Source organism: Serratia sp. P2ACOL2 (genome assembly GCF_003691565.1).
In the GTDB taxonomy this organism is placed as follows: Bacteria; Pseudomonadota; Gammaproteobacteria; order Enterobacterales; family Enterobacteriaceae; genus Serratia; species Serratia liquefaciens.
Genome location: NZ_CP033162.1, coordinates 1149868 through 1380553, shown reverse-complemented (window position 1 = coordinate 1380553; position 230686 = coordinate 1149868). Strand labels below are relative to the sequence as shown.

Genomic DNA, 230686 nt, shown 5'->3' with positions numbered 1-230686 from the left:
GTTATCCTGCAAGGGATAAGTGGTGCTGAAACTGGCCTGCAAGGTTTCCCCTTTGCAATCCTGCCCGGTTGTCGGGTCAGACATGTTAGCCGCAACGGAGAAAGGAACCTGCTTCTCGATTTTGCCGGCCACCGCATTTTGACGCGGAATGGTGCCAAAGTTTACGGTTGAACCGTTGTTAGCCACCACGGTAATTTTCGGGTTACAAGAGATGAACTGAATATTGCCCAACCCGGAAATATAGGCGTTAAAGTTACTGTTCGGCGTGCCGTTCAGACCACCAACCCCATCCACCTGAAATACCGAATAGGCGTTGTTGTCATTGATCTTTCCACCCGCCGGAGGTGCCTTGCCCGTAGCCTTAATGTAAATGGCATAGGAAACCGTCACCGTCAGCGACCTGGCCGGACGAAGGCAGGTATTACCGGAGCGACGACATTCAGTCCCTGGTCCCACGTCTTGTTTGGCGTTTTTCACCGGTTTGATATCAATGCTGTTGTAAGTCACGCCAACTTCAATCGAGTTATGGATCTGGCCCATGCGAGCCTGGGGATCCCAATACAGGTACGCATTTTCCCCACGCGGGTTATTCCAGTCATCCACACACTGAAAAGTCGAAGTAAAGGTCTGTGAACGCCACAGCAATGCCCCAGGGGCTGTATTGGCCGTTGACACCTTGATCGCCTTATCCAGCACGATATCCTGACGAATGTTGCCATTCTGCTTACAAGACAGTGCAAAGCTGCTCTGCGAGAACGTCCCCAGCGTGACCAGCAGCCCTGCCGCCAGCCCGAGGTTTTTATGTTTTAACAACAAAGAAGACATATTCATTCCTTTTACGGTTTTCCGCAGGTCAGCGAAAGTTCCTGATAGCCCATCAGCTGTTCGGTCGCCGATTTCAGTTCCGGCACCACCAGTGAACAGCTGTCGCCGGCATCGCTGCCCCATTTAACCAACAGGCGATCCCCTGCGGATGCGCCGGAGATATAAATATCCCCATTGGTACCCACGGTACCGTTGTTCTTGCCGTCGGCGCTAAACACGTTGGCGCCGATTGGCGGTACGCTGCCGTCCAACAGTTTACTGTGTACCAGCAGGCTTTGGCCTGTATGCGTTTCAAATTTCACGCGGGTAATGGCGCCATATGTCGGTACCACGTCGCGGGCCGCCATTGGGATATCCAGGCCATTGCCGATATCTTCGGTGCGCAATGCCACGCGGTTATGACGATAAGGTGAGGCCGAGGTCATCACCGCGTAACCGAAGCGGTCGATAGCCACACCCGGCTGGTTTTCCAGACGGACGCCCTTGGCATCTTTGGCCTCTACCAGCACAAAGGTATTTTGCAGCGGCTGGGTCAGCGTCACGCCGCCGGAGTGCGCCACGATACCGCCCGAAACACCCAGGGTAGACTGCTGATAGTCTTTGCTGTAGCTGTAACCGGCATTGACGGTACCCATGCTGCCCTGGTAGCCGACGTTAGCCGAGCTGGTTTGGCCGGAGTAACGATCGTGGCCACTTTGCACCGCGTAGTTCAGACGGTTATCGTCCAGCGCGGTACCACTCAGGCCAGCGCTGTATGTATTACCGCTCTGCTTGCTGTGACCGGCGTTGAAGCTGGCCGTCATATCAGACGAATCGCGGCTGAAGAAGCTGAACGGAATAGAGACGCTCATGTTGATGCTGCGATCTTTATAACCGTAGTTGCTGCGGCTGTCCTGATAGAACACGCCATAGCTGATATTTTTGTAGCTGCTGTTAAAGCCGGTTTGAACCGTACGATCCTGGCCGGAGCCGCCCCAATATGACTGGTTGCTGATATTGGTGTACAGCGTTGAGTTACCGGCAATACGCTGGTTAATCGACAATTCTACACGCTGGCGTTTGTTGTTGAAACGGCTGGTGTAATAGGTACGGCGACGTGATTCCGCCCAATCCGGTACGCCCAGATTGCGGTCATTCTCATCGTAGTAATCGTTACGGTAGAAACCGTTTTCATAGCGATCGCGTTCCGCAACCGCATCAGAGAAATCATAGTAACCGGAGGTCGAGTAACGGTAACCGGCGATCTGGAATTCGGTGCCCCAATCGTTGAGCGATTTGGAGTACAGGAAGCGGAAGCTCTCCCCCTGTTTGTCATCACCGTTGACCAGGTTGGTGTCGGAATAGGACATATCGAAGGAAACCGCCCCCCAGACACCCATGTTTTTGCCCATGCCCACTACTGCCGAACGGTAATTTTCAGCGACCAGCACCCCGCCGTATGGCGTAATGTCATACGCCATGCCGTGGGACAAGGTGCCTTGCACAAACTTCGGCTGGTATTTGGTGGTGCCGTCATGGTATTTACCGGCGGTCATCTGATAGTCCCAGATCCCTTCACGCAGCATGTTTGGCACGGAAGAGAACGGCACCACGAAAGAGGTTCTTGAACCGTTGGCCTCAATGACCGTGACGTTCAGGTTACCGCTCAAGGTGCTCGGGAAGATGTCGGTCAGCGCAAACGGCCCCGGCGGCACGTTGGTGCTGTAAATGGTGTAGCCGTTTTGTCGGATCTCAACGCGGGCGTTGGTCGACGCCACGCCACGCACCACGGGCGCATAACCGCGCTGGCTTTCCGGCAACATATCGTTGGCGCTGGAAATCTGCACGCCGCGGAACTGAATGCTGTCGAATACGTTGTTATTGGTGTTGGTCTGGCCAATCACCAGACGGCTGCGCAGGGAAACGATATCGGTTTCTGCCCAGCTCGAAACGGTATTCCAGTGCGTGCCGGCACCCGACTGCTGGTTCAGCGTCGAGTTGTTACGCAGACGCCAATTACCGACATTGATGCCATTGTTCAGGCTCAGGAAGTAATAGTCGGATGTTTTATCGTTGGCGTTATTGCGGTAATTATTGTGGTTGCCGCTGAAGTTATAGTTGACGAAACCGGCGTTAATCCCACGATCGTAAACCTTGGGCGAGATAGCACCCTGCGGACGTGGCTCCAGGAACACCTGCGGCACTTCCAAATCCATACGCTGTATGGCCGCGTCGTAACTCAGCTTGGCGCCGGAAATTTGCTGCGACAGGGCGTAGCACTGCGCGGCGCCTTCGGTTTTCATGTCACCCGGCAGTTTAACACCGTAGTCCTGGTAATCCTGCGCAGTCAGGCAAGGCGTTACCGGCGTATCTTTGGCGTCTTTTTTGAATTCGATGTCGCGGTGATCGATACGCTGTCCGTTCAGGTAAATATCGAACGGATATTTACCTGGCAGAATATCATCGCCGCTGGACAACGCAGCCACCTGGGCAATGTTGTCATCGCCATGGATGAAGGAGGTGTTGAACTGCTCCTCCGCCATGGCCATATGAGAGAATGAAAATGGCACCGCAGAAAAATAAATTACACCATTAATCAGCCTGACCAAACGTTTTGGCGTGAGGGTTGTTATTCTTTTATGTGCCATTTTTTGTTCATTCCTTGAAGGGCTTAAATCAATTTAATGCAACGTTCTTAATCTCGGTGTGGCCGCCGTAATCGTTGATATAGGTGAACGACATACTGTTGGCCGACTGCGCGCCCTGTGGCAGAGCAATCCGCAGGCTATCTTGCGGTTTCACCATGTCGGCATTCACTTTCCAGCTTTTGCCACCGCTTTTCAGCGTCAGTACACCCAGCGTCACAAACAGTGGACCATTGTTGGTCACCACCAGATTGCTGCCCTGACGCTGCCATTTCAGTGCCTCTGCCTGCTGTTGCAGGTTGGCCTTCAAGGCTTCTGGGCGATAGAACAGTTTGATACGGGTACGGATCGCCACCTGCAGCACGTTGTCTTGCTTAGGCGTTGGCGGAATTTCCTGTACGTTTACCCAGAGCAGACTTTCTCTGTCCTGCGGTAACCCGCTGCCGGAATAAATAAAGCGCAGAATTGCGTCTTTTTTGGCAGCCAGTTTTAAAATAGGTGGAGTGACCACGATCGGTAAATTCTTCGGCATCTGGCTTGAATCGCCAGTATCCAACCAGGTTTGCACCATATAGGTGTCGTCGCTGTCATTGCTGATTGAGAGCGATGCGGATTTACTTCCGCTGTTATAAATTACGCGCGTCGAATCAACCTGAATTCCGGCAAAAGCATTTACGGAAAACGCGAATAAAATACAAGAAAGCACTTTTTTCATCGGAATATCTCAACTCTCAGAATTTAGCCGTCCGTGGCCAATAGCTCTATCTATCCTGCCAGCGAATTAAATTACTTGTATTCGATGGTGAAGGTAGCGTTAGAGTTTGCCTGACCCGCAGTTACCAGATCCTGGTAAGATTTATAACGAGCGCGCAGGTTGAAAGTCGCAGAACCTGGGTTGTCGCCATCAGCAGCAACAGAAACGGTCGCTGGGGTAGCAACTTCCTGAGAGATTGGCAGAGTTGCGCCGTTGTTATCCAGGATTTCAACGCCAACGCCGTTAGCGCCGCCAGTTACAGCCAACAGCTCTGGGTGGCCAGCTGGGGTGTTACCGTCGAAACGCAGGGTGTAGTTACCCGCTTCACATTTCTCCAGGCTAATATCGAAAGCTTTAGCACCGCTGGTAGAACCAGAAGTTGGGAATGCGGTAGTAGGGTATTTACCCAGGTAAACTTCTTTATTCTGGTCTTTATCAACAACTTTACAGGTGGACTGTACGATTTCACCGGTGAATTTAACGTTGCCGCTTGCAGCAGTAGCGTTATAAGCAGTAGCAGACAATACCAGCGCGGCCAAAGGCAATAATACTTTTTTCATTTCCAGCTCCATAGAAAAACAATAAAATAATCGATTCAGTGACAGACGAATATATAGTTCCCCGGCACTGAGCATACACTCAGCGATAGCACTCCTTGCTTAAAAGGAGTGTTGCCTCGATGAACCCATTGCCGGACGAAATATAGACTAAGCGCATTCTTATTGTTAAATCGTTTAAAACATTCATAACCCCCCTCTTGATAGGAATAAACTATCAACAAATACCTATCGATCGATGTTGACGATTCAATCGAATAGGAATAATCTGTGTTTTGGAAAGTCATGCAGTCAGACATTTTTCTTTAAGGCCTGATTAACAGCATATTATTCCGTATATTTACATTTTGTTACCTTTAGAGCCCTTTGGACTTCACGACTAAATGCGCGTTAAATGGTCTGCAAGCGACATTTCACAATCACGTCGCACCAAATAAGACATTTACCTATAAACAGCCTGATATTGAATTAATTTTAGTTAAAAAACAGGTAGTTACATATCAATCAAGGGATTGAGGAATGCGCAGTTCTTTTAGAGAGAAAAATAACGGAATTAATTATGTTTTCCAGCCAATGTTCGCAAAATCCGGACAATTGCTGGCCGTTGAGTGCCTATCTCGATTCACTTTTAATAGTGAATATGCGCATTTCTCTCCTGAACAGTTCTTTCGTACTGCCGATAGCGAGACCCGAATTGAGATTCTGTTAGACCAGGTCAGTCTGATAGAGAAATATAATCACTGGTTTCATGAGAATCAGGTTATAGCCACGCTGAATGTAGACGACCATTCACTGCGTTCGTTGGCCAATAGCCATTTTGCAGAAAGAATTAGCGCCACTCGCTGTATACATTTCGAAATCAGTGAGAACTCAACCCGTTTGGTTAAAGATCGCGTTCATGGCGATCCTTCACTAAAGAGCTATTCATTTTGGCTCGATGATTTTGGTTCTGGCTATGCGGGTTTTTCCGCGCTGTATAACAGCCAGTTCCGCTTCGTTAAACTCGACCGCTTTTTGTTATGGGACTTTATGAAAAAGTCCGGCGGCGACGGTTTAATGCGCGCTTTATTGCGCTTTTTTTACCTTAATCATTACAAGGTAATTATTGAAGGGGTTGAAACCCCCGAGCATAAAAAATGGCTGGACGAAATGCCATATTACGCACTGCAGGGAAAGCTGTGGAAGGAATCCGACATCAAGGATTTGAACTCGCTTCTTACAGCTGAATACTTTTAACTCATTATGGGTGTTTGCCATTATGTCTAAAAACAATGTCCTTGTTATTAGTGAGTGTAAGTACAGCTATGTCGGCCTTTCGGTGTTACTGAAAAAACATTACGGCAAGTACGATATCAGACTGTTTTCAGATTTTATGCACGGTGGCGCCAAGGCGGAGAAAATAATTAAGCACGACATCGCCCTGATCTTCACCTCACAAAATCTGGAGCAAAGCGTTAACGTCATTGAAAGCCTGGTGTCTTTGCATCAGCAATACAACTCCAAAACGCGTCTGTTGGTGTTTTATGACGATGAACGCGTGGTGAAACTATTGTCGATCCTGGGCATCTCCGTTGAATTGGTGTCTACACGCATTCCACTTTATTCGCTGCAGGAAAAAATACAGAACCTGCTGGAAAGCAAAGAGCCCGGGGGGATAAAAATGCAGAAAACCCGCGAGCTTAGCCCGGCGGAAAGCGACGTTATCTTCAACCTGTTGCGCGGTGACAGCCTGCTGCATATTGCCCAAAAGCGCGGCACCCACCCCAAAACGATTTTCTCTCAGAAATACAGTGCGATGAAAAAGCTGCGTCTGCGCAGCATGAGCAGTATTTTCGTTGCCAGCAAGTAACTCCCTCCTCCCCTTCAGGCTGCCACCCGGCGGCCTGAAGGGCGGACTCAACGTTAAATTAATGTAACAATCAACAATAAAGCAGTAACAGCCACATAACACTCCTGTCTATTGGTTAGGATCCGCTCAGCAAACTTTCTGTGAGCCATGTCGTCTGGACTAATAAAAACATCAGGAGATGTTATGAAGTCATCATTATTCAGCCGTTATACCTGCCTTGTCTTGAGTCTTTTGCTGACGTTGGCGTCTTTGGCGCTGTTGTCCCATAGCCCCTGGTTTTGGCTACCGACGATCATTTTTGGTGGTCTGAGCGCTCTGGGCATTTATGATCTGACCCAACAACGCCACGCCATCTGCCGAAACTATCCGATCATCGGCCGACTGCGCTTTTTCTTCGAGTTTATTCGCCCGGAAATACGCCAGTACTTACTGGAAGAAGATAACGCGCAGATCCCGTTTTCACGTACCCAGCGCACGCTGGTTTACCGACGCGCCAAAAACGAAATGGGCGATAAGCCGTTCGGTACCCAGTTGGACGTTTATCAAACCGGCTACGAATGTATCGGGCACTCCATGCGTCCGGTCGAGGTATCTGACCCCACCAGCTTCCGCGTGACGATCGGCGGTCCAGATTGCAGCCAACCCTACTCCGCGTCGATCTTTAACATCTCCGCCATGAGCTTCGGCGCCCTGTCGGCCAACGCCATTCGCGCCCTCAACCTCGGCGCGGCAAAGGGCAATTTCTACCACGACACCGGCGAAGGCAGTATCAGCCGTTATCATCGCGAAAATGGCGGCGACCTGGTCTGGGAATTGGGCAGCGGTTACTTCGGTTGCCGCACCGCCGACGGCCATTTTGATCCGCAACGCTTCGCCGAGCAGGCTAAAAAACCGCAGGTGAGAATGATTGAAATCAAGCTCAGCCAGGGTGCTAAACCCGGACATGGCGGCATACTACCGGCGAAAAAAGTGGATGCGGAAATCGCCGCAACGCGCGGCGTACCTGAAGGGGTCGACTGTATTTCTCCGGCTTCGCACAGCGCCTTCAGCACCCCAATTGAAATGATGCATTTCATCCAGCAGCTACGTGAATTGTCCGGTGGCAAACCCGTGGGCTTCAAACTCTGTATCGGCCACCCGTGGGAATTTGTCGCCATCGCCAAAGCCATGTTGCAAACCCAGATCTTGCCGGACTTTATCGTGGTGGACGGCAAAGAAGGCGGAACCGGCGCAGCACCGCTCGAACTGTCCAACTATATGGGCATGCCGCTGCGCGAAGGGTTGTTATTCGTCCATAACACCCTGGTGGGCTGCGGACTGCGCGACAAAATCAAGATTGGTGCCAGCGGTAAAATCATCAGCGCCTTCGACATCGCCAGCGTGCTGGTGTTGGGCGCCGACTGGGTGAACTCAGCCCGTGGTTTTATGTTCGCCGTCGGCTGCATTCAGTCGCAAAGCTGCCATACCAATCACTGCCCTACCGGGGTCGCCACCCAGGATCCACTGCGACAGAAAGCCCTGGTGGTGCCAAACAAGGCCGAACGCGTTTATCACTTCCACCAGAATACGGTGAAAGCGCTGGCAGAAATGCTCGCCGCGGCGGGCGTCAGCCGCCCTGAGCAGTTGACTTCGCATCATATGCTGCGCCGTATTACTTCAACCGAAATCAAGGTCTACGCCGACATCTATTACTACCTGGAGCCTGGTGCACTGCTGCAAAAAGAGATCGAAAGCGATTTTTATGCGCGCATGTGGCGCATGGCGACGCCAAACAGTTTCGATCAGGCGATCGCCCTGCCGGCTTAAGGGGTACGTTTGTACCTGCTGAGGTGAAAGATAACGGGAATGAATTGCCCCCTCGCCTCGGGGAAGGACATTGGAGAGGGGGTTGCTTGCTACAGCGGCCCTCCCCCTCAGCGGCGAGAGGGCATGTGGGTTATGGCTTACGCGCCGGGGTGTCGCCGGCCACGTAATAGTCGGCAGTGCTACGCGGCAACGGCGTGCGCTGACGAATACGATCGGCAATCTTCTCGGCGATCATGATGGTGGTGGCGTTCAGGTTACCGGTGATGATCAGCGGCATAATGGACGCATCCACCACCCGCAGGCCTTCCATACCGTGCACTCGCCCTTGCCCATCCACCACCGCCATCTCGTCTTCGCCCATTTTGCATGAGCAGGAAGGATGGAAGGCGGTTTCGGCATGCTCACGCACAAAAGCGTCCAGCTGTTCGTCGGTCTGCACTTCTGGCCCCGGGCTTATCTCGCGGCCGCGGTATTCGTCCAATGCAGGCTGCGCCATGATTTCGCGCGTGATGCGAATGGCATCGCGGAACTCCTGCCAGTCCTGTTCGGTCGCCATATAGTTGAACAAGATGCTCGGATGTTGGCGCGGATCCTTCGATTTCACCTGCACCCGGCCACGGCTTGGGGAGCGCATTGAACCGACGTGCGCCTGAAAACCGTGCTCTTTCACCGCGTTGCTGCCGTTGTAGTTAATCGCCACCGGCAAGAAATGGTACTGAATGTTCGGCCAGGCGAACTCTTCGCGGCTGCGGATAAAGCCACCTGCTTCAAACTGGTTGCTGGCGCCCACGCCGGTGCCGTTGAACAGCCACTCTGCGCCGATCTTCGGTTGGTTGAACCATTGCAATGCCGGGTACAACGACACCGGCTTTTTACAGGCGTATTGCAGGTACATTTCCAGATGGTCCTGCAAGTTCTCGCCCACGCCGGGCAGATCGTGCACCAGATCGATGTCCAGGCGGTTCAGCAGCGCCGCTGGACCAACGCCGGAACGCTGCAAAATCTGCGGCGAGGCAATCGCGCCGGCACACAGCAACACTTCACGACGCGCTCGGGCACTGTTGATTTGGTTACTTTCGCCCTGCAAGTAGTCAACGCCCACCGCACGCTTACCCTCGAAGCGGATGCGGTCGGTCAACGCGTGAGTGACAATCTTCAGGTTTGAACGGGAACGAGCCTGATCCAGATAACCCCGAGCGGTGCTGGCGCGACGGCCTTTCGGCGTGACCGTGCGATCCATCGGGCCAAAGCCTTCCTGCTGGTAGCCGTTCAGGTCATCAGTACGCGGATAACCCGCCTGCACACCGGCCTCCACCATTGCGTGGAACAATTCGTTATTACCGGCTTTCGGCGTGGTCACGCTGACCGGGCCGTCGCCACCGTGATAATCATTAGGCCCGATATCGCGGGTTTCCGCCTTGCGGAAATATGGCAGGCAGTCCAGATAACTCCAGTCCTCCAACCCCGGTGCTTTTGCCCAGTTGTCGAAGTCCATCGCGTTGCCGCGGATGTAGCACATGCCGTTAATCAGTGATGAGCCGCCCAGCCCTTTACCCCGGCCACACTCCATGCGGCGGTTGTTCATGTGCGGCTCAGGATCGGTTTCATACGCCCAGTTGTAACGACGGCCCTGCAGCGGGAATGCCAGCGCGGCCGGCATCTGGGTGCGAAAATCCATCCGATAATCCGGGCCGCCGGCTTCCAGCAGCAATACGCTAACGTCAGCGTCTTCGGTTAAACGGGTGGCTAAAACGTTACCGGCTGAGCCGGCACCGATAATGATGTAATCGTATTCCATACATTATCTCCTAAATATTCGTATGCCTGAATGATGCGAATGGCTTGAATATCGCATGCTGAATATATCAAGGCAGTTTTGGATGCAAGAAAGGATTATCCCCTATGGATTTCGCGTTACAGCTAGGCGGCAAGAGCGTGGAACCCCAGGAGCTTACTCAAGTAAGTGACTGGGGTCCGCGTTCGCAGCCAACAACGCTGTAGCTTGAAAGACGACGGGGATATTTAAAAGATGGAAATATATTCGCCCAGCTCGACTTGTACCGATTTGACCTGGGTGTAATGTTCCAGCGTACTGAGGCCATTTTCACGGCCGACGCCAGACTGCTTGTACCCGCCGACCGGCATTTCCGGCGCCGATTCACCCCAGGTGTTGATCCAGCAAATGCCGGCCTCCAACTGGTGGATCACCCGATGCGCCCGGGTCAGATCGTTCGTCACCAAACCGGCAGCCAGGCCGAAGGTGGTGTCGTTCGCACGGCGTACCACTTCTTCTTCGCTGTGGTAAGTGAGAATGCTCATGACTGGCCCAAAGATCTCTTCGCGCACGATCTCCATCTCGTCACCGCAGTCGGTAAATACGGTCGGCGCCACATAAGCCCCTTTGGCGTATTCCCCCTCAGTCACACGTTCGCCGCCGCACAACAGCCGAGCGCCGCTTTTCTTGCCGCTTTCGATGAAGCGTAATACCGACTCCATATGCGCGAAGCTGACCAGCGGGCCGAAGTTGGTTTGTGGATCGGTAGGATCCCCCAGGCGAATGCGCTTAACGCGCTCGAGGATTTTGGCTTCGAACTCGGCCTGCAACGCTGCGGGGACAAATACTCGAGTCCCGTTGGTGCACACCTGGCCGGAGCTGTAGAAGTTGGCCATCATGGCGATATCGGCGGCGCGATCCAGGCAGGCGTCGTCAAAAATAATCAGCGGGGATTTGCCACCCAGCTCCATGGTGACTTCTTTCAGCGTCGAACCTGAGGCGTTAGCCATCACTTTCTTGCCGGTTTTTACACCGCCGGTGAAGGACACCTTGGCAATGCCGGGATGATCGGTCAGGTACTGGCCGACTTCTGCGCCGCTGCCGGTGACCACGTTGAATACGCCGTCCGGCAAACCGGCTTCGGTATAGATTTCCGCCAGCTTCAGCGCCGTCAGGGAAGTGACTTCACTGGGTTTGAAGATCATCGCGTTGCCTGCCGCCAGTGCCGGTGCGGATTTCCACAGGGCAATCTGGATCGGGTAGTTCCAGGCGCCAATACCGGCCACCACGCCCAGGGGCTCACGACGGGTATAAACAAAGGCGCTGTCACGCAGCGGGATCTGCTGGCCTTCGATCGCCGGGATCAGACCCGCGTAATATTCCAATACGTCGGCACCGGTAACGATATCCACCGCCGTGGTTTCCGACATGGCCTTGCCGGTATCCAACGTTTCCAGCGCGGCCAGTTCGTCGTTGCGTTCGCGCAGAATATCCACCGCTCGGCGCAGAATACGAGAACGTTCCATCGCCGTCATCGCCGCCCACACTTTCTGTCCGCTGGCTGCACTGGCCACCGCACGGTTGACGTCTTCAGCGCTGGCAGACTGGATCTCGGCAAGCACTTCACCGTTCGCCGGGTTAACCGCGTTGAAAGTTTTTCCATCGGTACTGTCTACATAGGCACCATTAATATAGAGCTTCTGTAAGCCAAAACGGGACATAGGTTCTCCTTGGGTTATCCTCAGGGTGGCGTTTGCCCCCGGAGTTGAAACGTAATGTATTCGGTCGTGAGCGCGATCGCCTGCGTCTGGTTGAACGCCGCGCCGCGCAACGCACTGCGCAGCCACAGGCCGTCAATCAGTGCTGCCAATCCTTTGGCTGCCAGTCGCGCCTGCGCCTTGGGCAGTTGGCGACTAAATTCGGCACACAGGTTGGAATACAGCCGACGGCCGTTCACCTGTTGCAGCCGATTAAGCTGCGGCTGGTGCAAGCTGCTGGCCCAAAACGCCAGCCAGGTTTTCATCGCCGCACTGTTGATCTGGCTGTCGTCGAAGTTACCGGCGACGATCGCCTGCAGCCGTGATGCCGGGCTCTGGTCGCTTAATGCCTGTAGCCGCAGCTTCACCGCCTCGCCCAAATGGCTAATCAAATAGCGCATTGTGGCTTCCAGCAGGCCGTTCTTATCCTTGAAATAATGGCTGATGATGCCGTTGGAAACTCCGGCCCGCCGCGCTATTTGCGCGATGGTGGCGTCATGCATTCCCACTTCGTTCACCGCGGCCAGCGTGGCATCTATCAACTGCTGCCTTCTGATTGGCTGCATTCCTACCTTTGGCATAATTCGACTCTCACAAAACCGACTTCGGCCTCGTCTCAGCGGCGGGATTTCACGCCCTTTTCACCTGCTGAACTTGGTCTTCATGCTCACTATTAAACTTTTTTTTGATTGAACGTTCAATAAAAATTGCATATATTTTATTACCGCTTGGTTACAAATATGTACTTTTCGGTTGTGGAACTGGCTGATTTTTGTGAGGTATTTAACGAATCTGACCAAAATCAGTGTCTGTAAGCGGTTCCCACCACGAAACGATTTTCTGTTTCGTTAACAAGCAAAGCGGCAATCTTTGGCAAGCAGAATAGCGATTGCCGCGGCTTTATATCCGCACTTTTCCGGACGGCGCCGATGCGTCCGTTCAGGCTGGTGTGTGGGCACGATTTTACTCAGTTGTTAAAAAACAGAGGAAGACGATGACAACACGCGAAACCTCCTCAAAACCACAAAAGGATGGCCTTAATCCGGTGGTTTTCTTTACCTCGGCGGGGCTGATTCTGGCCTTCTCGCTGATGACCATCTTTTTTACCGATTTCTCCGGGCGATGGATCACCCGCACCCTGAATTGGGTTTCAACCACCTTCGGCTGGTATTACCTGCTGGCCGCTACCCTGTACATCGTATTTGTGGTGTTTATCGCCGCGTCGCGCTTCGGTTCGATCAAGCTCGGGCCAGAGCAGTCGAAACCCGAATTCAGCCTGATGAGTTGGGCAGCGATGCTGTTCGCCGCCGGCATCGGCATCGATCTGATGTTCTTCTCGGTCGCCGAACCGGTGACGCAATATATGATGCCACCGGAAGGCCAGGGCCAGACGATGGAAGCCGCCCGCCAGGCCATGGTGTGGACACTGTTCCACTACGGGCTGACCGGCTGGTCGATGTATGCGCTGATGGGCATCGCCCTCGGCTACTTCAGCTACCGCTATAACCTGCCGTTGACCATCCGTTCGGCGCTCTACCCGATTTTCGGTAAACGCATCAACGGCCCGATCGGCCACAGCGTAGACATTGCGGCCGTGCTGGGCACTATCTTCGGCATCGCCACCACGCTGGGTATTGGCGTAGTGCAGTTGAACTACGGGCTGAAAGTTCTGTTCCACATTCCGGAAAACCTGACGGTTCAGGCCGCGCTGATCCTGCTTTCGGTGATCATGGCGACCATTTCGGTGACCTCAGGTGTTAACAAGGGCATCCGCATTCTGTCCGAACTCAACGTGCTGTTGGCGTTGGGGCTGATCATGTTCGTGCTGTTCTTCGGGGATACCGAATTCCTGCTCAATGCGCTGGTGCTCAACGTTGGCGACTACGTTAACCGCTTTATGGGAATGACCCTTAACAGCTTCGCCTTCGATCGTCCGGTAGAATGGATGAACAACTGGACCCTGTTCTTCTGGGCCTGGTGGGTTGCCTGGGCGCCGTTTGTCGGCCTGTTCCTGGCGCGTATTTCGCGTGGGCGCACCATCCGCCAATTTGTAGTCGGTACGCTGATTATTCCTTTCGTGTTCACCCTGCTGTGGCTGTCGATTTTCGGCAACAGCGCGCTGTATCAGATCATTCACGGTAACGCCGCTTTCGCGCAGGAAGTAATGCAGTATCCAGAACGCGGTTTCTACAGCCTGCTGGCTCAGTATCCGGGCTTCACCTTCAGCGCCTCGGTGGCAACCATCACTGGCCTGCTGTTCTACGTCACGTCGGCGGATTCAGGTTCACTGGTTTTGGGTAACTTCACCTCGCGTCTGAGCGACATCAACAACGATGCGCCCAACTGGCTACGTATTTTTTGGTCAATAACCATTGGCCTGCTGACCATCGGCATGCTGATGACAGACGGCGTGCCCGCGTTGCAAAAAACCACGGTGATCATGGGCCTGCCGTTCAGCTTTGTGATCTTCTTCGTGATGGCCGGATTGTATAAGTCATTGCGGGTAGAGGATTACCGCAAAGCCAGCGCGTTGAACACCAGTGCGCCAATGCCGGTGTCCAGCAATGACGTGCTCAACTGGAAACAGCGCCTGTCGCGCGTAATGAATTATCCTGGCACGCAGTACACGCAGAAAATGCTGGATACTCGTTGCCGACCGGCAATGCAAGAAGTGGCGCGTGAGCTGGAACTGCGCGGTGCCAAAGTGGAATTCAGTGAGGTACCGCCGACCGAAGATGAACGTTTGAGCCATCTGGAGCTGCTGGTGCATCTGGGCGAAAAACAGAACTTCATCTACCAGATCTGGCCACAGCGTTATTCGGTGCCGGGCTTTACCTATCGCGCCCGCTCCGGCAAGTCGCACTACTACCGGTTGGAAACCTTCCTGATGGAAGGCACCCAGGGCAATGACCTGATGGATTACAGCAAAGAGCAGGTGATCGGCGATATTCTCGATCAGTATGAGAAACACCTGAACTTTGTGCATATCCACCGTGAGGCGCCGGGCAATACCCTGACCTTCCCGGGTTAAAACACAATAGCTCCCACTATTTTAATAACAGTGGGAGCTAACAAGAAAAACCCAGTTCGAAATCCTATAATTCCCCCAAGAGATCCTTCTCGATTTCATCAAATAATTCAATAACATGAAATTCATCATGCGATCCCTCTCCCAAGAGTTCGTATTAGCACATTTATCATTCCCAAGATGAGCATAAGGAAAATCTCATTTACACAAAAAAAGGCTTCCTGTACCGACTTACAAGGCAGACTGTGAAATAACCACCTATAATATGACATTCACAATAACTGGTATGTAGTTAGTTAAAAGAATAATTACCAAAATGATAATCATTAATAATTCGGAGTATAATCATGGCTCAAATACAATATGAAAAACAAATAGCAAGTATTTATTATACTTTAATACAAAAAAGTCCTACGGAGAAAACACTCAAAAAACTTAGTGATAGCTTAGAAAAAAATGGACCTATCGTTCTTGAAAAACTAATATCTGATCTCATGAAAACTCCTGAGGCAAAAGCTTTATATGGAAATTATCATAACAATTTCCAAGTTATGTATGCCTTTTTTGAATCTGTCCATGGACGAAAAATGGGAGAAATAGAGTTTAAACTCTGGTCCAATGATTCAAGTCTTGACCTTAACCATAATCTTTTCCGTATCGTCAATGAACTTGTTACTAATACGGCCCCCTGGCCTCAATTAAATGACAACTGGTCTATCACTGATGATTATGAGTACAACTATCCTGAACAGCGTATAACTGATAGAGAGCATTTCCTAGACAACGGTAATCTTATATTGTACCCAGGAGCATCCAATATATCCCCTTCAGGAGAGGCTTCCTTTAATATTCAGGGCATATTCCATGTATTAGGTGCAGGTATAACCCGTGACGTAACAGAATTTTGGGCACCACTTATTAACAATGGCGAAAAAACACTGCTACAAGCCACTGAGGAATTTATAAACAGTCGACAGTATTTAAGCAAGGTCACTGAAAAATCATTCATTAATAGAGTATTCGAGAACAGCTTTGAACGTTTAGCGAATGATACTGAATTAAGTTTTTACCTTAACTTATTATCCACAGGCTCTTCTCGTGCAGAAATTACAATAATAATAATGAATGCATTAAGAGAAAGTTCAAATGAACAGGACCTCATAGCCCAAGCACATTTAGCTTCAGCTTCATATGTTTACAAACCTGGAGAACTCCCTAAGTTAGAATATCAAGAATATATTGCCGTATTGTATCTTGCTGGTGCAGGGAGAAATTTAAACTCTGAGGGATTGTTTGGATGGACTCAAAAACTAGCCTCTGGGAAAAGTTATGAACAAATGGTAGAAATTCTAATAAACACATCGGAATTTAACCGCACATCAACTCACCTAGATATTGAATCTTATACAAAAAAGATATATAACTTCGTTTATGGACATGACGCAAGTAACGCTACTATAGAATATCTAGTCTCCCTTAGAGAGAAAAACAAAATAATATCAACCATTACAAAAGACCTATTAGAGCTAAAAGTAACATCAGAAGATGAGTTTAATGACAAATTTCAGTTCGCACATAGAATAGCCGAAAGTTTAAATTATAAAAAACAAGCAACTTTAACAAACAAAGAAATAGGTTCTCCAGAAAGTACCGTTAACTCTGGTTTATCACATAATATCAGCCTGGCAGAGTCAGCTCAGCTTGAAAATGTCACGCTAAATTTAACAACAAATAACGCAGTAGACCTTTCCTTAGCTGCAAACATTAAAGAGCTGATTATTAATGGCAATCAAGAAGCAAAGATAAAACTGGCCGAATATAAGAATACTAACTTCTCCACAATAAATATAGAAGGCCATATCCTTGAATTAGAAACCGGGAATACAAATACTTTAATTATATTAAATGAACTATATGAAATCTTGAAATCACCCACTCACTTTTACTTTGGTTCCGGTAATGACTTCCTTGGCTGGAAAGGAAACAATACAAACGACTTAGGGAATAAAATAAACGCCTCATTTACAGCTGATGGCGGAGATGGGTTCAATATGCTTTCCGCAAACTTCATCAACTTATGGTCTGAAGTCACTATAGTAAAAGGTCTAAATGGTACTCCTGACACACAAACGGTAAAGTACACAAGCAATCTAAACCAATTCAAAAATTTCGGATTGATTGATTTATATAAATATAATGGACAAGTATCCACATTAACCTACACAAAACAAATTGATGGTACAGTAGTCAGATCCTCGTCAATAGCAAGTAACACCTTTGACTATGCATTTATCGACGACAAAATTGGCAATATTCATAATATTGGAAAAAAAGGTTTCTCGTTTGTCAACGTCACTAACCAACAACAATCAACTACACCTGATAAAATTTCAGTTATAAATGTCAGTAAAGAGGCAGCCAATATTTACGTTGGAAACCATAGCAATAATCCTATTACGGGCGATGGAGGAGATTACATATTCAAATTCAAGAGTGATGTCAGTGAGCTTAATTTCTTCACCAACCAGAGTAATGGTGAGGACAGGCTGAATAAACCAGCTGGTTTGGCTGGCCCTAAAGAATTTGTCAGAGCGGGTGAATTTTCATTGTTAGGTGATAATTTAAAAACCGTAAATATAAATACAAACGGTCAATCTAACGATAACAACGTTATATCATTAGACCTCACATCGTCAATTGTGAACAAGATAGTTATTAGTGGTGAACATAAACTAGGATTAGTAACAACAGTAATTAATTACGGAGGTAGTACAAACTTGCTCGTCGATGCTACAAACTCATCAGGAGTCGACATTTCAATAGGCTCTGGCATCAACCCTGTAATGGGCAAAAAAATCACTGTATTAGGTGGCTGGGAAAGTAACAAGTTCTCACTATCCGAATCAGCACGAAACGATAATTATAGCGAAGCAAAATTTATAGGCGGTGACGGAGATGATTATTTCGATATAAATAATATAGTGACTGCAATTGGTGGTAAAGGCGTCGATTTTTACAACATAATGTCATACTCAAAAAACACAAGTACCATTTTTGATTTCAATGCAGCTGAGGACATCATAGGTTTAAAGAACGATAATATTTATATATCCGGGAAGAAGTCTGGTGAAAAGATACCCTTCACAGATAAAGTAAGTGGAGGAAACAAACTGGATGACTACGGATATATAGAATACTTGTCCAACCCATCATTACCTTTGATATTTAATGGTAAGGTTGGAGTGGTATCAACGTTGGATAGTCTACTAAACAAAGACACATATATCGTTGCCGATCTTAACAACAACAAGATATTTGATAGCAATGATGCATTGATAAAAATAAATGGTCAACCTGATACTGCCGAATTGGCAGGACAACTATACTACTGATTAAATATCTTTAAACATCGTGCATAGCCCTTTGCTGAGAGAGTGATCTGATAAAAATTAAAGGGGCTCAGCCTGGCTGCGCCCCTTCTCATCTTCTTTGCTCTTTATATCCCGCCATCTTCTTCCCTATTTATACAGATTCGCAGTGCCGTAGACATGATTGTTGACGGTGACAGAGGTAATATGATAATCACTGGCTCCCTGTTGCTTGGCATCTGCGGCGATCGCTTGCTCAAAGTCATTTAACGTTGACGCCAGACTGGAAACCATGCCGATTTTCTGCAGTTGTTGAGCGTTTTCCGCCGTTACTGGCACCGCAGCCAAAGCGGTTCCGCTGAGGCAGGTCAAGACTACTGCCAGGATAAGATTTTTCATGATAAATACCTCACGTTGCTGAAAAGACCGGCGGTCCAAACCGCCGGATTTGGCAGGGGTGCTACTGCCCCATAGCGTCTTTTTGCATAGCGTCTTTGCTCATACTGTCTTTCTTCATGCCGTCATGCTTCATGGCATCTTTACCCATGCTGTCTTTCTTCATGCCATCATGTTTCATGGCATCTTTGCCCATGCCGTCTTTCTTCATGCAATCCTTGCCCATACACTCTTTTTTCATGCCGTCTTTGGCCATACCGTCGTGCGACATCTGGCTCATGCCGTCTTTTTTCATCGCGTCTTTGCCCATGCTGTCGGCGGCATTGGCACCGAGGGAACCTAACATCAACGCGCTACACATCATTACTGCGAATAACTTTTTCATGGTATTTCCTTTTCTCATTTAAAAAGCACCTGTGTGCCGGGGATAGTTGGGGCCGTCGTTAGCTGCCGCCAAACCAGTTGTAACCTTGATCTTCCCAGTAGCCGCCGGGAAAGCGGTTGGTGATCTCTATGACCTGAATATGTTTCGGGTTCTTGTAGCCGAGTTTGGTCGGCATGCGCAGCTTCATCGGATAGCCGTATTTACGTGGCAGGATCTGGCCATCGTAAGTCAGCGCCATAATGGTTTGCGGATGCAGCGCCGTGGCCATGTCGATGCTGGTGTAGTAGTCGTCGGCGCATTTGAAGCTGACATAGTTGGCGCTCAGGTCCGCGCCGATCGCCTGCAGAAATTGCGCAAAGGGTACGCCCCCCCACTTACCGATGGCGCTCCAACCTTCAACGCAGATATGGCGCGTCACCTGGCTGATTTGCGTCATGCTGTGCAATTGCGGCAAGGTCCACGGCTGCTTATTCAGCACTAACCCACTGACCTCCAACCGATAATCCTCGCCATTGATATCCGGCGCTTCTTCCTCGGCGTAAAACGCGTTGAACGGGAACGGACGAGTAATCTGCGACTCGGCATACACCGGTGCCAAATGGTCGGCGTTAAACAGCCACCCCTGCACCCGATCGTTAAAGCGCGAGATACGGCTCAACGCCTGTTCCACATGGGTGTTGTCGCTAAGGTCACAGCCGGTGAGCATCGCAATGCCACCCAGCGTCAACCCGTTACGCAGAAAACGGCGGCGTGAAGAGGAGGTCAATTGGCGCGCCAACAACTGCTGTGCTTCCCTGACAATCTCCCGGCCTTCACTCAGGCTGATAAGGGGTTTATCTGTTTTCATCGGGTTCTCCTTAACGTCCACGCAGCATGGCCAACAGCGTGCGTGGTACCAGCGCCACCATGACCAGGTGCACTACTACAAACCCCACCAGCGCCGACATGGCGTAAAAGTGGATATAACGTGCCGCTTCATAGCCGCCGAGCAATTCGCGCAGCAGCGGAAATTGCACCGACTTCCACAACACCAGGCCAGATATCACCATCACTACGCCTGCCACCATCACAAACAGATAAGCAGCTCGCTGTACCATGTTGTAATGACGCAAATCGCTATGACCGAGTTTGCCCCGTAGCGCCGCCAGCAGATCGCTCAACAAGGCTTTTGGGCTGAGCGGCCAAAATTTGCGTTTCAAACGGCCGCTGAACAGATTGATCAGCAGATAACACAACCCGTTGATCCCAAACAGCCACATGCCGGCGAAGTGCCATTGGAGCGCCCCACCCAACCAACCGCCTAGCGTCAGCTCATTGATAAAACTGAAGTTGAACAGCGGGGAAGCGTTGTAGATGCGCCACCCGCTGGTGACCATGATCAGCATCGCCAACGCATTCAACCAATGCGTCAGGCGCAGCCACAGCGGGTGGATCAGTGCGGGTTTCTCCGGCGTAATGGACATGGCCATGACGTCTCTCCTGACGGTGGCGGTTTCGATGGGCTGAGTATCCGTCCGATTTGTTCCCCAAGACCTCACGCAAAGTTAAATAAAATGTGATAACTCAGGCTCCGGTGGTTGTGTAGACTTCACTAAGGCCTGGCAATCAGCGGTGAGAGAATGGAAAAGCCAAAGAAAATTTTAATCGTCGAGGATGACGGCAATATCGCGGAGCTGCTGCAGTTACATCTGCGCGACGAGGGTTATGACATCAGCCATGCCGCCGATGGCAATCTGGGGATGGCGATGCTGGAACAGGGCGGCTGGGACGCATTGATCCTCGATTTGATGCTACCGGGGATCGATGGGCTGGAGATCTGCCGCCGCGCGCGCAACATGACGCGCTACACGCCGATCATCATCACCAGCGCGCGATCCAGCGAGGTACATCGCGTGCTGGGGTTGGAACTCGGTGCCGACGACTACCTCGCCAAACCCTTTTCGATGCTGGAACTGGTGGCCAGGGTTAAGGCACTGTTTCGCCGTCAGGAAGCCATGAGCCGCAACCTGAAAATGGACGCCGGCACCTTGAGCTTTGACGGCTTGACCATCGATCCGATTGCGCGTGAAGTACTGTTGAATCATCAAGCCATCGACCTGACGCCGCGTGAATTCGACCTGCTGTATTTTTTTGCCAAACACCCCGGCAAGGTCTTTTCCCGCTTGAGCCTGCTCAACCAGGTGTGGGGATATCAGCACGAAGGCTATGAGCACACCGTGAATACCCACATCAACCGGCTGCGCATCAAGATTGAAAGCAACCCGGCGGAACCCGAGCGCATCCTCACCGTGTGGGGTATGGGCTACAAATTCGCGGCAGCGCCGCAAGAGTGAATCATGAAAAACCTTACGTTAACGCAACGTCTGACCCTGATCTTCGCACTGCTGATGGTGGTCAGCTGCGCCATATCCGGCTGGATGCAGGTGCGCAGCAGTACCCAGTACAGCCAGGCGGTGATCCAGCGGTTGTCCGGTAATCTGGCGCAGCACATTGCCGACAGTAACCCGCTGTTGGGGCAAAACGGGCTGAACGCCCCCTCGGTTCACAGCCTGTTCGATCAGCTGATGGCGGTAAACCCCAGCGTTGAGGTCTACCTGCTCGACAAACAGGGCAATATCATTGGCAACGCCGCGCCGGCCGGCCACCTGAAACGCCAGAAAGTGGATCTGCTGCCGCTGCAGGCCTTGTTCGATGGCGCCAGCATGCCGGTTTACGGCGATGACCCGCGCAACCCGAATGCCAGAAAAGTGTTCAGCGCCGCACCGCTGAAGGTCAATGGTCAGGTTGAAGGCTATTTGTACGTGGTGCTGCTGGGCGAAGACTACGACGCGCTGGCCAGCAACGCGCTGTTTAGCTCTGCGGTTTCCATGGCGCTGTGGTCATCGGGCCTGATGGTGCTGTTCAGCCTGTTGGCCGGCGGATTCGCGTTCTATTGGGTCACCCGGCCAATCCGTCGTCTTACGCGTCAGGTCAGCGAGCTGGACAGCGGCGGCATCGCTGCGGTACAGGCCTATGCCGCGCTGCCTGTCGACGCCGCCGGACGCGACGAGGTCAGCCGACTGCAGCAAGCCTTCAACAGCATGGCGCAACGCATCGCCTTACAGTGGCAGTCGCTTTCACAGCAGGACCAACAGCGCCGCGAGTTTATCGCCAATATCTCGCACGACCTGCGTACCCCGCTGACTTCGCTGCACGGCTACCTGGAAACGCTGTCGGTAAAATCCGCCAGCCTGAGTGAAAACGATCGCCAACGCTATCTGGAGATCGCGCTGGCGCAGAGCCGCAAGGTCGGTCGGCTGGCGCAGGAGCTGTTCGAGCTGGCACGGCTGGAGTATGGCGTGGTGAAACCGCAGAAAGAGCCGTTCTCGCTCAGTGAGCTGGTGCAGGATGTGTTCCAGAAATTCGAGCTGGCAGCCGAGGCTCGCCAGCAACGGCTGCTGGCTGATATCGCCCCGGGCATTCCATTGGTGTTCGCCGATGTCAGCATGATTGAACGCGTGTTGACCAACCTGCTGGACAACGCTATTCGCCACACGCCACAGGGGGGCGAGATTGAAGTGCGTCTCTGGCAGCAGGCAGGCAAGGTGCTGGTTCAACTTAACGACAGTGGCCCCGGTATCCCACAGGAGCTGCGCGCCGATCTGTTCGTTCGCCCTTCTATTCTGAGCAGCGCGCGTCGCCACGCCAGCGGGCTGGGATTGATGATCGTGCGGCGCATTTTGTTGCTGCACGACAGCGATATCCAACTGATCGAACAACCGCAACGCGGTGCCTGCTTCCGCTTCTCAATCCCGCTGCGTTAGCGCGTTATTATTCGTTGAGGCAGCTTTTATCGATGCTGATAAATTTGTCGTTATAGATAATAAATTTCTGCCCTTTCTGGCGAATACCGGCATGAGTCAAAGTATCGCCAGGACGCAGGTATTCGGTTACCCCTTCTTCGTCGGTACTGTCGCAACCGGGCTTGATCAACAGCTTGAAGTAGGTGTTGCCAGTATTGGTGACGGTGCCGCGCTGTGAATCGAGCCGATAGGCAAAATTGGTCTGACGCGGCCGCACCACCAAAATGGTGTCCATTACCACGATTGGCTCCAGCGTCACGCCAGTCGCCTTTTGCCCTGCGGGATCGAATAAACGGGTCGGAATTTCTCGGAACGATACCCGGTAATAGCGTTCGCGGTTATCCTGCGGCCCGCGGTAAAAGAACTTGTAATATTCGCTCTGTCCCGCCTGCAGCTGGAGTTGACGAGGGGCAAACAGCAGTTCGCCATCGGCCGGTTTGCTCCGCGTTTCGCTATCACCCGGTCGATCAATGGCCCGCAGCGTCACCTGATAAATACGCGCGCTGCGGTTATTGTTCAGCACCCGCTTGGCGGTGAAGGATTGGTCCTGATCCATCGCGAACGTCAGGGTGCCAACGTTAATCGCGCTGGCATAAAATGGCAGGCACAACAGCCCGAGCAGCAAGCTTCTCACAGCCTTTCCCCTAGTTAATGTTGCGCCAGGTGGCTTCAACATGGATCTCCCCGGCGGCGCTAACGTCGCCGTACCAACCATTGCCTTCAATCGTCCTCAGTGAAATCGGGTTATTCATCGGGATACTGAATTTCACCCGTGTTTTGTTTAACACCCCTACCTCGCCGGAAATGTCATTCCACGGCGTACTGCTCCATAACGCATTCGTCATGTCATGCCACTGCCCGTCGCAGCCGGCGTCATAATCCTGCTGCCCGTTGGTGCTGGTAGTGATGCTCAGCGTCGCCGGGAACGGTACTTTGGTGCTGTTATCCGCCGAGGAAAAAATGCAGTAGCTTCTGCCGCTGAGGGCCTGTGTCGGGCCGGTGGCCATGACTCTCACCTCATCGGCAGCGGTTTTACCACTGGTGGTAACAATATAAGTAAACTCCAGTGGTGGCTCACCCGGTCCAACGTAACCTTCACGATGGGGGGTATTGTCATAGTCGTCAGAAATAATGCTAATGCTGAAATCGCGCGGTTTAATAATCAGCTGGTTTGAGGTGGAAAACTCATACCAGCCGGACTCCGGCGACGTGGTGTTCTGGAAGCGGAAGTTAATCAGGTCGCGAGTGCCACTGTCGGAGATCCCCAGCTTCACCATCTGCTTAAAGAAGTTGCTGGCGAAAAAGACGTAGATGGCATTGCTGCTTTTCAGCTCGTTAAAGGTGTAATAGCTGCCGGTACCGGAAGTGTTTTTCCAGGTGTTGCCGTTCAGACTGAACTGCAGGTCGGCGGCGTTAACCGCCGAGGACAGCGCCGCATGGTTAATGGCCGGGAACACGTGAATCGAGGTATTGCTGACGCTGCCATCGGTCTGCAGATCGTAGCTGACCATTTTGCACATGATGCCGGCGCGCGCACCGATAGTCTGGTTTTTACAGTCGGCATTCCCCTCACCGATGATCGGCACGCCGTCGCTGTTAACAAACACTTCCGATACCGCGTTGGTGTTGATAAAGCGCAGATGCGCGGCCTTGCTGTGGGTCACGGTGCGTTTGTACCAATTACCGCTGGCCTGGTTCTGGCACCGTCCCCCAGCGCCGGCATCATAAGTGGCCGAGGTCTGGCAGCTATTAATCTGCATGCTGAATGCATCGCCGGGGGCCATCTGCTGTAAATATTGGTAGAAACTCGGCGACATCATGCCGTGCATCCATTTTGCGCCGCCCGGCGTCACCACCGCACCATAAAACCCTTTTTCATCGGTGCTTTGCGGCAGGATCAGGCTGGTGTCCATATTACAGCCCGCATACCAGTTAATGCAGCGCAGGCCGAGGAACGGATTTTTTATCGGGGCATTTTCCAGCCACATGTCAAAGCGGTTGTTCGCCGACAGGCCGGTGTTATAACCATTGTCCACATAGCCCAGGCTCTGCTGATAAATGGTGCCGGAGCCGCCGTATTTCAGGCCGGTCCATTTATTCGCACCGGTCATGCGCGGATCCAGCACCCCGGACGGCGTAACGAAAAAGTTGTCGTCGGCGTTGTTTTCAACGAACACGAACTTCACGGTCGCGGCGTTTGGCCAGTTGGTAACGGTAACCGCTGCACGCAACGGCAGGGCCACCCACAGCATAAGCAGCAGCGCAATTTTAGCCTTCATTGATCGTTTCTCCTGCCTGCATATTGTTGCCGGCATAGGTTTTCAGCCCGGTACAGACCACGTCACCGACCCACACGGCGCCCTGAGCCTTGCTCAGATCCAGATCCACTTCGCAGCTCTGGTTACCGCTATGCGTAAAGTCGATAACCGGGAATTTCTTATCGACGTCCATAATGAATTCGCCTTTGTCATCGGTGCGGGTGCGCCCGATATGGTTTTTGATATAGGCGTTGGCCAGCAGCGTGCCGTCTTCAGCCTTGATGCGACCGAACACCGTCACCATCTGTTTGATTTCTGGCGTGATCACCGCCACGTTACCCGGATACAGCGTCAGCTTGCTCTTGCGTTTGGTGACGATATCGAAGCTTTCCGCCGAGTTTTTATTGTTCATCAACTCCACTTCGTACTGACCGTACGGCGACAACGGCACATAGTTTTTATTGCCGGTCAGCTTGACCGTCCGTCCGTCGACCCGGGCGGTCAGCATGCCGTCGTTTTCAATACCGGTATTAAAGATGATGCCCGCATTGCCTTCGCTTCGGCCGCTGGCCGCAATATCACGCCCCTGCCAACCCACGCTGCCGCTGGCGGACAGGCTTGAGTTGACGTAACCGTCGGCGGAGCTGCTGACGTTGACCGTACCGGCGGAATATTTGGTATCAAAGCGCGCGTATGCACCGCCGTTCAGGCTGTTATCGCCGTTGGTGTCCCCGGATATCGCCCGCGACAGGTTGGCGCCGAGGGTGCGGATCGGCCCGTTTTGAATATCCTTGCGCGCCGCCAGGTTAGCCGTGGTATAGCCGTTTTGATTGGAAACTCCAGCGCTGAGCCAATTGCCCATCGGCAAAGAGAAGTCCAGCGCAATATATTTACCGGTATTTGCGCTGTAGCCACCGTTGTTATAGCGCTGTATGCCGGCGCGTACGCCCAGCGTGCCAAAACGGCCAGTAAACACATTTTGATAATAATCGGCGTTGTAGTAATGACTGTTGTTCTTCTTATCGTCGTTGTAGCTGAGACTCAGGCTACCCAACGGCGACCATAGCGCACCAAAATTCATCGTGCCGCCGATGGCACGGTTATATGCATCGTTTTGCAGCAGTTTGTCGCCAATCGAGGTTTTTTCCTGATTGATCCACAAACTGCTGAAACCGCCAGGCAGTGCTGCGCTGACGCTGTTAACCAGGCTCCATGAGCTGTCGGAGGCCGCCATGTTCTGCAGGTTGAACTGAATCGACTCGGTGAGCGGTACGCTGATGCGGCTTTCACCGACCGCGTTGCTGTCAAACGAATAGCCGGACAGCGCCCAGTTGAGCCTGTTTACGTTGCCGGTAGCAGAGGCACCCAGCAGATAAGAATCTTTCGCCGGTCGCTGACGTTGGTTATCGCCGCGCCAGTCGTCCATACGGATCATTCCGCCCCAAAACTGCCAGGCCAGCGGCGCATTGGCACCACGATTGGGGTTGAACAGTTTGTTCACCCGCTGCATGCGCTTATCTACCACCTTGCCGTTGACCACCACTTCGACTTCGACGTCATAAATGCCGTAAGGCAAGTTACCGGTATCCACTTCATGGTTACCCATGGCAAAATTTTGTACGCTGAGCAGCCGCCCTTCACGCGACAAGTGCACTTCCCCCGCCGATGGGAAAAATGCCACGATCGGCGTCAGCGACTGGCTGTTATCAAAAACGGTAGAGTTGGCACGGTTACCGTAGGACAGGCCGTAGATCTTGCTGGAGTTGATGGTGGTGACCGGCCCCAGCGACTGCAGGTTCCAGCTGTCGAGCATGCCGGCGGCAAAGCGGCGGCCGGCAAAGTCGCGCTCGTACATCGCCTTATACAGCGTAGCGTTTTCGTCGCCGCTGCCGATGCCGTAAATCGAACCGTTCACTTCCACGTGGTGCTCGCGCAGAGCGGTAACGCTGTTGAGTGACAGGTAACTGGAAGTGTTGCCCTCGCTGGCACGGGTGCGGTTATCGTAAATACCAAGGTTATAGTCCAGCGTGCTGCTGACGGCATTGACGCTCGACGCGCCAATGTCGCTGGAGCGCGCGCGGAGCAGGGTTCCCATCGCGGACGCTTTCACCACCAGCTGTAAATTGAGCTGACGGAAATCCAGCGCCAGCCAGGCGTCGGGCGTCAGCGCAATACGCTGCTGCCGATCAAATGCGGCCTCCTGCAGCGCCTGCAGCTGTTTGATGGTTTCCGCAGTCAGCGGTGTCCCCTCGTCACCCTCTTCCAGGGTAATTTGGCGAATTTTTAGTTGGTCGTTTTCGAGGTACAAAAAGGCATGGCCAATACGGCGGTCGTCTTTTACACCGCTGTTTTTTTCAAAGTGCAACAGCAGGGGGATGCTCATGCCTTCGCGCAACGCCAGGCTGAAGGTCTGGGGGATCAAAACGCCATCAATCTGGGTCAGTCCGGCAGCCATCGTCGTCTGACCCGGCAACAGCACGGCAGGAAGCACAAGCGCGCCGGCGGCAAGCAGGGTTTTCAACAACACATCATCCAGCGCACCTTTCACATCCACTCCTTGAATTCTTGTTATGAGTTCCATTCCGTATAGGCTTTGCCGTGGGTTACGCAGTCCGTTATTTCACCGGGATAAACTGGTCGCCATGCCACAGCGCAACGCGACCCTTCTTGTCGCGGACGTCCACCTTGCTGAAAGCTCGAGCCTTGCCCGGCATGACGAAATAGTTTTCCTTGCAGTCATTCCCCTCTTTCTTGTCGCGGCAATTACCGTAGGCCACCACCTTAAAGGTGGCGTTACCGGTGTTTTTGATCTGGCCGTCGGCAAACTGATAGTCGAATTGGTCCTGCCGTGGCGCCACCACCAAAATGGTGCCGATACGTGCCGATGTGGTGGCAACCGCGTTGCGTTTAGCCGAGTTTTTCCCCACATCGCTCAACGCCTGATCGAACCAGACAATGCGGTAATACCGTTCCTGGTTGTCGCTGGGGCCTTTGTAATAGAAACGGACCACGTCGCTGGCATTGGCCGGTAATATCAGGCTGGCCGGCGACAGCAACATTTCATCTTTACTGCCCATCGGGAGCACCGTGCCGGACTCCAGCGGGCTGGAAATTCGCTCGATCTTGATATTCACCAGACGACCGCTGTCGGTGGTGTTCTTGATTTCTTTACTCAGACGCGCGCTATCGCTGTGCATGAACGAGCTGATCTCACCGACGTCGAGCGCGAAAACAGGTTGAGACAGCGATAGCAACAGGCAGGCGGCGAGAGAGAGTCGTTTCATAACGGTATTCCAGTGACGTTCTTCAGCGGGGTGGAATAAGCAGGGGATTGCCCCCTGCTCTAAACCAGTAACTCGGGGATTACGCAGTCCAGGTGGCGTTGAATTCCACGCTCACATCACCGCTCCAGATACCTTCCGGCAGGGTGCTGAAATCGGTGACCGCAGTGGTACCGTCAGAGGTGGCGCCAATAATGGTGAAAGTGAACTGATCTTGTGCGCTGGTGCGGACAGCCTGATTGTAAGCGTTGGATAACGCGCTCAGGTTGCCACCCAAAATGCCGGCAGAGGTGTCGATCATGGTGGTTTCCGCCGTTTTCTCTACCGCTGCGCCGTTGTAGTTCACGCCGACATTCAGGGTTGAGCCAGAGGTATCCAGCTGAGTCAGGGTGTTTGAAACCAGTTTAGAAGTCAGTTTGAAGGCAGTTGCAGTGGCATCCCCTTCTACGGTCACGTCAAACAGACCTTTCTGGCTGTTGAAACCCTTGATGCCTTCCGCATAGTTGAAAGACAGGCTGCCGATTGGGGTAACAACCAGTTTGCTGGTGGTGTCTTTCTTCGCGGTAGCAGACCAGGTAGCCAGCGCCTGAGCGGTAACGTCGGCGGCTTGAGCAGTGCTGACCGCAGCGAAGGCGGAAATGATTGCCAGAGCCAGTGTAATTTTCTTCATGGTAAAACTCCCTTCAACTTTAAATATGATTGTGCGTCCATTAGCCTGACGTGCCTTAATCAGTCACTTGCATGAGTGCTTTTAGCCAGTCTGCTTGACGGAGAAAAGAGTAACCGCATCAAATCAAAAAAGAACCATTAACTACCAATGGTCAAATATTTAGATTTTTATTCTTACTTTAATGTTTATTTTGCTTCCGGTAAGTTAAAAGGGCCATGTAATGATGCTGCAGGGAACAAAACACCTATTGTTTTCATCCCCTCTAAAACCACGTTAACGGTATATAAAACGCACTATTGCGTCAGCGCATAAATAAGGGCGACAGGTTTATTTTTGTAGGATGTTTAATTTGATGCAGATCAATTCATCTGGGTGACTGGCAGGAAATAAAGGGGGGATAAGCGCTTGGAACGAGAAAGTATTAAACCGCCGGCGCGGCGTGTGCCATTACAACCGACGGCGAATTTTTAGGCCGGGTGTTGAGTCCTGAAGGCCAAAATCAGGCGCATAAACCCTGCTTGATTAAGCCTCAGCTTACGCATGATATTCAGCTTATGGCTACTGACCGTTTTACAACTGCGATGGGTAATACTGGCGATATGTCGCGGATTGGCGCCGGCGATCATCATCGCCAATATTTGCCATTCGCTACGGGACAAGGGTTCTACCGCGGATATCAACGCTTCCTGAATCGCCGGACTACGGTAACTTACCCCCGTGCCGACAGCGTCAATGGCCTGATACAAGCAAACCAATGGATCGTCTTTTGCCACCAGGGATAAATGCGTTTGAGCAGCCAGAATGGTCAATATGCTGGCATTGGTCACTTCAGTAAATATGATCAGTGGCGTCTTGGGCCAAATATCCTTTATCGTCAGGATGAAATGTAATACATCATACAAACTCTCACTTTCATTATACAGCTCCATTATGAGGATTTGTTTCTCATTCTCCTTTAACCCTGCCTCCACTGCCCTGATGCTGTGCACAAATTGGTAGTGTATGGGTTCGGTTCCAATAAGTGCCCGTAATCCTTTTCTCACCCAGGGGTTGGGTTCGAAAAAGAGAATGTCCTCCCTGAAAGAGATATTTTTCATAATCTATTACCATAATTAGGTATCACAAAAGCGGTTGGCGCGGAAATGCAAGGCAGCGCCGGCGAGCAAAATATAAGGCCTGCATCGAATAAATGCTGCATTATTAACCAGGCGGTGCAAATTAAGTATTTAATATCAAGACAATAAAGATTGGTGGCATATTCCTTTCCCCCGGGGTGGCGTTCATCCTGACACCGATTGATGATTAATTAAGAATTGCGGCGTTGTCGCTTTCGAGTCCAGAGCAAATCTCTACCCGATGTTCGCGTAAAATGCGACAGCGCAGAAAAAACAGTCGGGAAATGCCCGAAATGTAAGAACGTACCTGATTGCTGCGTACTACCAACAGGAATTCGTCACCGCTGCACTCTGCCGTTTGCGGGCCCGCATAGGCCAGAATGTCGCGACTTAGAGCAGCACTGACGGCAGTTGAGGCGCCCGGCATCAACATAAACACCTTACAACTGCTGACTTTGCCAAGATAGATTTCTTGCCGGGAAACCGAACCGGTGAGATAGGTGGTAATGCCAACCGCCAGCATAATTACCCCCAATGCCACTACGCTGACTATCGCCCACCAGCGCCGGGAATACCCGGTATAAACCGCTTCGGCTGCGGCTGAAGAGCCTGACGAAGGCGCTATTTCCGCTTGAACCGGCGCCGGTGGAGGGGAATTTATATCTCCATTTACGAAACGATCTTCCGGCCCTTCGCAAGACTCCACCCTAATTTCATATCGCAGCATAAAACCGACCTTGGGGACGGTGACAATCACCTCGTCCTCAATGCCCAGATTTTTAATAACCCGACGTAATTTACTCACACATTGGTTAAGATTATTGTTGCCTGACACCATGCCATAATCATCCCAAACCTTCTTGAATATTACCTCCCGCCCCACTGGCTCGCCATGATGCGTAATCAATAGCAGCAGTAACCGCTTCGACGGATTGGAAATAGAGATGGGATCGTCAGGAAACTCTGTCAGGCTCATGGTTCCCGTATCCACGTCAAAAATGATGTGGTCATTAATTCTATATTTCATTTTTCACAGGTTTCACTCTAGGATTATTTATAGCCGGCGTTAAATGTTAATAGAATATTAAGCAATATTTAATCAGGTTAATTAGCCAACCTTAGCCACTGACCCTTCTGAAAATCAATTAACGCCACAAAGTAAATATTTCTCACCTTATCATTTTTGATATAAGAATTTTCTCATATGCCATAACCAAAGATTATACAAACATCCACATCATTGATATATTTATATGTAAAAGATCTTAAAGTTAGTTTTTTGTTTTGTAAATTACCGCCTTTAAGCTGAAAATTCTCGTCATTCCTTTAATGCAAGCAATTTTAATAACAACGTAACGATGAGTGAATTTTGCCAAAAGGGGTCGCCGCCAAAAAACCGGGCCTAGGCCGCAACATTGCCCTAATTCTGGTCAGAATTAATCTTTTGATCCGGAGGTGATTGGGTTAGCCCAGCGGTAAATGAAAGTAAATAGTTTCGACCAGGCCGGATAAACGGATTTGGCCGCCCCAGCCAATCAAATCCGGCGTGGGAAATAGGCTATTCTTGCGCGGGGAATATCAGGCTGAAGGTGATGCGAGCAGTATTTTCTTCGACAACACAATGGGCGTGCGCTGTGCCGCCATGCAGTGTCATTATCGCACGGACGATCGCCAGCCCCAGTCCGCTGGCATGGCTGCCGGAACTGCGGGCGGCATCGGCACGATAGAAGCGGTCGAACAATTTGTTCAGATGCGCCGGGGAGAACGGCGGGCCCTGATTGATAACCAGTATCGCCAGCCCACCATCGGCCTGACTGACAGCCTGCAGCTGTACCTGACTGTTTTCATCGGCATAGCGTACCGCGTTGGAGACCAGGTTACTCAATGCGCGCTGAAACAGCATAGCATCCGCCATCCATTGCCCTTCTCCCTGGCAGACCAACGTAATGCCGCGTTCTTCCGCCAAACCTTCGAAGTAGTCAGCCACCCGTTGCAGCTCTTGCGCCACATCAAGCCGCTGAGGGTTCAACACCGCTTGCCCTTCGCCGGCGCGCGCCAGAAATAGAATATTTTCCACCATACGGGAAATACGCTCCAGCTCCTCCATGTTGTTCGACAACAAGGTTTCATACTCTTCCACACTGCGCGCCTGATACAGCGCTACCTGACAGTGCCCCATCAGTGCCCCTACCGGCGTGCGGATTTCATGGGCCAAATCGGCGGAGAATTGCGTCAGGCGCAGATAACCTTCATTCAGGCGATCCAACATGGCGTTGAACGAACGGGTCAGTTGCTGCAATTCCTTCGGTACCCCGTGCTCGCTCAGGCGAGTCGACAGCGTGTTCGGGGTGATCACCGCCGCCTGCGCCGCCATTCGCCACAGTGGCTGCAGTCCGCGGCGCATCACCCAGTATCCCAGCAATGCAATCAGAATAAATGCCACCGCGACGGCGGCGACGATCCGCCAGAGATAACGCGCCAGCATCTTCTGCTCATTGACCATCACATGGGCAGCCGAAATTTGCAGCAGGTTACCGTCCTCCAGCCTGACCAGTGCCGATGCAGCTCGCAATGGCACTCCTTGAGCGGTCACTCCGCCTTGAACCGCGCTCAAGCGCTGCGGCGTGCCGACCGGCGTCGGGATCACCGGTGGCAGGATCAACCTCGCCGGATTCACGTTGATTAACGGTTTTTTCCCCGGCTGCTGAAAAATCAGCACGTCCTGTTCGTTACCCAGCATATTTTCGAACAGGCCGGTATTCGCCGTCAGACGCTCCAACGGAAAACGCTGACTCAGCAAATTGCGGTAATACTCCACCCGGCCGATAACCTGCAAATCGCTACGGGTAGTCATCTCCTGACGCATTGCACCGTACAGGTAGCCGCCCGCGCCGCTAACCACCAGAGCCGCCACCAGCGCAAACAACATGGCGCTGCGCAACGTCAATGACAAGACGCGCCAACGCTGGATCACGGCCTTCATGAACGCGGTTCGCAAACGTAGCCGATACCACGCACGCTGTGGATCAGCTTGACCTCGAACGGCCGGTCAATCTTGGCACGCAGCCGCTTGATGGCGACATCCACCACGTTGGTATCGCTGTCAAAGTTCATGTCCCAAACCTGGGAGGCGATCATGGTGCGTGACAATACCTCCCCCTCACGTCGTACCAGAAGATGCAACAACATAAATTCTTTATTGGTCAGCGCGATCACCTGCTCCTGCCGCACCGCTTTACGGCGCAGCACGTCGAGCTGCAGGTCGGCTATCACATAGTGATCGGCTTCACGCACCGTGCCACGCCGCAGCAAAGTGCGCAGACGCAACACCAGTTCCGTAAAGGAGAAGGGCTTAATCAGGTAATCATCGGCACCCAGTTCGAGGCCATGAATGCGATCCTGCACCCCATCTCGTGCGGTCAGAAATAGAATGGGCACATCACTTTTCTTGCGCAGTACCTCGATAATCTGCCAGCCGTCCAGCCCCGGCAACATTACGTCCAGCACGATAGCGTCATAGCCGTGTTCCAGTGCCCGAAACAGGCCGTCGGTGCCGTTACGTGCCAAATCGACGCTGTACCCCGCCTCTCCCAGCCCCTTTTTCAGGTAATCACCCGTGCTGATGTCGTCTTCAACCACCAGTATTCGCATTATCGCCACCTCATGACTCTTGCGGAAATACTAGCAGTTCTGGCGGACATTCTTGATGACATTAATGTCATCAAACGGACATGGTGCTGTCCCCGGTGTTCAACCATGCTTAACCGGCAACCTAAACAAAGGAGAACTTTATGATTACCCGTCATCGTTTTGCCGGTTTACTGCTTTCCACTCTCATGCTGTGCAGCGGTGCGGCCGCCGCAGCGCAAACCCCAGGCAAGGTGATTGCCCCGCTGCGTGGCGTTATCGATCAGGTGAGCGACACCAGCCTGCAGGTCACCGATCGCAAAGGGGAAAAGGTCAGCGTCAAGCTCAATGACCAGACCCGAGTGCTGAGCGTGTCGAAGGGCACGCTGGATGATATCAAGCCGGACAGCTTTATCGGCACCGCTGCCGTACCGCAGCCTGACGGCTCTTTGAAAGCGTTGGAAGTGCACGTGTTCGCAGCCAGCCTGCGCGGCACTGGCGAAGGCCACTCGGCCTGGGAATCCGCCGACGGTAAGGTCGACACCATGACCAACGGCACCGTGGGCAAACTGGTGAAGTCCAACGGCCGCACCCTGACCGTGACCTACGGTAACCAGCAAAAAACCGTTAACGTGCCGGAAGATGTGCCGATCGTTACCCTGGATCCCGGTGACCGCAGCCTGTTGAAACCGGGCGCGCATATCGTGTTGTTCTCCGCCACGGACGATAAGGGCGAACGCGTCGCTACCCGCATTTCTGCCGGCAAAGACGGTACCGTTCCACCGATGTAATTCAGGAGTGCATGATGAAAAGCAACGCGCCGCGGCCGGTGCATCGCTGGCCGGTCCGCCTGACCCATTGGATTAACCTGCTCGCCATGGTCTGCATGTTCATGAGCGGCTGGGAAATCTATAACGCTTCGCCGCTGTTCGGCTTCCGCTTTCCGCCGCAAGTCACGCTCGGCGGCTGGCTGGGCGGCGCGATCGGCTGGCATCTGGCGGTGATGTGGCTGCTGGCCTGCAACGCGCTGTGTTATGTCTTGTGGAGCCTGTTCAGCGGCCACTTGCGGCGCGATCTGCTGCCGCTTGGCCTCGGCGCGCTGCGGCGCGATATCTGGCAAGCCGTAACGCTGCGGCTCAAACATCAGCATGGTCATTACAACGCCATTCAAAAACTGATGTACCTCGGCGTACTGCTTCTGGGGCTGCTGCTGGTGCTCTCCGGACTAGCCATTTGGAAACCGGTGCAGTTACAAGGTTTGGTTAGCCTGTTCGGCGGCTTTGACATTGCGCGTTACGTACATTTTTTCGCCATGGCAGGCATTGGCTTATTTGTGGTGATTCACCTGCTGATGGTGATTATCGTGCCGCGCACGCTGTGGGCAATGATAACGGGTGGCAAACATGACGGATAAAAAACAACGCCCCATGGCACCGGGGCTGGAACCGGCACAAAAGAAACAGCTGGTTAATTTGCAGCGCCGCCTGATGCTTCGCTCCGGCCTGACGCTGGGTGGCGTCGCCATGCTGACCGGCTGCAACCTGCAGGACGGTGACCAGGTGGATAAAGTGCTGTGGGCAATGTCCCGCTGGAACGATCGGGTGCAAGCCTGGCTGTTCAACGGCCAAAAGCTGGCGCAGACCTACCGTTCGGATCAGATTACCCATCCGTTCCCGTTCAACGCGTATTACCCGGAATACAACGTTCCGGAAGTGGATCTCGCCAGCTACCGGCTGGAAGTCTCCGGTAAAGTAGAAAAAAAGGCCCCCTGGACGCTGGAGCAACTGCAACGCCTGCCGCAGCAAAGCCAGATAACCCGGTTAATCTGCATCGAGGGCTGGAGTGCCATTGGCCAATGGGGTGGCGTGCCGCTGCGCAATTTCCTGCAGCACATCGGGGCGGATCTGAACGCCCGTTACGTCGGATTCAAATGCGCGGATCGTTACTATTCCAGCATCGATATGGCCACCGCACTGCATCCACAAACCATTCTGGCGCTGGATTTCGGCGGCAAGGCGCTGCCGGCCGATTACGGTTACCCGCTGCGGCTGCGGGTGCCGACCAAGCTGGGCTTCAAGAACGCCAAACATATCGCCGCCATTTTCGTCAGCGATACCAATCCCGGCGGTTACTGGGAAGATCAGGGCTATAACTGGTTCAGCGGCATTTAATTTCTGCGTAGCGCTGCGCACAGAGCTCCCCCCCCCCCCGCTGGTGCATTTATTCCGACGCTGTTAATACGAGGCTATGTTCAGCTTTTCTCCCCGGTCGTCATCAGCGTGATATCCGCCTGCAGGATCGCCTCTCGCGCTGCGGCGGGCAGATTATCATCGGTAATAATCGCGTCAAATACCGCAATCGGCAACGCCAGATAGGTGGCTATTTTACCGTATTTTGAGGTATCGCTGAGCAGGATACAGCGGCGACTGGCGTCAACGATGGCTTTCTTCACCATCACCTTATCTTCATTGGGCGTCGACAGGCCGCGCATGCTCCATGATGAGGCGGAAATAAACGCCAGGTCGATAAACAACCCACGTAGCGCCTGAGCCGCCGCTTCACCAACGCAGGAACGGTTCTCGCGACAGACGGTGCCGCCGGTGTGAATGATCTTGCACTGGCTGTGTTCTATCAGGTAGCCCGCAATCACAAAATCATTGGTGACCACCGTCAGATCTTCGCGCTCACTGAGGTGCTTTGCCAATGCCAGCGTAGTGGTGCCCGCATCCAGATAAATGCAGCTGTTGGGCGGGACCTGCCGGGCAGCCAACTGACCGATGGCCGCTTTCTGTTGGCTGTACATCCCTTCCTTATCCTGATGAGAAGGTTCAATCGCCACCCGTTCAGCAGATTGCACCCCGCCTGACACTGCCAGTACCGCGCCCTGCTCCTCCAGTTTTTGCAGATCGCGGCGAATCGTCATATGCGACACTCCCAGCCGCTCGGTCAATTCGGCAATACTGACCACCCCGCGTTCTGATACCAGCGCTAAAATTTGCTGATGGCGTTCTACAGGTATCACGGTTCCCTCTCTTTTTACCGCAGTGATAATAATTGTGATTTTACGTCAATTTTCGTTCGATGAAAGCAGCCATTTTACAGGCCGTGAGATCGCTCATGGTATCGATGACTTATTTTAAATATTTTTAAAACAGTGAGATAACTCGACATCAACCTTTTTAAGCGCATCTATTAAGGCTTCTCTCAATGTTAATAATTGTGATATCGATCGCTGACTCAGCGCATCAATGCGCTTACATTTAACACAACAAAACAAATTATCACTAAAATTAACACGAGGTGCCAAATGACACAGCCAGGGGATTTTGCAGTTTGCATCGTAGGGTTAGGTTCCATGGGAATGGGGGCGGCGAAGTCGTGCATTAATGCCGGGCTGACGACTTATGGTGTCGATCTTAACCCACAGGCGCTGGCCACATTGCAGCAGGCCGGGGCCAAACAGGCTGCCACCAGCGCAGATGGATTCGCCTCTGAGTTGGATGCGTTATTGCTGCTGGTGGTTAACGCTGCCCAGGTCAAGCAGATCCTGTTCGGCGAAAACGGCCTGGCGGCGAAGCTGAAGCCCAATACGCCAGTCATGGTCTCTTCCACCATCTCCGCTGCCGATGCCAGGCAGATAGAACAACAACTGCTGGCGCTTGGCCTGAACATGCTTGACGCTCCGGTTTCCGGTGGCGCAGCCAAGGCGGCTGAAGGCCAAATGACGGTGATGGCATCCGGCGCAGAATCTACATTCCAACAATTGCAGCCGGTGCTGGACGCCATTGCCGGCAAGGTCTATCGCATTGGTGAAGAGATTGGCCTGGGTGCCACGGTGAAAATCATCCACCAATTGCTGGCCGGGGTGCACATCGCCGCCGGAGCCGAGGCCATGGCGCTGGCTGCCCGCGCCGGTATTCCTCTGGATGTCATGTACGACGTCGTCACCCACGCGGCCGGCAATTCCTGGATGTTCGAGAACCGTATGCGTCACGTGGTTGACGGCGACTATGCGCCCAAATCGGCGGTGGATATCTTCGTGAAGGATCTGGGGCTGGTGGCGGATACCGCCAAAGCACTGCATTTCCCGCTGCCGCTGGCATCTACCGCTTTTAATATGTTTACCGCCGCCAGCAATGCCGGTTTCGGCAAAGAGGATGACAGCGCAGTGATCAAAATCTTCTCCGGTATCGACCTGCCGCAAAAGAAGGAGAACGCATAATGCTGCTCGGCGTAATTGCAGATGATTTTACCGGCGCGACCGACATTGCCAGTTTTCTGGTGGAAAACGGCCTGTCGACGGTGCAGTTAAATGGCGTACCGCATGATGAAATGCCGATTGAAGCGCAAGCGGTCGTTATCAGCCTGAAATCAAGATCCTGCCCAGCTTCGCAGGCAGTTGAACAATCTTTGCAGGCGCTGGCCTGGCTGCAGCGCCAGGGCTGCCGGCAATTTTACTTCAAATATTGCTCAACCTTCGACAGCACTGCGCAGGGTAATATCGGCCCGGTGACCGATGCGCTGCTTGATGCGCTGGGCGAAAGCCAAACGGTGATTTCCCCGGCGCTGCCGGTCAACGGCCGGACGGTGTATCAGGGCTATCTGTTTGTATTGGATCAACTGCTGTCGGAGTCCGGCATGCGCCACCACCCGGTGACGCCGATGACCGACAGCAATCTGCTGCGGTTGATGGAAGCACAGGCTCAGGGACGCTGCGGACTGGTAACGGCCGCAGAGATGGATTGCGGTGCCGGCGCGGTGGTGGAAAAGCTGCAACAGCTGGCGCAGCAAGGCGTGCGATATGCGGTACTGGATACGCTCAATGGGCAGCACTTGCTGACCCAGGGCGAAGCGCTGAAAAATATGAAGCTGGTGACCGGCGGATCGGGCCTGGCCATCGGCCTCGCACGGCAATGGGCTCAGCCGGGACAAGGTCGTCCGCAGGCCGCGGGAGCCCCACAGGGGGAGAAAGCGGTGGTCCTGTCCGGCTCCTGCTCCGTCATGACCAATCGACAGGTCGCCCGATATCGTCAACAGGCCCCGGCCATGGCTATCGACGTGGCGCGTTGCCTTAGCGAATCTGACCGCGCGACCTATGTCACAGAACTGGCCGACTGGATACAGCGGCAGGAAAATGCCCCGCTGGCCCCGCTGCTGTATGCCACCGCCGAACCGGAGAAACTGCAGCAGGTTCAGCAACAATATGGCATGGCTGCAGCCAGTCAGGCAGTGGAGTCACTGTTTGCCGGGGTGGTTAAACAGCTCCAACAATCAGGGTACCGTCGCTTTATCGTTGCCGGCGGCGAAACCTCTGGCGTAGTGACGCAGGCGCTGGGCATTCGCGGCTTCCACATCGGCCCCAGCATCTCTCCCGGCGTACCCTGGGTTCGCGCCATCGAACAACCGGTTTCACTGGCCCTTAAATCGGGCAATTTTGGCGATGATAACTTTTTCGCCCGGGCACAAACGGAATTCCCATTATGACAATGACGACCGAACAACAGGCACGCGAAGAGATGGTGCGCCTCGGAGCCTCGTTCTTCCAACGCGGCTACGCCACGGGCTCCGCCGGTAACCTTTCGCTGTTGCTGGCGGACGGCACGCTGCTGGCAACCCCGACCGGATCCTGCCTGGGCGAACTGCAGGCCGAGCGGCTGTCGAAAGTCAGCCTGAACGGCGAATGGCTGTCCGGCGACAAACCCTCGAAAGAGATCAGCTTTCATCGCGCGCTGTATCTGAATAATCCGGAGTGCAAAGCGGTGGTGCACCTGCACTGTACCTACCTCACCGCGTTATCGTGCCTGCAAGGGTTGGACGTGGAGAATGCCATTAAACCCTTCACCCCTTATGTGGTGATGCGGGTCGGCAAGGTGCCGGTGGTGCCGTACTACCGCCCGGGTGATTTACGGCTGGCGGAAGATCTGGCCAAACTGGCACCGACCCACCGCGCCTTTTTGCTGGCCAATCACGGCCCGGTGGTTACGGGCAAGGATCTGCGGGCGGCAGCGGATAATACCGAAGAGATGGAAGATGCCGCCAGGCTGATTTTCACCCTCGGCGACCGCCCAATACGCTATTTGACCGATGATGAAATTACCGAGCTACGGAGCTGAACCATGCCTAAGTTTGCCGCCAATTTATCGATGATGTTTAACGAACTGCCATTCCTGGAAAGGTTCGAGGCTGCCGCAGCCGAAGGTTTCACGGCAGTCGAGTTCCTGTTTCCCTATGACTATCCGGCCGAATTGCTGACGGAACAACTGCGCAGCAACGGTTTGCAGCAGGTGCTGTTTAATACCGCGCCGGGCAATGCCGAAGCCGGCGAATGGGGGCTGGCGGCGGTGCCGGGCCGCGAGCAAGATGCGCGTGCAGATATCGATCGCGCCCTGGCTTACGCCATTGCGCTGAACTGCCCCAACGTGCACGTGATGGCCGGCGTCGTTCCCCCTGGAGCGGACTGGCAGCGCTATCGCGATACCTTTATCGATAATATTCGCTATGCCGCAGACCGCTTCGCCCAGCACGGCATCAAGGTGCTGATTGAAGCGCTCAGCCCACAGGTTAAGCCGCATTATCTGTTTTCCAGCCAGCACCAGGCAGCCGAACTGGTCGAGGCCATCGATCGCTCGAACGTCTTCGTACAGTTCGACTTTTTCCATGCTCAGTTGGTGGACGGCAACATCAGCGGGCTGATGCATTCGCTGGCCGGCCGCTACGCCCATATTCAGATTGCCTCGGTGCCGGATCGTCATGAACCGGACGACGGCGAACTGAATTATCCGTGGCTGTTCGACCAACTGGACGCCATCGGCTATCAAGGTTGGATCGGTTGTGAATACCGGCCGCGTGGCGATACCACCGTCGGGCTTGATTGGCTAAGGCCTTACCAGTAAGGCACTGCGCCAACCCAGGGATTTCCAAAACATAAAAATTAAACGCACCCGTATCGCCAACCGGCGATCGCGGTGCCTGACTCTTACCCGATTAAAGGCTATTTCATGTCTACCTCTATGCTTTTGATGATTGCCGTATTAGGTGTGGTACTGCTCTTGCTGATGGTCATCAAGGCCAAGATCCAGCCCTTTGTCGCCTTGCTGGTGGTCAGTCTGTTGGTGGCGTTGGCCAGCGGCATTCCTACCGGCGAAGTGATGAAAGTGATGACCGCAGGTATGGGCGGCGTACTGGGTTCGGTGACCATTATCATCGGCCTGGGCGCGATGCTCGGCCGTATGATCGAACATTCTGGCGGTGCCGAATCGCTGGCCCAGCGCTTCAGCAAAGCTTTGGGGCCGAAACATACCGTGGCCGCCCTGACCATCGCCGCATTTATTCTCGGCATTCCGGTCTTTTTCGACGTCGGCTTTATCATCCTGGCGCCGATCATCTACGGTTTTGCCAAGGTCGCTAAAGTTTCGCCGCTGAAGTTCGGCCTGCCGATGGCCGGCGTAATGCTGACGGTTCACGTCGCCCTGCCGCCACATCCAGGCCCGGTCGCCGCAGCCGGGCTGCTGAACGCCGATATTGGCTGGCTGACCATTATCGGTCTCGCGATTTGTATTCCGGTAGGCGTGATCGGTTATTTCACAGCCAAGCATTTGAATCGTAAAACTTATCCACTGTCGATTGAGGTACTGGAACAGCTGCAGCTGGCAGCGCCCGAACCGGCGCCGGAAGGCAAAGCACCATTGAGCGACCGCATCAATCCGCCTGGCGCCGGGTTGGTGGCCGCGCTGATCGTCATTCCTATCGCGATTATCATGCTGGGCACCGTTTCGGCCACGCTGCTCGAGCCGGGTTCAGCACTGCGCGACACGCTTTCGTTGCTCGGCTCACCGGCGGTAGCGCTGATGATTGCCCTCTTGCTGGCATTCTACTTCCTGGCCATTCGTCGCGGCTGGAGCCTGCAACACACCAGCGACGTCATGGGGGGCGCTCTGCCGACCGCCGCGGTGGTGATCCTGGTTACCGGTGCCGGTGGCGTATTCGGCAAAGTCCTGGTGGAGTCAGGCGTGGGCAAGGCATTGGCAGACGTGCTGACCACCATCGGCCTGCCGTTGATCCCGGCAGCTTTTATCATTTCGCTGGCGCTGCGCGCCTCTCAGGGCTCCGCTACTGTAGCGATACTCACGACTGGTGGCCTGTTATCGGAAGCGGTTAGCGGGCTTAATCAGCTGCAATTGGTACTGGTCACTCTCGCCACCTGCTTCGGCGGGCTGGGCTTATCGCACGTAAATGACTCCGGCTTTTGGATCGTCACCAAATACCTCGGGCTTTCGGTCGCCGATGGCCTGAAAACCTGGACGGTACTGACGACGATCCTTGGCCTGAGCGGTTTCCTGTTCACCTGGTTACTGTGGCTGGCGGTGTAATTTCTCTGGCATACTGCACAGACCGCCTCTGGCTCTGTGCAGGAAAAAAATAATGCCTCTTATCACTACCGCACCGCTGTTGCTTACCGAACGTTTACGCCTTGATGCACATACGCTGGACGACTTTGACTCGCTGGCCGCCATGTGGGCCGATCCTGAAGTGGTTCGTTATATCGGCGGCACGCCGAGGGATCGTGAAGACTCCTGGGGCCGCCTGATGCGCTACGTCGGCCACTGGGCGTTGCTGGGTTATGGCTACTGGGCCGTGCGCGATAAAGTCAGCGGCGCTTACCTTGGCGGCATCGGTTTTTCCGACTTCCAGCGCAATATCCATCCGGCGCTTGATGCCCCCGAAATGGGCTGGACGCTGGTGACCTCGGCACAGGGTAAAGGCTATGCCACCGAAGCGCTGCGCGCGGCTTTGGCCTGGGGAAAAGACCATTTACCGGGCGATAAGGCGGTATGCATTATCTCCCCGGAAAATCAGCCCTCATTGGCATTGGCGAAGAAAGTCGGTTTCAGCGAAAGTCATCGCAGCGAGTACCACCAAAGCCCAATTCTGGTGATGCACTGCCCGCTATAAATCGGCAACCTGACCCGACGCGGTAGCCAAAGCGACCTGGACAAAGTTATCCCGTAGCGCATCAGGCTGCTGCGGGTTCCAGGCGATACCGACTTGCCATTGGGTCTGTTCGCCGCTCAGCGGCAGAATATCGATGCCCGCCGGCGCAATATGCGTGACGCTATGCGGCAGCAGAGCAACGCCAATGCCGGCGGCAACCAGTGCCAGCAAGGTTTGAATATCACCGGCCTGCTGTACCACGTTAGGTGCCAGTTGATGGGCGGCAATAAAACGCAGCGACTGGTCGCTCAGCCCGCGCCCACGCTTGGGCGTCAACTGTAACAACGGTAAGGTGTTGAATTGCTCCATGAGGGTGTCCGCCCGCAGCGCCAGCGCCGAAGGCGCCGCCAGCACCAATCGGTCACTCAGCAACGCACTGGCGCGCAACGGCGTACTGACAGGTAATCGCACAAATCCCACCTGCAGCTCCCCCTGCAATAGCAACTGATATTGCCGTTCTGAAGGCAAGTCTTCCAACCCCACGGCAACCTCGGGAAAGCGATGACAGAAAGCGGCCACCAACTGCGGCGCCAGATGAAAGCTGGACAGGCCAAAGCCGATTGCCAAACGCCCCGCCTCCCCCCGTACCACCTGCACGGCTCGCTGCTGAAACTGCAGATGCTGAGCGACTAACGTTTGAGCTTCAGGATAGAGCCGTTGGCCGCTGGCGGTCAGTTGCGCCCCCTGACGGCCACGGTTAAACAAGCGGGCGCCCAGCAGCGTTTCCAACGCCTGGATCTGTTTGCTCAGCGCCGGCTGGGTGATGCACAGCCGCTCTGCCGCCAAGCGATAATTGCCCTGTTCGGCCAGCACCACGAAGGCGCGGAGTTGTCTTATATCCATTCCGTTAGGTTATCAAAAAAGGAATTTAATTGATTATACAGTAATCAATTGTTTTGCTGTAATCAACGCCAGATAACAGCCAAAAGGTAATCCTATGACAAACTCTCTACGCGCCGCGACGGTGCAGTTTCAGCATCGCGCCAATGATAAAAACTATAACCTGTCGGTGATCGAGGGCTTTATCACCCGCGCCGCCGCCGAACAGATCCAGCTGCTGACCTTCCCGGAAATGTGCATCACCGGCTATTGGCACGTACGCCACCTCAGCGCCGGTGAAATTGGTGCACTGGCAGAGCCCATCGCCGACAGCCCTTCGCTGGCGCGCATTCGCCCGCTGGCCGAACGCTATAACATGGCGATCGGCGTCGGGCTGATCGAATTGGGAGAGGACGGCAAATATTACAATGCCTACGCCGTTTGCCTACCCGACGGCAAACTTCACGTTCACCGTAAACTGCATGCCTTTGAACACCCGGCAATCGCCAGCGGCGACAGTTTCACCGTGTTCGACACTCCATGGGGTATCCGAATGGGGGTGCTGATCTGTTGGGACAATAACCTGGTTGAGAATGTCCGCGCGACCGCATTGCTGGGGGCAGAGGTGCTGTTGGCACCGCATCAGACCGGCGGCACTCATTCGCGTAGCCCGCACGGCATGAAGCCGATCCCACTGGAAATTTGGCAACGGCGGCAGGAGGATCCGGCGGCGATAGAGGCGGCGTTTCGTGGCGAACACGGGCGTGGCTGGCTGATGCGCTGGCTCCCGGCACGTGCCCATGACAACGGTTTGTTTGTGTTGTTCAGCAACGGAGTGGGACGTGACGATGACGAAGTACGTACCGGCAATGCGATGATCCTCGACCCTTATGGCCGCATTCTGGCGGAAACCTGGGCGGCAGAAGATCAGATGGTCACGGCCAACCTTGATCTGTCGCTGATCCCGCTCAGCACGGGCCGCCGCTGGATCCACGGTCGTCGACCGGCACTGTACGACATTCTTACGCAGCCGCAAGGCTATGAGCGAGATGCCCGCAGCGCGCGGTTTTCAACGGAACCGGCGCAAAAACTGGGCAAGTGACCGACGCCGAATGACAGGCAAAAAAAATCCGCCCGAAGGCGGATTTTTATCTGATGCGGCCAACTGCGCCACATGCTCATGCCCGCAGGCATGGAGAAATCTTAGAAACGGTAGCCTACGCCAACGCTCCAGATACCAACGTCAACACTGCGGATACGGCTCTGCTCGTAACCAACGTCCAGTGCTACGTCCTGGATTGGGTTGAACTGCAGGCCAGCACCGTAGGTGAAGCCGTAGTCGCTGCTGCCGTTACGGTCAGTACCGTTTTGAGCGTTGTCGATGTTTTTACCGTAACCAACACCCACTACACCGTAGATGCTTGCCCAGTCGTTGAAGCGGTAAGCTGGACCGGCAGTGATAGAGTTGTACTGAGCTTTACCGTAGTAACCGTTCTCAGAACCGTTCTTCTCTACGTGGGTAAAGGAACCGATAACACCCAGTGGGTTGTTGTCGAACTCGTAACGGTATTTCAGGTTGAAACCGTCGGCTTTGTTAGCAACGCCTTGGAGATCACCCTGCGCATAGCCAGCGGATACGGTGCTCTGACCAGCGAATGCGGTACCTGCGGTTACTGCTAATACACAGGCTGCTACTGCGGAAAGACATGCAATTTTTTTCATAACCACCTCAAACGCGTTATATTTTTAAGTAAATCCATTTGTTCATGCATTGAAAATATAACAAAAATTAGCGTGAAACTCTGCCTTAAAATGAGTGTCTAATGCTTTATATCGTGTAACATTAGATTTCAAGAACAGTGTATCTACTTCATTTCGCTCTATTTTCGAGCCGCATTCTACGCGTTTCTGTGATAAGAATCACCTATTTAATATCCAGACAATTCTTAAAAAAAGAGCACTTTTTGACCATAAAAGCTGTTCTGGCGCCGTAAGCCAGCGCTTTTTTTCGTTGAAAATGCTTTTCTCAGACACATTTACCGCAATTCATTTACACTGCCGTCATCCAAACATCGACCTCTTCCCAGATCGTGGGAAATGCATAAAAGGCTCTAAAGGATGTCTTCGTCTGCAACCGCAAAAGCGTCTTCTACGCTGCTGCCAATCTGCCTGTTGGTCATCGCTATGGTCTCCATCCAAAGCGGTGCCTCCCTGGCCAAAAGCCTGTTCCCGCTGGTCGGCGCAGAAGGCATCACCACGCTGCGTTTGAGTATCGGCACGCTGATCCTCTTTATTATCTTCCGCCCGTGGCGCATGCGATTTGCCGCCGGCAGCCGACTACCGTTGTTCATTTACGGTCTGGCGCTGGGCGCGATGAATTACCTGTTCTATCTTTCCCTGCGCACTCTGCCGCTCGGTATCGCCGTGGCATTGGAGTTCACCGGCCCGCTGGCGGTCGCCATGTTCTCTTCACGCCGTGCGATTGACTTTTTGTGGGTGGCACTGGCGATCGCCGGACTCTGGTTCCTGCTGCCGTTGGGCCATGACATGGGCAGCATCGATCCCTTCGGCGCCGCCTGTGCGCTGGGTGCCGGCGCCTGCTGGGCGGTCTACATTATCTGCGGCCAGAAAGCCGGTGGCGACCACGGGCCGGGAACCGTTGCGGTGGGCTCACTGATTGCCGCCGTGGTGTTTTGCCCGATTGGCGCCTGGCAAGCCGGCAGCGCACTGCTGAACGTTGATATCCTGCCGGTCGCCCTGGCCGTAGCTATCCTCTCTACCGCGCTGCCCTATTCGCTGGAAATTATTGCGTTGCCAAAAATACCGGCGCGGACTTTCGGTACATTGATGAGCCTGGAACCGGCACTGGCTGCGCTTTCGGGCATGCTGTTCCTGAATGAACACCTGACGACGGTGCAATGGTTGGCGCTGGCTGCGATCATTACCGCCTCCATGGGGGCGACCCTGACCATCAAACCCAAACCGCAAATCGAAAACCTGTCCTGAGTGTTGGCTACGCCTGCATTTGCCCAAAGCGGAATGCAGGCGGGTTAACTGTTTTCACGCTGGCAAACAGGCATACTTTTCCCCGCAGTCCCCCCAGGTAGTTATGGAAATAAACCCGATAGGGTTAACCACATGGAGAATCAAAGTGATTTATAACACGCTGTTTAACCCACGCTATGGCCGTGGGCTGTCACCGACACTGGTCGAAACCATCACCGCTGTGCGTCAATACGATCTCGCCGAGCTGGCTCAGGGGCGGCATGGGATAAAGGGTGAGAAGATCTTTATGGAAGTGATGACGCTAACCACCGGGCTAGCGGAAACCCGACGTGCAGAGCTGCATCAGGAATATGCCGCCATTCATCTGCTCCTCGGCGGTGAAGAACGCATTGATTACGGTTTGCCGGGGGATTGGCAAAGTGAGTTGCCTTATGACGATGCACGAGATGTACAACTGCTGGATATCATACGCCACCGCCAGACGCTGGCGATGTTTCCCGGTATGTACGCCATATTTTTACCTCATGAGCCGCACAAAGTCGCTTGCCAACTTAATGTATCGATGCCAATCAAAAAAGCGGTGATAAAGGTGCATTACACCCTGCTGCTGTAATTGGCCAGCCGGTCTATCTGGATGACCGACCTCCCATCACGCTGAGCGAAAGCCACCCTGATCAATACTGGGGCAAAGCGCGTATAAACCTCGCCGTCTGCGCCGGAGAGCGCAGTTGGATAAAGCGGATATGGCGATACCGGGCATCGTTCATATCCGCAAGGTAGCCGGCCCGGTTTTTACGGTAGGTCTTGATGGTCCATAAAACGATGGAATCACGGCTGAAAAAGGAACGGCGGAAGCTCTCGCGGTTACCGGTGCCGGGCCACAACTCGGTACCTTGCCATGCGCGTGTAGCGGCACGACGCACCGCCTGAAACAGCGTACGACAAAAGCCATAATCTACCCATACCACCCAATCAACGCTTTCCCATTTAATCGTTTTGGTCCGGCTGTAATTGCCGTCAAGCACCCAGCCGGACTCCGCCTTGGCCAGCGCCTGCGCGACCTGCGCCAAAAACTCGTCATCGGGTGTACCCTGCCATTGCGGACGCCAAAACAGCTTGTCCAGCTCGATATGAGGCAGCGCAAACTTTTCCGCTAGCTGGCGCGCCACCGTGCTTTTGCCACTGCCACTGGTTCCAACGACGTTAATTTTCATGGGAGCGAATTCTGAGATGGAGGGAAATAGCTTAGCGGGATGTTATTCGTCTATCAATATGAATTAACAGGCAATTAATAAAATGAAATAAAAATGATTTAGAATGACGAATTTTGATGAAAATATAAATGAAAATGGTTATTAAACGCCTTCCTGAAATTATTACCCTGCGGAACCACCCTCACGAGAGAGGACGAAACAATATCATTACAATTCAAACCATTAGTAAAAAAATAAATATATCCCTATAACCTTACCCTTACTGGAGTTAATTTTCAATTCGTTAGAACCTATTTATCCAATAGCCATTTTCGGCCTGCAAAATGCTATATCGCTGCTATAATTACTCCCGTGACAAAAATAGGACAACGAACTAACGAGAGGATATCTGATATGAGTACCGCTAAACTGGTGAAAACGAAATCTTCTGAGCTGCTTTACACTCGTAATGACATGGACGAAAAAACCAAACTGGAAGCCATCAAGGCGTTGAACCATCAGGTGGTTCAATTTACCGACCTGTCGTTGATCACCAAGCAGGCGCACTGGAACATGCGTGGCGCCAACTTCATTGCCGTGCATGAAATGCTGGACGGGTTCCGTACCGCCATCATCGATCACCTGGACACTTTTGCCGAGCGCGTGGTGCAGTTGGGCGGCGTAGCATTGGGTACCGTGCAGGTCGTGAATGACAAGACCCCGCTGAAAAGCTATCCGACCAACATCCACAGCGTGCAGGAACACCTGAAAGCGCTGGCCGATCGCTACGGTGTGGCCGCGAACGACATTCGCAAGGCCATCACAGAAGTCGCTGATGAAGATACCGCGGATATGTTTACCGCTGCGTCACGCGATCTGGACAAGTTCCTGTGGTTTATCGAGTCCAACATCGAATAAATCTGCGCGACAAACAATCAAAGCGTTCCGCATTGCGGGATTGAACAGGCTGCGGGCTTTGCCCCGGCCTGTTTTTCTTTTACGCCGCTTGAATTGCTCAAAAAACAGCCCATAGTAGATAAATAGTAGATAAAACGAACTGATGAAGACTCAGCACTAGCGAGGTGATCATGGCAAGCGGATGGGCGGCAGACGGTGCCGTACAAGATCAAATCGACTCTACCGTCGATGATGCCGTACAGCGTGCCAGACAGGCGCTGGGACAGGGCGAAAGCGAACATTACTGTCAGGAATGCGGAGAGGAAATCCCTCTGGCGCGTCGGCAGGCGCTGAAAGGCGTGCGTTATTGCCTGGCCTGCCAAACCGAGTTGGATAAAAAGCAGGCGGCAAGCAGTTTATATAACCGTCGCGGCAGTAAAGACAGCCAGTTGCGTTGAGCTTATCGACGCAAAATATCCCCCCGGACCTCTCTGACAGAACACTCCTGCACCAAATGCAACAAGCTTGCGGCATAAAAGTTAGAGTTAGTTATCAATATTGAAGCGAAACCGTTAACTATCGGTTGTTTCAACCCCATTATTTGGTTAATGATAGACCCATGCACCACCAGGTCGCCAAAAGCACCATTTTGGGGCCTCAATTTGGTGCATAAAAATAATAATTCGACCTTCAGAGCCAACATCACACCGCAACTCTTTGTTTTTATAGTAGTTGAAAACATGGCACGATTTTTTCATGGCACCAACTGCAATATAAAAAATGGGTAATCCGCAACCTGTACAGGAAATTCCTCTCATGAAGTCAATTTTTAAAGTCTCCCTGGCCGCACTTTCGCTGGCCTTTGCCGTAAGCTCCCACGCAGCAGACAAACTGGTCGTCGCCACCGATACCGCGTTCGTTCCTTTTGAATTCAAACAAGGCGATAAATACGTTGGTTTCGATATCGACCTGTGGGCCGCTATCGCCAAAGAACTGAAACTGGATTACACCCTGAAGCCTATGGATTTCAGCGGCATCATCCCGGCACTGCAAACCAAAAATATCGACCTGGCGCTGGCGGGCATCACCATTACCGAAGAACGTAAAAAAGCCATCGAATTCTCTGACGGCTACTACAAAAGCGGCCTGCTGGTGATGGTTAACGCCAACGATAACAGCATCAAGGGCATTGACGATCTGAACGGCAAAGTGGTGGCGGTGAAGAGTGGCACCGGCTCCGTGGATTACGCCAAGCAGCACATCAAAACCAAAGACCTGCGTCAGTTCCCGAACATCGATAACGCCTATATGGAACTGGGCACCAAACGCGCTGACGCGGTGCTGCACGACACGCCAAACATTCTGTACTTCATTAAAACCGCCGGCGCCGGCAAGTTCAAAACCGTTGGCGACTCGCTGGAAGCACAGCAATACGGCATCGCCTTCCCTAAAGGCAGTGACGAACTGCGCGTGAAGGTGAATGGCGCGCTGAAAACACTGCGCGACAACGGCACCTACAACGAAATCTACAAAAAATGGTTCGGTACCGAACCTAAATAACGGATGAAGTCAGTCACTGATTCACTTAAGCACAGGGGTGGTGCCTTAGCCCCTGCGCTTTGTTGTATCTGATTCCCACGTTTGGGATCACCGGGAGAAAACACCATGCAGTTCGACTGGAGCGCCATCTGGCCCGCCATCCCTATCCTGTTAGAAGGCGCCCAAATGACCCTGTGGATTTCGGTCCTCGGTCTGATTGGCGGCCTGATCATCGGCCTCGTTGCCGGTTTTGCCCGTACCTACGGCGGTTGGATTGCCAACCACATCGCCCTGGTATTCATCGAAGTTATTCGCGGCACGCCTATCGTGGTGCAGGTGATGTTTATCTACTTCGCCTTGCCGATGGCGTTCAGCGATTTGCGCATCGATCCCTTTAGCGCGGCGGTGGTCACCATCATGATCAACTCCGGCGCCTACATTGCGGAAATCACTCGCGGCGCCGTATTGTCGATCCACAGCGGCTTCCGTGAAGCAGGTCTGGCGTTGGGTCTGTCGCGCCGCGAAACCATCCGCTATGTCATTATGCCACTGGCGCTGCGCCGCATGCTGCCGCCGCTGGGTAACCAGTGGATCATCAGCATTAAAGACACCTCGCTGTTTATCGTGATCGGCGTGGCGGAACTGACCCGTCAGGGCCAGGAAATTATTGCCGGCAACTTCCGCGCGCTGGAAATCTGGAGCGCCGTGGCGGTTATTTATCTGATTATTACCCTGGTGCTGAGCTTCGTGCTGCGTCGTCTGGAAAGAAGGATGAAAATCCTGTGATTGAATTTAAAAACGTCTCCAAGCACTTTGGGCAAACCCAGGTGCTGCACAATATCGACCTGAAAATTAATCAGGGTGAAGTGGTGGTGATTATCGGGCCTTCCGGCTCCGGCAAATCCACGCTGCTGCGCTGCATCAACAAATTGGAAGAGATCACCAGTGGCGATCTGATCGTCGACGGTCTGAAAGCCAACGATCCCAAGGTTGACGATCGTCTGATCCGTCAGGAAGCCGGCATGGTATTCCAACAGTTTTACCTGTTCCCACACCTGACCGCACTGGAAAACGTTGCCTTCGGCCCGATCCGCGTACGCGGTTTGAAAAAGCCGGACGCGGAAAAACTGGCGCGCGAACTGCTGGCCAAAGTCGGCCTGGCGGAGCGTGCACATCACTACCCTTCCGAGCTTTCCGGCGGCCAACAGCAGCGCGTGGCCATCGCCCGTGCGCTGGCGGTAAAACCGAAAATGATGCTGTTTGATGAACCGACCTCCGCACTTGATCCGGAACTGCGCCATGAAGTGCTGAAGGTTATGCAGGATCTGGCGGAAGAAGGCATGACCATGGTGATCGTCACCCACGAAGTCGGCTTTGCCGAAAAAGTGGCTTCGCGACTGATCTTTATTGATAAAGGCCGGATTGCGGAAGACGGCAACCCGCATGACCTGATCAACCACCCGCCAAGCCCGCGCTTGCAGGAGTTCTTGCAGCACGTATCCTGATTTACCCTACCCAGCGGTGGGCCTGTTCCGGGCCCGCCGTTTCTATATGGCAATAGCACGCGTTATCACTCCCTGCGCCTCTTCATTTTCTACTATATTCTTTGTTTTTCTTAACATTTGTAATTAATCCGCCGATTTACAGAGCCCCAAGAGAGGATACATGCCCGCAACCGCATACTCCCGATTCGGTTCTCATCTGCGAGAACAGCTGTTTCCCCTGTTGCTGCTGCTGATCACTTATGCAGTTTCTCCACTGGCAACGGCGCAGCCCGCACAGGATCCCGCGCCCAGTGGCCAAACCGAGCAGCAAAAAGCCTCCTACGCGGCGCTCGCAGATATTCTGCAAGACGACAAAGCCCGTGCCGAGCTGATTAACCATCTGAGACAGGCTGCGGATCAACCAGCCGCAGCACAGCCCAAGTCAGCAACGCCCGAGCCGTCAGACTCGCTGAGCGAAAGCCTGACCAGTTTGGCGCAAGACAGCCTTAGCACCCTCGACAAGAAGTTAAACTCGAGGCAAAAACTGATCGACTCTGGGCCAAAACGCACTTTCCATCCGGACGTTTTTTTTCGGGCTTTGGGCTATTTTCTGCTGACGGTTGCGCTGACCTTTGCCCTCTTCCATCTGATCCGCCGGATAATCCGCCCGCTATACAAACGCATCGGCAACTGGGGACACAACGCCAAACTTCAGCATGATTCGTGGTACAAACTGCCAACGGCGATCCTCGGCGCCTTCGCTATCGATTTGCTGGTGTTGTTGCTGGCACTGACTGCCGGTAATCTGTTTGCCCGTCATGTCCACGCCGACAACGCCACCATATTGCGGCTGCAAACCCTGTTTCTTAGCGCCTTCGCGGTGATCGAGTTCTTCAAGGCGGTGCTGCGGCTGATTTTTGCACCCAATTTCGATTACCTGCGTCCTTTTGCGTTCTCCGATGCCGTCGCCCATTACTGGAATACGCGTCTTGCCTGGCTTAGTGGCCTGATCGGCTACGGCCTGATGGTGGTGGTACCGGTAGTGGCGACACAGATCAGTTACCCCGCAGCCGCCGCAGCCAATCTGGTCATCATGCTGGCACTGACGCTATACGCACTGGCGTTGATCCTGCGTAACCGCAAGCCGATACAGCTCCAGATTAACCTGTTGGCCGAACGATCGATGGCGTTCTTCAGCATCATTCTGCGCGGTTTGGGCCATGTCTGGCACCTGCTGGCGATCGCTTATTTCCTGGTGCTGTTTGTCCTGTCGCAATTTGATATTGGCAACAGCCTGAACTTTATGATGACCGCAACGGTAAAAAGCCTGGTGGTTATCGGCGTCGGGGCGTTGATCTCCGGCCAACTGACTCGCTGGATTTTCCGCCGTATTTCGCTGCCGGATGATGTCAACCGGCGCTATCCGATGCTGGAACGACGTATTAATTCCTATATTCCCAATGGGTTGAAAATATTGCGGGTGATGGTGGTGCTGACGGTCACGCTGCTGCTGTTTGACGCCTGGCATCTGATCAACCTTTACCAGTGGGCAAGCAGCGAAAACGGGGAAAAAATCGTCGGCGGTCTGGTTCATATCCTGCTGATCCTGGTGATTGCGGTTATCAGCTGGACGCTGATGGCCAGCGTTATCGAACATCGACTGGCGCTGGAGTTGAGCAACGGCATCCGTCCCAGCGCGCGTGAACGCACGCTGCTGACGCTGTTTCGTAACGTGCTGGCCATCGTTATCAGCACCATTACCATTATGATTGTGCTGTCGCAGGTGGGGATTAATATTGCCCCGCTGCTTGCCGGGGCCGGGGCGTTGGGGCTGGCCATCAGTTTTGGCGCGCAAACGCTGGTAAAGGACGTGATCACCGGCGTATTCATCCAGTTTGAGAACGGCATGAATACCGGCGAGTACGTCACCGTCAGCGGCATTACCGGTACGGTTGAGCGCATGACCATCCGGTCGATTGGCCTGCGGGACGATTACGGCGTCTATCATATCGTCCCCTTTTCTTCGATCACGACGCTGGCGAATTACGCCCGTGAATTTGGCGTGTACCGCGCCAACTACAGCGTTAGCCGTGACGAGGATATCGATCATGTCCATGAGGTGCTGCATCAAGCCGTCGCCGCGTTGAAACAAGACGAACAGGTGAAGAGCTTTTTGGTGGGCGAACCGGTGTTCAACGGCGTAGTGGCGCTGGGCGATCGCTCCTTCACCACCCGGGTGACCGTACGCACCCAGGCATTAAAGCAGTGGGTGGTGCAGTATGCCCTCGACCGTCTGGTCAAAATACACTTTGATCAAGCCGGTATCGCCATGCCGCAACAGGCAATGCAGCTTTCTTATGCGCCAGATACGCAACAGTCGGCAACAAAACAAGTTGAGTGAGAATGACGCTAACCCCCGCAGGGGTTAGCGTCACCGACCTCAGTGCAACGACTCTCCCTGCTGCACCGTGGTAAACGTCTGCATCAGTTTGACCACATCCTGCATACCTATATTCACCCGATTAATCACTTCACCGGCATCGTGCGTCAACGCCACGCCACCGCCAGCCTGTTCCACACAGACCGCCATGCCGGCTATGGCCGCCGCCACTCCCTGCTGAATAGATTTGGTGATACGTTCAATTTCAGTCGCCGCCTGGCGAGACTGTTCCGCCAGGGTACGTACTTCATTAGCGACAACGGCAAACCCGCGCCCATGCTCACCCGCATGCGCTGCCTCAATCGAGGCATTAATCGCCAACAGGTTGGTTTGAGAGGCGATTTTACGGATTGCCTCCACCATAGTGCCTATCTGCTGTGAACCAATGCCCAGCTCACTGACCACCGCGGAAGTATCGCGCGCGGCCGCTTCGACCTGTTGCATGCCTGCGACCGCCTGCTGGACGATCACGGCCCCTTGTGCAGCGGTCCGGTCAGTATCCAGTGATAAATGGTGGGCATTACGCACCATTTCTTCTTCGTGCTGCTGTTGGATCATCTGCCGGGTGATATCTTGAGCAATTTTCACCACTTTGACCACTTGCCCATCATCATCAAGAATCGGATTGTAGCTGGCCTCCAGCCATACCCGCTCTCCGCGTCGGTTCACCCGTTCAAAACGCCCGGTGATAAACTCGCCGCGTGCGAGACGCCGCCAATGCTGGCGGTAATCGTCAGAATGGGCAAACTCAGGTGGGCAGAGCACCGCATGCGCCTGTCCCCGCGCCTCCTCGATTCGGTAGCCCATCAATTTCAGCATATTGTCGTTGGCGGCAAGGATCTTGCCGTGCGCGTCAAAGGTGATCATTGCCATCGAACGGTTTAGCGCCGACAGCAGGCTCTGATGCTCCTGCGCCTGGGTGATGCGCTCCGTCACAACGCTGGCGATCTTGACGATCTCCACCACCCGCCCCTGTTTATTCATCACCGGGGTATAGGTGCCCTGCAGCCACACGGCCTCTCCGTCTTTGCGAATGCGTTTTATATTATCGGTAATGGGCTTGCCGTTATTTAACATATCCCAGTGTTTGCGATATGCCGGGCTGACGACATATTCCGGGGAACAAAAGAGGCGGTGATGCTGGCCGATAACTTCCTGTCGTTGAAATCCCATCGTTTTTAGAAATAAATCGTTAGCGCGCAGCACGGTGCCATCGGGTTTAAATACGATCATGGCAACGGCATTTTCTATCGCGCTCAACTCGGCACGGCTGTGGGTGTTTAACTGACTGAATCGTAACAGCATAGGGTTAAAATCCTTCTGGCAGATGATTTAGCAGACAAGTGCTTTTCATTTTATTTTTTCTGCACGCAGCGCCCACACGCAGACGTGCATCACCCTGAGAAACAGGCAGGCCTAATTCTCCTGGCAGATAAAACTCACCGGATTAAAATATCAATTAAGTAAGGTAACTATTGTGTTTTGAATAAATAACTTATTTAAGATTTTTAGTATTGGACGACGTATTGAGAATAACGCAACATGCGGAAATTGAAAGGGAAACGCGAAGATTTATGGGTGCCGGTCAAATAACCGGCACCCAGGGGAAATTAACGCCAGCGTTCTGCCGCCCAGGCAGCCTGCTGTTCCGCGTCGTGGAAGGTCCAGGCTACAAAACGGCTGATCTTTTGCCCCTGCGCCATCTCAATGGTGCGCACTTCGGCGGCGCCGGCTAGCTTCAACGCGTGGTAAATCGATGGCAAAGTGGTATTTTTGGAGATAAGCGAGGTGAACCACAGGCAGTTTTGCGCCTTACTCACGCTTTCCTCTACCATTTTACGCACGAAGGCTTCTTCGCCGCCTTCGCACCACAGCTCGTTATTTTTGCCGCCAAAGTTCTGTACCGGCTTATCCGCCACCTCACCCTTGCCCAGCTTATGCAGTTTGCGGCGGGTACTGGCCTGCGCTTCCTGCTCTGAACCGTGGAACGGTGGGTTACACAACGTGGCGTCGAACTTCTCCGCCACGCCAATGATGCCGTTAAAGATAAACTCAGGCTGTTTTTGCAAACGTAAACGTACGCTGTTTCTCAGTGTCGGGTTCATCTCGACAATCATTTTGGCCGAATTGAGCGACACCAGGTCGATCTCTGAACCGGTAAAGCGCCAGCCGTATTCACGCAGGCCGACGATCGGGTAAATGCAGTTGGCGCCAATGCCTACGTCGAGGATCGCCACGCCTTTACCACGCGGTATCTCGCCGCCGTTGCTGGTCGCCAACAAGTCGGCCAGGTGGTGCAAATAGTCGGCGCGTCCTGGGATCGGCGGACACAGATAATCGGCGGGAATATCCCAATGTTCGATACCATAAAAATGTTGCAGCAACGCACGGTTGAGCATTTTAACCGCCGCCGGATCGGCAAAATCTACCGAAATATCGCCCCAGGCATTCGGCTTGACGAACGGCTCCAGCGCAGGGCAGCTGGCGATCAGCGCCGGGAAATCATAGCGCGAGCGATGACGGTTACGCGGGTGCAGGCCGCTTTTCTGCTGCGGGAAGGTTTTCTTTTTTTCCACCGTGACGGGCTCTCTTAAAGGTATTTCTGGCGCGTAAGATACCATAAAGCAGCGGCAAACTTGCAGCCGACGGGAAACCCGTCAGAATAAAAGTTCTGTTTAGCCACCCCAGGTCACTTATGAGCAGTCAGTCCCGATATTACTACGAACCCGCGACAGGCCATGGTCTGCCGCACGATCCCCTGAACGCCATCATCGGCCCACGCCCCATCGGGTGGATCTCATCGATCAGCGCGAGCGGCCAGCGCAATCTGGCCCCCTACAGCTTTTTCAACTGCTTCAACTACCGCCCGCCGATCATCGGTTTCGCCAGCAGCGGTTGGAAAGACAGCGTGGCAAACATCGTCGAAACCGGGGAGTTTGTCTGGAATCTGGCGACGCGCCCGCTGGCCGATGCCATGAACAACAGCTCGGCCAGCCTGGCCCGCGGTGAAGATGAATTTGCCTTTGCCGGCGTGACGCCGCTGCCCAGCCGTCGGGTGAAAGCGGAAAGGGTGGCGGAAAGCCCGGTGAACTTTGAATGCCGCCTGTCACAGTGCATTCAGTTGCAAAGCGCCGCCGGGGAAAAGGTGGATACCTGGCTGGTACTGGGAGAAGTGGTCGCGGTACATATCGATTCGTCACTGCTGGACCAACACGGCGTTTATCAAACCGCTGCTGCCGAGCCTATCCTGCGCGCCGGCGGGCCGACGGCCTACTATGGCATCTCGGAGCAACACCGTTTCGATCTGGTTCGCCCGGATGCGCAAAAACGATAATAAACGGCCCTTTCTTCCTCTGGAGGGAGGGCTCAATTAATAATCAAATAAATTGAATGATATTATCAATACTCTCCGATTTCATCCTTCCTGTCACTGCGCAATAATCACTCCATCGAAAGGCAAGCGCCTTTCTCCCTTAAAAACCAGACAGGAATGACCATCATGAAAAACATCAAAACTTTTGCTGCTGCTATCGCTCTGAGCGCCGTCTCTTTCACTTCTTTTGCTGCCGACTACGTCAGCGCACAAGATGCCACACAGTTTGAGAAGGCCGGTGTGATCTCTGCCAGTGGCGCGACCGACCTGAGCAGCCTGAAAGCGCAACTGTCCGCCAAAGCCGATGCGGCCGGTGCCAAAGCGTTCACCATTACCTCCGCTGGCGGCAACAACCTGATGCACGGCACCGCGGTAATCTACAAGTAATTAACGGATTACAATGAAAAAGCCCGCCGATACGCGCTATCGGCGGGCTTTTTTATGGCTATTTAATTCAGGCGGGCATTAATCGCCGCGGCGAAATCACGGCACATCTTTTCATCGCCTTCGGCGTTATCGGCCAGCACGCGATCGCCATCCACCACGCGGATATGTGCCGCCAAATCGAAGTCTGCCGCCGGCTGTGGCCGGGCAACTGCAGCCGCTATGGTTTGCTGTGCAGCCTGCCAGGCCTGCGCCACTGTCTGGTTGCAGGCCTGCGCCAGATAGTCCGGGTTGAAACCTTCACCGGTCAAACTCCGCAGCGTGTCATCGTGGCTGACACCGTTACCCGGCAGCCAGTAATGACGCGCCAGATCCGGACCAATTGCCGGGTTATCGGTAAGGTAACCGTCGCGCTGCAAGAAGAAGTGTCGCGTCTGCTCAACTGCCATCAGCGCCAGCAGATAGCCCTGATATGAGCAGGCCGATTCCAGCGACAACAAATGCGGGATCGCCAGCGTCGGCCGCGGGCTGCCGCTGATGCCCAATATTTTTTGCTCAACTTCACGTGCCAGTGCGGTTATCGCTTCCGGCGTGCGCTGTTCGTCATCCCACTGATACAACGCCCACTCAAAGTAAGGCACCAGTAAAATATGACGTTCGTTGAACGCACGCATCGGCTGACGCGCAGCGATGCTGGCCTCAATCAACGTATCCGGCACGGCCTCACCCGCCGCGTTTTTCGCATAGCGTTTCAACCAATCGGCGTCGTCCAGCAGGCTGTCACAGAACATCGACTGGGTTTCGGCGTAGGCCATGGAGGTCGGGGGGAATTCCTGCGAAAAACAGGGCGCATTCTGGCAGATATTGGCAAAGTGCGCGGCGTGACCGCCTTCGTGGAACAAGGTATTTAAACCATGAGCCCCGCTACCGACCTGATCCGGCTGCGCCAGGCTGGTAAAGTTAATGCGTGCCGGTAGCCATTTGCCCTGCTGGATAAACGGCGGCACTGGCCCATGCATAAACCCGTTTTCATACTTGCCCTCGCGCACCAGCAGATCGAGATCCATCTGCGCACCGCGAAACCCGATATGCAGCCGTTTAAAGCTGTTGATCCAACGCTCCAGCGACTGGGCAAACGGGAAGTATGGATCCAGTTGGCGGGTCACATCACCGGCGCTGGCAAAACGTACGTTCCAGGGTTCCAGCGCCTGTTCACCCTTCTCCGCCGCCAACTGCTGCAGGCTGCGTGAGTTGGCTTCGCGAGTTTGCTGCTCGAAGCGATCAAGGATGGCGAACAGCTGTTCCGGCGTCATACGCTCGGTTTTGTTCACCTTGTAGTCAAAATAGTTACGAAAGCCCATCTGGCGAGCAAAACGGTTTCGCAGGCTAATCAGCTCCGGCAGGCCGTTATGCAACAGCCACTGCTCCAGTTCACGCAGCGCGTTCTGCGAGCTGCGGCGATACTCTTCATTTTCATTGGTCGCCTGATTGGTCAACAGCTCGCCGAGCGAGGCATTTACCCGCTGCCCGGCGGCATTCAGATGGCTGACCGGGTTAGCCTTGCGGCGGGTATAAAGATCCGCCTCAGCGCTGATGATTTGATCCAACAGCGTTTGAGCCTCGGCATCTTCAATCGCGTTGCAATCAAAAAAGCGTAGCCAACCGTTCAGCCCGTGCTGCAGCGCATCTCGCTGAGCATCGTGCGGCAGGGCCTCCAGCCCGGCCAACAGTTGACGAATTTCCGCTAACCGACGCGGCTCGGCGATAAAACGCTTATAGGCGCTTTCCGCCGCCGAGAAGCGGGCCGAAACGCCCTCACCGCCAATGCCCATATAGTTTTGCCAAAACAAATCTTCTTTGGTGCGGTGCACCTCAAGATAGTCCTGATTCAATTGATTGAAGTAATCGAGAGCCTGTTGCATAACCATCCTTTCAGCCGATTAGCGAAATATTCCAGTATAGACAAGGGTTTTACGCGCTGCGTAAACGTTCAAGTCCCTGTTCCAGGGTGTCGACTTCACCGGCGGCCAACAGGCAGCAGGCGATCTGGCGTTGGATCGCCAGCGGGATCGCCACGTCCCCCGCCAGGCAACGCTCAGTCCAGCGAGCGGTGGTTTCTGCATCCTTGGCTGCCGGCAGCTCCGGCGTGGGATCCTGCTCCGGACGCTCCAGCAACACTTGCTGCTCGCCGTTAACGATGTAATGGATCTGCGGGCAGCGCTGAGGATTGGCGTACGCCTCCCCTTCGGTGCCGTGCATCAGCAAGCCACGGGCGCCGATTTGACGGAAGAAAGAAGCCACCCGACCGACGTATTCCGGATGCGACACGCTGGCAATGCGCAACACATCCTGTTCACCAAACGGCGTTGCCAGTTTGGCCAGCGTATGGGCGCTGTTACGTACCCCCATGCGCCAGCGCAGGCCAAGTTGCAGATCCAAAGGGGCAGACAGCGCCGAGACCGGGATAAACACCGTTTCGCCGTTATCCAAACGCCGTTGGGCATGGGCAGCGTCTGGCGACCAGGGCAGGCCCAGCGCCTGAAAAGTTTCCGCGCTGGTAACCCGGGTACTGTCGTCCAGCACGCCGTGCACCACTACCGGCAACCCGACGCGCGTCAGCAACAACGCCAACAGCGGTGTCAGGTTCGCCTGCTTGCGTGCTCCGTTATAGCTTGGCAGTACCACCGGCATCGGCCGTCCCTGCGGCACCTGCAGACGCATCACCTGTTGCTGCATCGCCTGATAAAAACCGAGCATTTCCTCTTCGGCTTCGCCTTTAATCCGCAGGGCGATCAGAATACCGCCCAACTCCAGTTCGCCCACCTCACCGGCCAGCATCTTTTGATAGAGCTGGAAAGCGGTTTCCCGATCCAGATCGCGCGCATGGTTTTTGCCACGGCCGATTTCTTTGATAATTTTGGTGTAATCCATCGTTCTGCTGTCCCCTGATCCAATCTGGGATCAGCATACCCTATCCGCGTCGACGCTCAACCTCATCCGCCAGTTGCTGCTGGTCCGAATCGCCTGCTCGCAGCCCGGCGATCACCCCATCAGCGTCTTCGGCACTGCGGTTTTGGCTCATTTTCCATTTGCCCAAACGCTCGGTTACGGCTATCTCAATGCCGACAATGCCCTGGATCTGTGCGGCAATATAGTGGGCCGGAGCATCTTCCATTCGCCAGGGTTCAGGTTGACGCCCCTCCTGCAGCGCAGTTAAACCCTCCAGCTGTTGTCGCAGCCAGCGGGCATCTTCCGTGATCCGTGGCGTACCGCGCAGCTGTACCACGCTGTAATTCCAGGTGGGTACTACTTTGCCGCTCCGGCGTTTGGTCTCATACCAACCAGGGGAAATATATCCGTCTCTTCCCTGAAAAATCACCAGGCACTCACTGGCGGCCTGTAACAGCCGCCAATGGGAATTGGCACGGGACAAATGCGCCCGCAGCAGGACGTTACCCTGCTCATCGGCATCGATTAAAAAGGGCAGCGGATCCGCCACCAGGCCCTGCTCCCCCTGGCTGATTAACATGCCGAGCGGGTTGGCGCGCACCAGCGCAATTTGAGCGTCCAGTTGGTCTTCACGGAATGAGGCAGGCAGATACATTACCTTGGCTCCTTGGGGATTTACGGTTGGCGGTAAATAGCAATAACACCCGCCATGGGTTTACTGAAGGGCCAGTTTGCGTTGTTTTTGGATGATCCACCTCAGCAAGCCGAAGGCAACGGCCATCGCCAGCAGGTTGTAAACCATCGCGCCGGCAAACGCCTGTCCGTAACGTTCTGCGCCAGCACCGCCCGCCAACAGGGGAACAAAAAACGCGCCGCTGGCGGCAATCCCCAACGCCCCGCCCACCTGCTGCACGGTCGAAATGACCCCGGCGGCCATCCCGGCCTGATGCTCTTTCGCCAGCCCGAGCACCAAATTAAGCAAAGGCGTCATGCTCAGCGCCTGGCCGGAGCCCAGGATCACCAGCCCCGGCAATAACCACAACGGTTGTACCAATGCCGCGCCCGACAGCACCTCCACCACCAACAGCGCCATGCCGGCGGCATAGACTGCGACGCCAAGCGCCAGCACGCCGTTCCCCCAGCGTTGCACCAGCCCCGGTGCCAGGAACGAGGCCAGCATAAATGCCGCGCTGGCGGGGGCAAACAGGCTACCGGCCTGAAACGGCGTCAGGCCTATTCCCGCTTGCAGCAGCAGGGCAAAACACAGAAAGAACGAAGAGGCGGTCGAGTAAATCGCCAGCACCACGGCCACCCCGGGGTAAAACTGCCCTGCCGCAACAGCGCAGGATCCAGGACCGCATCCCCAGAACGCTGCGCCAGACGCCGCTCCCAACGAATAAAAGCCCACAGCATGCCAATTCCGCAAGCCAACGCCGGTAATACCCACCAGGGCCAGCCGCGCGATGGCCCTTCCAACAAGGGCACTAGCAGCAACAGCAAACCGGTCGCCGCCAACAGCAAGCCCATGCCGTCCAGCCGCTGTGCTTGTTCAAGACGTGACTCGGGAATGCGACGCGCCGCCACGATTGCCAATACGCCAATCGGCAGATTGATCAGAAAAATCATACGCCAGCCGCTGCCGAAAACATCGGCTTCAATAATGAACCCGCCGAATATCTGGCCGAAAATCGCCGCCAGCCCCAGCGTCATCCCCAGCCAGGCAAAGGCGCGCCGCCGCTGATGTGGGTTGTACAATACGCGCATCAACGCATATATCTGCGGAAACAGCAGCGCTGCCGCCGCCCCCTGAAGAAAACGCGCAACGATCAGCATACTCAGTGACGTAGCCATACCGCACAGCGCCGACATCAGCGTAAACCCCAGCATGCCGAGGCTAAACATACGCTGTCGCCCAAAGCGATCGCCCAGACGTCCACCGGCTATCAACAACACGCCGAATGCCAACTCATAACCGGCAATGATCAACCCCACGCCAGCGAAACTGGCCGCGAACTGCTGCTGGATCACCGGCGCCGCGACGTTCACCACAAACAGGTCAAACACCGTCAAAAAGCCGCCCAACAGCAACACCGGTAACCCCACCAGACGACGATCGCCTTGTGCTAATGACTGTTCCATACGTGCCTCCAAAGATTACGATGGCGGCAGTATGGAACATGTCATAAACTGTTACTATATAGCCAGTTATACTATTACTAACAGCAACAGGACGGCCGCTATGCCACCGCGTACCCTCAACCGAACCCGTCAGGATCTGGCGGATTTCCTGCGTCAAAAACGCGAGAAGCTGTCACCGCAGGCCGTCGGCTTACCGAGCGGCACGCGTCGCCGTACGCCGGGGTTGAGGCGCGAAGAAGTCGCCGCGTTGGCAGGCGTAGGATTGACCTGGTACACCTGGCTGGAGCAGGGGCGGGAAATCAACGTTTCGGTCGATTTTCTGGAAAATCTGGCGCGGGTATTAAAGCTGGATGCGACCGGGCGCTACCATCTGTTTTTGCTGGCGCATCAACGCCCGCCGGTACCGGTCGGTCATCAGTGGTGTCAGGTTTCACCGCTGGTGCGCCGCTTGCTGGACGATCTGCAACTGCGCCCGGCTTACGTGATGAATCTGAGCTGGGACATCATCGCCTGGAACCCGGCGGCGGAGCGGCTATTCTCGATTGGCGATCGCCCGGCGGATCAGCGCAATATGCTGTGGATGCTGTTTGCCGATCCCCAACTCAATCAACGGCTGGTGGAATGGCAAGCGCAGGCACCGCAAATCCTCGCCAGCTTCCGCCGCGACTATGCGCGTGCGCCACAAGACGCCACCATGCAACAGCGGGTGCAGGCGCTAGAGCAGGTTTCGCCTCAGTTCCGTCAGCTATGGCAACAGCATGACATTCACGGTCGCTGCCAGGGAGAACGTACGTTCATTGTGCCGGGCGCCGGCCAGGTAACCTTCGAACATGCGTCGTTTATTGTCGATGAAGAAAATCATTTGCGGCTGGTGATGTACAGCGCGCTACCGCAATGCCCGGCCAGCGCGGCTTTTGAAGCATCCTTACAGGCGTAAGGCTATTTGCGGCTGTCAAAAATCAGCTTGCAGGCCAGCCCGGCGAACACGCCGCTCAATAGGTAATTCGGCCAGCGCGCACTGAAACGGCGGCCGACAAAACGGTTTTTCATGCCGCTGACCGCCAGGATCAACCCACCGTTAATCACCAACCCCACCAGATTTAACACCGTCGCCAGCAACAGCATTTGTACCACCAGCGAACCGGCGTGTGGATCGATAAACTGTGGGAACAGCGCTAAAACGAACAGCGCCATTTTTGGGTTAAGAATGTTGGTGAATAATCCCTGCCGGAAAATGCGTGCAGCCGGTACCGCCGCCAACCCCGCAGAAGCCTGCAAACTGCTGCCGGATCGCAGCGTTTTCCACGCCAGATACAGTAAATAGGCTGCCCCCAACATGCGCACCGCATCATAGGCCAGCGGGACCGCGACAAACAGTTGCGACAGGCCTAACGCCGCCGCCAGCGCGTGGCAATAGGTACCCAGTTGGATCCCCGCCAGTGACGCGAAACCGGCACGGCGCCCCTGGCTAACGCTGCGCGAGGCAATCAGCAACATATCCGGCCCAGGGGTCACCGTCAGCGCCAGACAGGCCCCGGAAAACAGCAAAATGGTGGAAGCATCGATCATAAGTCACCCGTACGCAGCATGGTGGGAAGCAGGCTTTATCATAGCCGCGCCACCGGCGTTTACCAGCGCCAAATCATTGCCACGGCGCTTGGGGAGTGAAGGCCGCCAGCAGGGCATCAATGGCGACCCTCACCCGTAACGGCATGCCGGTCCCTTTTAGCCAGACCACGTTAATCGCCAGCCCCGCACCGCAGCTGCCGGGTAAAACCTCACGCAACGTCCCGGCCGTCAGCGCATCATGCGCCAGCCAACGCGGCAGCATGGCAACCCCCTGACCGGCGCAGGCAGCCCCCAGCACCGCCTCCATATTGCCCAATCTCAAACGGGCCGGTGGCAACAGTCGCTGAGATTTCCCCTGTTCATCCAACAAATGCCACGGCTGGCTACGCCCATCACGCAGTAAGCCAATCGCCTGATGCTGCAACAGTTCTGCTAGCGTGCTCGGTTCCCCCTGTCGTGTCAGATAACCCGGTTCAGCACAGAGTATTTGCCGCTGCTCACCCAGTTGCCGGGCGGTGATGGCCGCGGCATCACCCGGCGAACCGATACGCACTGCCAAATCGATCCCCTCTTCCGCCAAATCTGCCGCACGGTTGGAAAACAACGCTTCGATGTGCAATTTCTGGTAACGGTCCGCCAATGCCAACAGCGGCGGCATCACCCACTTTTGGCCGAACAGCACCGGCAGCGATACCCGCAGTCGTCCCTCCGGCGTTTGGGCCCGAACCGCCAGCTGATTTTCCGCCGCTTCCAGTGCCGCCAGCGCCTTCAGGCAATCGTCATAGAACAACTGCCCTTCATCGGTCAGCGACAGGCTGCGCGTGGTGCGTTGGAACAACCGCACCTGCAGCCGCTGTTCCAGCCGAGCCACGGCTTTACCCACCGTTGAACGCGAAAGGCCCAGTTGCTCGGCGGCACGGCTAAAACCACCGGCCTGCACCGCCTGCACAAAGGCGCGGATTGCATGTAATCGTTCGCTGGAAATCATGATACCTGCCCTATTGGCGATATTAATTCGCCTATTAAACGATGAAACAACGCCACTGGCTACCGCCTTAGCTGAGTAAACTGGACGCACTCTTCTCTGCCAGGAAACCCCTATGAGCGAACGCAGTGAAATTCTGACCGACAGCGGCACACCCCAACTATGGCGTCTGCTGATTGGCATCAGTATCGCCAGCTTTTTGGGCTGTATCGATTTCACCATCGTCAATACCACCATCCCTGCGATCCAGCGTGAGCTGGCCGCCAGCCTGAGCAGCGTACAATGGGTGATGACGTTGTTCGTGATGGCACTGTGCGCCTTTATGGTCAGCGCCGGGCGACTGGCGGATCTGTATGGCCGTCGTCGGGTGTTGTACTGCGGAATGCTGACGTTCGCCGCCGCGTCGTTGGGCGCCGGACTCTCAGGCAGTATTGAGCTGCTCAACGTCTGGCGTTTTGTGCAGGGCGCCGCCTGCGCGGTACTGTACACCGCCACTACGGCCATTGTCGCCGATGCCTGGCCACCGCAGCAGCGCGGTCGTGCAATCGGCATTTTGCTTGCGGTCAACGGCCTGGGTCTGGCGATCGGCCCGGTGGCCGGTGGCCTGTTGGTCGGTTCCCTGGGCTGGCGCTGGGTGTTTCTGTTGAACGTGCCGCTGATTGCGCTGAGTTTCGCCTTCTGCCTGGGAACCGTTCGAGAGTCTCGCGCCCAACAAGGCAGCAGGCTGGATATCCCCGGTTTATTGCTGTTGGTGATCGGCGTTGCCGGGCTGCTGCTGGCCATCAGTCAGGGCAGCCAATGGGGATGGCTGAGCGCAAAAACCGGGTTAATGGCTGCACTGGCGCTCGCCGCGCTCGGCCTGCTACTGCCGGTTGAACGACGGGCACATTCGCCGCTGGTACCGCTGGTTTTGCTGCGGCGTCCCGCCTTTTTGCGCGTTTGCCTGATGAGCGCGCTATTGGCCTTTTTCTACTGCGCCGCTTTCTTTTTGATGCCGATTTACCTGGAAAACACCCGCCACTACCAGGGAACGATGCTGGGACTGTTGTTGCTGCCAACCACCGCGGTGATGGCAGCCCTCTCGCCCTGGGTCGGCAGATGGGTGGATAAATCCGGCCCACGCGCGGCGTTGATCCTCGGTTTTGCCGCCCTTGCCGGCTCCGCGGCCCTGCAAAGCCGGTTTAGCGTCGACAGCCCGCTGCCGCTGCTGCTCGGGGCCTTCGCCCTGATGGGGCTGGGCTGGGGCTGCATTCTCGGCCCGCTGGTGTTGGCGACGCTCAACAGCGTCAACGAATCGCAAAGCGGCGGCGCGTTAGGCATCACCTGGACACTGCACAATCTCGGCGGCGCCGTTGGCCTGGCGGTGGCGACCCTGATTTACCCGAGCTACGGCTACACGCCGGTGATGTTGTTGCTGTTGGCGCTGTCATTGTTCGGGGGCCTGCTTGCCGCCTGGCGCAGCCGCTAGCCGAACGCGGCGCTCCCCCAGCAGGTTCATGCCTGCCGCCGCCAGCAAAATGAGGGCAGCGCCGGCAAACTGCAGCGCCACCAATCGGTGACCGACGCCAGGCGATCTACCAGCATGGCGGCGATCGGATAAATAAACGACAGCGAACCTGTCAGGTTGGTCGGCAACTTTTGGATCGCGCCATACAGCAACACATACATGATCCCGGTGTGCAATACGCCCACCGTCACCAGCATACCCCACTGTCCGGCATTGGCCCGCGCGTGGAAATCTACCATCGGCAACAGCATCAGCGCGCCGACCGTTACCTGGATCAAGGCGATCAGGTGCGGTGGCGTCCCTTTCAGCCGTTTGGCGGCCAGCGCCATCAGCGCGTAAAAAAATGCCGCGCCCAGCGACAACAAAATGCCCATCAGGTAGTTGTTCTGTCCACCGGCCTGTTTGGGCTGCGCCAACACCACCAGCGTCATGCCGATAAACGCCAATGCCAACCAAAACAGCTTACGCAAGGTCAGCTTCTCGCCGAGAAACAGCGCCCCCAGCGCCACCAGCATGAACGGCTGCGTGTTATACACCGCCGTCGCGATGGAGATCGACGCATAGGAATAGGCAGCAAACAACAACAGCCAATTAACCACCAGCGCTACGCCGCCGGCGATTGCCACCAGCAACGTAGTACGCGTCAGGCTGTCGCGCCGCAGCTGCCCCAGCGCAGCACAAATGGCCAGCAGCACAAGCGCCCCTACCGCACAGCGCCAGAACACCACGTTGATCACCGGCTGGCCGGACATCAGCACAAACCAGCCGATGGTACCGGAAATCAGCATCGCGGCGATCATCTCCAGCGAGCCGCGTTTTATCTCTGCATTCATCTTGGTTTCCTCACAGTAAGCCTAGGCACTTAGCTTGCGGCTTTCCTGCAGCGGTTTCCATGGCATAAAAAAGGCAATAATGCTTAAATTCCTTTTTAATTAAGGCATGAGTTAAAAAAAACCTAATGGAGAGCCAATGGATGCTATCGATCGTCAAATCCTGAACCTGCTGGCAGAGGATGCGCGGGTGTCGCTGAAAACCCTCAGCGCCAGCGTCGGGTTGTCGTCACCCAGTACCTCGGAGCGGCTGCGGCGGCTGGAGGAGAGCGGCGTGATCCAGGGCTACACCCTGAACGTCAATTTGCAGGCGTTGGGCTACGCTTTTCAGTCGCTGGTGCGCATCAAACCGCTGCCGGGCATGCTGAAAAAGGTCGAGCAAATGATTCAGGAGATCCCGGAGGTGGTTGAGTGTGACAAGGTGACCGGCGAAGACTGCTTTATCGTGCGTCTGGTGGCGCATTCGATGGAGCAACTCGACCAGATCCTCGATCGGCTGGCCGAGCGCGCACAGAGCAATACCTCCATCGTCAAAACAACGCCGGTGAAACGTCGCCTGCCGCCAATGCTGTGATTAACGGGTACGTTTGCGGGCGAACGGGCTCTTGCGCTTCTTGCTCTTTTTCTCCGCTTCGGCGGCGGATTTAAGCGCTGCCTGGTGCGCCTTGTCGGCTTCAGGCACCTCACGCTGTTCGATGGGGAACACCGGCAATGCCGCCAGCAGGCGCGAGCCGTAGCTTTTGGTCAGCAGGCGGCGATCGTAAATCACGATCTCGCCGTGGCATTCGTTGCTGCGGATCAGTCGGCCCACCTGCTGGATCAGGTTGAACGAAGCGCTCGGCAGGCTTTGTACCTCGAAGGGATAACGCTTCAGCGACTTCAGCCACTCGCCTTCGGTCAGGATCACCGGGCTGTCGATCGGCGGGAAGGCGATCTTGTGAATATGCACCTGGGTCAGCAATTCCCCTTTCAGATCCAACCCTTCAGCAAACGACTGCAGGCCGATCAGCACGCTGGCAGTGCCTTTTTCGACCCGCTTGCGGTGCTCTTCCACCAAGCGATAACGCGGTTGATCGCCCTGTACCAACAGCATCAGGCGCAAATCGGTCACGTAGCTGAGGAAGGTCTGCATCGCACGATGACTGCTGAACAGGATCAGCATGCCCTTGTGTTTGCCGCTGGCCTGCTCGGCGCGGAAAAAGCGCGCCATCTCTTCCAGATGCTCAGCTTCGTTGGCCATCGCCGGTTCGAAACGCATGTTCGGGATGACAATCTTGCCCTGCTCAACGTGGTTAAACGGCGAAGACAGGGTTTCGAAACGATCGCCGGCTTTCTCGCTCAGCCCGCTCATTTCCTGCAGGCGCGCAAAGCTGTTCAATGAACGCAGGGTCGCCGAGGTGACGACCACATGCGGCACCTTGCGCCACAACAGCTTTTCGAGCTGGTCGCTCACGCGAATGCCTACGCAGTGCAAATACAGGTGCGTCACGTTATCGCGCAAATCGCGCGTGACCCATTTGGAGATCGGCGCATTGGAAGACTTGTCCAGCGCCGCCAGCCGCCACAGTTTGCTCATCGCTTCCAGATAACCCAGGGTGCGGCTCATCTGAATGATTGAACGGTGCAGTCGCACGATATCGTGCTTACCGGTTTGCTCGCTGAGATCGTTGAGGATAAATTCCGCCACCCCACGCAACGCGTCAGTCAGTTTGAACAAGCGTGCGCTGGTTTCCACCATCGCCGCAGGCAGTTCGCCCATTTCAAACCGGTGTTCGGCAATCACGGTGTCGGTCAGCAGATAGGCGCTGACCTGATGCTCGAAAATCTGGATCAGCTCACGCATCTCTTCGCAGTGATTTTTCAAACGTTCGTCGTTGGTCAGCCCCGGTGGGCTTTTCGGGCGATATTGCGTCATGCACTGTTCAACCTGACGCACGATCATGTCCAGTTGCAAATTGGTCGACAGCGCGGTGATTTCACCGTCAATCTCTAGCGCGTCACGCGCCACTTCCGGCAGGTGATGGCCTTCGTCCAGCACCAGCAACAGCTCTTTCGGGTTGGGCAGTACCGATTCCGTTTCCAGCGCCGCCATCACCAGCGCATGGTTAGCCACCACCACGTCGGCGGTTTCAATCTCTTTACGGGCGATATAAAACGGGCATTCGCGAATGTAATGGCAGTTACGCCCCAGGCAGTTGGCCTTGTCGGTGCTCAGTTTGATCCATAGCGGATCGTCGATCGTCAGCTGATAATGGTCTCGCAACCCATCCCACTCATGGCGGCTGAGCGCTTTGCTCAGTTTCTGGCACAGCGCCTGCTCTTCCCCGCTGGAAGGCGCCAGTTCGTCATCCAGGAACAGCGTCAGATCGCCCTGCTCGCTGACGTCGGTGCTCAATGCCGCCAGATTACGCGGGCAAACATAGCGCCCGCGGCCAAAGGCACCAGTGAATTTCAAATCGGGAATGATCTTCTTCAGCAACGGCAAATCCTTGCTGTAGATCTGATCCTGCAGCGCCACGTTGGCGGTACTGACCACCAGGGGTTTGCTCTCCGCGCGGCCTACGGCGATCCCTGGGATCAGGTACGACAGGGTTTTGCCCACGCCGGTCGGCGCCTCAATCGCCAGGTGGCGCGGATAATCTCCGGCCAGGGTTTTCGCGACTTCGGCGATCATCTGCCGTTGCGGTGCACGGGAAATAAAATCCGGTATTTGTTGCTGCAGGGCTTTGTACCACTGGCCAATCTGATCTTTAACTGCGGGGGAGAGCGCCATTCAACTCTGTATCTCAACGAAATGATGGCGCTATTGTCCCACAGACCGTCGGCTGCGTCAGCCTAGCCTTCGATCATTGAGGCGCGACCCGCACTGAACGACCACTCGTCCTGTTGGGTGGTGGTAATCACTACCATCACATCCTGCGGGCTCAACTGCAGGTTTTCTTCCAGCAACGCCGCCAACCGCTGATAAAAACGCTGCTTGGTGGCGGTATCGCGCGGACGGCCAATGGTGATGTAAAACAGCACATAATCCGCCGAACGTGGGCCGCCGAGATAATTGGGATCGTAAATCAGCTCGCCGGGGCGGTATTGATCAATGGCCTGAAACTTGTCGGCCGGCGGCACGCTAAAAGTCTCGACCAGCGCCTGGTGCAGGCTGTCAGATAAGGTTTTCAGGTATTGCGCTGACTTGCCCTGATGCAAAGCGATACGGCTGAATGGCATGGGACTACTCCTGTTTCAATTCGCGCAGGCGTGCCACGGCAGAGGCCGCCGCTGGCCAACCGGCATAAAACGCCAGATGAGTGATCGCCTCGGCGAGCTGTTCAACGCTCACGCCATTGCGTTCGGCCAGTTGCAGATGAAACGGCATCTGCTCCACGCGGTTGAGCGCCACCAGCGCCGCCACGGTGATCAGACTGCGCTCGCGCGGCCTAAGCCCCGGTCGCTGCCATACATCGTCGAATAATACGCTGTCGCTGAGCTGTGCCAACTTGGGGGCAATGTCGCCAAACGCCTGCTGGCCAGCCTGTTGGGAAGGTTGCATCTTGCACTCCTGCTGGTTAAGGGAAGCTTTACGCTACCCTCAACCTGCATGGGTGAAAATCGGGATTTTCAGCATCAATCATTCACATAAACAGGACAATAAGCCCTCCTGATGCGCTGAAGGAAGTCGTCAACGTATAAATCTCACGCATGATTTTTGGCAGCGACCTGATGGGCATCACGGGGAATTCTAAGCGCCCGTAGAAGAAACAGACGCTTTCCGCGAGATTTTTAATCGTTCGACATGGAAATGAATATTTTGTCATAAATAGATCACATAACTACGGTAAAAAATCCTCGCTGCAAACAAACAGGCGGCACAGTGAAACAGCAGTACTACTGATGATAAGCGTCTTTCAATCGAATAAAGCAGGGTAAATCATGAAACGTAATCTTCTGGCCGTTATTATTCCGGCACTTTTAATTGCGCAGACAGCACAGGCAGCAGAAATCTACAATAAAGACGGCAACAAACTTGATTTTTACGGCCGCGTAAAAGCACTGCACTATTTCTCTGACGATGCCGGTAATGATGGCGATAAAACCTATGTGCGTATCGGTTTTAAAGGCGCTACTCAAATTAACGATATGCTGACTGGTTATGGCCAGTGGGAATATCAGATCGCAGCCAACCATTCTGAATCCGACGGCACGAAAGATACCAAAACCCGTTTGGGCTTCGCCGGTCTGAAATATAAAGATATCGGTTCATTCGACTACGGTCGCAACTACGGCATTATCTATGACGTCGGCGCCTGGACGGATATGCTGCCTGAGTTCGGTGATGACGCCTACGTCAAAACCGACAACTTTATGAACGGCCGTACCAACGGCGTGGCCACCTACCGTAACAATGACTTCTTCGGCCTGGTCGAGGGTCTGAAGTTCGCGGTACAGTACCAGGGCAAAAATGAAAACGACGGTCGCTCCAGCAGCAAAGCGAACGGCGACGGTTGGGGCCTGTCTTCCAGCTACGAGATCATCGACGGTCTGAGCGTGGGCGCTGCCTATGCCTCTTCCAACCGTACCGCCAGCCAAAAAGCGGGCACCTTCGGTAAGGGCGACAAAGCCGATATTTGGGCCGGCGGCCTGAAATACGACAACAACGATGTTTACCTGGCAGCGACCTATTCGCAAAGCCGTAATATCGCGCCAATCTCCGGCACTGCCACTATCAACAATAATTCCACTTCCGTAAGCGGCTTTGCCAATAAGGCGGAAGGTCTGGAATTGGTTGCGCAATATCAGTTCGACTTCGGTCTTCGTCCATCGCTGGGTTATGTTCAGCAGAAAGGCAAAGATATTGAAGGCATCGGCGACGCCGACCTGGTGAAATATATCGACGTTGGCGCCTACTACTATTTCAACAAGAACATGTCAACCTATGTCGATTATAAAATCAACCAACTCGACAGCGATAACAAGCTGGGTCTGAAAGACGACAACGTGATTGCCGTCGCCCTGACCTACCAGTTCTGATGTGATGAATAACCACCACTGCAAACCTTAGCTTCACTTTATACCCAGAGTTACTTCGCCGGGCGGCAACGCCCGATTTTTTCATTTGTACTTTTATCGCCTGTTCCTGCCTCATTTACCGCTGCATATCCCGTAACCGCACGCGGAAACTTGCCTTATAAAACAATCGGGTCTAGATGTATAGCTTCCGCCTTAGACAGGGAAAGCTCATGCACACCGATGAAAGCTTCGAGTACCAAAGCGCCCTGCGCTACAGCAGCGACGAGCTGGCGCAGATCCTTTGTCATTGTTTTGAAAACTATATTGTACGTTTCGTGATTGACGGTGATACCTTCGCCCGCCGTTTTGGTGCCGAAGACCTCAGCCTGAACGACAGTATTATCGTTACCCACCAGCAACAACCGGTAGCGCTGGCGCTGATCAGCCGCCGTGGCCTGCACAGCCGGATATCGGCACTCTCCATCCGTCCGGAAATGCGCGGCAAAGGCTTGGGAAAAGCCTTGATGAAACGCATTGTCGCCGACGCGCATCAGCGCGGCGATCGTCAACTGTCATTGGAAGTGATTGAAGGGAACGAGGCCGCGTTGGCGCTCTACCATCGGGCCGGGTTGCAAATCGTCCGCACGCTGACCGGGCATCTGGCCGCTACGCCGGTACTTGCCGAAGTTGCGCAGTTGCAAGAGATCGACCCGCTGTTCGTCTCTCACCGCCTGATTGCCGAGGGTGCCACCAACCTGCCCTGGCTGATCGCGCCGGAGACATTGTTCAAGCTACCCGGCAAACCCCATGCTTTCAGCCTTGGCTACCAGGCCTATGCGGTGGTGCAGTTGGGAGCCGACAAGTGCTTTTTGCGCATGATCTACGTGCCGCCGCAGCACCGCAGCCAGGGCCATGCCCGCACCATGCTGGCTGCATTACAGGCGAAGTTTGCGCCGTTACCGCTGGTAGCCAACGTTTACGTTCCTGAAGTGGCCGCCCCCTTCTTCGACCGACTCGGCTGGCAGCAGGACGCGTTGCGCCAGTTTGAAATGACGATGACCTTGAACACACCACAATAACAATCAGAGAGTGATTTATTTATGGCAGGAATAATGAGACAGAAAATGGCCCTCGGCGCGGCGATCGGCATTGCGCTGGTGACCCTGACCGGCTGCGTGCAGCCAGCAAAAACCGATCGGCAGGCACAACAGCAGTTGGCTGAGCAATCCGTGCTGGCGCTGAACTGGTTCCAGCAATCCGGCGAATATCAGGCGCTGACGCACCAGGCCTTCAACAGCGCCAGGCTGGCCTTTGATCAGGCCAAGGCCGCGCCGGGCAAGAAGAAGGCCGTGGTGGTCGATTTGGACGAAACCATGCTGGATAACAGCCCTTATTCCGGCTGGCAGGCGCAGCAGGGCCAACCTTTCGCCGCTGCCACCTGGGCGAAGTGGTCACAGGCGCAACAGGCCGGCGCGGTGCCAGGTGCCGTGCAGTTTGCCCGCTACGTCAACAGTCATCAGGGCACCATGTTTTACGTCTCCAACCGCAAACAGTCTGAATACGCCGCCACGCTGGCCAATATGCAAAAATTGGGCTTCACCGGCATGTCGGAAAAAACCGTGCTGTTAAGCGGTGATACCTCCAACAAGCAGGCGCGTTTCGACGCAATCAAGAACGCCGGTTACGACATCGTGGTTTACGCCGGTGACAACCTGAACGACTTCGGCGCCGCGACCTACCACAAAGATAACGCGCAGCGGCGGGCGTTCGTCGCCGACAACCAAAGCAAATTCGGCACCGAGTTTATCGTGTTGCCCAACCCGTTGTACGGCGATTGGGAAAGCGGCATGGCGAAGGACTATAACAAGCTGACGCCAGAGCAAAAGCTGCAGATTCGCCAACAGGCAATCAAGGCCTGGAACGGACAGTAACCTCCCAAGCCTTGCAGGGACGGCGCTGGCTGCGTTCTGATTAAGGGGGCGATACGTTCGCCCCCTTAGGCGATAACGCTTGAAAAACGACGGGGTAGTCAGAGCAATTTATACATATAACTGGTGGCATCCAGCGCACCGCCATTGCTGGCGCGTGCGTATTGCGGAATGCTGCCCGCCAGTTGAAAGCCCAGCCGACGGTACAGGCCTTCCGCCGTGTCGCCGGTCAGGGTATCCAGCACCAGTAAATGCCGTTGATGCTCAACCGCCAGCTGTTGCACCTGCAACATCAGGCTGCGGGCAATGCCCTGACGGCGAGCATCCGGGTGCACCATCAGCTTCACCACCTCCGCCCGGTGGCGGCCGTTATCAGGCATATCCAGCAGCAGTTGCACCGTACCGACCACCCTTCCGGCATCTCGATCTCGGGCCACCAGCAGCAGCCTTTCCTTCCGTTCAATAGCCGGCAACAGACGGTGCCAGAACGCCTGCGCCTGCTCAAGGCTAAACGGCATGACAAAACCGATGCTCGCCCCCTGCGAGACGCTGGCATGCAGCATCGCCGCCAGTTCAGGGATCGCACTCTGTACCGCACTGACGTTCAATTGCTGTATCTCAATCATGATTATGGCCTGCAGATAACGAGGGTGTAATGGGCCGGCTCGGGGCCGGGTGCATGAAATTTTGAAGCGCCGAACAAGCGGTAACGCAGGCAATCGCCCGGTTCTAGCTGAAAAGTTCGCGCCTCCAGCGTCAATTCAAGCCGGCCTTCCAGCAGCCATAAATGGTGTTCAAGCGCGTGAATCGAAGGGGCGTCATAAGCGATCACCGCGCCGGCCTCCAGCGTGCCCTCGATAAATTCCGCCTTATAGAGGGCGGCGGGCGGTGATACCGAACGACGATGAAAACCGCTGGCGCGATCAACCCACACCGTCTGCTGTTCGCGATGCAGCAACTCTGGCGGTTCGTCCTCAACCTCGCTGAGCAGCCGTGACATGGTCAGCCCATACGCCGCGCACAGTTTGTTCAACAACGAGGCAGTCGGGCTGGTTTCCGCACGCTCAACCCGCGATAGCGTTGCCCGGCTGATGCCGGTTTGCTGCGCCAACGCTTCCAGCGACCAGCCCTGCTGCTGGCGTAAATCAGACAGCCGTTGCGCCAAGCGAAGGTCGGCGCTGTCCACTCCGTTATCCATGATCTCTATAGCCCTGATATGAAAATCCCATATGAGAGAAATAATCTCAAATACGGGATTCGTCAATCAGATTTTAAAGTAAACCCTGCGAAGTTATAAAAACCAGCAGGCGGCACCCGCCTTATTCAGGACGAACGCATTCGCTCACAGGGGTGGCAGAGAGCGACAACCCCGGCGATGCCAGCGCAATTTCGGCATCGCTGGTTGCCACAACAGGTGGAGTAATCGCCGCACAGCGCCAGGCGCTAAAGACCGCCAGCAGCGGCGCCAAGGCAAACAGCAGGAACAGCCAGCGCGCGGCGGAGGCGGCACCCGGTGCCCCACCCGGCACGTTCAGTCCGGCCAGGTTGGCGACCATCCCCGCCAACGCGGCACCGAACGCGGTGGCAAACAGTTGCACCGTAGTGATCGACGCGCCGGCAATATCCTTATCCGCCTCTGGCGAGACTTGCAGAATACGCGTCAGCAGATGTGGCCAGCCAAAACCGATACCAAACCCCACCACTGTCAGAGCGATGACAATCGGCGTCAGTGCCGACCAATGACCACCGGAAGGCGTTGGCATCAATACGCCCAGGGCCAATAGCCCGACAAACACAAACAGCGGCCCGCTGATAATGGCCCGGCGCATACCCGCACTGCGCCAGCCCGAACTGAGGATCTCCGACAGCGTCCAGCCCGCCGCCATGGTGGCTGCAATATAGCCGGAAATCAGCGGTGACTGCCCGTGCAGCGTTTGCAGGAAATAAGGCACGAAGATTTCGCTGGTCATGCCCACAACCAGCAGGGAGACGGTGATATACAGCGAAGCCAGAGGGGAACCGCGGCGTAAAGCGCCTTGAGGCAGTAGACGGGCGCGGGAGTGCGCTTCACGGCGAATCAGCCAAACCATCATCAGCACGGCCAATGCAATACCGCCAAAATTGACCCAGGCGCTGTCGGCCAGGCTGCCGGCGGATACCACCAGCACCGCCACCGCCAGCAGCAACAGCTGGGCTACCGGCAGCGGCGCTGCCTGCTGTTGCGGTTTGCCTTTCGGCAGGATCAGGAAGGTGAACCCGGCGTACAACACCATGATTGGCAACAGGATGCCGAAGGCCCAGCGCCAGGCGTTCAGTTCGGCGAAAATGCCGCCCACCGCCGGTCCCACCAGCGTAGCAATACCCCACATCGCCGAAATCAGCGCCATTGCCCGCGGCCAAAGTTTTTGCTCGAACACCAGGTTGATCATGGCGTACGAAAGCGCGAAAATCAGCCCGCCGCCGAACCCCTGCACGGTGCGACCTATCAGCATCACCGGCATCGACGGCGCCAATGCACACAGCATTGCCCCGGCAATAAAGAACAGCGACGCCACCAGATAGGCACTGCGTGCACCGTAACCACTGAGCAGACGTGCAGATAACGCCGATCCGAGAATCGACGCCACCACAAACAGCGTGGTGTTCCAGGCATACAGATTCAGGCCACCAATATCCTGCACCACCGAGGGCAGAATGGTGGTGGCGACCAGAATATTGATCGCATGCAGCGCTACGCCGAGTGAGAGCGCGATCGCACTGGCGCCATTTTTGCCGGAGAATAAGTCGGCCCAGCGGCTATCATCGTTGGTTATCACGGTTGTCGTCCTGTTTTCAGAGGAAGGGCATTGAGTTAATAGTGATATTGCGTTAAATTTAACAAGAGTTAACTTGGAATAATGGTAGGGCGAGGCGGAGAAATATGTCAAGAATAAACTTGGAAAATGGCGGTAGTCCCGCACAATCGGTCAGTGACCGTTTGCTGACACTATTAAAAACCCGCGGCCCACAACAAGCGTCTGATGCAGGAAAGGTTCTTGGCACCACAGGTGAGGCTGCGCGCCAGCAGTTTGTCAAACTGGCCAAAGACGGGCTGGTTGAAGCCGTGGCGGAAACCCGCGGCGTCGGCCGACCGGTGCAGCTCTGGCACCTGACCGCCGCCGGCAATGCGCGCTTTCCGGATACCCATTCAGAATTGACGGTACAGTTGCTGCGCACCGTACGCGACAAGCTGGGCGAGCAGGCGATTGAATTATTGATTGACACCCGCGAGCAAGAAACGCGGATTAATTACAAGCAGGCGATGATTGGCGCTACCGACTTGCAGGAACGGGTTCAGCGTCTGACGGCCATTCGTTGCCGCGAAGGCTATATGGCCGAATGCCGTACTCAGGAAGACGGCTCCTTTCTGTTGGTAGAGAACCACTGCCCTATTTGCGCCGCCGCTACCGTTTGTCAGGGGTTCTGCCGTGCTGAGCTGAGTATTTTCACCGAGGTGTTGCAGGCGCAGGTTGAACGTTCCGAACATATTCTGGCCGGTGCACGCCGCTGCGCCTACCGTATTTCGCTGCTGTAATCGGCACTCGGCTCAAGGCTATCTGCAGGCTGGCGTTCTCTCTCGATTCTCATCGATTCGCCAGCCGACCTTGCCGTTAAAAAATAGTGAAAAGCGTTGCTAATCTTCCGTGCGATCGGGTTTACTGAGTCCTCTAATAATAACCTCCCTGCAGAATAAATATCCATGCTGAGCCAAAGTAGCCGTAACGTCCTGCCGTTAATCGGGGCGCTGTTCACGTTATATATTGTCTGGGGTTCTACCTACTTCGTTATTCGTCTGGGCGTGGAGAGCTGGCCACCGCTGATGATGGCCGGTATCCGCTTTTTGGTCGCCGGTATAGTGCTGTTCAGCTTTTTAGCGTTGCGCGGCCATGCATTACCAACCCTCAGGCAGTGGCTGGCCGCTGGCACTATCGGTATCTTGCTACTCGCGGTGGGTAACGGTCTGGTGACCGTGGCGGAACACCAGCACGTACCTTCTGGTATTGCCGCCGTTATGGTCGCGACGGTACCGCTGTTCACCCTGTTCTTCAGCCTGTTTTGGGGCATGCGCAATACCAAGCTGGAGTGGGCAGGTATCGCATTGGGCCTGGTGGGGATCGTATTGCTCAATACCGGCAATAACCTGGTGGGCAACCCTACCGGTGCGTTACTGATCCTGCTGGCTTCCGCCAGTTGGGCCTTTGGCTCGGTGCTGGGGTCACGTATTTCGCTACCGGCCGGACCGATGGCGGGCGCGGCGGAAATGCTGGTTGCCGGAGTGGTTCTGCTGGTCGTCAGTCAGCTCAGCGGCGAACGCCTGACGCAGATGCCCAGCGCCAAAGGTTTCTTTGCGCTGGGATACCTGATTATCTTCGGTTCCATGTTGGCCATTAGCGCCTATATGTTTTTGCTGAAAAACGTGCGTCCGGCGGTAGCCACCAGTTATGCCTATGTCAATCCGGTGGTGGCCGTGCTGCTCGGCATCGGTTTTGCCGGCGAATCGCTGGCACCGCGTGAATGGGCGGCGCTGGTGATTATCGTAGCGGCGGTGGTGCTGGTGACGCTGGGCAAATTCCTGTTTGCTCGCCCGGTCAGTCGCATAAGCAGGGAAAGGTAGGGGCGCTGCACGCTGCGGCCGAATTAATCGGGGCGAATGTATTCGCCCCCTACAGCGGCTGGAGTGACAAATCTACCGGAAACAGATTTAAACGCTGCAGCTTGAAAGACGACGGGTATTAAAACGATTCTTGTTTCATATTACGAAGCGTCTATAATTCCCGTTGTTCCTGGCAACCTGCGAAATCATCCCCATGCTGAAAAAATCGTTCATTATCGTTATCTTTCTCTGTGCCTTTGGTTCACTCGGCGGCGTATTCCTGGCCGGGCTGAATATGTACACCCGTTCCACCACGCCGCTAGAAGAGGCCGCCACGTCACACGAAGCCGCCGCCACTGCCACTCCGGCAGAGAGCATTCAGGCCAAGTGATGCGTCCCGCGCTGGCAGCGTTGTTGTAAAAAACGCTGCAGTCGCCCGACGCGCGCCGGTATCTGCAAAGGGCGCGGTAACCGCCTCATTTCTCCATTTCAGCAGCAACTCCCCTTCTCTTCCTTCGCCAACCGTTGGTGCGATTTTCTGCTTGCTGCCGCAGGCATCATTATTTAGCGCCGCCTGAACACGGGCCAGTCATAAGCTTACAGCGTTGTCACTCCGCGGCTGGCGGCCTGCTGCTCCAGCTCGGTGATTATTTGATATGCCGAACGCGGGCCAGTCATAAGCTTACAGCGTTGTCACTCCGCGGCTGGCGGCCTGCTGCTCCAGCTCGGTGATTATTTGGTATGCCGAACGCGGCACCAGGCTGAAATCGCCGATCAGCAGATTGTCGCTTACCGCTTCGCCCAGCATCGCCTTCGCCCCGGCACGCAGTATTTCCAGCTGTTCCGGCGGGGTCTGCGACGAGGTAATCAAGGGTAGCCCCGGCACGCTGGCCGTTCGTCCAATAATTTTCAGCCCGGCCAACGCCTGGGGCCGTGCCCGTTTCAACAGTTCCAGGCTGACGCAGTCGACGGCAGCAATGTCTGCCTGCCGGTTTTGGATCAGCTTGAGCGACTGATAGTGCGCCCCGGAGGCGATGGCAGCACTGAAGAAGCTGCCGTTCTGTGCCAAGGGTGCGATCAGCGCACGCAAGCTGTTATGCCCTGACTGAGAGTCGGTACTGTTGTATGCGGCGATCCGGCCGCGAAAATCCGCCAGCCGCTCGCCAGGGTCGTCGTCGCGCACCACCAACCAACTGCTGTAATTCGCGCCCTCACAACCCTCGACGCGGTAGTGATAAGTCCCGATCAGCTGCACCTGCTGCAGGCTGCTGACCAGCGGATAACCGCAGGTTTGGCTGAGCAATAAATCATCCTGTAGCCAGTGCTGAGCCAGGTCGTGCGGCCAGACGAGCTGTTCAGGAGCCAGCGGCAATCCCAACTGCAGTAATTTATCGCGCAGCACTCGCCAGAAAGATTCGGCCGGTTGATGAGTCACGCCATACATCGGCAAAGATACTTGCATCCTATTCCCTTACCCCGCAGAAGAAGCCGCCTGCGTCTGCTGACGCCAGGCGGTGAGATAGCGCACCCAGCGCTCAAACAGCATATCGGTAATGATCGCCAGCAGCGCCACCACTACCGCACCCTGGATCACGTAGGCGGTATTAAAACCGCTCAGGCCAATGATTATCGGCGAACCAAGCGTTTTGGTGCCGACGGTGGAAGCGATTGCCGCCGTGCCGATATTGATGATCACCGAGGTCCGAATACCGGCAACAATCACCGGCGCCGCCAGCGGCAGTTCGACGCGCCACAGAATTTGCCTGGCGCTCATACCAACCCCTTGCGCAACCTCGCGGGTCGCGCTGGGTACCGATTCAATACCCGTCAGCGTGCCCTGCAAGATCGGCAGCAAACCGTACAGCACCAGTGCGATAATCGCCGGCTGTTCGCTAAAGCCCATCACAGGTACCGCTACCGCCAGCACCGCCACGGGCGGAAAAGTCTGGCCGACCGCTACCACGGTTTCCACCAGCGAACGAAACGCCTTACCGGCAGGGCGCGTCACGCCGATCCCGGCCGCTACGCCAATCACCACGGCGATCAGACTGGAGACCGCGACCAGCAACAGATGTGCCCACACCAGCGAGATAAAACTGTCCTGCTGATACACCGGCCTTTCCAGATCGAGAAACCAGGCTGCAAACAGGCCATGCAAATGATTCATGCCAAACACCAGCGCCAGCAGCAGGGCAAAGGTCCAGGGCAGCGGATCGCGCAGCCAACGCAGGGCTTTAGGCGCACTCATGACAGCGCCTTTTGGGCAATCAGATCGTTGAAATACAGCACGCCGAGTGCCTCTCCTTGCTCCCCCACCACCGGCAAGCATTCACTGCCGCGCGCCACAAATACCGACAGCGCTTCACGCAGGTTCATGGTGGAGGAAATAGGTTCACCGTCCGCATGCCCGGGCCGCACCCGTTCCGCCACCGTGCCTAAAGAAAGCAGTTTGATGCCGCGATCGCTTCGGCCAAAGAAATCGCGCACAAAATCGTTGGCCGGAGCAGTCAGTAGCTCCAGCGGCGTGCCTTGTTGCACCACACGGCCCTGATCGAGCAACACGATGCGATCGGCCAATGCCAGCGCTTCGTCAATGTCATGCGTCACCAGTACGATGGTGCGCCCGGAGAGATGATGAATACGCGCAATCTCCGTCTGCAGCGCGGTGCGCGTTACCGGATCGAGAGCGCCAAAGGGTTCGTCCATCAACAACACTTCCGGATCGGCAGCCAACGCGCGCGCCACTCCCACCCGCTGCTGTTGCCCGCCGGAAAGCTGGTGCGGATAACGGTGTCGGAACAGTTCCGGCTCCAGGTGCAACAGCTCCAGCAGTTCGGTCACCCGATCGCGGATCCGTGCCCGCGGCCATTTTAGCAATTGCGGTACGGTGGCGATGTTCTCCTCTACCGTCCAATGCGGAAACAGGCCGATCGACTGAATGGCATAGCCCATGCGGCGCCGCAGATCCTGCGGTTTGAATTTTTGGATCTCTTCATCGGCAAAGTAAATTTTGCCCTGATCGTGTTCGATCAGCCGGTTGATCATTTTTAATGTGGTGGATTTACCGGAGCCTGAGGTACCGATCAGTACGGCAAATTCACCTTTGGCAATCTGCAGCGTCAGATCGTCCACCGCCGGCTTACCCTGAAAAATCTTGCTGACCTGATTAAACTGAATCATCGGCGTGACACTTCCAAAATTGAAACCATAAATTTAAACAGCGAATCGACGATTACCGCCATCACGATCACCGGGATCACGCCCAGCAGCACCAGATCCAGCGCGCTGCTCAGCAAACCCTGGAAAACGATGGCGCCGAAACCTCCGGCACCGATCAACGCGGCCACCACCGCCATGCCGACGGTCTGCACCGCCAGAATGCGCACGCCGGTCAGAAACAGCGGCAAAGCCAACGGCAGCTGTACGCGAAAGAAAATCTGGCCGCGCGTCAGTCCCATACCGCTGGCAGATTCGATCACGCTGGCGGGCACGCTCTGTAACCCGGCCACCACGCTGCGCACCAGCGGCAACAGGGCGTACAACACCAGGGCGACTATCGCCGGCGCCATGCCAATGCCGCTGACGCCGTGTTCCGCCAGCCAGGGCACCGCCTTCGCCAACCCGGCCAACGGTGCGATCAGCAGGCCGAACAGGGCAATCGACGGCACGGTCTGGATAATGTTCAGCGTGGAGAAGATCGGGGTTTGCAAACGGGATGAACGAAAACACAACACCCCGAGCGGCACGCCGATCAGCAGCGCCGGGACCATCGTCGCCAGCAGAATACTCAGGTGCTGCAACAGCGCGGCATCAAACACATCTTGCCGGTTGTAATACTCTTTCAGCAGCGAAAGCTGATCCAACTGATGGCCGAACAGCAGCGCCAGCGCAGGCAATATCACCAGCAGGTTGCCGAGCATGCGCCACAAATGCGAAGACGTGATGCGGGTGATGGCATCGGCAGCCATCAGCAGGCTCAGCGCCAGCATCAGCCAGCAGCCGCTGCCCCAGGAGGTACGCGCCAGTTTGGAACCTTCCTGCGCCAACTGCTGCGCGGCATGCCCGCTCAGCCAGAAGGTGAGCGCCAGCAGCGCTGCAGCCGCCAGCGCAGTCAACAATGCATTGCGCCTGAGCGGTGCCAACAGGCTGAGCACTGCCAGCACCAACAGCGGGGCCAATAGCCACAGCGCCGGGCCGTGCAGCAGGGAAATCAGGGAAATGCTCTTGCCCGACAGCAGGCGATTGGGGGCATAGCTGAGGAACGGCAGGCCAAATGCGGCCAGCAGCAACAGAACAAGCAGCGTCAGTAATACGCGGTTTTTTACGGCAATAATCAAAGAAACTCTCCGGCTCCATAGTCAATGGGCCCTGCTCTCCCTCTCTCCCATTGAGAGAGAGGGAATATCAGCGCTATCCCTTAACCAATCCTTTTTCTTTCAGATAAGCGGCCGCAACCTGTTTGGCATCCTGACCTTCCACCGCGATCTGCGCATTGAGTTTTTGCAGCGTCGGGCCGTCCAGCGTTGCAAAGACCGGCTTCAGCAATTCGGCGATATTGGCGTGCTGTTTCAGCGCGGCTTCACGAATGATCGGTGCCGGTGCGTAAATCGGCTGCACCCCTTTTGGGTCTTCCAGCGTTTGCAGACCCAGAGCCGCCACCGGGCCATCGGTGCCGTAAGCCATGGCCGCGTTCACGCCGGAGGTTTGCTCCGCCGCCGCTTTAATGGTCACCGCCGTGTCCCCTCCAGCCAGCGACAGCAGCTGATCCTGATTCAGCTTAAAGCCATAGGCATTCTGGAATGCCGGCAGTGCGTCCGGACGTTCGATAAATTCCGCCGAGGCCGCCAGTTTGAACTTGCCGCCGCCGTTGATCCATTTGCCCAGATCGGCCAGCGTCTTCAGGTGGTTGGCGTCCGCCACGTCCTGACGGATGGCAATAGTCCAGGTATTGTTGGCCGGCGAAGCATCCAGCCAGACAATTTTGTTCTTGTCGTAATCGAGTTTTTTGACCTTCTCAAAACCGGCCTGGGCGTTCTTCCACGCCGGATCTTTTTCATCGGAGAAGAAAAATGCGCCGTTGCCGGTGTATTCCGGGTAGATGTCAATCTCGCCGGAGGTGATCGCCCCGCGCAGCACCTTGGTGGTACCGAGCTGTAATTTGTTGGTGGTTTTGATGCCGTTGGACTCCAGCACCTGCACGATGATGTTACCCAGCAGCGAGCCTTCGGTATCGATTTTTGAGCCCACGCGCACCGTGTCGGCCGCCTGAGCCACGCCGATACTCGCGGCAAGTAAACCCAGTGCCAAAGCGAAAACGCGACCACGTAATGGGGTGATTGCCATACTTTTTCCTCTTGTTGTGTATTTTCCGGCTATTTGGCCAGATCGATTGGAAAATCCTGAGACGCGCGTTTCCATCGCACGATAAAAGTCTCCGCCGGCCAGGCTTCGGTTTCGCCCTGAACTTCCTTTAGCGGCTCGCCGGCGTTAAACGGATGAACCTCAACGGCGACCGGGGTAAAAGCGTATTCGCTGACCCATTGGCCATAGCCCCGCACCACAAATCCCTGGCTGCGCTGCTGGTAAGCACCGCGCTCCGCCAGATAGACCTGCCTTAAACCGTACCACGGCAAGCCGGGGAGATCATGGTGAACTAAATGATAGTTCAGATTGAGAAACAGCAGCCGCCACGGCCAAGCCGCCTCATTAATAATAGAACGTGCCTGCGGAGCTTCAACGGCGCGGTGCTCAAAAAACGATCTTATCTTGGTCAGCGCCAGCGCTGGATAGCCGATCGCCAACAGGTAAAACACCGTGCCAATGCCATGTTGCTTCAGCCAAACCAGCACTGCCGCCAGCAGCAGCAGATGCACCAACCACATCACCAACGTGCGCAGTTCACCGGCGGCAATCGCTTTCAGCGCATTAACCCCCGTCGCGACGATATCCAGCGCCGGACCGAACATAATCCGCCCGCTAAGCGTATTGCGCACCTTGGCCAACAGCGGAAACAATCTGGGATAACGCCGCCACTGTGTCTGACTGAAATAATAACTTTCGGGATCTTCATGCGGGTCGGTCAGATGTTCATTGCGGTGATGCTGAATATGCGAATCGCGATACAGCCCATAGGGATACCACACCGCCAGCGGCAACAGGCCAAAGAGTTGATTGATGCGGGGCCACCGCGTCGGATGGCCGTGGATCAGCTCATGCTGCAACGACATATACCAGGTGGCCAACAAAATCAGCAACGGCGTGCCAAGCCAGGGTCCCAGCGACTGCCAGTAGTGCACCACGCCAAACCAGCCGCCGTACACCGCCGCCATGATGCCCCAGGTCGGCAACTCGCATCGCCAATACCAGCGCTGGTTAAGCTGTTGGATCCAAAGGCGTTGTGCAGAATGCAAATAGTGGCTGTGGCTTTTGGCTGAGGACATGCGGCGGCTCGCTGTGGGTCATTTTCCTCAGTATCTGCGAGCAGCGCAGGCGCTCAAAATAACGAAAGCGGTAAAGCAAAGTTAAAAATCAGCTATTTATGCCGCTTTTATTGATGGCGCTCCCATTATCGCGCGTTCATTGAATTCAACGCCGTCCGCCAGCAGCGATTGCTGGTAAGATCCGAGTCGAAAAGCCTTTGCCCACGTTAGCAATAAAAATTCGTCACATCAGGAGGTTGCATGCGTCAACGGATCATTGTCTGCCCAATCATTGAGAATAATGGCGAGTATTTACTCTGTAAAATGGCTGATGACCGCGGTGTTTTTCCCGGCCAGTGGGCATTGTCCGGCGGTGGCATGGAACCGGGAGAGACAATTGAGCAAGCGCTCCGTCGTGAGATCAGAGAAGAATTAGGCGAAGCCCTGCAGATCACACAGATGACACCCTGGACTTTCAGAGATGATGTCCGCACCAAGACATATCCTGACGGGACACAAGAGCCTATCTATATGCTGTATCTGATCTTCGATTGTGTCAGCGCCAATCGTCAGATCACCGTCAATGAAGAGTTTCAGGAAGTGGCCTGGGTGAGGCCTGACAAGTTAGGTGAACTTGACCTCAATGAGGCCACCCGCATCACCTTTGCGCAGAAGGGCATGTTGTAACAGGTATTTTGCTCACCGCATCCCGGCACCCGATGCGGTAAGCCATCGGCATCAGGGAACGAAATCCAGCACCGAGCTGTTGAAAAAGGCGTATTCGGTCTGACTGGTCATTTTGGGCAGTTTGGCGCGCTGTACTGCCTGACTTGCTACAGCGCAAAACTCAGCATCGCCTGCCAGTACCTTGAAGTCCTTCAGGGAGCCGTCCGGTAACAGATGAATGCTGATCGAACAGGTTTGGGATTTGTATTTGCCGAGCGTCGGCATTTCTTGCGTAATGGCACGCCGCATTCTTTCCGGGTAGTTGCCCGACGGCGGCTGCACCGATGCCGCGACAGCCATCGGTTTTTCCAGCCCTGCAGCCTCGGAACGGTGGTCCGTATTACAACCGGCCAGCAACGGTAACAACGCTACCAAAAGCCACATCCCTGTTCTCATCATTCTGCATCCTTGTCGTTCCGCACAATGGCGGGGCATCAAGATGCCGGGTACAGGCTCCCGGCATCGGCACACTGCTGCAAGCGTTCACGCCACCACTTGGACGCCAAACCGGCGTTATTCTCACGCCAGCCAAAATAAGCGACGTCGCTGCAGCGCTCAGATTCGACGTTTTTCGCGACCAACTCGCCACTTTTCAGGTAAGGTTCAGCCAAATAACGCGGCAAATAACCACAGCCGAGACCGCTGAGCTGCACCCGCAACTTGGCGTCGAAACCGAACACCGTCAAGGTGTCCTGCTCCTCGAGAATATTCAGGTTCTGCGGTGCGTTCACCCTTGAGGTATCACGCACCACCACGGCACGGTGCTGACGGATCTCTGCCTTCGGCAAAGGCTCCGCCATTGTCGCCAGCGGGTGTTGCGGTGCGACGGCAAATACGTAGTCCAACCGACCCAACTGACTAAAAGCATAGCCTACCCGCGACGGGGGTTCACAAATCGCGCCAATAATAATATCCGCACAACCATAAACCAGCGACTCCCAGGATCCCGCCAACACCTCGTGACTAACGCGCAGCCGGGTATGGTGATTCTGCTGATAAAACTCTTCCATCAGCGGCAACAGGCGCTCAAAAGGAAACGAGGCATCAATGCCAAGCGTAATTTCGCTTTCCCAGCCGTTTTCCACATAGCGAGCCTGTTGCTCCAAATCCTGTGCGGCGCGCAACAGCACCCGGCCCTTTTCCAACATCAACTTGCCGGTATCGGTGAATTTGGCGCGGTGGCCTGAGCGATCGAGCAAGGTGATGTCGAGATCGCTCTCCAGTTTTTGCACCATATAGCTCAACGCCGAAGGTGTTTTAAACAGCACGGCGGCCGCCGCCGCAAATGACCCATGCCGATCGAGCGCATCCAAAATCAATAACGCTTCCAGGTTTAACCTCATCGCTCCCTCTCCGTGTATAAAAAAACTCAACAAGACGGCAAAAATTCTGCACTATCTTTGAAATCAGCCCCTGCCTACCATGCGGTTTATCGACGTTACATTCACCCGTTGTTAAACATAAGTCTTTCTGGGAAGGTAAATAATGTCTAAGTTTCAATTGCTTGATAAAGATAATTCTGCACTGATTTTCATTGACCACCAGCCGCAAATGTCTTTTGGCGTGGCCAATATTGATCGCCAGCAGCTGAAAAACAACGTGGTCGGTCTGGCGAAAGCCGGCAAGATTTTTAATGTTCCCACCCTTTTCACCTCGGTTGAAACCGAAAGTTTCAGCGGCTATATCTGGCCAGAACTGTTGGCGGTTCACCCAGAAATCACCCCGATTGAACGCACTTCGATGAACTCCTGGGAAGACGCAGCCTTCGTAAAGGCCGTTGAAGCCACCGGTCGCAAAAAGCTGGTGATTTCCGCGCTGTGGACCGAAGTCTGTCTGACTTTCCCGGCGCTGATGGCGCTCGAGGCAGGCTATGAAGTTTACGTGGTCACCGACACTTCCGGCGGTACCTCAGTGGATGCGCATGAGCGTTCCATCGACCGTATGGTGCAGGCCGGTGCCATCCCGGTAACCTGGCAGCAGGTGCTATTGGAGTATCAACGCGACTGGGCGCGCAAAGAGACTTACGACGCGGTTATGGAACTGGTGCGCGAACACAGCGGTGCTTACGGCATGGGCGTTGACTACGCTTACACCATGGTGCATCACGCCCCGGCGCGGGTGGCAAAATAAACCTTAACCCCGGCCGCGTCGCCGGGTTTTTTCTGGAGTCGGTGCTATGGCCCACCCGCAGCATGTCACGCTAGTTATCACTCACCGTTTGGCGCCGGGGCAGGAACCGGCCTACGAGGCCTGGCTGAAGCGCATTATGCCCGAAGCCGCCAACTTTGCCGGACATCTGGGCGTTAACGTGATCCGCCCCACCGGTCATGAGCAGGCCTACACCGTACTGGTCCGTTTTGACAACCTCGACAACCTGTCCCAGTGGGTGAATTCACCGCTGCGCAAACGCTACATCGAGGAAGTTTCGCCGCTGCTGCTGGAGAGCGACAGCATTGAAATTCGGCCCGGCGCAGAATTCTGGTTCACGCCGCCGAGCGCCAATACCCGCCAGCCCGCCAAGTGGAAACAATTTTTGATCACCCTGCTGGTGATTTTTCCGTCCACCAATCTGGTGCCCTGGTTTTGGGGAAACCTGTTGCCGCAGTTGAACGGCACGCTGGTCGGCCACCTGCTTAATGACGCCACCGTAGTTGCCCTGGTGGTCTTCCTCTGGATGCCGATAGTCACACGCATATTTCATCAATGGCTCACCCGCCGTTAGGCGGCCTGCCGGGAGAACATTATGAGTAACTCTGCTTCCCTGATTATCACCAACGGTAAATTTCACACCGTCGATCGCGAGGCGCCTACCGCCCAGGCGGTTGCTATCCGCGACGGCAAATTCCTCGCCGTCGGCAGTGAAAACGACGTTATGCAGCATGCAGGACCTGAAACTCAGGTGATTGACCTGCACGGCCACACCGCCGTCCCCGGCCTCAATGACTCGCACCTGCACCTGATCCGCGGCGGTCTGAACTACAATCTTGAGCTGCGTTGGGAAGGCGTGCCGTCGTTGGCCGATGCGCTGCGCATGCTGAAAGAGCAGGCACTGCGTACCCCCAGCCCACAATGGGTACGGGTGGTCGGCGGCTGGACCGAATTCCAGTTCGCGGAACGCCGCATGCCAACGCTGGACGAAATCAATCAGGCGGCGCCGGACACCCCGGTGTTTATTCTGCACCTGTACGATCGCGCTTTACTCAACCGAGCCGCGCTGAAAGTGGTGGGCTACACCAAAGACACGCCAAATCCGCCGGGGGGCGAGATCCAGCGCGATGGCAACGGCAACCCAACCGGCATGCTGATTGCCAAGCCTAATGCCATGATCCTGTATGCCACGCTGGCCAAAGGGCCCAAGCTGCCGCTTGAACAACAGGTCAATTCCACCCGTCAGTTTATGCGCGAGCTCAATCGCCTGGGCCTGACCAGCGCCATCGACGCCGGCGGCGGCTTCCAGAACTACCCCGATGACTATCAGGTGATTTCCGAACTGCACGATAAGCAGCAACTCACTCTGCGTATCGCCTATAACCTGTTCACTCAGCGACCGAAGCAGGAGCTGGAAGATTTCCAGCTGTGGACCGACATGCTGAAACCCGGTCAGGGCACCGATTTTTACCGTCATAACGGTGCCGGTGAAATGTTGGTGTTCTCCGCCGCCGACTTCGAGGATTTCCTCCAGCCGCGTCCGGATCTGCCGGAAGGTACGGAAGATGAGCTCGAGCGCGTAGTGCGCCATCTGGTCGAGCACCGCTGGCCGTTCCGCCTGCATGCCACCTATGACGAATCCATCAGCCGCATGCTGAACGTGTTCGAAAAGGTGAACCGCGATATTCCGTTCAACGGCCTGCACTGGATCTTCGACCACGCGGAAACCATCTCCGAACGTAACATCGAGCGGGTGAAAGCGCTGGGCGGCGGCATTGCCGTACAGCATCGCATGGCATTTCAGGGGGAATACTTTGCCGAACGCTACGGCAAAGAAGCCGCCGGTCGCAAAAATGCTGGCGGCCGAGTTGCCGGTAGGGTTAGGCACCGACGCCACCCGCGTGGCCAGTTATAACCCGTGGACGGCGCTGTATTGGCTGGTGTCCGGCCGTACCGTTGGCGGTATGGCGATGTACGACGACAGTGCGCGATTGGATCGCGAAACGGCCCTGATGTTGTGGACCCAGGGCAGCGCCTGGTTCTCAACCGAACAGGGTAAAAAAGGACAGATTAAGGTCGGACAGTTAGCCGATCTGGCCGTGCTGTCGCAGGATTATTTCAGCATACCCGAGGAGCAGATCAAGGGGATTGAATCGGTGATGACGGTGGTGGACGGCAAGGTGGTGTACGCCGCCGGCAGTTTTTCACCGCTGGCGCCGCCGGCAATTCCGGTACTGCCTGACTGGTCGCCGGTGACCCAGGTGCCGGGGCATTATCGCTCTGCCCCTCCTTCAGCCGCGGCCCGCGTCGGGGTGCTGAGCCAGGCGCACCAGTGTTGCGGCCCTTGCGGCGTGCACGCGCATCAGCATGACGTCGCCCGCCGTTCCAGCATTCCTGTTTCAGACGACAATGCCTTTTGGGGCGCATTCGGTTGTTCCTGCTTCGCTTTTTGATTGGCAGGCTATCACCGCAGCAAGTTATCAAGCTAATAGCTTATTAACTTATTAGCCAGTTAAGCTATGACACTCTCAAGTTGTGAGCGTCATAGCCCTTGGTTAATCGCGATTAATTTCCAGCCAGCGCCGTTGTTCGGCGGAGGCGGCTATCGCATCCAGCACGCAAGATACTTTCCAGCCCTCTTCAAAGTCAGGCCACATGCGATCACCGGCGGCAATGCCGTTAACCAGGTCGCGGATCTCCACCGTTTTCTGATCGTTAAAACCAATGCCGTGCCCTGCGCTAATACAGAAGGCGGCGTAATCCGGATGCTTAGGGCCTACCAGCAGCGTTTTAAACCCTTGGCGCTCCGCCGGCTCATCGTGACGATACAGCTTCAGCTCCGCCATTCGCTCCTGGGTGTAACTTAACGTGCCCTTGGTTCCGGTGACCACGTAGGTCAGCCCCATCTTGCGCCCGCAGGCAATGCGTGAAGTCTCGATGGTACCCATGGCGCCACCGGCAAAACGCACCAGCGCGCTGGCCTGATCCTCATTTTCAACCTGATGCATCAGCGTAGGGTCTTTCGCATCCGGGCGCTGTTTGATGATGGTCTGCATATCGCCGGAGACCGCCACAATGTCACCCACCAGGTAATGCGCCATGTTGACAATATGCGCCGCCAAATCGCCCAGCGCGCCTAACCCGGCCGTGGCCTTGCGGCAGTGCCAATCGATAGGCGTACGCGGATCGGCAAGATAATCTTCATTGTGGGTGCCGTAAAAATGCACCACTTCGCCAATCTCGCCATTGGCGATAATTTCGCGCGCCAGCTGGCTGGTCGGGTTCTTCATATAGTTGAAACCCACCAGCGTTTTAACCCCCTTGGCGCGAGCGGCCTGCACCATTTCAGCGGCGTCTTTGGCGTCCAACGCCAGCGGTTTTTCAGAATAAACGTGTTTGCCGTGACGAATCGCTTCCAGCGCCATCTCCTTATGCAGGAAATTCGGCGCGCAGATATCCACCACATCAATAGCCGGATCGGCCACCAGCTGGCGCCAGTCGGCGGTCGAACGAGAGAAACCAAATTCCGCAGCGCGCTGCTGCGCCAGCTCCGGCGTCACTTCCGCCAGCATTTCCAACACCAGTTCCCCCTTCAGTGGAAATACCGTGGCAGCCTGCGCATAAGCAATAGCGTGGCAGCGCCCAATGTAGCCGGTGCCAATTAAACCAACGCGTACCTGTTTCATCACCCTCTCCCGTTGCCTGTATCCGTAATCTGGTCAGCGCGCCACCCAATGAAACGCGCCGTCTGTGATACGGTTATATGAAATATAAATTTCAATAACAAGCAAAGAGAAAAATAAAACTCATATCCGTGATGCCGTTCATGAAACCTTGCAGACGGGAATGTAACGAGGCAGCCTCGAGGGTACGCTGCGTCTTCTGGCCAAAGATGTCAGGCCAAAATGAATATTTTATTTCATATCACGGCAACCCGTTGGCACCATACAGCAAGAAACCCGGCCGCTGTTGCAGCCGTTGCAAATACCCTTGTAACCCTGGGTAATCCGGGCGCGAGAAAGGCGTCATCAGCCAACGATTGAGCGACAGCCCAATGACCACATCCGCCAGGCTAAAGGTCGTGCCAGCAATATAAGCATTCCCCTGCGCCAAATGCTGTTCGAGCATGCCCATTAACCTGTTCCACTCCCGCTCCGCCGCTGCCAGTCGCTCCGGATCCTGGTAGGCGGCATCCTGGCGAACTCGCGACATGAAAACATAGCGCCAGGCGTTGTTGAGATCGGTGGCCTGCCAGTCCATCCACATTTCTACCGCTGCCCGTGCGCCCGGTTCTGTCGGCAACAGATCCTGACGCCCTTCCCGGCCCGCCAGGTAACGACAAATCGTGTTGGATTCCCACAGCACCCGATCGCCGTCAATCAATACCGGCACCAGGCCATTGGGGTTGAGGGCCAAAAACTCCGGTGTTTGCGTAGAGCGAAAACCACTGCCCCAGTCTTCTCTGGTCAGCGGCAACGCCAGTTCATGGCTGGTCCACAATACTTTGCGCACATTGATCGACGAGGCCTTACCCAACAATTTCAACATTTATGTTCTCCAAAAAGGCTTGCGCCCTTCTTGCATTGCCTGCGCGCGCGACAGACCAATGTCCGCCAGTTGGGCATCGTCCAACTGCAACAAAGATCTACGGGTGCGATAACGCTGCAGGTACAACTGCCAAAGTGGAAATCTCGCCCGGTGCTGTACCGGTTCGCCCTCAACAGAAATGCTCATCACAGATCCTCTTTCGGTTTGATCACGAAACCTATGATGCTGATCGCGCGAAAAACAATACAGATTCAGGGCGTTGATATTTTTTCCATACAAAAGCTGTCTCTGCCTATCTGAATGGTCTAATTTAATCTCATCTGTACCGGTTTTTTCCTCAACCACTCTCACTTTGGGTATCTGTATGACACGCTACGCCACCCTGGCCGCGCTCCTTAGTCAACGCATCGAACAGGGGCTCTATCCGGCCGGCGATCGTCTGCCGTCGGTGCGCGCACTAAGCCTGGAACACGGCGTCAGCATCAGCACGGTGCAACAGGCCTATCGCCTGCTGGAAGAGAGCCAACTGGTGGAAGCGCGCCCCAAATCCGGCTATTTCGTACAAAGGCGCCGCACTCTGGCCGAGCTTCCCGCCGTCACCCGTCCGGTGCAGCGACCGGTGGATATTTCGCAGTGGGAGCAGGTACTGGAACTGATCCGAAATAAACCACGCGAAGATGTGATCCAGCTCGGCCGTGGCATGCCGGATATCAGCGAACCTACGCTGAAACCGTTGACCAAAGCGCTGGGCACCCTGGGCCGTCACGGCGATCTGCGCAGCCTGCTCTACGACAGCATTCAAGGCGTTATCGGCTTGCGTGAACAAATCGCCCGGCTGCTGCTGGACTCCGGTTGCCAGATTAGTGCCGACCAGTTGGTGATCACCACCGGCTGCCACGAGGCGTTGTTCACCGGCCTGCGCGCCGTCTGCCAGCCGGGGGATATCGTGGCGGTAGACTCCCCCTGCTTTCACGGCACCATGCAAACGCTGAAAGGGTTGGGCATGAAGGCGTTGGAAATCCCTACCGATCCGCTGACCGGGATCAGCCTGGAGGCGCTGGAACTGGCGCTGGAGCAGTGGCCGGTGAAAACCATTCTGTTGACGCCCAACTGCAATAACCCCTTGGGTTACATTATGCCGGAGGAGCGTAAACAGCGTTTGCTGACGCTGGCGCAGCGCTACGATGTGACGATCATCGAAGACGACGTATACGGTGATATCGCCTACCAATACCCAAGGCCTCGCACCATCAAATCCTTCGATGAAGACGGCCGGGTATTGCTGTGCAGCTCGTTCTCCAAAACGCTGGCCCCCGGCCTGCGCATCGGTTGGATTGCCCCAGGTCGTTATCTGGAGCGCGTGTTGCACATGAAATATATCGGCACCGGCTCTACCGCGACCCAGCCACAACTGGCGATTGCCGAATTCATCCGTCACGGCCACTATCTGCAACATCTGCGGCGCATGCGTACCCGCTACCAGCAGAACCGGGACGTGATGACCGGATGGATTATGAAGTACTTCCCGCCCGGTACCCGTGTTAGCCAACCGCGCGGCGGCTTTATGCTGTGGATTGAGCTGGATGAAGCGTTTGATACCCTGCGGCTAAATCGCCATTTGGAACAACAGGGTGTGCAGATCGCCGTCGGCAGCATTTTTTCCGCCTCCGGTAAATACCGTAACTGCCTGCGTATCAACTATGCGCCCAAGCTGACGCCAGAGATTGAACAAGCGGTGCAACGGGTTGGCGAGACCATTCAAATGCTGATGCTGGCGCACACCCCAGAGCGCGACATCACATTGGCGCGATCGGATTAAACTCTGGCGCAATCGGATTATCCGCATGTGGACGAACCTTCTAGAGTAGAACCTCTTCAACAAGCAGGTACAGGAAGGTGGTTATGTCTCAGTCTCAGGTATGGTTAATTACCGGCAGTTCACGCGGTTTGGGCCAGCAGCTGGCGCAGGCTGTTTTGGCCGCCGGCCACCGTCTGGTCGCGACCGCACGCCAGCCACAGCAGTTACAGCCGCTGGTGGAACAGTACGGTGAGCAAGTGGTCACCGTGGCGCTGGACGTTACTGACGCCGTGGCCGCCAAACGTGCGGTACAGACAGCAATAGACAGCTTCGGCCGACTGGATGTGGTGGTCAACAATGCCGGCTATGGCAACATCGCGCCGGTGGAAGATGCCGATGAAGCCGATTTCCGCGCCCAGGTCGATACCAATTTCTATGGCGTTTTTAACGTCACCCGCGCGGCGCTACCGGTGCTGCGTCAACAAGGCAGCGGCCATATCATTCAGATCTCCACCATAGGCGCACGCCTTGGCGTACCGGGTCTGAGCGCTTACCACACCGCCAAGTGGGCGGTCGAAGGCTTCTCCGAATCGCTGGCAAAAGAAATTGCGCCCTTCGGCGTGAAGGTGACCCTGGTTGAACCCGGCGGTTTCCGCACCGACTGGGCCGGCTCATCAATGACCATCGCCCCTGTCAGCGCCGCTTACCAGGCAACGCTTGGGCCCATGCTAGACTACTTGCAACAGCATAACGGCCATCAACCCGGCGACCCGGCCAAGGCCGCGCAGGTTATCTTGCAGATCGCCGAGATGGATGAACCCCCGCTGCGCCTGTTACTCGGCAGCGATGCGGTATTTATCGCCGGACAGGTGCAGGCCGAACGGGAAGCGGCGGATGCCAAATTCCGTTACCTCAGCCTGAGCACCGACCGGGACGATAGCCAACCGGATCACGAAACCATGGCGGCGTTGGTGGCCGGCAAATCATAAGGAACACCATGAGCAGCGATCAAATCCCGGTCTCCAGCGCCTTAGCCATTCGTCTCAAAGCGCTGGGGGTGGATATTGAAAAGCTTGGTCAACTGGCCGGCCTCCCCAGCGGGCTGCTCAGCCACGGGCGCGAAAAGGTCAAGCTTTCCACCAGGCAGTTCTTTGATATTTGGCAGGCGCTCCCGCGCCTGACCGATGATGCGGCCTTTGGTCTTCGCCTCGGCAGTGACGTCGCACCGGAGCATTACGATATCGCTTCGGTCGCGGCGCTGCATTCGGCGACGCTGGGGGAGGCCTTGCAAAAAGTCGCCCGCTACAAGCGGTTGGTGTGTCCCGAAGAACTGACGCTGACGGAAGACGGCGAGGCCGTGCGGTTGCACACCCGTTGGACCATGGCCGAAGGTCATGCCCCTGAGCTGTTGGTGGACGCCATGTTTGCGTCCATCACCACTCTGTGCCGTCGTGGCACCGGCCTGGCTATTCAACCGAGGGCGATTGAACTGACGCGGCACCACGATCCCGCTTCGCCGTTGCTGCGCCATTTTAGCTGTCCGATCCGCTTCGACGCCCCGTTGGACGTGCTGGTGTTTGATCGTGCGCTGATGCAGCAGCCCTTTATCACCTATAACCAGGACATGCTGGCCGTGCTGCTGCCTGGGCTGGAAGCCGAGTTGGCCAAGGTCGAGCAGGACGACAGTTTGCCCGCACGGGTGATGGCGATCCTCACCCGTAGCATGCGCGGACAACGACCCAGCGTGAACAGCGTGGCTGCCGAGCTGTACCTCAGCCCACGCACCCTGCAGCGTCGTCTGCAACAGCACGGCTACAGCTATCAGCAACTGTTGGATAAAACCCGCCACCGTACGGCCTGTCATCTGCTGTCGGATACCGATCTGGAGCCCGGTGAAATTGCCTTCGTGCTCGGGTTCGAAGAACTGAATTCATTTAGCCGCGCCTTTATGCAATGGGAATCACAAACGCCGAACCGTTGGCGTCATCAACGCATCGCCGGGCGTCAGGAGAACAGGTTATGAAAGTGATAATATTCGGTGCCAGCGGCATGGTTGGGCAAGGCGCACTGCGCGAATGTCTGCTCGATCCGCAGGTGACGGAAGTGCTGAGCATCGGCCGCAGTGAACTGGCGCAAAGCGATGCCAAGCTCCGCCAACTGACGTTGCCCGATCTGAGTGATTTGTCCGCCCTGGAGACTCAGCTCAGCGGCTACGACGCCTGCTTCTTCTGCCTTGGCGTATCTTCCGCCGGCATGAGCGAAGCACGCTACCGTGCCCTGACCTACGATCTGACGCTGGCTGCGGGCCGCCCGCTGGCGCGGTTAAACCCGAACATGGTCTTTATTTATGTCTCCGGCGTCGGCACCGACAGCAGCGAACAAGGCCGCAGCATGTGGGCGCGGGTCAAGGGCGCAACCGAAAATGCCTTGTTGGCGCTGCCGTTCCATGCGGTGATGCTCCGCCCGGGCGTTATCGTGCCGCTGCACGGCATCCGGTCCCGAACCCGGCTTTATGATCTGCTGTACCGGCTTTTTAAACCGCTGTGGTTTGGCGCCCAACGGCTGTTTCCCAATCAGGTCACCACCACCGAACGTATCGGACTGGCAATGTTGGCCGTGGCACGGCGCGAGACCGACTTGCGCATCCTTGAACCGGTGGAGATTAACCGTTTGGCCCTGCCCTCGGCGGGTTGATTCTGCTATGTTAAAGCCGCGCGCGTGGGCCACCTGTGCCACGCTTTCGCCACTGCGACAGAGACAGACCCATGCCGTCAAAAATTTTATTCAGCGCCTGCCTGGCCGGTTTTAAAGTTCGCTATAACGGTTCCGATAAACCGTTGCCCCATCTCACCCTGCTGCGCTGGCAGCGCGAAGGCCGTTTGGTGGTTTGCTGCCCGGAACTGGCCGCCGGCTTCTCCACGCCACGTCCCTCAGCAGAAATCACTCCGGCCGCCGAAGGGGCCACGGTGCTCGCGCAACGGGCTCGGGTTATGGAGATCAGCGGCGGTGACGTCACCGACAGTTACCTGCTTGGCGCCCATCTGGCGCTGGAAACCGCGCGGCGCCACGGGTGCCGCTTTGCCCTGCTCACCGACGGCAGCCCGTCCTGCGGCAGCCAATTTATCTACGACGGTTCTTTCAGCGGCCAGACCAAACCCGGCAGCGGCGTCACCGCCGAACTGCTGCGTCAGAATGGCATTGAGGTCTTTTCCGACCGTCAGTTGGAGGCGCTGATCGCCCGGGTGGAGGCCGAGGAGCTACCCTAACGCTGCAGGTGCTCCGCCAGCCGCTGTTGAAGATGGGAGATCCCCTGCGGGTGATGGATAAAGCGGTCGAGTGTCATCATCTGCCAACGCTGCCCTTCATCGCCAAAGCGGATGGCGGCAATCTGCTGCGGGGTGATTTCGCCCAGCATAAACCAGGTCGGTGGATAGCCGGCGAAAATCCCCTCGTAGCGCTGCTGGTGACGAACCTGCCCCGCGGCAATCCGCAGGCCGAACTCTTCCAGGGTTTCCCGCTGCACGCATTGCAGCGGCGTTTCGTCGTTTTCGCGCCCGTCACCGGGCAGATCCCAGCAGCCAGGCCAGGGAATGTCGGGCTTGTCGTCTCGCTGATAGGTCAGCACGCTGTTGCCGCACAACAGCGCGATTTTCGCGCCGCCAAAATGCTTATCCGTCATCCCGCCTGGCTCCCGTTTTCGCCATTGAGCTAACATCTTACCTCATCGGAGTGCGCGCTGGTGTATAGTGAAAAACCGTTTTCACCACAGGCGAACAATGACGATGAACTCTCCGTTTCTGGTTACTCCCCAATGGCTTGCACAACATATCAACGATGAAAATCTGGTCGTGGTCGATGTCAGAATGTCTCCGGTCGGCCTGGTACCGAAAAAAGATATGCTTGCCGAATTTGAACGCGGTCATATCCCGGGCGCGGTGTACTTCGATATCGATGACGTCGCGGATAAAAATACCGATCTGCCACATATGCTGCCCACGGCGGAAGCCTTCAGCGCGGCGGCAGGCAAGTTGGGCATTAGCGATCAACACACCATTGTGTTCTATGACGAGGGCAATCAGTTCTCTGCCCCACGCGGCTGGTGGACCTTCCGTAACTTTGGCGCGCAGCAGGTTTATGTGCTGGACGAAGGCCTCAACGGCTGGACTGCGCTGGGCCAACCGCTGGAAACCGGCGCAACGCAACGCACGCAGCAAACCTTCAACGCCCGCTTCAATGCAGACGCGGTAGTCACTATGCAGCAGGTGGAACAGGCGCTGAACACGCAGGTGCAGATCCTCGACGCACGCGCCGCGCCGCGTTTTTACGCTGAAGCCCCAGAGCCGCGCCCTGGCCTGCACCGTGGCCATATTCCCGGCAGCATCAATATTCCTTACGGCGAACTGCTGGAAAACGGCCGCTTCAAATCGCTGGAAGCCCTCAAGAAAACCTTCAGCGACAAGGGCGTCGATCTCAACGGGCCAATCATCACCAGCTGTGGCTCCGGGGTAACTGCGGCAGTGCTGGCTTTTGGCCTGCTTTCCCTCGATGTAAAACAGGTGAAACTGTATGACGGCGCCTGGACCGAATGGGGTGCGCTGAGCGGCAATCAGCCGATCGAGCAGGACTAGTTTTTGATTCTGTCGGCCACGATTTGCGCCAACCGTTGAATGGCTGGCGTTGGAGTTTCTTGTGCGCGATGCAACACCACGCCAAGCGGGCTTAACGCCGGTAACATGCCGGGCGGCAGAAGGGATAATCCCAACGGCAGCCCGGCGTCGGTGCGTACCGTCACTCCCAGCCCGGCGCTGACGGCGGCCCATACGCCATTCAGGCTACGGCTGGTAAAGGCGACACGCCACGCAATCCCGGCGCGATCCAATGCCTGCGTCGCCGCACTGCGCATCAGGCAAGGGGCGTCGAACATCACCAGCGGCAGCGGTTCATGCCCACTGCGCCAGAGCGACAGATCAAAATCAGGCGAGGCGATCCAGTGCATTTGCCTTTGCCCCAGCGCCTGGTGAAATGGCGTGCTGATGCCCCCGTCCCACGCCAGCGACAAATCCAGCTCCCCTTTCAATACCCAGTCGATCAGCTCGGCATTGCGGGCGATCCGCGCTTCGATGCGCACACGCGGATGCGCGCGAGTGAAACTGCCCAACACCTGCGGCAAAAAGGTTTCCCCGAAGTCCTCCTGTAACCCCAAGCGTACCCGGCCATGCAAATCCAGCCCGCGCACCGCCGCGGCGGCCTCATCGTTCAGCTCCAGCAGCCGGCGGGCGTAGCCCAGCAATGTCTCGCCGGCCTCGGTCATCACCATATTGCGCCCGGCCTTGCGCAGAATCGGGGTGCCAACCTGTTGCTCCAGCTTTTTCAGGTGTGCGCTGACCGCCGAGGTTGAGCGCCCCAGCCGCTCCGCCGCTTTGGCGAAACTGCCCAACTCAATACCGGTAACGTAACTGCGCAGATCTTCGAGATCAAAGGTGACACGCCCCATACTGACCGTCCCGTTTTTAAGAACCATTAATCAAAATAATACCGATTTATGGATAAAGATGGCGCGTCAGGCATCGCGGGTCAACCGCTTTCAGCAAGGCGTTCGGGAATACTCTTCCCCCTGCCCGCCGGTGACGACGGGGCTGCCATTCAGCATGAGGTAAAGCCTGACGCCAGGCGAGCACGGGTAAAAATCGGTTTTCACTCTTTGACCACACAGTGCCACGGGTTGACAGCCTTATTTGATATTGATAATCATTATCACAATAAAGTTTTCAATAACGATTTGCAGGATGCGACTCGTTGAGGTCACCGCTATGCCACAGTCCCTGATCACGCCTTATGTCACCCGTTGCTGTATCGTTGGCGGCGGCCCCGCCGGGCTGATGCTCGGCTATTTGTTGGCTCGGGCTGGCATTAACGTGACGGTGCTGGAAAAACACGCCGATTTTCTGCGTGATTTTCGCGGCGATACCATTCACCCCTCGACGCTGGAAATCATGCACCAGCTTGGCCTGCTGGAAGCATTGCTGGCTCTGCCACACCAGCGTGCGGAAACGCTGCATGCCGAGATCGCCGGGCGTGACATTCGGCTGGCAGACTTCACACGCTTGCCAACCCGCTGCAAATTTATCGCCTTTATGCCGCAATGGGAGTTTCTCAACTTTCTGGCAGAAAAGGCCGCCGCCTTTCCCGAATTCACACTGATCAAGTCCGCGCAGGTGCACCAGCTGTTGTACGATCGCGGCCAGGTCTGCGGCGTGCTGGCGGACACGCCGGAAGGGCCGATCCGCGTTCGCTGCCAGTTGGTGATAGGTACCGACGGACGCAACTCGGTGGTGCGTGAACAGGCTTCTCTCAGCAGCCACAGCTTTGGCTCACCGCGCGACGTGTTGTGGATGAAAATCGATAAACAGGAAGGCGATCCGGCCTGGTCGATGGGCCACACCGGACCAAAGCAAAACTTCATCATGATCGACCGGGGTGAATACTGGCAGTGTGGCTATTCGATCGACAAAGGCAGCTTCGAGGCGATCCAACAAGACGGGCTGGAGAATTTTTTACTGCAGATTGCCGAGGTGGCACCGTTCCAGGATCATCGCCTGCAAACGATCGTCAGTTGGCAACAGGTGAAACTGCTCAGCATCCGCATCGATCGTCTGGATCAGTGGGCCAAGCCGGGCGTGCTGTGCATTGGCGATGCCGCGCACGCCATGTCACCCATCGGTGGCGTTGGGGTGAATCTGGCGATTCAGGATGCAGTCGCGACCGCCAACGCGATCATTCCCCCGCTGCGCAGCCAGCGCTTGCAGCTAAAACACCTGCAGCAGGTACAGCGACGCCGCAACTTCCCCACCAAAGCCACTCAGTTCCTGCAAATCAAAATGAGCCAGCGCAGGCCGAAAAAACGCCGTGCCGGCGAGAGCTCCAAACTGATGGCCCGGGTAGGCAACAGCCGTTGGTTGCCACATTTGTTTGGCCGGATTATCGGTCTGGGATTCAGGCGCGAGACGCCGAAACATTTGGACTGATCGGGCTCAGCCAGGATCAGGAAGAGGAGAGGAAAAGCGCTAAACCGGTAATATTGGCGTGCTCAACCCCCCTCCAGAAGCGTCATCCCCATGCGATCGGCCAGTTCGAATAGATGTATTAAAACGCTTTTATCTGTTACTGATACCGTGCTAACAGCAATAGATAACTCGTTTCCATTAAAGCGTCAGGTTCACTGGCTTCGCTTTCAATGTCGACTGCAGCTACCGGAACCTTCACTCCAGCAGACTTTGTCACCCTATCCCACGCAATCTCCAGCATTTGCATCGCCGTATTCGGATCCACCGCGGGGTCATTGACCATGTCCGTCAGTTTTTTACGCAAAGCGTTATTACCGACGTGACTCTGGCCTTGGGGGTGATGAGCATCGGGATCGATTTCAACTACCAGGAATCGCGCCGAACCTTTACTTGGCTTAAGATGCTGTAGCTGATCGGCAGTGAGCATCTGCATGGCCGTGGATGTCCCTGTCGACGATGGGTGTGTTGTTTCTCGGTCATACTCCCTCCGGTATGCGGATATTGAGTAAATTGAGTATGCGCTGGATTGCCTAAATCCTCGCCAACGGCCCTGTTCCTATCCATCAAGAGGTTTACATGTTCAGTATTCGCCAGGCTTTACGCCATGATTTAGCGCTAGTTCGTGACGTCGGTATTCGTACTTATCAGGCCCATTTTGGCGAACTTTGGCACCATAAAGCGGAATTGGATGCTTTTTTGGCTCAGGACTTTGCGGTCGAAGCCCTGGAGCAGACCCTGCAGGATCCGGACGTGTGCTGGCTGTTGGGCTATGAAGACGAGCGTCTGGTGGGCTATGCACGGCTGAACTTCAACAGCCTGCTGGCGCCCACTCAACAGACGGGCGCAGAACTGCAGAAAATCTATTTCCTGCCGGAATATGCCGGCCAGGGTTATGGCCAGCGTTTTTTTGAACAGGTACAGCAGCGAGCACTCGAACGCCGGCAGACAACGCTGTGGCTGGAGGTGCTAAAGCGCAACACCAGCGCCCAGCGTTTTTACCAACGTCAGGGGCTGAGCATTTGCGGCGAGACCTGCTACACCAGCGCCCAAGGTTCCATCGGCATCTGGTATATGTCGAAAGCGCTGTAACTCCAGCGCTCAAGCATGAGATTAACCCGGAAACTCCAGCGTGCCGGTCAGATCCCCCAAGGGTTTCTGGCCACGCGTCGCCATTGCCTTATCGCGATCTGCCAGCCCTTCCAGCGTTGGCAAATCAAACACCCGACTGATGAATCGCAGGATGGATCCGGTATCGTACACTTGGTGATCGACATATCCCTTACGGGCGAACGGTGAGATCACCAACGCTGGAATGCGCGAGCCAGGTCCCCAACGATCCCCCTGCGGCGGTGCAACGTGATCCCACCAGCCGCCGTTTTCATCGAAGGTAATGACCACCACGCTGTTATCCCACTGCGGGCCATTACGCAGGCTATTGATAATATGGGCAATATGACGGTCGCCGGCTTCGACATCCGAATAGCCGGCGTGCATATTGAGGTTGCCCTGTGGCTTGTAGAAAGCGACCGGCGGTAAGGTGCCCGCTTCCACCGCCGCCAGGAATTTATTGCCGGCGGTTGAATCGCCAATGCCGCCATCACGCAAATGAGCTTCGCGCGCCTGCGGGTTGGCCGGCCCCAGATTTTCAAAGTAATTGAACGGTTGATGATGATACTGAAAATCCGGTGCGCCGGGGAAATCACCCTGATCTTTGCGGTTGTCCAGCGCGTACTGCCAACCACCGGCGTACCAAGCCCAATCGATCCCTTTCTGGCTGAGCAAATCACCAATGTGCGGGTGTTTCTGTGGCGGCATAACGTTGGGCATCGTGGCATCCGCCAACGTCGGATCTTTCTCATCCTGCGTCCATGACGGCCAGTACGGTGGCGCCATGGTATTGACCGCGTAACCGTCCGGCGTCAGCAGGCTTTTGCCGAACAGCGGAATGCCGAATGAAGCGCTGACCGGCGAATCGCTCAGCGGCTTTAAACGCCAGTCCGTCACGTCGTCGCTTTCAAGCTGAGCAATGCCGTCTTTGGCGACAGAGTTTTGCACGTCGGGGTAGAACGGTGGGCGGGCGCAAATCAGATACTGATGATTGAGGAACGAGCCGCCAAACGCCCCCTGGAAGAAGTTATCGCACAGGGTAAATTCCTGCGCCAACGTCCATAGCCGCAGGTTGTATGCGCCGTCGCCGTAATAGCCCATGGTCAGAGCACCGGAATCGGCCCAGGCGACGAATTTGTCATTTTTGCCGCCGTTGATCTGCATCTGGTTCTGATAAAACACGTGCCACAAATCGCGAGTTACCACGCCATGCGGCAGGTTTTCCCCCTGCGGCCCGGTCAGCACAAACGGCTGGTTCGGCAGTTGAGTGGTAAAAACCGCATCTTCGTCGATTTTGTAGTTAACATGCCCGACTTCCTGAGCCTTCGGCACCAGGCCTTTCCAGATCGGCGGCAGCGTATCCAGCAGTTGACCATCGCGATCGCGCTGCTGGTACTCCTCCGGCTTGAGCGCCGACAGCGGTTTTTCTACCCCGGGGAAATTGGCGAACAGGTTGTTGAAGCTGCGGTTTTCGGCGTAAATCACCACCACATTCTTCACATAGCGCCGCAGCAACGAGTTTTGTGCACTTTGCGGCAAAGCGTTTAGCAGCACTTTCTTGTTCCCCTCCGCCGCGGCTCCGGCCAAGGGGACAAGGGAGGCGCCAACGCCCAATGCCGTCGCCCCCGCCAAAAAGCGGCGACGCGCCGGGTTGCTCGGTTGCTGCTGTTGATCCTGCGCCGACGGCGGCAAATCATTCTGTGGTTTATCGCTCATGCCTGTTCCCTTAAAAAATTTAACCTGTTGATTTATTATCAATTTATTTAAGAGTCATTATGCTATGGCACAATTATGAACGAAATGTGACAGACTGCGGCAGGTTAGCATTTGGCAACACTTTCGCGAACTTCGCCGCAGTTTTATCAAAATGCCGCCCCCTCAGCGCCTATCGCGAGTCCCGTTGCAGCATCAACAACATCAGCGCCAGCGTATTGGGCACCATATACAGTAAGGCACCCAGCTGCACCGCCAGCGGATCCTCCTTGGCCTGCCAGGCCATAAACCAGTCGCCGGCGACCACCATAAAACCGATCCCCCATACAGCAATCGCACATAGCGCACCCAGCATGGCCCAGGCTTTGCCTCTGGCGAACGTCGCATAAGAGTGACCCATATGTTTCACCATCAACACTATGCCCAAGGTTGCCGCGATCCCGGCCAGAGATTCCAGCAGGGTAATAAACGCCAACCCGACCATTCCGGCCCAGGGCGCGGTGATGGCACGCCACATCAGACCGGGCACCTGATAGGTATTTTGCATAGTTAGCAGGGGCCCCACGGCATGCCGGGCGGTATTGGCAAAATCCGCAGTATTGTTCAGCAGGCTGAAAATCCCCCACAGGGCCGGGAACAGTGACAGGACGATACAAGACAGGCGTGAGATATTGATTTCGTTCATAATTATCCTTAATTATTTTTTCCAAAACGATAAAATTCATATCGCTTACTTAGCCTAATCCATCCTGTTAGTCGGGAGAAAGAACTATGTCCTTGATCTTCTGCCACTCCATTTTATTTGTCAGAAATTATATCGCCACCAGCCCGCGTACGCCGTCCTGCTCCATCGCGCTGCCTGCCCCGCGCTGAATGATGCTGCCACGCGACATCACCAGATAGCTGTCTGCCAATTCGGCGGCAAAATCATAGAACTGCTCTACCAGCAGGATCGCCATATCACCACCTGCCGCCAACTGCTTAATCACAGCGCCGATCTCTTTGATCACCGAAGGTTGGATCCCTTCGGTCGGCTCATCGAGGATCAACAACTGCGGCCGACAGGCCAGCGCACGCCCAATCGCCAACTGCTGTTGCTGCCCGCCAGAGAGATCGCCACCGCGCCGATCTTTCATCTGCAACAGGACAGGGAATAACTCATAAATATGCTCCGGCACCTTACGTGCCTCCGTGCCGGAAAAACGCGCCAACCCCATCAGCAAGTTTTCCTCTACCGTCAGGCGCGGGAAAATCTCTCGCCCCTGCGGCACATAGGCGATCCCCGCTTGTACACGCTGGTGCGGTTTTTTGCCGTTAAGGGCCGTTCCCTGCCAACTGAGGGTGCCGCTTTTAACCGGGATCAGCCCCATCAGGCATTTCAGCAGCGTGGTTTTCCCCACGCCGTTGCGCCCCAGCAGGCAAGTCACCTCACCGATGCGGGCCTCAAACGACAGGCCGCGTAAAATATGGCTGCCGCCGTAGTATTGATTCAGCTCGTTAACCTGCAACATAGTGGTTCCTCAGCGCCCCAAATAGACTTCAATCACCTGCTCGTTGGCCTGCACCTGCGCCAAAGAGCCCTCCGCCAGCACCTGGCCCTGATGCAGTACGGTGACATGATCGGCGATGGTTTCGACAAAGCCCATGTCGTGCTCTACCACCATCAGCGAATGCTTGCCCGCCAATGCGCGGAACAGCTCGGCGGTGTACTCGGTTTCCGCATCCGTCATTCCGGCTGCCGGTTCGTCGAGCAGCAACAGGTGCGGCTCCTGCACCAACAGCATGCCAATCTCAAGAAATTGCTTCTGCCCGTGGGACAGCAGTCCGGCGGGCCGATGTCGCTCATGGCCCAGCCGCAAGGTTTTCAGCATTTCATCGATACGGTCGCGCTGTTCGCCGCTCAGCCTGGCGCGCAGGCAGGTCCACACCGATTTCTTCGCCTTCTGGGCAATCTCAAGATTTTCGAACACCGTCAGTGCCTCAAACACCGTAGGCTTTTGGAACTTGCGGCCAATGCCGGCCTGGGCAATCTGCATCGGATCCAACGCGGTCAGATCGACCGTTTGATCGTAAAATACTCTGCCGCTGTCCGGCCGGGTTTTGCCGGTGATCACATCCATCAAGGTGGTTTTCCCCGCCCCGTTTGGCCCGATCACACAGCGCAATTCCCCTACGCCAATCTGCAGCGACAAATCGCTCAGTGCGCGAAAACCGTCGAAGCTGACGTTGATCTTGTCGAGCAACAGCACCGGATCGGTTTGCTGGCGATGTTTATCCGCCGGCAACGGTTGGGTAAACAACTCGTCGGTCATTTGCAGCGAATTCATTGTGATTTCCCTCTGCGTAGCAGGCCGATAACCCCTTTGGGCAAGAACAGCGTGACGATGATAAACATCAGGCCAAGGAAGAACTGCCAGTATTCCGGGATCGCCATGGTGAACCAACTTTTGGCGCCGTTGACGATACCGGCACCGAGCAGCGGCCCCACCAAGGTGCCGCGCCCGCCCAGTGCCACCCAGATAGCGGCCTCGATCGAGTTGGTCGGCGACATTTCACCCGGGTTGATAATGCCCACCTGCGGCACATATAACGCCCCGGCCAGGCCGCACAGCACCGCCGACAGCGTCCAGACGAACAGCTTGAAACCTTTTGGATCGTAGCCGCAAAACGTCAGGCGATTTTCCGCATCGCGCACCGCGGTTAACACCCGGCCAAACTTGCTGCGCGCCAGGGCAAAGCCGATCGCCAAACTGGCCGCCAGCAACAACACCGTTGCCAGAAACAGCGCCACCCGCGTGCCGGTCGCGGTGATCGGAAAACCCAGCAGCGTGGTGAAGCCGGTAAAGCCATTGTTACCGCCAAACCCGGTTTCGTTGCGGAAGAACAGCAGCATGCCGGCATAGGTCAATGCCTGCGTCATAATGGAAAAATAGACGCCTTTGATTTTTGAACGGAAGGCGAAGTAGCCGAAGACAAAAGCCAGCACGCCCGGCACCAGCACAATCAGGCACAATGCCCAGGCGAAATACTGGGTGCCGCTCCAAAACCAGGGCAGTTCGCTCCAGGACAGGAACGCCATAAAGCTCGGCAGGCCCTCTCCCGCCGCCTGGCGCATCAGGTACATGCCCATGGCATAGCCACCCAGGGCGAAAAACAGCCCATGACCCAGGGACAACAACCCGGCATAGCCCCACACCAGATCAAGCGCCACCGCCACCACGGCATAGCACAGAATTTTGCCTACCAGCGTCAGGGTATAGGTGGAGATCGCCAGCGGGTGATCCGCCGGTAACAACGCGAGAAACGGCATGATTAACAGCGTCAGCAACGCCAGCCCGCCGATGCCGAGCGCCAGCCGGGGGGCCTTTTGCACCCCGGTTACAGTCAAAGGTTGGCTCATCAGTCATTCACCCTGCCCTTGAGGGCAAATAGCCCCTGAGGACGCTTTTGAATAAACAGGACAATCAGCGCCAGGATCAGGATTTTACCCAGCACGGCGCCAATCTGTGGTTCGAGAATTTTGTTGAGGATGCCGAGGCCAAAAGCCGCCACCACCGTACCGGCCAACTGGCCCACGCCGCCAAGCACCACCACCAGGAAGGAGTCGATGATATAACCCTGCCCCAGCTCGGGCCCGACGTTGCCCAACTGCGACAAGGCTACGCCGCCCAACCCGGCAATGCCGGACCCCAACCCGAACGCCAGCATATCGACACGGCCGGTGGGCACACCGCAACACGCGGCCATGGCGCGGTTTTGCGTCACGGCTCGCACGTTCATGCCCAGTCGGGTTTTATTCAGCAACAGCCAGGTGAGGATCAGGACCAGCGCCACAAACACGATGACGGCAATGCGGTTCCACGGCAGCACCAGATTCGGCAGGAGCTGAATACCGCCCGACAGCCAGGCCGGGTTTGCGACCTCCACGTTTTGCGCACCGCACAGCACCCGTACCCCTTGGATCAGCACCAGGCTAATGCCCCAGGTGGCCAACAGCGTTTCCAGCGGTCGGCCGTAAAGGTGGCGGATCACCGTGCGCTCCAGCGCCATGCCGATGCAGGCCGTGATGGCGAACGCCACCGGCAGCGCCACCAGCGGATACAGCGCCAGCCACTGCGGCGCAAACTGCTGAAACAGCCCCTGTACCAGATAAGCCGAATAGGCGCCAAGCATCAGCATTTCGCCGTGCGCCATGTTGATCACCCCCAGCAGGCCATAGGTAATTGCCAAACCGAGCGCCGCCAACAGCAGGATCGAACCCAGCGACAGACCGGTAAATGCCTGGCCGATCAGGTCACCGATCATCAGCCGATGTTTCACGCTGCTCAGGCTTTTCATCGCTTCGGCACGTACCGCGGCGTCCGGCTCATGGCCTGTCTCCGTCAACGCCTGCAGGCGCGTTTGCGTTTCAGGATCGCCCGAGCTGCCAAGCAAGCGCACCGCGTTAAGGCGTACCCCGGCATCGGCATCGTTCAGTTGCAGATTCGCCAGCGCGATGCTCAATGCCTCATGCACCCGGCTGTCTTGTTCCAGCGCCAAACGCTGGGTCAGCAGCGGCAACTGATCGCTTTGCGCCTCGCGCTGCAGGGCCTGCGCCGCCTGTAAACGCACCGCCGGGTCCTCGCTGACCAGCCGATGCGCCGACAGTGCGTTGGCAATCAGGATGCGCAGCCGATTGTTCAACCACAGCTTCTTCGGTGTGCCGACCGGGGCAGCGCTGCCAGACAAGGGCTGGTAGTTTTCGCCCTGCTGGACAAAGGCATGTTTGGCGTCGTCGATCACCACACTTTCTTGTTTCAGCGCTTGCAGCAGCGGCAGTCGCGAAGCATCCGGCGCGGTGGCCCATGCCTGTAATAATTTGGCTTGCTGCGTGCGATTGGCCGTAGCAAATTCATCGGCCGGCCCCGCCTGCGCGAACATCGGCAGGCAGCACAGCAGAAAACACAGAGGCCTGAGTTGGCTTAAAGAGAAAAGTTTCATCGGGTGTCTCGTCGCAATGGGGCGTCGTAGCCTGCCCCCGCCGCAGCGGGGGAACCGGGTTTTACTGACCGCCTTTTACCGGGTGATCCGGCTTTTTGTCGTTGCCGGCAATGTACGGGCTCCACGGCTGAGCGCGAACAGGCGCATCGGTCTGCCACACCACGTTGAACTGGCCGTTGCCTTCAATCTCACCGATCATCACCGGCTTATGCAGATGGTGATTGGTGGCGTCCATGGTCAGGGTAAAGCCCGATGGCGCAGCGAAGGTCTGTCCGGCCATGGCGGCGCGCACCTTATCAACGTCGGTAGTTCCGGCCTTCTCAACCGCCTGCGCCCACATGTGAATGCCGACATAGGTCGCTTCCATCGGGTCGTTGGTCACGGCGGTGGCGTAGTTCGGCAAGTTATGGGCCTTGGCGTAGGCTCGCCATTCGCTGACAAACTGCTTGTTGGTCGGGTTATCCACCGACTCGAAGTAGTTCCAGGCCGCCAGGTTACCCACCAGCGGTTTGGTGTCGATACCGCGCAGCTCTTCTTCACCGACCGAGAAGGCAATCACCGGCACATCGGTAGCCTTGATCCCCTGGTTGGCCAGCTCTTTGTAGAAGGGGACGTTGGAGTCACCGTTGATGGTGGAGATCACCGCCGTTTTGCCCCCGGCGGAGAATTTTTTAATGTTGGCGACAATGGTCTGATAGTCGCTGTAACCGAACGGCGTATAGACCTCTTCAATGTCTTTATCCGGGATCCCTTTCGAATGCAGGAAGGCGCGCAGTATCTTGTTGGTGGTGCGCGGATACACGTAGTCGGTTCCCAACAGGAAGAAGCGTTTGGCCGCTCCGCCGTCTTCGCTCAGCAGATACTCCACCGCCGGGATTGCCTGCTGGTTAGGCGCGGCACCGGTGTAGAACACGTTCGGCGACATCTCTTCCCCTTCGTACTGCACCGGGTAAAACAGCAGGCCGTTGAGCTCTTCAAACACCGGCAGCACTGACTTGCGCGACACCGAAGTCCAGCAGCCAAACACCGCCGCCACCTTGTCCTGACTCAACAACTGACGCGCCTTCTCGGCGAACAGCGGCCAGTTGGAGGCCGGATCCACCACCACCGGCTCAAGCTTTTTACCCAACACGCCACCTTTGGCGTTGATATCGTCGATGGTCATCAGCGCCACGTCTTTCAGCGGCGTTTCAGAAATCGCCATGGTGCCGGACAGCGAGCTCAGGATACCGACCTTGATGGTGTCGGCGGCCTGTACGCCCCAGGCCATCCCCATGCCGATCACGGTGGCGGACAACGCAAAAGCTTTTATAAAGTGACGACGTTGCATAATTCAAACTCCTGATGTTGATGTTAGAAAACCCACCTTGTTAAGAAGAATTAACCCTAGGAATTTCGAGTTGCAGCCAACAACGCTGCAGCTCGAAAGACGCCGGGTTATGGCTGACGAAGCCGGGCCTGATGCAGCATATGCAGAGTTATTTTTCTTACTTCAGCCTTGCTGACGGCAATATGGTGACTGAGCCGCGTTTGCGCCTCCTCGGTTCGGTGTTGCAAGATCGCCCGCAAAATGGCGGCGTGTTCGTTGTAGGTCGCCTCCACCCGGCTTTCCTGGGTGAAATCGAGCCGACGAATGATGCGAATTTTCTCGGTCAAATCGCGGTGAATACGCGCCATTTCTCCATTCCCCGCCGCCTCGACCAGCGCCATATGAAACTGCTCGTCGTGCACTGAGACGGTTTTTCCCTCCTCCAGCCGCGGTTCGTCGATCCAAAAACGGGTAAGCGCCGCCAACTGCCCCGGCACCTCGCCCATTGGCCGAGCGCATAGCCGTTTTACCGCTTCGCACTCCAACACGATGCGCAGGTCATACAGTTCTTCGAAGTAGGCAAAATCGAACGGGCGCACCTGCCAGCCGCTGCGAAAATGCACCTCTACGTAGCCCTCGCGCTCCAGCCAGAACAACGCCTGACGCACTGGCGTACGGCTGACGTCCATACGCACGGCAATTTCGTTTTCGCTGAAGCGATCGCCCGGCAGCAGGTGAAAATCAAAAATGTCGTCCTTGAGCTGCAGATAGATACGTTCCGCCAGCCCCTCCGGCCGAGCCTTGCTGCGGTTATTGGTGATTTGCATCGCATGCCTCTCCGTGGGCGCGGCATAGCGCGCCCCGATGTGAATGATTGAGCGTTAGCTGGCGTGTTCCAGCCACAGCAGCGCATCGCCCGGCCCCACCGGTTGCCCCTGCTGGCAACTGATGCGCTTGATGATCCCGGCGCGCGGCGCGGTGACCGCCAGCTCCATTTTCATCGCCTCGACCACGATCAGCGGTTGACCGGCTTCCACCCTCTGCCCCGGCTCGACCAGGATCTTCCACACGCTGCCATTCAGGTCGGCGCTGACTAGGTCGCCATCCACCTCTTCCTCATCAGTCTGCGGTGGCAACAATTGGGCCTCGGCCTCCGCCTCCTCCGCCTGCCAGCGCGTCACTTCGTGGCTGAATGCTTGTTGTTGGCGCTGCTGGAAGGCGCTGATGTCTTCCGCGTTTTCCGCCAGAAAACGGCGGTAATCGGCAAAATCGAATTCGCTGTCCTCAATGCGGATCTGCGCGCGCCCTTCGCGGAACGCCTCGCGCTGCTCATCCAGCTCCTGCTCGCTCACCGGGTAGAAACGCACCTGATCGAAGAAATGCAGCAGCCAGGGCTCGCCGGGGTTGAACTGCGGGTTTTTGAGAAATTTGTTCCAAATCGGCAAGGTACGTCCGACCAACTGATAGCCGCCCGGCGAATCCATGCCATAGATGCACATGTACATGCCGCCGATGCCAACCGTGCCTTCGGCGGTATGGGTGCGCGCCGGGTTGTATTTGGAACTGAGCAAACGGTGCCGCGGGTCGATCGGCACCGCGCAGGGTGCGCCCAGGTAGACGTCGCCCAGCCCGAGGATCAGGTAGCTGGCGTCGAAGATGATGTCGCGTACCTTCTCGCGGCTGCCGAGCCCGTTGATGCGCTGGATAAAATCGACGTTGTTCGGCAACCAGGGGGCCGACGAACGCACCGTCTGCTGGTAACGTTCCACCGCGCCCAGCGTGGCGGAATCTTCAAACGCCATCGGCAGATAAACCGTTCGCGTCGGCACTTTCAGCTGGCTGACATCACCCAACGCCTGTTCGCGCGCCAACAAGCGCTGGAGTAAATCGGCCTGACTGATACTGCGGCTGTCATAACGGATCTGCAGCGATCGCACGCCGGGTGCCAGCTCCTCCACGCCCGGGATCACGTCCTGCTTGAGCGATTGCATCAGCAAATGGATGCGCAGCCGCAGCGCCAGATCGAGCACGTTGTCGCCGTACTCCAGCAAAATGTAACCATCCCCGGCCTGGCGATAGACCACTGCCGGCCGACTGTCGGTGGCCGGTAACGCCGCCACTATGGCGGCGGAGGCAGTCGTGCCCGGCATCAGATCCGGCGGTGCCAGGGTGATGGCCTTCACCGCCGCCAGGGCTTCGATACTGCCGAGCTGCGCCTGCTCCAGCGACTGCGCCTGCTTGAAACCGATAGGATGAAAACGGATGCGATCCCCCGGTTTCACCTGACCGACCTTCCACAGCTCCGCCCTGGCGATGGTCACCGGGCAAACAAAGCCGCCCAGGCTCGGTCCGTCGCGGGTAAGGATCACCGGGAAATCGCCGGTGAAGTTAATCGAACCGATGGCATACTCGCAGTCGTGCACGTTGGACGGATGCAGCCCCGCCTCGCCGCCGTCCTGTCGCGCCCATTCCGGTTTAGGCCCGGACAGGCGTACGCCCAACCGGTTGGAGTTGTAATGCACCTGCCATTCGGCGGCAAAGAAACGTTCGATGGATGCCGGGGTAAAGAAGTCGGGTGCGCCGTGCGGACCATACAGCACGCCGATATTCCACAGATTGCCGTACTGCGGGATCAGGCTTTCGTCCATTGCCTGTGGGGCCGCAATCGGCGCCGGAGTCGTGGCGGCAGCCAAACCCGGTTGCGATACCGCCAGCATGTCCGCCACGCGCAGGGTACGGCCGGCGTGGCCGCCAAACTGCCCCAGCGCAAAGGTCGAACGGCTGCCCAGATACACTGGCACGTCAAAACCATTGCGTACCGCCAGATAGGTACGGCATCCCCGCTGTGCTCGCCCCAAACGCAGTACCTGACCGGCACGCACCGCTATCGGCTGCCAGTAGGCCACGGCCTCACCGTCCAGATCGGCGGGACAATCCGCGCCGGTCAGGGCAATGATGGCGTCGCAGTGAAAGCGCAGGGTCGGCCCCTGCAGGGTAAACTCCAGCCCGGCGGCGCTGGGGTGGTTGCCGACAATGCGGTTGGCCAGCCGGAAAGCGAAGTCGTCCATCGGCCCGGACGGCGGCACGCCGATATCCCAATAGCCAACACGGCCGGGATAATCCTGCACGCTGCTGTAGGTGCCCGGCTGCAGCACTTCAATGCTATTGGGTCGGAACCGGAAGCTGTCCAGCATGCGTGTCCAGACGCTGCCGTTCTGGAATTCCTCGGTCGCAATCACCTGTCGCAGATAGTCCAGGTTAGTGGCAATCCCGTGCAGTCGGGTTGCATCCAGCGCGACACGCATTTTCTCCAGCGCCTGGCGGCGGTCTTCGCCATGAACGATCAGCTTGGCGATCATCGGGTCATAAAAGGCCGACACTTCGCTACCGGTGGCCACCCAACCGTCGACGCGCACGTCGTCCGGAAAGTGCACTTCAGTCAGCACGCCGGGGCTGGGTTGGAAATGCTTCAGCGGATCTTCGGCATAAATGCGCACTTCAATCGATGCCCCCTGCGGCGCTCGTTGCAACGCCGCCCAGTCCAGCGCATCGCCCGCCGCCACCTGCAACATGCATTCAATCAGATCCAGCCCGGTGACACATTCAGTCACCGGATGCTCCACTTGCAGGCGAGTATTCACTTCCAGAAAATAAAACTCGTCACGCGCAGCGTCGTAGATAAATTCCACGGTGCCGGCGCTGCGGTAGTTGACCGATGCCCCCAGCGCCACTGCGGCTTGATGCAGCGCCTGACGCGTGGCGGCGGGCAGATTCGGTGCCGGGGTTTCCTCCACCACTTTCTGGTTGCGGCGTTGCAATGAGCAGTCGCGCTCACCCAGCGCCACCACCCAGCCCTGACCGTCGCCAAATATTTGCACTTCCACGTGCCGGGCCTGATCGACAAAGCGCTCAATAAAGGCCCCGGAGTCGCGGAAGAACTGCTCGCCCAGGCGTTTTACGCTGTCATAAGCCTCACGCAGCGCGGCTTCATCGTCACAGCGCGTCAGGCCAATGCCACCGCCACCGGCGGTACTTTTCAGCATCACCGGATAACCAATGCGGCCGGCGGCGCTGACCGCCTCCTCAACGCTGTTCAGCAGGCCCGTACCCGGCGTCATCGGCACCTGCGCCACCGCCGCCAGCTCGCGAGCACGGTGTTTCAGGCCAAACTCGCGGATTTGCGCCGCCGTCGGACCGATAAAAGCGATGCCCGCCGTTTCACAGGCGTCGGCAAACTCGGCGCTCTCGGAAAGGAAGCCATAGCCCGGATAAATCGCCTGCGCGCCGGTTTGCGCCGCGGCCGCCAGGATCTTGTCGATGCACAGATAGCTGTCAGCGGCCTTGTCGCCACCGAGCGGTATCGCCAGATTAGCCTCGGTCACGTGCGGCGCATTGCGATCGGCATCGGAATAGACCGCTACGCTGGTGATGCCCAAACGTTTCAGAGTGCGGATCGCCCGGCAGGCAATTTCGCCGCGGTTGGCAATTAATACGGTAGTAAACATGATCATGCCCCCTTCTGGCTGGCGATATAGTGGCGCCATCCGCCAAATTCAGTGATGTCCGTAGCGCCCTCTAGCGCCCAGGGTTCGCAGATAAAGCCTTTCACCCGCCGCCCGTCTGCCAGCAGCAAGGTGCCCATGCCCAGCGGCGCCGGGATCTCGGCCACGAACTCGCCAAAACGCGCCAACGGGATATCCCATAGCTCGACGCTGATGGCGGCCCCCTGAGCGGCTTTGACCATCCCCGGCTTTGGCGGTTGGCTATTGGCGAGGGCGTACAGGCGATAGCACGGCGCGGTAGTGGTTTGCTCTACGAGGGTTGCCGCGCGTTGCACGAGCTGGAAATTCAGCGGCATATCGCTGAGGTGCGCACCGACCACCGCTACCCGCACGTGCTGGCTGGATGGCGTCAAGCATTGAGAAGCAGGCAACCGGCGACCCGTTGCGCCAAGCGGCAGATCCTGAGCCTGCTGCCAGCGCAGGCCGAACGCCGCTAATGCACGATCGTGCCAGGCGGGGGCAATCAGGGTGATACCGGCAGGCAATCCGTCGTCACGCATCGGCGCGGGCAGCGCCAATGCGCTCAGATCGGCCAGGTTGGTGAAATTGGTGTAGGTGCCGAACTGCGAGTTAAACAACACCGGCTCTTGCTCCATTTCTGCCAGAGTGCGGATCGTCGGCGAGGTCGGCACCACCAGCGCATCAAAGGGAGCCAGTCGCTGCTCAATCTGCCGCGTCAGTTCGGCACGCAGATATTCCGCCTTGTAAGCATCGCAGGCGCTGTACTTCAGGCCGTTATTGACGATGCCGCGCACCACCGGATTGATGGCCTGCGGGTTGGCGCTCAGCATCGCTTCGACCGCCACGGTGCGCTCCGCCACCCAAGGGCCGTAGTAGAGCTGCTCCGCCAGCACGCGAAACGGCGTAAAATCGAGGGTTTCCAGCGTCACGCCGCTGCTTTTCAACTGCGCCAGCGCCCGCTGAAATGCCCGCTCGGCCTGCACATCGCCGAAAAATTCGAGTTGCGCAGGCACCGCGAAACGAGGTGACGCAGGTAAATCCGCCGGGGCGGTGCGGGGGTTAATGCGGGAATAGGCATCGGCTGCGTCATAGCCGCCGGCCAATTCGGCCACCAGCGCTGCGTCCGCCACCGTCAGGGCAAACACCGATACGGTGTCATTCAATCGGCAAGCGGGCACCACGCCACGGTTCGACAGCCCGCCTTTGGTCGGTTTCAGGCCGACAATATTGTTGAATCCGGCCGGAACGCGCCCCGAACCTGCGGTGTCGGTGCCCAGAGAAAACGGCGTCAGGCCGCGCGCCACTACCGACGCCGAACCGGAGCTGGAACCGCCGCTGACGTAGCGACTATCGAAACTGTTGACCACTGCGCCGTGTGGCGAACGGGTGCCCACCAGCCCGGTCGCAAACTGATCGAGATTGGTTTTACCGATCGCGATGGCACCGGCAGCGCACAAATTGGCGACCACGGTGGCATCCGACGCCGCCAGATAAGCGAACTCCGGGCAGGCCGCGCTGGTCGGCCAGCCGCCGACGTCGATGTTGTCTTTTACCGCAAAGGGTACGCCAAACAGCGGGAGCTGGCTGATATCGCCGGCGAGCGCTTCAAGCCGCTGCGCCAATCTTTGGTACTGCACTTCACGCTGTGCGGCGCTGGCAAGATACAGCCAGGCGTTGTCATCCACCGGCAGGTCGGCGGCCAGTGCAGTCAGGGTAGCGCGCACGCAGGCAATGCGCTCGTCGGCCGGGCGGGTGTGATAGTGGTGTTGCCATTCGCTGAGGGTGAAACCGCGTAGCGTATTAACAGGCTGGGTCATCGGCTGAATTCCATCTAGTACACAAGATGGGATTCAATAGAGCAACCGACGTGCCAATTTTTAATCGTATGATTTCAATGAATTATAATTAAAACTTATGACAATAAAATAATCATCCTGCACCAGCGCTGCACAATCGGCGAGCAAAAAAGGTGCAGTACACTTTCTGTTATTACAGCGCTGGCGGGGCTTTCTGGTATGCACCACGCTCTCGACTCACGCGGCTAAATGCCGCTTTTCGATTGATCACAAACAAGCCGCAGCCCACTTTGATGAATATATTAGCGCCAAGGGAACTGGGTTGATGACGGAAGTAACCCGTCACTGCCATATCGCCTCGCGAACTTTAATCGCTCGGGGTAACAGCCCCAAAGCGTAAAAACGGTCGGCTATCGCCTGCTGCTGGCGAATGATATTTAAATCCATTCGGCGTGTCTGATGGCTGCGACGAGCCAGTGCGTGGGTGAGCGAGGGGATACCTTGCCCCAGTTCGGCCGACAACAGCGTTGCCGCTTCGTCGCGATGGGCGTCAATATAGCGCCCGGTTTGTTCCAGCGCCGCCATCAGGCCGTGCAGCAAATCGGAAGAGTGGCCGGCGAAATCGCGGTGAGCAAGATAGAACTGATGGTTGCTCACCCGCCCTACGCCGTTGGCGATAACCCTGAACTGCCCGCTTTGTTCGGCATCGCTCAGCAAGGGATCCCACATCATCCAGGCATCCACCGCATGATGATCGCTGGGGGTCAGCGGGTATTTTGGCGGCGCATAAACCACCCGCACGTCTTCCAGCGTCAATCCGGCTTCATCAAGGATCTGCAACAGCAGATAATGCACATTGGAGCCTTTATTGACCGCAATCCGCTTTCCGCGCAGGTCGGCAAGAGTGCGGATCGGGCTGTCATCGGTAACCAGCAACGCCACGCTTTGTGGTGCGGCCGGTTCCCAGGCAACGTACAGCAATGGGCTGTTACCGGCCTGAGCAAATAAAGGAGGAACCTCGCCGGTAGTGCCAAAATCGATCTCTCGGTTAGTCAGGGCATGCAGCAACTGAGGACCGGCAGGAAACTCGCTCCACAACACGCTCACCCCACTGTCGGCCAGGCGCGCCTCCAGCGACTGGCGGGCCTTGAGTATTCCCAGGTTGCCAAACTTCTGGTAACCAATACGCAGTTCGCGTTCACGGCTGCCGGTCTCCCGGCCTGATTTTAACGCCGTGCCGCCGACGCTTCTCCTGGCTTTGATTAAGCCAAGATGCCCCAGATGGGTACGCAGCGTATTACGGCTGATGCCCAACAGCGCCGCGGCCTGCAACTGGTTACCCTGGCTCAGTTCAAAAGCATTGCGCACCAGCGAGTCGATCACCCGCTGGTAGAGGGGGCCATCGTTACCCGCCAACTGCTGGCGAAGGAAGCTGTCCAGCGAAGCATCCCCCTGAGGCGGCAAGCTGGCCATTTCAGCGCTTAGCCTCAGCTGCTGCGGCGTAATCAGCGGCGCTTTGCTGAGCAGCACCGCATTATGCAGGGTGTTTTCCAGCTCGCGGATATTCCCCGGCCACGGGTAATCCATCAGCGTGGCCAGCGCCTCTGCGCTAAGACGCAGTTGAGGGCGCCCCAACCGCCGCGCGTACAGCGTCAGGAAATGCTCAGCCAACAGTGGAATATCCTGCCGCCGCTGGCGCAAGGGAGGCAGAGTCACGGCGGCCACGTTGAGCCGGTAATAAAGATCTTCACGAAAGCGGCGTTCGCGGATGGCATTCGCCAGATCCACATGGGTAGCGGCCACGACGCGGACGTTCACTTTTACCGGCCGATGGGAGCCCACCCGGGTCACTTCCCGTTCTTGCAATACACGCAGCAGCTTTACCTGTAGTGGCAGGCTTAACTCACCGATTTCATCCAGCAGCAAGGTGCCCCCTTCTGCCGCCTCGAACCAACCCTGGTGGCGATCCACCGCCCCGGTGAAAGCACCTTTCTCATGTCCAAACAGTTCCGACTCGGCAAGGCTCTCCGTCAGCGCGCCACAGTTCACCGCCAGAAAGGGGCGATCGCGCCTTAAGCTGTGATGGTGCAGATAGCGGGCCATTAGCTCCTTACCCGTACCGGTTTCGCCCACGATAAGCACGGTGGCGTCCGTCGGAGCCAGACGATCCAGAACGTTTTGGAAGGCAAGAGAAGCGGGGTCAATTAACCGCGGACCGGAGCTTTGCATCGTCGATACCTTTAAGGGAACAGTACAGAAACAATACCGACAGCGGCCAGACAAGACGAGAGGCTCAACCGCCCCCGTTGCTGCAAATGCAACAGCCTGCCATCAGTCACTGCTGCATTTGCAGCAAAACCGTCCACGACAAAAATCGCTAACCCGTTAATAGATAAGAACAAAAATAACCAATCATTTTGGCATGCTTTCTGCTTGGTTGTTTATAACCAAGCATGGATATTCTATTGAATAAATTAAGATATCGTTATATAGGAAATGACTAATGAGCGAACGGCAGGCGCAAAACATCAACGTATTCTGGTTCTTACCGACCCACGGCGACGGCCGTTATCTGGGCACGACCGAGGGCGGAAGAGCCGTAGATCTGCCTTATTTGCAACAGGTTGCGCTGGCGGCAGACAACCTTGGCTATTACGGCGTGCTGATCCCAACCGGCAAAAGCTGCGAGGATTCCTGGCTGGTCGCGGCCGCACTCGCCCCCCTCACCAAACGTCTGCGCTATCTGGTCGCCGTGCGCCCTGGGTTGCAGCCCCCGAGCCTTGCCGCGCGGATGGCCGCCACGCTGGATCGCCTTTCGGAGGGACGCCTGTTAATCAACGTGGTAACCGGTGGCGATCCCATCGAGAACAAAGGCGATGGGATCTTCCTCAGTCACGCCGAGCGCTATCAGGTCACCCGCGAGTTTCTGGAGGTCTATTCTCGCCTGCTGAAAGGCGAAAAGGTCGATTTTCAGGGCGATTATTTGCGGGTTGAAGGCGCTGAAGTGCTGTTCCCGCCGGTACAGGAGAACGGGCCGCCGCTATTTTTTGGCGGCTCGTCAGAGGAAGCGCTGGAGGTAGCGGCGAGCCAGATCGACACCTATCTCACCTGGGGAGAACCGGTTGAGCAGGTGGCGGAGAAAATTGCCGTGGTGCGTCGGCGCGCCCAGGAGCGCGGACGCACGCTGGACTACGGCATTCGCCTGCACGTCATTGTTCGGGAAACGGAAGAGGAAGCCTGGGCTGCCGCCGACAAACTGATTGCCCATTTGGATGATGACACCATCGCCGCCGCACAGAAAATTTTCTCGCGTATGGACTCGACCGGACAGGCCCGCATGAGCGCACTGCACGGCGGCTCGAAGGACAGTTTGCGCATCGCCCCCAACTTATGGGCAGGCGTGGGGCTGGTGCGCGGCGGCGCAGGTACCGCACTGGTCGGCAATCCACAACAGGTTGCCGAACGCATCCGTGAATATCAGGCATTGGGGATCACTAATTTTATTTTCTCGGGTTATCCGCACCTGGAAGAGGCTCACCGGTTTGCCGAACTGGTGATGCCACTGTTGCCGCTGGCGGGCAACGTCGAAAAACGTCAGCGCACGGTTAACACCGGGCCATTTGGAGAAACCATCGGCGGCGATCGTCGTCCGGTGAAAAAGTGAAACTGAGGAGAAAACCATGAGCAATGAACCGATCAAGTTCGCCTACTGGGTCCCTAACGTGTCGGGTGGCCTGGTGATCAGCCAAATCCCTCAGCGTACCAGTTGGGATGCAAACTATAACCGCAAGCTGGCGCAAATTGCCGAGCGCGCCGGGTTTGACTATGCCCTGACGCAGATCCGCTTTACCGCCGGCTATGGCGCGGATAATCAACATGAGTCGGTGACATTTTCACAGGACTTGCTGGGAGCGACGGACAAGCTCAAGGTCATCGCCGCCCTGTTGCCGGGCCCATGGAATCCAACCCTCGCCGCCAAACAGATTGCCACCATCAGCCATCTGTCCAACGCGCGTATTGCGGTCAATATCGTCAGCGGTTGGTTCCGGGGCGAGTTCAAAGCCATTGGCGAACCCTGGCTGGATCACGAGGAACGCTATCTGCGTTCGGAAGAGTTCATTCGCTGCCTGCAGGGCATCTGGCAGCAGGACAGCTTCACCTTTGCCGGTGATTTCTACCGCTTCCGCGACTATTCGCTGAAGCCGAAACCGCTGGATCCACAACCGGAGATTTTCCAGGGAGGCAGTTCAAGAGCCGCGCGGGATATGGCCGCACGAGTGTCCGACTGGTACTTCACCAACGGCAACACCCCGGAAGGTATCCGTCAGCAGGTTGAAGATATCCAGCTAAAAGCCGCCGAAAATCAGCACAAGGTCAAAATCGGCGTCAATGGCTTCGTCATTGCCCGCCAAACGGAGCAGGAAGCGCAAAGCGTACTGCGTGATATCCTGGACAATGCGAATCCGGATGCGGTGAAAGGGTTCCAGTCTGAGGTGAAAAATGCCGGTAGCGCCTCCCCTGAGGGGGAAGGTAACTGGGCGAAATCGACGCTGGAGGATTTGGTGCAATATAACGATGGATTCAAAACCAACCTGATTGGCACCCCGCAGCAGATAGCGGAGCGGATCGTCGAACTCAAACAAGCCGGCGTGGATCTGATGCTGCTGGGCTTCCTGCATTTTCAGGAAGAGGTGGAATTCTTTGGCCGCGAAGTGATCCCGCGGGTTCGCGAGCTGGAACGCCAACAGCAACCGGTGTTAAGTCATGGCTGATCGGCAGATTGTCATCATTGGCGGCGGCTTTAGCGGTACCGCGCTGGCTATTCATCTGGCGCGGTTGGGCCAATCCGGCCTGAAGGTGATCGTTATCGAGCCTCGAGCCCAGTTGGCTCAGGGCGTGGCTTATGGCACGGTCGATCCGGCGCATCGCATAAACGTCCCTGCCGCACGTATGCAGCTTTCCGCCGCCGAAGAAGGTGACTTCGACCGCTGGCTGAGGGCTGAGGGAGGCCTCAAACAGGATGACAAAGCGCTCTGGACGGATGGCAGCCTTTATCCGCAACGGGGACGGTTCGCCGCCTATATCGTCGACAAGCTGGCCGCTGCGCTGGAAACATCGCCGGTAGAGGTCACCCATGTTCAGGATTATGCCGTGGCGCTGCAAAATGCAGAGGTGCTGACGGCCTCCGGGGATAGATATCGCGCGGATGAGGTGGTGCTGGCCATCAGCCACCCTCCCCCTGCCGTACCGAGACAACTACAGCAGGTGCCGCAAGACCATCCAGGCCTGATCGCCAACCCGTGGCAGACAGATGCGTTAATCGGGGTGGAGAAGAGTGCGCGGGTGGCTATCATCGGTTCAGGGTTAACCATGTCTGACGTGGTGGCATCGCTTGACCGCCAGGGGCATCGTGGGCCGATCCTGGCATTCTCGCGCCGCGGCCTGCTGCCCCGGCCAAATCTGACCGGTGAGTCGCCGCCTCGCCAGCTTGATGATCGGCGTCCACAGGCGGACAGCGCCCGCGCCTGGCTGCGGCGAGTCCGACAGGAAGTAGCGCTGGCCGCCAAGGAAGGCCTGCCCTGGCAAGGGGTACTGGATGACATACGGCTGAACGGACAGCAGATTTGGCAACGGCTTTCGCTGAAAGAACAGCGGCGCTTTCTACGCCATCTGCGTCCATGGTGGGACGTGCACCGTTACCGCATTGCACCGCAGGTCAGTGAGGTATTGTCCCTGCTACAGCAAAATGGGCGCCTTAAGGTGCTGGCCGCCAGCCTTAAGCAGGTTGAGGTAGACAAAGAAACGCTCATTCTGACGGTGAAAGCACGCGGTAAAGCCGCCACGGAAACTCTGCGGGTGGATAAACTGATTGTCACAACTGGCCCGGCGCACGGTGCGTTGCTCAACAGCGATGCGCTGCTGAAGCAGCTCGCAGCGGAAGGGGCTATCCAGCCCGATCCGCTGGCGCTGGGAATTTGGGTCGATGGCCACTCGCGAGCGATTGATCGCCATGGAAAAAGTAACGATCGTCTCTATGTGGCAGGCCCCGCCGCCCGCGGACGCTTCGGTGAACTGATGGGGTTGCCGCAGGTGGCGCAACACGCAGAATCGCTGGCGCAGCAATTGCTCGGCGCTTCGCCAATCCCCCCTGCGAGCTGAAGCCGTTGACAAAGTGCTCTGTTGTTTAATGGTAGGGGCGCTGCATGCTGCACCCAATAGCATAATCAATGAATTAAATCGGGTCGAACATGTTCGACCCCTACCGGTTTAGCCTTTTCGAGCGTTTGTCAGCAGTCTGAGCCCTGTTTGGGTTTGGCTGCACCGCCATTAAAATAGAAACATGATTAATAATTACCAGGAAAAATAAATACGCTCCGTTACAAAACCTTAAGCTATTTTCCCTCGAGGTATCGCTATTACTTTACTGCCGGGCTTTGGATAATAGGTCTCAGGCCAGTTCATGTTATCTGTATGTTTCAAATAAAAACGAAAAGTTAAAAACAAAGATAATATGGCCCTCAAATCCCGCCCCCAATTAATCACTAAAGTTTTATCGTAATCTGCCGAAAACACACAGCACTTCTCGCGGCAAAATAGTGTTATTTGCCGCACTGGCACCTCACTGAAATCTCAGGTTGTACTATGTTTGAACGATTAAAAATCTCCCACGGGCTAATGGGGATTTTAACCCTATTCTGTATTATTCAGATATTCTCCGGCGCATGGAGCATTCTGGATGCCTCAGGCACCAATAACCGCATTACACAAATCTCCTCCGGCTTTAATCAAATCATGGCAATGGATAATGCCTACGCTTCCGTTACCGAGATCCGTGAAGACGTGCTGAAAGATGCCTTGATGCTCAGCACGCAGCCACAAAATCACAATGCAAAAAAATCTCTGGGCGAACTTCGCCAGCGCCTCACTGAAGTTGATAAATTGATGGAAGAATTTTATCAACTGTCACTGAAGGATCAGGATGAACAAGCGCGGACCAAGAACGTCAAGAATCTGTATGAAAAAGCACGCGGCGACCTGCTTAAATTAATTATCAGCCTGGAAGATGGCGATATCTCCCGTTTCCAAACAATTATGCACAATAGCTCAGCCACGCATTTCATGTCTGCGCTTGATGAGACCTCAGCCTACGTTGCCAACGATATTATTACTCCAGCGGGTATTGCGGCACAGGACAGTTACCATAAAATGGTGCCTTTATCGTTGACGTTTATTTTTATCTTTATTCTGCTAACCGGTGTGGTACTGGTCTGGATAAGAAAATATGTGATCAACAAAATCAATCAGATTATCGACTATCAAGCTGAAATTGCACATGGAAATTTGGCGATAGAAATTAATGCCAGTGGGAATAATGAAATTGGCAAGCTGATGCAAGGGCTCGTCAATATGCGTGATGAGCTGGCGAATACCGTCAGCGCCGTCCGTTCAGGAACGCAAAATATTTATACCGGCGTGCAGGAAATTGCCGCGGGTAACAACGACCTCTCAAGCCGCACTGAAGAACAGGCAAGTTCGCTGGAAGAAACGGCGGCCAGCATGGAGCAGCTTTCTGCTACGGTGAAAAACAACGCAGAGAGCGCCGGTGCAGCTACCTCGTTGGTCAAAAGCGCTTCGCAAAGTGCCATCAACGGCGGCGAGATTACTCGCAAAATGGTGGTCACCATGAGCGATATCGCCGACAGCTCACGCAAAATTGGTGATATCACCAGCGTCATTGACGGCATTGCCTTCCAAACCAATATTTTGGCCCTGAATGCGGCGGTGGAAGCGGCCCGTGCAGGTGAACAAGGCCGTGGCTTTGCCGTGGTCGCCGGTGAAGTGCGCAACCTTGCACAGCGCAGCGCTCAGGCAGCCAAAGAAATTAAAACGCTGATTGATACATCGGTGCTGCGCGTCAGTCAGGGCAACGATCTGGTAGAGAACGTTAACGGAGCCATGACGGAGATTGTAACCGCCATCGGTCAGGTCACGGAAACCATGCAGGAGATCTCAAGCGCCTCAGAAGAGCAAAGCCGTGGGATTGCACAGATCGCGCAGGCTGTTAACGAAATGGATAAGGTGACTCAGCAGAATGCCGCGCTGGTTGAACAATCAGCTTCCGCCGCCAGTGCACTGGAAGATCAGGCCAATCACTTGAACCAAACCGTCGCCGTTTTCAAACTATCCACGTCCGCGCCCGCCGCGATTAATGTCCGGCCGCAGGTTATTACCGCAGCGAAAGGACCAGCGCTTGCCGATGATGACGCGGAGAATTGGAGCCGTTTTTGAGACGCTAAATAAGAATTAAGCTCGATTTTGGTTCATATCGCAGAAAGAACAACGCCAACAGGATGTTGGCGTTGAGAAGCGGTTTTCATCAATGGTGGCGTAACTTATGCGCCGCGCAGGCGTTGCGCCAAGCCTTTGAGGAAATAACGCAGCATCTGATCGCCGCACGGGCGGAAGTTTTTGGTGCCTTCTTTGCGGAACAGCGCACTTAGCTCCGGCTTGGAAATGCGGAAATCTACGGCGGTGAAAATCTGATGCATGTCGGTATCTTTCAACTCAAACGCCACGCGCAGCTTTTTCAACACCAGATTATTGGTGATCGGCAGTTCCACTTCCGGCGCCGGGAACTTGTCGTCCTTGCCGCGTTTGAAAAACACCAGACCGTTCAGGAAGTGAGCCATCACTTCGTCCGGGCACTTCTCGAAACCTGGCTCACCTTCTTTGATGACGTAAGCACCCATTGCCGAGACCGCAACATCGAAATTATCCAGCTTGATAATCTCGACCATTTTCGCGTCGTTAATACTCAGCATGTAGCGCACGCTGCGCAGCACGTCATTGTTGATCATAGAATTGCCTTTAGCTTGTAAACCGGAAGGCGTGCTCGCGTTGTTAAATCAAATAAGTGCCGCACGCCTTGAATATGTGCGGCAGTATAAGGATCAGTGCAGGGTTTCTCAATCAATTTGGCTTTTGGGTTATCAAACCGGCACCATATATATACCCTAAATAATTGGAGTTGCATCAAGGCGGCAAGGGAGCGCATCCCGATGAGCTTACTGTAGTAAGTGATTCGGGTAAGTGAGCGCAGCCAACACAGAGGCAGCTTCAAGTATGACGGGTATAGGTTATTCAGTAATCCGTTCCAGCCCTACCGGCGTGAGGCAATAGCTCTGCTGCTTGCCCTTTTCAGCCAGCCGGACATGCTGCATCTCGTTGGTGATAATCAGGCGGTTATCCGGTTCCTCATGACGCAGTTGAATCACCTCGCCGCCGTAGCCGGAAATTGGCAACACGACCGAACGAGCCTGTTGCTCCTGGTTACCCACCACCTCATCGCTATACAGCACGTTACCTTCCGCATCCGTGTAGCTAACGGCCGCATAAACATCCGTGAAGTAATGATGTGCAATCCCTGCCCCAATCGACAGGGTGAAAGTTTTCTTCACCAAATCGACCGTACCGGTCAGGAACTGACGATCGCCAATGCCTTTGCCGGCAATGGTAAAGGCATTGCCCAGGTGATCTCCCGGCCGGGTATTGTGAGCCGGAATGCAGTCCTGATAGCTTGCCGATAACTGCTCGCGCTGTGGGCTGTCGAAGGTATTGATCGCCAGATAGATATCGTCTTTAAACTCACTGAACGGCGCTAAATAGGCCTGACGGTATTCACGCAGACGCTGTACCGCTGCCTCAAGACGCACCAACAGAGCTGCCTGCGGATCTCCCGACAAGGTTTCGTTCTTCAATCCGTATTGGGTGATCGTCAATACGTTGGTTTTATTTTTATTATCAATGATATCCGGAGAGGCCGGTGCCACCCGTACGCGTCCCGGCTCCACATGATAGATTTCAATTTTGTCGCCGACGGCAAGAGGCAACTCATCATGGCTCAGGCTCGCGGCGGTACCCTGGATATCCTTGCTGAAGATCACCGCATCTTGTGCATTGCGCAGGGTGATTTTGGCATAGGTCTCTCCGGGGAAGTAAGAGTGCGGTTCCTTGCTGGTAACGTCAATCACCACTTTGCCCCTGCCGCGATCGGCCACAACCGTGGCGAAAACGGCATCACTCAGCCCCAACAGATTAATTTCTTGCGTGGCGATCGGCGACGCAACTTTTTTAACCAAGCCGAGCTTCAGCGCGTTATCGCCCTGTTTCAGCACCAGGTAACCCTGGGCCAACTGATACTTCCGGTCTTTGCCGGTAGGCAGTCGCAGGGTATAAACGCCAATCGGTAGCTCTTTCAGCACCAGGGTTGAGCTGTCGATCCGCATTTTGCGAACGTAACGTGCCCCTTCCAGCAGGATCAGATCTTCGCCGTAAATCTGGGCGAAATCGTCAATGTCAAAGCTCAGGGTAACGTTGCCTTTCAGACCGGTAGCCTTTAACTGGGCTGAATCCACCAGACGCAGGGTGGAGTCAAGCTTCAACTGCGTTTTCACCGCATCGAGATCCTGCGCGGCAACCAATTGATAGAGAGGATAAACCGCTTTCGCATGGCTAAAGACATTACGCTTCTGCTGGGCCGGTGTGACGTAGCCGCCGACCAGTTGGATAAATGGCGTAACGTCAATCTGCTCGCCGGAGACCGCAAAGCTTTCGCTGAGCATATCCAGCAGCGCATGTTCGGAAGGAACAAAGCCTGGGGTGTTGCAACGTTTACGGTATTGCTGATTAAAGTGGGTGAAGGCATTTTTGCCCGCCTTATCCACCATCAGAACCGCAAAGTAGAGTTTCGAGCGCAGGTCCCATTGATTAAGCGGAGTAGCTTTGGCGATAAAATCGACAATAACCTTCTCCACGCCGGCCATATCGCCATGCGCATACAACCAGCCTTCTTGATATTTGCGCGCCCCCAGCATCACGTCCTGATAACAGGCAGCATAGATATTGTTCCACATCTCACCGGTGGCGAAGTATTTATCGCCCATAAAATGGCCCTGATAACCATGGGCAATTTCATGCAGGCTTCCCCAGTTATTGTCTTTCGGGGTTAGCCAGAAACTGCTGACCGAATTACTGGTTTCCGCCGTCCAACGACCACCGTAATAAGCAGCGCCGGCGCCATTTTTATCGGCCTTAATAAAGTAGCGATTTTTGATATTAAGATCCGAAGCATTCTCAGCCTCGAATGACACCCCCGCCAGCGCATTATAAAAAGTGAAAATACGATCGTAATAGGCGATCAGGCCGTCGATGTTTTTAGCTTCGCCCAGCGCCTTCAGCTCTTTTTTGCTGATTTTTGGCACCAGCAGCGCCGCGTAGTCGGACTCGACAAGTGCAAATTCCGCATCCTGATTATCCCAGCGGGCGAAGAACGCCGTTTCGTTTTCGCCTTTACGGTAGACCGGCAAGATTTTCGACGTGTCCGGGTACTCAACCTCCACGACGGGCGCCCCAGCCGCGTATGGCGTGTCGATAAACGGCACGGATACGGCCTTCACGCTGGCCTCAACCCAGCTGCTGCCGATAGTGAATTCGGCCTCGGTTTTGCTGTCGTCGTTCAGCAAGCGCAGCTTCAGCTTGCCGCTAAAGGCCGCATTGGTCTGGCGAACTCGCACCACTTGGCCGGCGGCGAGAATAATCCCCAGATGTTGACGATCGTGGTCAATCCCTTTGCTCATGCCCGCAGCATCTAACCAAACGGGTCGCGTCAAAGTATAAAGTGATTTTGATTTAGTGATAGTTGGCATCCTGCATTCCTCAAGGTTATTTTGTCCTCTAACAGACCTGGATAAAATAATTAAGAATGCACTTACGCACTAATCGATAGCGATTACTGAAGTACCACACAACACATAGAACAGCGAGGGGGATAAATCCCATAAAATAAAAAGGCGCAACGGTGACATTGCGCCTTAATCATAATTACCTGGCTATTTATACGCTGCGTTAATCTTGTAAGTGGATAACGCAGCATCAGAAGCCAAATATGTCCAACCGCCAGTGAAATAGTGTCGGGGCTTAATCGATTTGGCTTTTCTGCTGATACAACGGAATGTCTTCGCCGATGATGTATTTATTACGCAGGATCGACGACACCTTATCCATAATCATCACCACCACCACCAGGATCAGCGTGATAAACATCACGACGTCCCAATTCCACAGCCGCATGTTTTCCGCATACACCAACCCTATGCCGCCAGCCCCCACAAAGCCCAGCACTGCCGCCGAGCGGGTGTTGGATTCAATCTGGTAAAGGCTTAACGCCAGAAAGGTCGGGAACGACTGGGTGAAGATACCGTAACGGTGCTTTTGCAGGCCGTTGGCCCCCACCGCCGTCAGACCACGACTCGGGGATTTATCGACCGCCTCATGCCCTTCCGCATACAGTTTTCCGAGCAGACCAACGTCCTGCATCACGATCGCCAGCACCCCGGCCAGCGGCCCCATACCAACCGCGCGGACAAAAATAAGCCCCCAGATCGCCATATCGATGCCACGAAAAATATCTAAAAACCGCCGCACCACCACCGATATGGGTCGCAACAGCGGCGTTGACATCACGTTGCGCGCTGCGAAGAACGACAGCGGCAAGGCGATCAGCGAAGCGGTAATGGTCCCGGCGAACACGATGCCGATGGTGATGAAAATCTGCTGGAAATAGTACATGAACGGCCAGTTGACGAAATCATGCCAGACGAACATGCGCATAAAATAGCGGCCAAGCTGATGGCATCCGTTAACGAACTGCGGCCAGGAGATGCCGAAAAACTGGAAGAAGAACAGGTAATACAGCGCGATCGCTACCGCGATAATGCCGACGGTGCGCAGGTAGCGACGCTGCTGCGAGAATATTTCCGGATGCTGCTGCTTGAGCGCCTGCATTCCTTCCGCCGTGAGCGTTGGTGCTGTGATCATTTTTTCCCCTCCACGACCCGTTTGCGCAGTTCGCCCGAGGCATAGTCCAGCAGCGAAACCACCAGAATAATCAGCAGCAGCGTCATGCTGACCTGGTCATAGCGATCGAGTTTGATATTGGTCATCAGCTCTTGGCCGATGCCGCCCGCCCCCACCAGCCCCAAAATGGTCGACTGACGGAAGTTGATTTCCAGGCGCATAAAGCTGTACGACAAGAAGACCGGTTTTACCTGCGGCCAAAGGCCAAACCGCATGCGCTGCAGCGGCGTCGCGCCACAGGCCGCCAGCCCACGTACCGGCTTGTTGGACGCGGTTTCGATCGATTCATAAAACAGTTTGGTCAGGCTGCCGATGGTGTGCAGCGCCAGGGCTAAAAAGCCCGGAATGGCACCGATGCCAAACGCCATCACGAACATGACCGCCCAGGCCAGCTCCGGCATGGTGCGCAAAAACGCCACCAGCGTTCGGATTGCCAGCCGCAACGACGCCGGGCTGTGGGTATTATTGGCCGCCAGGAATGCCAGCGCCCCCGCCACCAGTACCGAAAGAATGGTGGCCGCCAGCGCCAGCTGCAGCGTTTCCCAAATCAGCGGCAGTTGGATATTCAACCGATAGCCCCAGTAGGCCAAAGAGCCTTCGGTGCGGCCATCGGCGAACAGCAGATTCCAATGCAGGGTGGGGATGGTTTCCGCCAGATAATCAAAGAAGTGAGGAATGGAGACCCACACGGTGTGCAGGTTGAACTCGGCGATGCTGCCGGCGCCCAGGTAGAGCGCCACCAGACCGAGCGACCAAAACAGCGTCTCGCGCTTTTGCTTGCTGCGGATCTGTTGGTAGTAGTGCGCAAAATCTGTATTCAAAATAGGTTTCCGACGTGAGGAATTCAGCGGGGCTCGGCCAGGCCGAGCCCCGTCAGCATTAACGGTCGCCTTTGGTCAGCTCACGTTTCATGTCGATGATGTTCTGGTATTCCGCCAGAGTGGTGTCACCGATGTGCTGTTTACCGCCCATGGCCTTGATGAAGCACTGGTGATCGTCCTTATCCAGCTTCTTGATGGCCGTCACGACCTTGGCTTTGAAATCAGCCGGCAGCGAGTTGCTCACCAGGATTGGGCCATTCGGGATCAGCGGCGACTGCCAGATAATGCGCAGCTGTTTCATCAGATCGGGATGGTCCATACGGATCATGCGGTTGAACGCGCCGCTGGTATAGCCGGTGTTGTAGTCGCCGATCATCGACGCCCAGGTCACCGCGCCTTCGAACTGGCCGTTCAGCACGCCAAGGATGTCCTGCTCATGGCCGCCGGAGAAGGTGACGCTAGAGAAGGCGTTGTTATATTTATTGTCTACCGTGCCGCCGAACAGTTTCTTGAACTCCTGGTTCGGGATCAGGAAACCGGAAGTGGAATCCGGATCGGCGAAGCCAATGGCCTTGCCCTTCAGATCTTCCAGCTTTTTATACGGGCTACCGGCTTTAACCACTACCACGGAGTGGTAACCGCGAGATTGGTCTACGTCGTCAATCGCGATGCCGACGATATCTACCGCTTTCGGATCCTTGATATAGACCGAGGCAAACGACGACGGTGACATGCTCAGCACCAGATCGATTTTGCCGCCCAGCAGGCCCTGGATCACGCCAGAATAGTCAGACGAGTTGCGCAGCTTGGTGTCCACGTTCAGTTCCTTGTCCAGGAACTGCTTCACGCACTGGTTGTCGCCGATTTGCTGGGTGGCGTTCTGTCCGCCAAGAATGCCCAGATTCAGTTCTTTAGGTGCATCCGCTGCGGCAGCATTAAATACCATCATCGCGCCGGCCATCACTGTGGTCAGACTCAATACTTTTTTCATTACAATGCCTTGTGTGTGTAAAGGTAAAAGTGAAGATAAAGGTTCTGGTGGTTAATGGATCTGATTGGCTTCCTCGCCGTACAGCTGGTGCAGTATCCGTTCGTTCAATTGCGAAGGGTGGCCGTCAAACACGATCTTGCCCTGTGCAATGCCGATCACCCGGGTGCAATACTCTTTTACCAACTCGACCGAGTGCAGGTTCACCATCACTGCGATGTCGTTTTCGCTGACTTTTTGCAGCGCATCCATAATGCGACGGGTATTTTTCGGATCGAGCGACGCCACCGGCTCATCGGCCAGCAGGATTTTGGGGTTTTGCATCAGCGCGCGGCAGATCGCCACTCGCTGCATTTGACCGCCTGACAGGTTTTCGGCGCGCTGCAGGGCATGCGGCAACATATTGAGCCATTGCAGCAGCTCGATAGCACGGGCGCGGTCGGTATCGTCAAACAGTTTGAAGAAGGATTTCAGGGTCGAGGTGTGGCTCAGTCGCCCCAACAGCACGTTGGTCATCACGTCCAGCCGTGGCACCAGGCAGAAGTCCTGGAAGATCATGCCGCAGCGGGCACGCCATTGCCGCATCTGACGAGGGGAAAGCTGCGCGATATCCTGAGCTACGCCGTCATCCTCAAAGTGCAGCATCTCGCCACAGCTCGAAGGAATGGTGCCGTTCAGGGTATGCAGCAAGGTGGATTTGCCGGCGCCGGAACGCCCGATCACCGCCACGAATTCACCGACGTGCAGATCGAAGTTGATGTCATCCAGCACGCGATGCTGAGATTTATACGCTTTTCCCAAACCTTTAACCGATAACACTTTTTGTAGTTGAACCGGTTGCTGCCCTGGAAAATCGGTTGGTGCCAGTTTTAACAGTGCCTGAGCCATATGATTTCTCTGGTTTCAGTGACTAATCATTATGGGCACCTATTAACGGATAAGTTTATGACAACGGGATGATGCTTTTATGGCCGGGAAATGACGCGTGCCATCATTTCCCGCTGGGGCTTATTGAAAGTGAATGACACCCTTAATTAACTGCTTGTTGTTGATCACCTGCGCTTCGTAATGCTCCGCCAGGGTATCGAAATCAAAATGGTGTGAAAGCATCATCTGCGCGGTGATTTTCCCTGCCGCCATCAGCCGCCCCACCTTGGCAAAGTCTTCGCTGGTCGCGTTGCGGCTGCCCATCAGGGTAGTTTCCTTTTTATGGAACTCCGGATCGGAGAACTGCAGGTCGCCCTTAAACAAGCCGACAAACACGATGCTGCCGCCGTGGCGAATCAGATCGACGGCGTGGTTCATCGCCTGCGGGTTGCCGGTGGCGTCAATCACCTTGGCGGCCAATTTGCCGTCGAACTGGCCGCGCAGCGCCGCATCAAAGCGTTCATCCTGCGGATCAAGCGTTGGTAACTGCAACACCTGCTCGACGTGCCACCGACGCTCGGCGCTGGTATCCGCCACCACCACCTGCGCGCCATCGGCTTTGGCGATCGCCGCGACGCCCAGCCCGATAGGCCCGGCGCCCACCACCAGCAGCTGATCGTCCGCCGCAATTCCGGCACGGCGCACCGCATGAGCGCTGATGGCAAAGGGCTCAATCAGCGCCGCCGCTTCAGGAGCCACATCGTCTACCGCCAGCAGGTTGCCGATCGGCACGCTGAGGTATTCGCAAAAACCGCCATCCTGATGAACACCCATCACCGAAATATTCTCGCAGCAGTTGGTTTTGCCGCTTTGGCAGGCGCCACAGCGGTGGCAAGAAATATACGGCATTATCGCCACCCGCTGGCCCACCTGCCAGTCAGTGGTGTTATTGCCGACGCTGACAATTTCACCGCATATTTCATGGCCCAATACGCGTGGATAACTGAAGAAAGGCTGATGACCGGACCAGGCATGAATATCCGTGCCGCAAATGCCGACGGTGATTATTTTGATCACCACTTCCTGCGCGGCAGGAAAAGGCACCGGACGCCGCTGATAAACTAATTTTGTCGGCTGCTCACACACTAAGGTTTTCATTGTTGTCATCGTTTTTCCTCCACTAATGATGAGGAGGTTATTAAATAAAAACCGGAGCGCCGCCGATATGTTCAGACAAATCTGTGAGGTATCGCTAAATAAACCGATTTAAATTGGTTTTAAATGCATAAAAAACACCTGAGGCACAGCATGAGCAGAACCCAAAACCTGCGGCAAAACGTGGTAAACCAGATGATCGACAGCATCAATAACGGCCACCTGCGCTCGCCGCTACCGTCTCAGGCCGCCCTGGCCGAAATGTACAATATCAGCCGCACCACCGTGCGCCATACGCTGGCGCACTTGTCCCAGTGTGGCGTGCTGGAAAAAGTCGGCGATGACTACGTTATTTTACGCCGGGCACTGCCGCAAGATGGCTTCGACTGCCAGAGCCTTTCTCTTGACGAACAGGGGAAAAAGTTTGAAAAGGCGTTCTACCAAATGATCAACCAAAAGCAGCTGCGCGCCGGCGATACCTTCAGCGAACTGCAGCTGTCGCGTGCGGTCAACGTGAGCCCGGTGGTGGTGCGGGAGTTTCTGCTGCACTTCAGCCGTTACAACCTGATCGACAGCGTCCGGCGCGGTCAGTGGAGCATGAAGAAATTTGATCAACGCTACGCCGAACAGCTGTTTGAATTGCGCCAGATGCTGGAAACGCACGCCCTTTCCCACTTTATCAATCTGCCGATGCACGACGAGCGCTGGCTGCAGGCCAAAGAACTGCTGAGCCGTCACCGCCAACTGCGGGAAAACATCAGCGACAACTATCGCCTGTTTTCCCAGTTGGATCGCGATTTCCACGGGCTGATCCTCTCCGCCGCCAACAACCCGTTCTTCAACCAGTCGCTGGAGATCATTTCCGTGATTTTCCATTTCCACTACCAGTGGGATGAAACCGATCTAAAACAGCGCAATATCGTCGCCATTGAAGAACACATGACCATTCTCAGCGCGTTGATCTGCCGTAACGATCAGGAAGCCATCAACGGCCTGCACCGCCATCTGGACACTGCCAAGCAGTCCATGATCCGCTCGATCAATCAGAGCATCGCCTGATTCGGGGTGGCGTTCTTTATTGATAAAAAACACCCCCACAGCATTTAAAACCGATAAAAAGCAGCAAAATATTGGCTGCTGCACGGAACCGCGACAAAACACACCGCCAACTCCATTTCGCCCACTAGGCTTACTGCCGACCACCTGCTAATGCACTTCCCAGGGGAATACCCGGAATAATAAATATTATTAATGCGAAATTCTGGAGGCAAAGAAAGATGGAAAGAACCCATACCGTCGATAGCGGCAAACCACAAACGGATCCCTATTCCGATAACATAATTCCTATTCCGCCGGAGGGCATGTTAGTCCGCTCGGCAAAAATTAAAAAAATCCAAACTATGGCCATGTTGTTGCTATTTCTGGCGGCAATAATCAATTTTCTCGATCGCAGCTCGCTCTCAGTGGCGAACTCCACCATTCGGGAAGAAATGGGGCTGAGCGGTACCGAAATCGGCTTGCTGCTGTCGGCTTTTTCATTGGCCTACGGCATCGCCCAACTGCCCTGCGGGCCGCTGTTGGATCGAAAAGGCCCACGTCTGATGCTGGGGATCGGGATGTTTGTCTGGTCGCTGTTTCAAACGCTGTCCGGCATGATCCATAACTTCACCCAGTTTATCTGGGTACGTATCGGGCTGGGGATCGGCGAAGCGCCAATGAATCCGTGCGGCGTAAAGGTGATCAATGACTGGTTCAACATTAAAGATCGCGGCATGCCCATGGGCATTTTCAATGCCGCTTCGACCATCGGGCTGGCGATCAGCCCGCCGATCCTCACGGCCATGATGCTGGCCTTCGGCTGGCGCGGTATGTTCATCACCATCGGCGTGTTGGGGATCGCCCTGTCGATCGGCTGGTACATGCTGTACCGCAACCGGCAGGACGTCAGCCTGAGTGCTCAGGAACAGGCCTATCTGAACGCCGGTAGCGTCAGCGCGCGGCCTGAACCGATGAACTTTCGCGAGTGGCGTGGGCTATTCAAAAACCGCACCATGTGGGGCATGATGATCGGCTTTAGCGGCATCAACTACACCGCCTGGCTGTATCTGGCCTGGCTGCCGGGTTACCTGCAAACCACTTACCATCTGGACCTGAAAAGCACCGGGCTAATGAGTGCCATCCCCTTCCTGTTTGGCGCCGCCGGTATGTTGTCGAACGGTTTCGTCACCGACTTTTTAGTTCGGCGCGGAATGGCACCGCTGAAAAGCCGCAAAATTTGCATTGTGGCCGGCATGCTGCTGTCCGCGTCCTTTACCGCCGTGGTTGCCCAGGCTACCACCACCTACAGCGCGGTGTTGTTGATCGGCATGGCGCTGTTTTGTATCCACTTTGCCGGCACTTCCTGCTGGGGTCTGATCCACGTGGCGGTAACCTCGCGCATGACGGCCTCCGTCGGCAGCATTCAAAACTTCGCCAGCTTTATCTTCGCTTCGTTCGCGCCGGTGGTCACCGGCTGGATCCTCGATACCACCCACTCTTTCAACCTGGCGCTCATCCTCTGTTCCTGCTTCACCCTGATAGGTGCGCTGTCGTATATCTTCGTGGTTAAACACCCGATCGTTGACAGCGCCGCCTAAGGATTTCACTCCGCCGCCCTCTCCCACCGTTGAGGGCGTGCGTTCAACACAGGCTAAAGAAATCCAGCCCCAACGCGCCTTTCACCTGTGCCAGCGTCTGCTTGCTGATCTTATCGGCACGCTGGGTGCCCTGCTGCAGAATACGCAACAGCTCGCCCTTGTCGGCCAGATACTCGGCCCGACGGGTACGAATTGGCTCCAGCAGGCTTTGCAGGCAATCTTCCAACAGGCGTTTGATTTTCATGTCCCCCAGCCCGCCACGACGATAATGCGCCTTCAGATCGGCAACCAGATCGGCATCCTCACAGAAAGCATCCAGATAGGTGAACACCATATTGCCCTCCACGCGGCCGGGATCCTTAACGTTCAGGTGACCAGGATCGGTAAACATGCTCATCACCGCCTTGTGCACCTGCTCGGCATCGGCGCCCAGAGTAATGGTGTTGCCGCGCGATTTCGACATCTTGCCCTGCCCATCCAGCCCCGGCAGGCGGCCGACGTTGCTCAACAACGGCTGGCATTCCGTCAGTACCGGTCTGCCAACGATGCGATTAAAACGCCGCACGATCTCGTTGGTCTGCTCCAGCATTGGTAGCTGATCGTCACCAACCGGCACGTGGGTCGCGCCAAATGCGGTGATGTCCGCCGCCTGGCTGACCGGGTACACCAGAAAACCGGCCGGCAGGCTGCGGGAAAAGTCTTTTTCGATAATTTCGCTTTTCACTGTGGGGTTGCGCTCCAGCCGTGCCACGCTGACCAGATTGAGATAATACATGGTCAGCTCAGCCAGCGCCGGCAGCGCAGATTGCAGGCAAATCGTGGTTTTCTGCGGATCGATGCCGACCGCCAGATAGTCGGCGACCAGATTCAGCACGTTGGCGCTGATTTTTTGCGGATTGTTGCCGTTATCGGTCAGCCCCTGCAGGTCCGCGACCAGCACCGTTTGCTGATGCTGTTGTTGCAGCTCAACGCGCTGGCGCAAGGATCCGACGTAGTGGCCTAAATGCAGGGATCCGGTGGCGCGATCGCCGGTCAAAATGGTGTAGCTCATTGCATTGCTCCTGAAAGTAAATACACCACCGGATCAACGCAATAAAAATGCCGCCAGAACCGGCGGCATTGAAAAGAGGTGTGAATACCCGTGCCGCCTTCAGAGGAGGCGCCACCAAGACTGGCTGTGAGTGGAGTGCATCGGCATATTCATGCTTTTAAGGTATCCCCCCACTGCGCCGGTTGTCAATAACCGCACGCTGCCAGGCCGCCGCCTGTTCGCCGGCGATACGACAAAATGCCTCGATCAGCGGTGAAGGGGTGCGTAACGCCAGCGCCAACGTATAGGGCACCGGGCTACCTGCGCCACTCAGTTCGCGGAACACCACACCGGGTGATTTCAGTACCGCAAACAGAGCCGGCATCAGTGCAATCCCCACCCCACCGGCCACCAGCCCGCCGATGGTTTGCATCTGCCGAGCTTCCTGCACGATACGCGGGCTGAACCCCGCTACCGCACAGGCCTGCAAAATCGCCGCGTGCATCCCCGGCCCATAATGTGCCGGAAACAGCACCCAGGGCTGATCGGCCAAATCGCTCAGCGTCACGTGCCGTTGCGTCGCCAAAGGGTGGTGATCCGGCAGCGCCAGCACCATGCGATCCTGTAAAAAAGGCAGAATCTGCAGCTCATCCTGCGGCGCTATCGGCAGGACCACCATGCCGATATCGGCGCGATCGTCGCGCAGCGCGATCAGCTGTTCGGCGGTGGTGGCCTCCTGCAAATGGAACTCCGCCTGCGGGTGCGCCTGACGAAACTGGCGCAGGATCCCCGGCAGCAGGGCATTGACCGTGCTATCGACAAAGGTCAACCGTAGCGATTCCGTCAGGCCACGCGCCGCACGTCGGGTATTGCCAAGGGTGCGCTCAAACTGCGCCAAGGTCCGCCGCGCCTCGATCAGAAACACCTGCCCAGCCTCGGTGATGCGCGTGATTCGGTTGCCGCGTTCCAGCAACGGGACACCCAGCTCCTGCTCAATCTTTCTGATGGCGGCCGTCAACGGCGGCTGCGCCATGTGCAATCGCTCGGCAGCGCGGTGAAAGCTCATCTCTTCGGCGACGGCGACAAATTGCCGCAGTTGGCGTAGCTCAATCACGTGATACCTTTTTCGTATTTTGGAAGCATAAATAGAGTATTGGATGTATCGATAGCGAAAGCCAATACTTTCCGAACCCTCAAGTGCTGCGCCATTCCGGCGTGGACCACGGGCATAGGAGAATCAGCTATGACGCAACGTACAGCAGTGATTACCGGCGGATCCAGCGGTATTGGGCTGGCCATCGCCCAGAAACTGGCACAACAGGATTACCGCATCGCCATCGTGGCGCGTAACCCTCAACGCCTGCAACAGGCGGCGCAGCAAATTGGCCACGGCACCCGCTATTATGCGGCGGACTTGAGCCAACGTGGCGCGGTGGAAGAAGTGGCCGCCCAGTTGGCAGCCGATCTCGGCACTTTGGATGTGCTGATCAACAACGCCGGTTTTACCCGGGTGATTGCCGCCGATACGCCCCTGGCGCAGGCCGAGCAGGAATGGGACGCGGTGATCGACGGAAACCTGAAAAGTACCTTTTTGTTTACGTTGGCGATGTTGCCACACCTGCGTAAACCGGGCGGTCGCATCATCAACCTGAGTTCGATCGCCGCCCAATGCGGCAGCGGCAGCGCCGGTGCTCTGGGCTACTCTGCCGCCAAGGCCGGCGTGCAAGGTTTTACCCTCAGCCTGGCACGCGAACTGGGCGAAGCAGGCATCACGGTTAACGCCATTGCGCCGGGCTTTATCGCCGATACTCGCTTTTTCGGTACCGGTTTGCCGCAGGATCGCATTGACGCCATCGCGGCCGAAACACCGATGGGGCGCACCGGCCGGGTAGAGGATATCGCCAGCGCCGCGCTGTGGCTGGCTTCGAAAGAGGCCTCTTTCATCACCGGAACCGTTACCTCGATTAACGGGGGGGCGCGGGTCGGTTAAGAAAGCGTTACATTCCGCCATTTGCGTTCTCCGAGCGTCGCGTTAGGGTGAAGGAAGATAACCTGAGAAAAGGAACGCGATATGAAGATCGGATTTGCCGGCCTGGGCGGTATGGGCAGCGCGATGGCCGCCAACCTGTTGCAGGCTGGCTATGGGGTAAAGGTATGGAACCGTTCGCCCCAGGCAGCACAGCCTTTGGTGAGCGCCGGGGCCGTGCAGGCTCGGCAGCCGGAAGAACTGGCGGAGGTGGACGTACTGATCACCATGCTGGCCAACGATGCCGCCACCGAGCAGGTAGTGGTGGAAAGCGGGCTGCTGCAACAGCTGCGGGCGGGAGCGATTCACATCAATATGGCGACGGTCTCGGTGGCGTTGGCCAAACGGCTGGCGTTGCTGCACGCGGAGCGCAACGTCGGTTATATCGCCGCACCGGTGTTGGGGCGAGTGGACGTAGCAGCAGCCGGCAAGCTGAATATTCTGGCGGCGGGCGATCCGCTGTTGCTCGCCAAAGTGCAGCCGCTGTTTGAGGTGCTCGGCCAGCAGACCTGGCATTTTGGCGACCAGCCCGAACAGGCCAACATCGTTAAAATCGCCGCCAATTTCACGTTGGCCAGCGCCATTGAGGCGATGGCGGAAGGCAGTGCTCTGGTGCGCAACTACGGCGTTTCCGGCGCGGATTATCTGCACATGCTCACCAGTACCCTGTTTGCCTCTCCGGCTTACAAGGGTTATGGAGGGTTGATCGCCGAAGAAAAGTTTGAACCTGCGGGTTTTAAATTAAGCCTGGGGATGAAAGACGTCGGCCTGGCGCTGGAGGCCGGCGCCAACAGCCACACGCCAATGCCGTTCGCCAGCGTGCTGAAGGACAACTTCCTCGACGCGGTGGCGCAAGGCGACGCAGATTTGGATTGGTCGGCGTTGGCCAAAGTGGCGGCACGCAGAGCCGGATTGAAGTAATCCTGATAGGCCCGGATCGCTCCGGGCTTTTTATTTGGCCGTCAGAAACGAATTTCTGCCGTTGGCAGTGCGTCGATCAGGACACCAAAGCTTTCGATATTCGACAGTGTGGCGTTGTGATGGGCGCGGATCTGCAGGCCGGAGGCATGCGCTTTGTCGTGGCTGGTATGCGCATCGGCCGCCAGCGTCACCGGGTAACCCAGAGCTGCGGCGCGGCGAGTGGTGGTATCCACGCAAAATTCGGTGGAATAGCCGCAAACCACCAGATGCGAGATACCGTTCGCAATCAACAGCGGCCCCAATCCGGTACGCAGGAATGAGTCCGGCGTGGTTTTCTCTACCCGATGATCGCCGGCCTTTACCTGCAAACCGGGATCAAGTTGCCAGGCGTCACTGCCGTGCGCCAACTCATCATGCTGCGTTTGATGCTGAATGAAAATCACCGGCACGCCGGCCTGACGGGCAGCGGCGCTCAGGGTGTTAATGCGAACGATCGTCGCTTCGGCATCCGCCGGCGGCGGTGTAAACAACCCTTTCTGCACATCAATAACCAACAGCGCTGACTTCATGATTGGCTCCAGAGAATAAATTCCGTCTCAGCATACCGGCTGACGCGGGCGGAAGATATGGTCAACGCCCTGCTCACGCAGTTTGTTAACCAACTCATGCCCCCCATTCGGCGTCGCATGCGCCAGCAGACGCTCGGCTTCAAATACCGGGCTGGCCCAGAAAATATTGACCGGATCGCCATACTGTTTCGGCAAGCTCAGATGCTCGTGATACGGATAAAAGGAGGAAGACAGCACGTAGCCCTCATAACCCTGAGGCGCAACTTCGGACTCCAGGGTATGCCCTTCGCCAAACCAGGTGATTTTTGACCAGGGCACGTGGGCGAAACCGGCCAACGCGCTGGCCATCTGTATCGCATTTTCCTCGGTCATGTATTGACCGTCGATGGCGATACCCATTTCCATACGGCGATAGCGGGAGGCGTCGTCGTTAAACAGGATCTCTACCCACGGCATCGGCCGGATGCTGACACCCAGGGTAAGGAAATAGTAGATGCCGTCGCGTTCATGCTGAGTGATCGCCATCGGCGGCCACTTGCCCTGATCGATGGCGTAGTATTTCACCGAGGGGCCAAAATGCTGCTCGTAATGCGCCTGATAATCGCTCTGCATCTTGGGCCAGGGATTCCCTTCCTCCCGCTGCCAACTGCGCCAGAACTGACGGGTACTTTCCGCCAGTGCATACTGGGTATTGGTGGAAGCGGAACCGAGCGGATAAGCCAGCGGGCTCTCTTTAATGCAGCTGGCGGAATAACATACCGAATGGTCGATATACAGGCTCCAGCCGGGGATCACCGCCAGCAATTGGCCGTAATACCACAGTGCCGCGCCGTCGTCGCTCTCGGTCCAAACCACCGTCAGCCCTTCCGGGTTCAGCGGCGCTTCCCCTTCCAGATTGCGGCAAAACTCGGCCGCCAGCATCGGTGGCTGCCCCAGCGCCAGTGCCGCGCTGTCTTCCTGCTGCGGCGCAGCGGCCAGGTTACGCAGCCAGCAAGCGCGCACCTGAAAACGCTCGCTATTTTCATCTGTAGGGTAAATATAAAAATAAGCAGCCCGGTGATCTTGCTGAACCACCGCGACCAGCGTCTGGTTCTCATTACTGACTTCAGCAAGTACGTGTGACTCGTTCATATAACCTCAAATAGGCTCAAGGCGCAGAATAATGCTGCACGCTAAATAAAATGGAAATTGGCTTTTATCCAGTGTAAAGCGCATTACCGCTCGGATCACCCGTAAAAGTCTCAAAAGTGCCCCGAAACATCGGGTTATTGGTAAGAATTATAGTCTGCGCCGATTCAGGCCTGTCGGTTAATTCGGCGCAGCGCACGCTGATATGAACCATTACGCATTGAGGCGCGCAGCACTTTACCGACGCCCCCTGCACCGGTGCGCACCAGGCGGCGGCGTAAGTTTCCGGGATGAAAATCAAACTGTTGTTGCGCCCAGTCAGGCAGCAGGTCGATACCCGCCTGCATCACCAAAGCGCCAAAAGGCCGGGCCAATGCGCTGGGAGCCGGCGCGGCCAGCAGAATACGCGCGACTTCCCGCGTGCGCTCATCGCACACCAATTGCGGACGCATCCGTTGCAGATACTCCTCTACCGCCGTGCAGGAGGTTGGGATTTCTTCAGCCCCCAAGGCTGCGGCTACGCGTGCAGCCTCACGGTAATATTGGTCCTGCTTTTCACGGGGAAGAGACGGGTTGCGGTAGCGTAAATGGCTGGCCAAAAAACGGCTGCTTTCCACCACGTGTACCCAGGTAAGCAACTCAGGATCGCTGGCGGTGTAAGGCCTGCCGTCGCTGCTGACGCCGTTGACCTGCAGGTGAATAGCTTTGACTTTGGCAATCAGGCGTTCGGCTTCGGCGGTGGGGCCAAAAGTGGTGACGGAGACAAACTGGCTGGTACGGCGCAGGCGGCCGAGCATATCTTCACGAAAGTTGGAATGATCCCACACTCCCGCCAACGCCAGCGGGTGCAGCATTTGCATCAGCAAGGCGCTGACGCCCCCGCACAGCATCGAGGTAAAATCGTTGTGCACCTGCCAGATAACCGACTGCGGGCCGAACAGGCCGGGATCCCCCGGCGGATTTTCAAAATCAATGCCGCCGAGCGCCAGCCCGGTCAGGCTGATGACCTGTTTTTCTATCGCTGCGCGTATCACTTCCATCCTGACTGGCCCCGTTTAGCTTCTGGCGGCCAGTGTAACATGAAGCGAAATACGGCTTTTAACTCCGCGGGTCGCTATCGTTGAGCAGCACAATTTTACCGGCAAAGCTGCGATCTTCCAGGCGACGGTGCGCCGCCGCCCCCTCTTTGAGCGGGAAGGTTTCGATGTGCGGGATAGCAAACTCCCCATTCTGCCAACTGCTGAACAGACGCTCGGCCCGCGCACGTCGCGCCTCTGCGCTATTGAGGTAAGTCCAGAGATCGCCCCCCACTACGCCTTTGGAATCCATCATCAGCTGATAGGCAGAGATCGCCGGTGCCTCGCCCCCGGCCATGCCGAAGGTGACCACCCGACCGCCGGGGCGCAGCGCGTCGATGCTTTGTTGCAGGGTGATGCCCACGGAGTCAAAACCGTACTCAACGCCGCCGTCGGTCAGAGCGGCAATCTGCGTGACCCAATCCTGCTGATAAGTGAAGGCCGCCACCGCGCCGTTGTTTAACGCAGTCTGCTGTTTATGCGCCGAAGAGACAACGGCGTAAACCTGCGCGCCACGCGCCACCAGCATCCGGGTAAGGATCTGTCCGACACCGCCGGCGGCGGCATGCACCAGGGCGCGATCGCCCGCCTTGACCTGAACGCTGTCATTGATCAGGTACTGCGCCGTCAGCCCCTGCAGCAAAATAGAGGCGGCTTCAACGTCGCTCAATGCCTGCGGCAGACGCAGCGCGTGCTCCACCGGCACATTGATGCGAGTGGCATGACAAAAAGGTACGTCAGCGAAACCAATCCGCTCTCCGAGTTGCCACCCCTGAACGCCCTCACCCAAGGCAATGATGGTGCCGACCCCCTCGTAACCGCCAATATGGGGGGGATTGCCGTGCAGCACGTAATTGCCCTTACGGCGATAGATATCGGCAAAATTCAGCCCGGCGGCCCCCATGCGTACCTGTACCGCACCCGCAGGTACCGCCGGCGTCGGCAGCTCAAGGTATTCGAGCACGTCCGGCCCGCCAAATTGTTCAAACGCTAATGCCTGCATATCGCCACTCCGGAAAATTTCCGCCAATAACACACTGACGGTCGATAGATTGATTATCGCAAAGCGCTATACTCGGCAACAGTGGCCTAAAAAGCATTCAGAAAACACCAGGGGTTTATAATGGATCGATTAACCAGCATGGCGGTGTTTGTGCGGGTGGTGGAAAAAGGCAGCTTCGTCGCCGCCGCCGAAGAGATGGCTATTTCACCGACCATGGTTGGCAAACACATTCGCGCTCTGGAACAACGGTTGAATGCGCCGCTGCTTAATCGTACTACTCGCCGCCAGGGGCTGACCGAGGCCGGTCGGGTGTTTTACGAACGCTGCCGCCGACTGCTGGCCGATGCCGACGCGGCCGAAGCCAGTGCGCGGGCGCTGTTAAGCTCCCCGAGCGGGCTGTTGCGCATCAGCGCGCCGGTCACCTTCGGCAACCGCGTTCTGACACCGATACTGACCGAGTTCCTGCAACGGCACCCGGAGGTGGAAGCGGAAGTGGTGCTGTCGGATCGCAAGGTGGATTTGATCGAAGAAGGCTACGAGGCCGCGTTTCGCATCGGGCCGGTGGCGGACGACGGCCTGGTGGCGCGCGCCCTGCCCGATTACCGCATGACGCTGGCTGCCTCGCCGGATTATCTGGCACAGCACGGTGAACCCACACGGCCGGAGCAGCTCAGCGCACACTGCTGCTTTGGTTTCAGCCAGTGGGATGGCAACCACTTTTGGCGGCTGTTGGGGCCGCCGGGAGAGATCAGCGTACCGGTCAGGCCTCGATTGAGAATGGACTCCGGTGAAGGGGTACGCCGGGCGGCATTGGCGGATTTTGGCATCGCGCTGCATGCCACTCTGCTGCTGGATGAAGATATCGCCGCCGGCAGATTGGTCCGGGTACTGCCGGAGTATTCACCACTGCCGCGCCCGATGCACCTGGTCTATCTGCCCGAAAGGCGGCAATCCGCCAAGCTGGAAGCCTTTATCGCCCTGACCGTAGCCAGACTCTGGGGCCGGGTTTAAAATAAATGAGTCCAAATACGGGAGTTACCATGTTCACTATCCGAGCTCGCGCGGCAGAAGACAATGCGCAACTGGTGGAGATTTGGCAGCGTTCGGTACGCGCTACCCACCATTTTCTTACCGAAGAAGACATCGCCAAACTCTATCCGTTGGTGCTGAACGATTACCTGCCTGCGGTCAACGTTTGGGTTGCCGTGGACGGCACCGGCCAGCCCTGCGGTTTTATCGGACTGAGCGGCAACAAAGTGGAAATGCTGTTTATCGATCAGGATCAGCGCGGCAAGGGCGTCGGCAAGGCACTGCTGGAGCATGCGGAAACCTTGCATAACGAGTTGCAGCTGGACGTCAATGAACAGAACCCGCAGGCCAGCGGTTTTTACCGCCACTACGGGTTTGAAATCACCGGGCGTTCCGCGCTCGACGGCCAGGGCAACCCTTTCCCACTGCTGCACATGAAGCTCGCCAAACGCTAACGCCAATCCCTCGGCCATGGTCTGCCCTGGCCGTCGTTTTACCATCACTTCCGCCCATCACTTGATATACCAAATCAGAATAACTAATAGAATTTACATTCTTCCTGTCACTATAAACCCCCGGTAGGATTGGCCCGTATTCACCAGCAACAGAGGTTCCGTCTGCCCTTATCCCAAGAAGCCGATCCCTTTCCGGCGTGACGCGCTCCGGACGGAATTCTGTGATGTATTAAATAAGGATTCGCTTCTCTATGATCGTTCTTTCGAACGTTTGCAAAACTTTTGACAGCGCACAGGGCCGCGTTGTCGCAGTGGATGACGTCAACCTGACGGTCGAGGCCGGGCAAATCTACGGCATCATCGGCTACAGCGGCGCCGGTAAAAGCACGCTGATCCGCCTGCTGAACGGGCTGGAAACGCCCAGCAGCGGCAGCATTCAGGTTGAAGGTTTCGATATCGCCGGAGCCGAAGGCAATGCCTTGCGCCAGGCGCGGTTGAAAATCAGCATGGTGTTCCAACACTTCAACCTGTTGTGGTCACGCACCGTCAGTCAGAACATTGCTTTTTCCATGCAAATCGCCGGCGTGCCCAAAGTACAGATTAAACCGCGAGTGGCGGAGCTGGTCGCACTGGTTGGGCTGCAGGGCCGCGAAGATGCTTATCCGTCGCAGTTGAGCGGCGGACAAAAACAGCGCGTCGGCATCGCCCGCGCGCTGGCCAATAATCCGGGGGTTCTGCTGTGCGATGAGGCCACTTCGGCGCTCGACCCTCAAACCACAGACTCGATTCTCGATTTGCTGCTGGACATCAATCGCAAGCTGAACCTGACCATTGTGCTGATCACCCATGAAATGCACGTCGTGCGCAAAATTTGCCACCGGGTGGCAGTGATGGAAAACGGTCGCATCGTTGAGGAAGGCCCGGTGATTGACGTGTTCACCCGGCCGCAGCAGCCGATCACCCAACAGTTCGTCAAACAGGTTTCGCAATATCAGGAAACCGAGGAAAGCTTCAATCCGCTGTTGAGCCAACATCTGTCGGGCGCGATTTTCAAGCTGACGTTTGTCGGCGTGCAGACCCATCAGGCGGTGATTTCTGACGTTATCCTGCGTTACAAGGTAAGTATCAACATTCTGCACGGCAAAATCAGTCAAACCCTGAATGGTTCCTTTGGCGAACTTTACATTCACGTCGAAGGCAACGACCTGCAAATCGACAGCATGCTGAAGCTGTTGAAAGAGCAACAGATCGCCGTTGAGGTCATTAAACATGCTTGAGTCACTGTTCCCTCACCTGCGTCTTGATTCGTTGTTGAACGCCACCTGGGAAACCCTGTATATGACCGGGATCGCCGGTTTGGCGACGCTGGTACTCGGCATCGTCCTCGGGGTGTTGCTGTTCCTGACCTCCCGCGGTCAGCTGCTGCAAAACCGGGCCGTCTATTCGCTGATTTCAGTGCTGGTCAACGTGTTCCGCTCCATTCCTTTCATCATTCTGATCGTGTTGTTGATCCCGTTCACCAAGACGTTGATCGGCACCATTCTGGGCGCCGATGCGGCATTGCCGGCGCTAATCGTCGGCGCGGCACCGTTCTACGCCCGATTGGTCGAGATTGGCCTGCGCGAAGTCGACAAGGGAGTGATTGAGGCGGCGCGATCGATGGGCGCCAAAACCAGCACCATTATCTTCCGCGTGCTGCTGCCGGAATCTTCACCGGCACTGGTTTCAGGCATTACCGTTACCCTGATCGCGCTGGTGAGCTACACCGCGATGGCCGGGGTGATAGGCGCAGGCGGGCTGGGCAATCTGGCCTATCTGGAAGGTTTTCAACGCAACCACGGTGACGTGACGCTGGCCGCAACGCTAACGATTTTATTGATCGTTTTCGTTATCCAGTTCATTGGCGACACCCTTACAACCACGCTCGATAAACGATAAATAACCAGGGAATAATGATGATGAAAAAACAAATTATGTTGCTGGCTTTCGCCTCACTGACCGCGTTGGCCTCTTTGGGTGCCTCGGCGGAAACCAAGCTGGTGGTCGGCGCATCTAACGTGCCGCACGCGGAAATCCTCGAGCAGGCCAAACCGATTCTGGCGAAGGAAGGCATAGATCTGGTGATCAAACCTTTCCAGGACTACATCCTGCCGAACACCGCGCTGGCCAGCCACGATATTGACGCCAACTATTTCCAACACGTGCCTTACCTGAATTCGGTGCTTAAGGATCATGCCGACGACAAGAGCTACGACTTTGTCAGCGCCGGCGCTATCCATATCGAACCTATCGGTATTTACTCCAAGAAGTACAAAAGCCTGAAGGATTTACCGGACAACGGCAAAATCATCATGCGTGACGCGGTGGCGGAAGAAGGTCGTATTTTGTCGATCTTTGAAAAAGAAGGCGTGATTAAACTGAAGCCGGGCGTGAGCAAGGTGGATGCGCGCATTTCTGACGTGGTGGAAAACCCGAAACACCTGAAGTTCCAGGCCAATGTGGAAGGTGCACTGCTGCCGCAGATGTACAACAACGACGAGGGCGATGCGGTGGTGATTAACGCCAACTACGCCATCGACGCCGGGCTGAACCCGACCAAAGACCCGATTGCGGTGGAAAGCGGCGAAAACAACCCTTATGCCAACATCATCACCGTGCACAAGGCCGACGTGAACAAGCCGGAAATTGTTGCGCTGGTGAAGGTGCTGCACTCCAAGGCGATTCAGGATTTCATCCGCGAAAAATACCAGGGTGCGGTGATCCCGGTTAACCAATAATACCGACCAAGGCCGCAGCGATGCGGCCTTTATTCCTGTCGTGTGCCCTGCTTAGACCTTATTGCCCACCTGACTCAGGCGCGGCCAGACCAGCATCAACGCATCAACCAAACGCAACAAATCTTCACGGCTGGCGCCTTCGCGTGCCTGAGTCGACATGCCCTCAATGGTACAAATGATAAATTTGGCCAGCAGCGCGGTATCGGTTTTCACCAACAGTTCGCCCTGTTCTACCTTGCGGTCGAAGCAAGCCTTCAGGCTGGCCTCCTGCATATGATGCTTTTTGCGCAGCATCTCGGCCACATCACCGGAAGAGGACGATAACGCCGCGGACGCACAAACCATCAGGCAGCCGGACGGTTTTTCCGGATCGGTGAACAGCTGCGCCAGAGAACGCACATAATCCTCGACGAGGTCCGCCACCGGCAAATCCTGCTCCAGCCGTTGGTTGATGCACGTGGTGTATTTTTCCAGGTAGCGCTCTACCGCTGCGCGGAACAACCCTTCTTTATTGCCAAACTCCGTATACAGCGTAGGCGCTTTGGCACCGGTCACCTCGACCAGATCGGCCATCGAGGTGGATTCATAACCATGCAGCCAGAACAGATCGAGTGCGCTTTCCAGCGCACGGTCGCGATCAAACTGCTTCGGTCTGCCACGCGTTTTTTTGGCACAGACTTCTTCACTGATGCTCATAGACCCTCTCTTATCCCGCTCCGCAGCAGGGCTTGCCAATTAAATTAACGGTCATTATAAAAAAATATTGCGCTCTCGTCGAGAAGAGATTACCATTTAATTATCGATCGTTAAGTAATTGGCGACAACCAATTCAAATACGCCCATTTACGTTGATAAAACAGGAATTAACATCATGAAAAACTTAAAAATGACGCTTGCAGCCCTTGCGCTGGCCTCTGTTTCATTCGGCAGCTTCGCCGCCGATCTGGTTAACAGCCAACCGGCAGATCAGCAGAAAGCCGGGGTGATCACCGTCAGCGGAGCTTCAGACCTCACCGCTCTGGAAGCCGGTTTGGCGGCCAAGGCTGACGCAGCCGGGGCAAAATCGTTCCAGATCGTTGGCGCAGGCGGCAACAACCAACTGCACGGCACCGCATTAATTTATAAATAACAATAAGTTGATTAAATAATGCTGGAATGGCTACGGCTTTTGGCCTTCCAGCAAAAAGCTGTCAGAAAAAATTAATTAACGAACACTAAAAAAATAGTTGCAAAGCGTCGAACAGGCGTCTAACATTAAATTATCGATCGTTAATTAATTTAACGACCCAACAGACAAAACCGTATACAGAATATAAAGATAGGAATAAGACTATGAAAAACCTGAAAATCACCATCGCAGCCATCGCACTGGCCACCGCTTCATTCGGCAGCTTTGCCGCCGATTTGGTTAACGCTCAACCGGCAGATCTGCAAAAAGCCGGCGTAGTCACCGTCAGCGGTGCATCCGACCTGACCAGCCTGGAAAACAAACTGGCGGCCAAAGCGGATGAAGCAGGCGCTAAATCATTCCAGATCATCTCAACTACCGGCGACAACAAGCTGCACGGTACTGCGATCATCTACAATTAATGGCTGAATCAGTCATTGCGCAAAGAGGCGGCCTTGGGCCGCCTTTTGTTTTATGGATGGTACTCAGTCACTTTGCAGATTCTTGAGCAGGTAGATATTGCAGCCGTGGTGGCCGGTATTGCCGCGTCTTTCCGTCAGCAGCGTAAAACCCAGCGCATAATACAATCCCAGCGCCTCTTTCAACTGCTCGGTGGTTTCCAGATAACAGTAGCGGTACCCCGCTGCCCGCGCCGCTTTCAGCGCCTGCACCACCATGTAACGCGCCATGCCTAACCCGCGTACGCTGGGTTTGAAAAACAGTTTTTGCAGCTCGCAGTAACCGACGTCACCGCCCGCCAAAGGGGCAATGCCGACGCCCCCCACTACCTGGCCTTCCTGTTCCAGCACCCAATATTTTCCGCCGTTATCCTGGTAAACGCCGGTCAGGCGATCCAAATCGGGATCGTGCAGACTAACGCCTTCCATTTTATCCATGCCGTACTCGCGGAATACGTTGCAAATAATCCCCGCCATCGCGGCATCATCATCCTGGGTTATCGGACGAACCCGCAAAGCGGCGTCACGCTGCTTACGTGCGTTACGTAATGCCGAGGTCATCTTTTTCATCGCGGCCGTAGTGGCAGCCAACTCATCATCGTCCAACTGCGCCAATGCATCCTGCATAAAACCATCGGCATTGGTGTCTATCGCCGCCAGCGTTTTACGGCCCAAACGGGTCAGTTGATTCAGGTTGTGGCGTTTATCGTGCGGATAATCCACCGCTTCAATCATGCCCGCGGCAACCAGGCTACGCACCGCCCGGCTGGCACTGGCCTTATCGATACACAACCGGGTGGCCAGTTCGGTCACGCCCAGGGGTAGCGTGCTGATCTCAATCAGAATATGGATCTGTAATGGTGAAAAACGGCTGCCGTTACTCTGTTTATTCAGCATGCCCAGTTCTCTGACCAGGTTGCGCGACAATGCCCTGAAATCTCTGATGTTCACAATCAATGTCCCCGTTGGTACCAGCGCTAAAACACTTCACTTAGTTGATAGTGTTACCTAATATTCATTACCATAACGGATTTTTAAACGGTGTGAAATCTCAACCTGACGAGACACCTGCAGCAATCTGTTGCCTCAAGCAGAATTACATTCTTTACTGAATTAAATTTACAAAATAAAAATCCATAAAATATATATTTTACAAATAATAAACCCATCAAAAACCGGATAATTCAGCAAACCAGATAAAATACGAATGACATCCTTACACAATCCATTGTATTTGAATGACTTATTTAATCCCCAATAGCGCCAATTATGTCGATATTCAGTTGTATTTTGTTACATATCCATGGCAGGATTGCCCCGTTTAAATAGCACCTGTTATTTCCCCTGCCGTTTAAATTCCTGGCGCAAAACGGTCTGTTTTGTGCGCTTTTATAATCATGGAGAGATTGTATTCCGATGAAAAAATCACTCGTTGTCTGCTCAGTCGCCCTTTCCGTCAGCCTGCTGGCAGGCTGTGCTACTGAATCCTCGCGCTCTCTGGAAGTGCCTAAAGTGGCGTCCTACAACACCAGCTACCAGGGGCAGCGCAGCCCTATCTCCGTCGGCAAGTTCGATAACCGCTCCAGCTATATGAACGGCATCTTCTCCGATGGCGTCGATCGTCTGGGCAACCAGTCAAAAACCATCCTGATCACCCATCTGCAGCAAACCGGCCGCTTCAACGTGCTTGATCGCGCCAATATGGATGAGTTGAAAACTGAAGCCGGCATTAAAGGCCAAACCCAGACGCTGAAAGGCGCCAACTACGTGATCACCGGTGACGTGACCGAATTCGGCCGTAAAGAAGTGGGCGATCACCAGCTGTGGGGCATTCTGGGACGCGGTAAAACGCAGGTGGCCTATGCCAAGGTCAATTTGAATGTGGTCAACGTACAGACCTCAGAAGTGGTTTACTCCACCCAGGGTGCCGGCGAGTACCAACTATCCAACCGTGAAATCATCGGCTTCGGCGGCACCGCCAGCTACGATTCCACCCTCAACGGCAAAGTGTTGGATCTGGCCGTACGCGAAGCGGTCAATAACCTGGTTGCCGGTATCGAAAGTGGCGCATGGCGCCCTGCTAACTAACGGAATAGAAGCAGCAATATGATAACTAAAAAAATGGGTGGGGCGCTGTTCGCAGCGACCCTGCTGGCCGGCTGCGCCGCGCCAAAAACGCTCTACAACTGGGATGGCTATCAAACTTCGATTTACCAATATTACCAACAGGATGGCCAAAGCCCTGAACAACAGATTTTGACGCTAAAAGAAATTGCCGAAAAATCTCGCGCCAAGAATAAAGCCGTGCCGCCGGGCCTGCATGCACAACTGGGGTTGCTGTACAGCAAAACCGGCAATACCGGCCAGGCCATGACCGAGTTCAATACAGAGAAAACGCTGTTCCCGGAATCAGCGCCGTTTATGAATTTCCTGATGGCTAAGGATAAGGGGAGCTTTAAATGAAACGTGCATTAGGTTTCTTCAGCGTCGCCGTTACCCTGCTGTTGAGCGGCTGCGCCAAACAAGCACCTTACGATTATGCAGCCTTCCACGAGAGCAAGCCGAAATCCATCCTGGTGCTCCCTCCTGTCAATCAGTCGCCGGATGTCAAAGCCAGCCATAGCGTCCTTGCCAGCACCACGCTGCCGTTGGCGGAAGCCGGTTACTATGTGCTGCCGGTCGCCGTGGTCGAAGAGACTTTTCAGCAAAACGGCCTGACCAACGCCAACGATATCCGTGCGGTCAGTATCCAAAAGCTGCATAAGATCTTCGGTGCCGACGCTGTGTTGTACCTGGATGTCACACAATACGGCACCAGCTATATCGTTATTAACAGCGAAACGCGCGTTACCGTGAAAGCCAGGTTGGTCGATTTGCGTAACGGCAAGCAACTTTGGGCCGGCAGCGCTACCGCCTCCAGCAACGAAAATAACAACAACTCCAGCGGCGGTCTGCTGGGTATGGTAATCAGCGCCGCCATCGCGCAAATTGCCGATACCATCAGTGACAAGGGGTTCGATGTTGGTGCCATCGCCAATACCCGCTTGTTGTCAGCAAACGGCCAGAACGGCGCCATTTTGTATGGCCCGCGCTCACCGCATTACGCCAGCCAACGCTAACCTCCAAGGGCGGCATATCCGGCCGCCCAAACCTGGTTTCCCTTTTGCCAAAAGTAGCCCATGCTGTAACAGTGATGGGGTGAGCTACCGCTCATCTTGCACCTCCTTTTGGCAAACAGGACGGCTTGCTCATGACGAAAAAAACCACGTTGCTGCAGTTTTTCCATTGGTATTACCCCGATGGCGGTAAGTTATGGCAGGAAGCCGCCGAACGCGCAGAGCAAATTGCCGGGATCGGCATCACCGACCTGTGGCTTCCCCCTGCCTATAAAGGCGCTTCCGGCGGCTATTCGGTAGGTTACGACAGCTATGATCTGTTCGATCTCGGGGAGTTCGATCAAAAAGGCAGTCGCGCCACCAAATATGGTGATAAAGAGGCGTTGGCTCTTGCCGCCAACCGGCTACGCGACAACGGCGTAAGGGTCATTTACGACGTGGTGTTTAACCATAAGCTCGGCGCCGACGAAAAAGAGCAGGTGCACGTATACAAAGCGGACGCCAACAACCGCAATGACATCAACGATCAGGGTTTTGACGCCCTGGCCTATACCCGCTTCACCTTTCCAGGGCGGCAAGGTACCTATTCCAAATTCATTTGGGACTATAAATGTTTCGGCGGAGTGGATTACGTAGAACAGCCCGATGAAAAAGGCGTTTTCAAAATCGCCAATGATTACGGCGACGACGGCTGGAACGATCAGGTCGGCGACGAGAAAGGCAACTACGATTACCTGATGGGCGCCGACGTTGAGTTTCGCAACCCCGCCGTGACGGAGGAGCTGAAATACTGGGCTCGCTGGCTGATGGAGACTCTGCCCTGCGACGGTTTCCGGCTGGACGCCGCCAAACACATCCCGGCCTGGTTCTTTAAAGAGTGGGCTGATCATGTGCGTGACAGCGCGCAGCGCGATCTGTTTATCGTCGCCGAATATTGGTCGCACGATTTGGCAGCGTTGCAACAGTATATTGACCTGGTCGAGGGCAAAGTGATGCTGTTCGACGTAGCCTTGCACCTGAAGTTTCATCAGGCATCCAAGCAGGGGGACGGGTTCGATATGGCGCAGATTTTCACCGACACCCTGACCGCCGCCGATCCGGCCCATTCGGTCACGCTGGTCGCCAACCACGACACCCAGCCGCTGCAATCGCTGGAAGCTCCTGTCGAACCCTGGTTTAAACCGCTGGCCTATGCTCTGATCCTGCTGCGCGAACAAGGCGTACCCTGCGTGTTCTATCCCGATCTGTACGGTGCCAGCTATAAGGATAAAGGCAGTGACGGCCAGGAATACCAAATTGATATGCCGGTGATCCCGGAATTGGAAAAGTTGATCCAGGCGCGTCAACGCTTTGCCAACGGCGTGCAAACCGATTATTTTGATGATAAAAACTGCGTCGCTTTCACCCGCAGCGGCACCGCCGATGCCCCTGGCTGCGTGGTGGTGCTCACCAACGGAGCTGAAAGCGGCAAAGCGGTTTCGCTGGGCGATGCTCTGGCACATAAAAGCTGGCGTGATCTGCTCGGCAACCGTCAGGATGAGGTCATCACCGACGAACTGGGGCAGGCAACTTTCCCGGTTAACGGCGGCAGCGTCAGCGTTTGGGTGTTGGCGGAAACCCTGTAGCGGGTGCGCCGTTGCGGCGTTCGGTCGCAACGGCGGCAAACTATTTTTTGCCTTTCAGGTCTAAATTGGGGTAACACCTTAGCAAACCATTCACACCGGAGCCTAAATAGGGTACAAGGCTGCATGAAAATTCCAAAACGACTCCAGCCATTGGTAGATGATGGTTTAATTGACGACGTCATCCGCCGTTTGAAAAGTGGCAAAGAAGCCGACGTCTTTATCGTGCGCTGCGGCGAAGAGATCCGCTGCGCCAAAGTCTACAAAGAAGCAGAAAAACGTAACTTCAAGCAGGCCGTGAACTATCAGGAAGGGCGCAAAGTGCGCAACAGCCGTGATGCGCGCGCCATGAGCAAAGGCTCTAAATTCGGCCGCCAGCAGCAGGAAGAAGCCTGGCAGAACACCGAGGTCGATGCGCTGAACCTGCTCGCCAAAGCGGGCGTTCGCGTGCCGCAGCCGGATATCTGTCTGGATGGCGTATTGCTGATGGAACTGATCACCGACGAAGAAGGCCTGGTAGCGCCGCGCTTGAGCGATGTTACCCTGACGCCGGAACAGGCACGGGCCGATCACGCATTGATGATGAACTACGCGGTGCGCATGCTGTGTGCCGGGCTGGTGCATGGCGACTTGTCGGAATTCAACGTGCTGATGGACAAAAACGGGCCGGTGATTATCGATCTGCCGCAGGTGGTGGATGCCGCCGCCAACAACCACGCCAAAAGCATGTTCGAACGTGATATCAACAACATGTCGCAGTTTTACGGTCAGTACGCGCCAGAACTGCTCGGCAGCAAATATGCCAAAGAGATTTGGGCGCTGTACCAGGAAGGTAATCTGACCCCGGCGAGCGTGCTGACCGGCAAGTTTGTCGAGAGCAACAAACGCGCCGATGTCGGTTCCGTCCTGGAAGAGATCCAGGCGGCCAGCGAAGAGCACCAACGCCAACTGATGGCCCGCAACGAAGAAGATTAATCCTCCGGCCCTTTTTATCGGGCCGGGGTTTATTCGATCCTGACGACGTCAGGATGGCGTTCCGTCGCGGCTTCGTGGTAAATGTCCCCCAGATAGCCGGCTATCTCGCTTTCGGTCAATTCATCCGGCAACACGATGTCGTAACTGCGCGCATACTTGCGCTCCGGCAACGTCACGCGAAACAGCTGCCACTGCCCTCCTGCCCGTTTGACCCCCAGCAGGCGGCCGAACACATTAAAAATCATCACCCGCATTCCCTCCCCGGCGCGTTTTAGGCTATAACACAAGCTAGCCCCGTCGCATCGAAAAGGAAAGACAATGACCGCTAATGCGCCACAGTTCTGGCGTGATCCGCAGCTCCCCTTCGTGGAAGCTCGCGCCATTGAAGATGGCCGCAAGGTTTGTTACGCCCTGCACAGCCATGAAATCTTTTCCATCGGCGCCATCACCGACGGCACCAGTATTTATATTAACGGCAGCCAAGCGTTGCAGGTGAGCACCGGCGATGTGGTGATCATCAATCCGCAGCAGGCCCACGCTTGTAACCCCATCGGCGACCAGCGCTGGTCATACATCATGTTTTATATCGATGCCGCCTGGCTGGGTAAATTGCAGCAAGAAATCGTCGACGGCGACGGCCGTTTTATCCCCTTCACTCAGGTGCTCAGCCGTGACCCCGAACTGTTTGGTGGCCTGAACCGGCTGTATGAGCTACTGATCGACCCACTGCGCTGCCATTTGGAAAAACAGATCGCTCTGGTGGAATACTTCAGCGATTTGCAGACCTCTTTGGGGAATACGCCAGTTACCCCCTACGAGCACCCAAGATTGGCGGCCGCAGCAACCTTTATCAACGCGCATTGCACCCAACCGCTCACGCTGGAAGCCATCTGCCAGGCGGCAGCGCTTTCGCCCTCTTACCTGATACGCGCCTTTAAACAGCGTTACGGCATGACGCCGCATGCTTATCTGGTTAACCAACGCATTCAATTCGGTCACCGGTTGCTGAAACGCGGTTATCCGATCGCCGCAGCGGCCAGCGAAAGCGGCTTTGCCGATCAGGCGCACTTTCAGCGCACCTTCAAACTGTTGCTGGCCGCCACCCCCGGCCAGTACCAAAACCCACGCTAAATGCCGTCGGCCAACAGATAGCAGGCGCTGGCTGCCAACAGCAGCGCCATCAAGCGATTAAAACGCCGTACGTTGCGTGCCTGCTGCAGCAGGCCGGTCAACATCGCGCCGGTGTAAGCCCAGCAGGCCACCGAGGCATAACAGATCACAAAGTAAATTACCGCGAACTGCCACAGCAGCAGGCGATCGCCATCGGCAACAAACGCTCCCAGACTGGCCACCGACGCCAGCCAGGCCTTGGGGTTCAGCCACTGCAACAGCGCGCCGTACCAGAAAGAAGGGGCTTGCGGTTGACTACCCTGCCCCAAGCGGCCGTCATCAAACGCCAGTTGATACGCCATAAACAACAAAAACGCGATGCCCGCCCACTGGATAACCTGCGTCAGCACCGGCCACAGCACCAACAGCGTGTTCAGCCCCAGACCTAGCAGGATCAACAGCAGAGTAAACCCCAGCGTGGCGCCCGAAACATGGCGCAGAGTGGCGTTGAAACCGAATTGCGCCCCCGCGCTCAGGGCAACGATATTGACCGGACCGGGGGTGATGGATGAGGCCAGCGCAAACGCGGCCATGGAAAGATAGATATTCATTAAAGGCACCTGAGAAAGAGTTCACAGATGCCAGACTGACGGCTTGGCTTGTCACTGTATTGAACAGAATTACCCTACGCCGGCGCTAACCCGGCATCAGGCCGATAAAGCTGGTTTTCTTGCGTGGGCCGGTCATCAGCGCTTCCAGTTTCTCCACGCATTGCAGATAGTGCGGCGTCTTTTTGTGAGCGGCGACCGCCTGCTCGTCCCGATAGGCTTCATAAATATAAAACCGCGTCGGGATGGATTCATCTTGCAATACGTCAAAACGCAGGTTGCCCGGCTCTTCTATCGCCCCCAGGTGATTGGCACGGAAGACCTCAATAAATTCGTCGATTTTGTCCTGTTTAACGTTAATTTCTACCAGTGTGACGTGCATGGCGACTCCTTGTTAAACCTCGAAGGTCAATGTTCTTTCCAACCATAGGTTTAATCCCACAGATTGCCCCTCCGCAAGGGTAATTTTGCTGCCTGGCTCACAAATCCCGCCAGGCCTGTCGCTTCCCCCACCGGGGCGAACAGTACGGCATCTATAGTTAAGGTTCCTCCCCAGAGAGTGTGAGCTATGGATAACTATTTGATGGCGCTGGATGCAGGCACCGGCAGCATTCGCGCGGTAATCTTCGATCTGGCGGGTAACCAGATCGCTCAGGGCCAGGCGGAATGGCGGCATTTGGCCGTGCCGGGCGTGCCCGGTTCCATGGAGTTTGACCTCAGCCACAACTGGCAGCTGACCTGCCAATGTATCCGCCAGGCGTTGCAAAACGCCGGTCTCTCTGGCCAGGCCATCCGTTCCGTGGCCTGCTGCTCCATGCGTGAAGGCATCGTACTCTACGATCGCGACGGCGTGCCGATCTGGGCCTGCGCCAACGTTGATGCCCGTGCCAGCCAGGAAGTCAGCGAACTGAAAGAGCTGCATAACCATAATTTTGAGCGCGAGGTTTACCAGTATTCAGGCCAAACGCTGGCGTTGAGCGCCATGCCGCGCCTGCTGTGGCTGGCGCATCACCGGCCGGACATTTACCGCCAGGCGGCAACGCTGACCATGATCAGCGACTGGCTGGCAAATATGCTCAGCGGTGAATTGGCGGTAGATCCCTCCAACGCCGGTACCACCGGCATGCTCGACTTGGTCAACCGCGACTGGCGTCCGGCGCTGCTCGATATGGCCGGACTGCGTGCCGATATGCTGTCGCCGGTGAAAGAGACCGGCTGTGTGCTGGGACACATCACCGAACAGGCGGCACAGCAAAGCGGCTTACTGCGCGGCACACCGGTCGTGATGGGCGGCGGCGATGTGCAACTGGGCAGCCTGGGGCTGGGGGTGGTACATGCCGGGCAGACAGCCGTGCTGGGCGGCACCTTCTGGCAACAGATCGTCAATCTGCCGGAACCGGCCACCGATCCGGAGATGAACATTCGCATCAACCCACACGTGATCCCCGGCATGGCACAAGCGGAGTCGATAAGTTTCTTCACCGGGTTGACCATGCGCTGGTTCCGCGACGCCTTCTGTGCCGAAGAGAAGCTGCTGGCGGAACGGCTGGGGGTCGATGCCTACAGCCTGCTGGAAGAGATGGCGGCGCGCGTGCCGCCTGGGGCCTACGGCGTGATGCCGATATTTTCCGACGCCATGCATTTCAAGACCTGGTACCACGCCGCGCCGTCGTTTATTAACCTGTCGCTCGACCCGGAACGCTGCAATAAGCAGACCCTGTTCCGTGCGCTGGAAGAAAATGCCGCCATTGTGTCGGCCTGCAATCTGGAACAAATCGCCAGCTTCTCCGGCGTGCAGGCCCGTTCGCTGGTGTTCGCCGGCGGCGGCTCGAAGGGCAAGCTGTGGAGCCAAATCCTTAGCGACGTTACCGGCCTGACGGTGCGTGTGCCGGTGGTGAAAGAAGCCACCGCGCTGGGTTGCGCGATTGCCGCTGGGGTGGGGGCGGGACTGTACGAATCGTTGGCGCAAACCGGGGAACAGCTGGTGCGTTGGGAGCGAGAATATCAGCCGGATATGGCCAACCATGAGCTGTACCGGCAGCAAAAAGAAACCTGGCGTCAGGTGTATGCCGATCAGCTCACCCTGGTCGATCACGGCCTGACCACCTCGATGTGGAAAGCGCCGGGCTTGTAATACACGACCGGGTGCAGCCTGCTGCACCCATCGCATAAGCTTATACCAATTAAACATTTAGCCAGCCTGATGGCCGATAGCCCATGCCAGACTGGCCGCGCGCGATTATTCCCCCTCAGAAACAGTGTAACCACCGCAAACGGATTTATCCGCCGCAGAGGCCTGCGTAAATTGTGATCTCTGTCACTCCGCGCCTACCGCGCGGTTTACGCATCCACCTGGGACGAGCGGTACTATGCTGAATAATAATGAGAAACCTGCACCATCACCCTGGCTGGCGATCTTCTCGCTGACCGTCGCCTGCTTTGTGATGGTTACCACCGAATTTCTACCAATTGGCCTGCTGACCAATATCGCCCCATCGCTGGACGTCAGCACCGGCAAAGCCGGACTGATGGTGACCATGCCCGGTATCGTCGCCGCCATCGCCGCCCCTGCCCTCAGTCTGGCGGCCGGTCGGCTCGATCGTCGTCTGCTGATGCTGGCATTGAGCGTGCTATTGACGGTTTCCAACCTGGTCTCCGCACTGGCGGTAAACTTCCCCATGATGTTGCTGGGCCGCGTGCTGCTGGGCATTTGCGTCGGCGGTTTTTGGGCCTTTGCCGCCAACTACGGCCGCCATCTCGTGCCGGAAGCCAGCCAGGGCCGGGCCACTGCGCTTATCCTGAGCGGCATTTCGGTCGGTGCCGTTTGCGGCGTTCCTGCCGGTGCGTTGATTGGAGACCTGTTCGGCTGGCGCGCCGCTTTCTTTGGCAGCGCGGTGCTGGCGGTCGGGGTGTTATTGGCACAGCTGCGCCTGCTAACATCGGTACCCCCCACCCGGCCGGTTACGCCACGCGATCTGCTGTTGCCGCTGCGTCTGCCAATGGCGCGTACCGGGCTTATTGCCATCGTGCTGCTGTTTATCGGCCATTTTGCCGCCTACACCTACCTGAAACCGCTGCTGCAGCAGGTATTCGTCCTCAGCCCGTCGGCGATTTCGCTGCAGCTGCTGGCCTATGGCGCCATTGGCCTGCTCGGAACCTTTTTGGGCGAGAGGCTGGCCGAACGCAGCCTGCGCGCCACCTTTATCCTGATTGCCGCCATGTTGGCCGCCATCCTGATTGTGTCGCCGTTCCTCAGCGGCATCGCCGGGGCTACGCTGATGGTGATGGTATGGGGGTTGGCGTTCGGCGCCGTGCCGGTGTGCGCTACCAACTGGATGTTCGCTGCGGTACCGCAGGCCCCGGAGGCCGGCCAGGCACTGTTGGTCTGCGTGATCCAGATTGCCCTGGCCTCCGGCGCGCTGCTGGGTGGAGAAGTGGTTGACTGGCAGGGCGTCAGCAGCGCCATGTTGTTCGGTGGCGCACTGACCCTGTCCGCCGCGCTGGTATTCGGCCTGACCTTGCGCTCCGGCATGATTAGCGCTAAACAGTCATAATCATTATTTACTGGCAGAAACACTCCCCGGCTTGCCGCCGGGGTCAGACGGCTGACAAAGTCCTCTGTGCTTAAAAGTCATGTTTTGTGTACTAATAAAAACAAAGAATGATGTCTTCAGGTTTACCCCAAACATCCGAAAACCACGCTTTTCGGGTGTTTGTCATCAAATTCACCCCGGCTTGCCGCCGGGGTTTGCACTGAGAGCGCTATGGATCATCATTTACTCGCTATCCGGGTGTTTAACCGCGTGGTGGAAACCGGCGGCTTCACCCGTGCCGCGGACTCGCTGCGGATGCCCAAAGCCACCGTCACCAAGCTGATCCAGAGCCTGGAAGATCACCTGCAAACCAAGCTGTTCAAGCGCACCACCCGCAGCGTGTCGGTAACGCCCGAAGGCGAATGTTACTACCAACGAACGGTTAAATGGCTGGCAGAGCTGGAGCAAATGGAAGGCAGCATGACCGAGTCGCAGAGTGCGCCGCAGGGCGTGCTGCGCATCGACGTTGGCGGTGCCACCGCTCGCCAACTGCTGTTGCCGGCGCTGCCGGACTTTATTGCCCGCTATCCGCAAATACAGATTGATCTGGGCGTGGGCGATCGACTCATCGACCTGATCAACGACAGCGCCGACTGCGTGATCCGCAGCGGTCCGCTGGCCGACTCCAGCCTGATTGCCCGCCGGTTGTTCGAGCTTGAATGGGTAACCTGCGCAACCCCGGCCTATCTGGCTCATTACGGTACGCCGCAGCATCCCTGCGATCTGGAACTGGGGTATCCGCTGGCACACTATCGTCATGCGTTGAACGATCGTATCCTGCCGCTGCACTTCGTCGATCGAGGCAAAGAAATCGATATCCAGCACCGCTATCACGTCAGCGTCAACGAAAGCAATGCGCTGCTGGCGGCGGCGCTGGCCGGATTGGGTATCATCCAAACCTTCCGTTTTATGGCACAACCGCATCTGGACAGCGGCGAGCTGGTCAGCCTGCTGCACGACTGGCAACCACCGGCTGAGCAGATGTATGTGGTGTACCCTTCCAACCGCCATCTGAGCGCCAAAATGCGGGTATTTATCGATTGGGCGATCGAGACCTTCAAATAGGCGAAAATCGTCGCTATAGTTGTCTGCCCTTGGGCAAAAAATGAACCTAATCATGCGTATCGAACGACTTTCTGCGCATCGCCAGCGCATTGGTGAACTGGCCGCTTTACTGCATCAGGAGTGGCAGGACTTCCCCCCGTGGAGCTGCCGAGAGAAAATCAGCCAGCGCCTGGAACAGCGCTGTGAACCACTGCACCCCGGGCTGGCGCTGTTGGCTCTGTCACCGCAACAACAGATCCTCGGAACCGCCAGCCTGATCGTTTACGAACTGGCAGATAAGCCAGAGCGCAAGTTCTGGCTGGGGGAAGTCTTTACCCATCCACAACACCGCGGCCAGGGCGTGGCTAGCGAACTGATCGCCCAGTGCATTGCCCACTGCCGACGGGAACAGATCACCGCGCTGTATCTCTACACGCCCGACCAACAACCGCTTTATCAGAAACTGGGCTGGCAACCTGTTGAGCAACGTGAAGTTTGTGGCGAAACCGTCACGGTGATGTGCCGCACGCTGTAAGCCGGCGCTTTGTGGTATTATTTTACGCATTATTATTATCACCCGACGGGCATACACCATGGCATATATCCCAAAAAACTACGCGAGGCTGGAGACTGGCTACCGCGAAAAAGCGCTGAAAATCTTTCCCTGGGTCTGCGGACGCTGCTCGCGTGAGTTTGTGTACTCCAACCTGCGCGAACTGACGGTTCACCATATCGATCACGACCACAGCAACAACCCGGAAGACGGCAGCAACTGGGAAATGCTGTGCCTGTATTGTCACGACCATGAGCATTCAAAATACACCGAAGCCGATCAGTATGGCTCAACGGTTGTTGCCGGTGAAGATGCGCAAAAAGACGTCGGTCTCGCGACCCATAACCCGTTCGCCAACCTGAAGTCGATGTTGAAAAAGTAGCGTTCTGGCAGCCTCATCATTAGCAGCTTAATAACTTATTAAGCTGCTAAATTAAAAAAATCCTTCCGCTTGTCCCCCCTTCCCAGAACATTCCTACTTACCCGCTGACTACGTTACCAGCAAAATAGGCTGTAAAGTTAACCGCATACTGGCTTGGCAAGCCGCCGACATTGGTGCATATTGTTCAGGCTCTGTTGTAGTTAACCTGTTTAGTTATCAACCTAATAAGCATATTAACTTAATAAGTTACCAGCTTAATAACTTGAGAGATGGCAGCATGATTGTTTTGATTGGCTCGCAAAAGGGTGGCGTAGGGAAATCGACCAAGGCGGTCAATATCGCCGGATATCTGATCCTCAAGCAGGGAAAAACGGCCATCATCGTCGATGCCGACGATCAGAAATCAATCATGACCTGGTATAACGATCGTCAAAATGTTGAAGGTCTGCCGCATATTCCGGTGGTTGCCGCCTCGGGTAAAATCAAAGAGACGCTGCTGGAGCTGGATCGCCATTACGACTATGTGATTGTCGACACCGCCGGCCGCGACAGCGCCGAACTGCGCTCGGGCCTGTTGGCCGCCGATCTGTTCCTTTCTCCGCTGCGCCCGTCGCAGATGGATCTGGACACCGTCGGGTATCTGTCTGAAATGTTCGCCACGGCGCAAGAATATAACGAGAAGGTGAAAGGCTACATCGTGCTGAACATGTGCCCGACCAACATCTTCATTAATGAAGCCAACGAAGCGGCGCAGGTATTAAGCGAATACCCGGAACTGACGCTGGTCAGTAACCGCCTGTGCGACCGCAAGATTTACCGCGACGCCTGGGGCGAGGCGATTACCGTGCATGAGGCGCATAACGAAAAAGCGCAGGCGGAAATCGAAAGCCTGGTGAAGGAGGTGATCCTGTGAAAAAACGCACCCCAACCCACCGCATGTCGGAAGACGAATTTATCAATAGCGCCACGTCGCACACTTTGCTGGTTCCCGCCCCCGAAGCCAAGCCGCAGGGTCGCAAACGCACTTACAAAGCCATTTCAGTCAGCCTGACCGATAATCACGTCGACGCCATCGATGAAATCATTGTGCAGGCGGCGCGTAACGGCGTGGTGCGCATTACCCGCTCCGATATCATCAAGCTGGCGATTGACGGCCTGGCGGAGAAGAGCGAAGAACATCTGATGCAACTGCTGAAAAAGCTGTAATAGCCTCTTAACCTGCCAACTTAATAAGCCATTAGCTCACCAGGTTGGCAGGTAAAAACCCCTGTTCACGCAGTATCGCCTGCCCCTGTTCCGCCTGAATAAACTCGGCCAAGGGCTGTGCCCGTCCATCCAACAGACACAAACCGTAGTCGGCCTCAATCGTCAGCGAAGGCGGTAACTGCCGCACCACCAGCTCGGGAAACCTTGCCAACGCCGCACCATAGCTGGCGTAACCGAGGAAGATATCCGCCTGCCCACTGTTGAGCAGATACTCAGCCGCTGGCCGGTCCATCGGCAACGGCGCCGAATCTGGGCCACCCACCAGAGCCAAAGCCCGTTGCCGCAGGGCTGTCCCCTGCCCCGGCGCCAGGGATTCAATACGTTCAAATAATTGCAGCGCATAGTCACCGGAAGGATCGGCACCCGGCGTTGAGGTCGCCACCCGCCAACGCGAGTCCAGCAGTACCGCCAACAACGGGCGTTCTGTTAGTCCGGCACTATTACGTACCGTCGCGCATAACCGGTTACGGGCAAAAGTTTGTACCCGTGGCGATAAATGCAGATCGACCAATCGCTGCGGATGCGCCAGATTGGCCGAAGCGAAAACATGCGGCCGTTCACCGGCTTCAATGCGCTGACGCAGCAGGCCTGCGGGACCAAATACCGCATCTACAACCTCGCCGGTTTGTGCCTGAAACGCGGCCAGCAGCGGCCCAAATGCCACACGCAGGCTACCGGCGGCAAACAGCAGAAGATTACTCATGATGACGCTCCCTTTGACTGCGATATAAAGGCACCAGCGTTTCAAACTGCCGCCCCTCAATCTGCAAAGCCACCCGCTCAATCGCCAAATCAAACAGTGGTGACAAGCACTCGGCCGTCAGCACCCTGGCACAGGGCCCGATTTGATGCTGTCCCTCGGCCCCCAGCAGCAAGGCGCGATCGGCCACCGCATGAGCATGGTTGGGTTGATGGGTCGAAAACATCACCGCCATCTGTCGTTCCCGCGCCAGTGACGAGATCAGGCTCAGCACCCGATCCTGGTGATGAAGATCCAATGCCGAAGTGGGTTCATCCAGTATCAGCACCTCGCAGCTCATCGCCAGTGCGCGGGCAATCAGCACCAGTTGCCGCTGTCCGCCCGATAAACTGCCAAATTCGCGGTCGGCAAAGCCCAACATATCCAGCGACTGCAGAGCTTCTTTCGCCAGCCGATGATCCTGCGCCGAAGGGGAGCGGAACAACCCCACATAACGCGCTCGCCCCATCAGCACGATATCCAGCACCCGATAGGCAAAAGGCGCCGTGAAATGCTGCGGCACAAAACCGATGCCGCCGGCACATTCAACCGCCCCCTGTTGCAGCGGCAGGGTGCCGAGCAACAGCTGCATCAGGGTACTTTTACCGCGCCCGTTGGGCCCCAGTACCGCCAAGACTTCGCCACGCGACAATTGCAGGCTCAGCGCGTTAAACAAAGGCGCTTGGCCGGGCCAACCAAAACTGAGATCTTGAGCCGTCAGTAATGTCTCAGCCATGCCAACCTCTCAGTTGCGCACGGCGCAACAGCAACGCAAACAGCGGTGCGCCAATCAATGCCGTTAAAATGCCCAGCGGAATTTCACTGCTGCTCAGCGTGCGTGCCAAATCGTCGATCAACACCATATACAACGCCCCCAAACACAGAGAAGCCGGTAACAGACGACGATGATCGGGGCCAACCAGCAGCCGGGCAACGTGCGGAATAACCAACCCGACCCAGCCAATGCTGCCGCTGACCGCCACCTGTGCGGCGACAATCGCGGCGCACAGCGTCAGGATCAACCAGCGGGTGCGCTCGACGTTAATGCCCAGTGCAGCGGCATCCTCATCCCCCATCGACAGCAAATTGATTCTCCAGCGCAATGCCAATAACAGCCCGCCAGCCAACAACAACGGCAGGAAAAGCATCAACAGTTTATTGTCGTCGGCGGTGGCGAAGCTGCCCAGCAGCCAGAACACGATGCTCGGCAGTTTCTCTTCGGTATCGGCCAGGTATTGCAACAGGCTGACGCAGGCGGAGAAAAAGCCGCTGAGGATCACCCCGGCCAGCACCAGCGACAAAATATTGCGCCGGGCGATGGCGCTGGTAATGGCAAAAATCAGCAGCAACGCTGCCATACCGAATACAAATGCAGACAGCAACAGCGCGGCCATCGGCAGGCTGAGTAAAATCGCCAGCGTGCCGCCAAAGGCCGCACCGGAAGAGACGCCGATGATATGCGGATCCACCAGCGGATTACGAAAGACCCCCTGCAGCGCGGCGCCACACAGGGCCAGAGAGGCACCGGCCCCCATAGCCAATAACACTCTGGGTACGCGAACCCCCAGAATCACCTGACGTTGAACCGCATCGATAGCGCCGTTCGGGCCGGTCAACGGCTCGAGCAGGATCATCAGACTGTGAGCTGCCGATACCGGGTAACGGCCAATCCCCAGCGACAGCAGCGCGCAAAACAACGTCAGCAGGAGCAGCCAGCCAAGCCTCATTGCTCGCTCTGGCAACAGCTGCTGCGATAATACTGCCGGTAATAGGCATCCACCCGCTGCTGCAAATTGACGTCGCTAAAACGCTGCGGATACAGCTTTTTCGCCATCCAGAGTTCACCCAGCGCCAACGCTTCCGGCATCGGGTAACCCCAGGCCTTGGCGTATTCCGGCATCAGATAGACGCGTTTATTTTTTACCGCGTCAATCCCCTGCCACTGCGGCGAACTGAGGATTTGCTGCACCACCTCGGGATAACGCTCCTGAACGAAAATCACCGCCGGGTTCCACTTCAGCACGTCTTCAATCGATACCTGCTTAAAACCCTGAATATCCTTCGCCGCCACGTTTAGTGCGCCGGCATGCTGCATCATCAGCCCGGTGTATTTGCCCGAACCGTAGGTGGTTAAATCCGGATTGGCCATATACACCCGAACCCGTTGGTCCGCAGGCAGGTCTCGCAGCCGGTCGGCCACCAGCGTTCTCTGCTGAAAGACGTCCTGGATCATCGCTTCTGCCTGCGGCTGGTGCCCCATTACCGTGCCGATCAGGCGGATACCGTCCTGCAGGCCGAGGTTATAGGCCTGGTCTTCATCATTGAGTACCGGGTTCATTTTCCCGGCCTGATCCGCCGCCTCACGGCGCAACGAAATAGCCACCACCGGAATACCGGCCCGTTCAATCTGGGCAATCATTTCCGGCGGTGCGTAGTTAGCGACAAACACCACCTGCGGGTGCAGGCTGAGCAGGCTTTCGATGTTCACCGAGGTGAGATCGCCCGGCATCGGCATTTTTGCCAACCCAGGTGCCAGCCGCAGATAATTCGGCCCCAGCTGTTTCTTCCAGCTACTGAGCACACCCACCACCTGCGGCAGCGCGTCGAGCTGCACCAGCAGGTTCAGCGTCTGGTGTTGCAGCACCACCGCGCGGGTGATGGTATCGGGCAATGTGACCTGTCTGTTGAGTTGGTCGGTGACCTGGCGATCCGCCTGTGCGGCGGAAGAGAAAAGAATAAAAATCAGCAACAAGCGTTTGAACATGGGGGTTTCCGGTGAGTTATCGTTATATATAAAATCATATAGCGATAGCTGTGGCGAAACAATCAGCGGGATCAAAACAACGGGATTTTCCGTGCGAAAGCAGAACGGTTATGCGTTGAAGGGCTTGGGATCTCAAAAGCAACGCAAACCCTCTCCCACCGCGATGAGAGAGGGCCAAAGAGGGTGATTACTTCAACGTAAAGCTCTGTGCCTGTACGTTGTCAGAGTCCAGGCCGACAAACACGTTAAACTTGCCCGGTTCCGCGCCCCATTTCAGGCTGGCGTTATAGAATTTGAGATCCTCTTCGGTGACAGGCAATTCTACCGTCTGCGCCTGGCCCGCTTTCAGCATCACTTTCTTAAAGTTGCGCAGCTCTTTCACCGGACGGCTGACCGAGGCGGTCACGTCCTGCAAGTACAGCTGCACAACGGTGGCACCATCATATTTGCCGGTATTCTTCAGCGTGACGCTGGCGGTGATCTTGCCGTTGCGCGCCATTGTCGGGCTGGAAAGTTTCAGGTCCGACAGGCTGAAGCTGGTGTAGCTCAGGCCATAACCGAAGGGATACAGCGGACCGTTTGGCGAGTCAAAGTAGCGCGAGGTGTATTTGCCCGGGTTTTCCTTGCCGAACGGACGGCCGGTGTTCAGGTGGTTGTAATACATCGGGATCTGACCGACCGAACGCGGGAAGGTCATCGGTAACTTGCCCGACGGGTTGTAATCGCCAAACAGCACGTCGGCAACCGCATTACCGCCTTCGGTACCGCTGTACCAGGTTTCCAGCATCGCATCCGCCTGCTGGCTTTCCCAACTCAGCGCCAGCGGTCGGCCGTTCATCAGCACCAATACCAAAGGCTTGCCGGTGGCTTTCAGCGCCGCGATCAGGTCGCGCTGGCTTTGCGGGATAGTAATATCGGCGCGGCTGGACGCTTCATGCGCCATGCCCTGCGATTCCCCGACCACTGCTACCACCACGTCGGCTTTCTTCGCCGCCTGTACCGCTTCGTCAATCATCTGCTGCGGTGGACGGGTGTCAAACGCCACCGCCGGCTCATACTCGTTCAGGTAGTCGATAATGCTCTTGTCCTGAGTGACGTTGGCCCCCTTGGCATAGAGGATTTTCGCCTTGTCGCCCACCGCACGTTCCAGCCCTTCGCGGAGGGTCACCGACTGTTTGATCACCCCAGCCGCTGACCAGCTGCCCATCACGTCACGCTGGCTGTCGGCCATCGGCCCGACCAGCGCAATGGTCGCCTGTTTGCTTAACGGCAATGTCTGCCGGTCGTTCTTCAACAGCACCATAGTCTTACGCGCGATCACGCGCGCTTCGGCACGGTGCAGGCGGCTTTCGGCATTGGTGTCCTGCGGGTCGGAACCTGCCGGGCCAAGATGGGTGTAAGGGTCTTTAAACAGGCCCATATCATATTTGGTGTTCAACACGTCGCGACAGGCACGGTCAATGTCGCTTTCCGACACCAGCCCGTCTTTCACCAGCCCCGGCAGGTATTGGTCGTAATATTCGTCGCTCATGCTCATGTCGACGCCAGAGGTGATCGCCAGTCGTACTGCATCACGCGCGTCCGCAGCCACACCGTGTTTTATCAGCTCTTTGATCGCACCGTGGTCGCTGATGGTGATGCCCTTGAAGCCCCACCGATCGCGCAGCAGGTCCTTCAGCAGCCATGGGTTAGCGGTGGCCGGAATGCCGTTCACCGAATTGAGCGACACCATGACGCCACCGCTGCCGGCTTCCACCGCCGCTTTATAGGGCGGCAGATAGTCCTGATACATCCGCAATGGGCTCATATCGACGGTGTTGTAGTCGCGGCCGCCTTCAGTAGCGCCGTACAGCGCGAAGTGCTTCACGCTGGCCATGATTGAGCCGGGCTTGGACGGGTCACCGTTTTGGTAGGCATCCACCATCACTTTGGCGATTTTGGATACCAGCCAGGTGTCTTCACCGAAGCCTTCAGAGACCCGGCCCCAACGCGGATCGCGGGTGATGTCGACCATCGGCGAGAAGGTCATGTTCAGGCCGTCGTCGCTGGCTTCCTGCGCCGACACCCGACCGCTGAGTGCGATGGCTTCCAGATCAAAGCTGGCCGCCAACCCGAGGCTGATAGGGAACACGGTACGTTGGCCGTGCACCACGTCATAGGCAAAGAACAGCGGGATTTTCAGGCGGCTGAGCTGCATCGCCTGATCCTGCATAACGCGGATATCCGGCCGGGTGACGGTGTTGAAGATCGCGCCAATCTGCCCCTTGCTGATGCCGTCGCGGATCGCCTCTTTCGGGTTATCCGGGCCGACGCTGATTAACCGCAGCTGGCCGATTTTTTCTTCCAGCGTCATCTGCTTCATCAGGTTGGAAACAAAGGCATCGCGCTGCTGGGCATTAACGCCTTGCGTTACGGCGTTTTCCTGTGCAAAAACCGGGCTGATGGCCAGACCGGACAACATACTCACCACACAAAGCCATTTCATATTTTTTATCTCAGGCATGCTCCCGTCGCAGACCGCGGCGGAGATGATTAATCGACGTGAAAAGGCAGTGTGCCATACTCCTTTTCACCGCAGAAATACTTTGTAATGTTAAAGGTTACAAGCTATTAGCGCAGGCCGGGCGATAGTTTTTCAGCCGGGTGCGGCTTTGCGCCGCCTCATCGCCCAGGAAATCCACCAGCGTAGTTAATGCCGGCGATTGCACTGCTCGTTCAGGATAGACCAGATAGTAAGCCGCACCGCTGAGCACGCTGAGTGGGAACGGCGTAACGATACGCTGCGCCTGAATGTCTTCCTCCAGCAAACATAAATCACCGATGGCGATGCCAAAACCCTGCAGTGCCGCACTCATCGCCAGATCGAGCGTATCGAAATGCTGCGCCTTACCGGAAGGCAGCGTTTCCTGCCCCGCCGCCTTTAGCCACAGCAGCCAGTCGCGGCGATCGCGCGTGGGATGTAACAGCGTTTTCTCCGCCAGATCGGCCGGCGTCGGCGGGCGAGATAAATCGGGCAGGTAAGTCGGCGTGCAGACCGGCGTGAGAATTTCATCGAACAGATGATGCACCGTCAGTTTTTTGCCCTGCGGCTGGCCGAACACCACCGCGGCATCGAAGTGTTCCGCAGCGAAATCCAGCCCGTGCGATACCGAAGCGGTCAGCTCAATATGCATTTCCGGTCGCTCGTTTTGAAGCCGGATAATACGCGGCAACACCCAGCGCATGGCACAGGTCGGGCACTTGATCCGCAAGGTCCCCGGCTGCGCCCCGATTCTGCTCAGCGCCTCATCCAACTGTCCCAGGGCTTGCTGCACCGGGGCCAACAGCATGGCTCCCTGCGGTGTCAACGTCAGGCCTCGCGCGCGTCGGCTAAACAACGGATAACCCAGATGCTGTTCCAGCCCCAGTATTTGCCGGCTGACCGCGCCCTGCGTCAGGTGCAGGCTCTGGGCGGCGTGAGTGAAATTAAGACGCTGGGCCACCACCAAAAAGGTTTTCAATACGTCGAGCGACGGCAGTGATGACGACATGGCGAGTTCCTTGATATCCCCTGAAATTCCAAGGATTCCCCCAAATAATTGGAACGACATCAAGGCGGCCAGTGAACGCAACCCGATGAGCTGACATGAGTCAGTGATTCGGGTAAGTAAGCGCAGCCAACGCCGAGATCGTTTCAAGAATGAAGGGGAATCAGTCATGATCTGAGTGCATGGCAAGTATGACAAACTTTCCCTTGTTGGCCTACCGTCATTGATGCTTAATCAAGCGATATCCCCTATCCCCTGGAGCCACTCATGCAGAGCGCCTGCGCACAACGCTCGAAGTTGCCGGACGTCGGCACCACTATTTTTACCGTTATCGGCCAGCTCAGCGCCGAACACCAGGCCCTGAATCTGTCGCAGGGCGCGCCAAACTTCGCCTGTGAACCGCAATTGGTTGAGGCAGTGTCGCAAGCCATGCGTGCAGGACATAACCAGTACGCACCGATGAGCGGCGTGGCAGCATTGCGTATCGCGCTGGCGGATAAAGTTGAACGTTTATATGGCGCACGCTATGACGCCGACGAAGAAATCACGGTCATTGCCAGCGCCAGCGAAGGGTTGTATTCCGCCATCAGCGCACTGGTGCACCCTGGCGATGAGGTGATCTATTTTGAACCGGCGTTCGACAGCTATGCGCCGATCGTGCGTCTGCAGGGCGCCACTCCGGTGGCGATTAAACTGTCGCTGGAAGATCTGCATATTGACTGGGATGAGGTCGCTGCGGCCATCAACAGCAAAACGCGGATGATCATCGTCAACAGCCCGCACAACCCAACGGGCAGCGTATTCGGTGAACATGATATCGAACGGCTGACCGCCCTGACTCGCAATACCGACATCGTCATTCTGTCCGACGAAGTTTACGAACACGTGGTGTTCGACGGCGATATTCATCACAGCATGGCACGCCACCCGCAGCTGGCCGAACGCAGCGTGATCGTTTCGTCGTTTGGCAAAACCTATCACGTCACCGGCTGGCGCGTCGGTTACTGCATGGCACCGGCGGCGCTGATGGACGAGATCCGCAAGGTACACCAGTTTATGGTGTTTTCCGCCGATACCCCGATGCAGTATGCCTTCGCCGAAGCCTTGGCTAACCCGCAAAGTTATTTAGGGCTGGCGGCTTTCTACCAGCAGAAACGCGACCTGCTGGCGAACGCCCTGCAAGATTCGCGCTTTGAATTACTGCCCAGCCGTGGCAGTTTCTTTATGCTGGCCCGCTTTAGCGGTTTCAGCAGCGAAAGCGACAACGATTTTGCGGTGCGTCTGATCCGCGAAGCCAAAGTCGCCACTATCCCGCTGTCGGCGTTCTACAGCGACGGCACCAATACCGGCATTATTCGACTGAGTTTTTCAAAAGATAACCAGACCCTGCTGGAAGGCGCACGCCGTCTGTGTCAGGTGTAATGCATTCACTTTTGCTTTGACCATGGGAAAAGGGCTCTGAATATGAAATCACTGAAAACGTTGATCGCCGCAGGCTGTCTGCTGGCCGCCGGTTCCTCGCTGGCGGCGGAAAACACCTTGCGTTTTGGCCTGGAAGCGCTGTACCCACCGTTTGAATCCAAATCTGCCAGCGGTCAGCTCGTCGGTTTTGATATCGATCTGGGCAATGCCGTTTGCGCCGCCGCCCAGTTGAAATGCAGCTGGGTTGAAACCTCTTTCGACAGCCTGATCCCGGCGCTGAAGGCGCGCAAGTTTGACGCCATCAACTCGGCGATGAACGTCACCGATCAGCGTCGCCAGGCCATCGACTTCACCGATTCAATCTATCAGGTACCGAACCGCCTGATCGCCAAGGCCGACAGCGGCCTGTTGCCGAACGCCACCTCGCTGGCGGGCAAACACGTCGGCGTGCTGCAAGGCTCGATTCAGGAGACTTATGCCAAGGCTCACTGGGCGCCGCAGGGCGTGGACGTGGTGTCTTATCAGGATCAGAACCAGGCCTATCTGGACCTGACCGCCGGGCGTCTCGACGCCACGCTGGTGATGGCCCCGTCGGGACAAAGCGGCTTCCTGGCGCACCCGGACGGTAAAGGCTTTGCCTTCGTCGGCGATGCGGTCAGCGACGACAAAATCCTTGGCGAGGGCATTGCTTTCGGCCTGCGTAAAGGCGATGAGGCGCTGAAGAAAAAACTGAATGAGGCGATCGTCAAAGTGAAGCAGCAAGGCACGGTGAGCGAGCTGGCGAAGAAATATTTTGGCGATATTGACGTAACGGTGAAGTAAAAATCAGGGGCGAAAATCGCTTCGCCCCTGACTGTTTTAGCGATCGAATACCGAACTGTTCAACGCACGATCCTGCTGATGGCGCTCCAGCGCCAGCTCAATCAGACGGGTAATCAGTTGGCTGTAGCTGATGCCGCTGGCGGCCCACAGTTTGGGATACATGCTGATATTGGTGAAGCCCGGCAGCGTGTTGATCTCGTTGATCACCACGTTGTTGTCTGGCGTCAGAAACACGTCCACGCGCGCCAAACCGAAACATTCCAGCGCCCGGAAGGCTTTCAGCGCCACCTCACGGATTTTGTCGCTCACCTCCGGCGTAATCGCCGCCGGTACCACGACCTGAGCGCCCTGCTCGTTGATGTATTTGGTGTCGTACGAATAGAAGGCGTCGCTCAGCACGATTTCGCCACACAGGCTGGCCTGCGGATCATCATTGCCCAGCACCGCACACTCGATTTCGCGGCCGACAATCGCCGACTCCACCAGCACTTTGTGATCGAAACTGAACGCCAGCGCCACTGCGGCCTCATAGCCGGCGCGATCCTGCACCTTGCTGACGCCCACCGAAGAACCCTGGTTAGCCGGTTTAACAAACAGCGGCAGCCCCAGGCGTTCACTGAGCTGTTCAAACGTGAATTTGGCGCGGTTGCTGCGCGTCAGGGTTACAAAGGGCGCGACCGCCAGCCCGGCATCACGCAGCAAGCGTTTGGTGACGTCTTTGTCCATGCTGACCGCAGACCCCAGCACGCCAGCGCCGACGAACGGCAAATTCGCCATCCGCAGTAGCCCCTGCAATGAACCGTCTTCCCCCAGCGTGCCGTGCACTATCGGGAACACCACGTCGAGCTGGCCCAGCGCACCGGCGCTGCCTGACTCGATCAACTGCTGTTTTTCCTGACCGGGGATCAGCGCTACATTTTTATTTGAGCGGTTCAACGCAATCAGCGCCGGGTTTTCCGCATTCAGCAGGTAGTTGGACGCATCGTTGATGTGCCAATGCCCCTGCTTGTCTATCCCCAGCAATGTGACGTCAAACTTCTCTTTGTCTATGGCATCCACAATGTTTTTTGCCGACTGCAGTGAAACCTCATGCTCCGCCGATTTACCGCCGAAGATCACCCCAACACGTAATTTGGTCACGCCCTAATCCTTCTGAAAAATCATGGCAAAAAAGTCGTTTATCACAATAAACGCATTGCCCCGTGGCAGCAATCGTTGCAACCCGGAAAATGACCACCCCACGGAATGCCAAATTGCGACCATCCAAAACGTATACACTTCGTATATTACTCACTGAGGAGCAGCCTATGGGCATTGTGAAAATTTCAGACGCGCTGCATGACGATCTGCGCCTCGCCAGCCTGACGATGACGCGTTCGATCAACGCGCAGGCGGAATACTGGATCAAGATCGGCATGCTGGCGGAGTTCCATCCGGAACTGACCTACCCCCAACTGGTAAAAAAAATGATGAAAGATAACGCGATGACGTTAAAGGAGATTGTCGGGTGAAACAGATTGTGATCAAAACACCGGAAGAGATTGTCAAAATGCGTCACTCTGGCGCGCTGCTGGCAAAGGTGTTTGCTATGCTCGATGAGGTGATAGTCGAAGGTATCTCCACGATGGAGATTAACGACCGCGCCGAAGCCTTTATCGTTGATGAGCTGAAATCGCGCCCGTCTACAAAAGGACAGTACGGTTTTCCCTATGTGCTCAATACCTCGATTGACGAAGTGATCTGTCACGGCGTTCCGTCGGTCAGCAAAATACTGCGCTCCGGCATGATCGTTAACGTCGACATTACGCTGGAACACGACGGTTATATTGCCGACTCCAGTAAAATGTACTGCATTGGGCAGATCACGCCGCTGGCCAAACGGCTGGTGAATAACGTGTATGAGTCGATGTGGCAAGGCATCCGCGTGGTGAAACCGGGCGCGACGCTGGGGGATATCGGCCATGCAATTCAACAGCATGCAGAACAGGCCGGATACAGCATCGTGCGGGAGTACTGCGGCCACGGTATCGGCCGCGAGATGCACGAAGAGCCGGCGGTAATGCACTTTGGCAAACCGGGTACCGGAATGGTGCTGCAGGAAGGCATGGTGTTTACCATCGAGCCGATGATCAATCAGGGCGACCACCGCATCAAGCAAAAGAAAGACGGTTGGACAGTGGTTACGCGCGACAAAAAGCTGTCTGCCCAGTGGGAGCACACCGTGGCGGTCACCGCCGACGGCGTGGAAATCCTGACGCTGCGCGACGAAGAGCGCCAGGCTGGTTACAAAGAACGATACTAAGTCATTAAGCCATTAAGCTACCAAGTTAATGACTTACTAAATTAATCACCTCATGGATTTCACCGGGCAATCGACAAGGCTGCCCGGTGGAAAACGACGGGGACGACAGGGAGATCGGCATGACGCAGTCCACCAGCGCCACCAACCAGGCGTTTCTCAGTAAGCTCAAAAGCATCGTCGGTGGCCCGCAGCTGCTGACCGGTGAACGCAGCACCGAACGTTACCGCAAAGGCTTCCGCTCCGGCGAGGGCCAGGCGCTGGCGGTGGTGTTCCCGACACGCCTGCTGCAGTTGTGGCAGTTGCTTGAAGCCTGCGTCGCCGCCGATAAAATCGTCATCATGCAGGCGGCGAACACCGGTCTGACCGAAGGTTCAACGCCCAGCGGCAACGACTATGACCGTGATATCGTCATTATCAGCACCCTGCGGCTCAACCATGTGCAGGTGCTGGACAATGGCAAACAGGTGGTCGGCTTCCCCGGCAGTACGCTCAACCAGTTGGAAAAATTGCTCAAGCCTTATGGTCGCGAACCGCATTCGGTAATTGGCTCGTCCTGCATCGGTGCTTCGGTGATCGGCGGCGTGTGCAACAACTCCGGCGGTTCACTGGTCAAACGCGGCCCTGCCTATACCGAGATGGCGCTGTACGCCCAACTGGGTGAAGACGGTCAGTTGCGTCTGGTTAACCATCTGGGCATTAACCTCGGGGACACGCCGGAAGAGATCCTTACCCGCCTGGAGAAAGGCGACTACCGGCCGGAAGATGTCGAGCACGGCGAACTGCGTGCCTCCGACAATGAATACGCCAGCCGCGTACGCGACGTTGATGCCGATACGCCCTCCCGTTTTAACGCCGACAAGCGCCGCCTGTACGAAGCCTCCGGCTGCGCAGGCAAGCTGGCGGTATTTGCCGTGCGGCTGGACACCTTCGAGAAAGAAGGCAAAGAGCAGGTGTTTTACATCGGGACCAACGACACCGCCGTACTGACCGAACTGCGCCGCCACATGCTGAGCAAGTTTGACAACCTGCCGGTTGCCGGCGAATACATGCACCGGGATATTTTTGATATCGCCGAAGTGTACGGCAAAGACACCTTTATGATGATCGATAAGCTCGGCACCGATCAGATGCCGACCTTCTTCACTCTGAAAGGCCGCATGGACGCCAGCCTCAACAAGCTGCCGTTGCTGCCGCATAACCTGACCGACCGCCTGATGCAGGGCCTGAGCCATCTGGCGCCCAGCCACCTGCCTAAACGCATGAAAGAGTATCGCGAGCGCTTTGAACACCACCTGCTGCTGAAAATGGCCGGGCCGGGCGTCGAAGAGGCGCAGCAGTACCTGAGCCAATACTTTGCTCAGGCCAACGGAGCGTTCTTCGTCTGCACCCCGGATGAAGGCAAGAAAGCTTTCCTGCACCGCTTTGCCGCCGCCGGAGCCGCGGTGCGTTACCATGCGGTGCACGCCGACAAGGTCGAGGATATTTTGGCGCTGGATATCGCGCTGCGCCGCAACGACACCGACTGGTTCGAAACCCTGCCGCCGGAAATCGACAGCCAACTGGTGCACAAGCTGTATTACGGCCACTTTATGTGTCACGTCTTCCATCAGGATTATGTGGTGAAAAAAGGCGTCGACAGCCATGCGCTCAAGGAAAAGATGTTGGAGATCCTCAACCAACGCGGCGCGGAGTACCCGGCGGAACATAACGTCGGCCATCTGTACACCGCCAAGCCGGATCTGCAGGCGTTCTACCGCAGCGCCGATCCCACCAACAGCTTTAACCCCGGTCTGGGCAAAACCAGCAAGCGGAAGCACTGGGCCGGTAACGGTCAATAACCTTCTTCCCTCCGGCTCGCCGCTCTACGGGCGAGCCCTCCTTCAAGATGCTTCCCTCTTTTGCAATCTTAAAGATGCATTTTTATTGCAACTTTAAAGTCTGCTGATTATTATGCGGTGTAAATAAGAATCAATAACAAATTTGTCATGACGGATACGTGACATCTGCCCTGACGTTCACCGCAAAATTAATGAGAAGGAACCTACCATGAGCCAGACCCTCGATTCCGCCCAACTGCTGTCTGCACTGGACAAAGTGATGGTGATCTCCACCACCGACCTGCAAGGCACCATCACCTATGTCAACGACCTGTTTTGCCAGCTCACCGGCTTTACCCGGGAAGAACTTGTAGGGCAACCCCACAACATCGTGCGTCACCCTTCCGTCCCCAAGACCATCTACAAAGAGATGTGGGATACCATTAAAGCCGGAAATATCTGGACCGGCATCATTCCCAACGTTGGCAAGGGTGGCGTGCTGTATGTGGTCGACACCACCGTGCAACCACTCTATGACGCTCAGGGCAAAATCGAGGCCTACATCAGTATCCGCCGTGTGATCAACGATCTGATGACCGATTTCGACTCCGTCGAATTCTCCAAAGAACAGTTCGACAACCACTACGATAAGTAAGAAACATGGCCGATATCATCGAACGTATCCTGATTGGCTACGGTTCGGAATCGGGCAAAGCCCAGGCGCTGGCTACGCGTTTGGGCGAGTTACCTTTTCTGCACCCTTACGCCCCCACCCTATTGACCCTCAACGAAATTTCACCGGCAAACCTGGGGAAAGGCGACCTATTGCTTATCGTATCCAGTTCGTTTGGTGACGGGGAGCCGCCCGCCAACGCCGAGCTTTTTTTCGACGCTCTGGCACACACGCCAAACCTCACGCACCTGCGCTACGCCATTTTCGGCTTGGGCGACACGGCGTACCCGCGTTTTTGCGGTTTCACGCAATGGCTTGACGCCGGGTTGTCCGAACGCGGCGCGCAGGCCATCGTCAACCGCGTTGATGCCGACGTAAACTTCGAGAGCTTTTTCACTACCTGGTCAGCCGTAGTGGAACAGGTGATTGCGGGGGATTGGCAGGCCGGTCGCGATCTGCATCTGCGCGTCACCGCCTATGGCGAGGACAACGCTTTTGCCGCCGGCCTGCTGGAGCGCCGTTCGCTCAGTGCCCGCGCGCCGCATGCCTGGCATCTTCGTCTGGATATCAGCGGCAGCGGCATCGCCTACCGGGCAGGCGATACGCTCTACCTGTTGCCGGAAAACGACGAGGATTTACTGCTTCGTCTGTCAGCCTGGTTCGACCGGCCGGAGGCCGCAGAGGCGTTGCGCCGCCGGGAACTGCGCCAAATAAGCAAAGCGATATTGCGCGAACTGGCGCAGCTTACCGGCAGCGAAGACCTTAAGGGGATGCTGAAAATCCGCCAGCGCAAAGCGCTGGAAGCCTACCTGTACGGCGCCGATCTGCTGGACGTGCTGCAAGAGTTTTGCACGCCGCAGTCGGTCACTTTGGATGATCTGCTAACGCTGCTCCCTGCCTGCTTACCGCGCGCCTATTCGATCGCTTCGGCTTCGCGAGAAGACAGCCTGGATTTGTGCGTTCGCGAGGTTCGCTACGAGCGTAATGGGCGCGCCCGAAACGGCACGGCCACCGGCTGGTTGCTCGATAACCCGGGCCCCTTCCGTGTCTTCTGCCGCGCCAATCCCAACTTCTACCTGCCGCCCGATCCGCAAACTCCCGTGCTGTTCATCGGCACCGGTACCGGTATCGCCCCGTTGATAGGCTTGCTGCGTGAATTGGCGATCGACGGCGGACAGCGAGAAACCGCCTTAATCTTCGGCGAAAAACGCCGTGACGAAGACTTCCTATACCGCGAAGAGCTTGAGTCGCTGTGCAAGGATGGCGTACTGAATCGGCTCATTACCGCGTTTTCCCGCGATGGTGCCGCAAAATACTACGTGCAGCACGCGATCGAAGAACATGCCGATTACGTGAGGGAGCTGCTGCTTAAGGGGGCACACCTCTACCTGTGCGGCAACCGACAGTATCTTGAAACCGCCGTCGCGCAGGCGCTGGAAAAGGCTTGTGCTCCAGGGGACGAAACCGCGACGGACAGCCTGTGGCAAAGGCTGACGCAACAAGGGCGTCTGCATCTGGAGCTGTACTGAGAACGGTTGCGGAGTGCGCCGTTTTTAGGTTGCGCCCTCCGCCAAACTTGACTATCTTGAAGAGGTTAATCACTCCCTGTATTCAGGAATATCCATGACAGAGTTTGCGCACGCTACCGATCCTGCGAACACGCCGCTTGCGGCCGTCGTTCTGCTGTGCGCATCCTCAGCCCCACCCGCCGTTTTCTCTGTCGTTACCGCGGTAGCCGCTTACCCACCACACGCCGTGGTTGTGCGTTAAGCCAAACCGAATTCCTCACCTCCAGCTTTCCTTGCTTTGCGCTCAGGCGTAGAACGCCGCGCGTGCTGGAGCTTGTTATTTTCACGACAGGTGAAAACAAAATGCGATTGATTTCTCACTGGGCCAACGTCGGCTTGGCTACGCTATTCGTTCTGCTCTGGAGCAGCGGCGCAATTTTCTCGCGCTGGGGGTTGGAGCATGCTTCCGCCTTCGCTTTTCTCTTCTTTCGTTGCGCCATCGCACTGGCGCTGCTGTTGGCTATCGGCCTGTGGCAACGGCAGTGCTTGCCGGCTCCGGGCACCCGTCTTCGGGTGGCGCTGATCGGTCTGCTGATGATCGGCAGCTATCAGATTTGTTATTTGCTGGCGCTGGAACAGGGCATTACCCCCGGCGTATTGGCGACGCTGCTCGGCGTTCAGCCGATACTCACCCAGTTCATTACCGAACGCCGCTGCTCAGGGTTGCGCGGCTTGGGCCTGCTGCTGGCGATGGCCGGACTGACGCTGGTGGTGTATCAAAGCCTGATGATTGCCCACTTCTCACTGGTCGGTATGCTGTGCGCCTTTATCGCGCTGGGCTGCATAACCGCCGGGACTTTGCTGCAAAAAGGGCTTAGCCAACCGCCGCTGGCGGTATTGCCGCTGCAGTATGCAGTTGGGCTGCTGATGTGTTCGCTGGTGCTGCCGTTTGAACCGCTGCGGGTCGATTGGAGCCTGGCATTTGTTCTGCCGCTGCTGTGGATGGCGGTGGTGATTTCGGTGTTGGCCACCTTCCTGCTGTACCGGCTGATCCAGCGCGGCAATCTGGTGCAGGTCACCAGCCTGTTTTATCTGATCCCGGCGGTAACCGCCCTGCTGGACTATCTGCTGCTCGGCCACGCGCTGGCGGCCATCAGCATGCTGGGCATGGCGGCCATTCTGCTCGGGGTGATGCTGGTGTTTCGCCAACCTTAAATAGCAAAAGCCCCTCACGCCAGGCCGGCGTGAGGGGCTAACACTCAATCACTTCAGAACAACCAGGAACCATACCCCCACAGCAGCACCGTAACCCCAAGCAATAACTCAAGCAGCAGGATGCCGATGGCAAAGGTAGAGCTGGAGAAAATAAAGCCTTCTTTACTGTCGATATTCAGGAAGTGAGGTATGCCCAGGTTCAGCAAATAGCCTGAATAACACAGGCCAATCACGCCGACAAACAGACACAACCACACGACGGGATATAACGCCACGATGCCGCTGAGGAACATCGGGGTGGCGACATAACCGGCGAACACCATGCAACGATGCAAGCTGGGACGAACCTCATAACGGCGCGCCATCCAGTGGATCACTTTCCCCATGATAGCTACGCCTGCCAGCATCAGCAGATAAAACGCGACCGCCGTATAGGAAGCCGTAAACATATCGAGCCGGATAGCGTGCCCTTCGCCGGAAAGCCAGCCCAGTTGGGTGGTACCGATAAACGCGCAGATCACCGGGATCAACGCCAGCAACAGCACGTGGTGGGTGTAAAGGTGCGAGACGCTTTCGTTCTCGCTTTTAATGTGTTCGAACTCGGTGCTTGGATGCGCCAGAAGTCCCCAAACATGATTAACCATGAGACACCTCCTCCATCGCCGTAGGTCGCGATCGGCGAACGAATTTACCCCTCTGACGGATTGCTAACCGTACGAGGATTGCGGCCACGGGGCTCTCTCCCCTGTACTAATTATAGTCTTTCGCTGAAAAAACGTTCAGAAAGCGCAAACGCGGCGGCAGTTTGTTTTATAATTCCCGCCTGCTTATCCGCCGTGAGGAATGCCATGTCATCCGCCATCAAGATTCGCCAGGTCGGCATCGTCGATGTCGACGCCGGGCAAAATGTCACCGTCGTAGAGCCCTGTAATCTGTACGGCTGCCGACTCGGTGACGGGGTGTTCGTCGGCCCCTTTGTCGAAATCCAAAAAAACGTCAGCATTGGCGCCCGCAGTAAAATCCAGTCTCACAGCTTTATCTGCGAATATGTCACCATCGGCGAGGACTGTTTTATCGGCCACAACGTGACCTTCGCCAACGATCTGTTCAAAGATGGCGCCCCCAATGCCGATCCGGCAAGCTGGGGCCGCACGCGGATTGGCGACGACGTCTCCATCGGGTCCGGCGCCACGGTACTGGCGGTGGAAATCTGCAGCGGAGTGGTGATCGGCGCCGGTGCGGTGGTCACCAAAAACATCACCCGCAAGGGGATTTACGCCGGCAATCCAGCCCGCCTGCTAAGGGAACTGACCCCATGAGCGAAGCGATTCAAATTACCCCGGTGACCCAGTTGCCCGACGGATACTTGACCGGCTGCGACTTCAGCTTTCAGATTGCCCACTACGCCCAACCTATTTTCAACGCGCCGATTGACAGCTGGCCGCTGCTGCCGGTGACGCCGTTTCGCAAGCACTACCCGCTGGCACCGTTCGTCAATGATGAAAGCGAAACCTTTCTGGCGCGTCATCGCGGGGAGGCGGTCGGCCATATCACGCTGAGCAATAACTGGAATGGCTATGCGCTCATCGAGGAGATTGTCGTCAGTGCTCATGTGCGCCGACTCGGCGTCGCCACCGCGCTGCTGGAGAGCGCACGACTCTGGGCGCAACGTCACGAAACCGCCGGGCTTATGCTGGAAACGCAAAACACCAATTTGCCTGCCTGCCGCTGCTACCAGCGCTTTGGGTTTATCCTCGGCGGCATCGATCATCTGCTGTATCGTGCTCAACCTGATATTCCCGATCACGAAATTGCCCTGTTCTGGTATCTGCCGTTTAACAGCGAAATCGGGTATTAAGCGATCGCCGAACGTTGAGGCTATGTTTAAACATTAACCATCCTGGCCATGGTGAGAACTGTTATCATTTCTACGATCACAAGCCGAACCATTGGAGGGTAAAATGTACAAGGTAGTTTCAATGATATTGGCTATTGCGCTTAGCGGTTGTGCAGATAAAATTCCGGTCGGGCAAACACCTGAACCCATCACTACCCCACCTGCAGATCTCAAGGCCAGCATGGACAACGACACGTTAAACAAACTCAATGAGCTTCTCGCCCTGCGCGCCAAGGCAACGCCCGAACAACGGCAGGATAACGGCCGCATGATCGACCTGCTGTCGCGACCTTTCCTCGGCACGCCCTACGTCGCCAACCGGCTGATTGGCTCGCAGACTACGCCGGAAGAACTGGTGATCGACTTCCGCGGTCTGGATTGCTTCACCTACATCGATTATGTCGATGCGCTGCGCCAGGCCAACAGCCAGGCTGACTTTGTACAGCGGCTGATTCAAATCCGCTATGCCAATGGCGATATCAGCTTCCTGAAGCGTAAACACTTCTTCACCGACTGGTCGCATCAGGCCAAAACCAACGTAACGGACGTTACAGCCACGCTCAGCCCGCATACCGTGACGCTGGTGAAAAACCTCAATCAAAAATCAGACGGCAGCAGCTATCTGCCAGGGCTGAAAAACGTTCGACGCAGCATTACCTACCTGCCCAGCGAGGCGATTGACGACAAGGTTCTGGCCCGGTTGCACACCGGTGATTACATCGGTATTTATACCAACCTGGCCGGTCTGGACGTCACCCATACCGGTATCTATATCATGACCGAAAACGGCCCAGTATTGCGCAATGCCTCGTCGCGTAAAGAGAATATGCAGGTGGTGGACTCACCGTTTATGGAGTACGTCCAGGCTACGCCAGGCATCGTGGTGCTGCGCGCCAAATAACATTCCCCTCCCCCTTCAGGCTTTGCGCTTGCCGCTAACGGCGTAGCGTTTTGCAAGAGGGGGATTTAAAACTTCCCGTTATGAGCTATAAGCGTTTGTGCTGAGCAAGCGTTTGACTTCCCCGCAGGTTCAGGCTTAGCTAGCAGCACAAAACCAACTGATTTCATTGTTTTTTTCAGGGAGCACTCGATGACCAAAAGCTGGCGTTATACCCCTCTGCTGGCGGCGTTTGCCGCGGTGCTGGCACTGCAGGGCTGTGAACAGAAAACCGATCAGAATCACATCAAGGTAGGGGTCATCAACGGCGCGGAACAGGACGTAGCGGAAGTCGCCAAGCAGGTGGCGAAAGAGAAATACGGCCTGGATGTTGAACTGGTCGGTTTCAGCGGTTCATTGCTGCCCAATGACGCCACCGACAAAGGTGAACTGGATGCCAACGTTTTCCAACACCGGCCATTCCTCGAACAACAGAATAAAGATCACGGCTACAAACTGGTGGCGGTAGGCAATACCTTTGTGTTCCCGATGGCCGGCTATTCGAAAAAAATCAAATCGCTGAAAGAGCTGCAGGACGGCGCGGTTATCGCTATTCCGCTGGATCCCACCAACCTCGGCCGTGCGCTGCTGCTGCTGGAAAAAACTGGCCTGATTAAGCTGAAACCGGGCAAGGGGCTATTGCCGACCTCACTGGATATCAGCGCCAACCCGCATAACTACAAGATTATGGAGCTGGAAGGCGCACAGCTGCCGCAGCTGCTGGATGATCCGAAAGTCACCGTGGCAATCATCAGCACCACCTACATTAATCAAACTGGCCTGACGCCAACCAAAGACGGCATTTTCATCGAAGACAAGGATTCGCCGTACACCAACATCATCGTGACGCGTGAAGACAACAAGGACGCGCCGAACGTACAAAACTTCATCAAAGCCTACGAGTCGGATGAAGTGGCCAAAGCCGCCGAAAAGATCTTTAACGGCGGTGCGGTCAAAGGCTGGTAAAACAGCGCTCCACTGGCGAGCACCTGTGCAGGTGCTCGCACTTTTAATCTCTCCCCAAGTTCAGTCCCCTACCTTCGCCGCCCTCGGTCCGGCAGCCAGTCAAAACCATTCCGCAGCTCATTACAGCCCCGAACGCCAGTCTCACCGCACCGGGTAAATCATTGGCCGCGCAACACCCAACATTCTCTGCGTTCATCCCCGTTTACAGCCACATTTGCGGGGCGACGGCCAAAAATTGCTTTGGCAAAAGTGTCGACTACAATTCAATCGAAATACCTCCCTACAAAGTCATCATTCAATAATATTAGAGGTGATTATGTTACAGAAACACGAAAACGTAATAAGTATGACTACGCTTAGCCGTCAGGCCACCCAACAATTAACGCCGTCGTTTTCTGCATTGCCCCATACGCAACACGCTGACGGAAAATACCGCTTACGGCGCTATTCGGTAGTCAAACATCTCAATGGCCATGTGGTAGAGGTTGGCCAACGCAATTTCGTGCAGTCCGATGAGATCAATCACTTCCAGGGCAACGTGGTACGCCATTTTGAACCCATTGATAGCGACGTGTTGCAAAGCGCCGGCATGGATGAAATGTGTAATCTGTTCGCGGAAAGTAATGATTTACCCGAAGGCGCGGAGATAGAAATTCACCAGATGCGCGTGGTCGCCATTCATAATGAAACGCAGGTCGCGCCGGAAGGGATCCATCAGGATGGTTTTGATCATATCGCGATGATTGCTATTCATCGGCAGAATATTGTCGGCGGCGAAATCATGTTATACGCCGATAATCACCAGCCTCCCTTCTTTAAAAAAGCGCTGGCGGACGGCGAGGCCGTTTTACTGGCGGACAGCAAGTTATGGCATAACGCCACGCCGATCAGCGCCATTGTCCCGGAAGAAGAAGGACACCTGGATATATTTGTCCTGACTGCCCGCGGAGAAAAAGCATGACTTTTACGCCCGAACTCGCCAGAGCCCAGTTTAGCGCGCTGACCCAGCATTATAACGATCAACCGGTGATCTTCTTCGATGGCCCTGGTGGGTCTCAGGTTTCACGAGGCGTACTGGAAAAAATGACGGACTACCTGGGGAAATATAACGCCAATCTGGGCGGGCACTATTTTTCCAGCCACGTGACCGGCGAAGTGATGAATAATGCCAGGGAGTCGGTGCGCGCCTTATTAAACGCGCCGACGCCCGATAACATCATTTTTGGCATGAATATGACCTCGCTGACATTCCATCTCAGCCGAATCATTAGCCGTCACTGGCAGGCCGGCGATGAGATTATCGTCACCGAACTGGATCACTACGCCAATGTCTCCAGTTGGCAACAGGCGGCAAACGATAAACAAGTCACCGTGCATCAAATCCCCCTGCAACAAGCAGACTGTTCTTTGGATGTTGCCCGGCTGTGCGAACAGATCACCGCTAAAACCCGTCTGGTGGCAGTGACCTACGCGTCCAACGTGACCGGCAGCATCGTCGATATTAAAACCATCACCGAAGCCGCTCACCGGGTCGGCGCTCAGGTTTATGTCGATGCCGTGCACTATGCCCCACACAATCTGATCGATGTGCAGGCATTGGGCTGTGATTTTTTAGTGTGCTCCGCCTATAAATTCTTTGGTCCGCACATCGGCATGGCCTATATCGCGCCGCAGTGGTTACAGCGGCTGCAACCCTATAAAGTCGAACCGGCTACCGACGTGGGGCCAGGACGTTTTGAGACGGGTACTCAGAGTTTTGAAGGGCTGGCAGGAGTCACGGCAGCCGTTGACTACCTGGCGCAATGGGGAACGCCCGGCGCGTCCTTAAGGCAGCGTTTGCAGGAAAGCTTTGCCGACTATCATCGCCATGAAGAGAACCTGTGCCGTTATTTTTTGCAGCACCTACAGCAAATAGACGATGTGCAACTGTACGGTTCCCCTCAGGCGGATTGCCAACGCCGCACGCCCACCTTTGCACTGACCTTTAAGCGACATGCCCCCGAACAGGTTGCGCGCCGATTAGGCCGGCACAATATCTGCGTCGGCAGCGGGCACTTCTATGCGCAAGGCTTAATCCAACGGCTGAACCTGCAAGACAGCGGCGGCGTATTGCGCATTGGAATGATGCATTACAACACCCTGCAGGAAATCGACACGCTGTTTGAGCTGCTCGTTAGCGAAAGGTAGCAGCATATAGATCCACAAAGCCCAGCCCCCTGGCTGGGCTCAGACTGCTGACACCCCTGCATATGGGTTAAGTCGGTAGGGGTCGAACATGTTCACCCGATTTAATCTGTTGATTATGTAATAGGTCGCAGCATGCAGCGCCCCCACTACGAAACAACAGAGCACTTTGCTAATGTTCCCTAAGGCAAACGCCCTCCTCCGTTGCCAAAAATATCCTTAACTCCGCTATTGACCCTCACGCTACGTCAGGTTTTAGTATCCCGGAACGCACAAGGGAGGAGCACACCGATGTTATTGAAAGTGGGCGAACTGGCCCGCCGTTCCGGCATTACCGTCCGGACGCTGCATTATTACGACAGCATTGGCTTGCTGGTTCCTTCTGCGCGTTCCGACGCCGGGTATCGGTTATACAACCGGGCTGACATCACTCGCTTGCACCACATTCAGGCATTGCGCCGAATGGGCGTCTCGTTGGCAGAGGTCGGGGCAATTTTGGCGCGTTCGGGGATGGCGCTCACTTCGGTGATACAACAGCAAATCGTCATGCTGGAGCGGCAGTTGGAACAGACCGCTGCGCTGCGCGATCGTCTGCAGCATATGCATGCTCAGCTCACCGCCGGGGACGAACCGGAACTGAACGACTGGCTGACTACGTTGGAGTTAATGACCATGTACGATAAATATTTTACCGCAGACGAACTGGCCCAATTGCCTTTCTATCAGGCCGACCCGAGCCGCAATCAGGAGTGGGCTGAGTTGGTCAGCAGCATGCGCCAATTGATCGATGGCGGCGTTGAACCTCAAGCGTTGCAGGCCCAGGCGTTGGCGCGTCGTTGGATGCTGATGCTGGAACGCGATACGGCGCGTAATCCGGCGTTTCTCACCCGACTCAACGCCATGCATGCCGATGAGCCCGCGATACGCGAACAAACCGGCATTACCCCGGCTATGACCGACTATGTGACCCGTGCATTCGCCGAAACCAAGCTGTCAATCTACCAAAAATACCTGTCGGCGGAAGAATACGCCCATGTGCGCCAGCACTACTTTACCCGCCTGCAGGAATGGCCGGCACTGATCGCCCAGTTCCATCAGGCGCTGAATGAGGGCATACCGCCAGAGTCAGCGCGGGCAAAACAGCTGGCAGCCCAATGGCTTGAACTGTTCCAGTCCTACGCCGGTCCCCACCCGGCCACCCAGATGAAAATCCGCCAGGCCATGGAGCAGGAACCGACGCTGACGGAGGGCACCTGGCTGACCCCGCCGCTATTACGCTACCTGCAGCAGGCGGTGGCGCACTTCATGCGCGGCTAGCCCGGTTTTTTCCCCCGTCCGAATGCTGCTCGCAGCGGCTCCCGGCGCATGGCGAAGATCGTCATGCGCCATTTTTTCGTTTCGCGGATGGGTATAACTTTTTTTTATCTTCAGCATAAGAAAGCCCAATTTTCCTTGTCGCCAGGCGCGGCGCATAATGCGCTTATCTTCTGATTTCCAAGGTAAACATGAATCACTATGCCCCACACCGCTCCGCTGATCCTCACCGACGCTACGCCGGACGACATAGCCGCCATCCAACAGATTTACGCCCATCACGTGTTATTCGGCGCCGCTTCGTTTGAAGAAACGCCCCCCACGCAGGAAGAAATGCGGCAGCGGCTGAGCAAAGTGCAAGAGGCCGGGCTGCCCTGGCTGGTGGCCAAGCGGGGTCATCTCGTCGTGGGCTACTGTTACGCCACGCCTTATCGACCGCGTCCAGCCTATCGATTCACCGTGGAAGAATCGGTATATATCGCCGAAGGGCAACAGGGTCAGGGCATCGGCAAAGCGCTACTGATCGAGCTGATTGCCCGCTGCGAACGGGGGCCGTGGCGCCAAATGTTGGCTGTCGTCGGCAATGCCGGGGAAAACCATGGCTCGCTGGCCTTGCATCAAAAACTGGGGTTTGGCAGCGTGGGGACGCTAAAGGCGGTAGGGTTTAAATTGGGTAAGTGGCGCGACACCCATATCATGCAGCGTGCGTTAGGCGCAGGTGGCGACAATCCCCCCTGATGGGCTTGCAGCGAGCAATTTGCGAATTATCGACTACAGTAAATAATGATTTCATCAGGTTAGCGAAAACTCGCGCCGTCATTCAAATCAATTGGGAGAGACGAATGAAAATCATTCTGTGGATTGTCGCTATTATCTTTATCGTTGGCCTGCTCACCATCACCGGCGTGTTCAAGCTGATCTTTTAAATGACCCCGCGCCGACAGGCGCGGGATTAGCTTAGGCCTTTAAACGTCCCCGGATCGCCCCCAGAGCCGAAACCACCAGCAGGACTACGCCGCCGGCAACCAGACCAAACACCACGTTGAGCAAGGCGGGAATCACGCCCTGCAGGATCTGACCGAAGGTAGGCACCACGGTGGCGTACGACGCCCAGTCCTCAAACAAATGATGCACCGGCGGCAAGCCGTGGGTCAGGATGCCGCCCCCGACCATAAACATGGCGATGGTGCCGACTACCGACAGGGTCTTCATCAGATAAGGTGCCGCACTGACAATACCGCTGCCGATTGAGCGGGCCAACGCACTGCTTTTACGGCTCAGATACAACCCCAGGTCGTCGAGTTTGACGATGCCGGCCACGATGCCGTAAACCCCCACCGTCATCACAATCGCGATACCGCACAGCACAATCACCTGCTGGCTGAAGGTCGCCCCGGCCACGGTGCCCAGAGTAATGGCAATAATTTCGGCCGACAGCACAAAATCGGTGCGGATAGCCCCTTTCACCTTGCGTTGTTCATAGGCCGCCACGTCTTCATTGGCGTTCAGCGCCTCTTTATTCTCTTCCCCATCCTGTTTTTTGTGGGTCAGGCTGTGAAACACCTTCTCGAACCCTTCGTAACACAGGTAAGCCCCACCCACCATCAGCAGCGGCGTGATCGCCCAAGGGGCAAATGCGCTGATCAGCAACGCCAACGGCACCAGGATCGCCTTGTTGATAAACGAGCCCTTGGCCACGCTCCACACCACCGGCAGCTCGCGATCGGCCTTTACGCCGGTGACCTGCTGCGCGTTAAGTGCCAGATCGTCTCCCAATACCCCGGCGGTTTTTTTCGCCGCCATCTTGGTCATCAGCGAGACGTCGTCCAGCAGTGAGGCAATATCGTCGATTAAAGTCAGTAAGCTACTTCCAGCCAAAGTGGTTCATCCTTTTCATATTCACGAGTCACGATCTCTTCGTCGAGATTCATACTACAACATTAATGATTGTCGATTTGCTAATGAATATTTTAGTGGAGAAATAACGATTGGGAGGAGAGACGGGGGATAAACAGGAAGTATTGCTGGATGATTGCCCAGGTGGTTGCAGCAAATCATCCAGTGGGTGAAAGCGTATAGCCGTGCCGGTCATCAGGTTACCGCGCCCTAAGAAGCGGCGATAACCGTTAAAAAAAATCACCCGGCATTCAGGCTGCTCTGGTTATTTTTCAAGGCTTCCAGCGCGCACTGCTGGTCAAGATCCCCACCCGGTGCCCCACCAATGCCAATGGCACCGATGACCATGTCCCCAGATTTCACCGGTACGCCACCTGCCAGCAACAGGAAGCCCGGGATATCGCGCAGGTTTGCCGCCCCTGGGTTAGCCTGAGCATTCTTCATCACGTTTTCCGTCGGGTTTTTGGTGCTGAGGGCGGTAAACGCCTTCATGCGGCTGGCTTCGATCGTATGCGGACCGGCGTTATCCATTTTCTTGATGACAAGCGGGGTACCGGCGCGATCGACCAGCGTGACGGCGACGTTATAGTTTTTCACACTGCAGGCCTGAATAGCGCTCTGAGCCAGTTTATCGGCCAGGTCGAGGGAAAGGTTTTTTTCACTGAGAACGCCGCCGGCCATGCTGGCGAACGACGTCACGCTGCTGAGTAAAATGATGCTTGAAATGATGATTTTCATACTGGCTTGCTCCTTGCTTGTCCCTTGTGGATATCAGGAATAGTAAAAGGTGCAGCCGCAGCACACTATTGGCGTGATTACCTACGCGATTAAGTAATTTTACCTAGAATGCCTTTGGGACGGGACTTGCGCCCCATTTTCATCAATAACAAAGCGTTGTTACATTTTTTTCAGCAGCGCCAGCTCGCCATATTCGTTCATCAGTTTGGGCAGAGAATTGACGTCCAGCTTGGCGAAGATATTGGCTCGGTGGGCCTCCACGGTGCGCGGCGACAGTGCAAAAACGCGAGCGATCTCCTTGCTCGAATTCCCCTGCATAATGTGCTCAAAAATATCCTGTTCGCGGGCAGTCAACGTAGCCAGCCGGTGTTGCATCAGGCGTATTTTTTGTTGCCGCTCCTGCAAGTTCTGCTGCTGTTCCAATGCGCTGCCGACCACTTCGAACAGCAAATCGGCGTCGATCGGTTTGGTCAGGAATTCGAAGGCACCGTTTTTAAAGGCTCGCCGGCATAAATCAATGTTCGCGTGCCCGGTCATGATGATCACCGGGATCGCCAACCCTTGCCGTTGCCATTCCTCCAACAGCGTCAGCCCGGTTTTGCCCGGCATCCTGATATCCAGCAGCAGACAGCCGGTTAAACCATGCAGCTCACCGACGCCTTGCTGAAACGCCAACGCACTGCTGTAAGTACGGGTTTGCCAACCGACGGTACCCAGCAAGGCGCTAAGCGAGGAGAGAATGGCCGGTTCGTCGTCAATAAGGTAAATGGTTTGGTTCATCATCTCTCCTCAGGGTGTATCGGTAACCAGAGTCGGAAGCAGGCCCCTTGCCCGACAATATTCGTCGCTTCGATGGTGCCGTTAAGACGTTGGATCAGCGTATCCGTCAAGGCCATCCCCAATCCTATGCCCTGGGCGCGCGTGGTGAAAAACGGCATAAAGACATGCTGAAGAGCCTGTTCCGATAGCCCTGGGCCACCGTCAGTCAGGGTTAAAGCAATCCCCTCGTCGGTGGCCGTGGCTGCCAGGTTGATCCAGGCCGTCCCGACAGCATTATTTTCTTGCGCCTGAATCGCATTGCTGGCGATGTTGTGCAGAATTTGCTCTATCCACAGCGGCGGAGCAAACAGCCTGGGCAAATTGTCAGGAATGCTGCTGTTAATTTTGACTTTATTGCCCCGAATTTCATTGTCCAACAGCGTCCTCACCCGGGCCCAGAGTGCGCCCAGCGCGACGGGTTGATAATCGACTCGCTCACTGGTCAGCTTCTGACGAAATTGCTGCAGCAATGCGTCGGTGCGCTTGATCTGAACCACGGCGGCCTCAAGCAACTGCGGCAGTTGTTCGGTGTGCTGTTGCCGAACCAGGCGCAAGGCCGTTTGGTTGTAACTCAAAATCGCGGTGAGGGGCTGGTTAAGTTCATGCACGATACCGGCGGTCAGTTCGCCCAGGGTATTGAGCCGTGTGATTTCGGCGTAATGGGCACGCAGATCGGCGATATCTCGCCGCCGACGGTTGGTTCGATATTGGTTAATCAAGTAAAGCACCAGTCCCCAGAACAATGCAGGGGACAGGATCAGGGACCAGGGCAGCGTAGCCCAGTTCGGATCGTCACCGGCGGCCAGCACAAAAGGCTGCGACTGGCTGGCTATCACCTTTTCCCATTGCCAATAGTAGGAAGCCTGCGCCGCCCCGCGCTCAAATAAGGTCTGACCGTTCCAACGCACCACCAGGTGCCGGAAGCCGTTTTCTCCCACCAATTCGTTCATCAATTGGTTCAGATCGATCAACAACGACTGGTTACCGGCATTGAGCCAGTAGCGCCCATTTTGTTCCACTACGATGAGCCGTCGCGGTTCAATACCAGGATGAGAACGCCAATCGATGATTTGCGGAAAGATCCTCTGCACTTCCCGGCTGTATTGGCTGGCCGGCAATAACGGAATGATGGCGTCGTGCTGTGAAAGCTTCACCGTCACGTCGCGATAAAGTATACGAAAATCAGCGCTTTTCTCTTCGTACTGCTGCTGCAAAAAATAGGCTGTCAGCCCGCCGCTGGAGAGCAGAGCCAACGCTAACCAGCCCATTATCTTGAACATACCCATCCATCCCTGCGCAAATTTTCTGAACGCTTAAATACCATAAAAGAGCGGGTGCGGGTATCTCAGCCGGCATCACCGGCAGGCACGTTCAGTTGCCAGGACAGGCCAAAGCGGTCGTTCAACCATCCGAAGCGCGCGCTGAAACCATAATCATCAATCGGCATAAGCACCTCGCCGCCCTCTGCCAAGCGGGCGAAGATCCTTTCAAGCTCCGCCTCGGTGGCCAAGTTCACGTGAAGCGAGACCGCCGGGGTAAAGCTGAAGTCATGGCTGACCGGGCTGTCAATAAACACCAGATTATGCCGATCAAAATCGATGGTAGCCTGCTTGATCCGTCGCGGCCCGCCATCGCGCTCATCAAAATGCAGCAGTTGCTGAACCTGGAAACCGGCAAACAGTTCGCTATAAAGATCTATCGCCTGTTGGGCCTGGCCCTGAAACATGACAAAGGTAGAAACGTGGCTCATGGGATGCTGCCCTCGCGTGCAATATGGTATTAATTGATGATAGCGGATGGATACGCCTTCACGGCGATTGAAAGGAGGAAATATGACCGTCATCCACCGTCAGGCCCAATTGAGCGATCTTGCCGGCCTGCAGGCGCTGTACAGGGAGTTACGCCCGCAGGATCAGCCGCTGCGCCCGGATAATGCCCAGCGTACTTTGCAACGCCTGCTCGACAATCCGGCGATTCGTCTGGTGGTCAGCGTGGTCGATGACCAACCGGTGGCGACCTGCATGCTGGCGATGGTGCCGGGGCTGGTGCATCAGGGGCAACCCTTCGGCATCATTGAGCACGTGGTCACTGCTCAGGTGTATTGCGGACAAGGTATTGCTTTAGCGATGCTTGAATACGCATTGCAACTGGCATGGCGGAAAGGTTGCTACAAAGTGATGCTGCTCTCCGGTCAACAGCGCACCGGGGCACATCAGCTGTATCTGCGCGCCGGGTTCGACGGCGATCGGGAGCGGGGTTTTGTGATCCGGCGCCCTGAGGGACGGTAACGGCCTGCGAACAGCTCCGCAGGCCACAGCATCGATTATTCGGTTTCGTTCTTCGCCAGACGGGCGTCTTTCTGCCGACGGTAGTCACGGGCAGCGGCAGGGATTGGCGTCACCTTACCGGTTTCGATCCAACTGCGCAGGCGGTTGGCATCGGCGAAGTGGGTATACTTGCCAAAGGCGTCCAGCACCACCAGCGACACGGAATGACTGCCGATCATGGTGCGCATCGCCAGGCAGTGTCCCGCTTCGTTAGTGAAGCCGGTTTTGGTCAGCTGGATGTTCCATTTCGGGTTGTATACCAGATGATTGGTATTGCGGAACGGCAGCGTATAGTTCGGATCCTTGAAGCTCGCCATGCGTTCGGTGGTGGTGCTGAGCTGGCCAATCAGCGGATATTGCTTGGTAGCGATCAACAGTTTGGTCAGGTCGCGGGCGGTAGAGACGTTTTTGATCGACAGCCCGGTCGGTTCCACATAATGCGTGTTGGTCATGCCCAGCGCCCTGGCTTTGGCGTTCATCGCTTTGATAAATGCACCGTACCCACCCGGGTAATGATGCGCCAGACTGGCTGCAGCGCGGTTTTCCGACGACATCAGCGCCAACAGCAGCATATCTTTACGGCTGATCTCACTGTTCAGCCGTACGCGCGAATAGACCCCTTTCATCTCCGGCGTCTGGTGAATATCCACCGACAGCATTTCATCCAGCGGCAGATGGGCGTCCAGCGTCACCATTGCCGTCATCAGCTTGGTGATGGAGGCGATCGGCACCACTTCATCCGGGTTGCGGGCATACATCACTTTGTGGGTCTGCATATCCACCACCATGGCGCTGCCGGAAGCCAGCTCAGGCTGGGCGGCCCGGGTGACGGCGTTATTTTCGCTGGCCAGCGCGCGCGGCGCGAAGCCTGCCCCTGCCTGCAAAGCGAGCAGGGCTAGTACCAAAACACGTTTTTTCACATGCATTACTCTGTCACTGAAGAAGATGAAGGTCTTATTTGGCCGAATTATATGTGAGGGGTCTTCCGTTGGCACTGGGATTATGTCAGCCGATTTGTGACAAATTCTGTCGGAGAGATAATTGCGCAAACCGCGAGCGCTCTGGGATGAACGCCCGCGTTGAAAAAGTTACAGTGCCGGTTGCCAGGCCGACTGCGGCAACAGGTACAACCCAGGGGCCTGGCGTGCGCCGTCCCCGACGATATGGCCAATGCCTGCCGCCATCACCGCCAGCGTCACATCGAAGGCATTCAGGCTGTCGCCGTAGCCCGCCGTCAGATTGAACATTGAACCATTGGCCAACAAGTACAACTGTTTGTCGCCAAGTTGGTAGGCATTTACAAACGGCATAGGCTCGCTGTGCGGCAGGTTCTGCAGGAAACCGACGTCAATTTCCGCCGTTACATGGCCGACGTTGAGGATGAACACCCCGTCTTTCGCCTGCTGCAGATGCTGCGCTGACAGCACGTTTTTTGCCCCGGTTGCCGTGGCAATTACATCGGCCTGGCCGACCGCGCTGGCCAAATCAACGACCGCCCAGCCGTCATAACGCGCCTGCAGCGCACGCGCCGGATCGATTTCCGCCACGATCACCTGGCCGCCGTAAGCTTTCGCCGCTGCCGCAACGCCCTGCCCAACCAAACCATAGCCAATCACCAGCACGCATTTCTCATGCAGCGTCAAATGGGTGGTCTGGAAGAAGGTATGCCAGGCGGTCAAGCCGACCATGTGACGGTTATGCAGCCCTTCTTTTACCGGCAAATCGTCCCAGTTAAAAATAGGATAGCGCGGTGCCATACCGTTCAGTCGACTGATGCCGGAACCTGTCGCTTCCAGCCCGGCGATAATCTGCGGGCCGTCCGCAGACTGGTGCAGGCGGGTAGTCAGATCCGCCCCCATTTCGCACAGGTGGGTAGGCCCCCAGGCCAGTGCGCGGTCAAACGATGCCGACCAATCGGCGTCGCTCATGTCGCGCCAGGCGTGAGCCTGTGCCCCACGGCGTTCCAGCCAGGCGACCACGTCATCCTGTACCGTGGTCGGGTTGCAGGTGGTCAGATAGATGGCAGCGCCCTTATCCAACAGGCCCGCCACCAGCGGGGCCATTTTCAGATCCAGGTGCATATTGCACGCCAGACGCACGCCGCTTAAATCCGGCAGTGCAGCAACGGCCGCCCGGGTACGCGGCATGTGACGCATCGCCCAGTTCAGCTCACTTTCAAAATCCTGATACATCTGTCGCTCCTCTACTGCGCCGCGCCACCGGGGCACGGCAGAATGATTTAACCACTGCGGCTCAGGCGCTTTATCGCCTGTGGCGACAGGCCAAACAGACGGATGAAGGCCCGCCGCATACGCTCCGGGTCACTGAACCCGACGGCGCGGGCAATGCTCTCCAGCGCTTCGTGACCTTCTTCAATCCTGACCCTGGCGGCCTCAACTCGCAATTGTTCAATCACCTTGGCCGGCGTCTGACCGGTTTCGGCGCGGAACAAGCGGCCAAACTGCCGCTCACTCAGACAGGCGGCGTCCGCCAGATCGCCCACCGTCAGCGGATGATGGAGGTGTTCGCGAGCATAAGAGAGCGCGTTGCGAATGCGATCTGAAGACGGGTTGAGTTCCAGCAGCAAGGAATACTGCGACTGCCCGCCCGGACGGCGGTGATACACCACCAGTTGCCGCGCAACGCTGGCCGCCAATGCGCTGCCGAGATCTTCCTCGACCATCGCCAGCGCCAAATCGATACCGGCAGTGATGCCCGCCGAAGTCCAGATCGCACCGTCGCGGATATAAATACGATTGCTGTCGACGCGGATACGCGGATAACTCTGTTGCAGCCGTGCGGCATGGTACCAATGAGTAGTCGCGCGCTTGCCGTCCAGCAACCCGGCAGCCGCCAGTATAAATGCACCGGTGCACACGCTGGCCATGCGCCGTGCCTGCCGGCTTTGCCGGTGCAGAAACGCCAATAGCCCCGCCGACTGGGTGGCGACGACGTTGCCGCTGCCTCCGGCAATCAATAGCGTATCAAGGCGATGTTCGCCAAACGGCTGAGTGAGCACTTCCACACCCGAAGAGCTCACCACGCTGCCGCCCCGCTCCGAGAGCGGCAGACACCGGTAGGCCTGGGTCGCCGTAAACTGGTTGGCATTATCAAAGGCCGCCAGTGGCCCGGCGAAGTCGAGCAGATTAAAGCCGGGGAAGACCACAAAGCCGATATTTTTCATCATGGCGCTTTTTGAGGGTTATCCGTCATATCAGCCAAAAACAGGGTCGCTATTATGACCCAAAGCAAATGACAAAACTGAGGCGAATATCATGTCTGAACCATTAGTGATTGTTTTTCCGATCTATCAGGGCGTCACCCAGCTGGACTTTACCGGACCACTGCAGTTCTTGCGACACATGCCGGGTGCCGAAATTGTCGTGGCCTCCGTCGGTGGCGCAGATATCAGCGCCGAAGGATTGCACTTTACCCAGTTGCAGAAGCTGGAAGAAGTCACGCGTTGCGACGTGCTGTGCGTACCGGGCGGCGCCGGCTGCACCCAGGCGCTGGAAAACGACGCCTTTATGAGCCAGCTCCGCCGTCTGGGACTTGATGCCCGCTATCTGACCTCCGTGTGTACCGGTTCGCTTATCCTGGCCGCTGCCGGTTTGCTGCAGGGCAAACGCGCCGCCTGTCACTGGAGCATGCGCGAAAGCCTGGCGCTGTTCGGTGCGATCCCCAGTCATGCCCGGGTAGAGCGTGACGGTAACGTCATCAGCGGCGGCGGCGTGACTGCCGGCATCGATTTCGCCCTGGCATTAATCGCCGAATTGCACGATGAGGAAACCGCGCAAATGATCCAACTGTATCTGGAATATGCGCCGGCACCGCCTTTCCAGGGAGGGACGCCGGAACTGGCGCCGGCGCATGTTCTGGCTCGGGTTCAGGCGCAAATGGCCGACAGTTTGCGGCAACGTCGGGCGTTGGTGGCGCAGATTGCCGCCCGCGGCTAGCGCACAGGGCGTATACTTAACCTTATGTGTTAAAGACATAGGGGATCAGAATGGCGGATTTAGCCCACTACATTACGGACTACGGTTATTGGGCGCTGTTTATCGGCTGTCTGGCCGAAGGCGAAACCATCACGCTGCTGGGCGGCATTGCGGCACATCAGGGACTGTTACATCTGCCCTGGGTTATTGCGGTGGTGGCGTTGGGCGGCACGCTGGGGGATCAACTGCTGTTTTTCCTGGGCCGTCGCTTCGGCGGACGGGTCATTTCACGCATGAAAAGCCAGGAAAAACGCATCGAACGCGCCAGAAAGCTGATCGCACGCCACCCAATGCTGTTCGTGATTGGCGTACGTTTTATGTATGGCTTCCGCATTATCGGCCCGGTTCTGATCGGCGCCAGCAAGCTGCCGCCGTCGCGCTTTGTGCCACTGAACATTTTGGGCGCCATCCTGTGGGCGACAATCTTTGTGCTGCTGGGCTATTTTGGTGGCGAGGCGATCGGCCGCTTTATCTCGGGCTTCGACAAAAGACTCACCAGCGTGCTGTTCTGCGCGCTGGTGATCGCCGCCATTCTGCTAGTACGGTTTTGGTGGCGCCGTCGGCATGCCGATTAAGCTTATCGGTTCAGCATCAGTTTCACACCGAGCAAGGCCAACACTCCGCCGCCTACCCGATCGAACCAGGCTTTAAAACGCAGGTAGGCGCGACGCGGACGTGGTGATGACAACACAAAGGCCACGAAGGCATACCACAGGACGTCAACCGTCAGGGCGATCACCGGCAGAATAATGTACATCAGCGGCGAGATTTTATGGCTGAGCAAGGCGGCAAACACGCTGCCGAACACGATGGCGGTGTTCGGGTTGCTCAACTGGGTCAATAGCCCCGTGGTAAAGGCCTTGCGAAGGCCCAGAGACTGCGCGCCGACGGCCTCCACGTTCAACGGTTGACTCGCCCCACGCAGCATTTTGAACGCCAGGTAGACCAGGTAAGCGCCCCCCAGCACTTTCAGCGTGGAGTACAGCCATGGCAATGCCAACAGCAATGACTGAAGCCCCAACAGAGCCACCAGCGCAAAAATAAAGCAGCCGACGCCCATACCCAGCGCCACTGCCATACCGTCGCGGCGCGACGATGCCACGGCCGTACGCGCCACCAGAATAAAGCTTTGTCCCGGACTCATTGCCCCCAGCGCAATGGCGCCAGTAATGCTCAATACCGATAATGCCGTCTCGCTGATCATGCTTTTTGCTCGTTCGTAAATGCCACGGTTCAAAGTAGCTCAGCGATGAAAACAAAAGCAATACGGCCGCCGGGATTATTCCGCCTGCGACGCGTCGCGCATCAGGGCCACCAGTTCGCGGGCGGCCTTATCCAACGGTCGGCTTTTCAGCCAGACAAGGTGTATCGGCAATCGCAGCTCATTTTTGGTGTTTTTGAATTTCAGCCTGATCAACCGCCCCTGAGCTAACAATGGTGCGGTCAGCGATAGCGGGAAATTGCCCCACCCCAAACCCGCCTCGACCATGTTCAGCGCCATCGGCAGGCTGTCGGTGCGCCAGTAAGATTCCGCCACCCGCGGCCGCAGATCGGCGATCGGCAAATCACGGCTGGCCACCATTATCTGCCGCACGTTGACCAAATCCTCGAGGAACAGCTCATCCGGCGCTCCCTGCAACGCCGGGTGCCGTGGCGAAAGCATGGCAACCAGCGATTCCGCGCCGACGAAGTGAAACTGTTCCTGGCTGTTGATGTTTAGTCCGCCAAATGCCAGGCAAACGTCGACTCGTTCTTGATGCAGCATATGCACCACGTCATCCTGCGGAGCGGTCAGCACTTCAATATTCAGCAGCGGATAGCGCTCCGCCAGCGTGTTGATCGCCGTCAGCAGGCCACTGCTGTTGATGTCCGAGGCAACGCCAATCGACAAGGTACTCTCCAGCCCTTGCGACAGTTCGATAGCGTGGTTCTGCAACTGCTTAAGCTGTTCGGCTATCAGTCGCGCATGGGGTGCCAGGGCCAATGCCAACGCGGTCGGCGCCGGCTCGCGGTGCGAACGATCAAACAGTTGAAACCCCAGTTCCGCCTCCATATTGGCGATCCCCATACTCACCGCCGAAGGTACGCGGCGCAGCGAACGGGCCGCGGCGGAAAACGAACCGCGATCCAGTACCGCCAGAAACAGCTCAATATTGTCGCTGGAAAAATTCATTGCACCTCCTGTCAGTAAAACTGACAGCTCCTGACTTTTTCTATCAATGTAGTTGACGTTATCTTACCCGCCAGACGGCAAAAGGTCACCCGACCAAAAAGCCAAGAAATCAGTCAGGAGATGAGTAATGCAAGGCGTTAAACGCAAACTGGTGTATGTCACCGCCTATGAAATTATCGGCATGGCGATCTCAGCGCTCGGGCTGGCGCTGCTTTCCGGCAGCGCCCCCAGCAGCACCGGGCCGCTGGCGGTGATCATTACCACTATCGCCGTCACCTGGAACTTCATCTACAACTCGCTGTTTGAGCTGTGGGAAAGTCGCCAGGCCTCACGCGGCCGTACGCTTAAACGCCGTATTCTGCACGCCGTAGGCTTTCAATTAACGTTAGTGGTTTACCTGATCCCGCTGATTGCCTGGTGGATGGGAATTACGCTGTGGCAGGCGCTGCTGCTGGATATGGCCCTGATAGTGATTATCCCGTGCTACACCTTTGTGTTTAACTGGGTGTTCGACAAGGTATTCGGCCTGCCGACTTCGGCTCTGCCGGCCGGTGAATCCGCCTAAAAATCGGCCAAATCTCTCCCTTTATTATCTCCCGCCTGCGGACAATATCACCACAGGTTGGGAGGTCTTATTATCCCCCTCCTTTCACCTCACCCATTAATAAGAAAAATTCCCTGTAGTTTGCACGGTAATTATTATTATGTGATTTTAATCACTTTTTATTCCTCGATATTTCCGTCTTGATAAAATCAACCATCTTATTGAATAATATATTCTTTTATATATAGAACAAAAAACAAACACACTTGTTCACGATTTATACGCAGGATTTTTTGCCACATTTACTGAGAAAAGGTAGCATGCTTCGCCGTTATTTCGTGGCGGCTTGTATACACAATAAACAGCAGAATGATGCCATGACCTCATTCTCATAAAGATTGTCCATAGCAATCGTTTGCTCTGAAGCCAGAGCAGGGTAATTCCATAGACAGGTAAACAGGACGGATAATGCAATCAAATAAAAAGTCTGCGCATGACAAGCACGCAGCCAGAAGACGATGGTTAGACTCCCATGAATCCGGTTATCACAAAAGCATGGGCAATCGACAAATACAGATGATCGCTATCGGCGGTTCAATCGGTACCGGCTTGTTCCTCGGTACCGGTGGCCGTCTGGAATTGGCCGGCCCGGCACTGGCGCTGGTCTATCTGGTGTGCGGTATATTCTCTTTCTTCATTCTGCGCGCATTGGGCGAATTGGTTCTGCACCGCCCGTCCAGCGGCAGCTTCGTGTCTTATGCCCGTGAGTTTCTCGGCGAAAAAGCCTCTTACGTCGCCGGGTGGATGTATTTCCTCAACTGGGCAATGACCGGCATCGTCGATATCACCGCGGTGGCGCTGTACATGCACTACTGGGGCACCTTCGCCGACGTCCCGCAATGGCTGTTCGCGCTCTGCGCACTCGGCGTGGTTGCCACCATGAACATGATCGGCGTGAAGTGGTTCGCCGAAATGGAGTTCTGGTTCGCCCTGATCAAAGTCGTCGCCATCGCATTGTTCCTGGTGGTGGGGGTCGTGTTCCTCGGCACCGGTACCCCGGTGGCCGGCAACACCACCGGCCTGCACCTGATTACCGAAAACGGCGGCATGTTCCCGCACGGGCTGCTGCCAGCGCTGGTGTTAGTGCAGGGTGTTATTTTCGCCTTCGCCGGGATTGAGCTGATCGGCACCGCCGCCGGTGAGTGTAAGGATCCGGCCAAAATGATGCCAAAAGCGATCAACAGCGTGATCTGGCGCATTGGCCTGTTCTACGTCGGTTCGGTGGTACTGTTGGTGCTGCTGCTGCCGTGGAACGCCTACCAGGCGGGCCAAAGCCCGTTCGTTACCTTCTTCAGCAAGTTGGGCGTACCTTATATCGGCACCATCATGAATATCGTGGTGCTGACCGCAGCACTTTCCAGCCTCAACTCCGGCCTGTACTCCACCGGTCGTATCCTGCGTTCACTGTCGATGGGCGGGTCAGCGCCGAAATTCATGGCTAGAATGAGCAGCCAGCAAGTACCTTACGCCGGTATTCTGGTGACCTGCGGCATCTATGTGATTGGCGTTTTGCTGAACTATCTGGTGCCTTCGCGGGTGTTTGAAATCGTGCTGAACATCGCTTCGCTGGGCATTATCGCCTCATGGGCGTTTATCATCGTGTGCCAGATGCGTTTGCGTAAAGCCGTACGCGAAGGCCGTGCCCAGCCGGTATCCTTCAGAATGCCCGGCGCGCCCTTCACCTCTTGGCTAACGCTGGCATTCCTGCTGGCGGTCGTCATCATGATGGCGTTCGACTACCCGAACGGCACCTGGACTATCGCCACCATTCCGGTGCTGGCGGTGCTGCTGACGCTGGGCTGGTTCGGCCTGCGCAAGCGGGCTCAGGAAGTGAAGCTGAAACAGCAGGCTCACGAAGAAGCCCACCACTGAGTCTCTTAACTGCCCCTTTAGGGGCAGTTATTCGTAGTAGGGGCGCTGTATGCCGCGCCCTACCGCATAATCAATCGGTTAAATCGGGTCGAACATGTTCGACCCCTATCGGTTAACCCTTATGCGGGCTTGTCAGCCCTCTGAATTTTTTATTCTTAGAGTCGGCCGTAAAAGGTCATTCTGGCGCTCTCCGACAGCGCGATATCCGGCTGGGCATTGTAGGCCAGCACCACCAGCATGCGGGTGGTATCGCCTTCGGTTGGCGTGACGCGGTGCATGGCATTGCGTCCCCGGAACAGCACCAAATCCCCCTCTTCGATCGCCAAGGTCTTAACCGCCCGTTCGCCGTCCAATACCTGCGACACGCCAGCGTAATTCATCTCCCCACGATCGGCATCCCGCAGGTTTTCCACGTACTCGAATTGCCCACCGGCGCGCGGTTTCTGGATCAGCAGCGTGATGGCAAACGACGAATTGTCAAAATGCCAGCCCAGCTCCTGCCCACGATGGGCATAATGCAGATTGATTGAAGACAGCCGATCGGCGTAAGGGTACAGCTGTTGTTCTTGCAGTACCGCACAGAGGAAATCGCGGAAGGATTGCGCATCGTACAGCGTACGCAGCGGCGACTGCGCCGGGATATCCTCGTCGGTAATGCACCCCTTGGAAGAAACCACCAGCCGGTTGCGTGGGTGATCGGCCGGCAAGGCGTCGTCCTGCGGTTTCAGGTAGACATTGTGCTTGCTGGCGGCATAAAACGCCGCAGGGCTGTGCTCTGCCCCCTCCAAACGCACCGTCGCCAGCGCCGCAGCGGTCAAAAAGCCGGGTAGCACCAGCGCCCCTGCCGCATCCAGCGTCGCCCTGCAACGGGCTTGAAAGGCAGCATCGCCAATCGGGTTGGCGGATAAATCAATGATATGAGCAAGTTGCTGCATGCTTAACTCCTGAGGGCATAAGGGCCGGATAACCTCACTGTAGCGAATGTCGGATTGCCGTAATAACAAAAATGCGTTAAGGATGAGCTAACCAATTCTTAGCGATAGCCACCATGAACGCACCTTCCCGCAGCCGCCTGCCCAAACTGAGCGCCATTCTGGCGTTTGAAACCGCCGCCCGTACCGGCAGCCTGGCCAGAGCGGCAGACAGCCTGGCGCTGACCGCCGCCGCCGTCAGCCAGCAGATCCGCCAGCTCGAGCAGCATCTGGGCATCACACTGTTTATCCGTGCCAAAAGCGGCGTGACGCTGACTGAACAAGGGGCGGATTACCTGGCCTACGTGCAGCAGGCGTTTGAAACGCTGCGCGTGGCGCAACAGCATGTCGATCGCCAACGGGGCCAAGAGGCATTGACGATTTTTGCCTTGCCGGCCCTGGCGTCAAAATGGCTGAACCCGGCCATCGGCAAGTGGCTGAACCAGCATCCACAGATGGATATTCGCCTGCACGCCACCCACGCCGAGGTCGATTTTGCCGCTTCAACGGCGGATTTTGCCCTGAGCTTTGGCGATCAGGACTATCCATTGATGGAAAAAGTGCGGCTGTTTCAGGACTGCGTGCAGCCGGTATGTAGCCCGCAGTTACAGAGGATCGGCGACTGGACTCAACAGCCGCTGATTCAGGTGGATTGGGGAAAGGAAAGCCAGTTTCTGCCGGGCTGGCATGAGTGGTTCAGCGCCGCCGGGTTACCACCGCCGCAGCGGCGCGGCCTGACTTATAATCTGACCTCGCTGGCGATTGACGCCGCGGTTGAGGGCCACGGCGTTTTGCTCGGCCAGCAGCAGCTGATCCAGCGTGAACTGGCTCAGGGAACCCTGGTGCCGCTGGCAGAACCGACGCTACCGCTGAGCAAGCCTTACTATGTGGTCTACCCGCAACGCACGCTGGACAAACCCAAAGCCGCCGAATTTCTGGCGTGGCTGCAAAGCATCGCACCGGCGGACAGCGCGGGGTAAGCGGCGTCGCAATGTTTACCCGTCTTTGGACATCATCTCGCCCAGCAGCAGATTCGTCGCGCGCGGCAGATAAACTTCGTTGCCTGCGCCTGGCGTGAGCGTCAATTCGCCAATGTAGATCTGGTCGCGAGTGAGATAAAAATCGACGCGGCAATAATCCAGATCTGCCGAGACCGCTTTCGCCACCTGGATCATTTCATCCCAAAACACCGGTTTCTGGTTCAGCGTATTGATCTGCGGAATGTCACCCTGGGTGAAAAAACAATGGTGGGCATATTCGTCCAAAAACTCCAGCGAAGTCGGCTCTGGCCCGCCACGTAACAACTCAACGAATAAATAAGAGTATTTGCCGTTAAACACGTGCACTTTGTAATCTATCAGCTCACCGTCGCATTCAATATCCAGCAGCTCCTCAACAATAATTTTCTGCGGAATATTGGCGTAGTGTTTTTCTCGAAATCTTTTCCAATAGGTTATTCCAGACCATTCCCTAAGAATTTTCGTAATATCCTGGTAGGTGACCTTGCTTTTATCTTTAACTATCTTGACCTGCTGAGAGGCATTATTGGTTTTGATAACAAATGATTGTGGCAAGGCCAGGTAGTCCCGTTCGCTAAAATTATCTACGATCATGATAATGGGCGTTAGGTATTTATCTGAAACCCGCTGAGAAATATACTCTCTGACCGCCACCTTATCCGCTAACATACTGAAATCATTATGCGGGTAGCGCATGCGCTGATAAATCTTCTCTGAAAATGTTTTCGGGTTTTTGAAGCTAATCCAAGAGCCGTGGGCAAGATAATGGCTGACTTGGTAATAGATAAAATCGGGTGCCGCCCGATAGAGTCGTTTTGCGAGTTTTCTCATTCTTCTCTTTCTTCCATGAACATAGCATACGCAGGAATGCTTCTCACATTCCGATTATTGCATCTCAATTATAAAACCCTGCGGGGCATCCCTTACAGTGGGTAAGGGAATAATCGGACGATTCCTATTATTAGAGGCGACAGGGAAAGTACCAATGAAATTAAAATTCATAGATATCAATATTGTGAGAAATGCGTTTTGGATGATATCCGAAAAAATGGTGTCTATTCTGGGGGTCATTTTCATTACCGCCTATATGGCGAAATACATCGGCCCGGAAAGCTTCGGCAAGATAACCTTCGCCACCGCTATTTTCGCCATTACCCAAACGCTGGCGCTGCTCGGCTCCGATACCGTGCTGTTCAAGCGGATTAGCCGCAACCCAGGTTCCGGAACCGCCCTGATGTTTTCCACCAATCGGCTGCGACAGGGCTGCTTTGTGCTGCTCTCTGCGGCAATATTGATTTACACAGGGCTGCGTGAAGATTTCATTACCTTCTATTTTTGCGCCGCCACCTTTGTCGCCAGCTTCTTCTCGCTCAGAGACGTGTTCACCATTTATCACGACGCCCGGCTGGAATCACGCTTCAATACGCTGGCTAACGTAGCCGGGTTGGGCAGCGCACTGCTGGTGCGTTATCTGATTATTTATCTTGATCTGCACCTGTATTTCCTGGCAATCCCGATCGTGATGGTTTACCTGATCCCCTATCTGATTCGCCACCATATCTACCACCGCCGTTATCCGCGCTTTGTCGCGCCAAAACGCGTACGGCGTAAATATGTGCGCTATTTGCTCGCCAGCGGCCTGCCACTGGCAGTATCCAATGTCTCCATTGCCATTTATACCCGGCTGGCGCAGCTGTTCCTGATGTGGTTCGTCTCGGCGCAAGCGCTGGGCATTTACTCGGTTGCCATCACCCTGGCAACCGCCTGGATGTTTGTTACCGATGCGGTGATCACCTCGTTTTTCGCCAAAATCTTCGCCTATCACCGCGATGACGCAATGCGCACCGCCGCCAAACTGAATGGGCTGGTGCTGGCCATCGCCGCCGCCATCGTGGCCGGTATCGTTTTGCTTGGCAAACCGGTCATTGTGTTGCTGTACGGGGAGCAATATTTGGCAGCCTATCCGGCGATGGGCGTCTTGGCGGTTTCAACGCTGCTTTCCGCGTTGGGCACCGTAGCCTACAAATACATTGTGCTCTTCTCCGGCTATGGCTTCCTGTCGAAGAAGATGTTTCTGGTGTTTATCATCAACATTCCGCTGTCGTACTTTCTGATCCGCCAGTACGGCATGATGGGCGCCGCTTATAGCACCCTGCTGACAGAACTGTTGTCACTGACCCTGCTTAACTACTTCTTCCGCCGTGGCGCGGTATTGCAAATGCATCTGCGTTCGCTGAACCCCTGGACCTATATCAGACGCACTCAGCACGCCGGTTGAGGTTGGTAGGCTTCGGGGAGCAAAGCACATTTATCTGCATGAAACCGTTAATTTATGGGATAGTTTGTGCCCGGTACATGCGAGGTAGAACGTGGGTATGGATCTCTCTGACAGGCATATTCTTATTGTGGGCGCAGGCATTATCGGCGCGACCATCGCTTATCATTTGGCTCGCCGTGGTGTGAAGATCACCGTCATTGACCAACACCACCCGGCATCAGGTGCCACCGGCAGCTCTTTCGGCTGGATACACAGCACGGTGAGTGATGATGCGCCCGATGTCCTGCTCCGCCGTACGTCCGTGGCCGACTGGCATCGGCTGGAGAAAGAAGTGCCGGAGCTTTGGCTGCATTGGACCGGCGCACTGAGTTACGACAGCGATTCATTGGCGGCTCAGGCCCATGAAAAAATGCTTGAGCAATCCGTGATCTCCCAGCTTGAACCCGCGATGAATAATCCGCCTCCACAGGCTTATTATGCAAAACAGGATGGCGCCGTTGACCCGATCGACGCCACCCACGCCTTGCTGGATACGGCTTGCCGCCTCGGCGCTGTATTAAAAACCCAGACGCCGGTCACCGGACTCGTCAGGGAAGGCAATGCCATTACCGGCGTTGACACCCTGCAGGGAACGTTCAACGCAGATTGTGTCGTGCTGGCCTGCGGAACGGGTATTTCCCCTTTGCTAAACGCCATTGGCATCTCACTTCCGATTAAAGCTTCGCCGGCAATTTTGCTGCGCTACAGCACGCCGGACCACGTCATCAATACCCTCATTTCAGGGGATGATATAGAAGTTCGCCATGCCCGCAACGGCGATATCCTAGCCGCTGAAGATTATCCGGCCGTTGGTGGTGCTGATGAGATGGCTTCCGACACCTTGGCGGCAATAGCCAAAAGGTTGAAAGGGACAGGATCCGCACGCCTGCTCAGCCAATCGGTGGGACAACGGCCCGTACCCGAGGACAAATGCCCCGTCATGGGGTTTATCGGTGAGGTTACTGGGCTTTATGTGGCCGTGATGCATCCGGCGGTAACCTGCGCCGCCACGGTTGGAAGGTGGGTCAGTGAAGAACTGATCGACGGTAAAAACCGGGAAATCCCCGAGCGTTATCGACCCACGCGTTTTTGCGAAAAATAGCAGGCCACGCAGTAAAACCGGGCGAAATTCAGGGTTGGAATGAATATCGCCCGCTCAGATCATCAATGCAAACAACGGCCCAAATTAAGACGCTGCTGGTTATGGGTTAGGTCACTTCATATGCAGCACCAGGGCGCCAGCCAGTACCGTCAGCACGCCTGCCCACTGCAAGGCAGATAGCCGCTCGCGCAGTAACAGCGCGCCGAGCAGTGCGGCAATGCCGCCAGACAGGGTGCTCAGCACCGTCACAATCGCCAGCGATCCGCTACCGGCCCCCATGGCAAATGCGCTAAAGCCCGCCAGACTCAGCAGGCTGGCCAGCAACAGCACTCCACCCTGCCGCCAACTGGGCCGGGCCATCAATGCGCGTCGGTCAGTATTCAGCGCTAGCAGAGCCGTCAGCCCCACCGTATAACCAAGCCACAGGCTAAGGCTCGGCCCCAGCACCGGCAGCGTGTATTTCCCTTGTAACCAGAAACCGGTGCCATAACAAAAGGCGGCGATCAACGCAAAGGTCACTGCGGGCAAAGTCGAGCGCGATCTGCCCGGCTGACGCCCCGGGCTCACGGCAGTCAACATGACGCCCAGCAGACACACCGCCAGCCCTGCCAGGGTCAAAGCTCCCAGCCGTTCACCGCTGATCCACGATAACAGCGTAGTGACCGCCCCGTAGCTGGTAACCAGCGGCGCCACCATCGCCGCCTTGCCAATGGCAAAGGCCTGCGACAGCGCAAGCGTTCCCCCCACGGTCAGGCTCGCGGCCAGCAACGCCAGCCCCCAAATGGAAGCTGAAGCTTCTAACCAAGGAGCCGAAGTGGCCCATAACCACGCGCTAAAAATCACAAAGCCGATCGCCTGCGAGAAAAATACCGCCCTGCGCACCCCCACCGCTCGGGCGTTAATGCCAATCAAAAAATCCGTGCTGCCCCAGCACAGCGCGGCGGCCAGCCCCATCATTACGTCCACGCGATACTCCCGTCCGATTGTTGCCCCAAAAGTAAGCAAAAAATCGCTTGTGGAACATCGATAGATTGGCAATATGGTTGAATGAAACTCAAGCTGAACGCTCAACCTCGCCTGCCGTCGCTGAAAGCCTTGCATACCTTCGAGGTTGCTTCCCGCTGCGCCAGTTTTACCGAAGCGGCGGAAGAGTTGAACGTGACGCTGGGTGCGGTCAGCCGCCAGATACGTCATCTGGAGAACGAGCTGGGGGTGGAACTGTTTCACCGCAAGGGCAATGCGGTAGCGCTTAACGAGACCGGAAAAAGGCTGGCGATTGATGTCACCCGCGCGCTGACGCTGCTGCAAAAAGCCAGTGACCGCGCCCGGCCAGAGCAACAGCAAACGCTGAAACTGACCTGTACCCTGGGGATCGCCAGCCATTGGCTGGCGGCACGTTTGCCGGCGTTACGCCGTGCCGATCCCGATGTTTCGCTGGTGTTGGATGCCAACGAAAGCTTACGCGATCTGGCCAGTGGTGAAGCCGACATTGCTATCCGCTATAGCCCCACGGACAACCCGCCGCCACACTCGCACGAACTCCTCGCCGATGCCTTCGCCCCGCTGGCAAGCCCAAGCTTTCTCGCCGCCCATTCAGCGCCGATCACCGCCGCTGACTTGGCATCGTTGCAGCTGATCCATTCGCCGTGGAAAGACGGGCATAAGCTCGGCGTTGCCGGTTGGCAGGACTGGTTTGCCGCCTTTGGCGAAGGCACCACCGCGCCACGCGGTATAATCACCTTCAACAGCGTCGGGCATGCGCTGCAAGAAGCCATCGACGGCAATGGCGTGGTGCTCGGTAGCCTGGCGGTCGCTGAGGACGCCCTGGCTGCCGGCAAGCTGGTTCGGGTGTTTGGCGAAAACCAACAACTGCCCGCAGCCTATCAATATCGCCTGTGCTGGGCGGACAGCGCATTCGTTAGCACCACCACCCGCCGCTGGGTGAATTTGCTGCTGCAAGCGGCAGGCAAGCCCTCGGCGTTCTGACGCAGCACTTATTGCTCCCACAGGTGCGAAAAATCCATCTATTTTATATATCCAAAATAATTCGAGTTGCATCGCGGCGACAACTAAGCGCATCCCCGGGAGCGTACAAACAGTACGTGACTGGGTAAGCGCAGGAAGTCAACAAAGAGGCAGCTTGAAGTATGAAAGATATAATCAAATTTTTTACTGCGAGACAAACCGTGGACAGACAACGCTACCTGCAACATATTGGATTCGCAGGCATCCCCCAACCAGACCTCCTGACGCTGCAGCAATTACACCGTGGCCATATGCTGCGGGTTCCCTTTGAGAACCTGAGCATTATTTACCATCAGGGCATTGATCTGGAAGAACAGGCGCTGTTCAATAAAATTGTCGAACGCAACCGCGGCGGTTTTTGCTATGAGCTGAACCGGCTGTTCGCCCTGCTGCTGAAAGACATCGGTTTCAAGGTGAATTTTATTTCCGGCGAGATCCGCGCCCGCGATGGCAGCTTCGGCGCGCCCTTCGATCATATGGCGCTGATGGTAGAGCTGGATCAGCCGTATCTGGTGGACGTGGGGTTTGGTGATTCGTTCCTGACGCCGCTGAAAATCACCACCACCGAGCAGCAACCGCAAACAAGCGGCACCTTCCATTTGGAACAGGAAGGCGAGACCTACTATCTGGAACGCCGCAATGGCGATAACCGTTCGCACGCCAAAACCCTGTACCGCTTTACCCTGCAAGCCCGTGAATCGAGTGAGTTCAACGGCATGTGCCACTACCACAGCACCTCGCCGCAGTCGCACTTCACACAAAAACTGGTGTGTTCCCACGCAACAGAAAATGGCCGCGTGACGATCAGTGAGAACAAGCTGATTATCACCGAAGATCACCACCGTCGGGAGTCGACGCTGCATTCGGAACAGGAGCGCCGTAAAGCGCTGATGCGCTATTTTGGGATTGATCTGGACAACTGACGCTCTGAATTAACTATGGCATGGCCCGGTGGCGCAGTATAAAAAGGGCTAAGCCGCCAGCAGGGAAATAACGCCCCTTTCAATAGGGGAATATTCCTTCTATTTTATAGCGCTACAAAAATTAAATATTTATGCTTTCCTTCCGCCATCAAAATATAAGACACAGACTATTGACAATTTAATTAACACCTATAAAAACGATTTAATAATGATAATTTATAAAATTTTACAATTGGCATATTATTTTGTTTATAAAGCAATTTTAACGATATATATCCCACGATAATCAGTCATGGCAGCTCATAGCACTGATATATTTTTCCAGATAGGGTAGTCTTTATCTGGCAGTCGCAATTATTTAAACGACGTACCCCAAGGAGCTATGCATGAGTGACAATGAAAACAGCAAAACGCAGATTGATAATTTACGTGATGTGGTTTCTCAGCTGAAGGAAATGAGACACTATGCACAATCCAATACCGAGACGCTGTCTGCGCAATGGCTGGCTTTCGACCAAGGCGAATATAAACATAAGGAATTCGCTGGGGCGATTGGCGACCTGCTGAATAAACAGGGTGCCTGCCTTGAAGGGTTGGAAAAAACCATTCAGGATATCGAGATAGAAATAAATCGTCTCGACAGTGAGTCCTGATAATACGAATTTATGCTAACCCGCCTTAGGCGGGTTTTTATTATTCCGAGCGGCAAATTACCCGGGCGATATCTTTTGAATTATTCAAAGCGCGCACTTCGCCGAACAGCTCGGTCGCCTCGTCATATTCCTTACGTAAATAACCCAGCCACTGCTTGATGCGTGCCACGTGATAAAGGCCGGTATCGCCCTGCTTTTCCAGCTGAACATATTTTTGCAGCAGCTGCACCACCTGCGGCCAGGGCATGCGCGGTTCATTATACTTCACTACCCGGCTCAGGTTCGGCACGTTAAGCGCGCCGCGCCCCAGCATCACCGCATCACAGCCGGTGGTTTGCAGGCAATCTTGTGCGCTTTGCCAGTCCCAGATTTCACCGTTGGCGATCACCGGTATGGTCAGCCGCTGGCGGATCTCGCCAATCGCCGCCCAGTTGATGCGTTCCGCCTTGTAGCCGTCCTCTTTGGTGCGGCCATGCACCGCCAGTTCGGTGGCGCCCGCCTGCTGGACCGCGTCGGCAATTTCGAAACTGCGGCTGTCGCTGTCCCAACCTAACCGGACTTTTACCGTGACCGGCAGATGATCCGGCACCGCCGCACGCATCGCTTTGGCCCCCTGATAAATCAGCTCCGGATCTTTCAGCAGCGTCGCGCCACCGCCGCTGCCGTTGACCAGCTTGGACGGGCAGCCGCAGTTGAGATCGACGCCATAGGACCCGAGTTCAACCGCACGGGCGGCGTTTTCCGCCAGCCACTGCGGATATTGGCCCAGCAGTTGGATGCGCACCAGGGTGCCGGACGGCGTGCGGCTGGCATGATGCAGTTCGGGGCACAGGCGATAGAAAGATTTGGCGGGTAACAGCTGATCGACCACGCGCAGGAATTCGGTGATGCACAGGTCGTAGTCGTTCACTTCGGTGAGTAACTCACGCACCAAAGAATCGAGAACGCCCTCCATCGGAGCCAATAATACGCGCATGATTACCCCTGCTAAAAAAGACGCGCAATGATACGGGCGAATACCCGCATCAGACAAGCATCCAGGGGAATAAAAGCCGGCTAGCTCAAACGGCGTATCGGTTCATTGGCGAGAAACGCCACGATGTCTTCGATCGCTTCGCGGAAATAAATGCCATAGTTATCATCCGCCACGTAGCCCAGATGCGGCGTCGCCAACACATTGGGCAGACGGCGGAAGATATCGTCGAGCGGCAGAGGCTCGACCTCGAACACATCCAGCCCGGCCCCGGCTATTCGCTGGTTCTGCAAGGCGTCAATCAACGCAGCGCGGTCGACAATGGCCGCACGTGAGGTGTTGATCAGGTAAGCGGTTTTTTTCATTGCCTGCAGCTCCTGCTGGCCCACCAGCCCGCGCGTGCGTTCACTCAGCACCAGATGGACGGAAACAAAATCGCTTTGTTCAAACAGCGCCTGTTTAGATTCCACCAGGTGAACCCCCTGCTGCGCGGCTTTTTCCGCCGTCAGATTTTGGCTCCAGGCCACCACACGCATGCCAAAGGCCTGCGCGACCATCGCCATCTGACTGCCAATCTTGCCCAGGCCCAACAGCCCCAACGTTTTCCCTTGCAGCGTCACGCCCAGCGCCTGCTGCCAGGGGCCGTTATTACGCAGCCCGGCGTTTTCCGGCACGATATGCTTCGCCAGCCCAAGCAACAGCGCCCAGGTCAGCTCCATCGGCGCGGCCGAACCGCTGGCGGTACCGCAGACCACAACGCCACGTTGCGCCGCCGCGGCCAGATCAACAGACGCATTGCGCATACCCGAGGTGATCACCAGCTTCAACTTAGGCAAACGCACCAACAGCGAGGCCGTGATTGGCGTGCGCTCGCGCATGATCACCAGAATGTCGCAATCCTGCAGGTGCACGGCCAACTCCGCTTCGTCGGTAAAATGCTGGCTCATGGCGAATACTTCTACCCGATCGGCAATAGCCGACCAGTCCGCCATGCCAAGCGCCACCTGCTGATAATCATCAAGAATTGCACACTTCAATTTCATCTTCGGCTCCGGGAAGCAGAGACAGTCAATCAGCGCGTACGTCGATCAGCACCGGGCAGTCGGCGTTTTCTATTACCAAAGCGCTGTGCGAGCCTCTCAACAAACGGTTAAAGGGTGAAAGATGCCTGCGGCCCATAATAATCATGCTGGCATTCAGCTCTTTAGCCTGAGCCACTATGGTTTCCGCCGGTTCTCCGGGCACTACCTTGCCACGCGCGCTGACACCGGCATCTTTCAATTCACTCAGCGCCTGACGCACTACGGCTGCCGCTGCGCCTTGTTCATCCTGTGCGCAGCCAAAATCCGCCGGATCTTCACCGACGGCAATGTCATAGGGGCCCGTCGTGGAATAGCTGAGGTCCACACAGCATAGCACCACTACCGTTGCCCGTTGGGCCAACCCCTGTTCAGCAGCCAGTGAAATAACTTTACGAGCGGTGGCGGAATTATCAACTGCGACCAACAGCGTTTTCATCGTCTTCTCCCGTCAATCTCGCGATGTGCCTTTACCAATCTCATCGATCAGCGCCTCTTTGCATTTGAGGATCTCCTCACGATAGCGAGCTTCGTTTTTGATCAAGCGACTGCTGGGCACTAACAGGCTGATGGAGAAGCGCCCGAGGATAGTGTCGATAGCCACCGCCATGGTGGAGACGCCTTCCAGCGTTTCTTCCCGGTCGTAAGCCAGCCCGGTACGGCGTATGTCAGCCAAGCGATCCATCAGCCCGGCAAAATCACGTACCGTCAAGTCAGTCACCGCCTGATAGGCTTCACCCAACAGATCCCGCGCCGCATCATCGCTGTTCAACGCCAGTAGCGCGCGCCCGCCGGAGGTGCTGTACAGCGGCAAATTCATGCCGATGCGCGGTACGACTCGCAGCTCTCGATCCGCCACGATGTAGTGCACCACAGCCAACTGCAGCCCGCTGGCTCGTCCCAGAGATACCGTCTCACCGGTAGCATCGCTCAATGCCTGCAACCAGGGGGTGGCAATTGCCACCATTTCAGTATGTACGCTGGCAATCAGCCGCAACAGCGACGGCCCCAGGCGTACGCCTCCGGCTCCGCCACGCACCAGTTGTACAGAATCCAACGCATTGACAATACGCTGCACGGTGGAGCGCGGCAGATCGACCGCCGCAGCGATTTCCCCCAGGCTCATGCCGTTCGGCTTTTCACCCAGGGCATCAAGGATTTTCGCTGCACGGGTAATGACCTGAATGCCACCGGCCCTTTCATCATCACAGTAGGTTGTAGGTTCAGACATTGAGGCTCTCTCCCTGACTTTTGGCCCACACTGTAACATTTTTTTATTCCCTCAGACACGATGTACCACATTGCAATACAGCGAACCACAATGTAGCATGCATCACATTGTACCACCATGCAATACAGTGCATCGTTAGTTTCGTTACCGGAGTCACACTATGAATGTTCAGCCTGCGCCTGCCGCTGCACCGCATCCTTTCACCCTGCGCCTGGCATTAGGCCTGGTGGGGGTACTGATTGCTGCCCTGACTTCGGGGCTGAATGACCGGTTAAGCGATCTGGCGTTGGCGGATATTCGTGCGGCTATCGGCATTGGCTATGACGAAGCCAGTTGGATCACCTCGTCTTATCAGGCTGCGGAGGTGGCAGCAATGATGGTCGCGCCCTGGTTTGCCGTGACGTTCTCACTGCGGCGCTTTGCCCTGGTGATGGTCAGCGGATTTGCTGCGGTCGGCGTACTCCAACCCTTAATCTCAGATCCCACGCTGTTTATTACGCTACGAATCGTTCAAGGTCTGTTTGGCGGTGCCCTGCCGCCGCTGCTGATGACGGTCGCGCTGCGTTTTCTGCCGCCGGATATCAAACTTTATGGTTTAGCCGCCTACGCGCTCACCGCCACCTTTGGTCCCAACGTCGCGGCGCCGCTGGCGGCGCTGTGGACCGATCATCTGGGCTGGCAGTTTGTCTTCTGGCAGGCTATCCCGCTGTGTTTTATCGCTTCTTTATTGATGGGATGGGGGCTACCGCAGGATCCATTACGCCTTGAACGTTTACACCAGATTGATCTGTTCGGCATGCTGACCGGTTGCAGTGGCATTGCATTGTTGATCCTGTCGCTAACGCAGGGAGAGCGGCTCGACTGGTTTAATTCGCCGTTGATTAGCCTGATGCTGCCGGTTTCCATCGCATTGCTGGTAACGTTTTTAATCAACGAATGGTATCACCCGCTCCCCCTGTTCAAGTTGCAAATGCTGAAGCGGATAAACCTGTCTCATAGTCTGCTGACGCTGGCAGGCGTACTGATACTGGGGCTGTCCGGCTCACTGCTTCCTTCATTCTATTTCTCGCAGGTTGAAGGTTTTCGCACCGCACAATTCGCGCCACTGGCGCTGACCATTGGCTTACCGCAGTTAGTGATAGCACCGCTCGTGGCTACCCTGCTGAATTTCCGTTGGATTGACTGTCGCTGGATGCTCGCCGCCGGCGCGGGCCTCATCGTCAGCGCTTGCTTGCTGGGTATGCAATTAACCGATGATTGGGCACGGCAAAACTTCTGGCTGATCCAGAGCCTGCTGGCGTTTGGTCAACCGATGATGATTTTGCCGGTCCTGATGACCTCCACCAGCGTCGTGCTGGCACCCGAGGGGCCTTTCGCCTCGGCGATGTTTAACACCGTACGCGGCTTCTCGACCGTGGCGGCGGGGAGTCTGGTGGAGAATTTCATGAGTCACCGGGAGAAGTTCCACTCTCAGGTGCTGGTGGATCGACTGGGCAATAGCCCATGGCTAATGACCGCAGAGAACTCAGAACAAGCTAGCGGTGACATGCCGTTATTGCCGGACGGATCGGTCAGTTCTGCGGAAAACCTCGGGCATTTTTCAACGTTGGTAAAACATCAGGCGATGATCCTCAGCATCAGCGATGCCTATCTGCTGATTATCTGCTGTGCCCTGCTGCTGGTGCTGTTGACTGCCTGGCTACCGACCCGCGTCTACCCGCCGCAAACCCTTTTACCTTTAGTTCCAAAAACATCAGGATCATAACCATGAGCTTCACTCCTGCAAAACGAACCTTAACTCTGGCGCTGCTGCTGGTCATCCTGCTGGCCATCGCTTTCTTTGTCTATTCATCGCTTACCCGCCACCATTTTCGTACCGACGACGCGGTGGTGACGGCCGATTACACACTGGTGGCCCCCAAGGTTTCCGGCTATATCCGCAGCGTCAACGTAACCGATAACCAGCAGGTTAAACCCGGCGAAGTATTGGCCACTATCGACGACCGCGACTATCGCGTGGCGCTGGAAACGGCGGAGGCCAATCTGCAAATTAGCCAGGCCAAGCTGGCCAGTATTCAAGCGCAGCTGGATCAACAACAGGCCAATATTGCCCAACAGGAAGCCGGCGTCAGCGCCAGCCAGGCCACGCTCAATTATGCAGGGCAGAATGCCGACCGCTATCGCCGGCTGCTAAAAACCGGCACCGCAACCGCGGATGAGCAGCAAAAGTCCGCCTCCGCGATGCAAACCGCCGCGGCACAGCTGAAGCAAAACCAGGCTGGCGTGGTCTCTGCACGCAAAGAGGTCGGGGTATTGCAGGCCAGCAGGAAACAGGCCGAAGCCAATATTGCCGCCTCACAGGCCAGCGTTGACCAGGCACGCCTCAATCTTTCTTATACACAAATCATCGCACCCATTGCCGGCACCGTGGGCCAGCGAGCGGTACGCGAAGGGGCCTGGGTCTCTGCCGGGACGAGGTTACTGGCGGTAGTGCCACTGCAGCAGAGCTATGTCGTCGCCAACTTCCTGGAAACCCAGTTGGCCAATGTCTCCGCCGGCCAACCGGTATCGATCCGCGTAGATGCGCTGCCCGGCGTAACGCTGCGCGGTCATGTCGACAGCATAGCGCCAGCCACCGGCGCCACCTTTGCCGCCATCAGCGCCGATAATGCCACCGGCAACTACACCAAAGTGGTGCAACGCCTGCCGGTGAAAATTCTGCTGGAGCCGAACCAGGCTGACCTGGCACGGTTGCGGGTCGGTATGTCGGTGGTGCCGGAACTCGAAATGCGCTGAGAGTTTTTGCCCCTCGCTTTGACGCGATCATCTGGGTTTCACGTAAAAAAAAGCCACCGTAAACGGTGGCTTTTTTATCATCAGTATCAGCTTACTCGGCCGGACGGTTGCGCGGACGACGCGAAGGTGCGCCTGAACGCGGTTTGCCATCACCCTGTGGGCGGGCGCTGCCGCCACCGCGGTTTTCACGCTGGCCGCCGTTGCCACTGCGCTGGCCGCCACCGTTACCGGCGCGTTGACCACCGCCGTTGCCGCGCGGCGCACCACGTCCACCACCCTGACGGCCGTTAATGATCGGCTCCGCCTTGATGCTTGGATCCGGCTCGTAGCCTGGCAATGCGATACGTGGGATTTCACGCTTGAGCAGGCGCTCGATATCGCGCAGCAGCTTGTGTTCATCCACGCACACCAGCGAGATAGCCTCGCCGGTACGTTCTGCACGACCGGTACGACCGATACGGTGTACGTAGTCTTCCGGTACGTTAGGCAGTTCGTAGTTCACCACGTGTGGCAACTGATCGATGTCCAGACCACGCGCCGCGATGTCGGTAGCAACCAATACGCGAATTTTACCATCTTTAAAATCGGCCAACGCACGGGTACGAGCGCCCTGGCTTTTATTGCCGTGGATCGCAGCGGCCGTGATGCCGTCTTTATTCAACTGTTCGGCCAGGTGGTTAGCACCGTGCTTGGTGCGGTTGAACACCAGCACCTGCTTCCAGTCACCTTCACCGATCATCTGGGACAGCAATTCCCGCTTACGCTTCTTGTCTACGAAGTGCACGCTTTGTTCGATCTGCTCGGACGCGGTATTGCGGCGCGCCACTTCAACCGATGCCGGGTTGTGCAACAGCTTGTTGGCCAGCCCTTTGATATCGTCGGAGAAGGTCGCAGAGAACAGCAGGTTCTGACGCTTGGCAGGCAACTTGGCCAGCACGCGGCGGATATCATGGATAAAGCCCATATCCAGCATGCGGTCGGCTTCGTCCAGCACCAGAATTTCAACTTTGGACAGGTCAACGGCGCGTTGGTGTTCCAGATCCAGCAGGCGACCCGGTGTTGCCACCAGAATGTCGACGCCGCCGCGCAGTTTCATCATCTGCGGGTTGATGCTCACACCACCAAATACCACCAGCGAACGCAGGCGCAGATATTTGCTGTAGGCTTCGACGTTTTCGCCGATCTGCGCTGCCAGCTCACGGGTTGGCGTCAGGATCAACGCGCGTACCGGACGGCGGCCTTTGACCGGATGGTCATGCTTACTCAGCAGCTGCAACAGCGGCAGGGTAAAGCCAGCGGTTTTACCGGTACCGGTCTGGGCGCTGGCCATCAGGTCACGACCTTCCAATACGACAGGAATCGCCTGGCGTTGAATTGGCGTAGGTTCGCGATAGCCCTGTTCTTCAACAGCGCGCAGAATTTCAGCACTTAAGCCGAGGGTTTCAAATGACATAAAGAGAAAAACTCCAGATCCCCCCTAACCTAACAGTGTTCGGTGCAGTTTCCTGGGAGGATTATCAGACGGGACATTAAGCATGACCACGAGGGATTGGCACAAACTGCAGTGCACCAAGCGGGCGATTGTAGCAGAACTCGAACAAGAAAACGCAATTTTACTGGCTCAAAGCACAATATGCCGGGAATTCAGCCTAGTCCGAAAAAATAACCTTAAATAAACGATGCCTACTGGTTGCATTTTACCCAAGCTGGCATAAAGTTAATCATATGATTGATTAACTTTAGCGAGTGCCATCAATGCCAAATAATCAGACCGCCAGCCGGGCACGGGGTGAGCAGGCGCGACAGCAGCTGATCGCCGCCGCCATCGAGATGTTCGGCGAATATGGCATTCAAGGTGCCACCACCCGCGATATCGCCCAGCGCGCCGGGCACAACATCGCCGCAATCACCTACTACTTCAATTCCAAAGAAGGCCTGTATCTGGCCGTTGCACAGTGGATTGCCGATTTTATCCAGCAGGCGTTTCGCCCCCTGGCCGACGAGATTGATCGCTTCTGGCAGTTGCCGGCCACCGAACGCCTGCCGGAGCACTACCTCGACCACCTGAAGCGCGGCCTGCTGGCGTTCAGCGATCTGATGACGCAACCGCAGACGCTGAACCTGAGCAAAATCATGTCGCGCGAGCAGCTTTCCCCCACCGATGCCTACCCGCTGATCCACCAGCAGGTGGTCGCACCGCTGCATGACAAGCTTTGTCGCCTGCTGGCGGCCTACACCGGCCTGGATGGGCATTCGACCAAAATTGTGCTGCATACCCACGCGCTGATCGGCGAAGTGCTGTCGTTTCGCGTGGCGCGGGAAACCGTTCGCCGTCAGGCCGGCTGGCAGCAGATCGGCGCGGCCGAGGCGGAACAAATCAGCGAGGTGCTGGCTGAACATATCGAGATTCTGGTTAATGGGCTGCGCCAACGCTATGGCGCGTAAATTCAGGCAGGGAGTGTTATGAACAAGAAACGCAGTGCCCTCATTGTGGCGGCTATTGTGCTGATCGCCGCGGCCGTTTACGGGGTTTGGTATTACCAGCAGCAGCAGGACAAACCGCTGACGCTGTATGGCAACGTGGATATCCGCACGGTGAATTTGGGCTTCCGCGTCGATGGGCGGCTGGCGTCGCTGACGGTGGATGAAGGCGATGCCCTTCAGCCGGGGCAATTGCTCGGGAAACTGGACGACGCGCCTTACATCAACGCCCTGCAGCAGGCGCAGGCTAACGTCGGCAGTGCCAAAGCCAAACTGGCGCTGCTGCTGGCCGGTTATCGTACCGAGGAAATCGCCCAGGTGCGTTCGGAAATGGCGCAGCGCCTGTCCGCGTTCAGCTACGCCGACAGCTACCTGAAACGTCAGCAAGGGCTGTGGGCGAAAAACGCCACTTCTGCCGATGCGCTGGAAGATGCCCGTACCGCACGCAATCAGGCGCAGGCCAACCTGCAGGCGTCAAAGGACAAGCTGGCGCAATACCTGAAAGGCAACCGGCCGCAGGAGATTGAAGAAGCCAAAGCCAATCTGGCGCAGAGCGAAGCCGCACTGGCTCAGGCACAGCTTAATTTACACGACACCACTCTGGTTTCCCCGTCGGCCGGCACCGTACTGACTCGGGCCGTTGAGCCAGGCACCATGCTCAATGCCGGCGGCACGGTATTTACTCTGTCGCTGACCCGTCCGGTCTGGGTACGCGCCTACGTGAATGAAGCCAACCTGGGTAAAGCAACGCCGGGCACCGAACTGGAAATTTATACCGACAGCCGACCGAACAAGCCCTATCACGGCAAAATCGGTTTTGTCTCACCGACCGCTGAATTCACGCCGAAAAGCGTCGAAACCCCAGACCTGCGAACCGATCTGGTTTACCGCTTGCGGGTGATCGTCACCGATGCCGATGACGCGCTGCGCCAGGGGATGCCGGTTACCGTTCACTTTGCCAAACCTTGAGGGGACGGTGATGGAACAGGTGATTGAGCTGGAAGCGCTGGAGAAACGTTTTCCGTCGCTGCAAAAACCGGCGGTCGCCAGCCTGACCACCCGGCTGACCAGCGGCGCGGTTACCGGGCTGGTTGGCCCGGACGGCGCCGGAAAAACCACCCTGCTACGCATGCTGGCCGGTTTGCTCAAACCCAGCAGCGGAACGTTACGCGTCGCCGGGCTGGATCCGATCGCTCAGGATCGCCAGTTGCATGCGATCCTCGGTTATATGCCGCAAAAGTTTGGCCTGTACGAAGATCTGACGGTGATGGAGAACCTGACGCTGTATGCCGATCTGCGCGGCGTCACTGGCGATCTGCGTAAACAGACTTTTGATCGGCTGCTGACATTTACCGATCTCACCCGCTTCACCACCCGACTGGCGGGCAAACTGTCGGGCGGCATGAAGCAGAAGCTTGGGCTGGCTTGTACACTGGTCGGGCAACCGCAGGTGCTGTTGCTCGATGAGCCCGGCGTCGGCGTCGATCCGATCTCGCGCCGCGAGCTGTGGCGCATGGTGCATGAGCTGGCCAACGACGGCATGCTGATCCTGTGGAGCACTTCCTATCTGGACGAAGCGGAACAATGCCGTGAAGTGCTGCTGCTCAATGAAGGGGAACTGTTGTTCAGCGGCGCACCTAAAGATCTCACCCAGCGCATGGCCGGGCGCACGGTGTTGATAGCACCACCAGCCGGCAGCCACCGTGCCTTGCTGCAACGGGCGATCTGCCTGCCTGCGGTCACCGACGGCGTGATCCAGGGCAAATACCTGCGCCTGATCCTGAAAGAAGGCGAAGATCACCGCCAGGTGTTGCAGGCGTTGGATCTGCCGGACGCCGAGCTGAGCGAAGCGGAACCGCGCTTTGAGGATGCATTTATCGATTTGCTCGGCGGCGGGCCGAACAGCAAGTCGGCGCTGGCGGAAATCATGCCAACCGTCGAAGGGGAAAGCACAGAAACCGTGATCGAAGCGCAGGGACTGACGAAGAAATTCGGTGACTTTGCCGCCACCGACCACGTGGATTTTAAAGTGCAGCGCGGCGAGATTTTTGGCCTGCTGGGCCCCAACGGGGCCGGTAAGTCCACCACTTTCAAAATGATGTGCGGGCTGCTGGTGCCAACCGAAGGCAAGGCGTTGGTGCTGGGAATGGACCTGAAAACCAGCTCGGGCAAGGCGCGCCAGCATTTGGGCTACATGGCGCAAAAATTCTCGCTGTACGGCAACCTGACGGTGGCGCAAAACCTGAAATTTTTCTCCGGCGTGTATGGTCTGAGCGGCAAGGCCCAGCGCGAAAAAATCAGTGAGATGTCCCGCGCCTTCAACTTCGACCCCATCATTAACCAGACGCCAGATTCCCTGCCGCTCGGCTTCAAACAACGGCTGGCGTTGGCCTGCGCGCTGATGCACGAACCGGATATCCTGTTTCTCGACGAACCCACCTCCGGTGTCGATCCCCTCACCCGGCGTGAATTCTGGCTGCATATCAACGGCATGGTAGACAAGGGCGTCACCGTCATGGTCACCACCCACTTTATGGACGAGGCGGAATATTGCGACCGCATCGGGCTGGTGTATCGCGGCAAAATCATCGCCGCCGGGACCCCGGACGATCTCAAGCATCAGGTGGCCAGCAGCGAGAACCCCAACCCTTCGATGGAGCAGGCATTTATCGAACTGGTGCAGGGTTATGATCAGGAGGAAAAAGCATGAATAGCGAAACGGCCAGCACCGACGACAGCGGTTTCTCCTGGCGGCGGTTGCGCGCGCTGTGCCTGAAAGAGACGCGGCAAATTATGCGCGATCCGAGCAGCGGGCTGATCGCCTTCGTCATTCCGCTGATGCTGCTGTTTATTTTTGGCTACGGCATCAACCTGGATTCCAGCAAGCTGCGGCTGGGGATTTTGATGGAACAACAAAGTGAAGAGGCACGCGATCTGGCTAACGCTTTTACCGGTTCGCCCTATATCGAGCCCACTATCAGCGACAATCGCCAGCAGTTGATCCAGCTGATGCAAGCCGGGCGCATCCGCGGGCTGGTAGTGATCCCCAATGATTTTGCCCAACGTATGGCGCGGCCGCACGACAGCGCCCCCTTGCAAATCATTACCGACGGCAGTGAACCCAATACCGCCAACTTCGTTCAGGGCTATACCCAGGGAGTGTGGCAAATCTGGCAACAGCAGCGCGCCACCGACAGCGGGCGCGAAGAAAAACCGCTGATCGACGTGCAGATGCGCTACTGGTTTAACCCGGCGGCCATCAGCCGGCATTACATCATTCCCGGCGCCATCACCATTATCATGACGGTCATCGGCGCTATCCTCACCTCGTTGGTGATCGCCCGCGAATGGGAGCGCGGCACCATGGAAGCGCTGCTTTCCACTCAGGTGACGCGAACCGAACTGCTGCTGTCGAAGCTGGTGCCATACTACTTCCTCGGCATGATCGCCATGGTGCTGTGCATGGTGGTTTCGGTGTGGGTGCTCGGGGTGCCCTATCGCGGTTCTCTGCTGATTCTGTTCGTCATCAGCAGCCTGTTCCTCGCCAGTACGCTCGGCATGGGGCTGCTGATTTCCACCATTACCCGCAACCAGTTCAACGCGGCGATGGTGGCGCTGAATGCCGCCTTTCTGCCGTCGATTATGCTGTCCGGCTTTATCTTCCAGATCGACAGCATGCCGGCCATCGTACGCGCCGTCACTTACATCATCCCGGCGCGTTACTTCGTCAGCACGCTGCAAACGCTATTCCTGGCGGGCAACGTCGGCACGGTGTTGATGATTAACCTGCTGTTCCTGATCGCTTCTGCGGTGGTATTTATCGGCCTGACGGCCTGGAAAACCCAGCGGCGGCTGGATTAAGGGGAAAGAAGATGTTTCACCGTCTCTGGACGTTAATCATTAAGGAAATGCAATCGCTGCTGCGCGACCCGCAGACCCGCGCCATTCTGATTTTGCCGGTTATTCTGCAGGTGCTGCTGTTTCCCTTCGCCGCCACGCTGGAAGTGACCAATGCCACCATTGCGGTGTACAGCGAAGACAGCGGCCATGCCTCGGTCGAGCTGACCCAGCGCTTTGCCAAGGCCAAGGCCTTCTCCCACGTGCTGCTGTTGCGCAGCCCCCAAGAGATACAAAGCGTTATCGATAACCAAAAAGCGCTGCTGCTGATCCGTTTCCCGGCACAATTTTCACGGGATATCGCCAGCGGCAATACGGCCCCGCTGCAGTTGTTGCTCGATGGGCGTAACTCCAACAGCGCACAGATCGCCGCCAACTACGTGCAGCAGATTGTGCAGGACTACCAAAATGAGCTGATCGGCAACCGTGCCAAGCCTAACAACAGCGAACTGGTGGTGCGCAACTGGTATAACCCGAATTTGGACTACAAGTGGTTTGTGGTGCCGTCGCTGATCGCCATGATCACCACCATTGGCGTGCTGATAGTGACTTCGCTGTCGGTGGCGCGCGAACGTGAACAGGGCACGCTGGAGCAACTGCTGGTGTCGCCGTTGACCACCTGGCAGATTTTTATCGGCAAAGCGGTGCCGGCGCTGATTGTCGCCACCTTCCAGGCCAGCATAGTGTTGCTGATCGGCATCTTTATCTATCAGATCCCGTTCGCCGGGTCGCTGCTGTTGTTCTACGGCACCATGTTGATTTACGGGCTGTCATTGGTGGGGTTCGGCCTGCTGATTTCGTCGCTGTGCGCCACCCAGCAACAGGCGTTTATCGGCGTGTTCGTGTTTATGATGCCGGCCATCCTGCTCTCCGGTTATGTTTCACCGGTGGAGAATATGCCGGTGTGGCTGCAAAACCTCACCTGGGTAAACCCCATCCGCCACTTCACCGACATCACCAAACAGATCTATTTGAAAGACGCCAGTTTCAGCATCATCTGGCACAGCCTGTGGCCACTGTTGGCCATTACCGCCACCACCGGCAGCGCCGCTTACGCCATGTTCCGCCGCAAAATTGCATAAAAAAAGACTCTGCGATCGAGATCGCAGAGTCTTTCTCTTCGCTGTAAATCCTATGGATTTCATGCTGCGGCTAGGCGACCAGCTCGTGTATCCCCAGGAGCTTACTTAAGTAAGTAACTGGGGTAGGCGAACGCAGTCAACAACGCTGCAGCTTGAAAGACGACGGATTTAACGGCGGTTGCCGAAAATGCGCAGCAACATCAGGAACAGGTTGATGAAATCGAGATACAGCGTCAACGCGCCGACAATGGCGTATTTGCGGAAGCTGTCTTTATCATCGGCGTTCAGTTGCTCGCCCATGGCCTTCAGTTTCTGGGTGTCATACGCCGTCAGGCCAACAAACACCACCACGCCGATGTAGGTAATCGCCCACATCAACGCCGTGCTTTTCAGCCAGATATTGACCAGCGAAGCCAGCACAATGCCGATCAGCGCCATAAACAGCATGCTGCCGAAACCGCTCAGGTCACGCTTGGTGGTGTAGCCGTACAGGCTCATCGCACCGAACATGCCGGCGGTCACCACGAAGGTGCTGGCGATCGAGCTGTAGGTGTAAGCGATGAAAATGCTGGAAAGCGTCAGCCCGGTCAGCGCCGAATAGAGCATAAACAGCGAGGTGGCGACCGTGCCACTAAGACGATTGACCATGCCGGAAATAACGAACACCAGCCCCAACTGCGCGATGATCAGGCCAAAGAAGGTGATCTGGCTGGAGAAGATAAAGTTAAGGATCGCAGGCGTATTGGCCGCGTACCAGGAAACAAACGCCGTCAACAGCATACCGCAGGTCATCCAGCCATAAACCTGCGCCATATAAGCCTGAATGCCGCTGTTGGCACGTTCGACGATTGAACCATTAGAGCGTGGATATCGGTCCATGACGGTTACCTTTTGCGTATGAAACAAGATTTCGACCCCCATTTGTGGGGCTCGGCCTGCTATAAGCGTACCACATAAAACCCGATGGCAAAGCGGCAAAGGTATTGATTTGTTTCCGCTGTTTAACGGTTATTTATCTGCGTTATGCCAGCGTTCCGCCGCCTGCCGATCGCTGTCGCGCGCATCGACCCAACGGTCTCCCTGTCCGACGGCTTCGCGTTTCCAGAAGGGCGCCCGGGTTTTCAGGTAGTCCATGATGAACTCGGCGGCCTCGAACGCCATGCTGCGGTGCGCACTGGTCACGCCAACGAAGACAATCTCATCACCGGGAAACAACTCGCCAACGCGGTGGATCACCGTTGCGCGCTGCAAGGGCCAACGGCCACGGGCTTCGTCCAGGATCTCCGCCAGCGCTTTTTCGGTCATGCCAGGGTAGTGCTCGAGCGTTAGCGCACTGACGTTATCGCCCAGATTATGGTTGCGTACCTTGCCGGTAAAGGTGACCACGGCGCCATCATCGTCGCACTGCGCCAACCACTGGTATTCGTCGCCGACGCTGAACGGCGCCTCACCCACGCGGATACGGGTATTTTCCACTCTTAACCCCCGGTTACCGGTGGAAAGAAAGCGACTTCATCGCCGGCGCGCAGCGGATGTTCGGCCGCCACCAGCGACTGGTTCACCGCGGTCAGCAGCTTGCCGGACTCCAGCGCCAACGCCCAACGGTCACCGCGTTCACACAGCGCCTTACGCAGCGCTTCAACCGTCGGGTAATCTGCCGGCATCGATAAATCGCCGGTGCCAACCAGTTCGCGTACCTGAGCAAAAAACAGAATATTAATCATAGCTCCACCTTAAAATCACCGGATTTGCCGCCGCTTTTCGCCAGCAGGCGCACCGGGCCGATCACCATGTCTTTCTGTACCGCCTTACACATGTCGTAAATGGTTAACGCAGCCACTGATGCCGCGGTTAAGGCCTCCATTTCAACACCGGTCTTGCCGGTCAGACGGCAGCAGGTTTCAATCCGTACCCGGCTGTGTTCGGGCTGTGCCTCCAACTGCACTTCGACCTTGCTCAGCATCAGCGGATGGCACAGCGGGATCAGCTCCCAGGTGCGCTTCGCGGCCTGGATACCGGCGATGCGCGCCGTGGCGAACACGTCGCCCTTATGGTGGCTGCCATCGATAATCATCGCCAGCGTGGCCGGCAGCATCTCGACGAAGGCTTCGGCGCGCGCCTCGCGCACCGTTTCTGCTTTGGCTGAAACGTCGACCATATGAGCTTCGCCCGCGGCGTTAATGTGAGTTAGCTGCGTCATAATTTTTATTTCTTTAGATGTGGCAGAAAGTTGCACGGGCGGTGACGCGCGTCCAACTGCTCTTCAATAATACGTTCCCAGGCGGTGCGGCAGGCGCGGGTCGATCCCGGCATGGCAAAAATCACCGTCTGGTTGGCCATACCGGCCAGCGCGCGCGACTGGACAGTGGCGGTGCCAATCTCTTCGTAAGACACCATGCGAAACAGTTCGCCGAAGCCTTCCACTTCACGATCGAACAGCGGCAGCAGCGCTTCCGGGGTGTAGTCTCTGACGGTAAAGCCGGTGCCCCCGGTGATCAGCACGGCCTGCACCGTTTCATCTGCGATCCACGCGGAAACGCGTGCGCGGATCAGATATTTGTCGTCTTTGACGATGGCGCGATCCACTACCCGGTGTCCGGCTTCAAGCGCCGCTTCTTGCAGGTACTGGCCCGAGGTGTCTTCCGCTTCGCCACGGCTGTCCGAAACGGTCAAAATAGCGATATGTACCGGAATGAATTCACTGCTGGCATGACTCATTGTTCACTTTGCTCCTATTCATAGGATACCCAATAGATTTCAAGTTGCAGCTAGGCGGCAAGGCCGTAAATCCCCAGGAGCTTACTCAGGTAAGTGACTGGGGTGAGCGCCCGCAGCCAACAACGCTGCGGCTTGAAAGATGCCGGGGATCAGCCGCCGATAAACGACAGGTTCTGCGTTATGCCACTGTTACCCTGATGCAGGAAGTGAGTCTGTTTCTTACTCAGCAGCCCGCCCTGGATGCGGTCCTTCAGTTCATCAAGCTGCTGATCATTGGTCAGCAGATCGCGCAGACCAATGCCCTGCTCGCCGAACAGACACAGGTGTAAATTGCCGATAGCGGAAACACGCAGCCGGTTGCAGCTGGCGCAGAAATCTTTTTCATACGGCATGATCAAGCCCACTTCGCCCTGATAATCCGGATGGCTGAACACCTGCGCCGGGCCGTCGCTGCGGCCACGCGGCTGACGCTGCCAGCCCTGCTGTTCCAGCTGCAAACGGATCACTTCACCGGAAACGTGGTGCTTGCGAAACAGATCGCCCCCCTCGCCGGTTTCCATCAGTTCGATAAAGCGCAGTTGAATCGGGCGGTCTTTGATCCAGTTAAGGAAGGCGCCCAGCTGTTGGTGGTTAACGTCACGCATCAGCACCGCGTTGACCTTCACCTTGCTGAAACCGGCGGTAAAGGCGGCGTCGATGCCGTCCATCACCTGGCGGAACTTGTCCTGCCCGGTAATGGCATGAAATTGGCGGGGATCCAGGCTGTCGACGCTGACGTTGACCGCCGTCAGGCCGGCATCACGCCAGCCGGCGACGTCGCGCGCCATACGGTAACCGTTGGTGGTCACGGCGAGCTGGCGGATGGCCGGGTTTTCACGCACGGCAGCGATGATCTCGGTGAAATCGCGGCGCAGAGAAGGCTCTCCGCCGGTCAGGCGCACTTTTTCGGTGCCCAGTTCGGCGAATGCGCGACTGACGCGTCGGATCTCATCAAGCGACAAGAATGTTTTCGGGCTGCCGTTCGGGCGGTAGCCGTCCGGCAAGCAGTAGGTGCAACGAAAGTTGCACACGTCGGTGATCGACAGGCGCAAGTAATAGAACTTGCGCTCATAAGCATCAATGAGTTGCGGCACCATAACACCTTCCAAAGTCGGGAGATGCGAACGTTTCCGCTCTGCACCCTGGTGGCTGACTTCGCCACGGCCCAAGCGCCATATTGTTCGCAGGAACAACGTAGGCCCAGAGGCTAGGAGTTTTGGTCTCAGTTCCCGCAGTCGGAGTAGCCGGAACGAAACCGTGGTTTTCATCGGAATTCTAGCGCTAAACAAACGCGATAGCCAACGCGCAATTTCGCTATATAATTGTGTATACAGCGATTTTAGGCGATTCCTAATCTGATAAACCATGATAAACAGCCTTTAGGGAGACGAATTGACCGGAATCACGCAAACCACACTCTTTTTCGCGTTTTTACGCCAAATCCGCTACTTTATGCGGGCAGTTAAGCCCCCTTGTAAGGAAATTTATGCGTAATCGAACCCTGGCCGATCTCGATCGGGTAGTGGCATTAGGCGGCGGTCATGGTCTTGGTCGCGTGATGTCTTCCCTGTCGTCTTTAGGCTCCCGTTTAACCGGTATTGTCACCACCACCGATAACGGCGGTTCTACCGGCCGTATTCGCCGTTCGGAAGGGGGCATTGCCTGGGGCGATACCCGTAACTGCCTGAATCAGTTGATCACCGAACCGAGCGTGGCTTCCGCGATGTTCGAATACCGCTTCAGCGGCAATGGCGAACTGTCTGGGCACAACCTCGGCAATCTGATGTTGAAAGCCCTGGATCACCTGAGCGTACGCCCATTGGAAGCGATCAACCTGGTGCGCAGCCTACTGAAGGTGGACGCG

The 230686-nt window shown here is 56.1% G+C and carries 223 protein-coding genes, 3 pseudogenes and 1 riboswitch (2 of these 227 running past the window's edge); of the genes and pseudogenes, 112 read left to right on the top strand and 114 right to left on the bottom strand.

The features are described 5' to 3' along the window. From EBA31_RS06610 to EBA31_RS06595, 4 genes are all read right to left on the bottom strand, one after another. Window positions 1-825, bottom strand: the 5' portion of a protein-coding gene (locus tag EBA31_RS06610) for a fimbrial protein (protein ID WP_122077856.1). 219 nt of this gene lie to the left of the window's left edge; 825 of the gene's 1044 nt are visible here — the first part of the coding sequence; its start codon is at window positions 823-825; its stop codon lies off the left edge, out of view. An 11-nt stretch (window positions 826-836) separates the two neighbouring features. Next, a complete protein-coding gene (locus EBA31_RS06605) occupies window positions 837-3452 on the bottom strand; it encodes a fimbria/pilus outer membrane usher protein (RefSeq protein ID WP_122077854.1) in 2616 nt (871 codons plus the stop codon). Between the two features lie 28 nt (window positions 3453-3480). Further along, window positions 3481-4164, bottom strand: coding sequence for a molecular chaperone (locus EBA31_RS06600; protein ID WP_020825958.1), 684 nt, complete (start codon window positions 4162-4164; stop codon window positions 3481-3483). 71 nt (window positions 4165-4235) lie between these two features. Beyond that, window positions 4236-4763, bottom strand: a complete 528-nt coding sequence (locus EBA31_RS06595; RefSeq protein ID WP_012005952.1) for a fimbrial protein — start codon at window positions 4761-4763, stop codon at window positions 4236-4238. A gap of 516 nt (window positions 4764-5279) precedes the next feature. Between EBA31_RS06595 and EBA31_RS06590 the strand changes: the two genes are divergently transcribed. The 3 genes from EBA31_RS06590 to EBA31_RS06580 all read left to right on the top strand — a co-directional run bounded on the left by EBA31_RS06590 (window position 5280) and on the right by EBA31_RS06580 (window position 8415). Then, window positions 5280-5996, top strand: coding sequence for an EAL domain-containing protein (locus EBA31_RS06590; protein WP_122077852.1), 717 nt, complete (start codon window positions 5280-5282; stop codon window positions 5994-5996). A 22-nt stretch (window positions 5997-6018) separates the two neighbouring features. Continuing rightward, on the top strand, window positions 6019-6609 hold the full coding sequence (locus EBA31_RS06585) for a LuxR family transcriptional regulator (RefSeq protein ID WP_020825955.1): 591 nt from the start codon (window positions 6019-6021) through the stop codon (window positions 6607-6609). Window positions 6610-6792: 183 nt separating this feature from the next. Continuing rightward, a complete protein-coding gene (locus EBA31_RS06580) occupies window positions 6793-8415 on the top strand; it encodes an FMN-binding glutamate synthase family protein (RefSeq protein ID WP_115059427.1) in 1623 nt (540 codons plus the stop codon). Window positions 8416-8545: 130 nt separating this feature from the next. Here EBA31_RS06580 and betA read toward each other — a convergent pair whose 3' ends face one another. From betA to betI, 3 genes are all read right to left on the bottom strand, one after another. Then, entirely contained in the window at window positions 8546-10213 is a 1668-nt protein-coding gene (gene betA / locus EBA31_RS06575) for a choline dehydrogenase (protein WP_122077850.1), read from the bottom strand. A gap of 224 nt (window positions 10214-10437) precedes the next feature. After that, entirely contained in the window at window positions 10438-11910 is a 1473-nt protein-coding gene (gene betB, locus EBA31_RS06570) for a betaine-aldehyde dehydrogenase (protein ID WP_020825952.1), read from the bottom strand. 20 nt (window positions 11911-11930) lie between these two features. Continuing rightward, window positions 11931-12527 carry a transcriptional regulator BetI gene (betI, locus tag EBA31_RS06565; protein ID WP_046374098.1) on the bottom strand — a complete coding sequence of 199 codons (597 nt, stop codon included), beginning with the start codon at window positions 12525-12527 and terminating at the stop codon, window positions 11931-11933. Between the two features lie 413 nt (window positions 12528-12940). Here betI and EBA31_RS06560 point away from each other — a divergent pair, with 413 nt between their 5' ends. Next, entirely contained in the window at window positions 12941-14977 is a 2037-nt protein-coding gene (locus EBA31_RS06560) for a choline transporter (protein WP_122077848.1), read from the top strand. 344 nt (window positions 14978-15321) lie between these two features. Further along, on the top strand, window positions 15322-18366 hold the full coding sequence (locus EBA31_RS06555; RefSeq protein ID WP_122077846.1) for a hypothetical protein: 3045 nt from the start codon (window positions 15322-15324) through the stop codon (window positions 18364-18366). A 126-nt stretch (window positions 18367-18492) separates the two neighbouring features. Here EBA31_RS06555 and EBA31_RS06550 read toward each other — a convergent pair whose 3' ends face one another. From EBA31_RS06550 to EBA31_RS06535, 4 genes are all read right to left on the bottom strand, one after another. Beyond that, a complete protein-coding gene (locus EBA31_RS06550; protein WP_122077844.1) occupies window positions 18493-18741 on the bottom strand; it encodes a YdgH/BhsA/McbA-like domain containing protein in 249 nt (82 codons plus the stop codon). 61 nt (window positions 18742-18802) lie between these two features. Next, window positions 18803-19123 carry a pentapeptide MXKDX repeat protein gene (locus tag EBA31_RS06545; RefSeq protein WP_046374101.1) on the bottom strand — a complete coding sequence of 107 codons (321 nt, stop codon included), beginning with the start codon at window positions 19121-19123 and terminating at the stop codon, window positions 18803-18805. 58 nt (window positions 19124-19181) lie between these two features. Further along, window positions 19182-19970: a molybdopterin-dependent oxidoreductase gene (locus EBA31_RS06540; RefSeq protein ID WP_020825947.1), complete on the bottom strand. Its 789-nt coding sequence runs from the start codon at window positions 19968-19970 to the stop codon at window positions 19182-19184. A 10-nt stretch (window positions 19971-19980) separates the two neighbouring features. Further along, on the bottom strand, window positions 19981-20592 hold the full coding sequence (locus tag EBA31_RS06535; RefSeq protein WP_020825946.1) for a cytochrome b/b6 domain-containing protein: 612 nt from the start codon (window positions 20590-20592) through the stop codon (window positions 19981-19983). Between the two features lie 150 nt (window positions 20593-20742). Between EBA31_RS06535 and EBA31_RS06530 the strand changes: the two genes are divergently transcribed. Then, on the top strand, window positions 20743-21456 hold the full coding sequence (locus EBA31_RS06530) for a response regulator transcription factor (RefSeq protein ID WP_020825945.1): 714 nt from the start codon (window positions 20743-20745) through the stop codon (window positions 21454-21456). A gap of 3 nt (window positions 21457-21459) precedes the next feature. Further along, a complete protein-coding gene (locus EBA31_RS06525) occupies window positions 21460-22926 on the top strand; it encodes a HAMP domain-containing sensor histidine kinase (protein ID WP_020825944.1) in 1467 nt (488 codons plus the stop codon). Window positions 22927-22933: 7 nt separating this feature from the next. Here the strand turns inward: EBA31_RS06525 and EBA31_RS06520 are convergent, their stop codons facing one another. The 9 genes from EBA31_RS06520 to EBA31_RS06480 form a co-directional block, all read right to left on the bottom strand. Next, window positions 22934-23641: a fimbria/pilus periplasmic chaperone gene (locus EBA31_RS06520; protein ID WP_048761595.1), complete on the bottom strand. Its 708-nt coding sequence runs from the start codon at window positions 23639-23641 to the stop codon at window positions 22934-22936. Continuing rightward, window positions 23610-25244, bottom strand: coding sequence for a hypothetical protein (locus EBA31_RS06515; protein WP_115059434.1), 1635 nt, complete (start codon window positions 25242-25244; stop codon window positions 23610-23612). The genes EBA31_RS06520 and EBA31_RS06515 overlap by 32 nt, the downstream gene beginning before the upstream one ends. Further along, window positions 25234-27759, bottom strand: coding sequence for a CS1-pili formation C-terminal domain-containing protein (locus tag EBA31_RS06510; RefSeq protein ID WP_122080590.1), 2526 nt, complete (start codon window positions 27757-27759; stop codon window positions 25234-25236). The genes EBA31_RS06515 and EBA31_RS06510 overlap by 11 nt, the downstream gene beginning before the upstream one ends. 79 nt (window positions 27760-27838) lie before the next feature. Beyond that, window positions 27839-28507, bottom strand: coding sequence for a hypothetical protein (locus EBA31_RS06505; RefSeq protein ID WP_122077842.1), 669 nt, complete (start codon window positions 28505-28507; stop codon window positions 27839-27841). Between the two features lie 79 nt (window positions 28508-28586). Next, window positions 28587-29174, bottom strand: a complete 588-nt coding sequence (locus EBA31_RS06500) for a common pilus major fimbrillin subunit EcpA (RefSeq protein ID WP_020825939.1) — start codon at window positions 29172-29174, stop codon at window positions 28587-28589. 467 nt (window positions 29175-29641) lie between these two features. Next, window positions 29642-30271 (bottom strand): LuxR C-terminal-related transcriptional regulator, encoded by a 630-nt coding sequence (locus EBA31_RS06495; protein ID WP_122077840.1) that lies wholly within the window; start codon window positions 30269-30271, stop codon window positions 29642-29644. 205 nt (window positions 30272-30476) lie between these two features. Then, entirely contained in the window at window positions 30477-31316 is an 840-nt protein-coding gene (locus EBA31_RS06490; protein WP_122077838.1) for a winged helix-turn-helix domain-containing protein, read from the bottom strand. Between the two features lie 531 nt (window positions 31317-31847). Continuing rightward, on the bottom strand, window positions 31848-33272 hold the full coding sequence (locus EBA31_RS06485; protein WP_122077836.1) for a heavy metal sensor histidine kinase: 1425 nt from the start codon (window positions 33270-33272) through the stop codon (window positions 31848-31850). Further along, window positions 33269-33940, bottom strand: coding sequence for a heavy metal response regulator transcription factor (locus EBA31_RS06480; protein ID WP_020825935.1), 672 nt, complete (start codon window positions 33938-33940; stop codon window positions 33269-33271). Before EBA31_RS06480 ends, EBA31_RS06485 begins: the two co-directional genes overlap by 4 nt. A gap of 140 nt (window positions 33941-34080) precedes the next feature. On the opposite strand from EBA31_RS06480, the gene EBA31_RS06475 reads away from it, so the two are divergent. The 3 genes from EBA31_RS06475 to EBA31_RS06465 are packed head-to-tail and all read left to right on the top strand — an operon-like array spanning window position 34081 to window position 36087. Then, a complete protein-coding gene (locus EBA31_RS06475; RefSeq protein ID WP_046374110.1) occupies window positions 34081-34707 on the top strand; it encodes a hypothetical protein in 627 nt (208 codons plus the stop codon). 14 nt (window positions 34708-34721) lie between these two features. Next, a complete protein-coding gene (locus EBA31_RS06470) occupies window positions 34722-35330 on the top strand; it encodes a cytochrome b/b6 domain-containing protein (RefSeq protein ID WP_122077834.1) in 609 nt (202 codons plus the stop codon). Further along, window positions 35320-36087 carry a molybdopterin-dependent oxidoreductase gene (locus EBA31_RS06465; protein WP_020825932.1) on the top strand — a complete coding sequence of 256 codons (768 nt, stop codon included), beginning with the start codon at window positions 35320-35322 and terminating at the stop codon, window positions 36085-36087. Before EBA31_RS06470 ends, EBA31_RS06465 begins: the two co-directional genes overlap by 11 nt. 80 nt (window positions 36088-36167) lie before the next feature. On the opposite strand, the gene ygbI is transcribed toward EBA31_RS06465, so the two are convergent. Beyond that, on the bottom strand, window positions 36168-36938 hold the full coding sequence (gene ygbI / locus EBA31_RS06460) for a DNA-binding transcriptional repressor YgbI (RefSeq protein WP_020825931.1): 771 nt from the start codon (window positions 36936-36938) through the stop codon (window positions 36168-36170). A gap of 285 nt (window positions 36939-37223) precedes the next feature. On the opposite strand from ygbI, the gene ltnD reads away from it, so the two are divergent. From ltnD to EBA31_RS06430, 6 genes are all read left to right on the top strand, one after another. After that, window positions 37224-38138: an L-threonate dehydrogenase gene (gene ltnD, locus EBA31_RS06455; RefSeq protein ID WP_046374112.1), complete on the top strand. Its 915-nt coding sequence runs from the start codon at window positions 37224-37226 to the stop codon at window positions 38136-38138. Further along, on the top strand, window positions 38138-39400 hold the full coding sequence (otnK, locus tag EBA31_RS06450; RefSeq protein WP_122077832.1) for a 3-oxo-tetronate kinase: 1263 nt from the start codon (window positions 38138-38140) through the stop codon (window positions 39398-39400). The genes ltnD and otnK overlap by 1 nt, the downstream gene beginning before the upstream one ends. Continuing rightward, window positions 39397-40029, top strand: coding sequence for an aldolase (locus tag EBA31_RS06445; RefSeq protein ID WP_122077830.1), 633 nt, complete (start codon window positions 39397-39399; stop codon window positions 40027-40029). The genes otnK and EBA31_RS06445 overlap by 4 nt, the downstream gene beginning before the upstream one ends. 3 nt (window positions 40030-40032) lie before the next feature. Continuing rightward, on the top strand, window positions 40033-40809 hold the full coding sequence (locus EBA31_RS06440; RefSeq protein ID WP_122077828.1) for an HPr family phosphocarrier protein: 777 nt from the start codon (window positions 40033-40035) through the stop codon (window positions 40807-40809). 105 nt (window positions 40810-40914) lie between these two features. Next, the gene (locus EBA31_RS06435) at window positions 40915-42285 is read left to right on the top strand and encodes a GntP family transporter (RefSeq protein ID WP_122077826.1); all 1371 of its coding nucleotides are present in this window, start codon (window positions 40915-40917) and stop codon (window positions 42283-42285) included. A 52-nt stretch (window positions 42286-42337) separates the two neighbouring features. Continuing rightward, window positions 42338-42868 carry a GNAT family N-acetyltransferase gene (locus EBA31_RS06430; protein WP_020825925.1) on the top strand — a complete coding sequence of 177 codons (531 nt, stop codon included), beginning with the start codon at window positions 42338-42340 and terminating at the stop codon, window positions 42866-42868. On the opposite strand, the gene EBA31_RS06425 is transcribed toward EBA31_RS06430, so the two are convergent. Beyond that, on the bottom strand, window positions 42863-43750 hold the full coding sequence (locus EBA31_RS06425; protein WP_122077824.1) for a LysR family transcriptional regulator: 888 nt from the start codon (window positions 43748-43750) through the stop codon (window positions 42863-42865). The genes EBA31_RS06430 and EBA31_RS06425 overlap by 6 nt on opposite strands. Before the next feature lie 94 nt (window positions 43751-43844). Between EBA31_RS06425 and EBA31_RS06420 the strand changes: the two genes are divergently transcribed. Further along, complete coding sequence (locus EBA31_RS06420; protein ID WP_048761562.1) at window positions 43845-44828, top strand: nitrilase family protein; 984 nt, start codon at window positions 43845-43847, stop codon at window positions 44826-44828. Window positions 44829-44929: 101 nt separating this feature from the next. On the opposite strand, the gene ompX is transcribed toward EBA31_RS06420, so the two are convergent. Beyond that, complete coding sequence (gene ompX / locus EBA31_RS06415) at window positions 44930-45448, bottom strand: outer membrane protein OmpX (RefSeq protein WP_020825922.1); 519 nt, start codon at window positions 45446-45448, stop codon at window positions 44930-44932. Window positions 45449-45844: 396 nt separating this feature from the next. On the opposite strand from ompX, the gene rhtA reads away from it, so the two are divergent. Continuing rightward, entirely contained in the window at window positions 45845-46732 is an 888-nt protein-coding gene (gene rhtA, locus EBA31_RS06410) for a threonine/homoserine exporter RhtA (RefSeq protein WP_048761558.1), read from the top strand. Window positions 46733-46877: 145 nt separating this feature from the next. Then, window positions 46878-47345, top strand: coding sequence for an N-acetylneuraminate anomerase (nanQ, locus tag EBA31_RS06405; RefSeq protein WP_122077822.1), 468 nt, complete (start codon window positions 46878-46880; stop codon window positions 47343-47345). A gap of 61 nt (window positions 47346-47406) precedes the next feature. Here nanQ and EBA31_RS06400 read toward each other — a convergent pair whose 3' ends face one another. After that, complete coding sequence (locus EBA31_RS06400; RefSeq protein ID WP_122077820.1) at window positions 47407-47946, bottom strand: adenylate kinase; 540 nt, start codon at window positions 47944-47946, stop codon at window positions 47407-47409. Window positions 47947-48339: 393 nt separating this feature from the next. On the opposite strand from EBA31_RS06400, the gene dps reads away from it, so the two are divergent. From dps to ybiO, 6 genes are all read left to right on the top strand, one after another. Next, window positions 48340-48843, top strand: a complete 504-nt coding sequence (dps, locus tag EBA31_RS06395; RefSeq protein WP_020825918.1) for a DNA starvation/stationary phase protection protein Dps — start codon at window positions 48340-48342, stop codon at window positions 48841-48843. Window positions 48844-49013: 170 nt separating this feature from the next. Continuing rightward, entirely contained in the window at window positions 49014-49280 is a 267-nt protein-coding gene (locus tag EBA31_RS06390; RefSeq protein ID WP_020825917.1) for a DksA/TraR family C4-type zinc finger protein, read from the top strand. Between the two features lie 358 nt (window positions 49281-49638). Then, window positions 49639-50382: a glutamine ABC transporter substrate-binding protein GlnH gene (glnH, locus tag EBA31_RS06380; RefSeq protein WP_046374121.1), complete on the top strand. Its 744-nt coding sequence runs from the start codon at window positions 49639-49641 to the stop codon at window positions 50380-50382. Between the two features lie 105 nt (window positions 50383-50487). After that, entirely contained in the window at window positions 50488-51147 is a 660-nt protein-coding gene (gene glnP / locus EBA31_RS06375) for a glutamine ABC transporter permease GlnP (protein WP_122077816.1), read from the top strand. Then, window positions 51144-51866 carry a glutamine ABC transporter ATP-binding protein GlnQ gene (gene glnQ, locus EBA31_RS06370; RefSeq protein ID WP_122077814.1) on the top strand — a complete coding sequence of 241 codons (723 nt, stop codon included), beginning with the start codon at window positions 51144-51146 and terminating at the stop codon, window positions 51864-51866. Before glnP ends, glnQ begins: the two co-directional genes overlap by 4 nt. Window positions 51867-52026: 160 nt before the next feature. After that, a complete protein-coding gene (ybiO, locus tag EBA31_RS06365; RefSeq protein WP_122077812.1) occupies window positions 52027-54246 on the top strand; it encodes a mechanosensitive channel protein in 2220 nt (739 codons plus the stop codon). Between the two features lie 39 nt (window positions 54247-54285). Here ybiO and EBA31_RS06360 read toward each other — a convergent pair whose 3' ends face one another. After that, window positions 54286-55590: a PAS domain-containing methyl-accepting chemotaxis protein gene (locus tag EBA31_RS06360; protein ID WP_122077810.1), complete on the bottom strand. Its 1305-nt coding sequence runs from the start codon at window positions 55588-55590 to the stop codon at window positions 54286-54288. A 305-nt stretch (window positions 55591-55895) separates the two neighbouring features. Beyond that, entirely contained in the window at window positions 55896-56861 is a 966-nt protein-coding gene (gene rlmF, locus EBA31_RS06355) for a 23S rRNA (adenine(1618)-N(6))-methyltransferase RlmF (RefSeq protein WP_202914193.1), read from the bottom strand. Between the two features lie 119 nt (window positions 56862-56980). On the opposite strand from rlmF, the gene EBA31_RS06350 reads away from it, so the two are divergent. After that, window positions 56981-57619 carry a flavin reductase family protein gene (locus tag EBA31_RS06350; RefSeq protein ID WP_122077806.1) on the top strand — a complete coding sequence of 213 codons (639 nt, stop codon included), beginning with the start codon at window positions 56981-56983 and terminating at the stop codon, window positions 57617-57619. 165 nt (window positions 57620-57784) lie between these two features. Next, on the top strand, window positions 57785-58045 hold the full coding sequence (locus tag EBA31_RS06345; RefSeq protein WP_020825899.1) for a YdgH/BhsA/McbA-like domain containing protein: 261 nt from the start codon (window positions 57785-57787) through the stop codon (window positions 58043-58045). A gap of 62 nt (window positions 58046-58107) precedes the next feature. Here the strand turns inward: EBA31_RS06345 and EBA31_RS06340 are convergent, their stop codons facing one another. From EBA31_RS06340 to EBA31_RS06325, 4 genes and pseudogenes are all read right to left on the bottom strand, one after another. Next, complete coding sequence (locus tag EBA31_RS06340; protein ID WP_020825898.1) at window positions 58108-59964, bottom strand: M3 family metallopeptidase; 1857 nt, start codon at window positions 59962-59964, stop codon at window positions 58108-58110. A 49-nt stretch (window positions 59965-60013) separates the two neighbouring features. Continuing rightward, window positions 60014-60973 carry a DNA-binding protein YbiB gene (ybiB, locus tag EBA31_RS06335; protein ID WP_122077804.1) on the bottom strand — a complete coding sequence of 320 codons (960 nt, stop codon included), beginning with the start codon at window positions 60971-60973 and terminating at the stop codon, window positions 60014-60016. Window positions 60974-61013: 40 nt separating this feature from the next. Further along, a complete protein-coding gene (locus EBA31_RS06330; protein WP_122077802.1) occupies window positions 61014-61646 on the bottom strand; it encodes an FMN-binding negative transcriptional regulator in 633 nt (210 codons plus the stop codon). Window positions 61647-61706: 60 nt separating this feature from the next. Then, window positions 61707-63130, bottom strand: a pseudogene (locus tag EBA31_RS06325) (MFS transporter). A gap of 100 nt (window positions 63131-63230) precedes the next feature. Between EBA31_RS06325 and EBA31_RS06320 the strand changes: the two are divergent. Next, entirely contained in the window at window positions 63231-64067 is an 837-nt protein-coding gene (locus EBA31_RS06320) for a helix-turn-helix transcriptional regulator (protein ID WP_122077800.1), read from the top strand. Window positions 64068-64069: 2 nt separating this feature from the next. Here the strand turns inward: EBA31_RS06320 and EBA31_RS06315 are convergent, their stop codons facing one another. Then, window positions 64070-64699: a LysE family translocator gene (locus EBA31_RS06315; protein ID WP_116690910.1), complete on the bottom strand. Its 630-nt coding sequence runs from the start codon at window positions 64697-64699 to the stop codon at window positions 64070-64072. Window positions 64700-64772: 73 nt separating this feature from the next. Beyond that, complete coding sequence (locus tag EBA31_RS06310) at window positions 64773-65687, bottom strand: LysR family transcriptional regulator (protein ID WP_122077798.1); 915 nt, start codon at window positions 65685-65687, stop codon at window positions 64773-64775. A gap of 112 nt (window positions 65688-65799) precedes the next feature. Between EBA31_RS06310 and EBA31_RS06305 the strand changes: the two genes are divergently transcribed. Further along, complete coding sequence (locus EBA31_RS06305; protein ID WP_122077796.1) at window positions 65800-67152, top strand: MFS transporter; 1353 nt, start codon at window positions 65800-65802, stop codon at window positions 67150-67152. Here EBA31_RS06305 and EBA31_RS06300 read toward each other — a convergent pair. Beyond that, window positions 67111-68024: pseudogene (locus EBA31_RS06300) on the bottom strand (DMT family transporter). The gene EBA31_RS06305 and the pseudogene EBA31_RS06300 sit on opposite strands and share 42 nt — an antisense overlap. A 136-nt stretch (window positions 68025-68160) precedes the next feature. Between EBA31_RS06300 and EBA31_RS06295 the strand changes: the two are divergent. Next, a complete protein-coding gene (locus EBA31_RS06295; protein WP_020825889.1) occupies window positions 68161-68595 on the top strand; it encodes an Lrp/AsnC family transcriptional regulator in 435 nt (144 codons plus the stop codon). On the opposite strand, the gene dinG is transcribed toward EBA31_RS06295, so the two are convergent. The 3 genes from dinG to EBA31_RS06280 form a co-directional block, all read right to left on the bottom strand. Next, window positions 68596-70794: an ATP-dependent DNA helicase DinG gene (gene dinG / locus EBA31_RS06290; RefSeq protein ID WP_122077794.1), complete on the bottom strand. Its 2199-nt coding sequence runs from the start codon at window positions 70792-70794 to the stop codon at window positions 68596-68598. Window positions 70795-70856: 62 nt separating this feature from the next. Continuing rightward, window positions 70857-71243 (bottom strand): tautomerase family protein, encoded by a 387-nt coding sequence (locus tag EBA31_RS06285; RefSeq protein ID WP_122077792.1) that lies wholly within the window; start codon window positions 71241-71243, stop codon window positions 70857-70859. Window positions 71244-71247: 4 nt separating this feature from the next. Then, window positions 71248-71565, bottom strand: a complete 318-nt coding sequence (locus tag EBA31_RS06280; RefSeq protein ID WP_122077790.1) for a carboxymuconolactone decarboxylase family protein — start codon at window positions 71563-71565, stop codon at window positions 71248-71250. Between the two features lie 380 nt (window positions 71566-71945). Between EBA31_RS06280 and ompC the strand changes: the two genes are divergently transcribed. From ompC to EBA31_RS06265, 3 genes are all read left to right on the top strand, one after another. Then, window positions 71946-73043: a porin OmpC gene (gene ompC / locus EBA31_RS06275; protein ID WP_122077788.1), complete on the top strand. Its 1098-nt coding sequence runs from the start codon at window positions 71946-71948 to the stop codon at window positions 73041-73043. A gap of 209 nt (window positions 73044-73252) precedes the next feature. Continuing rightward, window positions 73253-74101, top strand: coding sequence for a GNAT family N-acetyltransferase (locus EBA31_RS06270; protein WP_122077786.1), 849 nt, complete (start codon window positions 73253-73255; stop codon window positions 74099-74101). Between the two features lie 33 nt (window positions 74102-74134). After that, window positions 74135-74953 (top strand): 5'-nucleotidase, lipoprotein e(P4) family, encoded by an 819-nt coding sequence (locus tag EBA31_RS06265; RefSeq protein WP_369982326.1) that lies wholly within the window; start codon window positions 74135-74137, stop codon window positions 74951-74953. 98 nt (window positions 74954-75051) lie between these two features. On the opposite strand, the gene EBA31_RS06260 is transcribed toward EBA31_RS06265, so the two are convergent. The 3 genes from EBA31_RS06260 to EBA31_RS06250 form a co-directional block, all read right to left on the bottom strand. Continuing rightward, the gene (locus EBA31_RS06260) at window positions 75052-75576 is read right to left on the bottom strand and encodes a GNAT family N-acetyltransferase (protein ID WP_122077784.1); all 525 of its coding nucleotides are present in this window, start codon (window positions 75574-75576) and stop codon (window positions 75052-75054) included. A 2-nt stretch (window positions 75577-75578) separates the two neighbouring features. After that, the gene (locus tag EBA31_RS06255) at window positions 75579-76148 is read right to left on the bottom strand and encodes a helix-turn-helix domain-containing protein (RefSeq protein ID WP_048761487.1); all 570 of its coding nucleotides are present in this window, start codon (window positions 76146-76148) and stop codon (window positions 75579-75581) included. Window positions 76149-76269: 121 nt separating this feature from the next. Beyond that, complete coding sequence (locus EBA31_RS06250; protein ID WP_238387431.1) at window positions 76270-77766, bottom strand: MFS transporter; 1497 nt, start codon at window positions 77764-77766, stop codon at window positions 76270-76272. A gap of 104 nt (window positions 77767-77870) precedes the next feature. Between EBA31_RS06250 and EBA31_RS06245 the strand changes: the two genes are divergently transcribed. From EBA31_RS06245 to EBA31_RS26895, 3 genes are all read left to right on the top strand, one after another. After that, on the top strand, window positions 77871-78524 hold the full coding sequence (locus EBA31_RS06245) for a metalloregulator ArsR/SmtB family transcription factor (protein WP_046374146.1): 654 nt from the start codon (window positions 77871-77873) through the stop codon (window positions 78522-78524). 165 nt (window positions 78525-78689) lie between these two features. Next, the gene (gene yedA, locus EBA31_RS06240) at window positions 78690-79604 is read left to right on the top strand and encodes a drug/metabolite exporter YedA (protein ID WP_020825878.1); all 915 of its coding nucleotides are present in this window, start codon (window positions 78690-78692) and stop codon (window positions 79602-79604) included. Between the two features lie 193 nt (window positions 79605-79797). Then, complete coding sequence (locus EBA31_RS26895) at window positions 79798-79974, top strand: hypothetical protein (RefSeq protein ID WP_202914192.1); 177 nt, start codon at window positions 79798-79800, stop codon at window positions 79972-79974. 291 nt (window positions 79975-80265) lie between these two features. Here the strand turns inward: EBA31_RS26895 and EBA31_RS06235 are convergent, their stop codons facing one another. The 6 genes from EBA31_RS06235 to EBA31_RS06210 all read right to left on the bottom strand — a co-directional run bounded on the left by EBA31_RS06235 (window position 80266) and on the right by EBA31_RS06210 (window position 86023). Continuing rightward, window positions 80266-81045, bottom strand: coding sequence for a phosphate/phosphite/phosphonate ABC transporter substrate-binding protein (locus EBA31_RS06235; RefSeq protein ID WP_122077782.1), 780 nt, complete (start codon window positions 81043-81045; stop codon window positions 80266-80268). A 9-nt stretch (window positions 81046-81054) separates the two neighbouring features. Further along, the gene (locus EBA31_RS06230; RefSeq protein WP_122077779.1) at window positions 81055-81831 is read right to left on the bottom strand and encodes an ABC transporter permease; all 777 of its coding nucleotides are present in this window, start codon (window positions 81829-81831) and stop codon (window positions 81055-81057) included. Further along, the gene (locus tag EBA31_RS06225; RefSeq protein WP_122077777.1) at window positions 81828-82763 is read right to left on the bottom strand and encodes an ABC transporter ATP-binding protein; all 936 of its coding nucleotides are present in this window, start codon (window positions 82761-82763) and stop codon (window positions 81828-81830) included. Before EBA31_RS06225 ends, EBA31_RS06230 begins: the two co-directional genes overlap by 4 nt. Continuing rightward, window positions 82760-83914, bottom strand: a complete 1155-nt coding sequence (locus tag EBA31_RS06220; protein ID WP_202914218.1) for an ABC transporter permease — start codon at window positions 83912-83914, stop codon at window positions 82760-82762. Before EBA31_RS06220 ends, EBA31_RS06225 begins: the two co-directional genes overlap by 4 nt. A gap of 79 nt (window positions 83915-83993) precedes the next feature. Further along, window positions 83994-84926, bottom strand: a complete 933-nt coding sequence (locus tag EBA31_RS06215; RefSeq protein ID WP_020825872.1) for an ABC transporter substrate-binding protein — start codon at window positions 84924-84926, stop codon at window positions 83994-83996. Window positions 84927-84955: 29 nt separating this feature from the next. After that, window positions 84956-86023: a fatty acid desaturase gene (locus EBA31_RS06210; protein ID WP_122077773.1), complete on the bottom strand. Its 1068-nt coding sequence runs from the start codon at window positions 86021-86023 to the stop codon at window positions 84956-84958. Window positions 86024-86263: 240 nt separating this feature from the next. Between EBA31_RS06210 and nudI the strand changes: the two genes are divergently transcribed. After that, a complete protein-coding gene (gene nudI, locus EBA31_RS06205) occupies window positions 86264-86689 on the top strand; it encodes a nucleoside triphosphatase NudI (protein WP_020825870.1) in 426 nt (141 codons plus the stop codon). 51 nt (window positions 86690-86740) lie between these two features. On the opposite strand, the gene EBA31_RS06200 is transcribed toward nudI, so the two are convergent. Together EBA31_RS06200 and EBA31_RS06195 are read right to left on the bottom strand one after the other, a co-directional pair. After that, complete coding sequence (locus EBA31_RS06200; RefSeq protein ID WP_162302868.1) at window positions 86741-87127, bottom strand: cell envelope integrity TolA C-terminal domain-containing protein; 387 nt, start codon at window positions 87125-87127, stop codon at window positions 86741-86743. A gap of 35 nt (window positions 87128-87162) precedes the next feature. Next, window positions 87163-88071 (bottom strand): LysR family transcriptional regulator, encoded by a 909-nt coding sequence (locus tag EBA31_RS06195; RefSeq protein ID WP_115059468.1) that lies wholly within the window; start codon window positions 88069-88071, stop codon window positions 87163-87165. Window positions 88072-88213: 142 nt separating this feature from the next. Here EBA31_RS06195 and EBA31_RS06190 point away from each other — a divergent pair, with 142 nt between their 5' ends. The 3 genes and pseudogenes from EBA31_RS06190 (at window position 88214) to EBA31_RS06180 (ending at window position 91329) form a co-directional block, all read left to right on the top strand. Continuing rightward, window positions 88214-88858, top strand: a complete 645-nt coding sequence (locus EBA31_RS06190; RefSeq protein WP_020825867.1) for a hydrolase — start codon at window positions 88214-88216, stop codon at window positions 88856-88858. 46 nt (window positions 88859-88904) lie between these two features. Beyond that, on the top strand, window positions 88905-89450 hold the full coding sequence (locus EBA31_RS06185; RefSeq protein ID WP_115059469.1) for an antibiotic biosynthesis monooxygenase: 546 nt from the start codon (window positions 88905-88907) through the stop codon (window positions 89448-89450). Window positions 89451-89471: 21 nt separating this feature from the next. After that, window positions 89472-91329, top strand: a pseudogene (locus EBA31_RS06180) (amidohydrolase). Between the two features lie 102 nt (window positions 91330-91431). On the opposite strand, the gene EBA31_RS06175 reads toward EBA31_RS06180, so the two are convergent. The 3 genes from EBA31_RS06175 to EBA31_RS06165 form a co-directional block, all read right to left on the bottom strand. Beyond that, window positions 91432-92562, bottom strand: coding sequence for a Gfo/Idh/MocA family protein (locus EBA31_RS06175; protein WP_020825864.1), 1131 nt, complete (start codon window positions 92560-92562; stop codon window positions 91432-91434). 238 nt (window positions 92563-92800) lie between these two features. Further along, on the bottom strand, window positions 92801-93424 hold the full coding sequence (locus EBA31_RS06170; protein ID WP_116690922.1) for a glutathione S-transferase family protein: 624 nt from the start codon (window positions 93422-93424) through the stop codon (window positions 92801-92803). Further along, window positions 93425-93610 carry a DUF1127 domain-containing protein gene (locus tag EBA31_RS06165; protein WP_046374161.1) on the bottom strand — a complete coding sequence of 62 codons (186 nt, stop codon included), beginning with the start codon at window positions 93608-93610 and terminating at the stop codon, window positions 93425-93427. Between the two features lie 178 nt (window positions 93611-93788). Here EBA31_RS06165 and EBA31_RS06160 point away from each other — a divergent pair, with 178 nt between their 5' ends. From EBA31_RS06160 to EBA31_RS06140, 5 genes are all read left to right on the top strand, one after another. Next, window positions 93789-95243: a PLP-dependent aminotransferase family protein gene (locus EBA31_RS06160; protein ID WP_122077769.1), complete on the top strand. Its 1455-nt coding sequence runs from the start codon at window positions 93789-93791 to the stop codon at window positions 95241-95243. 83 nt (window positions 95244-95326) lie between these two features. Next, window positions 95327-96211, top strand: a complete 885-nt coding sequence (locus EBA31_RS06155) for an oxidoreductase (RefSeq protein WP_020825860.1) — start codon at window positions 95327-95329, stop codon at window positions 96209-96211. 8 nt (window positions 96212-96219) lie between these two features. Further along, the gene (locus EBA31_RS06150) at window positions 96220-97245 is read left to right on the top strand and encodes an AraC family transcriptional regulator (protein ID WP_122077767.1); all 1026 of its coding nucleotides are present in this window, start codon (window positions 96220-96222) and stop codon (window positions 97243-97245) included. After that, window positions 97242-97916, top strand: coding sequence for an epimerase (locus EBA31_RS06145; RefSeq protein ID WP_122077765.1), 675 nt, complete (start codon window positions 97242-97244; stop codon window positions 97914-97916). Before EBA31_RS06150 ends, EBA31_RS06145 begins: the two co-directional genes overlap by 4 nt. 71 nt (window positions 97917-97987) lie before the next feature. Then, window positions 97988-98488, top strand: coding sequence for a DUF523 domain-containing protein (locus tag EBA31_RS06140; protein ID WP_020825857.1), 501 nt, complete (start codon window positions 97988-97990; stop codon window positions 98486-98488). Here the strand turns inward: EBA31_RS06140 and EBA31_RS06135 are convergent. Further along, window positions 98485-98901 (bottom strand): NUDIX hydrolase, encoded by a 417-nt coding sequence (locus EBA31_RS06135; protein WP_122077763.1) that lies wholly within the window; start codon window positions 98899-98901, stop codon window positions 98485-98487. The two genes, EBA31_RS06140 and EBA31_RS06135, sit on opposite strands and share 4 nt — an antisense overlap. Before the next feature lie 103 nt (window positions 98902-99004). On the opposite strand from EBA31_RS06135, the gene sseA reads away from it, so the two are divergent. Beyond that, window positions 99005-99850 (top strand): 3-mercaptopyruvate sulfurtransferase, encoded by an 846-nt coding sequence (gene sseA / locus EBA31_RS06130; RefSeq protein ID WP_122077762.1) that lies wholly within the window; start codon window positions 99005-99007, stop codon window positions 99848-99850. Here sseA and EBA31_RS06125 read toward each other — a convergent pair. Beyond that, on the bottom strand, window positions 99847-100716 hold the full coding sequence (locus tag EBA31_RS06125) for a LysR substrate-binding domain-containing protein (protein WP_046374168.1): 870 nt from the start codon (window positions 100714-100716) through the stop codon (window positions 99847-99849). The two genes, sseA and EBA31_RS06125, sit on opposite strands and share 4 nt — an antisense overlap. A 48-nt stretch (window positions 100717-100764) precedes the next feature. Here EBA31_RS06125 and EBA31_RS26735 point away from each other — a divergent pair, with 48 nt between their 5' ends. Further along, on the top strand, window positions 100765-101022 hold the full coding sequence (locus tag EBA31_RS26735) for a hypothetical protein (RefSeq protein WP_129942150.1): 258 nt from the start codon (window positions 100765-100767) through the stop codon (window positions 101020-101022). 10 nt (window positions 101023-101032) lie between these two features. Beyond that, window positions 101033-102247: an FAD-dependent oxidoreductase gene (locus EBA31_RS06120; RefSeq protein WP_020825853.1), complete on the top strand. Its 1215-nt coding sequence runs from the start codon at window positions 101033-101035 to the stop codon at window positions 102245-102247. A 136-nt stretch (window positions 102248-102383) separates the two neighbouring features. Here the strand turns inward: EBA31_RS06120 and EBA31_RS06110 are convergent, their stop codons facing one another. Further along, on the bottom strand, window positions 102384-102719 hold the full coding sequence (locus EBA31_RS06110) for a hypothetical protein (RefSeq protein ID WP_122077760.1): 336 nt from the start codon (window positions 102717-102719) through the stop codon (window positions 102384-102386). A 143-nt stretch (window positions 102720-102862) separates the two neighbouring features. On the opposite strand from EBA31_RS06110, the gene EBA31_RS06105 reads away from it, so the two are divergent. Continuing rightward, window positions 102863-103375: a GNAT family N-acetyltransferase gene (locus tag EBA31_RS06105; protein WP_020825851.1), complete on the top strand. Its 513-nt coding sequence runs from the start codon at window positions 102863-102865 to the stop codon at window positions 103373-103375. Window positions 103376-103396: 21 nt separating this feature from the next. Here the strand turns inward: EBA31_RS06105 and acpA are convergent, their stop codons facing one another. The 11 genes from acpA to EBA31_RS06050 all read right to left on the bottom strand — a co-directional run bounded on the left by acpA (window position 103397) and on the right by EBA31_RS06050 (window position 119943). Then, window positions 103397-105109, bottom strand: coding sequence for an acid phosphatase (acpA, locus tag EBA31_RS06100; RefSeq protein WP_122077758.1), 1713 nt, complete (start codon window positions 105107-105109; stop codon window positions 103397-103399). A 169-nt stretch (window positions 105110-105278) separates the two neighbouring features. Further along, window positions 105279-105791 carry a DUF2165 family protein gene (locus EBA31_RS06095; protein WP_122077756.1) on the bottom strand — a complete coding sequence of 171 codons (513 nt, stop codon included), beginning with the start codon at window positions 105789-105791 and terminating at the stop codon, window positions 105279-105281. A gap of 127 nt (window positions 105792-105918) precedes the next feature. Continuing rightward, complete coding sequence (gene urtE / locus EBA31_RS06090) at window positions 105919-106617, bottom strand: urea ABC transporter ATP-binding subunit UrtE (RefSeq protein WP_020825846.1); 699 nt, start codon at window positions 106615-106617, stop codon at window positions 105919-105921. Window positions 106618-106626: 9 nt separating this feature from the next. Continuing rightward, window positions 106627-107433, bottom strand: a complete 807-nt coding sequence (gene urtD / locus EBA31_RS06085; protein ID WP_202914191.1) for an urea ABC transporter ATP-binding protein UrtD — start codon at window positions 107431-107433, stop codon at window positions 106627-106629. Next, complete coding sequence (urtC, locus tag EBA31_RS06080; protein ID WP_122077754.1) at window positions 107430-108506, bottom strand: urea ABC transporter permease subunit UrtC; 1077 nt, start codon at window positions 108504-108506, stop codon at window positions 107430-107432. The genes urtD and urtC overlap by 4 nt, the downstream gene beginning before the upstream one ends. Further along, window positions 108506-110086 carry an urea ABC transporter permease subunit UrtB gene (gene urtB / locus EBA31_RS06075; RefSeq protein ID WP_122077752.1) on the bottom strand — a complete coding sequence of 527 codons (1581 nt, stop codon included), beginning with the start codon at window positions 110084-110086 and terminating at the stop codon, window positions 108506-108508. Before urtB ends, urtC begins: the two co-directional genes overlap by 1 nt. A 61-nt stretch (window positions 110087-110147) precedes the next feature. Further along, window positions 110148-111416 carry an urea ABC transporter substrate-binding protein gene (gene urtA, locus EBA31_RS06070; protein WP_122077750.1) on the bottom strand — a complete coding sequence of 423 codons (1269 nt, stop codon included), beginning with the start codon at window positions 111414-111416 and terminating at the stop codon, window positions 110148-110150. A 107-nt stretch (window positions 111417-111523) separates the two neighbouring features. Continuing rightward, window positions 111524-112222, bottom strand: coding sequence for a GntR family transcriptional regulator (locus EBA31_RS06065; RefSeq protein WP_046374174.1), 699 nt, complete (start codon window positions 112220-112222; stop codon window positions 111524-111526). A gap of 54 nt (window positions 112223-112276) precedes the next feature. Continuing rightward, on the bottom strand, window positions 112277-115900 hold the full coding sequence (uca, locus tag EBA31_RS06060; protein WP_122077748.1) for an urea carboxylase: 3624 nt from the start codon (window positions 115898-115900) through the stop codon (window positions 112277-112279). A 2-nt stretch (window positions 115901-115902) separates the two neighbouring features. Beyond that, window positions 115903-117735, bottom strand: a complete 1833-nt coding sequence (gene atzF, locus EBA31_RS06055; RefSeq protein WP_122077746.1) for an allophanate hydrolase — start codon at window positions 117733-117735, stop codon at window positions 115903-115905. Window positions 117736-118056: 321 nt separating this feature from the next. Continuing rightward, entirely contained in the window at window positions 118057-119943 is a 1887-nt protein-coding gene (locus EBA31_RS06050; protein WP_122077745.1) for a sigma-54-dependent Fis family transcriptional regulator, read from the bottom strand. 274 nt (window positions 119944-120217) lie between these two features. Here EBA31_RS06050 and ssuD point away from each other — a divergent pair, with 274 nt between their 5' ends. The 4 genes from ssuD (at window position 120218) to EBA31_RS06030 (ending at window position 126003) form a co-directional block, all read left to right on the top strand. Beyond that, a complete protein-coding gene (gene ssuD / locus EBA31_RS06045) occupies window positions 120218-121378 on the top strand; it encodes an FMNH2-dependent alkanesulfonate monooxygenase (RefSeq protein WP_020825837.1) in 1161 nt (386 codons plus the stop codon). A gap of 16 nt (window positions 121379-121394) precedes the next feature. Then, a complete protein-coding gene (gene sfnG / locus EBA31_RS06040) occupies window positions 121395-122486 on the top strand; it encodes a dimethylsulfone monooxygenase SfnG (RefSeq protein WP_122077743.1) in 1092 nt (363 codons plus the stop codon). Next, window positions 122479-123873 (top strand): FAD/NAD(P)-binding protein, encoded by a 1395-nt coding sequence (locus EBA31_RS06035; RefSeq protein WP_122077741.1) that lies wholly within the window; start codon window positions 122479-122481, stop codon window positions 123871-123873. The genes sfnG and EBA31_RS06035 overlap by 8 nt, the downstream gene beginning before the upstream one ends. A gap of 483 nt (window positions 123874-124356) precedes the next feature. Continuing rightward, on the top strand, window positions 124357-126003 hold the full coding sequence (locus tag EBA31_RS06030) for a methyl-accepting chemotaxis protein (protein WP_122077739.1): 1647 nt from the start codon (window positions 124357-124359) through the stop codon (window positions 126001-126003). 104 nt (window positions 126004-126107) lie between these two features. Here EBA31_RS06030 and EBA31_RS06025 read toward each other — a convergent pair whose 3' ends face one another. The 7 genes from EBA31_RS06025 to EBA31_RS05995 all read right to left on the bottom strand — a co-directional run bounded on the left by EBA31_RS06025 (window position 126108) and on the right by EBA31_RS05995 (window position 134472). Then, window positions 126108-126572: a DUF1456 family protein gene (locus EBA31_RS06025; RefSeq protein ID WP_020825833.1), complete on the bottom strand. Its 465-nt coding sequence runs from the start codon at window positions 126570-126572 to the stop codon at window positions 126108-126110. 279 nt (window positions 126573-126851) lie between these two features. Next, window positions 126852-129419, bottom strand: a complete 2568-nt coding sequence (locus EBA31_RS06020; RefSeq protein WP_122077737.1) for a putative mucin/carbohydrate-binding domain-containing protein — start codon at window positions 129417-129419, stop codon at window positions 126852-126854. A 271-nt stretch (window positions 129420-129690) separates the two neighbouring features. Further along, a complete protein-coding gene (phnE, locus tag EBA31_RS06015) occupies window positions 129691-130590 on the bottom strand; it encodes a phosphonate ABC transporter, permease protein PhnE (protein ID WP_041414326.1) in 900 nt (299 codons plus the stop codon). Beyond that, a complete protein-coding gene (gene phnE / locus EBA31_RS06010; RefSeq protein ID WP_020825830.1) occupies window positions 130587-131450 on the bottom strand; it encodes a phosphonate ABC transporter, permease protein PhnE in 864 nt (287 codons plus the stop codon). The genes phnE (EBA31_RS06015) and phnE (EBA31_RS06010) overlap by 4 nt, the downstream gene beginning before the upstream one ends. Before the next feature lie 58 nt (window positions 131451-131508). Next, window positions 131509-132441 (bottom strand): phosphonate ABC transporter substrate-binding protein, encoded by a 933-nt coding sequence (gene phnD, locus EBA31_RS06005; RefSeq protein ID WP_020825829.1) that lies wholly within the window; start codon window positions 132439-132441, stop codon window positions 131509-131511. Between the two features lie 51 nt (window positions 132442-132492). Next, complete coding sequence (gene phnC / locus EBA31_RS06000) at window positions 132493-133326, bottom strand: phosphonate ABC transporter ATP-binding protein (RefSeq protein ID WP_020825828.1); 834 nt, start codon at window positions 133324-133326, stop codon at window positions 132493-132495. Between the two features lie 120 nt (window positions 133327-133446). Then, a complete protein-coding gene (locus EBA31_RS05995; protein ID WP_122077735.1) occupies window positions 133447-134472 on the bottom strand; it encodes a zinc-binding alcohol dehydrogenase family protein in 1026 nt (341 codons plus the stop codon). Window positions 134473-134613: 141 nt separating this feature from the next. Between EBA31_RS05995 and EBA31_RS05990 the strand changes: the two genes are divergently transcribed. Both EBA31_RS05990 and EBA31_RS05985 read left to right on the top strand, forming a co-directional pair. Further along, window positions 134614-135519: a GntR family transcriptional regulator gene (locus tag EBA31_RS05990; RefSeq protein ID WP_046374183.1), complete on the top strand. Its 906-nt coding sequence runs from the start codon at window positions 134614-134616 to the stop codon at window positions 135517-135519. Between the two features lie 218 nt (window positions 135520-135737). Continuing rightward, window positions 135738-137096, top strand: coding sequence for an MFS transporter (locus EBA31_RS05985; RefSeq protein WP_122077733.1), 1359 nt, complete (start codon window positions 135738-135740; stop codon window positions 137094-137096). 43 nt (window positions 137097-137139) lie between these two features. On the opposite strand, the gene trpS is transcribed toward EBA31_RS05985, so the two are convergent. Both trpS and EBA31_RS05975 read right to left on the bottom strand, forming a co-directional pair. Continuing rightward, entirely contained in the window at window positions 137140-138147 is a 1008-nt protein-coding gene (trpS, locus tag EBA31_RS05980; RefSeq protein WP_046374185.1) for a tryptophan--tRNA ligase, read from the bottom strand. Window positions 138148-138304: 157 nt separating this feature from the next. Further along, window positions 138305-139240 (bottom strand): LysR family transcriptional regulator, encoded by a 936-nt coding sequence (locus EBA31_RS05975; protein ID WP_020825823.1) that lies wholly within the window; start codon window positions 139238-139240, stop codon window positions 138305-138307. A gap of 129 nt (window positions 139241-139369) precedes the next feature. On the opposite strand from EBA31_RS05975, the gene EBA31_RS05970 reads away from it, so the two are divergent. Beyond that, complete coding sequence (locus tag EBA31_RS05970) at window positions 139370-140116, top strand: SDR family NAD(P)-dependent oxidoreductase (protein ID WP_122077731.1); 747 nt, start codon at window positions 139370-139372, stop codon at window positions 140114-140116. Window positions 140117-140197: 81 nt separating this feature from the next. Beyond that, the gene (locus EBA31_RS05965) at window positions 140198-141073 is read left to right on the top strand and encodes an NAD(P)-dependent oxidoreductase (RefSeq protein WP_020825821.1); all 876 of its coding nucleotides are present in this window, start codon (window positions 140198-140200) and stop codon (window positions 141071-141073) included. Between the two features lie 41 nt (window positions 141074-141114). Here EBA31_RS05965 and EBA31_RS05960 read toward each other — a convergent pair whose 3' ends face one another. The 4 genes from EBA31_RS05960 to EBA31_RS05945 all read right to left on the bottom strand — a co-directional run bounded on the left by EBA31_RS05960 (window position 141115) and on the right by EBA31_RS05945 (window position 144849). Then, the gene (locus EBA31_RS05960) at window positions 141115-141642 is read right to left on the bottom strand and encodes a cysteine hydrolase family protein (protein ID WP_122077729.1); all 528 of its coding nucleotides are present in this window, start codon (window positions 141640-141642) and stop codon (window positions 141115-141117) included. A gap of 27 nt (window positions 141643-141669) precedes the next feature. Beyond that, on the bottom strand, window positions 141670-142773 hold the full coding sequence (locus EBA31_RS05955; RefSeq protein ID WP_122077727.1) for a suppressor of fused domain protein: 1104 nt from the start codon (window positions 142771-142773) through the stop codon (window positions 141670-141672). 164 nt (window positions 142774-142937) lie between these two features. Continuing rightward, a complete protein-coding gene (locus tag EBA31_RS05950) occupies window positions 142938-143810 on the bottom strand; it encodes an oxygenase MpaB family protein (RefSeq protein ID WP_122077725.1) in 873 nt (290 codons plus the stop codon). Between the two features lie 58 nt (window positions 143811-143868). Continuing rightward, complete coding sequence (locus EBA31_RS05945; RefSeq protein WP_122077723.1) at window positions 143869-144849, bottom strand: quinone oxidoreductase; 981 nt, start codon at window positions 144847-144849, stop codon at window positions 143869-143871. Window positions 144850-144969: 120 nt separating this feature from the next. On the opposite strand from EBA31_RS05945, the gene EBA31_RS05940 reads away from it, so the two are divergent. The 5 genes from EBA31_RS05940 to EBA31_RS05920 all read left to right on the top strand — a co-directional run bounded on the left by EBA31_RS05940 (window position 144970) and on the right by EBA31_RS05920 (window position 149110). Next, window positions 144970-145860, top strand: a complete 891-nt coding sequence (locus EBA31_RS05940; protein ID WP_020825816.1) for a LysR family transcriptional regulator — start codon at window positions 144970-144972, stop codon at window positions 145858-145860. Between the two features lie 29 nt (window positions 145861-145889). Then, window positions 145890-146333, top strand: coding sequence for an acetyltransferase (locus EBA31_RS05935; RefSeq protein ID WP_020825815.1), 444 nt, complete (start codon window positions 145890-145892; stop codon window positions 146331-146333). 251 nt (window positions 146334-146584) lie between these two features. Beyond that, a complete protein-coding gene (locus tag EBA31_RS05930) occupies window positions 146585-147610 on the top strand; it encodes a methionine ABC transporter ATP-binding protein (RefSeq protein ID WP_122077721.1) in 1026 nt (341 codons plus the stop codon). Continuing rightward, on the top strand, window positions 147603-148271 hold the full coding sequence (locus EBA31_RS05925; protein ID WP_020825813.1) for a methionine ABC transporter permease: 669 nt from the start codon (window positions 147603-147605) through the stop codon (window positions 148269-148271). Before EBA31_RS05930 ends, EBA31_RS05925 begins: the two co-directional genes overlap by 8 nt. A 20-nt stretch (window positions 148272-148291) precedes the next feature. Then, window positions 148292-149110, top strand: coding sequence for a MetQ/NlpA family ABC transporter substrate-binding protein (locus EBA31_RS05920; RefSeq protein ID WP_046375068.1), 819 nt, complete (start codon window positions 148292-148294; stop codon window positions 149108-149110). Between the two features lie 51 nt (window positions 149111-149161). On the opposite strand, the gene EBA31_RS05915 is transcribed toward EBA31_RS05920, so the two are convergent. Next, the gene (locus EBA31_RS05915) at window positions 149162-149806 is read right to left on the bottom strand and encodes a TetR/AcrR family transcriptional regulator (protein WP_122077719.1); all 645 of its coding nucleotides are present in this window, start codon (window positions 149804-149806) and stop codon (window positions 149162-149164) included. A 175-nt stretch (window positions 149807-149981) separates the two neighbouring features. Here EBA31_RS05915 and EBA31_RS05910 point away from each other — a divergent pair, with 175 nt between their 5' ends. Continuing rightward, a complete protein-coding gene (locus EBA31_RS05910) occupies window positions 149982-150239 on the top strand; it encodes a YdgH/BhsA/McbA-like domain containing protein (protein ID WP_020825810.1) in 258 nt (85 codons plus the stop codon). Window positions 150240-150442: 203 nt separating this feature from the next. After that, window positions 150443-150700: a DUF1471 domain-containing protein gene (locus tag EBA31_RS05905; RefSeq protein WP_020825809.1), complete on the top strand. Its 258-nt coding sequence runs from the start codon at window positions 150443-150445 to the stop codon at window positions 150698-150700. Between the two features lie 63 nt (window positions 150701-150763). Here EBA31_RS05905 and EBA31_RS05900 read toward each other — a convergent pair whose 3' ends face one another. After that, the gene (locus EBA31_RS05900; protein WP_041414322.1) at window positions 150764-151687 is read right to left on the bottom strand and encodes a bifunctional helix-turn-helix transcriptional regulator/GNAT family N-acetyltransferase; all 924 of its coding nucleotides are present in this window, start codon (window positions 151685-151687) and stop codon (window positions 150764-150766) included. A gap of 465 nt (window positions 151688-152152) precedes the next feature. Between EBA31_RS05900 and EBA31_RS05895 the strand changes: the two genes are divergently transcribed. The 5 genes from EBA31_RS05895 to EBA31_RS05875 all read left to right on the top strand — a co-directional run bounded on the left by EBA31_RS05895 (window position 152153) and on the right by EBA31_RS05875 (window position 156449). Next, window positions 152153-152824: a CsgG/HfaB family protein gene (locus EBA31_RS05895; protein ID WP_020825807.1), complete on the top strand. Its 672-nt coding sequence runs from the start codon at window positions 152153-152155 to the stop codon at window positions 152822-152824. Window positions 152825-152842: 18 nt separating this feature from the next. After that, window positions 152843-153199, top strand: a complete 357-nt coding sequence (locus tag EBA31_RS05890) for a DUF4810 domain-containing protein (RefSeq protein WP_041414320.1) — start codon at window positions 152843-152845, stop codon at window positions 153197-153199. Further along, window positions 153196-153855, top strand: coding sequence for a DUF799 domain-containing protein (locus EBA31_RS05885; protein WP_020825805.1), 660 nt, complete (start codon window positions 153196-153198; stop codon window positions 153853-153855). Before EBA31_RS05890 ends, EBA31_RS05885 begins: the two co-directional genes overlap by 4 nt. Window positions 153856-153986: 131 nt before the next feature. Beyond that, the gene (gene amyA / locus EBA31_RS05880) at window positions 153987-155477 is read left to right on the top strand and encodes an alpha-amylase (protein ID WP_046374194.1); all 1491 of its coding nucleotides are present in this window, start codon (window positions 153987-153989) and stop codon (window positions 155475-155477) included. 123 nt (window positions 155478-155600) lie between these two features. Next, the gene (locus EBA31_RS05875) at window positions 155601-156449 is read left to right on the top strand and encodes a PA4780 family RIO1-like protein kinase (protein ID WP_020825803.1); all 849 of its coding nucleotides are present in this window, start codon (window positions 155601-155603) and stop codon (window positions 156447-156449) included. A gap of 29 nt (window positions 156450-156478) precedes the next feature. Here EBA31_RS05875 and EBA31_RS05870 read toward each other — a convergent pair whose 3' ends face one another. Next, window positions 156479-156697: a hypothetical protein gene (locus tag EBA31_RS05870; protein WP_041414319.1), complete on the bottom strand. Its 219-nt coding sequence runs from the start codon at window positions 156695-156697 to the stop codon at window positions 156479-156481. A gap of 70 nt (window positions 156698-156767) precedes the next feature. On the opposite strand from EBA31_RS05870, the gene EBA31_RS05865 reads away from it, so the two are divergent. Next, window positions 156768-157580, top strand: a complete 813-nt coding sequence (locus tag EBA31_RS05865) for an AraC family transcriptional regulator (protein ID WP_122077717.1) — start codon at window positions 156768-156770, stop codon at window positions 157578-157580. Here EBA31_RS05865 and EBA31_RS05860 read toward each other — a convergent pair. Both EBA31_RS05860 and lsrG read right to left on the bottom strand, forming a co-directional pair. Continuing rightward, a complete protein-coding gene (locus EBA31_RS05860) occupies window positions 157577-158170 on the bottom strand; it encodes a LysE family translocator (RefSeq protein ID WP_122077715.1) in 594 nt (197 codons plus the stop codon). The genes EBA31_RS05865 and EBA31_RS05860 overlap by 4 nt on opposite strands. A gap of 85 nt (window positions 158171-158255) precedes the next feature. Further along, a complete protein-coding gene (gene lsrG, locus EBA31_RS05855) occupies window positions 158256-158549 on the bottom strand; it encodes a (4S)-4-hydroxy-5-phosphonooxypentane-2,3-dione isomerase (RefSeq protein WP_020825799.1) in 294 nt (97 codons plus the stop codon). A gap of 186 nt (window positions 158550-158735) precedes the next feature. Between lsrG and lsrK the strand changes: the two genes are divergently transcribed. The 7 genes from lsrK (at window position 158736) to EBA31_RS05820 (ending at window position 164945) form a co-directional block, all read left to right on the top strand. Further along, entirely contained in the window at window positions 158736-160301 is a 1566-nt protein-coding gene (lsrK, locus tag EBA31_RS05850) for an autoinducer-2 kinase (protein WP_162302867.1), read from the top strand. Between the two features lie 235 nt (window positions 160302-160536). Then, complete coding sequence (locus EBA31_RS05845; protein WP_122077713.1) at window positions 160537-161721, top strand: MFS transporter; 1185 nt, start codon at window positions 160537-160539, stop codon at window positions 161719-161721. 210 nt (window positions 161722-161931) lie between these two features. Continuing rightward, the gene (locus EBA31_RS05840) at window positions 161932-162825 is read left to right on the top strand and encodes a LysR family transcriptional regulator (RefSeq protein WP_020825796.1); all 894 of its coding nucleotides are present in this window, start codon (window positions 161932-161934) and stop codon (window positions 162823-162825) included. Window positions 162826-162877: 52 nt separating this feature from the next. Continuing rightward, a complete protein-coding gene (locus EBA31_RS05835; protein ID WP_122077711.1) occupies window positions 162878-163339 on the top strand; it encodes a GNAT family N-acetyltransferase in 462 nt (153 codons plus the stop codon). A 58-nt stretch (window positions 163340-163397) separates the two neighbouring features. After that, window positions 163398-163739 carry an HNH nuclease YajD gene (yajD, locus tag EBA31_RS05830; protein WP_020825794.1) on the top strand — a complete coding sequence of 114 codons (342 nt, stop codon included), beginning with the start codon at window positions 163398-163400 and terminating at the stop codon, window positions 163737-163739. Window positions 163740-164016: 277 nt separating this feature from the next. Further along, entirely contained in the window at window positions 164017-164652 is a 636-nt protein-coding gene (locus EBA31_RS05825) for an AAA family ATPase (protein ID WP_020825793.1), read from the top strand. Continuing rightward, the gene (locus EBA31_RS05820) at window positions 164649-164945 is read left to right on the top strand and encodes a hypothetical protein (protein ID WP_020825792.1); all 297 of its coding nucleotides are present in this window, start codon (window positions 164649-164651) and stop codon (window positions 164943-164945) included. The genes EBA31_RS05825 and EBA31_RS05820 overlap by 4 nt, the downstream gene beginning before the upstream one ends. 31 nt (window positions 164946-164976) lie before the next feature. Here EBA31_RS05820 and EBA31_RS05815 read toward each other — a convergent pair whose 3' ends face one another. The 6 genes from EBA31_RS05815 to EBA31_RS05790 all read right to left on the bottom strand — a co-directional run bounded on the left by EBA31_RS05815 (window position 164977) and on the right by EBA31_RS05790 (window position 172038). After that, entirely contained in the window at window positions 164977-165708 is a 732-nt protein-coding gene (locus tag EBA31_RS05815; protein WP_122077709.1) for a substrate-binding domain-containing protein, read from the bottom strand. After that, window positions 165701-166480, bottom strand: coding sequence for an ABC transporter ATP-binding protein (locus EBA31_RS05810; protein ID WP_122077707.1), 780 nt, complete (start codon window positions 166478-166480; stop codon window positions 165701-165703). The genes EBA31_RS05815 and EBA31_RS05810 overlap by 8 nt, the downstream gene beginning before the upstream one ends. Beyond that, a complete protein-coding gene (locus tag EBA31_RS05805; protein ID WP_020825789.1) occupies window positions 166473-167471 on the bottom strand; it encodes an iron ABC transporter permease in 999 nt (332 codons plus the stop codon). Before EBA31_RS05805 ends, EBA31_RS05810 begins: the two co-directional genes overlap by 8 nt. Beyond that, window positions 167468-168508, bottom strand: a complete 1041-nt coding sequence (locus EBA31_RS05800) for an ABC transporter substrate-binding protein (protein ID WP_048761328.1) — start codon at window positions 168506-168508, stop codon at window positions 167468-167470. The genes EBA31_RS05805 and EBA31_RS05800 overlap by 4 nt, the downstream gene beginning before the upstream one ends. A 187-nt stretch (window positions 168509-168695) precedes the next feature. Continuing rightward, a complete protein-coding gene (bglX, locus tag EBA31_RS05795) occupies window positions 168696-170993 on the bottom strand; it encodes a beta-glucosidase BglX (RefSeq protein WP_122077705.1) in 2298 nt (765 codons plus the stop codon). A gap of 115 nt (window positions 170994-171108) precedes the next feature. Then, on the bottom strand, window positions 171109-172038 hold the full coding sequence (locus EBA31_RS05790) for a LysR substrate-binding domain-containing protein (RefSeq protein WP_122077703.1): 930 nt from the start codon (window positions 172036-172038) through the stop codon (window positions 171109-171111). A 264-nt stretch (window positions 172039-172302) separates the two neighbouring features. Between EBA31_RS05790 and EBA31_RS05785 the strand changes: the two genes are divergently transcribed. Both EBA31_RS05785 and EBA31_RS05780 read left to right on the top strand, forming a co-directional pair. Further along, complete coding sequence (locus EBA31_RS05785; RefSeq protein WP_122077702.1) at window positions 172303-173457, top strand: pyridoxal phosphate-dependent aminotransferase; 1155 nt, start codon at window positions 172303-172305, stop codon at window positions 173455-173457. 42 nt (window positions 173458-173499) lie between these two features. Next, a complete protein-coding gene (locus tag EBA31_RS05780; protein ID WP_122077700.1) occupies window positions 173500-174279 on the top strand; it encodes an ABC transporter substrate-binding protein in 780 nt (259 codons plus the stop codon). A 36-nt stretch (window positions 174280-174315) separates the two neighbouring features. Here the strand turns inward: EBA31_RS05780 and ddlA are convergent, their stop codons facing one another. Continuing rightward, window positions 174316-175419, bottom strand: a complete 1104-nt coding sequence (ddlA, locus tag EBA31_RS05775; RefSeq protein WP_020825783.1) for a D-alanine--D-alanine ligase — start codon at window positions 175417-175419, stop codon at window positions 174316-174318. A 167-nt stretch (window positions 175420-175586) separates the two neighbouring features. Here ddlA and EBA31_RS05770 point away from each other — a divergent pair, with 167 nt between their 5' ends. The 6 genes from EBA31_RS05770 (at window position 175587) to EBA31_RS05745 (ending at window position 181794) form a co-directional block, all read left to right on the top strand. Beyond that, a complete protein-coding gene (locus EBA31_RS05770) occupies window positions 175587-175790 on the top strand; it encodes a ParD-like family protein (protein WP_020825782.1) in 204 nt (67 codons plus the stop codon). After that, window positions 175787-176581 carry a type I methionyl aminopeptidase gene (gene map / locus EBA31_RS05765; RefSeq protein ID WP_046374205.1) on the top strand — a complete coding sequence of 265 codons (795 nt, stop codon included), beginning with the start codon at window positions 175787-175789 and terminating at the stop codon, window positions 176579-176581. Before EBA31_RS05770 ends, map begins: the two co-directional genes overlap by 4 nt. Window positions 176582-176700: 119 nt before the next feature. Continuing rightward, the gene (gene dld / locus EBA31_RS05760; protein WP_020825780.1) at window positions 176701-178419 is read left to right on the top strand and encodes a D-lactate dehydrogenase; all 1719 of its coding nucleotides are present in this window, start codon (window positions 176701-176703) and stop codon (window positions 178417-178419) included. 208 nt (window positions 178420-178627) lie between these two features. Beyond that, complete coding sequence (locus tag EBA31_RS05755) at window positions 178628-179053, top strand: PAS domain-containing protein (protein WP_122077699.1); 426 nt, start codon at window positions 178628-178630, stop codon at window positions 179051-179053. Between the two features lie 5 nt (window positions 179054-179058). Next, a complete protein-coding gene (locus EBA31_RS05750) occupies window positions 179059-180600 on the top strand; it encodes a sulfite reductase flavoprotein subunit alpha (RefSeq protein WP_122077697.1) in 1542 nt (513 codons plus the stop codon). 342 nt (window positions 180601-180942) lie between these two features. Beyond that, window positions 180943-181794 carry a DMT family transporter gene (locus tag EBA31_RS05745; protein ID WP_020825777.1) on the top strand — a complete coding sequence of 284 codons (852 nt, stop codon included), beginning with the start codon at window positions 180943-180945 and terminating at the stop codon, window positions 181792-181794. Between the two features lie 53 nt (window positions 181795-181847). Here EBA31_RS05745 and EBA31_RS05740 read toward each other — a convergent pair whose 3' ends face one another. Next, complete coding sequence (locus EBA31_RS05740; protein WP_020825776.1) at window positions 181848-182438, bottom strand: Yip1 family protein; 591 nt, start codon at window positions 182436-182438, stop codon at window positions 181848-181850. Window positions 182439-182642: 204 nt separating this feature from the next. Between EBA31_RS05740 and EBA31_RS05735 the strand changes: the two genes are divergently transcribed. From EBA31_RS05735 to EBA31_RS05700, 8 genes are all read left to right on the top strand, one after another. Then, entirely contained in the window at window positions 182643-183113 is a 471-nt protein-coding gene (locus EBA31_RS05735) for an acyltransferase (RefSeq protein WP_122077695.1), read from the top strand. Continuing rightward, complete coding sequence (locus tag EBA31_RS05730) at window positions 183110-183652, top strand: GNAT family N-acetyltransferase (protein ID WP_046374208.1); 543 nt, start codon at window positions 183110-183112, stop codon at window positions 183650-183652. Before EBA31_RS05735 ends, EBA31_RS05730 begins: the two co-directional genes overlap by 4 nt. 103 nt (window positions 183653-183755) lie before the next feature. Then, entirely contained in the window at window positions 183756-184592 is an 837-nt protein-coding gene (locus tag EBA31_RS05725) for a DUF1460 domain-containing protein (RefSeq protein WP_046374209.1), read from the top strand. Between the two features lie 189 nt (window positions 184593-184781). Continuing rightward, entirely contained in the window at window positions 184782-185594 is an 813-nt protein-coding gene (locus EBA31_RS05720) for a MetQ/NlpA family lipoprotein (protein WP_020825771.1), read from the top strand. Window positions 185595-185910: 316 nt separating this feature from the next. Continuing rightward, the gene (locus EBA31_RS05715; RefSeq protein WP_041414315.1) at window positions 185911-186555 is read left to right on the top strand and encodes a 2OG-Fe dioxygenase family protein; all 645 of its coding nucleotides are present in this window, start codon (window positions 185911-185913) and stop codon (window positions 186553-186555) included. Next, window positions 186552-187781 carry a cysteine desulfurase-like protein gene (locus tag EBA31_RS05710; protein ID WP_122077694.1) on the top strand — a complete coding sequence of 410 codons (1230 nt, stop codon included), beginning with the start codon at window positions 186552-186554 and terminating at the stop codon, window positions 187779-187781. Before EBA31_RS05715 ends, EBA31_RS05710 begins: the two co-directional genes overlap by 4 nt. Before the next feature lie 288 nt (window positions 187782-188069). After that, window positions 188070-189095 carry a MerR family transcriptional regulator gene (locus EBA31_RS05705; protein WP_122077692.1) on the top strand — a complete coding sequence of 342 codons (1026 nt, stop codon included), beginning with the start codon at window positions 188070-188072 and terminating at the stop codon, window positions 189093-189095. Window positions 189096-189293: 198 nt separating this feature from the next. Then, the gene (locus EBA31_RS05700) at window positions 189294-189830 is read left to right on the top strand and encodes a GNAT family N-acetyltransferase (protein WP_122077690.1); all 537 of its coding nucleotides are present in this window, start codon (window positions 189294-189296) and stop codon (window positions 189828-189830) included. A 219-nt stretch (window positions 189831-190049) separates the two neighbouring features. On the opposite strand, the gene EBA31_RS05695 is transcribed toward EBA31_RS05700, so the two are convergent. The 5 genes from EBA31_RS05695 to EBA31_RS05675 form a co-directional block, all read right to left on the bottom strand. Beyond that, a complete protein-coding gene (locus tag EBA31_RS05695) occupies window positions 190050-190970 on the bottom strand; it encodes a DUF808 domain-containing protein (RefSeq protein WP_046374213.1) in 921 nt (306 codons plus the stop codon). Between the two features lie 258 nt (window positions 190971-191228). Further along, a complete protein-coding gene (locus tag EBA31_RS05690) occupies window positions 191229-191726 on the bottom strand; it encodes a heme-binding protein (protein ID WP_122077688.1) in 498 nt (165 codons plus the stop codon). Window positions 191727-191885: 159 nt separating this feature from the next. Then, the gene (locus EBA31_RS05685; RefSeq protein ID WP_020825762.1) at window positions 191886-192506 is read right to left on the bottom strand and encodes a response regulator transcription factor; all 621 of its coding nucleotides are present in this window, start codon (window positions 192504-192506) and stop codon (window positions 191886-191888) included. Further along, window positions 192506-193825: a sensor histidine kinase gene (locus EBA31_RS05680; protein WP_122077686.1), complete on the bottom strand. Its 1320-nt coding sequence runs from the start codon at window positions 193823-193825 to the stop codon at window positions 192506-192508. Before EBA31_RS05680 ends, EBA31_RS05685 begins: the two co-directional genes overlap by 1 nt. Before the next feature lie 65 nt (window positions 193826-193890). Next, the gene (locus EBA31_RS05675; RefSeq protein WP_041414313.1) at window positions 193891-194295 is read right to left on the bottom strand and encodes a VOC family protein; all 405 of its coding nucleotides are present in this window, start codon (window positions 194293-194295) and stop codon (window positions 193891-193893) included. 82 nt (window positions 194296-194377) lie between these two features. Here EBA31_RS05675 and EBA31_RS05670 point away from each other — a divergent pair, with 82 nt between their 5' ends. Beyond that, the gene (locus EBA31_RS05670) at window positions 194378-194833 is read left to right on the top strand and encodes a GNAT family N-acetyltransferase (protein WP_122077684.1); all 456 of its coding nucleotides are present in this window, start codon (window positions 194378-194380) and stop codon (window positions 194831-194833) included. Between the two features lie 35 nt (window positions 194834-194868). On the opposite strand, the gene pbpG is transcribed toward EBA31_RS05670, so the two are convergent. The 3 genes from pbpG to EBA31_RS05655 all read right to left on the bottom strand — a co-directional run bounded on the left by pbpG (window position 194869) and on the right by EBA31_RS05655 (window position 198056). Continuing rightward, window positions 194869-195798, bottom strand: coding sequence for a D-alanyl-D-alanine endopeptidase (pbpG, locus tag EBA31_RS05665; RefSeq protein ID WP_122077682.1), 930 nt, complete (start codon window positions 195796-195798; stop codon window positions 194869-194871). A 162-nt stretch (window positions 195799-195960) separates the two neighbouring features. After that, the gene (locus tag EBA31_RS05660; protein ID WP_046374218.1) at window positions 195961-197064 is read right to left on the bottom strand and encodes an adenosylhomocysteinase; all 1104 of its coding nucleotides are present in this window, start codon (window positions 197062-197064) and stop codon (window positions 195961-195963) included. 47 nt (window positions 197065-197111) lie between these two features. After that, window positions 197112-198056 (bottom strand): GlxA family transcriptional regulator, encoded by a 945-nt coding sequence (locus EBA31_RS05655; protein WP_041415257.1) that lies wholly within the window; start codon window positions 198054-198056, stop codon window positions 197112-197114. A gap of 91 nt (window positions 198057-198147) precedes the next feature. On the opposite strand from EBA31_RS05655, the gene EBA31_RS05650 reads away from it, so the two are divergent. Then, the gene (locus EBA31_RS05650; RefSeq protein WP_122077680.1) at window positions 198148-198828 is read left to right on the top strand and encodes a DJ-1/PfpI family protein; all 681 of its coding nucleotides are present in this window, start codon (window positions 198148-198150) and stop codon (window positions 198826-198828) included. A 50-nt stretch (window positions 198829-198878) separates the two neighbouring features. Then, complete coding sequence (locus EBA31_RS05645) at window positions 198879-199442, top strand: DedA family protein (RefSeq protein ID WP_020825754.1); 564 nt, start codon at window positions 198879-198881, stop codon at window positions 199440-199442. Window positions 199443-199444: 2 nt separating this feature from the next. On the opposite strand, the gene EBA31_RS05640 is transcribed toward EBA31_RS05645, so the two are convergent. Further along, window positions 199445-200071 carry a LysE family translocator gene (locus EBA31_RS05640; protein ID WP_048761285.1) on the bottom strand — a complete coding sequence of 209 codons (627 nt, stop codon included), beginning with the start codon at window positions 200069-200071 and terminating at the stop codon, window positions 199445-199447. A gap of 75 nt (window positions 200072-200146) precedes the next feature. Continuing rightward, the gene (locus EBA31_RS05635) at window positions 200147-201040 is read right to left on the bottom strand and encodes a LysR family transcriptional regulator (protein WP_122077678.1); all 894 of its coding nucleotides are present in this window, start codon (window positions 201038-201040) and stop codon (window positions 200147-200149) included. Window positions 201041-201167: 127 nt separating this feature from the next. Between EBA31_RS05635 and EBA31_RS05630 the strand changes: the two genes are divergently transcribed. Beyond that, window positions 201168-201605 carry a PACE efflux transporter gene (locus tag EBA31_RS05630; RefSeq protein WP_046374221.1) on the top strand — a complete coding sequence of 146 codons (438 nt, stop codon included), beginning with the start codon at window positions 201168-201170 and terminating at the stop codon, window positions 201603-201605. A gap of 447 nt (window positions 201606-202052) precedes the next feature. Further along, complete coding sequence (ansP, locus tag EBA31_RS05625) at window positions 202053-203516, top strand: L-asparagine permease (RefSeq protein ID WP_122077676.1); 1464 nt, start codon at window positions 202053-202055, stop codon at window positions 203514-203516. Window positions 203517-203671: 155 nt separating this feature from the next. On the opposite strand, the gene EBA31_RS05620 is transcribed toward ansP, so the two are convergent. Then, on the bottom strand, window positions 203672-204451 hold the full coding sequence (locus EBA31_RS05620) for a 2OG-Fe(II) oxygenase (protein WP_046374223.1): 780 nt from the start codon (window positions 204449-204451) through the stop codon (window positions 203672-203674). A 113-nt stretch (window positions 204452-204564) separates the two neighbouring features. On the opposite strand from EBA31_RS05620, the gene EBA31_RS05615 reads away from it, so the two are divergent. After that, window positions 204565-205467 carry a LysR substrate-binding domain-containing protein gene (locus tag EBA31_RS05615; RefSeq protein ID WP_122077674.1) on the top strand — a complete coding sequence of 301 codons (903 nt, stop codon included), beginning with the start codon at window positions 204565-204567 and terminating at the stop codon, window positions 205465-205467. A gap of 15 nt (window positions 205468-205482) precedes the next feature. On the opposite strand, the gene EBA31_RS05610 is transcribed toward EBA31_RS05615, so the two are convergent. Further along, entirely contained in the window at window positions 205483-206337 is an 855-nt protein-coding gene (locus tag EBA31_RS05610; protein ID WP_122077672.1) for an ATP-grasp fold amidoligase family protein, read from the bottom strand. 154 nt (window positions 206338-206491) lie between these two features. Here EBA31_RS05610 and EBA31_RS05605 point away from each other — a divergent pair, with 154 nt between their 5' ends. After that, window positions 206492-207784, top strand: a complete 1293-nt coding sequence (locus EBA31_RS05605) for an oligosaccharide flippase family protein (RefSeq protein ID WP_122077671.1) — start codon at window positions 206492-206494, stop codon at window positions 207782-207784. Window positions 207785-207881: 97 nt separating this feature from the next. Continuing rightward, window positions 207882-208925 carry an FAD-binding oxidoreductase gene (locus tag EBA31_RS05600; protein WP_122077669.1) on the top strand — a complete coding sequence of 348 codons (1044 nt, stop codon included), beginning with the start codon at window positions 207882-207884 and terminating at the stop codon, window positions 208923-208925. Between the two features lie 111 nt (window positions 208926-209036). On the opposite strand, the gene EBA31_RS05595 is transcribed toward EBA31_RS05600, so the two are convergent. Beyond that, window positions 209037-209882 carry a DMT family transporter gene (locus EBA31_RS05595; RefSeq protein WP_238387496.1) on the bottom strand — a complete coding sequence of 282 codons (846 nt, stop codon included), beginning with the start codon at window positions 209880-209882 and terminating at the stop codon, window positions 209037-209039. Window positions 209883-209972: 90 nt separating this feature from the next. Between EBA31_RS05595 and EBA31_RS05590 the strand changes: the two genes are divergently transcribed. The 3 genes from EBA31_RS05590 to EBA31_RS05580 all read left to right on the top strand — a co-directional run bounded on the left by EBA31_RS05590 (window position 209973) and on the right by EBA31_RS05580 (window position 212526). Then, window positions 209973-210911: a LysR substrate-binding domain-containing protein gene (locus EBA31_RS05590; RefSeq protein ID WP_122077666.1), complete on the top strand. Its 939-nt coding sequence runs from the start codon at window positions 209973-209975 to the stop codon at window positions 210909-210911. 200 nt (window positions 210912-211111) lie between these two features. Then, window positions 211112-211873, top strand: coding sequence for an arylamine N-acetyltransferase (locus EBA31_RS05585; protein ID WP_122080587.1), 762 nt, complete (start codon window positions 211112-211114; stop codon window positions 211871-211873). Window positions 211874-212259: 386 nt separating this feature from the next. Next, a complete protein-coding gene (locus EBA31_RS05580; RefSeq protein ID WP_020825741.1) occupies window positions 212260-212526 on the top strand; it encodes a hypothetical protein in 267 nt (88 codons plus the stop codon). A 40-nt stretch (window positions 212527-212566) separates the two neighbouring features. Here EBA31_RS05580 and dusC read toward each other — a convergent pair whose 3' ends face one another. The 4 genes from dusC to EBA31_RS05560 form a co-directional block, all read right to left on the bottom strand. Next, entirely contained in the window at window positions 212567-213502 is a 936-nt protein-coding gene (gene dusC / locus EBA31_RS05575) for a tRNA dihydrouridine(16) synthase DusC (RefSeq protein WP_122077665.1), read from the bottom strand. Between the two features lie 80 nt (window positions 213503-213582). Further along, window positions 213583-214542 carry a D-2-hydroxyacid dehydrogenase family protein gene (locus tag EBA31_RS05570; protein WP_122077663.1) on the bottom strand — a complete coding sequence of 320 codons (960 nt, stop codon included), beginning with the start codon at window positions 214540-214542 and terminating at the stop codon, window positions 213583-213585. Window positions 214543-214567: 25 nt separating this feature from the next. Further along, window positions 214568-215017 (bottom strand): universal stress protein, encoded by a 450-nt coding sequence (locus EBA31_RS05565; protein ID WP_020825738.1) that lies wholly within the window; start codon window positions 215015-215017, stop codon window positions 214568-214570. Between the two features lie 12 nt (window positions 215018-215029). Then, entirely contained in the window at window positions 215030-215809 is a 780-nt protein-coding gene (locus EBA31_RS05560) for an IclR family transcriptional regulator (RefSeq protein ID WP_122077661.1), read from the bottom strand. Between the two features lie 160 nt (window positions 215810-215969). Here EBA31_RS05560 and EBA31_RS05555 point away from each other — a divergent pair, with 160 nt between their 5' ends. Beyond that, entirely contained in the window at window positions 215970-217574 is a 1605-nt protein-coding gene (locus EBA31_RS05555) for an MFS transporter (protein ID WP_122077659.1), read from the top strand. A 2-nt stretch (window positions 217575-217576) separates the two neighbouring features. Next, window positions 217577-218605 (top strand): HlyD family secretion protein, encoded by a 1029-nt coding sequence (locus EBA31_RS05550; protein ID WP_020825735.1) that lies wholly within the window; start codon window positions 217577-217579, stop codon window positions 218603-218605. A 91-nt stretch (window positions 218606-218696) separates the two neighbouring features. Here EBA31_RS05550 and rhlE read toward each other — a convergent pair whose 3' ends face one another. Beyond that, window positions 218697-220058: an ATP-dependent RNA helicase RhlE gene (rhlE, locus tag EBA31_RS05545; RefSeq protein WP_122077657.1), complete on the bottom strand. Its 1362-nt coding sequence runs from the start codon at window positions 220056-220058 to the stop codon at window positions 218697-218699. 302 nt (window positions 220059-220360) lie between these two features. Here rhlE and cecR point away from each other — a divergent pair, with 302 nt between their 5' ends. Genes cecR through EBA31_RS05520 form a run of 5 tightly spaced genes read left to right on the top strand, consistent with a single transcriptional unit; the run spans window position 220361 to window position 226065 of the window. After that, window positions 220361-221050, top strand: coding sequence for a transcriptional regulator CecR (gene cecR, locus EBA31_RS05540; RefSeq protein WP_116690980.1), 690 nt, complete (start codon window positions 220361-220363; stop codon window positions 221048-221050). A gap of 18 nt (window positions 221051-221068) precedes the next feature. Then, on the top strand, window positions 221069-222055 hold the full coding sequence (gene hlyD / locus EBA31_RS05535; protein WP_122077655.1) for a secretion protein HlyD: 987 nt from the start codon (window positions 221069-221071) through the stop codon (window positions 222053-222055). A gap of 10 nt (window positions 222056-222065) precedes the next feature. Continuing rightward, the gene (locus tag EBA31_RS05530; protein ID WP_122077653.1) at window positions 222066-223796 is read left to right on the top strand and encodes an ATP-binding cassette domain-containing protein; all 1731 of its coding nucleotides are present in this window, start codon (window positions 222066-222068) and stop codon (window positions 223794-223796) included. After that, a complete protein-coding gene (locus tag EBA31_RS05525; RefSeq protein WP_048761234.1) occupies window positions 223793-224947 on the top strand; it encodes an ABC transporter permease in 1155 nt (384 codons plus the stop codon). The genes EBA31_RS05530 and EBA31_RS05525 overlap by 4 nt, the downstream gene beginning before the upstream one ends. Before the next feature lie 11 nt (window positions 224948-224958). After that, a complete protein-coding gene (locus EBA31_RS05520) occupies window positions 224959-226065 on the top strand; it encodes an ABC transporter permease (protein ID WP_020825729.1) in 1107 nt (368 codons plus the stop codon). Between the two features lie 168 nt (window positions 226066-226233). On the opposite strand, the gene EBA31_RS05515 is transcribed toward EBA31_RS05520, so the two are convergent. From EBA31_RS05515 to moaA, 6 genes are all read right to left on the bottom strand, one after another. Further along, window positions 226234-226944 (bottom strand): Bax inhibitor-1/YccA family protein, encoded by a 711-nt coding sequence (locus tag EBA31_RS05515; protein WP_020825728.1) that lies wholly within the window; start codon window positions 226942-226944, stop codon window positions 226234-226236. Between the two features lie 129 nt (window positions 226945-227073). Further along, on the bottom strand, window positions 227074-227541 hold the full coding sequence (moaE, locus tag EBA31_RS05510) for a molybdopterin synthase catalytic subunit MoaE (protein ID WP_122077651.1): 468 nt from the start codon (window positions 227539-227541) through the stop codon (window positions 227074-227076). A gap of 2 nt (window positions 227542-227543) precedes the next feature. Beyond that, on the bottom strand, window positions 227544-227789 hold the full coding sequence (gene moaD / locus EBA31_RS05505) for a molybdopterin synthase sulfur carrier subunit (RefSeq protein WP_012005757.1): 246 nt from the start codon (window positions 227787-227789) through the stop codon (window positions 227544-227546). Beyond that, the gene (gene moaC / locus EBA31_RS05500) at window positions 227786-228265 is read right to left on the bottom strand and encodes a cyclic pyranopterin monophosphate synthase MoaC (protein WP_122077649.1); all 480 of its coding nucleotides are present in this window, start codon (window positions 228263-228265) and stop codon (window positions 227786-227788) included. The genes moaD and moaC overlap by 4 nt, the downstream gene beginning before the upstream one ends. A 5-nt stretch (window positions 228266-228270) precedes the next feature. Then, entirely contained in the window at window positions 228271-228783 is a 513-nt protein-coding gene (moaB, locus tag EBA31_RS05495; RefSeq protein ID WP_122077647.1) for a molybdenum cofactor biosynthesis protein B, read from the bottom strand. 149 nt (window positions 228784-228932) lie between these two features. Then, entirely contained in the window at window positions 228933-229919 is a 987-nt protein-coding gene (gene moaA / locus EBA31_RS05490; RefSeq protein ID WP_020825724.1) for a GTP 3',8-cyclase MoaA, read from the bottom strand. Then, a riboswitch (molybdenum cofactor riboswitch) is annotated at window positions 229906-230048 on the bottom strand. Its footprint overlaps the gene before it by 14 nt. Before the next feature lie 260 nt (window positions 230049-230308). Between moaA and yvcK the strand changes: the two genes are divergently transcribed. Then, window positions 230309-230686: the start of a uridine diphosphate-N-acetylglucosamine-binding protein YvcK gene (yvcK, locus tag EBA31_RS05485; protein WP_020825723.1), read on the top strand. The gene runs 540 nt beyond the window's last position; 378 of the gene's 918 nt are visible here — the first part of the coding sequence; it begins with the start codon at window positions 230309-230311; its stop codon lies beyond the right edge, outside the window.

Bases quoted from the DNA above. Each gene is read 5' to 3' on its own strand.
- urtC (WP_122077754.1), bottom strand. From the start codon at position 108,506: ATGAGCCAACCTTTGACTGTAACCGGGGTGCAAAAGGCCCCCCGGCTG.
- yedA (WP_020825878.1), top strand. From the start codon at position 78,690: ATGCTGAGCCAAAGTAGCCGTAACGTCCTGCCGTTAATCGGGGCGCTG.
- EBA31_RS05590 (WP_122077666.1), top strand. From the start codon at position 209,973: ATGAAACTCAAGCTGAACGCTCAACCTCGCCTGCCGTCGCTGAAAGCC.
- EBA31_RS06545 (WP_046374101.1), bottom strand. From the start codon at position 19,123: ATGAAAAAGTTATTCGCAGTAATGATGTGTAGCGCGTTGATGTTAGGT.
- EBA31_RS06495 (WP_122077840.1), bottom strand. From the start codon at position 30,271: ATGAAAAATATCTCTTTCAGGGAGGACATTCTCTTTTTCGAACCCAAC.
- EBA31_RS05565 (WP_020825738.1), bottom strand. From the start codon at position 215,017: ATGAAAACGCTGTTGGTCGCAGTTGATAATTCCGCCACCGCTCGTAAA.
- EBA31_RS06175 (WP_020825864.1), bottom strand. From the start codon at position 92,562: ATGAAACAGGTACGCGTTGGTTTAATTGGCACCGGCTACATTGGGCGC.
- EBA31_RS05610 (WP_122077672.1), bottom strand. From the start codon at position 206,337: ATGAGAAAACTCGCAAAACGACTCTATCGGGCGGCACCCGATTTTATC.
- EBA31_RS06585 (WP_020825955.1), top strand. From the start codon at position 6,019: ATGTCTAAAAACAATGTCCTTGTTATTAGTGAGTGTAAGTACAGCTAT.
- EBA31_RS05875 (WP_020825803.1), top strand. From the start codon at position 155,601: ATGAAAATTCCAAAACGACTCCAGCCATTGGTAGATGATGGTTTAATT.
- EBA31_RS06525 (WP_020825944.1), top strand. From the start codon at position 21,460: ATGAAAAACCTTACGTTAACGCAACGTCTGACCCTGATCTTCGCACTG.
- EBA31_RS06285 (WP_122077792.1), bottom strand. From the start codon at position 71,243: ATGCCATTCAGCCGTATCGCTTTGCATCAGGGCAAGTCAGCGCAATAC.
- EBA31_RS05935 (WP_020825815.1), top strand. From the start codon at position 145,890: ATGTTCACTATCCGAGCTCGCGCGGCAGAAGACAATGCGCAACTGGTG.
- EBA31_RS05555 (WP_122077659.1), top strand. From the start codon at position 215,970: ATGAATGTTCAGCCTGCGCCTGCCGCTGCACCGCATCCTTTCACCCTG.
- EBA31_RS05550 (WP_020825735.1), top strand. From the start codon at position 217,577: ATGAGCTTCACTCCTGCAAAACGAACCTTAACTCTGGCGCTGCTGCTG.
- EBA31_RS06145 (WP_122077765.1), top strand. From the start codon at position 97,242: ATGAAAGTGATAATATTCGGTGCCAGCGGCATGGTTGGGCAAGGCGCA.
- hlyD (WP_122077655.1), top strand. From the start codon at position 221,069: ATGAACAAGAAACGCAGTGCCCTCATTGTGGCGGCTATTGTGCTGATC.
- amyA (WP_046374194.1), top strand. From the start codon at position 153,987: ATGACGAAAAAAACCACGTTGCTGCAGTTTTTCCATTGGTATTACCCC.
- EBA31_RS06465 (WP_020825932.1), top strand. From the start codon at position 35,320: ATGACGGATAAAAAACAACGCCCCATGGCACCGGGGCTGGAACCGGCA.
- EBA31_RS05960 (WP_122077729.1), bottom strand. From the start codon at position 141,642: ATGAAGTCAGCGCTGTTGGTTATTGATGTGCAGAAAGGGTTGTTTACA.
- EBA31_RS06265 (WP_369982326.1), top strand. From the start codon at position 74,135: ATGAGACAGAAAATGGCCCTCGGCGCGGCGATCGGCATTGCGCTGGTG.
- EBA31_RS06475 (WP_046374110.1), top strand. From the start codon at position 34,081: ATGATTACCCGTCATCGTTTTGCCGGTTTACTGCTTTCCACTCTCATG.
- EBA31_RS05700 (WP_122077690.1), top strand. From the start codon at position 189,294: ATGCCCCACACCGCTCCGCTGATCCTCACCGACGCTACGCCGGACGAC.
- EBA31_RS06245 (WP_046374146.1), top strand. From the start codon at position 77,871: ATGTCAAGAATAAACTTGGAAAATGGCGGTAGTCCCGCACAATCGGTC.
- EBA31_RS05750 (WP_122077697.1), top strand. From the start codon at position 179,059: ATGGCCGATATCATCGAACGTATCCTGATTGGCTACGGTTCGGAATCG.
- EBA31_RS05835 (WP_122077711.1), top strand. From the start codon at position 162,878: ATGCGTATCGAACGACTTTCTGCGCATCGCCAGCGCATTGGTGAACTG.
- EBA31_RS06560 (WP_122077848.1), top strand. From the start codon at position 12,941: ATGACAACACGCGAAACCTCCTCAAAACCACAAAAGGATGGCCTTAAT.
- dld (WP_020825780.1), top strand. From the start codon at position 176,701: ATGACGCAGTCCACCAGCGCCACCAACCAGGCGTTTCTCAGTAAGCTC.
- EBA31_RS05615 (WP_122077674.1), top strand. From the start codon at position 204,565: ATGAACGCACCTTCCCGCAGCCGCCTGCCCAAACTGAGCGCCATTCTG.
- EBA31_RS05945 (WP_122077723.1), bottom strand. From the start codon at position 144,849: ATGCAGGCATTAGCGTTTGAACAATTTGGCGGGCCGGACGTGCTCGAA.
- EBA31_RS06425 (WP_122077824.1), bottom strand. From the start codon at position 43,750: ATGGATATAAGACAACTCCGCGCCTTCGTGGTGCTGGCCGAACAGGGC.
- EBA31_RS05530 (WP_122077653.1), top strand. From the start codon at position 222,066: ATGGAACAGGTGATTGAGCTGGAAGCGCTGGAGAAACGTTTTCCGTCG.
- ybiB (WP_122077804.1), bottom strand. From the start codon at position 60,973: ATGGATTACACCAAAATTATCAAAGAAATCGGCCGTGGCAAAAACCAT.
- EBA31_RS06165 (WP_046374161.1), bottom strand. From the start codon at position 93,610: ATGAGCATTTCTGTTGAGGGCGAACCGGTACAGCACCGGGCGAGATTT.
- EBA31_RS06050 (WP_122077745.1), bottom strand. From the start codon at position 119,943: ATGCAAAGCTCCGGTCCGCGGTTAATTGACCCCGCTTCTCTTGCCTTC.
- glnP (WP_122077816.1), top strand. From the start codon at position 50,488: ATGCAGTTCGACTGGAGCGCCATCTGGCCCGCCATCCCTATCCTGTTA.
- EBA31_RS05740 (WP_020825776.1), bottom strand. From the start codon at position 182,438: ATGGTTAATCATGTTTGGGGACTTCTGGCGCATCCAAGCACCGAGTTC.
- EBA31_RS06345 (WP_020825899.1), top strand. From the start codon at position 57,785: ATGAAAAACATCAAAACTTTTGCTGCTGCTATCGCTCTGAGCGCCGTC.
- EBA31_RS05825 (WP_020825793.1), top strand. From the start codon at position 164,017: ATGATTGTTTTGATTGGCTCGCAAAAGGGTGGCGTAGGGAAATCGACC.
- EBA31_RS05755 (WP_122077699.1), top strand. From the start codon at position 178,628: ATGAGCCAGACCCTCGATTCCGCCCAACTGCTGTCTGCACTGGACAAA.
- EBA31_RS06235 (WP_122077782.1), bottom strand. From the start codon at position 81,045: ATGCAAGTATCTTTGCCGATGTATGGCGTGACTCATCAACCGGCCGAA.
- EBA31_RS05985 (WP_122077733.1), top strand. From the start codon at position 135,738: ATGGAAAGAACCCATACCGTCGATAGCGGCAAACCACAAACGGATCCC.
- EBA31_RS06095 (WP_122077756.1), bottom strand. From the start codon at position 105,791: ATGAACGAAATCAATATCTCACGCCTGTCTTGTATCGTCCTGTCACTG.
- EBA31_RS26735 (WP_129942150.1), top strand. From the start codon at position 100,765: ATGGATAAAGATGGCGCGTCAGGCATCGCGGGTCAACCGCTTTCAGCA.
- EBA31_RS06310 (WP_122077798.1), bottom strand. From the start codon at position 65,687: ATGATTTCCAGCGAACGATTACATGCAATCCGCGCCTTTGTGCAGGCG.
- EBA31_RS06400 (WP_122077820.1), bottom strand. From the start codon at position 47,946: ATGAAAATTAACGTCGTTGGAACCAGTGGCAGTGGCAAAAGCACGGTG.
- EBA31_RS06025 (WP_020825833.1), bottom strand. From the start codon at position 126,572: ATGATCAACAATGACGTGCTGCGCAGCGTGCGCTACATGCTGAGTATT.
- EBA31_RS05580 (WP_020825741.1), top strand. From the start codon at position 212,260: ATGAGTGACAATGAAAACAGCAAAACGCAGATTGATAATTTACGTGAT.
- EBA31_RS05685 (WP_020825762.1), bottom strand. From the start codon at position 192,506: ATGAACCAAACCATTTACCTTATTGACGACGAACCGGCCATTCTCTCC.
- ompX (WP_020825922.1), bottom strand. From the start codon at position 45,448: ATGAAAAAAATTGCATGTCTTTCCGCAGTAGCAGCCTGTGTATTAGCA.
- EBA31_RS05785 (WP_122077702.1), top strand. From the start codon at position 172,303: ATGCAGAGCGCCTGCGCACAACGCTCGAAGTTGCCGGACGTCGGCACC.
- EBA31_RS06295 (WP_020825889.1), top strand. From the start codon at position 68,161: ATGGATGCTATCGATCGTCAAATCCTGAACCTGCTGGCAGAGGATGCG.
- cecR (WP_116690980.1), top strand. From the start codon at position 220,361: ATGCCAAATAATCAGACCGCCAGCCGGGCACGGGGTGAGCAGGCGCGA.
- EBA31_RS05720 (WP_020825771.1), top strand. From the start codon at position 184,782: ATGACCAAAAGCTGGCGTTATACCCCTCTGCTGGCGGCGTTTGCCGCG.
- EBA31_RS06305 (WP_122077796.1), top strand. From the start codon at position 65,800: ATGAGCGAACGCAGTGAAATTCTGACCGACAGCGGCACACCCCAACTA.
- EBA31_RS06350 (WP_122077806.1), top strand. From the start codon at position 56,981: ATGAGCAGTCAGTCCCGATATTACTACGAACCCGCGACAGGCCATGGT.
- EBA31_RS05895 (WP_020825807.1), top strand. From the start codon at position 152,153: ATGAAAAAATCACTCGTTGTCTGCTCAGTCGCCCTTTCCGTCAGCCTG.
- EBA31_RS06255 (WP_048761487.1), bottom strand. From the start codon at position 76,148: ATGGATAACGGAGTGGACAGCGCCGACCTTCGCTTGGCGCAACGGCTG.
- EBA31_RS05630 (WP_046374221.1), top strand. From the start codon at position 201,168: ATGCAAGGCGTTAAACGCAAACTGGTGTATGTCACCGCCTATGAAATT.
- EBA31_RS05790 (WP_122077703.1), bottom strand. From the start codon at position 172,038: ATGTCGTCATCACTGCCGTCGCTCGACGTATTGAAAACCTTTTTGGTG.
- EBA31_RS06020 (WP_122077737.1), bottom strand. From the start codon at position 129,419: ATGCCAACTATCACTAAATCAAAATCACTTTATACTTTGACGCGACCC.
- ltnD (WP_046374112.1), top strand. From the start codon at position 37,224: ATGACACAGCCAGGGGATTTTGCAGTTTGCATCGTAGGGTTAGGTTCC.
- phnE (WP_041414326.1), bottom strand. From the start codon at position 130,590: ATGATCACAGCACCAACGCTCACGGCGGAAGGAATGCAGGCGCTCAAG.
- EBA31_RS05885 (WP_020825805.1), top strand. From the start codon at position 153,196: ATGAAACGTGCATTAGGTTTCTTCAGCGTCGCCGTTACCCTGCTGTTG.
- uca (WP_122077748.1), bottom strand. From the start codon at position 115,900: ATGTTTACTACCGTATTAATTGCCAACCGCGGCGAAATTGCCTGCCGG.
- yajD (WP_020825794.1), top strand. From the start codon at position 163,398: ATGGCATATATCCCAAAAAACTACGCGAGGCTGGAGACTGGCTACCGC.
- EBA31_RS05815 (WP_122077709.1), bottom strand. From the start codon at position 165,708: ATGAGTAATCTTCTGCTGTTTGCCGCCGGTAGCCTGCGTGTGGCATTT.
- bglX (WP_122077705.1), bottom strand. From the start codon at position 170,993: ATGAAATGGCTTTGTGTGGTGAGTATGTTGTCCGGTCTGGCCATCAGC.
- ansP (WP_122077676.1), top strand. From the start codon at position 202,053: ATGCAATCAAATAAAAAGTCTGCGCATGACAAGCACGCAGCCAGAAGA.
- EBA31_RS06490 (WP_122077838.1), bottom strand. From the start codon at position 31,316: ATGAAATATAGAATTAATGACCACATCATTTTTGACGTGGATACGGGA.
- EBA31_RS06210 (WP_122077773.1), bottom strand. From the start codon at position 86,023: ATGTCCTCAGCCAAAAGCCACAGCCACTATTTGCATTCTGCACAACGC.
- EBA31_RS06435 (WP_122077826.1), top strand. From the start codon at position 40,915: ATGTCTACCTCTATGCTTTTGATGATTGCCGTATTAGGTGTGGTACTG.
- otnK (WP_122077832.1), top strand. From the start codon at position 38,138: ATGCTGCTCGGCGTAATTGCAGATGATTTTACCGGCGCGACCGACATT.
- EBA31_RS05600 (WP_122077669.1), top strand. From the start codon at position 207,882: ATGGATCTCTCTGACAGGCATATTCTTATTGTGGGCGCAGGCATTATC.
- urtD (WP_202914191.1), bottom strand. From the start codon at position 107,433: ATGAATTCGCTGCAAATGACCGACGAGTTGTTTACCCAACCGTTGCCG.
- EBA31_RS05640 (WP_048761285.1), bottom strand. From the start codon at position 200,071: ATGATCAGCGAGACGGCATTATCGGTATTGAGCATTACTGGCGCCATT.
- EBA31_RS05800 (WP_048761328.1), bottom strand. From the start codon at position 168,508: ATGTTCAAACGCTTGTTGCTGATTTTTATTCTTTTCTCTTCCGCCGCA.
- EBA31_RS06125 (WP_046374168.1), bottom strand. From the start codon at position 100,716: ATGGGGCGTGTCACCTTTGATCTCGAAGATCTGCGCAGTTACGTTACC.
- EBA31_RS05940 (WP_020825816.1), top strand. From the start codon at position 144,970: ATGGATCGATTAACCAGCATGGCGGTGTTTGTGCGGGTGGTGGAAAAA.
- EBA31_RS05920 (WP_046375068.1), top strand. From the start codon at position 148,292: ATGAAAAAACAAATTATGTTGCTGGCTTTCGCCTCACTGACCGCGTTG.
- EBA31_RS05570 (WP_122077663.1), bottom strand. From the start codon at position 214,542: ATGAAATTGAAGTGTGCAATTCTTGATGATTATCAGCAGGTGGCGCTT.
- dinG (WP_122077794.1), bottom strand. From the start codon at position 70,794: ATGGCGCTCTCCCCCGCAGTTAAAGATCAGATTGGCCAGTGGTACAAA.
- EBA31_RS06535 (WP_020825946.1), bottom strand. From the start codon at position 20,592: ATGGCCATGTCCATTACGCCGGAGAAACCCGCACTGATCCACCCGCTG.
- EBA31_RS05660 (WP_046374218.1), bottom strand. From the start codon at position 197,064: ATGTATCAGGATTTTGAAAGTGAGCTGAACTGGGCGATGCGTCACATG.
- lsrK (WP_162302867.1), top strand. From the start codon at position 158,736: ATGGATAACTATTTGATGGCGCTGGATGCAGGCACCGGCAGCATTCGC.
- EBA31_RS06550 (WP_122077844.1), bottom strand. From the start codon at position 18,741: ATGAAAAATCTTATCCTGGCAGTAGTCTTGACCTGCCTCAGCGGAACC.
- ssuD (WP_020825837.1), top strand. From the start codon at position 120,218: ATGAGCGAACGGCAGGCGCAAAACATCAACGTATTCTGGTTCTTACCG.
- EBA31_RS05595 (WP_238387496.1), bottom strand. From the start codon at position 209,882: ATGATGGGGCTGGCCGCCGCGCTGTGCTGGGGCAGCACGGATTTTTTG.
- EBA31_RS06485 (WP_122077836.1), bottom strand. From the start codon at position 33,272: ATGAAGGCCGTGATCCAGCGTTGGCGCGTCTTGTCATTGACGTTGCGC.
- sfnG (WP_122077743.1), top strand. From the start codon at position 121,395: ATGAGCAATGAACCGATCAAGTTCGCCTACTGGGTCCCTAACGTGTCG.
- EBA31_RS05970 (WP_122077731.1), top strand. From the start codon at position 139,370: ATGACGCAACGTACAGCAGTGATTACCGGCGGATCCAGCGGTATTGGG.
- EBA31_RS05675 (WP_041414313.1), bottom strand. From the start codon at position 194,295: ATGAGCCACGTTTCTACCTTTGTCATGTTTCAGGGCCAGGCCCAACAG.
- EBA31_RS05770 (WP_020825782.1), top strand. From the start codon at position 175,587: ATGGGCATTGTGAAAATTTCAGACGCGCTGCATGACGATCTGCGCCTC.
- EBA31_RS05670 (WP_122077684.1), top strand. From the start codon at position 194,378: ATGACCGTCATCCACCGTCAGGCCCAATTGAGCGATCTTGCCGGCCTG.
- dps (WP_020825918.1), top strand. From the start codon at position 48,340: ATGAGTACCGCTAAACTGGTGAAAACGAAATCTTCTGAGCTGCTTTAC.
- EBA31_RS06120 (WP_020825853.1), top strand. From the start codon at position 101,033: ATGCCACAGTCCCTGATCACGCCTTATGTCACCCGTTGCTGTATCGTT.
- atzF (WP_122077746.1), bottom strand. From the start codon at position 117,735: ATGACCCAGCCTGTTAATACGCTACGCGGTTTCACCCTCAGCGAATGG.
- EBA31_RS06215 (WP_020825872.1), bottom strand. From the start codon at position 84,926: ATGGCAATCACCCCATTACGTGGTCGCGTTTTCGCTTTGGCACTGGGT.
- EBA31_RS06320 (WP_122077800.1), top strand. From the start codon at position 63,231: ATGCCACCGCGTACCCTCAACCGAACCCGTCAGGATCTGGCGGATTTC.
- EBA31_RS05780 (WP_122077700.1), top strand. From the start codon at position 173,500: ATGAAATCACTGAAAACGTTGATCGCCGCAGGCTGTCTGCTGGCCGCC.
- EBA31_RS06590 (WP_122077852.1), top strand. From the start codon at position 5,280: ATGCGCAGTTCTTTTAGAGAGAAAAATAACGGAATTAATTATGTTTTC.
- ybiO (WP_122077812.1), top strand. From the start codon at position 52,027: ATGCCCGCAACCGCATACTCCCGATTCGGTTCTCATCTGCGAGAACAG.
- EBA31_RS06110 (WP_122077760.1), bottom strand. From the start codon at position 102,719: ATGCAGATGCTCACTGCCGATCAGCTACAGCATCTTAAGCCAAGTAAA.
- EBA31_RS05635 (WP_122077678.1), bottom strand. From the start codon at position 201,040: ATGAATTTTTCCAGCGACAATATTGAGCTGTTTCTGGCGGTACTGGAT.
- EBA31_RS05725 (WP_046374209.1), top strand. From the start codon at position 183,756: ATGTACAAGGTAGTTTCAATGATATTGGCTATTGCGCTTAGCGGTTGT.
- moaA (WP_020825724.1), bottom strand. From the start codon at position 229,919: ATGGTGCCGCAACTCATTGATGCTTATGAGCGCAAGTTCTATTACTTG.
- EBA31_RS26895 (WP_202914192.1), top strand. From the start codon at position 79,798: ATGCTGAAAAAATCGTTCATTATCGTTATCTTTCTCTGTGCCTTTGGT.
- EBA31_RS05845 (WP_122077713.1), top strand. From the start codon at position 160,537: ATGCTGAATAATAATGAGAAACCTGCACCATCACCCTGGCTGGCGATC.
- EBA31_RS06260 (WP_122077784.1), bottom strand. From the start codon at position 75,576: ATGATTGAGATACAGCAATTGAACGTCAGTGCGGTACAGAGTGCGATC.
- betA (WP_122077850.1), bottom strand. From the start codon at position 10,213: ATGGAATACGATTACATCATTATCGGTGCCGGCTCAGCCGGTAACGTT.
- EBA31_RS05910 (WP_020825810.1), top strand. From the start codon at position 149,982: ATGAAAAACTTAAAAATGACGCTTGCAGCCCTTGCGCTGGCCTCTGTT.
- EBA31_RS06035 (WP_122077741.1), top strand. From the start codon at position 122,479: ATGGCTGATCGGCAGATTGTCATCATTGGCGGCGGCTTTAGCGGTACC.
- EBA31_RS06160 (WP_122077769.1), top strand. From the start codon at position 93,789: ATGACACGCTACGCCACCCTGGCCGCGCTCCTTAGTCAACGCATCGAA.
- EBA31_RS06225 (WP_122077777.1), bottom strand. From the start codon at position 82,763: ATGATTCAGTTTAATCAGGTCAGCAAGATTTTTCAGGGTAAGCCGGCG.
- EBA31_RS06445 (WP_122077830.1), top strand. From the start codon at position 39,397: ATGACAATGACGACCGAACAACAGGCACGCGAAGAGATGGTGCGCCTC.
- betB (WP_020825952.1), bottom strand. From the start codon at position 11,910: ATGTCCCGTTTTGGCTTACAGAAGCTCTATATTAATGGTGCCTATGTA.
- EBA31_RS06430 (WP_020825925.1), top strand. From the start codon at position 42,338: ATGCCTCTTATCACTACCGCACCGCTGTTGCTTACCGAACGTTTACGC.
- EBA31_RS05730 (WP_046374208.1), top strand. From the start codon at position 183,110: ATGAGCGAAGCGATTCAAATTACCCCGGTGACCCAGTTGCCCGACGGA.
- EBA31_RS06135 (WP_122077763.1), bottom strand. From the start codon at position 98,901: ATGACGGATAAGCATTTTGGCGGCGCGAAAATCGCGCTGTTGTGCGGC.
- phnC (WP_020825828.1), bottom strand. From the start codon at position 133,326: ATGGCTCAGGCACTGTTAAAACTGGCACCAACCGATTTTCCAGGGCAG.
- EBA31_RS05745 (WP_020825777.1), top strand. From the start codon at position 180,943: ATGCGATTGATTTCTCACTGGGCCAACGTCGGCTTGGCTACGCTATTC.
- EBA31_RS06440 (WP_122077828.1), top strand. From the start codon at position 40,033: ATGCCTAAGTTTGCCGCCAATTTATCGATGATGTTTAACGAACTGCCA.
- EBA31_RS06580 (WP_115059427.1), top strand. From the start codon at position 6,793: ATGAAGTCATCATTATTCAGCCGTTATACCTGCCTTGTCTTGAGTCTT.
- acpA (WP_122077758.1), bottom strand. From the start codon at position 105,109: ATGAGCGATAAACCACAGAATGATTTGCCGCCGTCGGCGCAGGATCAA.
- urtB (WP_122077752.1), bottom strand. From the start codon at position 110,086: ATGAAACTTTTCTCTTTAAGCCAACTCAGGCCTCTGTGTTTTCTGCTG.
- EBA31_RS05805 (WP_020825789.1), bottom strand. From the start codon at position 167,471: ATGAGGCTTGGCTGGCTGCTCCTGCTGACGTTGTTTTGCGCGCTGCTG.
- EBA31_RS05930 (WP_122077721.1), top strand. From the start codon at position 146,585: ATGATCGTTCTTTCGAACGTTTGCAAAACTTTTGACAGCGCACAGGGC.
- EBA31_RS05735 (WP_122077695.1), top strand. From the start codon at position 182,643: ATGTCATCCGCCATCAAGATTCGCCAGGTCGGCATCGTCGATGTCGAC.
- EBA31_RS06595 (WP_012005952.1), bottom strand. From the start codon at position 4,763: ATGAAAAAAGTATTATTGCCTTTGGCCGCGCTGGTATTGTCTGCTACT.
- EBA31_RS06605 (WP_122077854.1), bottom strand. From the start codon at position 3,452: ATGGCACATAAAAGAATAACAACCCTCACGCCAAAACGTTTGGTCAGG.
- EBA31_RS06190 (WP_020825867.1), top strand. From the start codon at position 88,214: ATGTCTAAGTTTCAATTGCTTGATAAAGATAATTCTGCACTGATTTTC.
- moaC (WP_122077649.1), bottom strand. From the start codon at position 228,265: ATGACGCAGCTAACTCACATTAACGCCGCGGGCGAAGCTCATATGGTC.
- EBA31_RS06315 (WP_116690910.1), bottom strand. From the start codon at position 64,699: ATGATCGATGCTTCCACCATTTTGCTGTTTTCCGGGGCCTGTCTGGCG.
- EBA31_RS05645 (WP_020825754.1), top strand. From the start codon at position 198,879: ATGGCGGATTTAGCCCACTACATTACGGACTACGGTTATTGGGCGCTG.
- moaD (WP_012005757.1), bottom strand. From the start codon at position 227,789: ATGATTAATATTCTGTTTTTTGCTCAGGTACGCGAACTGGTTGGCACC.
- EBA31_RS05810 (WP_122077707.1), bottom strand. From the start codon at position 166,480: ATGGCTGAGACATTACTGACGGCTCAAGATCTCAGTTTTGGTTGGCCC.
- EBA31_RS06280 (WP_122077790.1), bottom strand. From the start codon at position 71,565: ATGCAACCTTCCCAACAGGCTGGCCAGCAGGCGTTTGGCGACATTGCC.
- urtA (WP_122077750.1), bottom strand. From the start codon at position 111,416: ATGCAACGTCGTCACTTTATAAAAGCTTTTGCGTTGTCCGCCACCGTG.
- glnH (WP_046374121.1), top strand. From the start codon at position 49,639: ATGAAGTCAATTTTTAAAGTCTCCCTGGCCGCACTTTCGCTGGCCTTT.
- EBA31_RS06065 (WP_046374174.1), bottom strand. From the start codon at position 112,222: ATGCAAATCACCAATAACCGCAGCAAGGCTCGGCCGGAGGGGCTGGCG.
- EBA31_RS06520 (WP_048761595.1), bottom strand. From the start codon at position 23,641: ATGTTGAAGCCACCTGGCGCAACATTAACTAGGGGAAAGGCTGTGAGA.
- EBA31_RS05605 (WP_122077671.1), top strand. From the start codon at position 206,492: ATGAAATTAAAATTCATAGATATCAATATTGTGAGAAATGCGTTTTGG.
- nudI (WP_020825870.1), top strand. From the start codon at position 86,264: ATGCGTCAACGGATCATTGTCTGCCCAATCATTGAGAATAATGGCGAG.
- EBA31_RS05905 (WP_020825809.1), top strand. From the start codon at position 150,443: ATGAAAAACCTGAAAATCACCATCGCAGCCATCGCACTGGCCACCGCT.
- EBA31_RS05860 (WP_122077715.1), bottom strand. From the start codon at position 158,170: ATGAATATCTATCTTTCCATGGCCGCGTTTGCGCTGGCCTCATCCATC.
- EBA31_RS05915 (WP_122077719.1), bottom strand. From the start codon at position 149,806: ATGAGCATCAGTGAAGAAGTCTGTGCCAAAAAAACGCGTGGCAGACCG.
- trpS (WP_046374185.1), bottom strand. From the start codon at position 138,147: ATGAGCTACACCATTTTGACCGGCGATCGCGCCACCGGATCCCTGCAT.
- EBA31_RS06195 (WP_115059468.1), bottom strand. From the start codon at position 88,071: ATGAGGTTAAACCTGGAAGCGTTATTGATTTTGGATGCGCTCGATCGG.
- EBA31_RS05680 (WP_122077686.1), bottom strand. From the start codon at position 193,825: ATGTTCAAGATAATGGGCTGGTTAGCGTTGGCTCTGCTCTCCAGCGGC.
- EBA31_RS06340 (WP_020825898.1), bottom strand. From the start codon at position 59,964: ATGCAACAGGCTCTCGATTACTTCAATCAATTGAATCAGGACTATCTT.
- EBA31_RS06230 (WP_122077779.1), bottom strand. From the start codon at position 81,831: ATGAGTGCGCCTAAAGCCCTGCGTTGGCTGCGCGATCCGCTGCCCTGG.
- EBA31_RS05840 (WP_020825796.1), top strand. From the start codon at position 161,932: ATGGATCATCATTTACTCGCTATCCGGGTGTTTAACCGCGTGGTGGAA.
- EBA31_RS06470 (WP_122077834.1), top strand. From the start codon at position 34,722: ATGAAAAGCAACGCGCCGCGGCCGGTGCATCGCTGGCCGGTCCGCCTG.
- EBA31_RS06140 (WP_020825857.1), top strand. From the start codon at position 97,988: ATGCCGTCAAAAATTTTATTCAGCGCCTGCCTGGCCGGTTTTAAAGTT.
- EBA31_RS05995 (WP_122077735.1), bottom strand. From the start codon at position 134,472: ATGACAACAATGAAAACCTTAGTGTGTGAGCAGCCGACAAAATTAGTT.
- EBA31_RS05965 (WP_020825821.1), top strand. From the start codon at position 140,198: ATGAAGATCGGATTTGCCGGCCTGGGCGGTATGGGCAGCGCGATGGCC.
- EBA31_RS05690 (WP_122077688.1), bottom strand. From the start codon at position 191,726: ATGAAAATCATCATTTCAAGCATCATTTTACTCAGCAGCGTGACGTCG.
- EBA31_RS06530 (WP_020825945.1), top strand. From the start codon at position 20,743: ATGGAAAAGCCAAAGAAAATTTTAATCGTCGAGGATGACGGCAATATC.
- EBA31_RS05520 (WP_020825729.1), top strand. From the start codon at position 224,959: ATGTTTCACCGTCTCTGGACGTTAATCATTAAGGAAATGCAATCGCTG.
- dusC (WP_122077665.1), bottom strand. From the start codon at position 213,502: ATGCGCGTATTATTGGCTCCGATGGAGGGCGTTCTCGATTCTTTGGTG.
- EBA31_RS06600 (WP_020825958.1), bottom strand. From the start codon at position 4,164: ATGAAAAAAGTGCTTTCTTGTATTTTATTCGCGTTTTCCGTAAATGCT.
- EBA31_RS05715 (WP_041414315.1), top strand. From the start codon at position 185,911: ATGTTACAGAAACACGAAAACGTAATAAGTATGACTACGCTTAGCCGT.
- EBA31_RS06170 (WP_116690922.1), bottom strand. From the start codon at position 93,424: ATGTTGAAATTGTTGGGTAAGGCCTCGTCGATCAATGTGCGCAAAGTA.
- phnD (WP_020825829.1), bottom strand. From the start codon at position 132,441: ATGAAAAAAGTATTGAGTCTGACCACAGTGATGGCCGGCGCGATGATG.
- EBA31_RS06030 (WP_122077739.1), top strand. From the start codon at position 124,357: ATGTTTGAACGATTAAAAATCTCCCACGGGCTAATGGGGATTTTAACC.
- EBA31_RS05620 (WP_046374223.1), bottom strand. From the start codon at position 204,451: ATGCAGCAACTTGCTCATATCATTGATTTATCCGCCAACCCGATTGGC.
- EBA31_RS05925 (WP_020825813.1), top strand. From the start codon at position 147,603: ATGCTTGAGTCACTGTTCCCTCACCTGCGTCTTGATTCGTTGTTGAAC.
- EBA31_RS06500 (WP_020825939.1), bottom strand. From the start codon at position 29,174: ATGAAGAAAATTACACTGGCTCTGGCAATCATTTCCGCCTTCGCTGCG.
- ompC (WP_122077788.1), top strand. From the start codon at position 71,946: ATGAAACGTAATCTTCTGGCCGTTATTATTCCGGCACTTTTAATTGCG.
- urtE (WP_020825846.1), bottom strand. From the start codon at position 106,617: ATGTTGCAGGTTAACGAGCTGAATCAATACTACGGCGGCAGCCATATT.
- EBA31_RS06390 (WP_020825917.1), top strand. From the start codon at position 49,014: ATGGCAAGCGGATGGGCGGCAGACGGTGCCGTACAAGATCAAATCGAC.
- EBA31_RS06420 (WP_048761562.1), top strand. From the start codon at position 43,845: ATGACAAACTCTCTACGCGCCGCGACGGTGCAGTTTCAGCATCGCGCC.
- EBA31_RS05890 (WP_041414320.1), top strand. From the start codon at position 152,843: ATGATAACTAAAAAAATGGGTGGGGCGCTGTTCGCAGCGACCCTGCTG.
- EBA31_RS06480 (WP_020825935.1), bottom strand. From the start codon at position 33,940: ATGCGAATACTGGTGGTTGAAGACGACATCAGCACGGGTGATTACCTG.
- rhtA (WP_048761558.1), top strand. From the start codon at position 45,845: ATGTCTTCGTCTGCAACCGCAAAAGCGTCTTCTACGCTGCTGCCAATC.
- EBA31_RS05525 (WP_048761234.1), top strand. From the start codon at position 223,793: ATGAATAGCGAAACGGCCAGCACCGACGACAGCGGTTTCTCCTGGCGG.
- EBA31_RS05560 (WP_122077661.1), bottom strand. From the start codon at position 215,809: ATGTCTGAACCTACAACCTACTGTGATGATGAAAGGGCCGGTGGCATT.
- EBA31_RS06540 (WP_020825947.1), bottom strand. From the start codon at position 19,970: ATGAAAACAGATAAACCCCTTATCAGCCTGAGTGAAGGCCGGGAGATT.
- betI (WP_046374098.1), bottom strand. From the start codon at position 12,527: ATGCCAAAGGTAGGAATGCAGCCAATCAGAAGGCAGCAGTTGATAGAT.
- EBA31_RS05650 (WP_122077680.1), top strand. From the start codon at position 198,148: ATGTCTGAACCATTAGTGATTGTTTTTCCGATCTATCAGGGCGTCACC.
- EBA31_RS05705 (WP_122077692.1), top strand. From the start codon at position 188,070: ATGTTATTGAAAGTGGGCGAACTGGCCCGCCGTTCCGGCATTACCGTC.
- EBA31_RS06150 (WP_122077767.1), top strand. From the start codon at position 96,220: ATGAGCAGCGATCAAATCCCGGTCTCCAGCGCCTTAGCCATTCGTCTC.
- pbpG (WP_122077682.1), bottom strand. From the start codon at position 195,798: ATGCATGTGAAAAAACGTGTTTTGGTACTAGCCCTGCTCGCTTTGCAG.
- EBA31_RS06155 (WP_020825860.1), top strand. From the start codon at position 95,327: ATGTCTCAGTCTCAGGTATGGTTAATTACCGGCAGTTCACGCGGTTTG.
- EBA31_RS05955 (WP_122077727.1), bottom strand. From the start codon at position 142,773: ATGAACGAGTCACACGTACTTGCTGAAGTCAGTAATGAGAACCAGACG.
- lsrG (WP_020825799.1), bottom strand. From the start codon at position 158,549: ATGCACGTCACACTGGTAGAAATTAACGTTAAACAGGACAAAATCGAC.
- EBA31_RS06105 (WP_020825851.1), top strand. From the start codon at position 102,863: ATGTTCAGTATTCGCCAGGCTTTACGCCATGATTTAGCGCTAGTTCGT.
- EBA31_RS06360 (WP_122077810.1), bottom strand. From the start codon at position 55,590: ATGCTGTTACGATTCAGTCAGTTAAACACCCACAGCCGTGCCGAGTTG.
- moaB (WP_122077647.1), bottom strand. From the start codon at position 228,783: ATGAGTCATGCCAGCAGTGAATTCATTCCGGTACATATCGCTATTTTG.
- rhlE (WP_122077657.1), bottom strand. From the start codon at position 220,058: ATGTCATTTGAAACCCTCGGCTTAAGTGCTGAAATTCTGCGCGCTGTT.
- EBA31_RS05865 (WP_122077717.1), top strand. From the start codon at position 156,768: ATGACCGCTAATGCGCCACAGTTCTGGCGTGATCCGCAGCTCCCCTTC.
- EBA31_RS05950 (WP_122077725.1), bottom strand. From the start codon at position 143,810: ATGGAAGTGATACGCGCAGCGATAGAAAAACAGGTCATCAGCCTGACC.
- EBA31_RS06185 (WP_115059469.1), top strand. From the start codon at position 88,905: ATGGCCCACCCGCAGCATGTCACGCTAGTTATCACTCACCGTTTGGCG.
- EBA31_RS05710 (WP_122077694.1), top strand. From the start codon at position 186,552: ATGACTTTTACGCCCGAACTCGCCAGAGCCCAGTTTAGCGCGCTGACC.
- EBA31_RS06330 (WP_122077802.1), bottom strand. From the start codon at position 61,646: ATGTATCTGCCTGCCTCATTCCGTGAAGACCAACTGGACGCTCAAATT.
- EBA31_RS06515 (WP_115059434.1), bottom strand. From the start codon at position 25,244: ATGAAGGCTAAAATTGCGCTGCTGCTTATGCTGTGGGTGGCCCTGCCG.
- EBA31_RS06555 (WP_122077846.1), top strand. From the start codon at position 15,322: ATGGCTCAAATACAATATGAAAAACAAATAGCAAGTATTTATTATACT.
- EBA31_RS05990 (WP_046374183.1), top strand. From the start codon at position 134,614: ATGAGCAGAACCCAAAACCTGCGGCAAAACGTGGTAAACCAGATGATC.
- sseA (WP_122077762.1), top strand. From the start codon at position 99,005: ATGAACTCTCCGTTTCTGGTTACTCCCCAATGGCTTGCACAACATATC.
- EBA31_RS06200 (WP_162302868.1), bottom strand. From the start codon at position 87,127: ATGATGAGAACAGGGATGTGGCTTTTGGTAGCGTTGTTACCGTTGCTG.
- EBA31_RS05655 (WP_041415257.1), bottom strand. From the start codon at position 198,056: ATGAAAAATATCGGCTTTGTGGTCTTCCCCGGCTTTAATCTGCTCGAC.
- EBA31_RS06505 (WP_122077842.1), bottom strand. From the start codon at position 28,507: ATGAAACGACTCTCTCTCGCCGCCTGCCTGTTGCTATCGCTGTCTCAA.
- EBA31_RS06270 (WP_122077786.1), top strand. From the start codon at position 73,253: ATGCACACCGATGAAAGCTTCGAGTACCAAAGCGCCCTGCGCTACAGC.
- EBA31_RS05515 (WP_020825728.1), bottom strand. From the start codon at position 226,944: ATGGACCGATATCCACGCTCTAATGGTTCAATCGTCGAACGTGCCAAC.